The sequence below is a fragment of the Tepidimonas sp. HKU78 genome, from assembly GCF_049860815.1.
Lineage (GTDB): Bacteria > Pseudomonadota > Gammaproteobacteria > Burkholderiales > Burkholderiaceae_C > Tepidimonas.
In genome coordinates, this window is the sequence record NZ_CP187547.1 from 2,510,966 (window position 1) to 2,736,524 (window position 225,559).

A 225,559-nucleotide genomic window follows, 5' to 3' on the forward strand; every position below is an offset into this window, starting at 1 on the left:
CAACACCACCCCCACCAGGGTCGCGATCTCGAAGCCCCCCAGGGCCGCCAGCGCTGCCAGCGGCTCGTGCGCCGTCGCGTGGCGCGCCAGCACCTGGCGCAGCAGCGCGATCTTGCGCTGCACCCCCGCTGCGTCCAGGCCCGTGCCCGCGCCGGTGCAGTCGGCGATGTCGAGCCCCGTCAAGCGGCTCATCAACAGTGAGGCCGCCGAGGTGTTGCCGATGCCCATCTCGCCCAGCAGTACCACATTGCCGGGCAAATCACGCACCAGCGCCATGCCGTTGGCAAGCGCCGCCTCGCACTGGGCCATGCTCATGGCCGGGCCCTGCAGCGCGTCGGCGCTGCCAGGGGCGATCTTGGCGTGCCGCAATCCCGGCCGCAGCGCGAAGTCGTGCCGCACGCCGCAGTCCACGACGGTCAGCGCCAACCCGTGTTGGCGCGCCAGCACGCTCACCGCCGCGCCCCCGGCCAGAAAGTTTTCCACCATCTGCCACGTCACATCGCTGGGATAGGCCGACACGCCGTGCGCCGCCAGCCCGTGATCGGCGGCGCATACCACCAACTGCGGCGCCTGCAGCGTGGGTGCGCCGGTGCCCAAAATCAGTCCGATGCGCAGGGCCAGCGCCTCCAACCGTCCCAGCGACCCCTGGGGCTTGGTCTTGTCGTCCAGCGCGCGCTGCAGGCGCGCCGCAAGGACGGTGTCGTCGATGTCGTCGATGGTGGGCAATGACAGGCTCATGGGCTTTCCTTCAAGTCAACAAACGATCCAGCGTGTCGGCCCCGAGGTGCGCTTGCACCGTGTCGGCCAACGCGTCGAAAACCGATGCCAGCGACGGCACCCCGGTGCCCCACAGGGCGCGCAGGACGGCGTCATTTTCGAACAGGCCGTGCAGGTAGCAACCGAGCACGCACCCGTCGGCGCTCTGCCAGACCAGCCCGGGCAGCACCTCGCGACCCTGCCCTGCCAGGGCGGGGTGGATCGCGGTCTGACCGTGGTGGATTTCATAACCGCGCACGGCCACACCCGACAGCGCCGACCACGGCGCGCCCAACGTGCCGAAGGTGGCCTCGGCGCGCTGCACCGTCTTGTCCAGGGCAAAGACGGTCACCAGCGGCAGCAGCCCCAGCCCGGCCGCGTTGCCGTCGATGCCATGCGGGTCGATGAGCGCCTCACCCAGCATCTGCAGACCGCCGCAGATGCCCAACACCGCGCGTCCCGCGCGTGCGTGCGCGACGACGGCGTGATCGAGCCCCTGCGCGCGCAGCCAAGCCAGGTCGGCCGCCGTGGCCTTGGAACCCGGCAGAATGATCCAGTCCGCACCGGTGCAGTCGGCGGGCGTGCGCGCCCACACCACGCGCAGGCCCGGCACGCGGGTCAGGGGCTGAAACTCATCCAGGTTGCTGATGCGCGGGTAGGCCACGATGGCGACCGTCTGCCGTGCCGACCCGTCGCCCCGCGCGCGGTCGTCGAAAACGCCGTCCTCTTCCGGCAGGCCGTGGTCGCGCCACAACGGCAGCACCCCCAGCGTAGGCACCCCGGTCAGTGCGTGCAGTTGCTCGGGCGCCGGGGCCAGCAGCGCGGGGTCGCCGCGAAATTTGTTGAGCACGAACCCACGCAAGCGCGCGCGCTGATCCGGCGGCAGCAAGGCCCAGGTGCCGTACAAGTGGGCGAAAGCACCGCCACGGTCGATGTCGCTGACCAAGAGGCAACGCGCATCGGCATGCGCGGCCACCCGCAGGTTGACGATGTCGCTGGGCTGCAGGTTGATCTCGGCCGGGGACCCTGCGCCTTCGATGACGACGACCTGATGGCGCGCGCGCAGCTCATCCAGCGCCGCCTGCACCCGCGGCCATAGGGCAGCGCTGCGCTGCCGCCATGGCATGGCGCTCAGCGCGGCATCGACCTGGCCCCACACCACCACCTGGCTGCGCGTGTCGGCCTCGGGCTTGAGCAGCACCGGGTTCATGCGCACGTCGGGCTCGACCCCCGCCGCCAGCGCTTGAAAATACTGCGCCGCCCCCATCTCGCCCCCGGCCACCACGCGGGCATTGTTGCTCATGTTTTGCGCCTTGAACGGCGCCACGCGCAGGCCCTGGCGCGCATACCAGCGGCACAGCGCGGTGACGAGCCAGCTCTTGCCGGCGCCGCTGCTGGTGCCCCAGACCATCAGGCAGCGCGCGGTCATCGCGGCGGCCTCCGCCGGGTGGCCGTGGGGGCGTTCGCTGCGAGCGCGTCCAGCGCTTCCGCGAGCGCCTGCAGCGCCTGCGGTGGCTGCGCCGACAGGCGCCACCAGCCCGGCAGGCCGAACGAGGCCGCATCGCGCAGCTTGACGCCGCGCGCGCGCAGCGCCGCCGCGTCGAGCGGCTGCGGCGGGCGGGCGCAGGCGAAGGGCGTGACACTTGCAGCGACTTCCCAGCCGCGCGCCTGCAGCGTCTGCACGAGCGCCGCCTTCCACTGCGCCAGCGTCCCCAGGGTCGCCTGCAACCAGCGCTGCGTCGAAGGCTCGATCCAGGCGGCCAGCAGCGCCACGCCGTCCGCCCCGATCGGCCACGACGGCGCCAGCGCCTGCAGCTCGGCGAGCTCGCCCGGCCCGGCGTCCTCCGGCGCGATCACGTAGGCCGCGCGCACGCCGGTCAGGCCCAGCGCCTTGTTGGGGCTGTAAAGCTGCCAGCAGCGCGCGCGCTGCCGCTCGGTCAGCGCCGGCTCGCCCTGCAGCCGCAGCGGTGCGTAGGCCAGATCCAGCGTCACCGGCGCCCCGGCGGCCAGCAGGGCCTGGGCCGCGGCGGCATCCTCCGGCTGGCCGAGCGGGCTGCCGGGGTCGCACAGCCAGCCGGCGCACGCCAGCGCCGGGCCAGACGCGTGCGCCAGACCCCAGACCCGGGCGGCGTGCGCGTAGTCGCCGTAGCCGGGCACCGGCCACCAGAGGGGACCGTACCCACGCCGCGCGCACCAGGCGGCGAAGCGCAGGATCCACTCGCTGCCGCTGGCGGCCAGCAGCACTCGGTGCGGCGCCACGCCGTGCCCGTCCGCCAGCCGACGGCGCAGCTCCGCGTACGCGGGGTCAGGATAGTGGCGCCGCGCCGCCGCCTGCACGCGCGCCAACGCCTGCGGGCACGGCCCGCAGGCGTTGGCGTTGGCGGAGAAGTCCCACGGCGGCACGCCGTCGGCGTCGGGGCCGCCGTGCGTGCGCGGCGGCGGCCCCGCAGGCGACTGCGTCGTCCCCGGAGCCGGTTCGGTCACGCCGGCTTCGGCGGCCAAGTGTTCCAGCCGCTCTTTCATGACGGCCTCCCGAGCATCGCCACGCCCGCCAGACCCGCCACCAGCAGCGCGCCCCACCCGGCCACCGCGCGGTCGCACCATGCCAAGGCACGCGCGGTGTCCGCAGGCTGCGGCAGCCGCCCGGCTTCGTTGAGTGCATACACCCCGGGCTTGGTGAGCCGCACCCCCAGCCGCAGCGCCAGCGCGCCCATCGGCCAGCCGCCGTTGGGCGACGGCGTGCGCCGCGCCTGCGCGCGCAGCGCGCGCCACGGCACGCTTCGGCCGGAGGCGGCCAGCAGCAGCACAGCGGTCAGCCGTGCCGGCAGCCACGACAGCGCATCGTCGGCCCGCGCGGCCCAGCGCCCGGCAAAGGTCCAGTCGCGCCCGCCGCGCACGCCGCGGTATCCCCACATCGCATCGGCGGTGTTGGCCCAGCGGTACAGCGCCGCGCCGGGCAGGCCCGCGAGCGCGAACCAGAACAGCGGCGCCACCACCGAGTCGTTGAGGTTTTCCGCCAGGGTGGACAGCGCCGCCTGCCGCACGCCGGCCTCGTCCAGCGCCTGCACGTCACGGCTGACCAGCCGCGCCACCTGCGTGCGACCGGCCTGGAGCCCCCGCGCCAGCGCCGCTTCGACCGCGGCCACCTCCTCGCGGAGCATGCGCCAGGCCAGCAGCGGTTTGAGCAGCAGCCCAAGCGCCAGCCCCTGCACCCACCACGGCGCATGGCTCAGCAACGCCTGCGGCACCCACGCCAGCGCCACCACCCCAGCAGCCCCGAGCGTCCACGCCAGCATCCCGGCGGCAAACACGCGCGCCGGCGGCACCGGCGCGCCCGGCATCGGCGCCACGCGTCGCCCCAGCCTCTCCAGCACCCAGCCCATGCCGACGACCGGGTGCAGCCGCGCCGGCGGCTCGCCGAAGCGCGCGTCCCACGCCAGGGCGACCGCAACCGCCAACGCCAGCGCGCCCGCCGGCGGCCATGCGAGCGCTGCCTGCTCCATCGCCGGGAGTGCCTCTCAACCTGTCACCGGCACTGCTCGCGTGTGCAGGCCCAGCCGCGCCAGCAGCGCGCGGTCGGCCTCCACGTCGGGATTGCCGGTGACCAGCAGCTTGTCGCCGTAGAAGATCGAGTTGGCCCCGGCCAGGAAGCACAGCACCTGCGTCGATTCGTCCATGTCGCGCCGGCCGGCCGACAGCCGCACCTTGGCCCGCGGCATCGTGATGCGCGCCACGGCCACCGTGCGAACGAACTCCAGCGGGTCGAGGTCGGGCTGGTCCGCCAGCGGCGTGCCGGCCACCTTGACCAGATGGTTGATCGGCACCGACTCCGGGTAGGGGTCGAGGTTGGCCAACTGCGCGATCAAACCGGCACGCTGCAGCCGCGACTCGCCCATGCCGACGATGCCGCCGCAGCAGACGCGGATGCCGGCCTGGCGCACGTGCTCGAGCGTGCGCAGCCGATCCTCATAGTCGCGCGTGTGGATGATGGCACCGTAGAACTCCGGCGCCGTGTCGAGGTTGTGGTTGTAGTAGTCCAGGCCCGCCTCCCTCAGCGTCTGGGCCTGCTCGGCGGTGAGCATGCCCAGCGTGCAGCACGCCTCCAGGCCTTCTTCCTTGACGACGCGCACCAGCTCGGCGACCTTGTCCAGATCGCGGTCAGTCGGCGCGCGCCACGCCGCCCCCATGCAGAAACGCTGCGACCCGGCCTGCCGGGCCGCACGCACGGCGGCCCGCACGTCCTCGGGCGACATCAGCTTGGTGGCCTTCACGCCGGTTTCGTGGTGAACCGACTGCGGGCAGTAGGCGCAGTCTTCGGGGCAGCCGCCGGTCTTGACCGACAGCAGCGTGGCCAGTTCGATTTCCGCCGGATCGTGGTGCTGACGGTGCACCTGCTGCGCGCGAAAGATCAGCTCGGGCAGCGGCAGCTCCAGCAGTGCCTGCACGTCGGCCACCGTCCAGCGCTCCGACGCTGGCGATGGGGCAACGCGTGCAGGTCTGGAGGCGGATTCGCAAGCCTCAATCGACGCAGCCGGTTGTGCCTCAGTCATGCCTTTGAACTCCTTCATGCAAACGCCACCGACCCGCATCCGTTCGATGCGGCGGCGACCTTGAGCCACCGCTGCGTCCCACGCTCATGCGGCGGGCGCATCGTCACGCAGCGGCAACGTGCTGGGCTGCTCCCAGCGATTTTCAAACACCACATCGCGCAGCGACAGGCGCTTCGCCCAGCGCTCGCGCTGCAACATCGGCTCATCATAGAACAAGTACACCGGGCCTAAGCACAGCAGCGCCAGCGGACGCGACCCTGGCGGACAGCCCAGCAGATCGGCAACCTGCTGCGGGTCGAAGATCGACACCCACCCCACGCCGAGCCCCTCGGCGCGCGCGGCGAGCCACAGATTTTGGATGGCACAGGCAGCGGAGGCTACATCCATCTCAGGCAAGGTGCGCCGGCCAAAGACATGCCGTTCACGCTCGGGCATCAGCACCACGGCCCACAGCTCTGCGGACTCCAGAATGCCTTCCACCTTCAGACGCGCAAACGCCTCACCGCGCTCACCGAGCGCCTGGGCCGTGCGTACCCGCTCCTGCTGCACCAGCTCATGCAAGCGTTGACGTTGCACAGGGTGCGTGATGCGGATCCAACGCCACGGCTGCATGAAGCCGACGCTGGGTGCCCAGTGCGCAGCGCGCAGCAGCCGCACCAGCACTTCGGGCTGCACGTGACCACCGGCAAAGTGACGCATGTCGCGCCGCAGTTCGATGGCGCGATAGACCGCAGCGCGCGAGGCGGGGTCGAACGCGTGCGCAGCGGTCTCGGGTTGCGAACGGGATGAGAGAAGAGACATGGCGAGCTTCAGTTCCAATCGTTCAACGCCACATGATGGGCCTGCCAATGGTGCGCCCACTGGCGAGCTTGGCCGAGCGCGGGTTGGTCGTCGTCGGCGTCCACCACCACACAAACCTCAAAAGCGGGGCGCGGCGGCTCCTGTCGCACCTGCCCGTCGGTGAGCAGCCACAGGACCCGCCGCGCGCGCCCGCCGAAGCGCCGAGTCCACGCCTGCGCCAGCGTCTCGGCGCGCTGCAGGGCTACCGTCAGCGGCGTGCCGCCGCCCCCCCTCACCGCGCGCACGGTCACCCCCAAGGCGCGCCGCGCCGGCGCGGGCGGCTGCAGCACCTGCGCGCCGTAACCGCTGGCCAGCAGTAGCGCGACATGCTGGTCGCGGCGCGCGGCGCGCTGAACCAGCAGCAGCGCCACGGTCTTGGCGCGCGCCAGACGCCCGCGGCGCAGCATCGAGCCGGATGCGTCCAGCACGATCACGTGCAGGCACGCCGGCTCGGGCGGGACCGCGCGCCAGACCAGGTCGGCGGGCCTGAGCGGACGGGGCCCTTTGCGCGCGAGGGTGGCAGGCCAGTCCAACATCACCGGCGTGGCGCCGTCGCGCCGGGCGGACGCGGCGGCATGGTCAGGCGATCGCAGCCCCATCCCGGCAGGCGGCTTACGCGCGCCGGCGGGGCCTAAGGCTTTGGGACAGGCCAGCCTCCGGGCATCTGGGCCAGCGGCGGCGCCATGCCGACCGGTTGCGGCGGCAACGCACCCCAGTCAGCCTCGCCCGCCGCTGCGTGGCGCGGGGGACTCTCTCCCTGCAGCTTGCCGTCTTGCGGCGCAGACCCATCGTACGGCGCGGCAGACGTGCGCTGCGGCGCCGCTGACTGCCAAGGGGGTGTGATGGCGCTGGCTGCTCCCTCGGCAGCGGCTGCCGCCGTGCCACTGCGCCGGTGCGCCAACACCCACGGGGCCACCGCCCGCAAGTCGGCCAGGTCAATGGCGGTCTTGCCGTGCCAGGCCGCGTGGGCGCGTGCCGCTTTCAGCAGCGTTAAGTCACCGCGCAAACCGTCAGCGCCGCTTTGGAGCGCCTGCGCACAGGCTTGCACAATGAGTTCGTCCGACCAGGTCAGCGTGCCCAGCGCCTGCCGCGCGCGCTGCAAGCGCTGCTGCAAGGTCTGCTGCTGCAAATGGTGGCAGGCGACGAAGGCCGCCGGGTCGGCTTCGAACGCCAGCCGCGCTCGCACGATAGCGGCGCGCACCGCCGCAGCGTCCGGATTGCTCAGCTCGACGCACAGGCCAAAGCGATCCAGAAGCTGCGGGCGCAACTCCCCCTCCTCCGGGTTCATCGTGCCGATCAGCGCAAAGCGCGCGGCGTGGCGCTGCGAAATGCCGTCGCGTTCCACGGTGTGCACGCCGCTGGCGGCGGCATCCAACAGCACATCGGCCAGCGCATCGGGCAACAGGTTGACCTCGTCCACGTAAAGCACCCCGCCGTGTGCGCGCGCCAGCAGCCCGGGCCGCCATGTAATGCGTCCATGGCGCAGCGCATCTTGAAGTTCCAGCGTGCCGACGATCTGCTCCAGCGTAGCCCCCAGTGGTAACTGCACAAACGGGGCGCCCGGTAGCAAGTCGGCCAGCGCGCGCGCCGCGGTCGACTTGGCCGTGCCGCGTGGGCCGCGGATAAGTACCCCACCGAGCGTAGGGTCGATGGCCACCAACAACAGCGCCAGCTGCAAATCCGGTACCCCCACCAGCGCTGCAAAGGGATAGCGCGGTGTCTCTGGCGTCGTATCAGGTGGCGCAGCCGTCGTTGAGCACGCGTCCGTGGTGGTCAGATTGACGGATGTTCCCATGACTCTTCCAGCTCCAGCTGTAATTGCCGCAGGCGCTGCTGCAGCGCCACCGGAGGCGTCCAAAGCCCCTGTTCGATGGCTTGCCATAAGCGCTGCGCCATACGGCGCAAGGCCGGCAGGTTGTGCTGCCGTAAAAAGCTCTGGTTGGACTCGTTGAACAGCAGCGTCTCCGCAACCAGATCAAGCTGGTGCGCCGACACCCCCTGACCAAGCGCCGCCCAACCCAGCAGATGTTCCAGCGTGGCGGCCATCTCGGCTGCGCCCGCGTAGCCGTGCGCCTGCATGGCTTGCAGCCAGCGCGGGTGCGTCACGCGCGCGCGCACGATGCGCGCCAGCTCTTCCCGCAACGGGCGCACCCGCACCGCGGTCGTACTGCTGTCGGCGTGATAGACCGCGGGCGCTTGCCCGCGCAGGACTTGCGCGGCGGCAGCCATGCCGCCAAGGTATTCGACAAAGCCATCGATGTCCAGCGCATCGTGCTCACGGTGGTCCTGGATGTGCGCGGCCAGATCCAGGCGCGCCAACCGCCGCTCCCACGCCGCCGGCGCCGCCACCCCATGGGCTCCCCGGCCGTAGGCGTAAGCACCGCTGCCCAGGTAGGCGCGAACCAGCGCGTTCCGGTCAAACGCCGCGTCTGTTTGCGCCACCTCGCCGATGCCGGCGCCATACGAGCCCGGGCGCGGACCAAACAAGCGCCAGCTGGCCTGGCGCTGCGCTTGCGCGGGGTCCAGGCCTTGCGCGAGCAGCGCTTGTGCCTCCCGCTGCACGTGCACGCGCACGGGGTTGAGTTCGTCTGGCTCGTCCGCTGGATCGATGGCGGCCACCGCCTGCACGGCGGTGTCGAGCAAATCGATCAGGTGCGCAAACGCGTCGCGGAACAAGCCGGAGACCCGCAGCGTCACGTCCACCCGCGGATAGGGCCGCAGCGACGCCGGCAGAACCTCCACCTCGATCACGCGGCCACTGCCTTCATCCCAGCGTGGCCGCACACCCAACAGGGCCAGCGCCGTGGCCACGTCCTCGCCGCCTGTGCGCAAGGTGGTGGTGCCCCACAGCGACAAGCCGATGGCGCTGGGAAACACTCCGTGATCTTGGGCGTAGCGCTCAATGAGTCGCGCCGCGATGCGCTGACCGCTGTCCCACGCCGCTGGGGTTGGTAGGCTGCGCGGGTCGCTAGCATAAAAATTGCGCCCTGTGGGAAGCGCATCGATGCGTCCGCGTGACGGCGCCCCGCTGGGGCCTGGCGGCACAAACCGGCCATGCAGTCCGCGTAGCAGTTGTGTTGTCTCATTGGATCCGCAAGCATCCAGCCGCGGCGCGAGATACTGCCAGACCCAGCGCAGCACCTGCTGAGCGCGCGGGCCGGCCTGCCGCTCGGCCAGCGCTGGATCTTGCAGCCACGCCAGCGCCAGCTGGTGCAGCCGCTGGCGCGTGTGGCCGGCGTGGCGCCATGGTCCGCCGGGGTCGATGGCCCGCAGCAGCGCCGGGCGCGGCCCGCGCCAGGGCTCGGCGGGGTCTGCTTGCAGCGGGTCGAAGCCGTCCAGCCCCAAATCTTGCGCCATGGCACGCAGCAGGCTGTCGTCCTGCGCGCGGTTGCCGCGCGGCTGGCGCAGGAAGGCCAGCAGGGTTTGCGCACGCGTCAAGCCTTGGGGCGAAGTGCCCCATACGTGCAAGCCAGCACGAAGTTGGCTTTCCTTGATTTCGCAGAGGTAGGCATCTAGACGTTGCAGCCACTGCGCCAGCACCGCCGCATCCCGCGGATCGCCCTGCAAACCCAGCTCCTCGTGCACGCCCAGCCGCAACGTTTCGTCCACGATCGCTTGACGCAGCCGCCGCGCGCGTGGGGGATCCATCGTCAGCGCATCGTAATACTCCTCCACCATGCGCTCCAGCGGGAGCAGGGTGCCGCTGTCCTGCGCGTCGGCCAGCGGCGGCATCAGGTGGTCGATGATCACCGCCTGCGTGCGCCGCTTGGCCTGCACACCTTCGCCCGGATCGTTCACGATGTAAAGGTAGAGGTGCGGCAGCGGTCCCAGCAGCCGCTGCGGCCAGCACATCGGACCCAGTGCCACGCTTTTGCCCGGCAGCCACTCCAGGTTGCCGTGCGTGCCGACTTGCACGACGGCATCCACTTGCCAAACCTCGCGCAACCAGAGGTAAAACCCCACGTGGGCGTGCGGCGGCACCTGCTCGGCATCATGGTAGGCAGCGCGACGCTGCCTCGGGTCGCGTGGGGGCTGCAGGCCGATGAACACCTGACCCAACCGAATACCGGGAATCATCAGCCGGCCAGCGCGCGCCATCGGATCGCGCTCGGGTGCCCCCCACCGCTGCTGTAGCGCTTCGACCAGCGGTGCCGGCCACGCCTCCAGCATTCGCCTGTAGTCGGTCAGCGCCAGGCTTTGCCAAGCCGGGCGTGCATCGTTGTCGTCGATAGCGTGCGTGACGCCGCTGCGCAGCCAGCGCATCAGCTCGTCACCGTCACGCGGCAACGCGGGACCATCGCCCAGGTCATAGCCATTGCGGTGCAACGCCTGCAACATGCGCACGACCGAGGCCGGTACGTCCAGCCCCAGCGCCATGCCGATGCGGGCGTCGTCGCTCGGGTAGTCAGTCAGCACCACGGCCAGCCGCACCTGGGAGCGCTCTAATCGGCGCAGCCGACACCAGCGCCAAGCTAGCTCGGCGACCCAATCGATGGCCTCAGTGTCGGCGGCATAGCGGATCAAATCGATCTGGGTGCGTGGGTCGTGGCACTGCACCGCTTTGAAGCTGATGGCGCGGGTGGCGATGCGACCGTCGAGCTCTGGCAGCACCACTTGCATGGCCATGTCGCGCGGCGGCAGACCGTGCGGGTCGTCGTTCCAGTGCTGGCGCGTCACGCCCGCGGTGATAAGCTGCAGCACCGGAGCGTCGCCCGCCAGTGTCTGGCCATCCTCCAAACCAAGGGCGAAAGCCGTGGCGTTTAGCACCAAATCCACACCGCCACCCTCCGCCAGGTCATGCAGGCGTTGGCGCACCTGGGGGTTTTTCAGGCTGTCCACGGCCCAAGCGCGCGCACGCAGCCCCCGCGCGTGCAGCGCACGCAGCAAGGCATCGAAAGGCCCTGTGTTGCTGGCCTGGACATGGGCGCGGTAAAACAGCAGCAGCGCCTGCGGCGCGTCGGGAGCCACCGGCGGCAAGTCCGCGACTTGGTGCTCCACGATAGACGGCAGCGGCTGCGGCGGCGTGTAGGGTTGTTCCTTCAACCCTAGGGCGCGCTGTCCGATCAGGGCCCAAAAGCGCGCGGCGTTGGCTTGTCCACCGTAGCGCAGCGCGCGCCAAAGCGTGCGCGCGTCATCCCAGTCCACGGTACCTTGCGCCAGCAGCTGCGGATCGTCCTGTCCGTCGCCGGAAAACACCGCTAGCCACTGCCCGCGCTGACGCGCCAGCGCCGCGCAGCGCTCCACCAGATAAGCCCAGTCGTGGTAAGCCCCCAGGTGATCGATGATCACCGCGCGCGCGTGCTGCAGCACGTCCTCCACGTAGAGATCCACCGTCGCCGGCTGGCGCAGCGCCATCAGATTGGCCAGCCGCACTTCGGGGTAGTCTTTCGGCAGCACCGAAGCCAGCAGCGACAGCGTGGTATCGGCGGCGCTGAGCACCACCACGGGCGCAGGGGTTTGCGCCAGCCGCACGACCGCGCCGCTGGTGTCGTCGATAAAGCCGCCGGCACGGGTGGCCAACAAGTGCATGGGTCACACTCCGGCCGACGTGGATGACTCCGCCAGCAACCCAGCCTGGCGCAGATCGGCGCGCAGCGCGGCCTCGTCGAGCCCTAGCCCGATGCAAACCAGGACGCTGCAGCGCGGCTCGCCCACGCGCCACGGGCGGTCGAAGTGGCTGTCCAGCCGCGGACCCACACCCTGCACCACCAGCCGCAGCGCCGCCTGCGGCAGCGCCACGAACCCCTTAATGCGCAGCAGGCCGTGACGCGCCACCAGCGTCGAAAGCGTCTGCAGCAGGTGTTGCCTGTCGCGCACGTCCAGCGCCAGCACCACGGATTGAAAGGCGTCGTGGTCGTGGTCGTCGTCCTCATCGTCGTGGTGGGTGAGGCGGCTTTCGATCACTTCTTCCACAGCGCGGCCCAAGCCCAGCAGCACCTCGGGCGGCACTTGGCCGTGCCGCGCCACCACGGTCTGCACCGCCGCCGGCGAGCGCGCCGCCACCATCGCGCGCACGCGCTGCAGGGTATCGGCATCGACCCGTTCGACTTTGTTGAGCACGACTAGGTCGGCGGTGGCCAGCTGATCCTCAAAGAGCTCGGCCAACGGCGTGTCGTGGTCAAGCTCCGGGTCGGCGCGACGCTGCGCTTCGACCGCCTGTGGGTCAGACGCAAAACAACCCTGCGCCACCGCCGGCACATCAACCACGGTGACCACCGCATCGACGGTGAAAGCGTGCCGGATAGTGGGCCACTGAAACGCCTGCACCAGCGGTTTGGGCAGCGCCAGGCCGGAGGTTTCAATCACCACGTGATCAATCAGGTCGCGGCGCTGGGCGAGCAGTTCCATCACCGGAGCAAATTCTTCTTGCACCGTGCAACACAGGCAGCCGTTGGCCAGCTCGATGACCTGGCCGTTTTCCGCGCCGGTCTCGTCGCAGCCGATGCCACAGCCTTTGAGCAATTCACCGTCGATGCCGAGCTCGCCAAACTCGTTGACGATGACGGCGATGCGCCGCCCCTGCGCGTGGGTCAGCAGATGGCGCAGCAGCGTGGTCTTGCCGGCGCCAAGAAAGCCGGTGATGATGGTGGCAGGGGTTTTGTCAAGATTCATGACTTGAAATGTCGTAAAGAAAAATGCCAAAGAGGTCAATCTTCAATGCCACGCTGCGCTGGCACGCCGGCATCGAAGTGGTGCTTGTGCTTGACCATTTCGGTGACGGTGTCGGCCAAGTCGATGAGCTCCTGGGGCGCGTGGCGCCCAGTGAGCACCACCGTCATCTCGGTCGGGCGCTGACGCAGCGCGTCCAGTACCGCCTCCAGTGGGATCCAGCCGTAGCGCAGCGGGTACATGATTTCGTCGAGCACCACCATGAAATGCGCGCCTGCGCGGATCACCGCCTCGGCGCGCGCCCATCCTTGGCGCGCCAGCTCGGCGGAGTGCTCAAGGTCACGGCTTTTCCAGCTAAATCCATCCCCCAGCCCTTCGATCGGAATGCCGAGTTGCTCGAAAACGCGGTGCTCACCGAAGCGGGCGCTGGGCACTTTCATGAATTGAAAAATCTTGACGGCCTTGCCGCGTCCGTGCGCACGCAGCGCCAGGCCGAAGGCCGCGGTGCTTTTGCCTTTGCCATGGCCGGTGTGCACGATGATGAGGCCGCGGCGCGGACCTTGCGGCTTGGGGGTGGTGCGCAGCAGCGGGGGGGTCTGCAGTTCCATCGGTTCCATCTCCAGAGGTTGCGGAGGTCAGCAGTCGTCGGCGCCACGACGCTTGAGCAGGTAGATATCCAGCATCCAGCCGTGCGCCTGCCGCAAGGCCGCGCGGGCGCGCGCGATGCGCGGACCGGCTTGCGGCAGCGGGCCGCTGTCCAAGGTTTGCTGCGGCAGCCCGAGGTAAGCGCCCCACCAGATGTGCCATGCGTACGGGTCGGGCAGCGCCTCAAAAGCCGTGCCGCCATCAAGCATGACGGCCAGCGCCGGCACGTCCGCAGGGCAGCCGTGCTGGCGCAGCCACCGTCCTGAAGTGATCAACACCGGGCTAGCCAGCTCATTGAGCGGCACGGCATGCGCGGCGGCAAGCGCCTGCAGGGCGCTGATGCCGGGCACCACCTCCCATTCAAGCGGCAGCTCGCGCGCCACACGCTGGGCGATGCGCATCGAGCTGTCGAATAAGGCCGGATCGCCCCAGATCAGCACACCTGCTTGCCCGCCTTGAGGCAGGTGCTCACGCAGCGCTTGCGTCCAGGCTCGGGCCAGTGCGTCGTGCCAGCGCCGCACAGCGTCGAGATAGCGCGGTGTGTCGGCGGCATCGGCGCCTTCACGCGAGGGCACGGCGTAGCGCGCCACGCGCGGACCGCCACCCGCCTCGGCGTCGAAGTCGGGGCGCACCGTCTGCAGCAGGCGCAGCCGCGCCGCGGCCAGCTCGGCCTTATCTTCGCCTTTGTCCGGCAGCAACAACAGATCGACGCGGCGCAGCGCCTGCTCGCCCTGGAGCGTCAGGTGCGCAGGGCTACCCATGCCCATGCCAATGAGGCTCAACCGCCAGCGCGGACTCATGCAGCATCCTCAGCGGACGTGGCCCGGCGATAGCGGCGCTCGTAATCCGGCGCATACAGGCGGCTGCGGCCAAAGCCGTCTTGGGCCAGATTGCGCCCGACCAGGATCAGCGCGGTGCGCTCCAGCCCGCCTTGCGCGGCCTGCGCCAGTTCGCCCAGCGGCGCGCGCACGATGCGCTCATCGGGCCAACTGGCGCGCCAGACCACCGCCGCGGGGCAGTCGGCGCCGTAGTGCGGCAGCAGCGTCTGCACCACTTGTTCCAGCACGTGGATGCTCAGGTGAATGGCCAACGTGGCCCCGGTGGCGGCCAAGACCTCCAGGCGCTCGCGCTCGGGCACCGGAGTGGCGCGCCCGTGGGCGCGGGTCAGCACCACCGTCTGGCTGCCGCCGGGCAAGGTCAGCTCGCAGCCCAAGGTCGCCGCCGCGGCGGCAAAGGACGGCACTCCAGGCGTGATCGTGTACGGAATGCCTTCGGCCCGCAGCGCGCGCAACTGCTCTGCCATCGCCGACCACACCGACAAGTCGCCCGAGTGCAGCCGGGCCACGTCCTGCCCGCGGGCGTGGGCGGCGCGGATTTCGTCCAGGATCTGCTCCAGCGACAGCGGCGCGGTGTCGATCACGCGCGCCTGCGGCGGGCAGTGCGCCAGCACCTGCGGCGGCACCAGCGAGCCGGCATACAGGCATACCGGGCAGCGGGCGATCAAGTCGCGCGCGCGCAGCGTCAGCAGATCGGGGGCGCCAGGCCCGGCGCCGATGAAATGCACGGTCATGTCACATCTCCTCCAAGTTCGACAGCTGATGCCTGCCACGCCCACTGCCACTGTGGCCGCCACGGCACCCAGCCCTGTTGCGCCCCAAGGGGTTGCGCCTCGGCCAGGACGATCTGGCGCAGCTGGCCACCGTGGCGCTCATGCAACTGCGCCAACAAGGCTTGGGTGGCGGTGGTCACGGCGTTGACAACCACCCGGCAGCCCGCAGGCAGCCGAGGCCGCAGTGCATGCCACAGTGCTGCGTCCATGCCGCCGCCGATGAACACCGCCTGCGGCTCGGGCAGCTGCGCCAGCGTCGCCAAGGTCTCGCTCGACCAGACGCGCAGGCGTGGGGTTAGGCCGAAGCGCTCGGCGTTGCGCTGCACGCGCTCGGCACGCACCGCGTCGCGCTCCACCGCCTCGGCCACACCGCCAGCCAGGCACCACTCGATGCTGATTGAGCCGCTGCCGGCACCCAAGTCCCACAACCGCTGCCCAGGGCGCGGCGCCAGCGCCTGCAGCGTCAACGCCCGCATCGGCGCTTTGGTGAGCTGGCCGTCGTGCTCGAACAGCGCATCGGGCAAACCGACGCAGGCGGGCAAGCCTTCCGGGCCATCGTGCAAGTCCAGCGCCAGCGCCAGCGGCGCTTGCAGGCCAGCTGGCGCGCCGTCCCGGATCGAGAAACGCTCGATGCGCTGCCGCGGCCCGCCCAGCCGTTGCAATGCCCAGGCGGTGCTGGCGCCAAAGCCTTCTTCGCGCAGCAGCACCACCGCTGCCTGCAACGCCGCCTCGTCGCGCAGCAGGCACAGCAGACGCCGCCCCCGCCCCAGGTGCGGCCAAAGCGCGCGCAGCGGTTGCGCGTGCAACCCAAGGCAGCGCACCTCCTCCAAAGGCCAGCCCAAGGCGCTAGCGGCCCACGCAAATGTTGAGGGCGCGGGGATAGCTTGCCACTCCTGGCGTGGCAACGCGCGCGCCAGCACGCTGCCGGCGCCAAACCAAAACGGATCGCCCGAGACCAGAGCGACTACCGGCTGGCCGCGCCAGGCCAGCAGCGGGCCAATGTCGAACGGCACCGGCCACGGCTCGGCGCGCTCGGGCTCGATGCCCGCCAGTGCCAGATGGCGCGGCCCGCCAAACACGCGCCGCGCTTGCGCCAACAAACGGCGGGTAGACTCGCTGCAATCCTCTAAACCGTCTTCGCCGATGCCGATAATCGACAACCACGCTTCAGCCGCCATGCATGTCCTCCTGCTCGGGGGCACCACCGAAGCCTCGCAGCTGGCGCAGGCACTCGCCCGCGCTGGCGTGCCCGCGACTTTTTCCTACGCCGGGCGCACTGCGCAGCCTATTGCGCAGCCGCTGCCAACTCGCGTGGGCGGCTTCGGCGGCCCCGATGGGCTGGCGGCCTTCTTGCGCCAGCAGCGCATCACGCACGTGATCGATGCCACGCACCCTTTTGCCGCACAGATGAGCCGCCACGCCATTGAGGCTTGCGCTCGGCTTGGCGTGCCGCTGCTGGCGTTGCAGCGCCCGCCTTGGCGTCCCGGCCCCGGCGACCGCTGGCACAGCGTGCCCGATTTCGACGCCGCGGTGCGTGCCCTGCCGACTGCGCCAAGCCGCGTCTTTTTGGCCATTGGGCGCCAGCAGGTGCAGCCTTTCTTGCAGCACACGCCGCACTGGTATCTGCTGCGCATCGTCGAACCCGGGCTTGAAGTGCCGACGCAGCGCGGCGCGGTGGTGGTGCAGCGCGGCCCCTATACGCTGGAGGGCGACCTGGCGCTGCTGCGCACCCACCGCATCGAATGGGTCGTAGCCAAAAACTCCGGCGGCGAGGGTGGGCAGGCCAAGCTGCTGGCCGCGCGCGCCCTGGGCCTGCCGGTGCTGCTGATCGAGCGTCCGACGCTGCCGCCGCGCCCCCTTGTAGAGACCGTCGCCGAAGCGTTGCAATGGCTTGGGCTGCCGGCACAAGAGGGTCACGCCAACCTCAACACAGGACCGTCCGCCCATGCCCCTGCAGCCTGAGCCGCGCCGATGCGACGGCTGACGCCCCCGGCCCGGCGCCATCAGCCGCCCCTCCGCGGGGTGTAGATGTAGCGCCCCACCGTGCGCGTGGCGCGGTTGCCAACGATGACCAGCGTGCGCATGTCGGCCATGTCCGGCTGCACGTGCGCCAGCGGCAGGTGCCGAATCGATTCCTGTGGTGTGAAGACCGCGCGCGCCAACCCCACCCAGCGCTGCGGCTCGCAGTGCTGGCGCAGCACCGCCAAGGCGCGGGCAAAACCTTCAGGCCGGCCGCGCGAACGCGGATTGTAGAGGGCCAGCACCAGGTCGGCTTGCACCGCCAGCACGAGCCGCCGCTCGATCACCGACCACGGCTTGAGGTTGTCGCTCAGGTTGATGGCGCAAAAGTCATGCCCGAGTGGCGCGCCCAGCCTGGCAGCTGCCGCCAGCATCGCCGTCACCCCGGGCAGCACGCGCACATCCAGCTGCTGCCAAGCCGGCTCAGACTCCATGACTTCGAACACAGCCGCAGCCATGGCAAACACCCCCGGATCGCCAGAGGAGACGATCACCGCCCGCCGCCCCGCCTGCGCGAGCCGCAACCCGTGGCGCGCGCGTTCGAGCTCCTCGCGGTTGTCGCTGGCGTGATACGCTTGATCCGCACGCCGCGGCACACGCGCCAAGTAAGGGCCATACCCCAGCACGTCGGTGGCTTCCTGCAACGCCTGCTGCACCTGAGGGGTGACCAGCGCCGCATCCCCCGGCCCGAGGCCAGCCACGCACAGCCAACCGCCGCTCATCCTTCCACCTCCGGCCGGCGGCCCTGACCCGGCACCAGCACCAGGGCGAAATAGGGGCAAGACGCTTGCTCATCCACGCTGGCCAGCGGCTGCACCTGCTGCCCGTTCATCGTGCCTTCCTGCACCAGCCAAGCTCGTGCCAGCAGACCCGCGCGCTGCAGCGCCCGCCGCACCCGCCCGAGATGCCGGCCCACTTTCATCACCACCAGCGCGTCGGCCTGCTGCATGTGCCGCACCAAATCATCCTCGGGCAGCGTGCCCATCAGGATGGTCAACATGTCATCGCCCCAGGTCATCGGCTGGCCGCAGACCGACCAGCAACCGACCATGCCCGGCAACCCCGGCACCACCTCCACCGGCACGCGGCCACGGCGGCGCAATCTTTCATACAAATGCATGAACGAGCCGTAGAAAAACGGATCCCCCTCGCACAACACCACCACGTCGTCCTGCGCGGCCAACGCTTCCAATCGCTCGACCCATTGGTCATAAAACCGGGCCAGCAAATCGATGTAGGCCGGGCTGTCAAACGGCAGCTCGGTGGTGACGGGATACTCCATCGCGTGCTCCACCACCTGCGGCGCGAGCCAGGCTTGCGCGATGCGTCGCGCACGGCCGGGGCGGCCACGCTTGCGAAAGTAGGCCACCTGACGCGCCTGGGCGAGCCAACGCTGGGCGCGCACCGTCACCAAATGCGGGTCGCCCGGCCCCAAACCGACGCCGACGATTCGTCCCATCAACGCTCCTCCTCGCTGGCCAGTGCGTTGAGCGCTGCCGCCACGATGGCCGAGCCGCCCAGCCGCCCGTGCACCGTCAGCGCCGGCGCGGGCGGCTGCGCCATCAACGCCGCTTTGGACTCCGCCGCCCCGACGAACCCCACCGGACAGCCCAAAATGGCCGCTGGGCGCGGGCAGGCGGGCTCGCGCAGCATTTCCAGCAGGCGGAACAAGGCCGTCGGCGCATTGCCAATCGCCACCACCGCGCCAGCCAGATGGGGCCGCCACAGCTCCAGCGCCGCTGCGCTGAGCGTGGTGCCCAGCCGCTGCGCCAGGGCACCGACCTGCGGGTCGTGCAGCGTGCACAGCACCAGGTTGTCGGCGGGCAGACGCCGGCGCGTGATGCCGGAGGCCACCATCTGCGCGTCGCACAGAATCGGCGCACCGCGGCGCAGCGCGGCGCGCGCCGCCGGCACCAGATCGGGCGTGAAAGCCACGTCCCTGGCCAGCTCCACCAGGCCGCAGGCGTGGATCATGCGCACCACCACGGGCTCTTGCTGGGCATCGAAGCGCCCCAGGTCGGCCTCGGCACGGATGATGGCAAACGAGCGGCGGTAGATCGCCGCACCATCGCGTTCGTAATCGTCAAACAGCTCTTGTGTCATCGTACAAGCCACCCTTCTGCCTGCCCATGACCGACATGCCGCCCGGCGCTTCGGCGCACCGCGTCGATAAGCGGCGCAAGTGCACCCCAGTGCGCATCGGCCGCGGCATCGGCCCGCCCCCATCCGATCCAATCCCAGCCGTCGGGACGCACGCGTACCGTGGGCGCTGGATAGGGATGCGCGCAACCTTTGGCGCAACCGCTGACGTGTAACCAGCCCTCGTTTGGCAAGTACGCGGCCAACAGCCCGGCCAACGGCAGCGTGCCACCCGAAGCCTGCACGCAGCCGGGGGCGCCGACGCAAGCGGCCACGCGCAGACGCGGGTCTGTCGCATCGGTGATCCACGCTTCGTCCGGCGGGGCCAGGGCGTGGCGTTCCAGCAACACGGCGCGCCACGGCGTCAGCCGCAACGGTGCCAGCTGCGCCAGCCGCGCCCACGCCGCGGCGCTGAGTCGCCCAAACGGCGCAGCCACCCAGGCCATACCCGGCGGCAGCGTGGCCCACCAAGGCTCAAGCGCTTGTGAGTTGGCATTGATCGGGGCTGGAGACAGAGGCTCACTCGCGGGCCGGCGCCGCTGCGCCATCCAAGCGGCCATGCGACGCGGAGCACCAGGACCCTGAGCGCGCTGGGCAAACCATGTCGCCAGCGCCATGGCTTCCTCGGCCGCACGCTCCAGCGGCACCGCCATGCCATACGGGCTGCCGTCGGGTCGCACGAGCGCCCAGCCGTCTTGCGACACCTCGATGCGCACGTCGGCGCTGGCCTTGCGCAGATAGGGGCGCTGACCCAGATCGACGGCAAAGCCGAACTTGGCTGGTAGCTGCGGCGCCTCGGGCTGGCGCAGCCGCTGCAGCAGCTGCCGCGCCACCCGGTGCGTGGCATCGCCTGGTTGCCAGCACGGCTGCACCAACACATTGCGCCGCGCCTCCTGCGTGGCGTCCTGGTCCAGCAGGCCCAGCGCCCGCAGGCCGCGCAACAGTGCGGCGTGCTGCTCCGGCTGCACCCCGCGCCACTGCAAATGAGCGCGCTGGGTCAATTCGATGACATCGAGCCGCTGCGCCTGCATCAGGGCCGCCAACCCCTCGGCCTGCCGCCGCGACAACCGCCCCAGCGGCACGCGGATGCGCAGGATCCAGCCGTCGCCCGACGGCATCGGCCGCCAGGCTCCCGGGCACCAGCCACGGCGCAGCGCCTCTGGAGTTCGGCCAGTTGCGAGCGTGCTCGTGCTCATCGCCCCGACGCCTCCACGGTTGCCGCCACGTCCGTCTGCTCCGCCTGATAGTGGGGGCTCAACGCCACCGTCGGGCCGATGATCAACAGCCCGGGCCGCGGCCCATAGGGCGGGGCTTGGCTGGCCAACACCTGCAGCGGACGGGCCAACACGGTTTGGGTCGGGCGCGTGCCATCCAGCACCAGCGCGGCTGGCGTATCCGGCGCCAGTCCATGCGCCATGAGGCGCTCGGCGATGCACGCCAGCCGCGCCACGCCCATGTAAAACACCAAGGTCTGGCCGGGGCGGACCAACGCCGCCCAATCGTAGGCGCCGTCGCCGCGGTCTGCGTGCCCGGGCAAGAAGACGCACTGGCTGGCCAGTTCCCGTTGCGTCAGCGGGATGCCAGCGGCGGCGCCGCAGCCCTGCGCGGCGCTGACCCCAGGCACGACCTCAAACGGCACCGCCGCGGCGCACAGCGCCTGCATCTCCTCGCCGCCGCGGCCAAAGATGAAGGGATCGCCGCCTTTGAGCCGCACCACGCGCCGTCCGGCGCGGGCGTGCGCCACCATCAGCGCGTGGATGTCGGCCTGCGGCAGCGTATGCCGACCGCGCGCTTTGCCGACGTCGTAGCGCAGCGCCCGCGCCGGGATTTCGGCCAGGATGTCGGCGCCGATCAGGCGGTCGTGGATGACCACTTCGGCGCGACGCAGCCGATCCAGGGCGCGCAGGGTGAGCAAATCCAACGGCCCAGGGCCGGCGCCGACGATCGACACCCACCCCGGCGCCATCGGCACCGCAGCCTCAAGCAGCATGGTAGAGCCGGCGCTGCACCGCCACGCTGCGCTTCAGCGCGTGCAGAGCTTTGGCTGCCGCCAGCACCGCCAGGTCGATCAGCGGCTCCGCCACGATCACCGCCACATACGCCGCGCCAAACGCGCCGATGTTGGCCAGGTTGTCCGCCTCGAGGCCATGACCATACAGCGCCCAGAACGCCACCCAAGCCACGATGCCGCCCTGATAGGCCACGGACAGCTTGAGCGCCTGCGCGTAGCGCAGATCGACGTAGGCCACCTGCTGCGGGATGACCCGCTGCGCCAGCGCCGCGGTGGCATACAGCGGCACCAACAGCGTGGTGACGTTCATCCCGTATTGCGGCAAATCCGCCGGCGCAAAAAACAGCCCTTGAATCAGCAGCCCGCCGGCCAGCCCCAAGGCAGCTGGCGCCACCCCGAACAGCAGCAGCAACGTGGTGCCCAGGATCAGGTGCACCTCCGAGACGCCGACCGGATGGCGCGGCAGCACCTCGAAAAAGCAAAACACCAGGGCGGTGGTCAACAGCGAGCGCAGCAGCAAAGCCTGCGCCCCCTCCTGTCGCAGCATGTCCCAAGCCAGCTTGCCAGCCCAAGCCACCGCAGCGGTGCCGGTGGCGTAACCGAGTAACGCTTTGCTGCCTTCAACAACTCCGGGTTCGATGTGCATGACAGACCTCCTCACAGATGAATGCGCCCGGGCGGGCGCGGGGGGCCGAGGCGACCTCACCGCCTTCGGCAAAAACGGGCTCCTTGGGCAGCACCACCCAACGCGCCGACACGCCATCCGCGCCGGCGGCGCCGGCGTCCAGCGGCCGCACCGCGATGCGCTGCCCGAACACCTGCTCCAGCGCGCGGTGCGTGGCCGGATCGTCCGCCGGCCCTTGATGGCGCACGCGGCCGGCGTCCAGGATCAGCAGCTCGTCGGCGTGCAGCGCCATGTTGAGCTCATGCAACACGGTCACCACCGTCTGCCCCTGGCGCGTGAGCGCGCGCACCAGCGCCAGCCAGTCGGCCTGGTGCGGCGGATCCAGGTGCGCCAGCGGCTCGTCCATCAGCAGGATCGGCGCCTGCACCGCCAGCAGCCGCGCCAGCAGCACGCGCTGGCGCTGCCCGCCGGAAAGCTGCGCCAAGGGCCGCGCGCGCCAGTCCCACGCCTGCGTCTGGCGCAGCGCCTGCTCCACCGCCGCGCGGTCGGCCGCGCTCGCGGCGGCCAGCCACGGCTGGTGCGGCAGGCGGCCCAGCATCGCCACGTCCCAGGCGGTCAGGTCGTCGCCGCCCGGCTCGGCCTGCCCGAGCCACGCCACCGTGCGGGCGCGCGCCCGGCGCGGCCAGTCCTGCAGCGCCCGCCCCAGCAGCTCGACGCGCCCACCGTGCAGCGGCAGCAGGCCCGCCAGCGCCTTCAGCAGCGTGGACTTGCCGGCGCCGTTGGGGCCCACGAGGCAGGTCCAGCGCCCGCGCGGCAGCGCCGCCGTCACGCCGTGCAACACGGGGTGGCGGCCCAGCCGGACGCTGACCCCCTGCGCAGCCAGCGCCACGGGGTGGGATGGATTGACCACGTCGCCCCTCATGCCCCCTGCCCCCGCAGCCGCCCGCGGTGCATCAGCCACAGCAGGTAGCCGCCGCCCAGCACCGCGGTCAGCACGCCCACCGGCAGCTCCTGCGGCGCCAGCCATCCACGCGCCAGCGTGTCGGCCGCCAGCAGCAGCGCGCCGCCCATCGCGGCGGCCAGCGCCATCAGCCAGCCGTGCGTCGTCGGCACCAGCGCGCGCACCAGGTGCGGCGCCGCGAGTCCCACGAAGGCGATCAGCCCGGTCTGCGCCACGGCGCTGGCGGTGGCCAGCGCCAGCACCGCCACCAGCGCCAGACGCAGCGTCGCCAGCGGCATGCCGAGGCTCGCGGCGGTGGCCTCGCCGAGCGCCAGCGCGTCCAGTGCGCGCGCCAGCAGCGTCGCCGCCGCGGTGCACAGCGCGGCGGCCGCCAGCATCAGCCCCGCCGAGGGCCAGCCGACGAACGCCGTGGAGCCGAGCAGAAACGCCTGCATCGCCTGCAGCGCATCCGGCGCCAGCAGCAGCACGGCCTGCGTGCCGGCCCCCAGCACCACGCCGACCACCACCCCCGCCAGCAGCAGCCGCAGCGTGTGCTGCACGCCGCGCGCCAGCGCCAGCGTCAGCAGCACCGCCGCCAGCGCCCCGACGAACGCCGCCCCGGTCAGGCCCAGCCGCACCCACAGGCTCGACGACAGCACGCTCCAGCCAGGGGCGCCCGCCCCTCCAAGCATGCCGGCCGAACCGCCCAAGGCCACCAAGGCGAGTGCCACTGCCAGCGACGCCCCCGCCGCGCTGCCGAGCAGGAACGGGTCGGCCAGCGGGTTGCGGAACAGCCCCTGCGCCACCGCGCCCGCCACCCCGAGCAGCGCCCCGGCGGCCCAGGCGCCCAGCGCGCGCGGCAGCCGAATCTCCCACACGATCTGCGCGGCCAGCGCCGCCTGCCCCTCGTTCGGCGGCGATGCGAGCAACGTCCACACCGGCTCCAGCCCCTGGCTGCCGACGCTGACCGCCAGCGCCAGCAGCCCCGCCGCCGCCGCGAGCAGCGCGAGCAACACCCCGGCGGCGCGGCGCGCGTTCACGGGCGTCCTCCCGCCGCAGAGGTCGCGCCTGCCGCCGGGCGCGCCGGGGCGGCGGCGCGCGCCAGGCAATCGGCCATCAGCCGCGCCGCCTCGGCCATGCGCGGCCCCGGGCGCACCAGCACGTCCGACTGCGCGGCGTCGAACGCACACACCCGCCCCTGCCGCACCGCGCGCAGACGAGCCCAGCCGGGCCGCTGCGCCAGCGCCTCGGCGGCGCGGCTGCTGACCAGGATCACGTCCGGGTCGGCGCGCACGACGAACTCCGGGTTCAGCTTCGGAAAGGGGCCCAGCGCTGCCGGCACCACGTTGCGCGCGCCGAGCCGCTGCAGCGTCTGGCCGATGAAGGAGGCCTCCCCCGCCGCGTAGGGCCCGGGGCTGACCTCCATATAGACGCGCAGCCCGCGCGCCGCTGGCGGCAGCGACTGCGCCGCCGCCGACACCCCCGCGTCGATCGCGCGCCAGACGCGTGCCGCATCCGGCACCTCGAGTAACGCCCCCAGCGTCAGCAGCACGCGCTGCACGTCCTGGTGCGTGCGCGGCTCCAGCGCCACCACCTTGAGGCCCAGCGCGCGCAGCCGCTCGATCGCGCGCGAGGAGGTGGCCAGCAGCACCACGTCGGGCCGCAGCGCCACGATCGCCTCGATGTTCGGATCCAGCCCGCCGCCGACGCGCGGTACGCCCGCGAGCGCCGGCGGCCAGTTGGTGTAGCGATCCACCCCCACCAGCCGATCGCAGCGGCCGAGCTCGCACACCGCCTCCGACAGCGACGGCAGCAGGCTGACGATGCGCTGCGGCGGCTGCGCCAGCCGCACCTCCACGCCGTGGTCGTCGGTGATGCGCACCTCGGCGCGCGCGGGCCAGCCGGCCAGCAGCGCGGCGGCCAGCCCCAGCGCCCCCGCCCATCCGAGCCGCGCAAGCCGCCTGAACCCCATCATCCCGACCCCTTCACAGTGAGCGGGCAGCCCGCCACCATCAGCGTGACGCGCTCGCAGCAGGCCGCCACGCGCTGGTTGAGCCTGCCCAGTGCATCGACGAAGGCGCGCGCCTCGCTGCCCAGCGGGATGACGCCCAGGCCGATCTCGTTGCCGACCAGCACCACCGGGCCGCTGACGGCCTGCAGCGCCTGCTCCAGCGCCTGCATCGGCGGCTCCAGCGTCTCCAGCTCCACCGCCGCCGCCCGCCCCGGCGGCCACGCCAGCTGCGTCAGCCACAGCGTCAGGCAATCCACCACCACCAGCGCCTGCGGCGAGCTCTGGCGCTCCAACGCCTGCGGCAGTTCCGCGCCGGTCACCTCCAGCGTCTCCAGCCCCGGCACGCGCGCGGCGCGCTCGCGCCGGTGGCGCTCGATGCGCGCGCGCATCTCGGCGTCGCGCGGCTGGGCGGTGGCCAGCAGCACCGCGCGGTGGCGCGCATCCGCCGCCAGCCACTGCGCCGCGCGGCCTTCGGCCCAGCGCGACTTGCCGCTCTTCTGCCCGCCCAGCACCAGCTCACGCATCGCGGGCCTCCCTTGGGGGCTCGCCGGGAGCCGCACGGCCCGCCCCGTCCATCCAGGCCAGGATCAGGCGGTGCAGCTGCGCCACGCCGTCCGTCAGCGCCGCCGGGCCGGGCTGCAGGATGTCGGCGCTCTTGATCTCGTGCAGCTGGCCGTCGCGCACCGCCGGCACGTCCTGCCAGCCGGGGCGCGCGGCCACGCGCTCGGGCCGGAACTTCTTGCCGCACCACGAGCCGATGATGAGGTCGGGGGCGCGACGTACCACCTCCTGCGGATCCGGCAGCACCCGGTCCTTGCCGAGCGGCTCGCGCGCGCGCTCCAGGAAGATGTCCTGCCCGCCGGCCAGCTCGATCAGCTCCGACACCCAGCGGATCCCGGTAATCGGCGGGTCGTCCCACTCCTCGAAGTACACCCGCGGGCGCCGTGCGCCCTGCCGCAAGCGCTCCCGCACCGCGGCGCGCATCGCGGCGTGCTGCGCCCGCATCGCCTCCAAGAGCCGCTCACCCTGCTGCGCGCAGCCGACCAGCGCCGCCACCTGCCACAGCATCGCAAAGATCTCCTCGACGCTGCGCTGGTTGAACACCGTCACCGCCACGCCCGCGCGGATCAGCGCCGCGGCGATGTCGGCCTGCAGGTCGGAAAAGCCGAACACGTGATCCGGCCGCAGCGCCAGGATCTTGTCGATCTTGGCGTTCAGGAAGGCGCTGACGCGCGGCTTTTCCTGCCGCGCCTGCGGCGGGCGCACCGTGTAGCCGCTGATGCCGACGATGCGGTGCTGCTGCCCGAGCAGGTAGAGCCACTCGGTGGTCTCCTCCGTCAGGCAGACGATGCGCTGCGGGCCGAAGTCGGGCCGGGTCATGCGGCGGTCTCCTGCACCATCACCGAGGCTGGCCCCTCCTGCGGCACGGGCAGAAACAATTGCGCCGCCGCCTGCGGAGCCGAAGCAAACCAGGCGTGAAAGTAACTCGCCCGGACCGGCCCGTGGCGCCAGATGGCCTCAGGCCGGCCATGCGCCCGCGCCGGGGTGGTGTGCGCCGCGGGCGCAAGGGCAGTCTGCGTCTCCGAGTAGTGAAAGGTATGCCCGCGCAGCTCGCCCCAGGGTGTCGCCCACGCATGCGGCCCCAGCGCCACGAGCCGCGCGCGCATGACGGCCTCGCCCGGCAGCAGCCCCCACATCGGCACGCGCCGCCCGTCGGCCAGGGTCAGGCCCTCCAGCAGCGCCAGCATGCCGCCGCACTCCGCCCACACCGGGCGGCCCGCCTGCACGTGGCGCTGCACGCTGGCGCGCGTGCGGCCCGCGGCAGCCAGCGTGTCGGCGTGCAGCTCGGGGTAGCCACCCGGCAGCCACAGCGCATCGGCGTCGGGCAGCGGCTCGTCCGCCAGCGGCGAAAAGAACACCACCTCCGCCCCCAGCGCCTGCAGCGTCTCCACGTTGGCGGGGTAGATGAAGCTGAACGCCGCATCGCGCGCCACCGCGACGCGGCGCCCGGCCAGCCACGGCTCCACCACGGGCAGTTCGGCCGGCACCTCCAGCGCCACCGCCCAGCGCTGCCATTCGGACCCATCGAGCTGGCCCAACGACGTGCCCTCCAGCGCATCGGCCAAGCGATCCAGCCGGACCAGCGCATCGGGCAGCTCACCAGTCTGCGTCAGGCCGAGGTGGCGCTGCGGCAGGGCAAAACCTTCGTCACGCGGCAGCGCTCCCCACCAGGGGCCGTCGCCGTCGCGCAGCGCCGCTTGCAGCATCTGCGCGTGCCCCGTGCCGGCGACGCGGTTGGCCAGCACCCCTGCCCACGGCAGCCCCGGCCGGTAGTGGCGCAGCCCGTGCACCAGAGCGCCGAAGGTGCCCGCCATCGCTCCGGCGTCCACCACCGCCAGCACCGGGATGCCCAGTCGCTGCGCCAGTTCGGCGGCGCTGGGCTCGCCGTCGTAGAGGCCCATCACCCCCTCGATCAGGATCAGGTCGGCCTGCTGCGCCGCGCGCGCCAGCCGCGCGCGCACATCGGCCTCGCCGTTCATCCAGAGGTCGAGGTTGTCCACCGGGTGGCCACTGGCGAGTTCGAGCCAGTGCGGATCCAGAAAATCCGGCCCACACTTGAACACCCGCACGCGCCGCCCCTGCCGCACGTGCCAGCGCGCCAGCGCCGCCGTGACGCTGGTCTTGCCCTGACCGGAGGCCGGGGCCGCGATCAGCAGCGCGGGGCAGCGCATGGCGGCAGCGTTTACAGCGGCGGTCACCGGGGCCATGACCCGGCCTCAGCGTGGGGCCCAGGTCAGGCCGACGAACACCGTGCGGCCCGCCGTGGCATAGCCCAGCACCGATTCGTAGGCGCGATCGGTCGCGTTGTCGATGCGCGCGAGCAAGCGCCAGTCGCGCCCCAGCGGCCGCTCGGCCGTCAGGTTGAGCAGGGTGTACCCAGGCAGCCGCTGGGTGTTGGCCGCGTTGTTGTAGCGCTCGCCCACGTATTGCACCTCGCCACCCAGGCGCCAGCCGGCCAGCGCGGTGTCGGCCGTCAGGGTCGCCTGCGACCGCGCGCGGCGCGCCAGCCACTTGTCCGTCAACGCATTCTTGGGTCGCATCACGTCCCACGAGCCGCCCAGGTTGACCGCACCGACCCGGGTGCCGCCGCTGAACGTCACCCCCGTGATGCGGGCCCGCCCGACATTGCCGTAGCAGCCGGGATACGTCCCGGCCCCGTTGATGCAGGGCCCCGGCCCACTGACGTAGTCGATCAGGTCGCGCACGCGGTTGCGGTAGACCACCACGGCCAGGCGGTCCGTGCCGGATTGCCAGTGCACACCGGCCTCGACGTTGTGCGCGGTCTCGGCCTTCAGGTCCGGCGTGCCGTAGATGCTGAAGCGCTGAAACAGCGTCGGCACCCGGAACGCCGTACCCGCCGACGCCGTCAGGCGCAGCGTGCGGCTGACGTCATAGCCATAGGCCAGCAGCCCGGTGGACTGGCCGCCGAATTCGCTGTCGTCGTCGTGGCGCGCATTGACCTGCAGGTTGTGCGGCCCCGACCGCCAGCCGTAACCCACGGCCAGGGCGTTCTGGTGGCGGTCGGTGCGGGCCGGCGTGGTGCTGCGGTTTTGCAGCGCATCCTCGCGCCGCTCCAGATCGACCGTCATCAGGCCCTGGCCCAGCCGCACTTCGTTGCGCAGCAGCGCGGTGGTCACGCGCGTCTCGGTCAGGTACGGCGACGGCGTCGTCTCGTAGCGGTCGGTGCCGCGGGTCAGACTGGCGCGGGTGGACCAGACATCGCTCCACTGCGCCGTCCAGTGCAGCCCGGCCGTGCGCAGGCGGTGCAGGCTCTGGTCGTCCAGCCCGGGCGTGAATCCGTCGTAATCGGCGCGCTGACGGCTGTCCAGCAGCGTCACGTCCAGTTTCTGCCCGGGGGCCACCTGCCAGCCAATGCGGCCGGACAGGTTTTCGTTGCGGTAGCCGTCGCGGTCCGGGTTGCCCAGCGGGCGGACATTGAAGCCGTCGCTGCGCTCGGTCCCCACGCCCACCGCATAGTCCACGCCCTCGGCGCCACCGCGCAGCGACACCCCGAGCGTGCGCGTGTCCTGACTGCCCAGCCCCACCCGCACCGAGGGGAAGAACCCGGCCTCGCCCTGCCGCGTGAAGATCTGCACGACCCCGGCCAACGCATCCGAGCCATAGATGGCCGCAGCCGGGCCGCGCAGCACCTCGATCCGGTCCACCTGCGACAGCGGGATCGCATTCCAGGTGGCCCCGCCGGTGGATTGCGAATCGATGCGCACCCCGTCGATGAACACCGCGGTGAAACGGCCCTCGGCGCCGCGCAGGTAGACGTTTGTCGTCGTGGCCGGTCCGCCGTTGCGGCTGATGGTGACACCCGGCACCCGCGCCAGGACATCGGCCAGCGCGGCGGCGCCGCTGCGCTCGATCGTGTCGCGGTCGATCACCGTCACATCGGCGATCACGTCGGTGATGGGCTGCTGCGAGCGGGTGGCACTAACCACCACCGCCCCCAGGGACGGGCCGGCCCCAGCCGGGGTGTCATCGGCCGCATGGGCCAGGGGTACACACAACAAGGCACCCACCGGCAGGGCAGGTACGAGCGCAGCCGCGGCGGCGCGCGCGAGAGGCGTTTTCATGAAAGCACGAACCAAACGAACGTGTCCTCACCGCCTTCCCCGACGGTGCGTGGACGTCACGATCCGCCCGACTGCGTCGAGCCGATCACCGCGTTGGCCGGTATCCGGGCTGGTGGAAGCAACCTTCGCGGGCCTTCCCAGATGCCAGGCATCCAGTGACCGACGGGCGAAAGCGGGATACGTGCGCGACACGCACCCGTCCACTTACCGTTGCGGGGGCAGCGCTGGTTAGGACCCCGCCGCAGGCCGGCAGTCCCCCCAGCTTCCCGTTTAACTGCGGCACGAGAACCATGCCGCGAGCACCAACTTGCAACGATTGTAGTGCGAAGGCTTACGCCAACCCTACAATTCGTGGGTCATGACACCCGCGATCATCGAAGAACTGGCCCAGCGCCTCGACCGCTTGCTGCTGCGGTACGAGGAGCTGCGGCGCACGCAGGCCCTGCTGCAGCAAGAGGTACGGCGCTTGACGCTGGAGCGCGACCAGTTGCACGCCCAGTGCGCAGCGGCTCGCCAGCGACTCGATGCGCTGATCGCACGCCTGGGCTCCGCAGAGGACGCGCCATGAACAAACCCTCCATCAAACAGGTCGAGGTCCAAATCATGAGCCAGACCTACCTGCTGGCCTGCCCGGTGGACGGTGAAGAGGCGCTGCGCGAGGCGGTGGCCAAGGTGGACGCGGCGATGTGCCGCATCCGCGACGCCGGCAAGGTCAAGGCGCGGGACCGTATCGCGGTGCTGGCGGCGCTCAACATCGCCTTCGACGCCGCCCATCGGGATCCGGCACTGGCGTTTCGGAACTCGTCGTTCGGCGCGCCCGATGGTGCGGACGGCGGCGACAGCGCAGCGTTGCCCGCAGGAACCGAAGAGGCACTGCGGACCATGGTGGCGCGCATCGATGCGGCGCTGTCCGACGACGACCGGCTGCTGTGATTCTCGGCGCGGCCAGCCACCGCGTCAGGTGCTCCCGACACCCCAACCGAGGCGTACAATACGAAACGTCTGCCATCCGCCGGGCTTTATATTCCTTGAACCAATGCTCTTAGAGCCCGGGCTTGGTACATTGCGCAGTGGGCGTGATCGTCTCGCGTCAGACGAACCCGAAGCTGCGCTGCCCTCGCCCACCTGAACCCCCGCGTTCAGGATGCCGGCCTGGCGGCTTGGCAGACACCCTCGCTGATTTCCCCTCACGCCACACCTTGACGGCGGTGCTGCCACCCCCGGCGGTGCTGGCGGCGCCCTCCCCTCGAAATGCTGGAACCGTTGTTGATCGCCGAGCTCGTCGCCCTGGGGCTGGTGACGGGTTTTTTGGCAGGACTGTTGGGCATTGGCGGCGGCATGTTGATGGTGCCGTTTCTCACCTTCATCCTGCACCATCGGGGCGTGGCCACCGATCTGGCGGTGAAAATGGCGATTGCGACGTCGATGGCGACCATCGTCTTCACGTCGCTCTCCAGCGTGCGCGCGCACCACCGACGCGGGGCCGTGCGCTGGGATCTGGTGGTCCGGCTGGCACCCGGCATCGTCCTTGGCGCTGCGCTGGCCGGCGCCGGTGTGTTCCGCGTATTGCAGGGCCGCTGGTTGGCGCTGCTGTTCGCCGGGTTCGTCGCGTTTTCGGCCACGCAAATGCTGCGCGCGCACCCGCCAAGCCCTGGTCGCGGGCTACCCGGCCCGGCGGGGCAGCTCGCCGCGGGCGGCGCCATCGGCTTTCTGTCCGGCTTGGTGGGCGCGGGGGGTGGCTTCATCAGTGTGCCGTTCATGACGTGGTGCAACGTGGCCATGCACCAGGCCGTGGCCACCAGTGCGGCCTTGGGCTTTCCCATCGCGCTGGCCAATGGCGTCGGCTACGTCTGGTCGGGGTGGAACGTGGCCGGGCGCCCGCCAGGCTCGCTGGGCTACATCTATCTGCCAGCCTTGGCTGTGATTGCAAGTGCAAGTGTGCTGATGGCCCCCATGGGCGTGCGCGTGGCGCACGCGCTGCCGGTGCGCACGCTCAAACGCGCCTTTGCTTTCATGCTGTACGCGCTGGCGGCGGCGATGGCCTACCGCGCGTGGAGCGGTTGAGGCGCGACCACCACACCATCCTCATCGGCATAGAGCCACTCACCGGGCCGAATCATCACCCCTTGCACCAACACGGGACCATCACGCTGGCCCTGCCCGCGCTTGTCAGTGGGCAATGGGTGTGCGGCCAACGCGCGAATGCCCACCGCGCAAGCGGCCAGCTCGGCCACGTCGCGCACACAGCCGTCGACGACGATGCCCGCCCAGCCGTTGCGCGCCGCCGCTGCTGCCAAATTGCCGCCGACAAGGGCCCGCCGCAGCGACGCCCCGCCATCGACCACCAGCACGCGGCCTTGGCCGGGCTCATCGAGCGCGGCTTTGACCAGGCTGTTGTCCTCGTGGCATTTGACGGTGCTCACCGGCCCGGCGAAGCGCACGACACCGCCGAAATCCCGAAACACGGGCGGTAGCACCCGGAACTCACCGCTGCTGTCCCCCTTGTGGGCATCACACAGATCGCAGGTGGAAAAGGCGATCGAGGTCATCACATCTCCCGAAACATGCCGCATCACAACCCTGCCGATCATAGACGAGGTCACCCAGGCGTCTGCGCCACGCAACGCCCGCGGCGCCATGCCCCCGGGAAAACCCACCCTCCGGACTGAAACGCACGCGCCACACTGGAAAAACCCCCTCTTTGGGGTTACGATGCGATCATCCACGGGGTGCCCGCTGCACTTCGTGGCCGAGCACGCAACCAACCAAAGGAATCTTCCATGGCCACTGCGAAAAAAGCTGCCACCACCACGTCCAAGCCCGCGACCAAGACCGCCAAGCCCGCTGCTGCGCCCAAGCGCGCCGCCAACTCGGCGTTCATGAAGCCGATGACGCCCAGCGCCGAGCTGGCGGCCATCGTGGGCGCCAAGCCGCTGCCGCGCACCGAGGTGACCAAGAAAGTGTGGGAATACATCAAAAAGAACAAGCTGCAGGACGCCGCCAACAAGCGCATGATCAACGCGGACGCCAAGCTCAAGGCCGTGCTCAAAAAGCCGCAGGTGTCGATGTTCGAGATGACCAAGATCATCAGCACCCACCTGTCCTGATCGACACCGCACGCCGGCAGCCCATGCGGCCGGCGGCGACGCATCGAGATAGGGGCGGTCAGGATACCTGACCGGGCCCCTCCCACACCACCCGGCATGCGGGTCCGCACCGGGCGGTTCGAGAAGTTGAGGTCATGAGAGACGGGGAACGCCAAGTTTGTCGAAGTAGGCAATGGTCAGCACCCGGTTGAGCTCGCCCGCGCTATTCCGCCACCAGCAGCGGGAATTGCCTGCCACCCGCTTTGCCACGTGTTCGGACGCGCCTAGGTTGAGCAGTTCCCGGTAGATCGTGCTACCCCGCTTCCAGTGCTTGAGGTGGATCGCCCGTAGTCGGTGGCGCAGCCATTCGTCCAGCGATCGCCAGACGCCCGGTGTTTGCGCCAGCCCAAAGTAGGCTTTCCATCCCAACAGATAAGGTTTCAGTCGCTCAATGACCTCCGCCATGCTGCGTCCGCCTGAGCGCCGGGTCAGTTGCCTCACCCGCTGCTTGAACGTCGCCATCGGCTTGTCGGCCACCCTGCGCTTGACGCCCTCCTTGCCAAACCAGAAGCTGTAGCCCAAGAACTTCCTTCCCTTGACGCTGGCCACCGCACTCTTGGCTTCATTGATCTTGAGCCTCAGCTTGCCGTAACACTTGCGCAGCAGCGCCATGACCCGTTCGCCAGCTTTCCGACTACGGACATAGACGTTGCAGTCGTCGGCATAGCGCGCAAAGCAGTGGCCGTGCTTCTCCAGTACCTTATCCACTTCGTCCAGCATCACATTCGCCAGCAGCGGCGACAGCGGCCCACCTTGCGGCGTGCCTTGATACCGCTCAAACACTACGCCATCGCTCATGATGCCGCTGTTCAGGTACGCCCGTATCAGCCGAATGATTCCAGCATCGTCGATGCGTTTCCGTAGGCGGTCGATGAGGATGTCGTGGTTGACTCGATCAAAGAATTTCTCCAGATCGACATCAACCACGATCTTCCGTCCGGACTGGATGTAGCCCTGCGCCGCCAGTATCGCGTCGTGGGCTCGTCGGCCCGGCCGGAAGCCGTAGCTGCACTCGCTGAATGTCGGGTCAAGTAGCGGTTGCAGCACTTGCAGCAGTGCTTGCTGGATCAGCCGATCCGTGACCGTCGGAATGCCGAGCTCGCGCTCGCCACCGTCCGGCTTCGGGATCGTTACCCGTCGTACCGGACTGGGCCGGTACCTCCCCTGCAGCAGTTGTTCCCGAATCAATGGCCACGCCGTCACCAGATGGCGGGCGGTCTGGTCAATGTCCAGCCCATCCACGCCGGCTGCGCCTTTGTTGGCTTTGACTCTCTTCCATGCTCGCCGCAGGTTCTCTCTCGCCAGAACCGCTTGCAGCAGTCCCGGCCCTGTGCTCTCGGTGTCCCGTCGCGGGCCGGCCGCTTCGTCGCTGACAGGTTCCCGCCCGGCTTCACCGTGCGCTACCCCCGCCCGCTCTGCTTGCGCAGACTTCTGACGCCTTGCTTCCAGCATCGACATGGTCTCAAGCACTCCTTCTCGTTCGGCCCTTCGCCCACGACTGGCAGCTACTATGGCCTCTGCTGACTTCTCGCTCCGTGTCACCACGTCGCCCTTTCAGGCATAAGGCGAGATCTCCCCGGGTAAGAACGCACTCCTTCACTGCACAACCGCCGGATTTACGCCGCTTCGCCTTGATCACGAGAGCTTCGCGGATTCATGCCCGCTCGCCCTGCTCGGCAGCGCCTTCTATCCGGTTCTTGTCCATCGGCTCGCAGTTTCGCTCCACGCTTCCTCCCCACACTCGGTCGCCCTCATGCAGTTGCGCTTCGCTTCGTTCGCTGTGATCAACTTACGGTGGGACTTTCACCCACAAGAGTGCGCCCGTGCCGGGCGCACAAGAAAAAACCCCGCCGCAGCGGGGTTTTTCATGGTCCAGCGCAAACGCGTGATCAGCGAATCACGGCGATTTCCGAACGCTGGCCACCCTTGTAGGTGTACAGCGTCAACGCGCCATTCTTGATGTCACCCTTCTCGTCGAACTCGATCTGACCGGTCACGCCCTTGTGGCTGATGGCCTTGAGCGCAGGCAGGTACTTGGCCGGATCGGCGGAGTTGGCGTTTTGCATGGCCTTGGCCATCACGTGCACGGCGTCGTAGACGTACGGGGCATACACCTGGACATCCATGTCGAACTTGGCCTTGTAGTCGGCGCGGAACTTCTCCATACCGGCCTTTTGCTCGCCCTCAACGCCACCCGCTTCCGCGCAGTACACCTGCTCGTCGGCCATGCCGTCGCCCGCCAGCTTGGGCAGCTCGGACGTGCAGATGCCGTCGCCGCCCATGAGCTTGGCGTTGATGCCGAGCTGCTTCATTTGCTTGAGCATCGGGCCGGCCACGGCGTCCATACCACCGAAGAACACCACGTCGGGCTTCTTGGCCTTGATCTTGGTCAGGATGGCGTTGAAGTCGGTGGCCTTGTCGTTGGTGAACTCGCGATCGACGATTTCACCGCCAGCGGCCTTGACGCCTTTTTCGAACTCGTCGGCCACGCCCTGGCCGTAGGCGGTGCGGTCGTCGATGACGGCGATCTTCTTGGCGCCGAGCTTCTCAACCGCATAGCGACCCAGCGTGCGGCCCAGGTGCGTGTCATCCGCCACCATGCGGAAAACGTTGTTGAAACCCTGGCGGGTGTACTTGGGGTTGGTCGCCGACGGCGAGATCTGCGGGATGCCCGCGGCGTTGTAAATCTGCGACGCGGGGATGGTGGTGCCACTGTTGAGGTGGCCGATCACGCCGTTGACCTTGGCGTCGACCAGCTTCTGGGCCGCCGCCGTCCCTTGCTTCGGATCCGCCGCATCGTCTTCAGCCAGCAGCTCGAACTTGACCGGCTTGCCTTCGATCTGGATACCCGCCGCGTTGAGCTCCTCGATGGCCATGCGGGCACCGTTTTCGTTGTCCTTGCCCAGGTGGGCGATGGGACCACTGGTGGGACCGACGTGACCGATCTTGACGACCAATTGTTCGACCGCAGGACCTTGAGAGGTGGCGGCGGGTTTGGCTTCTTCCTTCTTGCCGCAGGCAGCCAGGGCGATGGCAGCGGCAGCGACGATGGCCAGTTTGTATTGCAGTTGCATGGTGACCCTTGTCAAAAAACGGTTGAACGGATTGCGCAACACGGAACTTTTCGCGCAGGCCTTTACGATACACGAAAAACAACCGCCCTATCCGCTCGGGGGTAGGTGTCGGGTCCCGGATGATTCCTAACCTGTTTTGAGAACAGATGCGGATGGGAGCTGCGCCATCGTTTCATGGCCTGGAGGGGCGTGAGGTGCTGCAGAGCCTTCTGGGGCAGGTGCTCGTTGTACAGCCACACGTAGCGGTGCAGCGTGGTGGCCAGGTCCTGGGCGCTGTTGAAGTGGTGCGAGCGCAGCACCTGCTCAAGGCGCCCGTTGAATCGCTCGACCATGCCGTTGGTCTGCGGCGACTTCGGCCGGGTCAAGCGATGCTCGATGCCCAGGGCTTCGCACAGGGCGTCGAACGCATGCTGCCCCGAGGCGTCCTTGGCTTTGGAGCCGAACTGGCGGTCGGTGAACTCACGGCCGTTGTCGGTGAGCAGGGTGTGGATCTTGAACGGCGCGGCCTTGTGCAGCGCGTTGAGGAAGGATTTGGCCGCTGCGGCCGTCTTGTGGCTCTTGATGGCGATGAACACCCAACGCGTGGCCCGGTCGATGGCCACGAAGACGTAGCGCCGGGCCGTCTCATCGGCCATCTGCGGCAGGTACTTCACGTCCAGGTGCACATAGCCCGGCTCATAGGCCTTGAAGGGCTTGGACGCGCGCGCAGGGACCTCCGGGGCCGGCAGGCGCGAATGGCCTCGTCGGCGCAGCAGCCGGTCCAGCGCCGAGCGGCTCATGCCAGGTTCGATGAATTCACGCACCACCGCCAGCAGATCGTCCAGCGACAGCCTCAGCTGCGTGCGCAGATAGATCACCAACTCTTCCTGCGCGGCATTGAGCGTGGTCTGCAGCCGGTGCGGGGTGTGGCTGGCGTCAAACACGCTGTCGCGCTTGCGCCAGCGCCGGATCGTCTGGCGGCTCACGCCGTATTGCCGGGCCAGCTCGTAGTCGCTGGCCGAGGACTGCTGGATGGCCGCGCGCACGGCCGGCGTGGTGGTGGCATTCTTGTGCAAGGTGATCAGCATGCTACGCCTCCCGGACGGATGATCTTGCCAGCACGGCCCGCAGCACCTCGCGGCCCATCAGCAGGCCTCGTCGATTATGCAGCAACCAATCATCCGGGACCCGACAGGTAGGGTCTGCCCCGTCATCTACGGGTTGTCCCTAATGCGCTGACGATGGCTCGTCGCACGTCTTGGGCGATTTCGTCGCGCACGGCATCGGCAATGGTGCGCGCACCTGTCTCCAACTGGGCGAGGACCCAGGCCTGTAGCGCCTCGGCAACGCGTGCCTGCAGCCGCGGCAACAGAGCCGCCATGACGCGGTCGGTCAGCTCGTCGACCAGCGCGGGGTCTGGCTCTGATACCCCACGCGAGACAACCAGGGCCGAGGCCTCGCCCGCTGGCGGCTGCCCGTCACCCACCAGCGGTGCGGCCGCATCCGAGAGGTGCGGAACGACGTCGGTCAGCGTCGGCACGACGGGCGGCGGCTGGCGCCCCGACGGCGTCACGATGGTGCCTCCGCCGGTGCGCTGGCGGCGCGCCGCAAACGGTCGTGTGCCACCAGCGTGCACCCCATGGCCTGGTAGCGGCGCCAGCGTTGACGCGCCGCCGCCTTGTCGTCCTCGTCGGTGGAGACCACCTCCACCACGCGCGCCCATCCACGCGGCGCATCGAGCACCGTCGGCCACTGCGGCTGCGCGTTGACAAGCACGGCGCGCTCCCCCTCCACGGTATCGGTGGGCGCCGCGATCACGATCGGGGCGCGCTGGCGCAGCACCGGCGGCGCATCGGCGCACACGTGGGGCACGAAATCATCCGCGGGCAACGTCCATAAAGCCTGGTCGAGGGCCGTCACCTCGTCGGGCGCCACCACCACCCACACGCGCACCCCTGCTTCATAGGCTTTGGCCAGCAGGCGGCACAGGTAGGCGCTGCGCTGCGGCCAGGCCGCCGGCACGTTGAGGTGAAACGCCACGTCCATCGCATTGGCCTCCGGTCAACCGGTACGCCGGCCACCGCGCCGGCGGGCCGGCACGGCGGCATCGGGCGCGCCCCGCGCTGCCTCGTCGAGCAAGTAGCGCGCCAACAACGGCACGGGCCGCCCCGTGGCGCCTTTGTCCTTGCCGCTTTTCCAGGCCGTGCCGGCGATGTCCAGGTGCGCCCAGGGCGTGGTGCCGACGAAGCGCTGCAGAAACTTGGCCGCCGTCACCGCGCCCGCAGGGCGCCCGCCTACGTTCGCCACGTCGGCAAACGACGACTGCAACGCCTCGGCGTACTCATCGTCGAGCGGCAGGCGCCAGCCCACGTCGCCGGCTGCCTCGCCGGCCCGCAGCAGCGCCTCGGCCAGCGCGTCATCGCTGGCAAATACCCCCGTGCGCACATGCCCCAGGGCGATGACGCAAGCCCCGGTCAGGGTCGCGACGTCGATGATGGCGCGCGGCTGGAAGCGCTGCGCATACGTCAAGGCGTCACACAGGATGAGCCGCCCCTCGGCATCGGTGTTGAGGATTTCGATCGTCTGCCCGCTGAGGCTGCGCACGACGTCCCCGGGTTTGACGGCGCGCCCGCTGGGCATGTTCTCGCAGGCGGGAATCAGTCCCACGACGTTGATGGCCGGGCGCAAGCGCGCCAGCACCTCGAACGTGCCCAGCACACTGGCGGCCCCGCTCATGTCGAATTTCATCTCGTCCATCTCGGCCGCGGGCTTGAGCGAGATGCCGCCGGTGTCGAAGGTGATGCCCTTGCCGACGAGCACCACGGGTGCCTGCGCCTTCGCCGCCCCGCGGTAGCGCAAGATGATGAAACGCAACGGCTGCTCCGAGCCCTGCGCGACGGCCAAAAACGCCCCCATGCCGAGCTTGGCCACTTCTTTGGGCCCGAGGACTTCCACGTCGATGCCCCGGCCCTGCAGCGCCTGCGCGGCGTCGGCCAAGGCGGTCGGCGTGGCATGGTTGGCGGGCCGGTTGGCCCACTCCTTGGCCAGCTCCTGACCATGAACGATGGCCACCGCTTCGTCGAAGGCGGCGCGCGCCGGCCGTGCGTCGTCGACGCCAACGGTCACGCTCGCCAGCGTGCGCGCCTTCGGCGCCGACAGCGTCGTCGTGTAGCGATACGATGCCGCCGCCAGCGCTTGCACGGCCGCCTGCAACGCGGCCAACGACAGGCCACCGGCGTGCAACAGCAGCGAACGCACGGGCGCGCCAGCTTTGATCGCGCCCCAGGCGGCGGCCACCGCCTGCCGCACACGGCGCGCGCTGCCATCGCCGCAGCGCACCAGCACTACGCGCCGCGGGCGCACGCCCGGCAGGCGGTGCGCGGCCAGCCATTGGCCCGGCTCGCGTGCCAGGTCGCCGTCGGCCAGCGCCTGGCGCGCCCAGGCCGACAGCACATCGACCTGCGCGGCGTCGGCCTCGTCGGCGGCATCGGGCCACAACACGAGCAAGGCGTCGGCATCCATCGATGCGGCCTGGTGTCGAGTGAGGGTCTGTAGTTGGAAGTCCATAATGCGGGGTGTCCTCGAGATCTGCCGTCGATGTTATTCGAATCCACGATCCGCCGCGAGCTCGCCCGCGGCTTTGGCGCCGCGCTGGTGGTGATGCTGACCGTCGTCGTCACGATGCTGACGGTGCGCACCCTTGGCCAAGCCAGCCGGGGCGAAGTGGACCCGCAGGCGCTGGCCCTGTTCTTGACCTATGGCATGTTGGGCCAACTGGGGCCGGTGCTGACGGTGGCGCTGTTCGTGGCCGTGGTGGGGACGCTGTCGCGCATGTACCGCGACAGCGAGATGGTCATTTGGCACATGAGCGGTGTGGGGCTGGCACGCTTTTTGGTCCCCGTGGTGCGTTTTGCGTGGCCGGTGTGGCTGGCGGTGGGGGTCCTGACGGCGCTCGTGGCACCCTGGGCCCAGCAGCAGCGTGACGAGCTGCGCAGCCGCTACGAACAACGCGGCGACCTGGACCGCGTGGCGCCGGGCCAGTTTCAGGAATCCAGCGGCGGACGCCGGGTATTTTTCATCGACCGCGACCCGCCCACGGGCGGTGATGCGGGCACCGGCGCGTCGGCGGTCCGCGAGGGGCGCAACGTCTTCATTGCCAGCACCGAGCCCGACGGCAGCGAGACCATCGTCTCGGCCCGCAGCGGGCGCATCGTGGTCGAGGACGGCGTCACCTACCTGGTGCTGCGCGACGGCCAGCGGCTGTGGCAACCCCCGGCCCACCAGACCGACGGGCTGCAAATCAGTGAATTCGAGTCGTACTGGGTGCGCGTGCGCACCGGCGGGGCGGCCAGCGGCGACAGCGGCCGACGCAGCACCCAGCCGACGCTGGCCTTGATCCGCGACGGATCGGCGGGCAGCCGCGGCGAGCTGGCCTGGCGCGCCGGGCTACTGCTGAGCGCCATCAACCTGGTGCTGCTGGCGGTGGCGGTGGCGGCCGCCAACCCCCGGGTCGGCAAGAGCGGCAACTTGTTGTTCATGCTGCTCGCCTTCGTGACCTACTACAACCTGCTGGGCGTGGGCAAGGACTGGATTGCGCGCGAGCGCGTCGGCGCGCTGGCCTTCATGGCGGTGTTACACGGGGGGGTGGCGCTGGGCGCGCTGCTGTGGATGGCGCACCGCGAGCAGCCCTGGTGGCTACGCGTACGGCGCTCGCGCCTGGCGGAGGCGGCGGCATGAAGACGGTGCGCCGCCTCGTCTACGGCGAGATCCTGATCGCGGTGGCCTTCGTGCTGCTGGCATTTCTCGCGCTGTTTTCGTTTTTCGACCTGATCGATGAGCTGTCGGGGCTGGGGCGGCCATCGCTGCTGCAGCCGGGCGAGCGCTACACGATCGCCGATGCGCTGCTGCACGTGGCGCTGCTACTGCCGAGCCGCCTGTACGAGCTGATGCCCATCGCGGTGCTGATCGGCACCGTCTACGCGCTGGCACGGCTGGCGCAAGGGTCGGAATTCACCGTGTTGCGCACCAGCGGACTGGGGCCAGGGCTCGCGCTGCGCCTGGTGGCGTTGCTGGGGGTGCTGTTTGCGCTCGTGACCTTTGCCGTGGGCGACTACGTCGCCCCTTGGGCCGAGCGGCAGGCGCAGTTGTTCAAAGCACAGTTCCGCGGTGGTATCAGCATCGGCCAGACGGGCGCCTGGCTGCGCGAGCGCGCAGAGGGCACCCACACCTCGGTCAACGTGCGTGCCCTCGCCCCCAACGGCGAATTGCAGGGCATTCGGCTCTTTGTCTTCGACGACCGCGGGCGCGTGCAACAGACGGTGCGTGCGGCCAGTGGCTCGATCGACGCCGAGGCGGGGGTTTGGCGGCTGCGTGACGTCGAGCGGCAGCGCTTCGACGACCCGCAGCGCACCTTGCGCGAGACCCTGCCCATGCTGGACTGGCCCTCGACACTGAGCGCCGACATGCTCACCGTCGCCTTGCTCAAGCCCGAGCGCATGCGCACGCTGGATCTGTTTCAGTATGTGCAACACTTGCAGGCCAACGAGCAGACCACGCAGCGCTATGAAATCGAGTTCTGGCGCAAACTGTTCTACCCCTTGAGCTGCGTGGTGATGGTGGTGTTGGCACTCCCGTTCGCCTACCTACATTTCCGCGACCAGGGCCTGTCGGCGTACGTCTTTGCCGGCATCCTGATCGGCATCAGCTTCTTTTTGGTCAACAGCGTGTTCGGCCACATCGGCAACCTGCAGGGCTGGCAGCCGTGGCTGGCCGCCGCAGCACCATCGGCGCTGTATTCGCTGCTGTCGCTGGCAGCGTTTGCGTGGCTGGTGCTGCGTCGCTGACGCTGAGGAGTCCAACTGCCGTGAATCTGCATCAGTTTCGCTTCGTGCTGGAGGCCGTGCGACGCAACCTCAACCTGACCGAGGCGGCGCGCGCGCTCCACACCTCACAGCCCGGGGTATCCAAGGCCATCCTCGAGCTGGAGGACGAACTCGGCATCGATATCTTTGCCCGCCACGGCAAACGCATCAAGCGGCTGACCGAGCCTGGCCAGCACGTGGTGCGCAGCATCGAGATCATCCTGCGCGAAGTGCAAAACCTCAAGCGTATCGGCAACGAGTACGCCGCCCAGGACAGCGGCACGCTGTCGATCGCCACCACCCACACCCAAGCGCGCTACGTGCTGCCGCCGGCGGTGGCGCGCCTGCGCCAGGCGTATCCCAAGGTGGCGGTGACGCTGCACCAGGGCGCGCCCGATCAGGTGGCACGCTGGGTGCTGGAAGACGCAGCCGACATCGGCATCGCCACCGAGTCGCTCTCCCAATACGACGACCTCGTCACTCTGCCCTGTTATGAGTGGCAGCACGCGCTGGTGCTGCCACCCGGCCACCCGCTGCTCGAGCGCGAGCGCATCGGCCTGGAAGACCTGGCTGCATACCCGCTGATCACCTACCACCCGACGTTCACCGGCCGCACGCGCATCGACCACGCCTTCGCGCAACGGGGCTTGAGCCCCCAGATCGTGCTGGAGGCGATCGACTCGGACGTCATCAAAACCTACGTCAAACTCGGCATGGGCGTGGGCATCGTGGCCGAAATGGCGGTGCAGGGTGACGAACGCACGCCCGAGCTGATCGCCCGCCCTGCGGGCTACTTGTTCGGGCACAACGTGGCGCGGGTGGCTTTCAAACGTGGCGCTTACTTGCGCCAGTTCGTGCTGCGCTTTGCCGAATTCCTGAGTGACCGCCTCTCGCGCGACCTGATCCTGCGCGCGATGGAAGGTGGCGGCCACGACGACTAGCTCTGACGCCCGACGCCCCCGCGACCATGAACACCGCACCGCTTTCCCCACCGCCCCGCTCCCCTGCGCTGGCCAGTCGGCTGCCCCACGTCGGCACCACCATCTTTACCGTCATGTCCGCGCTGGCGCAGGAGTGCGGCGCGGTCAACCTGGGTCAGGGGTTCCCCGACTTCGACTGCGACCCCCGCCTGCCCCAGGCTGTCACCGAGGCCATGCAGGCGGGCCGCAACCAGTACCCGCCGATGACGGGTGTGCCCGCGCTGCGCGAGGGCATTGCGCGCAAGGTCGAGGCGCTGTATGGCCGCCGCTACAACCCGACCAGCGAGATCACGGTGACGACGGGCGCCACACAGGCGCTGCTGACCGCCATCCTCGCGCTGGTGCACCCCGGCGACGAAGTGGTCGTGCTCGAGCCGTGTTACGACAGCTACGTGCCCGCGATCGAACTGGCCGGCGGCACGCCGGTGCGGGTGTCGCTCGCGGCCGGGACGCTGCGGCCCAATTTCGACCGCCTGGGCGCCGCGCTCACCCCGCGCACCCGGGCCATCATCGTCAACACGCCGCACAACCCCAGCGGCACCGTGTGGCGCGCCGACGACCTGCAGCGCCTGTGGGCCTGCGTCGAGGGCACCGACACCTGGATCGTCAGCGACGAGGTGTACGAGCACATGGTGTACGACGGACAGGCGCACCACAGCCTGGCCACCCACGCCGGACTGGCGGCGCGCACGCTCATCGTCTCCAGCTTTGGCAAGACCTATCACGTCACCGGCTGGAAGGTTGGCTACGCGCTCGCGCCCGAGCCGCTGATGGCCGAGTTCCGCAAGGTGCACCAGTTCAACGTCTTTACCGTCAACACCCCGATGCAGCACGGCCTGGCGGCCTACCTCGCCGATCCGGCGCCGTACCTGGGGTTGAGTGCCTTCTACCAGGCCAAGCGCGACCGCTTCCGCGCGGGGCTGGCGCGCACGCGCTTTGCGCTGCTGCCGTGCGAGGGCACCTACTTCCAGTGCGTGGACTACCAGGCGTTGGCCGTGCCCGAGCGCCAACTGGACGAGGCCGCCTTTTGCGAGTGGCTCACGCGTGAGGTGGGGGTGGCCGCGATTCCGCTGTCGGCCTTCTACGGCGACGGGCGCAACCAGGGGCTGGTGCGTTTTTGCTTTGCCAAACGCGACGAGACGCTGGACGCGGCCCTGCAACGGCTGGCGCGGCTGTGACGCCCGTGTCGCGTGCGCCCCGCAGCGGCAGCGCTACGGGTTGGTGCCGATCTGTGCCCACACCTTGTCCAGCCGCTTGGCGCTCACCGGGTACGGTGTGCGCAGCTCTTGGGCAAACAGGCTGACGCGCCACTCCTCCAACATCCAGCGCAGCTCGGCCAGCCGGCCCTCGATTCGGCCCTTGCGCTCGGCCACCAGGCGCCAGAAGCGCTGCTCGTGCGGGTGCAATTCGCTCATGCGGGCCGCATCGCGCGCCGGGTCGGCGCGGCACTTGTCCAACCGCATCTGCACCGCTTTCAGGTAGCGCGGCAGGTGCACCAACTGCTCCCAGGGCGTCTCGAGCAAAAAGCGCTTGCCCACCAGACGTTGCAGGTGCGCTTGCTCGTCAGCTGCGGTGGCGGCCGGCGGCTTGGCGTCGCGCAACTTGCGCTGCGCCGCTGCCCATTCGGTGAGCACCTGCGCGGCCAGCCGCGCCACCTCCTGCGCGATCAGCACGAAGCGGCTGCGGCCCTCCTGCAGCCGCTGGGCGAATATCGCCTCGTCACTGGGCCACGGCGGCGATAGAAACGCCCGCTCCAGCGCCACATCGACGATCTGCGCGCGCAGCTCCTCTTGCGTGCCCAGCGGCATGTACAACACCGCCATGCGCGGCAACTCGGGTAGGCTGCGCTCGAGCCCCTTGAGGGTGTCGCGCAACTGCAGCGCAAACAGACGCCGCAACCCCTGCCGGTGCTGCGCTTGCGCCACTTCGGGCTCGTCCACCACGGTCAGCGTCACCGCGTCGCCCGCGTCCACCAAGGCGGGGTAGCCGATCAGCGTTTGCTTGCCCTGCCGGATTTCCATCAACTCGGGCCAGGTGCCAAACGCCCACTGCGTGTAGCGGGTGCTGGCATCCCACCCGGTCGGCGCGGCCTCTTGCGGGGACGGACCGCTGCCGCTGGCCGTGACCGCCGCCGTCGCCGTCGCAGCACTCGGCGCGTCGGGTTCACGCCCCGCTGCCGCCTGCTCGGCGGGGCCTTCGCCCAGCCGCAGCGCCGCCAGCGCCGCAAAGGCACCGCGCGCCTGCGCCCCCCACTGGGCTTTGAGCGCCGCCAGATCGCGGCCCATGGCCAACTGGCGCCCGTGCTCGTCGAGCACGCGGATGTTGAGCAGCAAGTGGGGGGGCAACGTCTCGAGCTTGAAATCCGTGCGCTGCACGGGCAAGCCCGTGCGCTCGCGCACACGGGCCAGCAAGGCATCCAACAGGCTGCCGCGGGCCCAAACGTCGGGTGCTGACAGGGCTTGGGCCAGCGCCTGCGCGGTCTCGGGCAGCGGCACCAGCCGCGCGCGCGGCTTTTGCGGCAGGCTCTTGAGCAGCGCCAGCACCTTCTCGCGCAGCATCCCGGGCACCAGCCACTCCGCCCGCTCGGCCGACACCTGATTGAGCGCGAACAGCGGCACATCCACCGTGACGCCGTCGCGCTCGTGGCCAGGCTCGTGCAGGTAGTGCACGCGGCAGTCTACGCCGCCCAGCCGCAGCACGGGCGGAAACGCCTGCGAGGTCACTCCCGCCGCCTCGTGCCGCATCAGCGCCTCGCGGCTGAGCATCAGCAGCTGCGGCTGCGCACGCGCCGCTTCACGCCACCAGCGCTCCAGCGCCCGCCCGCTACACACGTCGGCCGGAATCTGACGGTCGTAGAAGGCGTAAATCAGCTCCTCGTCCACCAGCACGTCCTGCCGCCGCGCTTTGTGCTCGAGCTGCTGCACCTCGCGCAGCACGCGCCGGTTGTGCGACCAAAAGGGCAACCGTGTGTCCCAGGTATCCTCGGTCAGGCCCGCCACCAGCGCTTCGCGGATGAAGACCTCGCGCGCGCGCACGGGGTCGATACGGGCAAACGACACCCGCCGCTGGCTGTATACCGTCAGCCCGTAGAGTGTGCCGCGCTCGCTGGCGACGACCTCGGCGCTGCGCTTTTCCCAGTGCGGATCGCCCACCTGGCGCCGAATCAGGTGCGCGCCCACCTCCTCCAGCCACTGCGGCTCGATGGTGGCAATGCCGCGCCCGAACAGGCGCGTGGTCTCGACCAGCTCGGCGCACAGCACCCAGCGCCCGGGGCGTTTTTTTAGCCGCACGCCCGGGTGCGGCACGAATTTGATGCCGCGCGCCCCCAGGTACACGTCCTCGGTCTCGTGCTTGCAACCCACGTTGCCCAGCAGCCCGGCCAGCAGGCTCAGGTGGATTTGCTCATAAGTCGCGGGCTGGGTGTTGGGCTTCCAGCCATGCTCGGCGGCCACGGTGTGCAGTTGCTGGTGGATGTCACGCCACTCGCGCAGCCGGCGCAGGTGGACGAAGCGCTCGCGCAGCAGCGCCTCGTACTGGCGGTTGGACAGCCGGTGGGTCGGCGGCTCACCCGGCGCGTGCACACCGCCGCGAGCTTTCTCCAGCCAGTCCCACAGCTTGAGGATACCGACGAACTCGCTGCGTTCGTCGTCGAACGCCGCATGCGCCTGGTCGGCCTTGGCCTGCGCCTCCAGCGGACGCTCGCGCACGTCCTGCACGCTCAGCGCGCTGGCAATCACCAGCACCTCGGCCAGCGCGCCACGGTCGCGCGCAGCCAGAATCATGCGCCCCACGCGCGGGTCCAGCGGCAGGCGCGCCAGCTCGCATCCGAGCGGGGTCAGCGCCAGCGCCTCGTCCAGCGCCCCCAGCTCCTGCAGCAACTGGTAGCCGTCCGCGATCGCGCGCCGCGACGGCGCCTCCAGAAACGGAAACGCCTCCACATCGCCCAGACCCAGCGCCTTCATGCGCAAGATCACCCCTGCCAGCGATGAGCGCAGAATCTCCGGATCGGTGTAGCGCGGCCGCGCGGCAAAGTCGGCTTCGTCGTATAGGCGGATGCAAATGCCCTCGGCCACGCGGCCGCAGCGGCCGGCGCGCTGGTTGGCCGCGGCCTGGCTGATGGGCTCGATGAGCAACTGCTCGACCTTGCTGCGCAGGCTGTAGCGCTTGACGCGGGCCAACCCCGAGTCGATCACATACCGAATGCCCGGTACCGTCAGCGATGTCTCCGCCACGTTGGTGGCCAGCACGACGCGCCGTCGGCCACTGGGGTGAAAAATCCGGTTTTGCTCGGCGGCGCTCAGCCGGGCGTACAGAGGCAACACCTCGGTGTCGCGCAGCGCGGGCTGGTGCGACAGGTGGCGGCGCAAATAGTCGGCCGCGTCTCGTATCTCGCGCTCACCCGGCAAAAAGACCAGGATGTCGCCCGCGTGCGCACCGCCGCGCCAGAGTTCGTCCACGGCATCCGCGATGGCCTCGTTCAGCCCATAGTCGCGGCTGTCTTCGAACGGGCGCCATCGGATCTCGACCGGATAGGTGCGGCCGCTGACGTGGATGATGGGCGCGGGCCCGCGCGCGGACGCGAAGTGCTGCGCGAAACGTTCGGCGTCGATGGTGGCCGAGGTGATGATGACCTTGAGGTCCGGGCGGCGTGGCAGCAGCTGCTTGACGTACCCGAGCAAAAAGTCGATGTTGAGGCTGCGCTCGTGCGCCTCGTCGATGATCAGGGTGTCGTAGGCGCGCAGCAGCGGATCGCGCTGGGTCTCGGCGAGCAAAATACCGTCCGTCATCAGCTTGATGGCGGCACTGGGCTGCACACGGTCGTGAAAGCGAATCTGGTAGCCCACCAGCTCACCCAGCGTGGTGCGGGTCTCCTCCGCGATGCGTGCCGCCACCGACGTGGCGGCCAGCCGCCGGGGCTGGGTGTGGCCGATCAGCGGCCGGCGCCGCCCTGTGCCGGACTGCCAGTCCAGGCCGCCGCCACGGCCCATGGCCAGCGCGATCTTGGGCAGTTGGGTGGTCTTGCCCGACCCCGTCTCGCCGCTGACCACGACCACCGGATGCTCGCGCAACGCGGCCTCGATGTCGGCGCGGCGCGCCGATACCGGCAACGTATCGGGAAACTCGATCACCGGCGCTCGGGCCGGCTGATGGCACACTTCGTTCTGTGGCATGACCGCGCGATTATCCCGATCCTGCACGCACCCGCACGCCTGCGCACGCTCTACCCCAACCGCCCGACCGATGTCCAACGTCTTTCACTTCACCTTCGTGCCCTGGTTCCGCTCGGTGGCGCCCTATATCCACAAATTTCGCCACCAGACCTTCGTGGTCGGGGTACCTGGCGAAGCGATCGCCGCCGGCAAGCTGCCCAATTTGGTACAGGACTTGGCGCTCATTCAGAGCATGGGCGTGCGCGTGGTGCTGGTGCACGGCTTTCGCCCGCAGGTGGACGAGCAGTTGCGCGCCAAGGGGCACGCTGCCCGCTTCCACAACGGCATGCGCATCACCGATTCGGTGGCGCTGGACTGTGCCCAAGAGGCCGCCGGGCAGCTGCGCTTCGAAATCGAAGCCGCCTTCAGCATGGGGTTGCCCAACACCCCCATGGCTGGGGCCACGGTGCGCGTGATTTCGGGCAACTTCATCACCGCGCGACCGGTGGGCATCGTCGATGGCATCGACTTCCAGCACTCCGGGCTGGTGCGCAAGGTCGACACCGCGGGAATCGTGCGCGCGCTCGACATGGGTGCCCTGGTGCTGCTGTCGCCGTTTGGCTTTTCGCCCACGGGCGAGGCGTTCAACCTCAACATGGAAGAGGTGGCCACGAGTGTGGCCGTGGCGTTGCAGGCCGACAAGCTGATCTTCGTGACCGAGGTGCCTGGCATCCGCGTGCGGCCGTTCGACCCACCCGGCGATGACAACCCCATCGACACCGAACTGCCGCTGGCCGATGCCGAACGCATCCTCGCCGAAGCCCCGGTGCCGACCGTGCCAACCGACCCGGGCTTTTACCTGCAATACTGCGTGTGCGCCTGCAAGGGTGGCGTCGAGCGCAGCCACATCATCCCGTTTGCGGTCGATGGCTCGCTGCTGCTGGAGGTGTACGTGCACGACGGTATCGGCACCATGGTGGTGGACGAAAAGCTCGAGAGCCTGCGCGAGGCCACCCCAGACGACGTCGGTGGGATCCTGCAGCTCATCGAGCCGTTCGAGAAAGACGGTACCCTCGTCAAGCGCAGCCGCACCGAAATCGAACGCGACATCGCCAACTACACCATCATCGAGCACGACGGCGTCATCTTTGGCTGCGCGGCGCTGTACCCCTACCCCGAGGCCCGCACCGGCGAAATGGCGGCACTGACCGTCTCGCCACAGGCGCAGGGCCAGGGTGACGGCGAAAAGCTGCTCAAGCGCATCGAGCAACGCGCGCGCCTGATGGGGCTGGAGAGCATCTTCGTGCTGACCACCCGGACCATGCACTGGTTCCTCAAGCGCGGCTTCCAGCCGGTGCCGCCCGACTGGCTGCCCGAGGCGCGCAAGCGCAAATACAACTGGGACCGGCGCAGCCAGGTGCTGGTCAAGCGCCTGGGCTGAGCCGGCCCGCGCGCCGGCGTCACATCACGCGGTGCGGGCCACCGCGGGCGGCCTCGTCCTGGCGCGTCTTCCACAGCGAGTACAGCACGCCGCCCGCGATCAGGCCGAAGGTCACCGACAGCGAGATCACGGCCGGGATCTTGCCGATGATGCCCACAAGGAAGATCTTGGAGCCGATGAACACCAGCACCAGCGCGAGAGCGAATTTCAGGTAGTAGAAGCGGTGGATCATCGCCGCCAGCGCGAAGTACAGCGCGCGCAGCCCCAGGATCGCGAAGATGTTGCTGGTGTAGACGATGAACGGGTCGGCGGTGATCGCGAAGATCGCGGGCACCGAGTCCACCGCGAAGACCAGGTCGGCGGCCTCGACCAGCACCAGGGCGAGCAGCAGCGGCGTCGCCCACAGCACGGGTTGGCCCGTCACGGGATGCGGCTCGCGCACCAGGAAGGCGTTGCCGCGCAGCCCGTCGGTCACGCGCATGCGCTTGCGCAGGAACCTCAGCAGCGGGTTGCGGGCGATGTCCGGCTCCTCGTCGGCAGCGAACCACATCTTCACCCCCGTGATGACCAGGAAGGCGCCGAACACGTACAGGATCCCGCTGAACTCCTTGACCAGCGCCGCGCCCAGACCGATCATCAGCGCACGCAGAACGATCACGCCCAAAATACCCCAGAACAGCACCCGGTGCTGGTACGGGCGCGGAATGCCCAGAAAGCCAAAGATCAGCGCGATCACGAAGACGTTGTCCATGGACAGCGACTTCTCGATCAGGAAGCCGGTGAAGTAGGCCATGCCGCTCTCAGCCCCCAGGTACCACCACACCCAGGTGCCGAACAGCAGGCCGGCGGTGATGTAGCCGGCCGACAGCAGCAGGCTCTCGCGCACGCCGATCTCGCGCTGCTCGCGGTGCAGCACGCCCAGGTCGAAGACCAGCAGGGCGATCACGATGGCGATGAAAACCACCCAGATCCAGGCGGGTTTGCCCATGAAATCGGCGGCCCCAAAAGCAAGCAAAGCGTCCATACGGTGGTCGGATATTCCTGAAAAGCCTCGATTATGCCGACACCGACGTCCGAAAAAAATACCGACGATACGGATAATCGGTTCGAAAAAACCGAAACGTCAGATGCTCAACTACCGCCACCTGTACTACTTTTGGATGGTCGCGCGCGAAGGCGGCTTTGCCCGCGCGGCCGAGCGCCTGGACATGGCGGTGCAGACGGTCAGCGCCCAGGTGCGCGAACTCGAACGCGCCCTGGGCCACCAGCTGCTGCGCCCGGCCGGACGCACCGTCGCGCTGACCGACGCCGGCCGCGTCGCCTTTGCGCGGGCGGACGACATCTTCCGCATCGGCAACGCCCTGCCGCAGGCGGTCCGCGAGGCCGCCGGCCGACCCGTGCTGCGGCTGGCCGTCGGCCTGTCCGACGGGCTGTCCAAGCTGGCCGCGCACGCCTTGCTCCGCCCGCTGCTCGGCACACCCGATCTGCACCTGGTCTGCCACGAGGGGGAGCCCGAAGCCCTGTTGGCCGAGCTGGCGCTGCACCACCTCGACCTCGTGCTGGCCGGCCAGCCCGCCACGCCGCTGCCCACCTTCCCGGTCGACAGCGAGCGCATCGCCAGTTCGCCGGTCGACTGGTACGGGCCGGCGACCCTGGTCACGGCCGATGCCCGGCGGCACTTTCCTCGGGTGCTGCAGACCCTGCCCGTCCTGTTGCCGACGCCCCACTCGCCGCTGCGTCCCTTGCTGGACCGGTGGCTGGACGATCACGGCCTGCGCCCGCGCGTGGCCGGGGAGTTCGAGGACAGCGCCCTCATGGCGGTGTTCGCGGCACGCGGCCTGGGGGTGTTCCCGGCCAGCCGGTTGGGTCTGGACGGCACGGGGCCGCTCCCGGGTCTCGCGCCGCTCGGCGCTTGTGACGGCGTGCGGGAAGACATTCACGCCATCGTGAGCCGGCGCACGCGGCAGCACCCCTTGGTGCGCCGACTGCTCCAGGGGAGCGCTCTGGCACCGTGAGCACGCCCCAAAACGAAGACCGCCCCGAAGGGCGGTCAAACCAAAACCGCCCCGAAGGGCGGTTGAGCGCCGCCGGGGGCCACCCCGGCGCGTGATGCCCACCCACCGGCCCGAGGCCCGGTGGGCGATGTCATCACTGCTTTTGCTCTTGCGGCTTTTGCTCGCCGGCAGGCTGCTGGGCCTGGTCGCCGGCGGGCTGTTGCGCAGGCTGCTGGGCCGGCTGCTGCGCGGCGTCGGCGGGGGCCGGCGCGGCGGCGGGAGCGGGCGCGGGCGCCGGGGCTTCTTCCTTCTTGCCGCAGGCGGCCAGGCCGGCAGCGGCGATCAGAGCGGCGATCAGAGCGGTCTTGTTCATGTTGGGTCGATTCCGAAACGGGAAACCGGGGTCCGTGTTGCACATCCGTCGCCCCGCCGGCACGGGGCGACTTGTGGTCCGTGTGCATCGGCGGCGTGCCGAGCACCAAACAAGTTCATTATAGGATCAACCTACGGTTTTCCCTTGTAAGCAATCGTAACGTTTGCTACCGAACTTGTCCGCCCCGCGCTCAGCGAGCGGCGTGCAACCAGCCCGCGGCAAACCATTGCGCCAGCACGTCGCGGACATCGTCACTGGCACGCCGCACGTCCTCGGCCTCCAGCCGGCGCGTATCCGCCAGCCGCCGCATCAGCCGGGCGTCCCGCCCCCGCGCGATCAGGGCTTCGCCGTTGATGAACACGTGGTGGTCGTCATACGCCATGCGCGTGCGCCGGTCCAGCACCACCGCCCCGGGGATCCAGGGCGCGTCGGTGGGCTCGAACCAGACCCGGGGCTTGGGCTCGGTCAGCACCTCGCCCAGGGCGCAGGCGAGTGCCCGGTCGTCGGCCAACAGGCGTTGCAGCCCCTCCCGGGCAAAGGCATGCAGCCCGGCCGGGATGCGGGCCGGCTCGGCCGTCGCCGGCTGCTGCGGATCACGGTACAGCGCCTCGTCCTCGTGATCATCGGCCAGGCGCTGCGCCAGCTCGGCGGCCAGCCCGCCCCGCTGCGGAACGCGAAAGCCGATCGAGTACGTCATGCAGTCGTCGCCCTCGGCCACGCCGTCGTGCGCCCAGCGCGGCGGCAGGTAGAGCATGTCGCCCGGCTCCAGCACCCACTCCTGCTCCGGCTCGAACCGCTGCAGGATCTTGCAGGGCAGGTCGGGGCGCAGGCTCAGGTCGCGCTGGCGGCCGATGCGCCAGCGCCGCCGGCCGTTGGCCTGCAGCAGGAACACGTCATAGCTGTCGTAATGCGGACCGACGCCCCCGCCATCGCTGGCCCACGAAATCATCACGTCATCCAGCCGGACGTCGGGCACGAAACGAAACCGCTGCATCAGCGCATGCACACCGTCGTGGTGCAGGTCGACGCCCTGCACCAGCAGCGTCCAGCCGGGCCGGCGCAGCGGCGGCAGCGCGTGCGCTCCCCGCCGCGCCCGGGGATCGAAGGGGCCGTGCCGCAGCCGCCAGGTCTGCGACGCGTCATCCGCCCCGGGGTGCTGCTCGATCACGCGGGATTCGACATCCTCGCGCGCCGCCAGACCGAACAGTTCGGCACGCGACAGCAGCGGACGGAAACCCGCAACGGCCTGGCGGATCAGCAGCGGACGCCGCTGCCAATGGCGCCGCATGAAACGCTCGGCCGAGAGACCACCGAGCAGGGCCAGCGGTTCATCGAGCGCCGCCACGGGCGCGGTGGGTGATGCAGGGGAACGGACGGCGCGTGTCATGGGACAATTGTCCAATGAAAATCGCACCCCCCTGCGTGGCCAGCCTGAGCTGGACCCTGAAGGACACCCTGGGCGACGTGCTCGACGCCTCGGACGAACCGGTCGAGTTCCTGGTTGGCGGCCGCGACCTGTTGGCCAGCATCGAGCGGGCCCTGGTGGGCCGAGGTCCGGGCGACCGGGTGGAACTGCACCTGGAGCCGAAGGACGCCTTCGGCGACTTCGACGACCAGTTGATCTACCTGGAGCCGCGCTCGGCTTTTCCGGCCGCGCTGGAGGTGGGCATGGCCTTCAAGGGACTGCCCCCCGGCTGCACGCCCGACGCCCCGCGCGACCGGCTCTACTTCGTCAGCGAGATCTACCCCGAGCACGTGGTGCTGGACGCGAACCACCCGCTGGCGGGCATGGCGCTGCGGCTGAGCCTGCAGGTGCATGAGGTGCGCAAACCCACGGTCGACGAGATCGGACGCGGCAGCGCCGGCACGGGGTTCTTCCAGGTGCGACTCGGCGACTGATCCGCCGCAGGAAGGCCGCGGGCATCGGCGCGCCCGCGGCCCGGGTATGGCCACATGGGCCGGCGTCAGCCGCGCCCGGTGGAGCCGTAGCCGCCCTCGCCGCGCGCCGTCGCCTCGGCGAACGTCTCGACCACGCGGAACTGCGCCTGCACGACGGGCACGATGACGAGCTGCGCGATGCGCTCCAGCGGGGCGATCGTGAACGGCACGGGACTGCGGTTCCAGGCACTGACCATCAACTGCCCCTGGTAGTCGCTGTCGATCAGCCCGACCAGATTGCCCAGGACCAGCCCGTGCTTGTGGCCGAGGCCCGAGCGCGGCAGGATCAGCGCCGCGTAGCCGGGATCGGCCAGGTGGATGGCCAGCCCCGTCGGCACCAGCTCCCAGGCGTTCGGGGCCAGGGTGAGCGGCGCGGACAGGCAGGCCCGCAGATCGATCCCGGCGCTGCCGGGCGTGGCGTAGGCCGGCTGCAGCTCGCGCAGCCGGTCGTCGAGGATCTTCAGGTCGACGTGCATGGTCACGGCGTGGCCGGGGCGGACCCGGGCGGGACCGCCCCGGCCCGTTCACTGCTGGGCCTTCTTCGCCGCCTCTTCCAGCGCCTTGACCGGGTCCAGCCCCTCCTCGTCGGCCGGAGCGGACGACTCCCCTTCCGAGCCCTCGGGTTCGGTGGCACCGCCCTCCTGCTCATCCCCCCAGGGCGCACTGCCGTCGCCGCCGAGCTGGTTGAGCCTCTCCAGCACCGCCGCGTCGTCGACCTGGGCCTTGGCTCCCAGGTTGTCGATCACCAGGCTTGGGAAGGCCATGATGACCGCAACCATGATGAGCTGCAGGATGATGAAGGCGATCGAGCCCTTGTAGATCTGCGCCGTTGTCACCGCCGGGATGCGCTGCTTGGTCACGCGGTCGGTATAGTCCTCGCGTGCGGCCACGCTGCGCAGGTAGAACAGCGCAAAGCCGAACGGCGGCGTCAGAAACGACGTCTGCAGGTTCATCGCGATGATGACGCCGAACCAGATCAGATCGATGCCCATCTTCTCGGCAACCGGCGCCAGCAGCGGGATCACGATGAACGCGATCTCGAAGAAGTCGATGAACATGCCCAGGATGAACACGAGCAGGTTCACGACGATCAGGAACCCCAGGGCGCCGCCGGGCAGCTTGTCGAACAGGTGCTCGACCCAGATGTGGCCGTCCGCCGCGTTGAACGTGAAGCTGAAGACCGTGGAGCCGATCAGGATGAACATCACGAAGATGGTCAGCTTGGTCGAGTTCTCCATCGCCTGCAGCAGCAGCGACAGGGTCAGGCGGCGGCGCGCGGCCGCCATGATCAGCGCGCCCACGGCCCCCATCGCGCCCCCTTCGGTCGGCGTGGCGATGCCCAGGAAGATGGTCCCGAGCACCAGGAAGATCAGAATCAGCGGCGGGATCAGCACGAAGGTGAACTGCTGCGCCAACCGCGACAGCAGACCCAGCCGCGCCACGCGGTTGACGATCGCCGCAGCCAACGCGAAGAACGACGCGATGGCGATGGTGAAAATCACCCGCTCATCGCCCGGTGCAGGTCCGTCACGGCCCGTCAAGGGATTGATCAGCGCCTCGTGGTTCTGCCACCACAGATAGCCGGCCGCGGAGGCCACCAGCAACAGCGCAAACAGCGACCGGTGGCCGCTGGCACCGTTGGGCTCGTTGTACACCCGCGCCTCAGGGGGCAGCGGCGGCACCCACGACGGCCGCACGATGGCCACACCGGCGATGAACACCAGATACAACCCGACCAGCAGCAGGCCCGGGATCAGCGCGCCGGCATACATGTCCCCGACCGAGCGGCCCAGTTGGTCGGCCAACACGATCAGCACCAGCGACGGCGGAATGGCCTGCGCCAGCGTGCCCGAGGCGGTGATGGTGCCGGTGGCGATGGTGCGGTTGTAGCCGTAGCGCAGCATGATGGGCAGGGAGATCAAGCCCATCGAGATGACGGCCGCGGCCACGACGCCGGTGGTGGCTGCCAGCAGGGCACCGACCAGCACCACGGCCACCGCCAGCCCGCCGCGCACCGGGCCAAACACCTGGCCGACGGTCTCCAGCAGATCCTCGGCCATGCCGCTGCGCTCCAGGATGATGCCCATGAGCGTGAAGAACGGGATGGCCAGCAGCGTGTCGTTTTGCATGATGCCGAACACGCGCAGCGGCAGCGCCTGAAACAGCGTGTCCGCAAACAGGCCGATCTCCATGCCGATGAAGCCGAAGAACAGCCCTGTCGCCGCCAGCCCGAAGGCCACGGGGAAGCCGCTCAGCAGAAAGACCAGCAGCCCGGCGAACATCACCGGGACGAAGTTGTTGGTGAGGAATTCGACCATGGTCGTCTCGTCGCTCAGTGTTGGCGGGCCGCCGCGGCGACCTCTTCTTCATGGCGCTTCTCGGCTTCGGCGATGTCCTTGGCGAGCTGCTGCGCCTCGCTCGGGCCCGTATGCGCCAGCACGTCGGGGCCGTGCCCAGTGAGGAAGGCGATGCGCTTGATCAACTCGCTCACGCTCTGCAGAAACAGGATGACGAAGCCCACCGGAATGAGCAGATAGACCGGCCAGCGAACCAGCCCCCCGGCGTTGGACGACATCTCGCCGGACTGCCAGGCGCGCTCGAACAGCGGCCAGCCCAGCACCACCATCATGTAGCACAGCGGCAGAATGAAGACGAGGATGCCGACGATGTCGACCCAGTTGCGGGTGCGGTCGGAGAACTTGCTGGACACGAAGTCGATGCGCACGTGGGCGTTGCGCAGGAAGGCATAGCCGCCGCCCAGCAGAAACACGGCTGAGAACAGGTACCACTGGATCTCGAGGAAGGCGTTCGAACTCATGTCGAACGCTTTGCGCATAACAGCATTACCGGCGCTGATCAGCGTGGTCGCCAGGATCAGCCACATGCCGAGCTTGCCGATGCGGTCGCTGATGGCATCGATCAGCCGAGAGAAGGTGAGCAGCGCTTGCATTCCTATCCCCTGGTTCAGGGTCCCGAACGAGAAAGCCAGGTAGTATACCGACCAACCGGCACGGCCCGCAGGGCGTGCCGGTGCCGCCCGGCCACACACACCAACAAAAACCCCGCTTGCGCGGGGCTGGGGGTGGCCGCCGTCGTCGATTACAGCTTGGCGCCCTGCATGTAGCGATCGAACGCCGCTTCCGGCAGGCGGAACCACAGATTCTGGTCGCGACGGAAGGCCGCGTAGTCGCTGTAGATCTTCTTCCAGTTGGGGTTGGAGTTGCTCAGCTCGTCGTACAGCGCCATGGCCTGCTTGAAGGCCTCGTCCATCACCGTCTTCGGGAACGGCGCCACCTTGGTGCCAGCCGCGACCAGACGCTTGAGCGCTGCCGGGTTGCGGGCGTCGTAGCGGGCCTGCATCTCGGTGTGGGCGTAGGACGCGGCCGCCTCGACCATGGCCTTGTATTCGGCCGACAGGTCGTTGTAGGCCTTCTTGTTGATGTAGAAGTCGAGCTGGGCGCCACCTTCCCAGAAGCCCGGGTAGTAATAGTTCTTGGCGACCTTGTTGAAGCCGAGCTTCTCGTCGTCGTACGGTCCGATCCATTCGCAGGCGTCGATCGTGCCCTTCTCCAGCGCCTGGTAGATTTCACCACCCGGGATGTTCTGCGGCACCGCGCCCAGACGGCTGAGCACCTTGCCGGCGAAGCCGCCCATGCGGAACTTCAGGCCCTTGAAGTCCTGCGGGCCCTTGATCTCCTTGCGGAACCAGCCGCCCATCTGGGCGCCGGTGTTGCCGCCCGGGAAGTTGACGATGTTGTACTGATCGTAGAACTCACGGAACAGCTTCAGGCCGTTGCCTTCGTAGTACCACGCCGTGAGCTGGCGGCTGTTCAAGCCGAACGGAATGGCCGTACCCAGGGCGAAGGTGTCGTCCTTGCCGAAGTAGTAGTACGGTGCGGTGTGACCGGCTTCCACCGTGCCCTGCTGCAGGGCGTCGACGATGCCGAATGCCGGCACCAGTTCACCCGGGGCGTGGACCGTCACCTGAAACTTGCCACCGGACATCTCGCCGATCTTCTTGGCGAACACGTCGGCCGCGCCGTGGATGGTGTCCAGCGACTTGGGGAAGCTGGAGGTCAGGCGCCAGCGCACTGTGGGCTGCGCATGCACGGCCGGGGCGGCACCGGCGGCCAAAACACCGGCGATACCGGCATGTTTGATGACGGAACGACGATCCATGAATCCAATCTCCTACGGTTTTGAGACAGTTTGCGGCTGCGGTCGACGACCGCTAAGCACGGCACAGAGCAGTGTAGTGCAGCCCACGCCTGGCCAGCGGGAGTGTAAACCCTGAGAAACGGCGCGGCTCCCGGTGCTTTGAAGAAGTTTCAAAGGCGCAGCGCTCGCCGTCACAAGGTACCCAGTCCCGCGTCCCGAGGCGATCACGCCGCCGGCGGCACGACGGCCAGTGTGGCCCGGGCAGGTCGCAGCAGCATCCCGAAGCGCTCGCGCACGGCGCGCTCGATGCCCTCTGCATCCAGCCCCAGCCGCGCCAGCAGCAGCGCGGGGTCACCGTGCTCGATGAAACGGTCTGGCAGCCCCAGCTGCAAAACGGGGCGCGACACGCCCTCGGCGGCCAGCAGTTCCAGCACCGCCGATCCCGCACCACCCGCGATGGCCCCCTCCTCCAGCGTCACCAGCGCGTCGTGCGTTTGCGCCAGCGACAGCACCAGCTCGCGATCCAACGGCTTGGCCCAGCGCATGTTGGCCACGGTGGCATCGAGCGCGTCGGCGGCTGGCAGCGCTGCGTGCAGCAAGGTGCCAAACGCCAGTATCGCCACCCCGCGCCCACGCCGGCGCACCTCGCCTTGGCCGAAGGGCAAGGACTCGGGCTGCGCGGGCAGCGCCGCGCCCACGCCCGCCCCCCGTGGATAGCGCACCGCCACCGGCTGTGACAGCTCATACGCCGTGGTCAGCAACCGGTAGCACTCCGCTTCGTCCGACGGGCAGGCGATGGCCAGATTCGGAATGCAGCGCAGGTAAGCGATGTCGTACGCGCCGCAGTGCGTCGGTCCGTCGGCGCCGACGATACCTGCGCGGTCTAGCGCAAACACCACCGGCAAATTTTGCAAGGCCACGTCGTGGATGGCTTGGTCGTACGCGCGCTGCAAGAAGGTGGAATAGATCGCCACCACCGGCTTGAGTCCCTCACACGCCAAGCCCGCAGCGAAAGTCACCGCATGCTGCTCGGCGATGCCGACGTCGAAATACCGGTCGGGAAACCGTTGATGAAACTCCACCATGCCCGAGCCCTCGCGCATCGCCGGTGTGATGCCCACCAGCCGCTTGTCGCGCTCGGCCATGTCGCACAACCAGCGGCCAAAGACCTGGGAAAACGTCGGCTTGGGCGGCTGGGCGGGCGGCACCAGCCCCACCGCGGGATCGAACTTACCCGGGCCGTGGTAGGCGATGGGGTCGGCCTCCGCCAGTTTGTAGCCCTGCCCCTTTTTCGTGACCACATGCAAAAACTGGGGGCCTGCCCCATCGTCGAGCAGCCGACGGATGTTTTCCAGCGTGGGAATCAGCGAGTCGAGGTCGTGCCCGTCGATGGGGCCGATGTAGTTGAAACCAAATTTTTCGAACAAGGTGGCGGGCACCACCATGCCCTTGGCGTGCTCTTCGAAGCGCCGCGCCAGCTCCAACAGCGGCGGCGCGACGCTGAGCACCTGCTTGCCCACCTGCTTGGCGGCGGCGTAGAAGCGCCCGCTCATCAACTGCGCCAGGTAGCGGTTGAGGGCTCCGACCGGCGGGCTGATCGACATGTCGTTGTCGTTCAGGATGATCAGCAGCGGCGCCTTGGTCACCCCGGCGTTGTTGAGCGCCTCGAACGCCATGCCGGCGGTCATCGCACCGTCGCCGATGATGGCGATGGCCCGGCGCCGCTCGCCTTTGGCCTGTGCCGCCAGCGCCATGCCCAGCGCAGCCGAGATACTGGTCGACGAGTGTGCCGTGCCGAAGGCGTCGTATTCGCTTTCGCTGCGCACCGGAAAACCGCTGATGCCCCCCAGCTGACGCAGCGTGTGCATGCGCTCGCGCCGCCCGGTCAGGATCTTGTGGGGATAGGTCTGGTGGCCGACGTCCCACACCAGCCGGTCGTGCGGCGTATCGAACACATAATGCACCGCGATCGTCAGCTCCACCGTACCCAGGTTGGAGCTGAAATGCCCGCCGGTGCGCGCCACGCTTTGCACCAGAAACTCGCGCAACTCGTCGGCCAGCGGGCGCAATTGCTGGCGTGACAAGCGCCGCAGATCGGCGGGGCTGTCGATAGAGGTCAGCAATCCGGTCATGGGTTTCCCTCTAGGCGAGCTCAATAGTGGCGCTGGACAACCCAGCGCGCCAGTGCGGCCAATCGGTGCGTGGCGAGGGTGGGGACTTGTCGCAGTGCGGCCAACGCCTGCTCCAGCAGCGCCTGGGCATACGCCCGGGCCGCCTCGATGCCCAGCAGCGACACGAAGGTCGGCTTGTCCGCCGCCGCGTCCTTGCCCGCCGTCTTGCCCAGCGTGGCGGTGTCGGCGGTGGCGTCGAGCACGTCGTCGATGACCTGAAACGCCAGCCCCAGCGCCCGCCCATAAGCGTCGAGCGCGGCCAACACCGACGCATCGGCGCGGGCGGCGAGTGCCCCCATGCGCACGCTGGCCAACAGCAGCGCCCCCGTCTTGCGCCGGTGCATGTCTTCCAGCGCTGCTTGGTCGAGCCGCTGACCGACCCCTGCCAAATCCAACGCCTGTCCGCCGGCCATCCCCTGCGAGCCCGAGGCGCGGGCCAGCTCGCGCGCGAGCGCCACCGCTAGCGCCGGATCACGCTCGGCCCACGCCGGCGCCACCAGCCACTCGAACGCCAGCGCCTGCAGCGCATCGCCCGCGAGCAGCGCCTGCGCTTCACCATAGCGCACGTGCACCGTTGGTTTACCCCGCCGCAGCACATCGTCGTCCATGCACGGCAGGTCGTCATGCACCAGCGAATAGGCGTGGATCAGCTCCACCGCGCCTGCGGCGCACCACACGGGCGCGTCGCGCGGCGGCTCGACCTCGCCCGCGACCGCTTCCCAGGCCGCCAAAACGAGCAATGGACGCAGCCGCTTGCCTCCGTCCAGCACGGCATAGCGCATCGCGTCGCCCAACCCGGCCGGGGCATCGACAGGCAGCCGGTCATCCAGAAACGACTCCATCTGCGCCAACCGCCGGGCCATCCAGTCGGCCATGTCGCTGGCTGCGCGCCCCGGCTCGCACCGCACCGCTTGGGACAGGGCCACGCTCATGTACCAGGCTCCCAGGGCCGGGTCTGGCTGCCGTCCACGATTTGGATTTGCTGCTCCACCGCATCGAGCCGACTGCGGCAAAACGTGAGCAGCGCCGTGGCCCGCTGGTACGCGCCCAACAAATCGTCCAGCGGCATCTGGCCCGACTCCAGCCGTGCCAGCAGCGCCTCCAGTTCTTGCACCGCTGCCTCGTAGGTGGGCGGCAGTGGCTGATCTTGGGCGTCGGCTGGGGAAGTGGGAGCGCGTGACATATCGGGGCGCGATCGAACGGTGAACCGGTCATTGTAGTCAGTTGCCAGACGCCGCGCGTGGGGGGTACAATTCGGCGTCCCCCGCGGTCTGGTGATATCCAGGCTGGCGGGGGACAGTCCTTTCACCCCTCAAGGAGGTGTCGTTCCACCCACCCGCGCCGAACCGTACCCACGTTTCATCCGCGCTTGTCCGCCCCGTCGTCGGGGGAGTCTGAGGTCAGGATCATCATGTCTGATTTGAGTCTTCCATTGCAGCAGGCCAAGAGCCAACTGCCGGTGTCCGTCTATTTCGATGAGGCGCTGTTCAAGCGCGAGCTGGAGACGATCTTTCAGTCCGGTCCGTGCTACGTCGGGCACGCCAACGCGGTGCCCAACGTGGGCGATTACTTTGCCTTGCCGCAAGAAGGCGAAGGCCGCGCGTTGGTGCGTACCGAGCGCGGGGTGGAACTGGTCAGCAACGTCTGCCGCCATCGCCAGGCGGTGATGCTCAAGGGCCGCGGTAACCTGCATAGCGACGGCAAAGCGCACGCAGGCGGGCACATCGTGTGCCCCCTGCACCGCTGGACGTACAGCGGCGGCCAGCGCGGCATGGTCGAGCTGGGCACGCTGGTGGGTGCCCCCCACTTCGCCCAAGACCCGTGCCTGAACCTGCAACGCTGGCCACTGCGCGAGTGGAACGGCTTGCTGTTCGAGGACAACGGGCGCGACATCGCCGCCGACCTTGCCGGCATGGCGGTGCGCGACGTATTCAATTTCGACGGCATGGTGCTGGGCCACGTCGAGCTGCACGAGTGCCACTACAACTGGAAGACCTTCATCGAGGTCTATCTGGAGGACTACCACGTCGTGCCCTTCCACCCCGGCCTGGGCAACTTCGTCACCTGCGACGACCTGCGCTGGCAATTCGCCCCCGAATATTCGGTGCAGACCGTAGGCGTGCAAAACCTGGCGGCCAAGGCCGGCAGCCCCGTGTACCAGCGCTGGCACGAGGTGCTGATGCGCCACCGCGAAGGCAAGCTGCCCGAGCACGGCGCGGTGTGGCTGACGTACTACCCGCACATCATGGTGGAGTGGTACCCGCACGTGCTGACCGTCTCCACGCTGCACCCGATCGCGGTGGACAAGACGCTCAACCTCGTCGAGTTCTACTACCCCGAGGAAATCGCCGCCTTCGAACCGGAATTCATGGAGGCGCAGCGCGCCGCCTACATGGAGACGGCTATCGAGGACGACGAAATCGCCGAGCGCATGGATGCGGGCCGCAAAGCCCTGCTGCAGCGCGGCACGAGCGAGGTCGGCCCCTACCAAAGCCCAATGGAAGACGGCATGCAGCACTTCCACGAGTGGTACCGCGCCCGCATGGGGCTGCCCGCGCACGGTGACATCGACGGCTGATCGCAGCAACTCCCCCCACCGCGCCTCGCCCCGCGAGGCGGGATGGATGGTGGTGGGCGCGTTGCTGTTCGCGTCGATGGGGGTGTGCATCAAGCTCGCGGCGAGTCACTTTCACAGCTTCGAGATCGTTGGCTACCGCGGCCTCATCGGCGTGCTGTTTCTGCTTGCGCTGACCCGGGCACGCGGCGTGTCGCTCGCCACGCGCGTGCCGGTGATGCACCTGTGGCGCAGCGTCGTGGGCACGATCTCACTGCTGACGTGGTTCTACGCGATCGCCGCGCTGCCGCTCGCCACCGCCATGACGCTCAACTACATGAGCAGCGTGTGGGTGGCCACCTTCTTGCTGGGAGGCGCCCTGTTGCTGCAGCGCCGACGGCGCGCGTTGCGCGGGCAGACGCCGCTGTTTTTGACCGTGTTGATCGGTTTTGCCGGTGTGGCACTGGTGCTGCGCCCCACGTTCGACGATGCGGCCGCCCTGGGTGGTCTGGCGGGTTTGCTGTCGGGCCTGTCGGCAGCGCTGGCCTATCTGCAGGTGGCGGCGCTCGCCCGCGTGGGCGAGCCCGAAAGCCGCACCGTGTTTTATTTCTCCTTGGGCGCGACCGCGGTCGGGTTGGCTGGCACGCTGGTCGTGGGCTTTAGCCCCCTCGATACCGTGCAGGCCCTGTGGCTCATTCCCATTGGCCTGCTGGCCGTGCTGGGCCAGCTGTGCATGACGCGCGCTTACGCCAGTGGTGCCACGCTGCTGGTGGCCAACCTGCAGTACAGTGGCATCGCGTTTGCGGCGCTGTACGGCTGGCTGTTTTTTGGCGATCGGCTGCCGCTCATCGGCTGGGTCGGCATGGCACTCATCGTGGGCAGCGGTATTGCGGCAACCGTGCTGCGTGCCCGCGCTGCACCGCGCCTGCCGGCAGAGGAACATGCATGAACGCGGACTTTCCCTCCCCCTTGATCGACGTCGCCTCTGCGCGCGCATGGATGGCCAGCGGCCGTCCGGTATGCATCGTCGACTGCAGCTTCGAGCTCACCGACCCGCACGCGGGCCGCGCACAGTACCGCAGCGGCCACATTCCCGGTGCCCGCTACGCACATCTGGACCACGACCTGAGCGCGCGCCCGGGCGAGACGGCCGTCAACGGCGGGCGCCATCCACTGCCGACCCGCGAGGCCATGATCGAGCGCCTGCGCGCCTGGGGTGTGCGGCAGGGTGAACCCGTCGTGGTTTACGACCGCCAAGGGGGCATGGTATGTGGACGCTTGTGGTGGCTGCTGCGCTGGTGCGGGCATGCGCCCGTGGCGGTGCTCGACGGTGGCTGGCGCGCGTGGGTGGCCGCCGGGGGCCCAGTCGCCCAGGGCGACGAGCCGCTTGCTCCTTCGGTGGGCGACGCCACGCTGGGTGAGACGGGCGTGACGCTGCGCACCCTGGCGGAGGTGGTGCGCGACCTGGGCCGCCCCACGCAGACGCTGGTGGACGCGCGCGCGGCGGCCCGCTTTCGCGGCGAGACCGAAGCGCTCGACCCGGTGGCGGGCCACATTCCGGGCGCGCTCAACCGGCCTTTTACCGACAACTTTGGGCCGGACGGGCGCTTCAAGGACGCCGCCACCTTGCGCCGCGAGTGGGGCACCCTGCTGGCAGGCCACGACCCTGCCACCGTCGTTCACCACTGCGGTAGCGGCGTCAGCGCCATTCCCAACCTGCTGGCCCTGTACATCGCCGGCTTTGGGCTGGCCCCGCTGTATGCCGGGGGCTGGAGCGAATGGTCGCGCGCCGAGCCCTGCCTGCCCTGTGCGCGCCACGTGCCGTGAGGCGCGGGCGGGGGGGCGTCTCGTCAAACGGCCATGTCGAGCTTCATACCGCCCCATGCTGGGCAAACCAAGCCAGGCAGCGCCGCCAAGCATCGGCGGCTGGCTCGGCGCGGTAGGTGGGGCGGTAGTCGGCATGGAAGGCGTGGGGCGCATCGGGGTAGACCACGAAGCGCGAGGCGCGCGCCGCTGCGTTGCCCTGCGCCAGTGCCGCTTGCATGCGCTCCACCGATGCCAGCGGTATGCCTGTATCCGCCCCGCCGTACAAGCCCAGCACCGGCGCCTTGAGCTGATTCACCACGTCGATCGGATGGCGCGGCTGCAACGCGGTGCGCTCTCCTTCCAGCCGGCCGTACCAGGCCACGGCGGCCTTTAGCCGTGGGCTGTGCGCCGCGTACAGCCAGGTCTGGCGGCCACCCCAACAAAAGCCGGTAACGGCGGCGCGTTGGCCGTCGCCGCCGTGAGCGACGGCCCAATCCAGGCAGGCGTCCAGGTCGCGCGCCACCTGTTCGTCCGGGACCTTGGCCACCACTTCGGCCAGCAGGCGCGCCATCTCGCCGTAGCTGGACGGGTCGCCCTGACGCACGAACAACTCCGGCGCCAACGCCAGATAGCCCGCACGGGCAAACCGTCGCGCCGTGTCGGCGATGTATTCATGCACCCCGAAGATTTCGGACAGCACCAACACCACCGGCAAGCCGACGCGCCCAGCCGGTGCGGCACGATAGGCCGGAATGGTTTCAGCCCCGACGGGAATCTGCACGTCGCCCGCCACCAGCCCGTCGGCGGGCGTCTTGATGGCCGTCTGCGCCACCAGGGGCCCGGCAGCAGCGGCGTACCCCAAACCCAGCGCCCCGCGCAATAGACCCCGCCGGCGTGGACCCGCCCCGGCGTGAGTGACGTCGAGCAAGGCATGAACATCACGCTCGTTCAGTGACATGGCACCTCCTTGGTGTGTGGGGGCGATGTGCCGTGCCCCCCGAACCGGCATCTGAGGGTGAATCCGGAACCATCCGGTATGCGAGCTATGGTACAACGGCACCATGGCTGGCTCGTGCTGTCTGTGCCGACCCTACTCGCTTTGCGGGTTTCGGCGCCCCGGGCTGCTTTCTGGACATTCCCTTCCTGCTCTATCACCCCCATTGTCATGCTCAACCGCATCCGCCTTACCCAACGGGTCTTTGCCGTCATCGTGGGTTATCTCGCCGTATTGGGGCTTGTCGTGGCCTCCGGCCTGTGGGGACTGTACTCGGCCAAAGAAAGCTTGCGCAGCATCCACAGCCACCGCATGGCGATCAGTGAATCGTTGGCCGTGCTGTTGCGCAATTATTACGACAACCGCCTGCACGTGCTGCTGGGGGGATGTCCTGTTTTTTGTGTGTGGGGCGGTTTCTGAATCTGTCCTCGTGTCGTTCAGCGTGGTGCGAGGGTGAAGCGGTCGCCGTATAGTATCGCGAACTGGTTCATCGCCGATTTCCACTCCTTGCTCGCCCGCTTCCAGTCCGCGGTGATGTTGCGCAAGGCCAGCCAGATCAGCTTGGTGGCCGCCTCGTCGCTTGGGAAGTGCCCGCGGCTCTTGATGATCTTGCGTAACCGCGAATGCACGCTCTCGATGGCGTTGGTGGTGTAGATGATCCGCCGCACTTCGGGCGGGAACGCGAAGAACGGGATCACCCGGCTCCACGCCCGCCGCCAGGCCGCGACCACGGTCGGGAAGCGCTGGCCCCACGGCCCTGCCTCGAACGCGTCCAGCGCGCGCTCGGCGGCCTCCGCGCTCGGTGCGGTGTAGATCGGCTTGATCGCCGCGGCCAGCGCCTTACGGTCCTTCCAGCTCGCATAGTCGAGGCTGTTGCGGATCAGGTGCACGATGCAGGTCTGCAGGGTCGTGGCCGGAAACACCGCCTCCAGTGCCTCCGGCAGGCCCTTCAGGCCGTCGGCCACGCCGATCAGCAGGTCCGTGACCCCGCGGGTCTTGAGATCGTTGAACACCTTCATCCAGAACTTCGCGCCTTCGGTGTTCTCGATCCAAAGCCCCAGAATGTCGCGGGTCCCGTCCGGCAGCACGCCCAAGGCCAGATACACCGCCTTGTTGCGCACCACGCCGTCCTCGCGGATCTTCACCCGCAGGGCATCGAAGAACACCACCGGGTACATCGGCTCCAGCGGCCGGGCCTGCCAGGCCCCCACCTCGGCCATCACCGCGTCGGTGACGGCGCTGATGAACTCCGCTGACACCTCGATGGCGTACATCTCGGCCAGATGGCCCTGAATCTCGCGCACCGACATGCCGCGGGCATACATCGAGATGATCCGGTCGTCAAAGCCGGCAAACCGGCGCTCATGCTTCGGGATCAGCTGCGGTTCGAAGCTGCCGGCCCGGTCGCGGGGCACCTCGATCCGCAGCGGCCCGCCGTCGGTCAGCACGGTCTTGCCGCTGCGGCCGTTGCGATGGTTCCCGCAGCCGCCCTCGGGGCTGGCCAAGTGCACGCCCAGCTCAGCCCCCAAGGCGCGCTCGATCACGGCCTTCTTCAGCTTCTGGAACACGGCCTCGACGCCGGCGGCGTCCATCGGTCCGGGGATCAGCTTCTCAAGCAGCTCGTCGGGAAGAATGGCGTCCGGCTTCGCGGCGGGGGTGGTCTTCTTGCGTGGCATGGGGGCTCCTGGAAGTCGTCATGGTAGGCCCCTCACACAAAAATCCTGACACCCTCGCTGCTGGCGTTCCAGCACGCGCCGGACAGCCCGACGCGCGCGCTGCACGACCATCCCACGTCGATGCACTTGGACGTCATCGCCAACCAGCGCGAGTCGAACAATGCAGCGCTCAAGGCCATCGAAGCGCTAACCCCGATGATGGACGAAGAAGAGCGGCGCTTGTTCGACCAGGTGCAGGCGGCGCGCAAGGGCTGGCAAGTCAAACGTGACCAAGCCCTGCAGGCATTGCGGGACGAAAACTTCGCCACCGACGTGATGCAGGCCTTCCTCGTCGCGGGCCGCACCGAGGGTGCCGCCTTCGAAAAAGCCATGCAAGCGTTGCGCGAGTTGCAGTTGCAGCGCGCCGACGCCGAGGCCCAGGCTGCCGAGCGGCGCTACCAGCTCAACCTGGCCCTGGTGGTGGCGGTGTTGCTGCTGGGGGCACTCCCGATGACGGTGCTGATGATCGCCACGCAGCGGCGCATGTCCGAAGGTTTCCGCGTGGCCGACGAAACCGCCAGCGCGATCGCCAGCGGCGATCTGTCGCGGCCCGTCACGGCTTCGGGCGCCGACGAAATCACCCATCTCCTGCAACAGATGGAGCAGATGCGGCGCAACCTGCGCGAGCTCATCGGCAACGTTGCCAGCGCAGCCGACAGCATCGCCAGTGCCGCCGCTCAGGTCGCCAGTGGCACGCTCGACTTGTCGCAACGCACCGAGCAGCAGGCGAGTTCCCTGGAGCAGACCGCCTCGGCCACGGAGGAGCTCAACAGCACCGTGCACCAAAACGCCGCCAACGCGCGCCAAGCCGACGAGATGGCGGAGAAGGCCACGGCCGTGGCCGAGCGCGGCGGTGCCGTGGTGCGGCAGGTCGTCGAGACGATGAACGGGATCAACGCCTCGTCGCAGCGCATTGCCAACATCATCGGTGTCATCGATGGCATCGCGTTCCAGACCAATATCCTGGCGCTCAACGCGGCGGTGGAAGCGGCGCGCGCGGGCGAAGCGGGACGCGGCTTTGCTGTCGTGGCCAGCGAGGTGCGCAACCTCGCGCAGCGCAGCGCCGAAGCCGCGCGCGAGATCAAGGCGCTGATCGACGACTCGGTGACCACCGTCAGCGCGGGCAAAGAGCAGGTCGACGCGGCTGGTGCCACGATGGCCGAGATCGTGCACAGCATCGAGCGCGTGACGGAGCTGATGCGCCAGATCGCCACCTCCAGCGCCGAACAGGCCGACGGCCTGGGGCAGATCAACCAAGCCGTGGCGATGATGGATGGGGTGACGCAACAAAACGCCGCCCTGGTCGAGGAGGCGTCCGCAGCAGCCGCCGCGTTGCGTGAGCAAGCGCAGCACCTCACGCAACTGGTCGGGCGTTTCCGGTTGGGTGGTTGACGCATGCCCGGGCGGCTCACCCAAGGGTGGCGTATCAGCGTGCTCTCCCGCCGTGGTCCACACTCGGCGACGGCGATCGCGGCCGCACTGCTCCTGCCTGCCATTCTCTCGGGTTGCGGGGCTGTCACACCGCCCGCCAAAGCGCCCGAAGGTGCCATGGCAGCATTACCCCCTGCCACCGACGAGCACTTCCTGCTGCGCCAACAGGCGCAGAGCTGTGTGCTAGAGTTGCGCGGCGCGATCGATGCCTCCACCGTGCGGCGCATCGAGGCCCCTCTGCGGTCCGTCGAGCGATTGGACTGCGCGCGCAAGGTGCTACTGTTGCGTGCGGAGGACGGGATCGTGGGTGATGCCATCACACTGGGGGCGATGATCCGCAACCGCGGCTACACCACCCAGGTCGCGCCCGGCGGGACCTGTCGTACCCCGTGCGCACTGGTGTTTGCAGCGGGCATCGAGCGCTGGTTGCCCGCAGAGCCGCAGCCGGCGCGACTGGTATGGACGCTGATCCCGCCGGACGCCGATTTCGGCCACCGGCAGTGCGAAGCCGAGCTCAGCCGCGCCCAGCAGGTGACCCTGATGCGCTACCTGCGCGCGATGCTGCCACCGCAAGCGGCATTGACCGCCTACCAAAACCTGCAAGCAGCAGACTGCCGCAGCGCGGTCACCACAGACCCGGCGCAGGCGCTGGCCAGCGGGCTGGCCACCACCATCCGCTGATGGCAGCCCACGCAGGGGTGGCACCCCACCAGCAAAGCGCCGTCATCAGTGCGCCTGCTCCCAATTGGCGCCTACGCCCACCTCGGCCACCAGCGGCACGCGCAGCGTGGCCACGCCAGCCATCAAGCGCGGCACCTCGGTGCGCACCCAGTCCAGCTCCTCGGGCGGCGCCTCGAATACCAGTTCGTCGTGCACCTGCAGGATCATGCGCGTGCGCAGGCCCGCACCGTCCAATGCACGCTGCACCGCCACCATGCTCATCTTGATGAGGTCCGCCGCCGTGCCCTGCATGGGTGCGTTGATGGCGGCACGCTCGGCGGCCGCGCGGCGCGGACCGTTGGGCGAGCGGATTTCGGGCAGATACAGACGTCGGCCGAAGACGGTTTCCACATAGCCGCGCGCGCGTGCCTGCTCGCGCGTGCGCTCCATGTAGGCGCGCACCCCCGCAAAGCGCTCGAAATAGCGCTCGATGTAGGTTTTGGCTGCGTTGGCGTCGATACCCAGCGCCTTGGCCAGCCCGTAGGCACTCATGCCGTAAATGAGGCCGAAGTTGATGGTTTTGGCATAGCGGCGCTGCTCGGGCGTGACCTGCTCGGGCGGCTGGCCGAACACCTCGGCCGCCGTGGCGCGGTGCACGTCCTGCCCCTCGGCAAAGGCGCGCAGCAGCGCAGCGTCCTCACTCAGGTGCGCCATGATGCGCAGTTCGATCTGTGAGTAGTCGGCGCTGGCGATGTACCAGCCGGGCGGGGCGATGAACGCTTCCCGGATGCGCCGCCCCTCGGGCGTGCGGATGGGGATGTTTTGCAGGTTGGGCTCGTTGCTGGCCAGCCGTCCGGTGACGGCCACCGCCTGCGCGTAGTGCGTGTGGACGCGCCCCGTGGCAGGGTTGACCATCGTCGGAAGCTTGTCGGTGTAGGTGCTCTTGAGTTTGGCCAGGCTGCGGTGGGCCAAGATGCGCGCGGGCAGCGGGTAGTCCTCGGCGAGTTTTTCCAACACTTCCTCATCGGTGCTGGGCGCGCCGGTGGCGGTTTTCTTGATCACTGGCAGCCCCAGCCGCTCGAACAGCACCTCGCCGATCTGCTTCGGCGACCCCAGGTTGAAGGGGCCACCGGCCAGCGCGTGCGCCTCGACCTCCAGCTCGGCCAGCCGCTGCGCCAGCTCGGCGCTTTGGCGACGCAGCGCGTCGGCGTCGATCAGCACACCGTGGCGCTCCATGCGCCGCAACACGTCGCTGACGGCCAGCTCCAGCTCGTAAATGCGCTGCAGCGCGGGTTCGGCCTGCAGGCGCGGCCACAGCACGTGGTGCACGGCCAGGCACATCTCGGCGTCCTCGCACGCGTACGCGGCCGCGCGCTCGATGGGCACCTGCGCAAACGGGATCTGCGCTGCCCCTTTGCCGCAAACGTCCTCATAACTCAGGCCGCGCCGACCGAGGTGCCGCTCGGCCAGACTGTCCAGGTTGTGCGGCTTGTGCACTTCCAGCACGTAGCTCTGCAGCAGCGGGTCGTGCACGTAGCCGCACACGTCGATGCCATGGTTGGCAAACACGTGCTGGTCGTATTTGACATGCTGGCCACACTTGGGCGCAGCGGCGTCCTGCAGCCACGGGGCCAGGCGCTCCAACACGGCCGGCAGCGGCAGTTGGTCGGACGCGTCGGGGCCTTCATGCGCCAGCGGTACGTAAGCTGCTTCGCCCGGCGCCACGCTGAAGGAAATCCCCACCAGCCGCGCGGCCAACGCGTCGAGCGACGTGGTTTCGGTATCCAGCGCCACCAACGGGGCTTGGCGCAGGCGCGCGAGCCACGCATCCAGCGTCGCCCAGTCGCGCACCACCTCGTAGCGTCGCTCGGGCACGGGGGGGGCGGCAAACAGCGTGGCCTGGGTACCCGGCGCGGGCGCGGGCGCGGGGTCGGCCTCACCCTCCAACGCGCGGGCCAAGCTGCGAAAGCCGTAGCGTTGGTAAAAATCACGCAGCGCCGCCGTGTCGGGGTCGCGCCTGCGCAGCGCATCCAGCGACGGCAGGCCTGGCACGTGGCCATCCAGATCGCAATCGGTACGGATGGTCAGCAACCGGCGCGCCAGCGGCAGCCAGTCGCGTGCGCGGCGCAGGTTTTCACCGACCACGCCCGGAATCTCGTCGGCATGCGCCACGATCGCGTCCAGCGAGCCATACGCCTGCAGCCACTTGGCCGCCGTCTTGGGGCCCACCTTGTCCACGCCCGGCACGTTGTCGACCGCGTCGCCCACCAGGGTCTGGTAGTCCACCATCAGCCGTGGCGGCACCCCAAACTCGGCTTGCACCCCCGCCACGTCGCGCACCTTGCCGCTCATGGTGTCGATGATGGTGATGCGCTCGTCCACCAGTTGGCTCAAGTCCTTGTCGCCACTGGAGATCAGCACGCGCCAGCCCTGGTCGGCCGCGGTGCGCGCCAGCGTGCCGATGACGTCGTCGGCTTCCACGTCGGGCACCACCAGCACCGGCATGCCCAACAGGCGAATGACCTCATGGATGGGCTCGATCTGCGCGCGCAGGTCGTCGGGCATGGGGGCGCGGTGCGCTTTGTAGTCCGGATACAACGCGTCGCGAAACGTCGGCCCCGACGCGTCGAAAACGACCGCGATGTGCTCGGCCGGGTATTGTTTTTGCAGCGCCTGCAGCATGTTGATCATGCCGCGAATGGCGCCGGTGGCCGGGCTGCTCGGGTCGCCCGGCACGGCACGCAGGTCGGGCATGGCGTGGTAGGCCCGGTACAGGTAGCTGGAGCCGTCCACCAGCACCAGCAGCGGGGCATCGGATGAGGGGGCAGGAGCGGTCATCGCGCTATTGTGCACGGGGGATTGCCTACAATCAGCGGGTCATGCAGACTGCACCCCACTCCCATCCGACCGTCTACTGGGCCGCTGCGGCGGCCGCGCTCACCGTCGCCCTGGCGCTGCCCTGCGCCGCCGCAGCCGACGCGGTCGCCCCCACCCCCACGAAGCCCGAGCCCAAAGTCGAGCGGCTGGTACACCACGACGGCTGGAGCCGCATCGAGGAGCTGCGCATCGGCGGTCAAACCCGCACGATCGACGTGCGCACGCGCTCGGGCCTGCCCGGCTACGAGGTGCGCCCGATCGACCCCGGTGTCAGCGACGATCGATCTGGCGCGGGCACGCGGCGCTGGCGCGTCACCGATTTCTGAACCGTCATGGCCGTCTTTACCGAAGTCAGCCGTGACGACGCGGCCCATCTGATGCAGCGCTTGGGCCTAGGCACGCTGGTCGAGATGGCGGGCTGCGCCGGCGGCATCGAGAACACCAATTACTTCGTCACCACCGAGCACGACGGCGAGCGCCACGATTGGGTACTGACCCTGTTCGAGCGCCTGAGCGCGGAGCAATTGCCGTTTTATCTGTATCTGATGAAGCACTTGGCCGCGCGCGGCATCCCGGTGCCCGACCCGCAGGCTGACGCGACGGGCACCATCCTGCATACGGTGCGCGGCAAGCCAGCGGCGGTCGTCAACCGCTTGCGAGGCCAGTACGAACCCAACCCGACGCCTCAGCACTGCGCGCAACTGGGCGCGCTGCTGGCGCGCATGCACCTGGCCGGGCGTGATTACGAGCGCGAACAGCCCAACTTGCGCGGCCTGGCATGGTGGAATGAGACGGTGCCCGTGATCCTGCCGCACCTGCAGCCCGAGCAGGCCGCACTGCTGACCGCCGAGCTGGCTTACCAAAACCACATCGCCGCAAGCCCCACCTACCAGGGACTGCCGCGCGGCCCCATCCACGCCGACCTGTTCCGCGACAACGCCATGTTCGAGGACGGCCGCCTGACGGGGGTGTTCGACTTCTACTTCGCCGGCTGCGACACGTGGCTATTCGACATCGCGGTCTGCCTCAACGACTGGTGTATCGACCTGACCGATGGCCGCGCCGACCCCGAGCGCACCCGGGCATTGCTCGAGGCCTACGAGTCGGTGCGGCCGCTGACGGCGGGCGAGCGCGCCCTGCTGCCGGCGCTGCGCCGCGCGGGGGCGCTGCGGTTTTGGATCTCGCGCCTGTGGGACTGGTACCTGCCGCGCCAGGCGGCGGTGCTCAAACCCCACGACCCTACCCACTTCGAGCGCGTGCTGCGCGCCCGGCTGGCCGAATGCTGACCCTCGCCACCCCGATATGAAGCTCCATCGTGTCCCCGCCCGCACGGGCCTGCTCTGGGTCCGGTTGGGGCTGCGCACCTTCGCGCGCCAGCCGCTGGCCATGGGCGGGCTGTTTTTCCTGTTCATCCTGGGCGTCAGTGCATTGGCGATGGTCCCCGTGCTGGGCGCGCCACTGGCACTGTCACTGGTACCCGCGGCCACCCTGGGGCTGATGGCCGCCACCAAGGAAGCCGACCGCGGGCGCTTTCCGATGCCCACGGTGCTGGCCACCGCGTTTCGGGCCGGACGCGAGCGCGTGCACGCCATGCTGCTGCTGGGCGGCCTGTATGCGCTGGGGGCGATCGTGGTCATGGCGCTGTCCGCACTGTTGGCGGGCGACGTCCCCAAGCTGCCCGCCGATGGCACGGAAGGCGCCGAAGCCGTGCTCGACAACCCCGCCCTGCTGCGCCACTTGGCGTGGCAAGCGGTGCTCTACATCCCGCTGGGGCTGCTGTTCTGGCACGCACCGGCGCTGGTGCACTGGCACGGGGTGCATCCGATCAAGAGCCTTTTTTTCAGCCTGGTGGCGTGTTGGGCCAACATGGGCGCGCTGCTGGTGTTCATGCTGGGCTGGGCGGGGGTGTTCTTTGCGGTATCGCTGGTGTTGGTGCTGTTGTCGTCACTGCTGGGTGGGGCCGGCACACTGCAGGTGTTGCTGTTCCCGGTGGCGTCGCTGCTGAGCGCGGCGTTTTTCACCTCGCTGTACTTCACGTTTCGTGACAGCTTTCTGACGGACGAGGGCACACCGCCCGCCTGAGCGCGCGCCCGGCAACCACTCACTCGACGGGTGTGAGCTTGGCCACCGCCAGCGCCAGCCATTTGGTGCCGTGGCGGCGAAAGTCCACCTGGGCGCGCGCATCGTTGCCCTGCCCTTCGACGGCCAGCACCCGCCCTTCGCCAAATTTGGTGTGAAACACCGCCATACCGGTACGGATCTCGGCGCCGCTGGCGCTGACCGCGGGGGCGCTGCGCGTCGGCACCGGCACCGCCGCTGGAATGCCCGCCATGCCGGCGGGCCGGTCATCGCCCAGGCCGCTGCGGCCCCAGGCGGGCTGGGCGGACGACGCCCAACCGCCGCCGAACCCGCCAGCGCCGCGCGCACGGGGCGGGCTGAGCCACTGCAGGCTCTCGGCGGGCAGCTCGTCCAGAAAGCGGCTGGGGATGTGGTAGCGCGTCTGCCCGTGCAACAAGCGCGTCTGCGCGTGCGTCAGGTACAGGCGCCGGCGCGCGCGCGTGATGGCCACGTACATCAACCGCCGCTCTTCCTCCAGGCCATCTTGGCTGGATAGGCTGTTTTCGTGCGGGAACAGCCCTTCCTCCAACCCCGTGATGAAGACGCAGTCGAATTCCAACCCTTTGGCCGCGTGCACCGTCATCAGTTGCACCGCCTCTTGTCCGGCTTGCGCCTGGTGCTCGCCCGCCTCTAGCGCGGCGTGGGCCAGAAATGCCGCCAGCGGGCTCAGCGTCTCGCCGGTTTCCGCCTCGACCCCCGATGGAGCGACGGCGGGCACGTCTGGCGCGGACACGGTCTCATCCACCGGCAGCGCCACCGCATCGCGCCCAAACCCTTCTTGGCTGACGAAGCTCTCCGCCGCGTTGACCAGCTCCAGCAGGTTTTCGATGCGCTCGGCTCCCTCGCGCTCGCCGCGGTAGTGGTCGATCAGTCCGCTGCCGTCCAGCACGCCTTCGATGATCTCACGCAACGGGCGGCCGACGCTGCGCTCGCGCATCACATCCAGCCGCGCCACAAATGCCCCCAGCGCTGCCCCGCCGCGCCCGCCGACGGCGGTGACCGCGTCGTGCAGCGAGCAGCCGGCGTCGCGCGCGGCCTGCTGCAACTGCTCCACGGTGCGTGCGCCGATGCCACGCGGCGGAATGTTGACCACGCGCAAAAAGCTGGTGTCATCGTGCGGGTTTTCCAGCAGGCGCAGGTAGGCCAGTGCGTGCTTGATCTCGGCCCGCTCGAAAAAGCGCAGCCCGCCATAGACGCGGTACGCGATGCCAGCGTTGAACAAGGCGCTCTCGAGTGCCCGGCTCTGCGCGTTGCTGCGGTACAGCAGCGCGATCTGGTGCAGCGGCACCCCGTCGCGCCGGTGGAGCTGGCGAATCTCGTCCACCACCCATTGCGCTTCCTCGTGATCGCTGGGCAGCTCGGCCACGCGCAGCCGGTCGCCCTCGCCCTGTTCGGTGCGCAGATTCTTGCCCAACCGCTGGCGGTTGTGGTCGATCAAGTGGTTGGCCGCGTGCAGGATGTGGCCAACGCTGCGATAGTTTTGCTCCAGCTTGATCGGCTCGGCAATGCCGAATTCGCGCACGAAGTCGCTCATGTTGCCCACGCGCGCGCCGCGAAAGGCGTAGATGCTCTGGTCGTCGTCACCCACCGCCATGACCGCGTTGCCGCAAGGCACGAACCGCCCGCCCGACTCGTCGCCCGCCAGCTGCTTGATCCAGGCATACTGCAGCCGGTTGGTGTCCTGAAACTCGTCGATCAGCAGGTGGCGAAAGCGCCGCTGGTAGTGCACGCGCAGCGGCTCGTGATCGCGCAGCAGCTCGTACGAGCGCAGCATCAGCTCGCCGAAGTCCACCACGCCCTCGCGCTGGCACTGCTCCTCGTACTGGCGATAGAGCTCGATCTTGCGCCGCGTGTCCTCGTCACGGGCGGCAAGGTCGCGCGGGCGCAGCCCGTCCTCTTTGGCACCAGCGATGAACCACTGCAGCTCTTTCGGGCGAACGCGTTCTTCGTCGATATTCAGCGCCTTGAGCAGCCGCTTGATGGCGCTGAGCTGATCTTGCGTATCCAAAATCTGAAAGGTGGCTGGCAGCCCGGCGAGCTGGTGGTGCGCCCGCAGCAGCCGGTGGCACAGGCCGTGGAAGGTACCGATCCACATGCCACGCACGTTCAGGGGCAGCAGCGCCGTCAGGCGCGCCAACATCTCCTTGGCCGCTTTGTTGGTAAAGGTGACGGCCAAAATGCCACCGGGCGAGGCCTGGCCCGTGGCCAGCAACCAAGCGATGCGGGTGGTCAACACCCGCGTCTTGCCCGAGCCGGCCCCCGCGAGTACCAGGGCATGCGCCGGCGGCAGGGTGACGGCACGGCGTTGTTCGGGGTTGAGGTCGCGCAGCAACGGATGGTCGGGCGACAACGTGGGCGCCACACCCTCCACCGCACCCGCGCCAGCAAACGAATCGGTCATGCCCGCATTGTAGGCAGCGGTATCAGTTGCGCGGGCGCACCGGCGGCTCGAGCGTGATTTCCACCCGCCGGTTGAGCGCCCGCCCCTGCGGCGTATCGTTGGGCGCCAGTGGTCGCGTATCGGCATAGCCAGTGGCGCGCAGCCGGGTCGGGTTGAGACCGCGCGCCTCCAAGTGGCGCACCACGCTGCTGGCGCGCGCCGCGGACAGCTCCCAGTTGGACGGGAAGCGCGCAGTCTGGATGGGCACGTTGTCGGTATGCCCCTCCACCACGACCGTGTAGTCCGGCAGGCGGTTGAAGGCCGGCAGCAACTGGTCGATCACGGCGAGGCCAGCGGGCGTCAGCACCGCCTCGCCCGAGGCGAACAGCACCTCCGACGGAATGCGAAAACTCACCCCCTCGTCGCGCACCAGGATCTGGATGTCCTGCCCCAGCCCCGACAAGCCCAGCGCCTGCGCCGGGTCGCGCGCGGCCAGCGGATCGGCCGTTGCCGGCACTGCATCGCTCGCGGGTGGCGACTGCCGCTCGGCCGTGTGCGCGCCCGGACCGGGTGTCGGAGAGGGCAATCCCACCGGCGGCACGATGCTACCGCCCCCGCCAGGCAGCGGCTGCCCCACGCTCGGTGCACTGCTGCCCTGTGCCTCGGGCCGCCCCAGCGGGGGCTTGCGGGTGATGGGCTCCGAAAACGCCAGCATCACCACCAGCATCACCAGCAGCAGCGTCATCACGTCCAGATACGTCAGCAGCCAGGTCTCCTCCTCGACCACGGGATCCGGATCGGCATGCCAACGCGAATAGCGGCCTTTTTGCAACGGCGTCGGCCGCTGCGGCACAGGGGCGGACGGCGCTGGCGGCGACGTGGCAGCGGGCGACGCCGCGCGCGCGGCCTGCAGCGCACGCCCCAACGCATCATGCAGCTGGCGCTCGTTCACGCCTGCGTCCCCCCCTTGGAGTCGGGCGGCCGTGGCGCCGCGGAGGCCGCCTTCGGCGCCGGTTTGGGCTCCGTGCGGGTGACCACCGACCTCGGCGCACCGTCGCGGATCTCGTCCTCACGGTGGGCGACGAAGGAGTTGAGCGTCTCGCGCATCAGCGACGGGCTGCGGCGCGCGCACATCATCGAGATGCCCTGCAACACCATGTTCATGAGCACCACGCGCTGCTCGGTGCGGCGCTCGAGCTTGACCGCCACCGGCTTGAACACCAGGTTGGCGAGCAAAATGCCGTAGAACGTCGTCATCAACGCCACTGCCAGGTGGCGACCGATCACCACCAGGTCACCACTGGCCACCACGTCCATCAGGTTGATGAGCCCGACCAGCGTGCCAATCATGCCAAACGCCGGCGCATAGCTGGCCATGACGCGAAAGAGTTGCGCTTCGGCCGCTTCCTTGGCCTTCATGCGCGAGATGCGCCACTGCAGCAAATCCAGAATGTCCTCTTCCGGGATGCGGTCGATGACCAACTGCACCCCGGTGCGCAAAAAGGGATTGGAGATGCGCGGTAATGCCTTTTCCACCAGCACTGGGTCGTCACGCATCCACAGGCGCGAGACGTCGACCAGCTCCTCGATGTCGCGCTCGGTGTAGAGCCGCTCGTTGCGCATCACGGTCTTGATCAGCTTGAAGACGCGCAACACCTCGCCCATGGGATAGCTCAAAAAGGTGGCCGCCATCGTCCCCACGAGCACGATGCCCAGCCCCGGCAGATCGATGAATAACCAGGGGTCGTCAGCCGCAAAAAAGATCAGCACCCCCAGCAAAAGGACGCTGGCGATCATGCCGATCAGGGTGGAAGGGTTCATCCGCGCTCACTCCGAGGGTTCGAGGGCCGCCCGCGCGGCCCGCACCGTGTGGGCTATTGTGCCGCAGGCAGCGAGCGGGGGACCCGCGTGATGCGCGCCACAAACCCGACCACACCGCTACAATGAGCCACCGGGCCCAAATCTTGGAGCCCGGTTTTTTGTGCCTGCCGCCCCGACGGGGCGGCCCAGGACGTGACCGGCTCCCAGTCGAGCGCCAGCAGCCATTGGGCCGCGCACTGCCCCAACGCGCCGCCCTCCGCCGTGGCTCCCACGCGCGGACGACCTCTCTCGTATGGAACCTGTCACCATGGATATCTTCGACTACGACAACATTTTGCTGTTGCCGCGCAAATGCCGCGTGGAAAGCCGCAGCGAGTGCGACACCTCGGTGGAGTTTGGCGGTCGCCGCTTCAAACTGCCGGTGGTGCCCGCCAACATGAAGACGGTCATCGACGAGCGCATCGCCGAATTCCTGGCTGCCCACGGGTATTTCTACGTGATGCACCGCTTCGATCTGGACACGGTGGCGTTTGCGCGCCGCATGCGCGAGCAGGGGCTGTTCGTGTCGATCAGCTCGGGCGTCAAAGCCCCCGACTACGCGGTCATCGACCGCCTGGCGGCCGAGGGCGTGGGGGCGGACTACGTCACCATCGACATCGCGCACGGCCATGCGGACAGCGTGCGCCGCATGATCGAACACATCAAGCGCACGCTGCCGCAGGCGTTCGTGATCGCCGGCAACGTCGGCACCCCCGAGGCCGTGATCGACCTGGAAAACTGGGGCGCCGATGCCACCAAGGTCGGCATCGGCCCTGGCAAAGTGTGCATCACACGGCTCAAGACCGGATTTGGCACCGGCGGCTGGCAGTTGTCGGCGCTCAAGTGGTGCGCACGCGTGGCCACCAAGCCCATCATCGCCGACGGCGGCATCCGCCACCACGGCGACATCGCCAAGAGCGTGCGCTTTGGCGCGGCCATGGTGATGATCGGCAGCTTATTTGCCGGCCACGAGGAATCGCCCGGGCAGACCGTGGAAGTGGACGGCAAGCGCTACAAGGAGTACTACGGCTCGGCCAGCGACTTCAACAAAGGCGAGTACCGGCACGTCGAGGGCAAGCGCATCCTCGAGCCGATCAAGGGGCACTTGGCCGACACGCTGCGCGAGATGCAGGAGGATTTGCAGAGCTCGATCAGCTACGCAGGCGGCCGTATGCTGGCCGACCTGCGCAAAGTGAACTATGTGATCCTGGGCGGTGAAAACGCCGGTGAGCACCTCTTGGGAACCTCTGCACTACCCCGCCCACTCGTTCGTGGCGACGAGTTCAGGGTCAATATCGTTTCGTAGGATGGGATCGAAACAGATGCTGAACGGTTCTTGGGCTCCAGCAAGCCCCTTCGTGGGCCCTCTGCAGCCTCATCCGGCCCCAGTGAGCCCACTGCGGGCGCACTTATCCCGTCGCAGCCAGCAAGGCTTTGCGCGCCAGCCACAGATTGACCAGCGCAAACAGGACGTTGAGCTGCGCGCCGTTCTTGGCCAAGCCTCGATAGGGCGTCTTGCGGTAGCCAAACTGGCATTTGAGTACCCGAAACGGATGCTCACCCTTGGCACGAATGCGCGCCTTGGTGCGTTCCAAGGCATCCATCACCTGGCCAAGAAAAGTGCGCTTGTCCAATGCCCGGCGCTTGCCCGGCCGCATGGCCACGTGCCAAGCGACTTGCTTGCCCTGGTTTTCCGCTCGCTTGTCCACTCCCTGATAGCCCGCATCGGCAAAGACGTCGGTCTCTTGCCCGTGCAAGAGCCGATGCGCCTGCGTCACATCCGAGACGTTGGCAGCGGTGGCCACCACCGTGTGTACCAGCCCTGTCTCGGCGTCGACCCCAACGTGCGCTTTCATGCCGAAGTACCACTGGTTGCCCTTCTTCGTCTGGTGCATCTCAGGGTCGCGCTCACGGCGGGCGTTCTTGGTCGAGCTGGGAGCAGCAATGAGCGTGGCATCCACGATGGTGCCGCTCTTGAGCATGAGGCCACGCTCGGTCAGGATGCGATTGACCGTCTCGAGGATACGCTGGCTCAGGCCGTGTTGCTCCAGCAGGTGGCGAAAGCGCAGGATGGTGCTCTCATCCGGCACGACATCCACCCCCAGGTCCAGACCAACAAAGCTCGCCAGCAGCGGCGTGTCGTACAAGGCTTCCTCCACCGCCGGGTCCGACAGACCAAACCACTGCTGCAAAAAATGAATCCTCAGCAGCTTCTCTACCGCAAAGGGTGGCCGCCCACCCTTGGGACCCGCCTTCGGCGCATACGGCTCGATGAGTGCGACCAACTCTGCCCACGGCACCACACGGTCCATCTGCTCCAAAAACGCACGCTTGCGGGTGCGCTTGGCGCGCAGCTCAAAGCCCGTATACATCGGCGCCTCCAGACTCATCTGCTTCATGTCGCTATTGTCCCATCCCGGCAGTCTGGCAGGAAGGTTTTGCAGACCTTCCCTTGATGTGACACCGACGCCCCGCAGCGCCGTCAGCAGGCGGCCGTCAACGGGCGAAACCGCCACGCGGCGCGTATTCTGCGCGGCGGCTGCCGCGCGGGGCACCGGCACGGCCCCAACCGCCACCGCGGTGGTTGCCTTCCGGGCGCGGGCCGCCCGCGCGGCGCGGCGCCTGCGTGGGCTGCAGGCGCGGCTCCAGCCCAGGGATCGTCTGGGTCGGGATGGGCTGGCGGCTGAAGGCCTCGATGGCGCCGATGCGGCGCCGGTCGCGCGGCTCGGCCATGGTCACGGCCAGCCCTTTACGCCCCGCCCGCCCGGTGCGGCCGATGCGGTGCACGTAGTCTTCGGCCTTCATCGGCAGGCCGTAGTTGAAGACGTGGGTGATGGTGGGCACGTCGATGCCGCGTGCGGCGACGTCAGTGGCGACCAGGATTTGCACCTGCCCCTGGCGCAGCGCTTGCAAGCGGCGGTTGCGCATGCCTTGGCTGAGCGCGCCGTGCAGCGCGACGGCGGCAAAACCCGCTTGCTGCAGGTCTTGCGCCAGTGCATCGCACTCGATCTGCGTGCTGGCAAAGACGATGGCTTGTTCGATGGCCTCGTCGCGCAGCCAGTGATCGAGCACGCGGCGCTTGTGCGTGGGGCTGTCACACCAGTACAGACGCTGTTCGATATTGGCGTGGCGGTCTTGCGCCGACTCCAGCGACACGCGTTGCGGCTCGCGCATGATACGCGCCGCCAGCGCCTGCACGCGCGGGGCGAAAGTGGCGCTGAACATCAGGGTCTGGCGTCGGCCTTCGGTCAGGCGGTGGATGTCGGCCAGATCGTCGGCAAAGCCCAGATCCAGCATGCGATCGGCCTCGTCCAGCACGACGTGCTGCACGGCATCGAGCCGCAGGTGCCCGCTGCGGTGCAGGTCCAGCAACCGGCCCGGTGTGGCCACGACGACGGCGGCACCGCCCAAGCGCTGCAGTTGCACCGGATAGGGCATGCCGCCCACCACGGTGGCCACGCGCAGGCCACGGGTGTGGCGCAGCAAATCGATGGCGTCACCCGCCACTTGTTGCGCCAGCTCGCGGGTGGGGCACAGCACCAGGGCCAGCGGCGCGGCCGGCGCGAAGCGGCCGCGCGCGGCGCGGGGGTTGCCCGAGCGTGCCGGCGCACGCGCCGCCTCGGGGGCGGGCTGGCGACACAGGGCATCGAGCACGGGCAACAGATAAGCGGCCGTCTTGCCGCTGCCCGTCTGGCTGGAGACCATCAGATCGGCGCCGGCGCCATCGCGGCTGAGCGCCAGCGGAATGGCCGCCTGTTGCACAGGGGTGGGCTGGGTAAAGCCGAGTTCGGTGACGGCGCGCAGCAGAGAATCGGCGAGGTCGAGCGCGGCAAAGCCGCCGTCGTGGCTGGCAGCCACGGGGGTCATGGTGTTCATGTGGAGATCCGTTGGGTTGTCATCACATCGACCACCAACGAATCAATCCATCCATGGGACCGGCGAGCAGCAGATGCAACAAAAAACCGGCACCGATGGGTGCCGGATGTCGGTATTATGCCACGAAACGTGGTCGGATGTGCGATCAGGCCGTCAGACGCAAAAAGCGCTCGCGATAGTGCGCCAGTTCATCGATCGACTCGTGCACGTCGGCCAGCGCCGTGTGGCGCTGCTGCTTCTTGAAGGCGTTGTACACCTCGGGGCGCCAGCGCTTGGCCAATTCTTTGAGGGTGCTGACGTCCAGGTTGCGGTAGTGAAAGTACGCCTCCAGCCGCGGCATGTAGCGCACCAAGAAGCGCCGGTCTTGCCCAATGCTGTTGCCGCACATGGGCGAGGCGCCTTTGGGCACGTAGCGGGCGATGAAGTCGAGCAACTGCTGCTCGGCCTCGGCCTCGGTCAGCGTGCTGGCGCGCACCTTGTCGATCAGACCACTGCGCCCGTGGGTGCCTTTGTTCCAAGCATCCATGGCGTCGAGCACGGCGTCGCTTTGGTGGATGACCAGCACCGGCCCCTCGATGCGGGGCTGCAGGTGGGGGCCCGTGATGACGACCGCCACCTCCAGCAGCCGCTCGCGTTCGGGGTCCAGTCCGGTCATCTCGCAGTCGATCCAGACCAGGTTGAGGTCGCTCTTGGGCAACGTCAGCGCTTCGGTGTCGAGCGTTTCGGGCAGGGTGTTGGGCGTCGTCATGCCGCTATTGTCGCCGACATGGGCCCTGGTTATTGGCTAGACTGCGGGCATGAACGCCCCTGCCCTGCCACCCCACCTGCTGTGGACGTGGATCTTCGTCGCCCTGCTGCTGGCGGGCTTGCTGCTGCGCGCCTGGCTGTATGCGCGCCAAATCCGCCACGTGGCGCGCCACCGGCACCAGGTACCGGCGGCTTTTGCCACGCACGTCAGCGCCGAGCAGCATGCGCGCGCGGCGGCTTACACGATCGACAAGACCTGGCTGGCGCTGCTGGAGGCAGCGTGGAATGCCGCCCTGGTCGTGGGCTGGACGCTGCTGGGCGGGCTGGATGCGCTCAACCAATGGCTGCTGGGCTGGCTGGGCGAAGGCATGGGGCAGCAACTGGCGCTGCTGGCGGCGTTTTTTGCCATCGGCGCGCTGCTGGAGCTGCCGTTCGCGTGGTGGCGCACCTTCCGGCTCGAGGCCCGCTACGGCTTCAACCAGACCTCCCTCGGGCTGTGGCTGACGGATGGCCTCAAGGGCGCGCTGGTGGCTGCGGTGCTGGGGCTGCCGATCGCGGCGCTCATCCTGTGGCTGATGGACAGCGCCGGTCCATCGTGGTGGCTGTGGGCGTGGCTGGCCTGGATGGCGTTCAACACGACCCTGCTGCTGGCCTACCCGCGCTGGATCGCGCCGCTGTTCAACCGGTTCGAGCCCCTGGACGACGGCGCCTTGCGGGCGCGTGTCGAAGCGCTGCTGCAGCGCTGCGGTTTTCGCAGCGCAGGGGTTTACGTGATGGACGGCAGCCGCCGCAGCGCGCACGCCAACGCCTATTTCACCGGCTTTGGACCGGCCAAGCGGGTGGTGCTGTTCGATACGCTGCTGCAGCGCCTGGGCGCCGACGCGGTGGAGGCGGTGCTGGCGCACGAGCTAGGACACGCCCACCACCGGCACGTGCTCAAACGCTTGCTGTGGCTCGGCCTGGGCAGCGGTGCGGCGCTGGCCTTGCTGGGGTGGCTGTCGCAGCAACTGTGGTTTTATTTCGGCCTGGGGGTCACGCCCACGCTGACGGGCAGCAACGCGGCGTTGGCCCTGCTGCTGTTTGGCCTGGTGCTGCCGCTGCCAGGCATCTTCGTCGCGCCGCTGTTGAGCCGCGGGTCGCGCCGCGACGAATTTCAAGCCGACGACTATGCCGCCCGCCACGCCAGCGCCGACGCGCTGGCCGATGCGCTGCTGACCCTATACCGCGACAATGCCAGCACGCTCACGCCCGATCCGTGGTTCGTGCGGTTCTTTTATACACACCCGCCGGCGGCCGACCGACTGGCCCGTCTGCGCCCCGAACCGAGCCCCGCATGAGCCGCCGATCCCGCCCTCCCAGCGACGCGCCGGCGGTGCCGCGCGACGGTCTCGTGGTCGCCAGTTTTGGCCGCCATCTGCTGGTCGAAGCGCCGGGTGGTGAGCGTACCCGCTGTCACCCGCGTGGCAAGCGCCTGGAGGCCGTGGTCGGCGACCGGGTGCAATGGTCGGCCTCGGGCGACGAGGGCGTCATCGAGGCGGTGCTGCCGCGGCGCAACGTGCTGTTTCGCCAGGACGACGTGCGCACCAAGATGTTGGCCGCCAACCTCGATCGGGTGTTGATCCTGCTCGCGGCCGAGCCCGTCTTCTCGGAGGGGCACCTGGCGCGGGCGTTGATCGCGGCGCGGCACGCGGGCATCGAGCCGCTGATCGGCCTCAACAAGCGCGATGTGCAGCCCGCGTTCGACGAGGCCTGGGCACGACTGGCCCCCTACCGCGCGATGGGCGAGACGGTGCTGCCACTGCAGCTGCACGCCGCCGATGGCGCGGCGATGGACACTGGGCTGGCCGCGCTGCTCGAGGTTCTGCAGGAGCACGTGACGTTGGTCATGGGCGCCTCTGGCGTGGGCAAAAGCACGCTGGTCAACCGGCTGGTCCCCCACGCCCAGGCCGAGACGCAAGCGATCTCTCGCGCGCTGGGCACAGGACGGCACACCACCACCCGCACCACCTGGTATTGGCTGTCTGAGGCGCGGGACGGCGCCTTGATCGACTCGCCCGGGTTTCATGCCTTCGGGCTGCACCACATCGCCCCCGAGGCGTTGGCGCCGCTGATGCCCGATCTCGCCCCCTTCTTGGGGCAGTGCCGGTTTCACAATTGCACGCACCGACGCGAACCGGGTTGCGCGGTGCAGGCGGCCGTCGCCCCCCAGGGGCCGATCGCGCCACAGCGCTGGCGGCTGTACGTCGAGCTGTACGAGGAGTTGCTGGCTGCGCGTTCGCACTGACCCGCCCACCGCGGGCGTCGCCGGTGCGCGGCGTGGGTCAAAATATTCGCGCCAGCAGTGCCAGCCCCAGCAGCATCAGCCACAGCACGACGCTGCGCCACAGCAGCCCGACCACGCTCGACAGGTGCGCCAGCTGCGGCGTCGGCAACACCGACAGCCCCCCCTCATCGGGGGCAGCGCTGCGGCACAGGCGCACCTGGAGCGCGCCTTCGGCCACCGACAGCAGCAGCTCGTCGCTGGGTTCGTGCCAGGGGCGCTGGTGCTGGCGCCAGCGCTCCAGCGCATCCTCGAAATGCCCAACCATGGCAAAACCCAGCACCGTCAGGCGCGCCGGCAACGCGTCGATCCAGCACCAGGCCCGCTGGGCCAACCGCGCCACGGGCTCACTCACGGGCGTGGCCGCCGAGGGCTGCGTCCACACCTGTGCCAGCCAGGCCGCCAGCCGGTACGCCACGGCACCCGCGGGTCCCAGCCCCAGTGCGGCCCCCAGCACGAACCACACGAACACCCCCAGCACATGCCGGTGCGACGCGATGATGGCGTGGGCGATGACGCGGCGCAGCAGCTCCTCGCGCGGCCAGTCGACCGCCGTCGTCCCCTGCCATTGCGCAAACAGGGCGCGCGCCGCAGCCTCGTCGCCCGACTCGAGGGCGGTGCGAATCGCGGTGAAATGGTGGCTGAACTGCCGAAAGCCCAGCGTCACGTACAGCAACGCCACGGTCCAGGCAAACGCCAGCAACCCATGCGCCTGCGCCAATGCAGCGTAGATGAGCGCGGCGAGCCCGGTCGGCACCCCGAGGGCCACGCCCCACACCAGCCAGCCGTGCACGGCGTGCCCGGCGTCCAACTGGCGCTGCACCCAAGCCGCCCAACCGGCGATCGCGGGCTGCCACGGCGGGGTCGGCCCAGGGCGCCGCGCCTGGTCGAGCACGAGCGCGAACAACACGGCAAAAAACGTCATGCGCGCATCATAGCGGCCGTGGCGGCCTGCAAAAAGCGATACAGGTTGCGCAACATCCCCGCCGTCGCCCCCCAGATGAAGCGCTCGCCGGTGGCATCCGCGTACGGCATCGACAGCCAGCGTCGCGTGGCGCCGGCCCACACCCACTCGTGGTGCCGGTGGTGGCGCGGATCCATCAGGTAGTCCAGCGGCACCTCGAAGGCGTCGGCGACCTCGTGCGGGTTGGGCCGCCACGGCCCCTGCGGATGCACGAGCGCCACCACCGGCGTGACGTCGAAACCGGAGCCCGTCGCATACACGGGCAGCGCGCCCAGGGGCTCGACCCACGCGGGCGCGACGCCCACTTCCTCCTGCGCCTCGCGCAGTGCGCACCGCACGGGGTCGCCCGCGTCGTCGGCGTCGAGCTTGCCACCCGGAAACGCCACCTGCCCGGCGTGGGTGGGCAGGTGCGCGGTGCGCTGCGTCAGCAGCACGGTCGGTCGCGGGCGCCAGACGAGCGGCACGAGCACCGCCGCTGGCTTCGGGGGGCCATCCACCCAACGCGCCTCGGCGCGAATCTCTGGCGTCCAGTCGGGCGGCTGCCGGAACCAGCGGCGCAAGTCATCGGCGGCGAGCCGCTGCACCGGCACCGCGGGCAAATGGGCGTCGCGGGCGACGACGGGCACCTGGCGGGGATCGAACGCGGGCAGGGTCGACACGAGAGGACTCCTTGGGCGCCCCATTGTGCCGCGAACGCAACCGCTCTGCGCCACGGGGTTCGGAATCGCCAGCACGCGCGTTATGCAACTTTTGCATGATGGAATGGAAACCCGGCTTTGGACAAGCAGCGTGCCCGCGTCTATGCTGCACCCCATGTTCGACTCTTTTTTCCGCTGACATGACACAGCACCCAACCACGGCCGCCTCTGGCCACGCCCTGCCCTCGTACCTCGACCCCAACCACTTGGGCCCCTGGGGCATCTTCTTGCAACAAGTCGATCGCGTCACCCCCTACCTGGGCAACCTGGCCCGCTGGGTGGAGACGCTCAAACGCCCCAAGCGCATCCTGGTCGTCGATGTCCCCATCATGATGGACGACGGCACGGTGGCGCACTTCGAGGGCTACCGCGTGCAGCACAACACCTCGCGCGGGCCGGGCAAGGGCGGCGTGCGCTTTCACCAGGACGTGACGCTGTCCGAGGTGATGGCGCTGGCCGCGTGGATGTCGATCAAGAACGCCGCGGTCAACGTGCCGTTCGGCGGTGCCAAAGGAGGTGTGCGCGTCGATCCACGCCGGCTCTCGATGGGGGAGCTCGAGCGCGTCACGCGCCGCTACACGAGCGAAATCGGCCTCATCATCGGCCCCACGAAGGACATCCCGGCGCCCGACGTCAATACCAACGAGCGCGTGATGGCCTGGATGATGGACACCTACTCGATGAACGTGGGGGAAACGGCCACTGGCGTCGTGACGGGCAAGCCGATCAGCCTCGGGGGGTCCCTGGGGCGCCACGAGGCCACCGGCCGCGGCGTCTTCACCGTGGGGGCGGAGGCAGCGCGGCGCATCGGACTCGATCTTGCGGGCGCGCGTGTGGCGGTGCAGGGGTTTGGCAACGTGGGTGGCATCGCCGCCAAGCTTTTTGCCGAGGCCGGCGCGCGCGTGGTGGCAGTGCAGGACCACGCCGGCTGCGTCTACCGCGAGGCCGGCCTGGACATCCCGGCGCTGCTGGCGCACGCCAAGCGCCACGGCAGCGTCGCGGGTTTCGAGGCGGCCGAAGCGATCGAGCGCGACGCCTTCTGGGATGTGCCGTGTGACATTCTGATCCCTGCCGCACTGGAGCAACAGATTACGCGCGCCAACGCGCACCGCATCACGGCGCGCATGGTGATCGAGGGCGCGAACGGCCCGACCACGCCCGAGGCAGACGACATCCTGCGCGAGCGCGGCGTGCTCGTGATTCCGGACGTGGTGGCCAACGCCGGCGGCGTGACGGTGAGCTACTTCGAGTGGGTGCAGGATTTCTCCAGCTTCTTCTGGAGCGAAGAAGAAATCAACCAGCGCCTGGTGGCCATCATGAAGGGGGCGCTGGACGCCGTCTGGCACGTGGCCGACGACAAGGGCGTCAGCTTGCGCACCGCCACCTTTATCGTGGCGTGCGAGCGCATCCTGCGCGCGCGCGACCTGCGCGGGCTCTATCCTTGAGCGGCTGGCGGCCGCGCCAAGAGCCGCTCATTGCAGCGGCTCTTTGAGCAACGGCACGTCGGGCAGCGGCAGGATGGGCACCCCCTCCTCGACGAGCGCGACGGCCTCGTCCGGCGTGGCCACCCCGCGGATGTTGCGCGCGGGCTCCAGCCCCTGGTGCATGGCGCGGGCGCGTTCCGCAAAGCGTTCGCCCACGTCTTCGCTGTCGCGCACCCACGCCCGCAGCGCTTGCAGCAAGCGTGCTTGTCGTTCGGTCGACGCGTGCTCAGGATCGGGCTGGGCCGCGGGTGGCGGCTCGCTGCGCCGGGTCTGCACGCGAGGCGCACTCAAACGCTTTTCGATGCCCTGGTCGCCACAGACCGGGCATTCGATCAGGCCGCGCTCGCGCTGGGACTGAAAGTCCTCCTCCGAGGCAAACCAACCCTCGAATACATGCCCGTGGGGGCACCCGAGGTCGAGCACTTTCACGGCACCGCCTCCTGCGCGCCGGGCGCCATGGCACGCCACTGCGCCGCCGCACGCCACGCCAAGGGCCAGGCGCCACTGGCGACGTTCTGCCACCACAGCAGCGCCGCCAGGGTTTTGCCGTCGGTCACCTCGCCCGCGCACACCGCCTGCAGCAGCTCGTCGGGCGGCACCGCCAGCACATCGAGCTGCTCTCCGTCATCGAGCGCGCGCTCACCGGCTTGCAGCCGGCGCGCAAACCAGATCTCGATGAACTCGTCCGCATACCCGATCGCGGGGTGCAACACACCCGCGCGCGCCCACTCATCCGCCTGGTAGCCGGTTTCCTCGCGCAACTCACGCTCCGCGCACGCAAAGGCCGATTCGCCCGGGTCGAGCTTGCCGGCCGGAAATTCGATCATCGCCCGCCGCACGGGGTAGCGGTACTGGCGCTCGAGCACCAGGCGCCCATCGTCCAGTACGGGCACCACCATCACCGCGCCCGGGTGCTGGATGTACTCGCGCACCGCGCGGCGCCCATCCGGCAGCGCCACCACATCCCGCCGCAGCGACAGGAAGGATCCGTGCCATACCTGCGCCTCCTCGACCGTGCGTTCGGCCAGATGAGGAGGATGCCGATCGGGCACGAGCGCGGCGCGTGCGGTCGGGTCGTTCATCGGAGCCGCCACGCTCAACGCCGCGCCAGATAACGGTAGACGAAGCCGGGGAAGGCAAAGGTCAGGAACATGGACGCCGTGATGGCGTAAAACTCCCAACCCTGAGGGTAAATCTGGCCGAGATGCTGCTCCAGCGCCAGCGCCAGGCCCCCGACCAGCCCATAGAGCACCACCAGCTCGGCCACCCGTCCCCACAAGGGCTTGGCCCCCCCCCGCGCGGGCAGCAGCGCCAGCCAGCGCTCGTTGATGAACGGCAAGTTGGCGCCCACGAGCGCCAGCGCGATGACCAGCCAAACGGCAGTATCCAGACTCATGCCTGCAGTCTAACCTGCCTCACAAGACCGAGCGCACGGCCTGGACACACAGTGTCATCAGACCGCCAGGCAGCAACCCCAGCAGCAGCACCAAAGCACCATTGACCGACAGCACCGCCCGCACCGGCAGCGGCGCCGCGATGGGCGCGGTTTGCGTGGGCGCATCGAAATACATGACCTTGACGACGCGCAAATAGTAGAACGCCCCGACCAGCGACGCGAGCACCGCAAACACCGCCAACCCGACGTAGACCCCGCCGCCCGCAGCCAACAAGGCCTGCAACACCGCCAACTTGGCGTAGAAGCCGACCAGCGGTGGCACACCGGCGAGCGAGAACATGCACGCAGCCAACACCCCGGCGTAGAGCGGGCTGCGTTGGTTCAGGCCCGCGAAGTCCTCGATCTCCTCCGACTCGAAGCCTTCGCGCGCCAGCAGCAGCATCACACCGAACGTGGCCAGCGTCGTCAGCACATAGGTGACGACGTAGAACATCGCCGCGCCGTAGGCGTCGCCCATGCCCGATGCGTCGCCGCCGACCACGCCGCCCACCAGTGCCAGCAGCATGAAGCCCATCTGCGCGATGGTGGAAAACGCCAGCATGCGCTTGAAGTTGCGCTGCGCCACCGCGGCCAGGTTGCCCACCAGCAGCGACGCCACCGCCAGCACCGCCAGCATCTGCTGCCAGTCGGCCGCCACGGCGGGCATCGCCTCGGCCAGCAGCCGCACGACGATGGCGAACGCGGCCAGCTTCGGCGCGCTACCAATCAACAGCGTGATGGCCGTGGGGGCGCCGTGATAGATATCCGGCACCCACATGTGGAACGGCACCACGCCCAGCTTGAACGCCAGCCCCGCGACCACGAACACGACCCCCAACATCAGCACCGACGGCTGCGCCACCCCGGCCTGAACGGCGTGCGCGACCTGCGTCACCCCCAGGCTGCCCGTGGCGCCGTAGACCAGCGACAGACCATAGAGCAGAAAACCGCTGGCCAGCGCACCGAGCACGAAGTACTTCATCGCCGCCTCGGTGGCGCGCACGTCGTCACGCCGCAGCGCCACCAGGGCGTAGCTGGACAACGTCAGCAGCTCCAACCCCAGGTAGATGACCAGGAAGTGGTGGCCCGAGATCATGATGAACATGCCCAGCAGCGCAAACAGCGACAGCGTAAACAGCTCGCCGCCGCGCAGCATGTCGCGCGCACCGGCGTAGGGACGCGCGTACACCAGCGTCACCATGAGCGCCACGGTCGCGAAACACTTGAGCCAGGCGCCCATCGGGTCGCTCACGATCATGCCCCCGAAGCCGACCAGGGTCTGGCCGCTGAGCGCCAGGTACGCTTCCAGCCCCGCCACGACCGCCAGCGTCAACTGGGTCAAGCGATAGGTGGAGTCGCGCAACGGGGTGTCGACGAACAGGTCGAAAAGGGCGATCACGCACGCCATGGCGAGCAGCAACAGCTCGGGGGTGGCCGTGGCCCAGCTAACGGCATCAATCATGTGACGAACGCTTTCTGTAACAAATAGGCCGACACGTCAACCCAGTTTGGAGACCTTGACGTGCTGCAGCAACTGCTGCACCGCCGGATCCATGACGTCGGTGAACGGTTTCGGGTGAATGCCGAAGTACAGCACCATGACCGCCAGCAACGCCAGCACCAAGAACTCACGCGCGTTGATGTCCTTGAGCGCCTTGACGTGCTCGTGCACCGGCGCACCGAGGTAGACGCGCTTGAACATCCACAGCGAATACGCCGCACCCAGGATGAGCGACGTGGCCGCGAGCAACCCCACCCAGAAGTTGACCTTGACCGCCGCCAGGATCACCATCCATTCGCCGACGAAGCCCGCGGTGCCCGGCAACCCCGCATTGGCCATGACGAACAGCAGCGCGAACGCCCCGAACGCCGGCATGGTGTTGAGCACGCCGCCGTAGTCGCGGATCTCACGCGAGTGCACCCGGTCGTACAGCACGCCGATGCACAGGAACATGGCCGCCGACACGAAACCGTGCGCGATCATCTGCACGATGGCGCCCGAGACGCCCAGGTCGTTGAACAGGAAAAAACCCAGCGTCACGAAGCCCATGTGCGCCACGGACGAATACGCGACCAGCTTTTTCATGTCCTGCTGCACCATGGCCACCAGCCCCACGTAGATCACCGCCACCAGCGACAGCGCGATCATCAGATCGGCCCACTGATGCGAGGCATCGGGCGTGATGGGCAGCGAAAAGCGCAGAAAACCGTACGCGCCCAGCTTGAGCATGATCGCCGCCAGCACCGCCGACCCGCCCGTGGGCGCCTCCACGTGCACATCCGGCAACCAGGTGTGCACCGGCCACATCGGCACCTTGACCGCGAACGCCGCCAAGAAGGCGAAGAACAGCGCCGTTTGCACCTCGGCCGACAGTGGCAGCCGGTACCACGTGGCCAGATCGAAGCTGCCACCGGAAGCGTTGTAGAGGTAGATCAGGGCCACCAGCATCAGCAGCGAGCCCAGCAGCGTGTAGAGGAAGAACTTGAACGCCGCGTAGATCTTGTTCGGGCCACCCCAGATGCCGATGATGATGTACATCGGGATGAGCGTGGCTTCGAAGAAGATGTAGAACAGCATCGCATCGAGCGACGCGAACACACCGATCATCAGCCCGGACAGGATCAGGAACGCGCCCATGTACTGGTTGACGCGCTCGGTGATCACTTCCCAGCCGGCGATCACGACGATGACGGTGATGAACGCCGTCAGCAGGATCAGCCACAGCGAGATCCCATCCACCCCCAGGTGGTAGTGAACGTTGAAGCGTTCGATCCACGGCGCACGCTCGACGAACTGCATCGCCGCCGAGCCGACCTCGAAACCGGTGTAGAGCGGCACCGTCACCGCCAACCCCAACAGCGCGCCAATCAAGGCCACCCAGCGCACCACGGGGGCGTGTTCGTCACGGCCCATCGCGAGCAGCACGACGCCAAAAAGGATCGGCGTCCAAATCGCAAGGCTCAGCAAACCCATGCTCTCGTTCTCCTTATTTGGCGAGCCAGACGAAGTAAGTCATGAAAGCCAGGACGCCCAAAATCATCACGAAGGCGTAGTGGTAGAGATAGCCGGTCTGCACCCGACGCACGAGGCCAGCGACGGCCCCAACGACCTTCCAGCTCAGGTTGACGATGCCGGTCTCGATCACGCCGCGGTCGCCGCCCTTCCACAGCCCCACGCCGATGGCACGGGCCGCGCGGGCGATGATGTGCTCGTTGATCCAGTCCATGTAGTACTTGTTTTCCAGCACGACGACCAGCGGACGCAGGGCCGTGGCGATGCGTGCCGGCAACTCGGGGCGCACCAGGTACAGATACCACGCGGTGACGGCACCGGCGACGGCCAGATACAGCGGCGGGGTGCTAAAGGCGTGCAGCGCCATGGCCAGCGGCCCGTGGAAGGTCTCGGCAAACTTCGCCATCGCCGGGTGCTTGTCCGCGTGCACCTCGATGGACGCGGCCAAGAAGTCACCAAACAGCATCGGCTCGATCGTCAGGTAGCCGATGACCACCGACGGCACCGCCAGCAGCAGCAGCGGCGCGGTCACCACCCACGGCGACTCGTGCGGCTTGCCGTCGCCATCGTCATGGTCGCCGTGGTGCCCGTGGTGAGCGTCCGGATTCTGGTCGTAGCGCTCCGGCCCGTGGAAAACCAGGAAATACAGCCGGAACGAGTAGAACGACGTCACGAACACCCCAGCCAGCACCGCCGCGTAGGCCAGACCCGAGGCCGGAAGGTTGCTGAAACGCGCCACCTCGATGATCGCGTCCTTGGAGTAAAAGCCCGAGAACAACGGCGTGCCCACCAGCGCCAGCGTGCCCAGCAAGAAGGTGATCCACGTGATGGGCATGTACTTGCGCAGGCCACCCATGTAGCGGATGTCCTGGTTGTGGTGCATACCAATGATGACCGAGCCCGCCGCCAGGAACAGCAGCGCCTTGAAGAACGCGTGCGTCATCAGGTGGAACACCGCCACCGAGTACGCCGATGCGCCCAGCGCCACCGTCATGTACCCGAGCTGTGACAGCGTGGAGTAGGCCACCACGCGCTTGATGTCGTTTTGGATGATGCCCAGCAGCCCCATGAAGAAGGCCGTGATGGCGCCGATGACCAGAATGAAGTTGAGCGCAGCGTCCGACAGCTCGTACAGCGGCGACATACGCGCGACCATGAAGATGCCCGCCGTCACCATGGTGGCGGCGTGGATCAGGGCCGAAATCGGCGTCGGGCCTTCCATCGAGTCCGGCAGCCAGACGTGCAGCGGAAACTGCGCGCTCTTGCCCATGGCGCCGATGAACAGGCAAATCCCGATCACGGTGACGAGCATGGCCTCTTGCCCGAAGACGTACCACGGGAACTCGATCGCGGCCAACGCCGGCGCTTTGTCGAAAATCTCGTTGTAGTTGAGCGTGCCGGTGTAGGCCACCAACAGGCCGATGCCGAGGATGAAGCCGAAGTCGCCCACCCGGTTGACGAGAAAGGCCTTCATGTTGGCGAAGATGGCCGTCGGCTTGTTGAACCAAAAGCCGATCAGCAGGTACGACACCAGGCCCACCGCCTCCCAGCCGAAGAAGAGCTGCAGCAGGTTGTTGCTCATGACCAGCATGAGCATGGAGAACGTGAATAGCGAGATATAGGCGAAGAACCGGTTGTAGCCCGCGTCATCCTCCATGTAGCCGATGGTGTAGATGTGCACCATGAGCGACACGAAGGTCACGACGCACATCATCATCGCCGTCAGACCATCGACCAAAAAGCCGATCTCCATCTTCAGGCCGCCGATGACCATCCATTCGTAGATCGTTTGGTCGAAGTAGGCGCCGTCGAGCGCCACGCGCTTGAGCGTGATCGCCGACAGGACGAAGGAAACCAGCACCCCCAGAATGGTCAAACTGTGGGACCAGCGCCGGCCGATCCAGTTGCCGCCAAACTTCGTGCCCAGAATGCCGGCGGCGGCCGCCCCGACGAGCGGGGCCAGCGGCACGGCCAGCAACATGCTTGAGGAAAGGGTCGTCATGGTGTGGGTCGCGTGGGGTCCGGGATGCGCGTCAACCCTTGAGGGTGTTGAGCGTCTCGACGTCAATCGACGACTTGTTGCGGAACAGCAGCACCAGGATCGCCAGGCCGATGGCCGACTCCGCCGCTGCCACGGTCAGGATGAAAAAGACGAAGATCTGTCCGTGCAGGTCGCCCAGATAGTGAGCAAACGCCACGAAATTGAGGTTGACCGCGAGCAGCATCAGCTCGATCGCCATCAACAGCACGATCAGGTTCTTGCGGTTGAGGAAGATCCCCACCACCGACAGCGCGAACAGGATCGCGCCCACGGACAGAAAATGTCCCACCCCGAGGGTGCCGAGGGTACTCATGCTTGCTCCTCCTTGGCCGCGTCAGCGGCAGCGACGGTGGCGGGAGGCACACGCAGCACCTGCAGGCGGTCGCTGGCCTTGACGCGCACCTGCACGCCCGGATCGATGGTCTTGGTGTCCTTGCGTCCGCGCAACGTCAACGCGATCGCCGCCACCATGGCCACCAGCAGAATCACCGCCGCCACCTGGATCGGATACAGGTAGTCGCGATAGAGCAACACGCCGAGCGCATGGGTGTTGTTATGGTCTGGCGCGTGCATGGCCGTGGTGGCGACGGCCGCATCGACGGTCGCGGTCGGGAAGCCCGCCCACAGCACGGCGATCAGCTCGATACTGACCAGTGCCCCGAGCAGGAGCGCCAGCGGCAGGTGTCTCCAGAACCCGGCGCGCATGGCGTCGACGTTGATGTCGAGCATCATCACGACGAACAGGAACAGCACCATGACCGCGCCCAGGTAAACCAGCACCAGCGCGATGCCGAGAAACTCGGCCTTGAGCAGCAACCACAGCGCGGCCGCCTGCGAGAAGGCCAGCATCAGGTACAGCACCGCGTGCACCGGGTTGCGCGCGGTGATGACGCGCAACGCGGCAAACAGCAGCACCGCCGAGAAAACGTAGAAAAACCCTGAGACGAAATCCATGATGTGCTCGTGCAATGGCCGGAGTCAGCGGTACTTCGCATCGGCCGCCTTGGCGGCAGCGATTTCTTTCTCGTAGCGGTCGCCAATGGCCAGCAGCATGTCCTTGGTGAAGTACAGATCCCCGCGCTTTTCGCCGTGGTACTCGAAGATGTGCGTCTCGACGATCGCGTCCACCGGGCAGGCTTCCTCACAGAACCCGCAGAAGATGCACTTGGTCAGGTCGATGTCGTAGCGCGTGGTGCGGCGGGTGCCATCCTCGCGCTGCGCCGACTCGATGGTAATGGCCATCGCAGGGCACACCGCTTCACACAGCTTGCAGGCGATGCAGCGCTCCTCGCCATTGGGGTAGCGACGCTGCGCGTGCAGGCCACGAAAGCGTGGCGACAGCGGAGTTTTTTCCTCTGGGAACTGCACCGTCACCTTGCGCCGCAGCGCATAGCGACCGGTCAGGGCCATGCCTTTGAACAGCTCGACGAGCAAAAAGCTCTTGAAGAAGTCCTTGAGCGAAAACGGGGCGACGGCGGTGGTGGCGGACATGGATGTGCGCTCCTTCACTTCCAAGGGTTCCACGGCGTCTGCATCACGGCGCCCACGAGCAGCAGCCAAATGAGCGTCACCGGAATGAAAATCTTCCAGCCCAGACGCATGATCTGGTCGTAGCGAAAACGCGGGAACGTGGCGCGGATCCAAATGAACAGGGACACCACGATCGTGGTCTTGAGCCCCAGCCAGATCCAGCCGGGGATGGCGTTGAAGACGGCGCTGTCGATTGGCGGCAACCACCCACCCAGGAACATGAGCACCGCCAGGATCGACACCAGCCACATGCTGGCGTACTCGGCCAGGAAGAAGATGGCAAAGCCCATGCCCGAGTATTCGACCATGTGACCGGCGACGATCTCGGCCTCGCCCTCGACGACGTCGAACGGGTGGCGATTCGTCTCGGCCACCGCCGAGATCAGGTACACCATGAAGATCGGCAACAGCGGCAGCCAGTTCCAAGACAGGAAGTTCAGCCCCAGGTCGGCACCCGTGCCGCGCGCTTGCGAGGCGACGATGTCGGCCAGGTTCAGGCTACCGGCGGTCATGACGACGACGAGGAAGCAAAAACCGATGGCGATCTCATAACTGACCATCTGCGCCGACGCACGCAACGCGCCGAGGAACGCGTACTTGGAGTTGGAGGCCCAACCCGCGATGATGACGCCGTACACCTCGATGGACGTGATGGCCAGGATGACGAGCAGTCCAGCGTTGACGTTGGCCAACACCACGTCTGGGCCGAACGGCACCGCCACCCACGCCGCCAGCGCCGGCATGATGGCCATGATGGGGCCGAGCCGGAACAACCCGCCATTGGCGGCCGTGGGGCGGATCAGTTCTTTCGTCAGCAGCTTTAGCGCATCAGCAATCGGCTGCAGCAACCCGAACGGCCCCACCCGGTTGGGGCCCAGGCGCACCTGCATGAAGCCGAGCAAGCGCCGCTCCCACCACGTGAGGTAGGCCACCAGCAGCATCAGCGGGGCCAGCAGCGCCACGATCTTGAGCAGGATCCAGACCACGGGCCAACCCGCCTGGGTCCACCAAGCCGCCGAACTGAGCTGCAGCCCACCTTGGTAGAGGGTGTCGATCATGCACACACTCCTTGAGCGTTGGCGCGAGCGGCACGGCCGTCCGCCGTTGCCTGCAGCGCCGGAGCTCGGCGCACCAGGGCGTCGAGCTGATAAATCGCAGCCACACAGGGCTCACCGGCCGCAGGCGAGAGGTCGATCGGGCCGCGGGCCCGGTTGTCCAGCCGCTCGCCGGGCACGAAATCGCCACTGGCCACACCCGGCACCACCTGCGCCAGCACCTCCTGCGACGAGGTCTGCTCGAACCCCGCCAGGCCCAGCAGGTTGCCCAGTACACGCAGCACCTTCCACGCCGGGCGCGTCTCGCCCAGCGGCTTGACCACCGCCTGGAAGCTCTGCAGCCGCCCCTCGGCGTTGACGAACGACCCCGACGTCTCGGTAAACGGCGCAATCGGCAGCAGCACGTCGCTGATGTCGAGGTTGGCCTGGAACGGACTGAGCGTGACGACCATACCGGCGTCCGCCAGCGCCTGGCCAGCCAGCGCGGTGTCGACCCCGGGCTCGACGCCCAGCAACACGACGGCGCGGAGCCCACCGCTGAGCATCGCCGCCGCGTCCTTGCCGCCCTCGCCCGGCAGCGCGCCAACGAGCTGTGCGCCGACGGTATTGGCCGCCTCCGTCAGATAACCCCAGGTGGCGCCGGTCTGCTCGGCGATCCACTGCGCCAGCGCCAGCAGCGTGGCCGCGCGCGCGTGGTGCGCGGCGGCGTTACCCAGCAGCACGGCCTTGCGCTCACCGCTGAGCAGCGACTGCGCGATGGCGCGCGCGTCATCATCCGCCGTCACCCCTTCGGCACCGGCCGGCAGCACGCCACCACGGGCCTCGGCCACCGCGGCGGCCACGCGCGCCAGCGCCGCCGCCCAATCGCTTGCCGCCACGCGCAGCACGCGGTGCAGCGGCATCGCCCAATCCGGCGGCGCAGCCACCAGGGCCGACACCTGCGCCCCTTTGCGCACCGCCTGCCGGATGCGCTGCGCAAATAGCGGGTGGTCTTTGCGCAGGTTGGAGCCGATGACGAAGGCGCGGTCGAGCGTGGAGAGTTCCGCGATCGGGCGCCCCAGCCAGCGTGCGCGCCCAGCGGGTGCCGCGTTGTCGAACGCGGCCGCGCGCAGGCGGTGATCGATGTTCGGGCTGCCCAAACCGTCCATGAGTGCCTTGGCCAGCGCCAGCTCTTCCACCGTGGCGTGTGGGCTGGCCAGCAACCCGATCGCGCCTGCGCCGTGCTGCGCGCGCACGTCCCGCAGGCCGTGCGCCACGTAGTCCAGCGCGGTCTGCCAATCGACGGTGCGCCATTGACCCCCTTGCTTGATCATGGGCTGCGTCAGGCGATCGGGGCCGTTGAGCGCCTCGTAGCTGAAGCGGTCACGGTCCGCAATCCAGCACTCGTTGACGGCCTCGTTTTCCAGCGGCACCACGCGCAGCACCCGGTCGCCCTTGACCTGCACCACCAGGTTGGCGCCCGTGGAGTCGTGCGGGCTGATGCTCTTGCGCCGCGACAGCTCCCAGGTCCGCGCCGCGTAACGGAACGGCTTGCTGGTCAACGCACCGACGGGGCACAGGTCGATCATGTTGCCCGAGAGTTCCGAATCGACCGTTTGGCCGACGAAGGTCTCGATCTCGGAGTGCTCGCCGCGGTGGCTCATGCCGAGCTCCATGACGCCGGCGATCTCCTGCCCGAAGCGCACGCAGCGCGTGCAGTGGATGCAGCGGCTCATCTCCTCCATCGAGATGAGCGGACCGACATTCTTGTGGAAGACGACGCGCTTTTCCTCCTCGTAGCGCGAGCGCGTGCCGCCGTAGCCCACCGCCAGGTCTTGCAACTGGCACTCGCCGCCCTGGTCGCAGATGGGGCAGTCGAGCGGGTGGTTGATGAGCAAAAACTCCATCACCGCTTTTTGTGCCTTGACGGCTTTTTCGCTCTTGGTGCGCACGACCATGCCCATGGACACCGGGGTGGCGCACGCCGGCATGGGCTTGGGCGCCTTCTCCACGTCGACCAGGCACATGCGGCAGTTGGCCGCGATCGAGAGCTTTTTGTGGTAGCAGAAGTGCGGGATATAGACGCCGGCTTTTTCGGCCGCATGCATGACCATGCTGCCCGGTGGCACCTCCACCTTCTTGCCGTCGAGTTCGATTTCGACCATGGTGGGCTTTCCCTCAGACATACGCCGGGACCATGCAGGTCTTGTGTTCGACGTGGTATTCGAATTCGTGCCGGAAATGCTTGATCATGCCGCGCACGGGCATGGCCGCCGCGTCACCCAAGGCGCAGATGGTGCGGCCCATGATGTTTTCCGCGACGTTGTCGAGCAGCTCCAGGTCGCTGGCGCGGCCCTGGCCGTTTTCGATGCGATCGACCACGCGCCACAACCAGCCCGTGCCTTCGCGGCACGGCGTGCATTGACCACACGATTCGTGCATGTAGAAATAACTCAGCCGCTGCAGCGACTTGACCATGCAGCGCGTCTCGTCCATGACGATGACGGCCCCCGACCCCAGCATCGACCCCGCCTTGGCGATGCTGTCGTAGTCCATGGTGCAGTCCATCATGATGTCGGCCGGCAGCACCGGCGCCGACGAGCCGCCGGGAATGACAGCCTTGAGCCGCCGTCCGCCGCGCACGCCGCCAGCCAACTCCAACAGCTTGGCAAACGGCGTGCCCAGGGGAATCTCGTAGTTGCCAGGCCGCTCGACATCACCGCTGACCGAGAAGATCTTGGTGCCGCCGTTGTTGGGCTTGCCCACTTCCAGATAGGCCTGCCCCCCGTGGCGGATGATCCACGGCACCGCCGCAAAGGTTTCGGTGTTGTTGATGGTGGTGGGCTTGCCATACAGGCCGTAGCTGGCCGGAAACGGCGGCTTGAAGCGCGGCTGGCCCTTCTTGCCCTCCAGCGACTCCAGCAGCGCGGTTTCCTCGCCGCAGATGTAGGCGCCAAAACCGTGGTGGGCATGCAGCTGGAAGCTGAAGTCACTGCCCAGGATGCGCTCGCCCAGGTAGCCCGCGGCACGCGCTTCCTCCAGTGCCTCCTCGAAACGCTCGTAGACCTGGAAGATCTCGCCGTGGATGTAGTTGTAGCCGACCGAGATGCCCATTGCGTACGCCGCGATCGCCATCCCTTCGATGACGATGTGCGGGTTGTACATGAGGATGTCGCGGTCCTTGCATGTACCCGGCTCGCCTTCGTCGGAGTTGCACACCAGGTATTTCTGGCCTGGAAATTGCCGCGGCATGAAGCTCCACTTCAGCCCGGTCGGAAAGCCCGCACCGCCGCGGCCACGCAACGCGCTGGTCTTGACCTCGGCGATGACCTGGTCGGGGGTCATTCCCTCGCCGCCATCCTTGCCCAGAATCTTGCGCAGCGCCTGGTAGCCGCCGCGTGCCTCGTAGTCTTTCAGGCGCCAATTGGTGCCGTCGAGCCCGGCGTAGATCTGCGGGGCGATGTGCCGGCCGTGGAAGCAGCTCTGCACCCCAGTGGCCTGAAACTGTTGCAAAAGCGCATGGGCCTTCATGACTATTCCTCCGCGGCGGTGCGGCGCAGTCCGTCGATGAGCTGATCGAGCCGATCGTTGGACATAAAGCTGCACATGTGGCGGTCGTTGACGAGCATCACCGGCGCATCGGCACACGCGCCCAGACACTCACTTTGTTGCAGCGTGAACACGCCGTCGGCCGTGGTCTCGCCTGGCTGCACGCCGAGCTTTTCGGCCAGATATTGCAGCGCCTTGCCGCCGCCGCGCAGCTGGCACGGCAGATTGGTGCAGACGTTGAGCTTGAAGCGCCCCACCGGCTGCTGGTTGTACATGTTGTAGAAGGTGGTGACCTCGTGCACCGCGATGGGTGGCATGCCCAGATACTGGGCCACCCCCAGCTCGGCCGCCGGACTGACCCAGCCGTATTCTTGCTGCACGATGGCCAGGCACGCCATCACGGCGGATTGCCGCTGGTCAGCCGGATATTTGGCCACCTCGCGGGCAAAGCGCGCCAGTATCGCCTCGGACAGTGCCATCGGCTCGGCGGTGCGGGGTTCGGTGCTCATCGGTCGATCTCTCCAAACACGATGTCCATGGTGCCGATGATGGCCACCGCATCGGCCAGCATGTGCCCGCGCGCCATTTCATCCAGGCACGAAAGGTGCGCGAAGCCAGGCGCGCGGATTTTGAGGCGATACGGCTTGTTGGCACCGTCGCTGACGAGGTAGATGCCGAACTCGCCCTTGGGGTGCTCGACCGCCGCGTACGCCTCGCCCTCGGGGACGTGGAAGCCCTCGGTGAAGAGCTTGAAGTGGTGGATGAGCGCCTCCATGTCGGCCTTCATCGCCTCGCGCTTGGGCGGCGCGACCTTGGTGTTGTCGGTGATCACTGGGCCGGGGTTGGCGCGCAGCCAGTCCACGCACTGCTTGATGATGCGGTTGGACTGGCGCATCTCTTCCATGCGCACCAAATAACGGTCGTAGGTATCGCCCGTCTTGCCCACCGGGATGTCGAAGTCGAGCCGGTCGTACACCTCGTAGGGCTGCTTCTTGCGCAGGTCCCACGCGATGCCGGAGCCGCGCAGCATGGGGCCGGTCATGCCCATGGCCAGCGCTTTCTCGGGCGGGACAACACCGATGCCCACGGTGCGCTGCTTCCAGATGCGGTTGTCGGTCAGCAGCGTGTGGTATTCGTCCAGGTACTTGGGGAAGCGTTGGGTAAAGTCGTCGATAAAGTCCAGCAGCGAACCCTGGCGGTTGCGGTTGAGCTCCTCGAGCTGGCGCGCGTTGCGGATTTTGCTGACCTTGTACTGCGGCATCGTGTCCGGCAAGTCGCGGTACACCCCACCCGGGCGGAAGTACGCCGCGTGCATGCGCGCGCCCGAGACCGCCTCGTACATGTCGAACAAGTCTTCGCGCTCGCGAAAGCAGTACAGCAAGATCGTCGAGCTGCCGCAGTCGTTGCCGTGCGAGCCCAGCCACATCAGGTGATTGAGCAAGCGGGTGATTTCGGCAAACATCACGCGGATGTACTGCGCGCGAATCGGCACCTCGATGCCCAAGAGCTTCTCGATCGCCAAGCAATACGCGTGCTCGTTGCACATCATCGAGACGTAGTCCAGCCGGTCCATGTAGGGCAGCGACTGGATGTAGGTCTTGTGCTCGGCGAGCTTTTCGGTGGCGCGGTGCAACAACCCGATGTGCGGGTCGGCGCGCTGCACGACCTCGCCGTCGAGCTCCAGCACCAGACGCAGCACACCGTGCGCAGCCGGGTGCTGCGGGCCGAAGTTCAGGGTGTAGTTCTTGATGTCAGCCATGACGTTTCAACCCTCGGGACGTGCGGCCCTCAGTGCAGCCCCCCGTACGAATCTTCGCGGATGATGCGTGGCGTGATCTCGCGCGGCTCGATCGTGACCGGCTCATAGATGACGCGCCGGCGCTCGGGGTCGTAGCGCATCTCGACGTGACCGGACAGCGGAAAGTCCTTGCGAAACGGGTGACCGATGAAGCCGTAGTCGGTGAGGATGCGGCGCAAATCGGCGTGCCCCTCGAAGACGATGCCGTACAGGTCGAAGGCTTCGCGCTCGTACCAGTTGGCCGACGGCCAGATCGCGGTGACGGAATCGATGACGGGAAAATCGTCGTCGGGACAGAAGGTGCGCACGCGCAGCCGCTGATTCAGGCTGACCGACAGCAAATGCACGACGACGGCAAAGCGCGGGCCATCCCAGGCGCCGTCGCGATAGGTGGAGTAATCGACGCCGCACAGATCGATAAGCTGCTCGAAGCGGCACGCCGGGGCGTCACGCAGGGTCTGCATCACTTCCCGGTAGTCCGCCGCCGCGACCTCCACCGTGACCTCGTCATGACTGACTTTCAACGTGCGAATCCGCTCCCCCAGCGCAGCAGCGACCGCGTCGCGTACCGCCTCGGCGGACGGGCGCACGCTCTGGGTTGCCAAGGCCGCCCAATCGGCGGCATGCGTCGTCGTGGTCATCGTGTTTACTCCTGGTGCGCGGGCAGTGCCATCGGCGCCGCCGTCACACACGGGCGATCGTTTGGGTGCGACGGATCTTGTGCTGCAACTGGATGATGCCGTACAGCAGCGCCTCGGCCGTCGGCGGACAGCCGGGGACATACACATCCACCGGGACGATGCGGTCGCAGCCGCGCACGACGGAATAGCTGTAGTGGTAGTAACCGCCGCCATTGGCACACGAGCCCATGGACAGCACCCAGCGCGGCTCGGCCATCTGGTCGTAGACCTTGCGCAGCGCGGGCGCCATCTTGTTGCACAGTGTGCCCGCCACGATCATCAAGTCCGACTGGCGCGGACTGGCACGGAACACCTCGGCGCCGAAGCGCGCGATGTCGTACCGGGCCGTGGCGGCATGCATCATCTCGACCGCACAGCACGCGAGCCCGAAGGTCATCGGCCACAGCGAGCCGGTCTTGGCCCAGTTCACCACCGCGTCGTAGCTGGTGGTGAAGAACCCTTCCTTGAAAACCCCTTCGATCATCTGCCGCTCCTGGTGTTGCCTGTCGAGTCACGCCAACGGTTGCGTCATTCCCAGTCCAGCGCGCCCTTCTTCCACTCGTAGACGAAGCCGACGACCAGAATCATCAGGAACATCACGCCCGCCCAGAAGCCCGTTGCGCCGATGTCCGAAAAGGCCACCGCCCACGGGATGAGGAATGCGATTTCGAGATCGAACAGAATGAAGAGGATGGCCACGAGGTAGTAGCGCACATCGAACTTCATGCGCGCGTCTTCGAAGGCCTCGAAGCCACACTCGTAGGGGGAGTTTTTTTCCGGATCCGGACGATTGGGACCCAGCAAATACCCAAATACCTGAGGGAGTACACCGACGGCCAAGCCCACCAGAATGAACAGGAGGACGGGCAAATATTGCTCTAGGCTCACGGTCGTCTCCGGCAAAAAGCGCCCTGGGGGCGCTTCATCGGTAACAGGATTGGTGCCGACGGCGAGACTCGAACTCGCACAGCTTTCGCCACTACCCCCTCAAGATAGCGTGTCTACCAATTCCACCACGTCGGCAAGGGTGCATCGTCGAGGGCTGGATTGGCTGCACCGCACCAGCGAGGTTCGTCATCTCGACGACGGACCGCATTGTACCCCGAAAACCGCCCTATTCTGGGGGCCCCACAGGGCTAGGGGATTCCCCGCAAGGGCGGCTTGCGGCCGGGACCTCACTGGCCCGGGATCTGCGAAGCAGCACCACCCGACTGGGCCGGCGCCGGCACCGCTGGCTCGATGGGCACCGCGGGCACGGTCTCGAGCACGCTGCCGGAGCTGGCCGCCTGCGGCCGCTGATAACCCAGGAACGCCAACGCCAGCGTCGAGGCCAGGAACACGGTTGCCAGCACGGCCGTGCTGCGTGACAAGAAATTGGCGCCACCCGAGGCCCCGAACAGGCTGGCGGATGAAGCCCCGCCACCAAAGGCCGCACCGGCGTCGGCGCCCTTGCCGTGCTGCATGAGCACCAGCCCGATCATTACCAGCGCGGACAGCACCTGCACCACCATCAACAGGGTCAAAAGCACGTTCATGAAAACTCCTACGAAACAAAAGTATTGGCTGGCGAACGCCGCATCAGACCGCGGCGCGCACGATGCGCAAAAACTCCTCCGCCTTGAGCGAGGCGCCGCCGATCAGGCCGCCGTCGATGTCGGGCTGAGCCAGCAGCGCGGCCGCATTGCCCGCGTTCATGCTGCCACCGTACAGGATGCGCACGCGCCGCGGCTCGGGAACCGCCGCGCCGAGCTGCGCGCGCAGCACGGCGTGCACGGTTTGCGCCTGCTCGGGCGTCGCCGTGCGTCCGGTACCGATGGCCCACACCGGCTCGTAGGCGACGACGATTTCGGACACGCAGTGGCCCACGGTGTGGATGACGGCCGCGAGCTGGCGCTTGACCACCGCTTCGGTCTGGCCCGCCTCGCGCTGCACCTCGGTCTCGCCGACGCAGACGATGGGCGTGATGCCACAGGCCAGTGCGCGCTGCGCCTTGCGCGCCACCGCCTCGTCGGATTCGCCGTGGTCGCGTCGCCGTTCGGAATGGCCCACGATCACGTAGCGGCAGCCAAAATCCCGCAACATGGCGGCGCTGACCTCGCCGGTGTAGGCGCCCGCTTCGTGTTCCGAGACATCTTGCGCCCCCCAGGCGAGCGGGCTGCCCGTGCACAGGGCCTGCACCTGCGCGAGATACGGCGCGGGCACACACACCGCCACGTCTGCCGACACGGTGTCGGCATCCAGCCCGGCCAGGATCGCCTGCAGCAGTGCCTCATTGCCCGCCAGGCTGCCATTCATCTTCCAATTGCCGGCGATAAGCTTGCGTGTCACAGTCGTCGTCTCCATCCGAATCAGGCCGCCGCGCCACTCCAGTCGAGCACGATCTTGCCGATGTGTTGGTTGCTCTCCATGAGCGCGTGCGCCTGCGCCGCCTGTGCCGCCGGGAAGACCCGGTACACGACGGGCCGGATGGCGCCGCGTTCGATGAGCGGCCAAATGCGCTGGCGCAACTCGCGCGCGATCGCCGCCTTAAAGGCCACTGGACGCGGCCGCAGGGTCGAGCCCGTGATGGTCAGGCGTCGGCGCAGCAGCTTGCCGGCGTCGAACGCCGCCTCGACACCCCCCTGCACCGCGATGATGACCAAGCGGCCATCCTCGGCCAGGCAGTCGATCTCGCGCGCCACGTAGGGGCCGGCCACCATGTCCAGAATCACGTCCACGCCTCGACCACCCGTCAGGCGCGCCACTTCGGCCACGAAATCCTGCTGGCGGTAAACGATGGCGTGGTCCGCACCGAGGCGCACACAGGCCTCGGCCTTGTCGGCCGAGCCCACGGTCACCAGCACCCGCGCGCCCATGGCACGCGCCATTTGAATGGCGGTCACGCCAATGCCGCTCGCCCCACCCTGCACCAGTAGCGTCTCACCCGCTTGTAGCCGGCCGCGGTCGAAGACATTGCTCCAGACGGTAAAGAACGTCTCGGGTATCCCGGCGGCCTCGACGTCGCTCCAGCCGCGCGGCACCGGCAGGCACTGCCCCACCGGCGCAACGCAATACTCGGCGTAGCCGCCCCCCGCAACCAGCGCGCACACCCGTTGGCCGATGCGCAGCCCGGCGGCTTCCATGGCCTCGACGTCACCGCTTTCGATGACCCCGGCCACCTCCAAACCCGGCAGATCGGAGACGCCGGGCGGGGGGGCGTAATGCCCGCGCCGCTGCAGCACGTCGGGCCGGTTGACGCCCGAGGCGCTGACGCGAATGAGCACCTCGCCCTCACCCGGCTCGGGCCGGGGGCGTTGCGTCAGGCGCAGCACCTCGGGTCCGCCGAAGGCGGTGATTTCGATCGCCTGCATCAGCGCGGCCATGACAAGGCTCCGGACGAACGCGCAGCGCTCACTGTTGCTGTTGCTGCTGTTGCACGCTGGCCTCGCCGCGGTCGAGCAGCGCCTTCATCGACAGCTTGATGCGGCCCTTGTCGTCGGTCTCGAGCACCTTGACCTTGACGATCTGGCCTTCTTGCAAGAAATCGCTGACCTTCTCGACCCGCTGGTTGGCGATCTGGCTGATGTGCAGCAGCCCATCCTTGCCCGGCAGGATGTTGACCAGGGCACCGAAGTCCAGGATCTTGGTCACCGGACCCTCGTAGACCTGACCCACCTCGACCTCGGCGGTGATCTCCTCGATGCGGCGGCGCGCCTCGGCGGCACGGTCGGCGTCGGTGGAGGCGATGGTGATGGTGCCGTCCTCGGCGATGTCGATCGTGGTGCCGGTCTCCTCGGTCAGCGCGCGGATGGTCGCGCCGCCCTTGCCGATCACGTCTCGGATTTTCTCCGGGTTGATCTTCATGGTGTACAGGCGCGGCGCGTAGGCCGAAATCTCCTCACGCGCACCACCGATCGCCGCCTGCATCTTGGCCAGGATGTGCAGACGCGCTTCCTTGGCCTGGGCCAGCGCCACCTGCATGATTTCCTTGGTGATGCCCTGGATCTTGATGTCCATCTGCAACGCGGTCACGCCTTGCGTGGTGCCCGCGACCTTGAAGTCCATGTCGCCCAAGTGGTCTTCGTCACCCAGAATGTCGGTCAGGACCGCGAACTTGTTGCCTTCTTTGATCAGGCCCATGGCGATACCGGCCACGTGCGCCTTCATCGGCACCCCCGCGTCCATCAGCGCCAGGCAGCCGCCACAGACGGTGGCCATGGACGACGAGCCGTTGGACTCCGTCACCTCGGACACCACGCGGATGGTGTAGGGAAACTCGTCCTTGCTGGGCAGGCAGGCGACCAGCGCGCGCTTGGCCAGACGGCCGTGGCCAATCTCACGGCGCTTCGGTGCGCCCACGCGGCCGGTCTCGCCGGTGGCGAACGGCGGCATGTTGTAGTGCAGCATGAAGCGGTCCTGGTATTCGCCCGACAGCGCGTCGATGATCTGCGCATCGCGCTCGGTGCCCAGGGTGGCAATGACCAATGCCTGCGTTTCGCCACGCGTGAACAGCGCCGAGCCGTGCGTGCGCGGCAGCACGCCGGTGCGAATCTCGATCGGACGCACGGTGCGGGTGTCGCGCCCGTCGATGCGCGGCTCGCCAGCCAGGATCTGCTGGCGCACGATGCGCGACTCGATCTCGAACAGCAACCCGTCGACCTTGACCTCGTCGAAGGCCACACCCTGTTCGGTCAGGCCTGCCTTGACGGCGGCGTAGGCCTCGCGGCAGGCCTGGGTGCGGGCCTGCTTGTTGCGGATCTGGTAGGCCGCGCGCAAGCGCTCCTCGCCCAACTCGGTGACCTTGGCGATCAGCGCTTCGTCGCGCGCCGGCGGCTGCCAGTTCCAGACGGGTTTGCCGGCGACGCGCACCAAATCGTTGATCGCCTCGATGGCGATCTTGCCCTGCTCGTGCCCGAACACCACCGCGCCCAGCATCACCTCTTCGGTGAGCTGGTCCGCCTCGGACTCGACCATCAGCACCGCCGATTCGGTACCGGCCACGACCAAGTCCAGGCGCGAGTTGGCTTTCTCGGTCGGCCCCGGGTTGAGCACATACTCGCCGTTGACGTAGCCGACACGGGCAGCGCCGATCGGGCCGTTGAACGGGATACCGCTGATGGCCAGCGCCGCGCTCGACGCAATCATCGCGGGGATGTCGGCATCCACCTCCGGGTTGAGCGACAAGGTGTGCACGACGATCTGCACTTCGTTGAAGAAGCCGTCGGGAAACAGCGGACGGATGGGCCGGTCGATCAGTCGGCTGGTCAGCGTCTCGTATTCGCTGGGACGGCCTTCGCGCTTGAAGAAGCTGCCCGGGATCTTGCCGGCCGCATACGCCTTCTCGACGTAATCCACGGTCAGCGGAAAGAAGTCCTGACCGGGCTTGGCCTCGGGGCGAGCGACGACGGTGGCGAGCACGACGGTGCCCTCCATGTCGAGCAAGACGGCGCCCGTGGCCTGGCGAGCGATCTCGCCGGTCTCCATCGTGACCGTGTGGCGGCCCCATTGGAAGGTCTTGGTGTGCTTTTGGAACAGGCTCATGTGCAACTCCTGGGAGGGGGGACCCGCAGCCCAGAACACGATGCCATTCCAGCGCCGCTGCGTATCAGCACATCGGCGTTGGAATGACACAGCTTCGCTCTGCGCCGCTCGGGTCGTTGAAAAAGGAAGGGAAAACGGGCGGACGAACGCAAAAAGCGCCCCGGGCCGATGACCGACCCCGGGCGCTTCCGTGCAGGATGGGCATCCACCCGTTGGCGGGGATGTGGCGCCTGGTTACTTGCGCAGACCCAGCTTCTGGATCAGCGCGACGTAGCGGTCGGCGTCCTTGGCCTTGAGGTAGTCGAGCAGCTTGCGACGGCGGCTGACCAACTTGAGCAGACCGCGGCGGCCATGGTGATCCTTGGCATGCGTCTTGAAGTGCGGCGTCAGCTCGTTGATGCGGGCAGTCAACAGCGCCACCTGCACCTCGGGACTACCGGTGTCGTTGGGGCCGCGGGCGTTGTCGGCGATGACCTGGGCTTTGATGTCAGAGGAGATCATGGGATGTCGAAAAGAAAATGGACATGCGTCCCGCCGCAGGTGGACGCCCAATACCGCCAACGATGAGGGTCGACGCTGGACGTTTTGCCGCAGCAGGCGTGAGTTTGCCCCACCACGAAGGCAGAGCAGCGTAGGATTATAACCGGCGCGAGCCCGCCGTGGGGCGTGTGTCAACCCAAAGTAGAAATGTCCCCATTCTTACCAAGTCGAGATGTCCCCTGCGGTGGGGACCGTCTCACTTGCGCAGGGACGGCACTGCCAGGGCACCGCCCGTGACGGGCCGCGTTGCCCATCACTCGAATGGCGACGCTATACTGATATAGCATTCCAGATCAGGAGTACCCACATGCTTGCCATCCGACTCCCCCCTGAGGTGGAAGCTCGCCTCGACGCGCTAGCGAAGGCTACCGGGCGCACCAAGACGTTCTACGCCCGCGAGGCCATCCTAGAGCACCTGGACGATCTAGAAGACCTGTACCTCGCCGAGCAGCGACTGATCGACCTGCGCGCTGGCCGCAGCCGTACCCACACCTTAGAAGAAGTGGAGCGCGACCTTGGCTTGGCGGATTGAGATCGACGACAAGGCCAAGCGCGACTTGGCCGATCTGGACAAGACGCAGGCGAAGCGCATCACGGCGTTTTTACGGGAGCGCGTTGCGGCACTCGATGACCCACGCAGCATCGGCGAAGCGCTCAAAGGCTCCAAGCTGGGCGCGTTCTGGAAGTACCGCGTCGGCGACTACCGGATCATTGCCAGTATCGAAGACGGCGCTTTGCGCGTGCTGGTGGTGCGCATCGGCAACCGCAAGGAGGTTTATCGATGACGGCCATCGACACCACGCCGTGCCCGACCTCAGGGGCACAAGCCGAGCAACGGCAAGCGGCAAGAACGTACTGACACCGCGCGCCTACGGCCGCACCATGCGGCAGGTGTGGGGCTGCTCGGCGGCGTCGGCCTCCAGCCGCTTGAGCACGCGAAACCCGTAGCCTGACCCCTCCACGTCGAACGGCACGCCCGGCGCGCCTTGCCGGTCCATGATGGCCACCATCAGTGGCTGCTGGGCTTGGTGGTCGTCGGCGCGCATGCGCAGCCGCTGCCCCGCGAGCGTGACGTCGGCCTGCTCCAGCGCGCGCGCCACGGGCAGCGCCGCGGGCTGTGCCGTCCCCACAGCGCCCGACACCCGGGCCGCGCGCTCGATGGCTTGCGCCAGCGCCTCGATCATGAGCTGCATACGCAGGTGCACATAGTCGTCCGCCGGGTTGGGAAAGCGCTCGCGGAACGACTCGTAAAACCGGCGCGACTCCGCACCCGGCGCGTTGGGGAACCAGTCGGCCACGGCGATCACCTTGCCGATGCCGGCGTCGCCGATGGCCGCCGGCGCGCCGAGCGCGTTGCCGTAGAAGGTGTAGAACTTGCCCTCATACCCCAGATCGCGCGCCGCACGCACCAGCAGCGTCAGGTCGTTGCCCCAGTTGCCGGTGATGACGGCCTGCGCCCCACTGGCCTTGATCTTGGTGACATAGGGGATGAAGTCCTTGATGCGCGCCATCGGGTGCAGCTCCTCGCCGACGATGCGCACGTCCGGGCGTTGCAGGGCGAGCTGGCGCTTGGCCTCGCGCAGCACGGCTTGGCCGAAGCTGTAGTCCTGCCCGATCAGGTAGACGCTGCGCACGCTGGCATCGTCCTTGAGCACGCTCATGAGCGCTGCCATGCGCATGTCCGCGTGGGCGTCGAAGCGGAAATGCCAGAAACTGCAGCGCTCGTTGGTCAGGACCGGATCGACGGCCGAGTAGTTCAGGAACAGCGCCTGGCGCTGGGGTTCGCGCTCGTTGTGGCGGTTGATCGCCTCGATCAGCGCCGCTGCCACCGCCGACGAGTTGCCTTGCGCCACGAGCGTGATGCCATCGTCCAGCGCCGATTGCAATGCCGACAGCGCCTCCTGCGGCTGGCCCTTGCTGTCGTAGCGCACGATTTGCAGTGGCCGGCGCACACCTGGCGCCACCTCGACGCCGCCACGGGCATTGACGCGCTCGGCCCCCCACACCAGATTGCGAAACACCGCCTCGCCGGCGTTGCCCATCGGGCCCGACAGCGTCTCGATGAGGGCGAGGCGCACCGGGGCCGCCGCGTGCGTGGCAACGCCCTGCGCCGCGACCGCGCCCGCCCAACCCGTCAGCAGCGCAGCCCCCGTGCTCATGATCCACCGGCGCCGATCCCACCTTGTTTCCTGTTGCATGTCCGTCTGTCCTCGATGATGGTCATTCACCCGCCGCGGCCGCCCACCCACTCTCAGCTCGGGCGGCCGCGGAACGCAGGCGGGATTGTAGCGGCAAATCGCAATGATAATTCATAATTACGAGCGGGTGAGAAAAACCCCGCCCGCCATGATGCCCGGCCGCCGCGCCATCAGTGGTCCGTACCGACCACTGTCACCGCCTCCAGCGGCCAGCGCGGGGCGACGTCGAACGCCCCGTCGGCCGGGGCCAGCGGCGCCAGACCCGCCTGCCAACGCATCGCGGCGGCCAGCGCGATCATCGCGCCGTTGTCGGTGCACAGGGCGACCTCGGGATAGTGCAGCCGCCAGCCGTGACGCGCGGCCACCTCGCCCAGCCGCTGGCGCAGGCGTTGGTTGGCCCCGACGCCACCGGCCACCACCAAGCGCTGCAGCCCCGTGACACGCAATGCCGCCACCGACTTGTGCACCAGCACATCGACGATCGCCGCTTCAGTGGCTGCGGCCAAGTCGGCCTTGCGCGCGTCGAGCGCAGGCCCCAGCTTGCGCGCCTGGGTCAGCACCGCCGTCTTGAGCCCGGCAAACGAAAAATCCAAATCCCCACTGTGCAGCAGCGGCCGCGGCAGAGCAAAAGCGTTGGGATCCCCTTCTCGCGCCAACGCCGACAGCGCCGGCCCGCCCGGGTAGCCCAAACCCAGCACCTTGGCCGACTTGTCGAAGGCCTCGCCCGCGGCATCGTCGATCGTCTCGCCCAGCAGGTGGTAGCGCCCTACCCCGTCCACGCGCATCAGCTGCGTGTGGCCCCCAGACACCAACAGCGCCACGAACGGAAACTCGGGGGGATCCGCGCTCAGAAACGGCGACAGCAAATGCCCCTCCAAGTGGTGCACGGGCAGCGCCGGCACCCCCAGCGCCATCGCCATCGCGACCGCCACGCCCGCGCCTACCAACAGCGCACCCGCCAACCCCGGGCCGCGCGTGTAGGCCACGGCGTCGATGGCCTGCAGCGGCACCGCGGCTTGTGCGAGCGCCGCCTCGGTCAGCGGCAGTACGCGTCGGATGTGGTCCCGGCTGGCCAGCTCGGGCACCACGCCGCCGTAATCGCGGTGCATGGCCACTTGGCTGTGTAGCGCAGCCCCCAACAGACGCGGCACCCCGCTCGCCTGGGCTTGCACCAGCGCGACACCGGTCTCGTCACACGACGATTCGATCCCCAAAAACAGCATCCGGCAAGTGTATGCGGGATCTACAATAAAGTTCATTTTGTTTTCGTTGCTGATGGGATCGTCGTCGAAAACGACAGAGGAGAGATTTTTTGATCCGCCCCTCACGCGCACTTCCGCAGATCGTGGCCGTCCTCGGTGCCTCGGCCGGGGGTTTGGAGCCGCTGCGTGAACTGGTGGCGGCGCTGCCCGCGGATCCGCGGCTGACGTGCATCGTCGCACAGCACATCGCGGCCGCGCAGCCCACGGCGCTCGTGCGCCTGTTGCAATCGGTCAGCAGCCTGCCGGTGGAGACACTCACCGATGGCGCGGCATTGCGCGGCGGCACGATCGGCGTGGTGCCACCAGGCCACCACGCCGAGATCGATACCGAACATCAGGTTCGGCTGTTGCCCAGCACCAACGGTCAGGGGCCGGCACCGTCGCTGGATCGGCTGCTGGCCAGCGCGGCGCGCACGCTTGGCCCACGGGTGGTGGCCATCGTGCTGTCGGGCACCGGGCAAGACGGCGCGGTGGGCGCGCGCGTGGTGCGCGAGATGGGCGGCGCGGTGTGGGCCGAATCGCCGACCGAGGCACCGTTTGCCTCGATGCCGCAAACCGTGGTCGAGAGGGGCCTGGCAGACCACGTGGACACCGCGGTGGCGCTGGGTCGCCGCCTGGGTCGGCTGCTGGCGGCGCGCCAAGCGGCACGCCCGCGCACGCCGCCCCCCACCGACGCCACCCTCGGCAGCGAGAAGGAAGCCTTTGGTGTGCTGCTGGCGCGGCTGAGCGACGGGACGGGGCTGGACTTGCGCCAGTACCAGGACGCCACGTTGCGCCGCCAGATCGAGCGCGTGATGCGCCAACAGGGCCTGACGACGCTGGCCCAGCTGCTCGACGCACTGGAGCGCGACCCCCAGCTGCTGGAGGCGTTGCAGCAATCGGTCACGATCGGTGTCACCGAGTGGCTGCGCAACCCGTCGGCATTCGCAGCCCTGCGCGTGGCCTGGCGCGAATACATCCGCCAGCGCGCTGCTGCCGGCGCCACCCAGTTGCGCTTGTGGTCCGTGGGGTGCTCCAGCGGCGAAGAGGTCTATGGCCTGGCCATGCTCACCGACGAGCTGCTGCGCGAGCTCGATCTGACGCTGGACTGGATGGTGCTGGGAACCGACGTGAACGCCGCCGCGCTGGACCAAGCCCGCAGCGGCGTTTTCGACGAGGCCAGTGCCCAGCACCTGCCCGCGGCGTGGCGTGAGCGCCACTTCAGCCGCATCGGCCACACGCTGCGGGTCAACCAAGAACTGCGCCGTCACTGCCTCTTTGCCCGTCACGACGTGCTGCAAGACCTGCCCTTTTTGCGCATGGATCTGGTGGCGTGCCGCAACGTCCTGATCTATCTGAAGGGCGCCGCCAAGGACGAGGTGCTGCGGCGCCTCCACCACGCGCTGCTGCCCGACGGCCTGCTGATGCTGGGCCGCTCCGAGGCACTGACGGCAGCGACGCGCTCGCTGTTTGCGTCGGTCTCGATCCAGGAACACGTGTGGCGCAAACGGGGCGACGGCGGCACCGCGCCGCCGTCGCCACCGGCGCGGGCGCGCCGGGCCGCCAGCCGCGCGCCCGAGGCCAGCGGGCGCACGGTGCTGCCGCAACTGCGCCCCGTCGATCGGCTTGAAGGCGATTTGCGTGAACGGCTGCTGCAGCATCTGGTGCAGCGCCACGCGCCCCCCACGGTGCTGACCGACCGTGACGGGCACCCACTGCACGTGGTCGGCACCATGGACGCACTGATGCACTGGCCAGCGGGCCCGACGATCGAGCTGACCCTTGCCAACCTGGTGCCTGCCGCGTGGCGGCGCGACGTCATGCTCGCGCAGCACCGCCTGCTCGAAGGGCAGGAGGCGTCGCTGCGCATCCCCCTGCCGCCCTTGCCGGAACAGCCGGCACGTGTGCTCGAAGGCACGCACCTGCAGGTGGGCGGCGCCAGCTATCTGATCGTCAGTTTCAGCCCCTGCGCAGCGACGACGGCAACGCCGCGGTGGCAACGCTGGGCCCGAACGAAGCCCAGCGCCTGCAGCAAGAGCGGCTCGAGTCGCTGGTCGATGCCCTGGAGCATAGCCAGCGTCAGTTGCAGCAACTCAACGAGGCCCTCAGCATCACCACTGAAGAGTTGGAAGCCGCCAACGAGGAACTGGAGGCGTCGAACGAGGAGCTGAAGCCTCCAATGAGGAGCTGCGCACACTCAATGAAGAACTCGACCGCTCGCTGCGCGAACAGCAGCAACTCAACGAGTTGCTGCACGCGGTGCAAGAGAGTGCCGGCACCGCCTTGCTGGTGCTGGACCACGAGCGCCGCCTGCTGCGCTTCAACCAGGCCGCCGCGGATCTGCTGGGCCTGCGCGAGTCGCAACTGGGAATGTCCTGGCAATTCGACGAGCGGCGCTTCGCCTGGCCGCCGGAGCTGGTCGCCCACGTCATGCAGGCACGACCGGGCCCCTGGCACGGTGGCCTGGAGCTGCCACAGTCGCGGCTGTGGCTACAGGCCACGCCCTGGCACACGCACGACGAGCGCACGGGCTACGTGATCGCCCTGACCGACCTGACGGCGCTGCGCCACGCCGAACAAGCCCGGCTGGAGCTGCAAGCGCGCCTGAGCGCCCTGACCGACGCCCTGCATGAGGCCGTGCTGCTGCACGACCCCGGCCGCGGGCGCTTGGTGTACGCGTCGCACCGGCTCCTGGAGTGGCTGCCCGCGCCACTGGCGCCTGCGGACAATCTGGCGAGCCTGATCGAGGCCATCGACCCCGCCGACCAGGGGCGCGTGCTGGCCTGCTGGCACGACGAACGCAAGAACGAGTGGACACAGCGCTACCGGCTGCGCACCCCCGACGGGCAGTGGCGGCACGTACAAGAGCGGGCGTCGCGTGTCAGCCTCGACCCGGCGGGGCCACGCCTGGTGGCGGCGTCGCTGCTCGACGTGACCGACATGGTGGCGCTGGAGGCCCGCGAACACGAGGCGCGAGCACGCCTGCAGGCGGTTTGGGACAACCCCAGTATCGGCGTCGTCGTCTGCGACCCCCAAGGAACGATCGCCGAATGCAACCGTGCCCTGGCCATCCGCCTGGCAGCCGACGACACCCTGCTGCGCGGGTCCCGCTGGCTGGACTGGATCCATCCCGACGACCGCGACGCCATCCAGCAGCAATGGCAGGCGTTGCTGGCCGGGCACACACCCATGGCGCTGGAGCAGCGGCTCCAGGGCCGCGACGGCTCGTTGCGCTGGACGCGTCAATACCTGTCGCTGGCCCGCCACCCCCAACCACCGGGCGACTTGGTGGTCGTGTTACTGGAAAACATCGAAGAAGCCAAGGCACGCGAGCAAACGATCTTTCGCCAAGCCAACTTCGACGCGCTCACGGGCCTGCCCAACCGCAACCTGTACCGTGACCGGCTGGACAGGCTCTGCTGCGCGCGCAACGCGAATCGCGTCCGGTTTACGTGCTGTTTCTGGATCTCGACGGTTTCAAGGAGGTCAACGACATCCATGGCCACGATCTGGGTGACGAGGTGCTCATCGAGGCGGCAGGGCGCATCCGGCGCGCCATGCGCACCAACGACACCGTGGCGCGCTTCGGCGGTGACGAGTTCGTGGCGCTGATCGAGGGGGCCGAGTCGCCACTAGTCGTCGAGCGCGTCGCGGACGCCCTGCTGAGCGCGCTGCGCCAGCCGTTCCACGCGCGTGGCAATGCGCTGCGCTTGAGCGCGAGCATTGGCATCGCGGCCTACCCCAGCGACGGCGAAACGGTCGACGAGCTGCTGCGCATGGCCGACACGGCGATGTACTCGGCCAAGAATGGCGGGCGCGACCGCATGCGTTTTTATTCGCCACAGATGGAAAGCCGGGCGCGGCACGTCGCGGCGCTGAAAGCCGGGCTGGAGCGTGCCCTGGCGCAAGGGGAGTTCGAGTTGCACCTGCAACCCGTGATCGCCCTGCCCGAGGAGCGTGTGCGCGGGGCCGAGGTGCTGCTGCGCTGGCGCGATCCGCAGCGCGGCTTCGTGTCACCGGCAGAATTCGTCCCCGTCGCCGAGGCCAGCGGTCAGATCCGCCGCATCGGCGCCTGGGCGCTGCGCGAGGGGGCTCGCCTGGCCACCGAGGCCGGACGGCGCTGGGGCACCGGGTTTCGACTCGCGATCAATGTTTCGGCGTCGCAGTTTGGCGACCCGGCACTGCACGACTGGCTCGACGAGCACCGCGCAGCGCTGCCCCATCTGACGATCGAGGTGACCGAATCGGTCTGGATGGCCGACAGCCCGTCGAGCCTGGGCTGGCTGCAGCGCGTGCGCGAGGGCGGTGGCTGGGTCGCGCTGGACGACTTTGGCACCGGGTATTCGAGTCTGGCCTATCTGCTGCGCACGCCGGTGGACGAGCTCAAGGTCGACAAACGCTTCACCGACCACGTCGGCACGGGCGGGCCGAGCGAGCGCATCGTGACCGCGGTGCTGGAAATTGCTGAGGCCCTGCATGCACGCGTCGTCGTCGAGGGCGTGGAGACGGCCACGCAGTTGGCATTCCTGCGGCCGCACGCGCCGCTGGATGTCCAAGGCTTTTACTATGCACGCCCTATGCCATGGACGGAATTCGTGGCCTACGTCGAACGCACCGGTGTCGTCGACGGGTAAAACACACGGCCCCAAATGAAAAACCACGCCCTCCCGTTCGGGTCCGGCGTGGCGCATCGATGTTGTTGGCGGAGCGGACGGGGCTCGAACCCGCGACCCCCGGCGTGACAGGCCGGTATTCTGACCAACTGAACTACCGCTCCAGCAAAAACAAGCTTGGCGACCCTACGGGGATTCGAACCCCGGTACTCACCGTGAAAGGGTGATGTCCTAGGCCTCTAGACGATAGGGTCTGTATTCGTGGTGGAGGTAAGCGGGATCGAACCGCTGACCTCTTGCATGCCATGCAAGCGCTCTCCCAGCTGAGCTATACCCCCACGGGTCTCGATTTTTGCACGCCACTTGTTGCGAATTGGCATCGAGTGTCGTGCGCTGTCGAGACCAGAATTATAGACACAAATTTGACCGCTTTCTGGCACCCAGCACAAAAAGCACGCACGTGCCGCCCAACCCGGTCAGACCGCCAGCCGCGCCAGCACGTCCTCGCGCCGGTGCAGCGCCAGCACGGCGTCGAGCGACGGGGTTTGGGGTGTGCCCATCACGAGCACGCGCACCGGCATGGCCAGTTGCGGCATCTTCAGACCATGCGCGGCGAGCGTCGCCTTGATCGCCGCGCCGATGCCGGCCGCATCCCACGGCGCATCGTTCAAGCGCTGGCGCAGCTCTGCCAGCGCCGGGCGCACCGCGTCGGTGACGTGCTGGGCCAGGTCCTCGGCGCGCGGCGTGGGTGCCGCGTAGTAGGGCTGCGCCCAGTCCGCCAAGGCCACCGTGGTATCACAGCGGTCTTTGAACAGGCCACAGATGGCCGGCAGGCGCTCATCGGCGGTCAAGCCCCGGCGCGCCAGTTGTTGCGCCACCAACGGGGCGAGCCGATCGTTGGCGGTCATCTTCATGTGCTGGGCGTTGACCCAGCGCAGCTTGGCCTCGTCGAACTGCGCGGCGCTGCGGCCCAGGTGGTCGAGGTCGAACCATTGCAAAAACTGTTCGCGCGTGAAGATCTCGTCGTCGCCGTGGCTCCAGCCCAGGCGCGCCAGGTAGTTGATCATGGCGTCGGGCAAAAAGCCAGCGTCGCGGTACCAGGTCACGGGCTTGGCGCCGTGGCGCTTGCTCATTTTCTCGCCCTGCTCGTTGAGCACGGTGGGCAGATGCGCGTACACCGGCGGCTCGTACCCTAACGCGCGGATGATGTTGATCTGGCGCGGGGTGTTGTTGACGTGGTCGTCGCCGCGGATGACGTGCGTGATGCGCATGTCGATATCGTCGACCACCACGCAAAAGTTGTAGGTGGGCGTGCCGATCTCGCCCAGCGGGGCCTGGCGCGCGATCACCAGGTCGTCGAGCTCGTCGTTGCGAATCTCGATGCGGCCTTTGACCTTGTCGTCCCAAACCACACTGCCCGTGGTGGGATTTTTGAAGCGAATGACCGGCAACACTCCGGAGGGCACGGGCGGCAGGGTCTTGCCCGGCTCCGGGCGCCAGGTGCCATCGTAGCGGGGCTTGAGCTTGGCCGCCATCTGGCGCTCGCGCAGCGCCTCCAGCTCCTCGGGCGTCATGTAGCAGTGGTAGGCCAGCCCGGCCTGTAGCATCTGCGCGATGACCTCGCGGTAGCGCGCCATGCGCTGCATCTGGTAGTACGGGCCTTCGTCCGGGGTCAGGCCCAGCCACGCCATCGCCTCCAGGATGACGTCCACCGCCGCCTGCGTGGAGCGCTCCTGGTCGGTGTCTTCGATGCGCAGGATGAAGTCGCCGCCGTGGGCACGGGCGAAGGCCCACGGGTAGAGCGCCGAGCGGATGTTGCCCAGGTGAATAAAGCCGGTGGGCGATGGGGCAAAACGGGTACGGATACGGGTGGTCATGATGAACGGGTCAGGCCAGCGCGTCGAGGCCACGCGCGAGGTCGGTCACGATGTCGTCGACATGTTCCAGCCCCACGGAGACGCGAATGAGCGCCTGCGAGATGCCCGCGGCCTGGCGCTGCGCCTCGGACAGGCGCCCGTGCGAGGTGCTTGCGGGATGGGAACAGAGGGTTTTCGTGTCGCCGAGGTTGGTCGACAACGACAGGGTCTGCAGCGCGTCGAGCACGGCGAAGGCGCGCGCCCGGCCCTGCTCGGGGCTGGCGGCGTGCACCTCGAAGGCGACGATGGCCCCGCCGCAGCCGGACTGCTGCCGCAAGGCCAGCGCGTGCTGCGGGTGGGAGGGCAGCCCGGGATAGTGCACGCGCGCCACGGCCGGATGGGCCTGCAGCCACTGCGCCAGGCGCAGCGCGGTGGCGCTTTGGGCCTGCATGCGCAGGTGCAGCGTCTCCAGCCCCTTGAGCACGACCCAGGCATTGAAGGGCGCCAGCGTCATGCCGGCACTGCGCAGGACCGGTAAAAACGCCTCCTGTACCAGCGCCGCGCGGGCGCACAAGGCACCGGCCATGACGCGGCCCTGCCCGTCGAGGTATTTGGTGCCGGAGTGCACGACGATGTCGGCGCCCAGCGCCGCGGGGCGCTGCAGCGCGGGGGTGGCAAAGCAGTTGTCCACCGCCAGCAGCGCCCCAGCGCGATGCGCGATGTCGGCCAGTGCCGCGATGTCGCACACCTCGGTCAGCGGGTTGGTGGGTGTCTCGGCCAGCAGCAGCCGGGTCTGCGGGCGCAGCGCGGCGCGCCAGGCGTCCAGGTCGGTTTGTGGCACGAACGTGCTGTGCACCCCGAATTTCGCCAAGTCCGTGCCGATCAATTTGATCGTGGCCCCGAACATCGACTGCGAGCACACCACGTGGTCACCCGCCTTGAGCAGTCCCAGGCACAGCATGAGGATGGCCGCCATGCCGGAGGACGTGGCGATGGCGGCCTCGGTGCCTTCCAGCGCCGCCAGCCGCTGCTCGAAGCTCGCCGTGGTGGGGTTGCCGTAGCGGGCGTAGGTGTAGCCCTCCTCGTCCCCGGCAAAACGGGCGGCCGCGGCCTCGGCGCTGGGCTGCACGAAGCCACTGGTCAAAAACAGCGCCTCGCTGTTTTCGCCATACGGGGTGCGCGGCGACGCCACCCGCACCGCCGCCGTTTCGGGATGCCACGCGGGGGCTGGCGCGGCGTCCTTCGCGGGTCCCGGGGGTGGGTGGTCCATGCTCATCCCTCCTGCGCGTTGGGCAGCGCCAGCCGCGAGGTCTCGGCGTCCTCATCCGTGGCGTCGCGGGCACACTGGCGCGGGGCGTTCATGGCGGCCACCGACTCCAGGGTGACGTCACCCGTGATGTACACGCCGTCGAAACACGACGCCTCGAACCCGCGCAGCGCGGGATTGAGCGCCGCCACTGCGCGCTTCATCGCGTCCACGTCCTGGTAGATCAGGGCGTCGCAGCCAATGATCTGGCGGATTTCCTCGACGGTGCGGCCATGGGCCACCAGCTCCTGCTGGGTGGGAATGTCGATGCCATAGACGTTGGGGTAACGCACGGGCGGTGCGGCACTGGCCAGAAAGACGCGATGCGCCCCCGCCTCGCGCGCCATCTGTACGATCTCGCGGCTGGTGGTGCCGCGCACGATCGAGTCGTCCACCAACAGCACGTTGCGGCCCGCGAACTCGCTGGCAATCACGTTGAGCTTTTGCCGCACCGACTTCTTGCGCACCGCCTGCCCGGGCATGATGAAGGTGCGTCCGACGTAGCGGTTTTTGACGAACCCTTCGCGGTACGGGCGCCCGATGAGGCGCGCCACTTCCATCGCCGCCGGGCGGCTGGACTCGGGGATGGGGATGACGACGTCGATGTCCGTCGGCGGCACGGTGGAGATGACGCGCGTGGCCAGCGCCTCGCCCATGTTCAGCCGCGCCTGGTAGACCGAGATGCCATCGATGACCGAGTCGGGGCGTGCCAGATAGACGAATTCGAAGATGCACGGGTGATGCGACGGCGCGTCCGCGCACTGGCGCGCCACGATCTGCCCATCCAGGCCGATGAAGACCGCCTCGCCCGGTGCCACGTCGCGCTCGAAGCGATGCCCGGTGCCTTCGAGTGCGACCGATTCGCTGGCGACCATGACCGTGCCATCCGCCCCCCGCCCCAGGCACAACGGGCGAATGCCGTGCGGATCGCGAAACGCCAGCATCCCATGCCCGGCGATGAGCGCCACCACGGCGTACGAGCCACGCACGCGCCGGTGCACGGCGGCCACGGCCGCAAACACGTCATCGACCTGCAGCGGCACCCCGCGCGTGGCGCGCTCCAGCTCATGCGCCAGCACGTTGAGCAGCACCTCGGAGTCGCTCTCCGTGTTGATGTGGCGGTGATCGACCCGCGCCAACTCTTCCTTGAGGACGTGGGCATTGGTCAGGTTGCCGTTGTGCGCGAGCACCAGGCCAAAGGGGGCGTTGACGTAGAACGGCTGGGCCTCCTCCTCGCTGGCGGCATTGCCGGCCGTGGGATAGCGCACCTGCCCCAGACCACTGGTGCCGGGCAACGCCCGCATGTTGCGCGTGCGAAAGACATCGCGCACCATGCCTTTGGCCTTGTGCATGAAAAATTTGTGCCCCAACTGGGTCACGATGCCAGCGGCATCCTGCCCGCGGTGCTGCAACAGCAGCAACGCATCGTAGATGAGCTGATTGACCGGCTGGGTGCTGACCACCCCAACGATGCCACACATGGATTTTCGTCCTCGCTCTACGGAAAATAGACCGCCACCGGATCGGGCACGAGCGGCTTGAGCACGCCCAGCGCACGCTCTAGCCAGCGCGGCCCCTGCGCCTCGCGCCAGGCAGCAGCGTCAGCCCAGGGCGTCTGCCACACCAGCAACGCGGCCGCCAACAACAGCACTGCCCCGCGCAACACGCCAAACAGCCCCCCGAGCGCCCGGTCCACCGGCCGCAGCCCCACCGCCTGCGCGCCCTGCCGGGCGAGCGTTGCCAGTGCCCCTCCGGCAAAAGCGGTGAGCACGAACAGCACCGCGAAGCCCGCCGCGTACCGCAGCGGCTCGCCCCAGTCTGAAACAGGCAGCCACGCCGCTGCCTCCAGCGCCCAGCGATGCGCAACCACGAAGGCGGCCAGCCACGCAAGTACCGACAAGACCTCGTACAGCAACCCACGCCACAGCCCCAGCCCGACCGAGGCCGCCAGCACCGTCAACAACATGACATCGACGGCAGCCATGACTCAAAGCGTCAACACCGCCGCCGGCAGACCCAGACCCTTGACCTTTTCGGCCGCTTTTTCGGCCTCGGCGCGGCTGTCGAAGGGGCCGACCCGCACCCGGATGCGTTTGCCCTCGGGGGTTTCGGCCACGTGGATGTACGTCTTGAGGCCCGCGCGCTCCAGGCGCTGGCGCACCTCTTGGGCGCGTGCCGGGTCGGCGAACGCACCCACCTGCACCACGACGCGGACCTTGGCAGCGGCATCCGCCTGCGGACGCGCCGGCGCCGCAGCAGCCGGGGAAGGTGCCGCCGGCGGCGAGGCGGGTGCATGGTCGGCGACCGGGGCCGGGCGTTCGACCCGCTCGGCGGGGGGTGTGGATGCTACAGGTGCGGGGGGCGGCGCCTCGGCCGCCGCGGGAGGTGGTGCCGCCTCGACACGCGGCGCCGGAGGCGGCAGCAGCGGCGCCGCGTGACGGGACGGAATCTCGATGGCGATGTCCACCGGCACTGGCCGCGGCTGCGATTCGAGCAGCCAGGGCAGCCCGATCACCGCTGCCAGCACCAAAATGGTGGCTCCGATGAGGCGTTGCCGCGCGCGGCGGCGCAGGGCCTCGACCGACAACGGCGCCGCCGCGCCCCCGCCCGCGGAAGGGGACGATACGTGGGAGCCGGAACGGTGTGCAAACATGCGTCAGAGGCGGTGATGGTGGGAACCGAGTGCGAGCGCGTCAGGGCTGCAGGTGCTTCGCGCCCAGGCGCGGCAACCCGTGCTGAAACACGCCGCCCACCGTGTAGAAGGACCCGAATACCACGATTCTACCCGCGGGGTCCGCCGTCGCCAGCGCGGCCTGCAGCGCCGCCTGCGGGTCGGGGTGGATGTGGGCGACGGCATCGCGGCGCCGCGTCGTGGCATGCCACAGCGCAGCCAAGTCGGTCGCCCGCGCAGCCCGCGTCGTGGGCAGATCGCAAAAATGCCAGGCGTCGATGAGGGCGTCGAGCCGCTCGAGCATGGGCCGCACGTCCTTGTCGGCCATGGCGCCAAACACCGCCAGCGTCTGGGGATAAAAACCCATGGCGTCCAGGTTTTCGGCCAAGGCCGCCGCCGCGTGCGGGTTGTGCGCCACGTCCAGCACCAGCACCGGCTGTCCCGGCACGATCTGAAAACGCCCGGGCCACTCCACGCTGGCCAGCCCCTGCCGTACCGCCTGTGCCGCCACCGGCAGGCGTGCATGCAGCGCCTCCAGCACCGCCAGCACGCCCGACGCATTGACCAACTGGTTCACCCCGCGCAGCGCAGGATAGGCCAGCCCCGCATAGCGGCGCGCCCTGCCCTGCCAATTCCATTGCTGCCGGTCCCCGCCCTGGCGAAAATCGCGCCCGGCCAGCCACAGGTCCGCACCGACTTCGAGCGCGCGCTCGACCACGCTGCGCGGCGGCGCGGGGTCGGACACCACCGCGGGGCGCCCCGTGCGCAGAATGCCCGCTTTTTCGACACCGATCGCCTCGCGGTTGGGCCCCAGGTATTCCATGTGATCCAGATCGACGCTGGTGATGACGGCGCAGTCGGCGTCCCAGACGTTGACGGCGTCGAGCCGCCCACCCATGCCGACCTCCAGGATCAACACGTCCGGATCGCGGGCCAGCAACGCGTGCACGAGCGCCAGCGTGGTGAACTCGAAGTAGCTCAGCACGACCGGCTCGCCCGCCGACCGCGCCGCCTCCACGGCGGCAAACGACGGCACCAAATCGGCATCCGCCATCGGCACCCCACCGAGCCGCGCGCGCTCGGCAAAATGCACGAGATGCGGCGACGTGTAGAGCGCGGTGCGGTAGCCGGCGGCACGGTAGATGGCCTCCAGCATGGCGCAGGTCGAACCCTTGCCGTTGGTGCCGGCCACCGTGATGACGGGACAGCGCGGCTGCACCGCGGCCCCGAGCCGGCGCGCCACGGTCTGCACGCGCTCTAGGCCCAGCGCGATGCGCTGGCCATGCAGCCGCTCCAGGTGGGCCAGCCAGTCGGCGAGCGTGGCCGCCTCGGACGAGGGTGGGAAGTGGGGGTCGGATGGTGCCGTCATGACCGATCGCTGCGGTAAAAACCACATTGTGCAACGCAGCGCCGCGATGCGGCGGTTCCCGACACGGCAAAATGGCGCTTGCCACCGTACCAACTCTTCACCACCGAACGGACATGGCCCGCCACGCCGACTCTCCGCCCGCCAAAGACCAACCGTTGATCGACGACATTCGCCTGTTGGGCCGACTGCTCGGTGACGTCATCCGCGAGCATGAAGGCGAGGACACCTTCGCGCTCATCGAGCGCATCCGGCAGCTGTCGGTGGCGTTTCGGCGCCATGCCGACACACGCGCCGACCGTGAACTCAAGCGCCTGCTGCACGCCCTGAGCGACGCACAAGCGGTCAGCGTGATTCGCGCCTTCACCTATTTCAGTCACCTGGCCAACCTGGCCGAAGACCGGCACCACATCCGCCGACGCGAGGTGCACGAGCGCGCTGGGCACATCCAGCCCGGCAGTCTGGACCACACGTGGCAGCGACTGCGCCGCGCGGCCATCGGGGGCGACACCATCGCCGAGACGCTGCGCCAGGGCCTGGTGTCACCGGTGCTGACCGCGCATCCGACCGAAGTGCAGCGTGCCAGCATCCGCGAGGCGGAAGGCGACATCGCCCGCCTGCTGGCGCAGCGCGACGCGATCCGCGCACGCGCCCTTGCCGCTGGCAGCCGCCACGGAGACCGCGTCAGCGAGCGCGAGCTGGCCGCCAACGAAGCGCTGCTACGCGCGCGCATCACGCAACTGTGGCACACGCGGCTGCTGCGTTTTACCAAGCTGACGGTGGCCGACGAGATCAACAACGCGCTGGCCTACCACGAACGCACCTTCATCCCAGAGGTGCCGCGCCTGTACGGTGATATCGAGACCGCGCTTGGCGGCACACCGGTGGCACCGTTTTTGCGCCTGGGCCACTGGATCGGCGGCGACCGAGACGGCAACCCCCACGTCAACGCCGACACGCTGTGGCTGGCGTTGCAGCGCCAGTCGGACGTCATCCTGCGCCACTACCTGCGCGAAGTGCACGCACTGGGCGCGGAGCTGTCCCTGTCGGCCATGCTGCTGCCCGCACCCGCAGCGCTACAAGCCCTGGCCGAGGCGTCGCCCGACACCAACGAGCACCGGCGTGACGAGCCGTACCGACGCGCCCTGATCGGCCTGTACGCCCGGCTGGCAGCCACACTGACGGCGCTCAGCGGCGGGGTGGCGGCGCGCCATGCGGTCGCGCCGCAAAACCCGTATCCCGATGCAGCGGCCTTTTTGGCCGACCTGCGCGTCATCGAGGCCGCGCTCATCGAGCAGGGCTGCGCGGCCTTGATCGAGCCGCGCCTCAAACCCTTGATCCGTGCCGTGGAGGTGTTTGGTTTTCACCTGGCCACGCTGGACCTGCGGCAGAGCTCCGACCAGCATGAGGTGGCTGTGGCCGAGCTGCTGGCGCGCGCGCGCATCGCGCCGGACTATTCCACCCTGGATGAGGGGGGCAAGCAGCGCCTGCTGCTGCAGGTGCTGGCCGACCCGCGCCCGCTGCAAATCCCCGACGCCGCCTACAGCGCCGTCACCGAGCGCGAGCTGGCCATCTTCCGCGCCGCACGGGAGGCGCGCCGCCGCTACGGCGCAGCCGCCATCCGCCATGCCATCATCAGCCACACCGAAGCGGTGAGCGACCTGCTCGAGGTGCTGGTGCTGCAAAAAGAAGCCGGCCTGCTGCACGGCCAGTGGGGCGAGGACGCGCGCGCCGAGCTGATCGTCGTGCCCCTGTTCGAGACCATCGAAGACCTGGAGCAAGCACCGCGCATCATGGCGGAATACGTCGCGCTGCCCGGCGTGGCCGCGCTGGTCCACGCCGGCGGTCCACTGGAGTACGGCGAGCAAGAGATCATGCTCGGCTACTCCGACAGCAACAAGGATGGCGGGATCTTTACCAGCAACTGGTCGCTCTACCAGGCCGAGGTGGCGCTAGCGGGGCTGTTCGACCGGCTGTCGGCCGAACACGGTTGGCCGCTGCGGCTGCGCCTGTTCCACGGCCGCGGTGGCACGGTGGGGCGCGGCGGCGGCCCCAGTTACGAGGCCATCCTGGCGCAGCCCGCCGGTACGGTGCGCGGGCAAATCCGGCTCACCGAACAAGGCGAGGTGATCGGCTCCAAATACGCCAACCCCGACATTGGGCGGCGCAACCTCGAGACGTTGGTGGCCGCCACGCTGGAGGCCACGCTGCTGCCACCGCGTCGGCCGGTGCCGGCGCGCTTCCTGCGGGCCGCGCAAGCGCTGTCGCAGGCCAGCCGCGCCGCCTACCGGGCGCTGGTGTACGAAACCCCGGGGTTTGCCGACTATTTCTTCCACGCCACGCCGATTCGCGAAATCGCCGAGCTCCACATCGGCTCGCGCCCCGCATCGCGCAAAGCCACCCAGCGCATCGAAGACCTGCGCGCCATCCCTTGGGTTTTTAGCTGGGGACAATGTCGGCTGACGCTGCCGGGCTGGTACGGCTTCGGCAGCGGTGTGGCCGCACTCGAGGCCGACCTAGGGTGCGACGCTGCGCACGCGCTGCTGCGCGAGATGCACGCGCGCTGGCCCTTCTTTGCCACGCTGCTGAGCAACATCGACATGGTGCTGGCCAAGAGCGATCTGGCGCTGGGTGCCCTCTATGCCGAGCTGGTGCCCGACGCCCGGCTGCGCCGGCGCGTCTTTAGTGCCATCGAAGCCGAATGGCACCGCACGCACGCCGCGCTGCGAACCATCACTGGGCACGAACAGCGGCTGGCCACCAACCCCGCGCTGGCGCGCTCGATCGAGCACCGCTTTCCGTATATCGACCCGCTGCACCATCTGCAGGTGGAACTCATCCGCCGCTACCGAGCCGGCCGACAGGACGAAAAGGTCAAACGTGGCATCCACCTGTCGATCAACGGCATCGCCGCGGGCCTGCGCAACACCGGCTGACGCTGCGGTAGGATCGGCGCCATGATCGAGATGTATGGCATCCCCAACTGCACGACAGTCAAAAAGGCCCGGGCGTGGCTCGACGAGCGTGGGATCGCTTATCGATTTCACGACTTCAAAAAAGACGGGCTCCCGGTGGCCCGCCTGGACGCGTGGCTGGCGGCACTGGGCTGGGAAGCGCTGCTCAACCGCCGCGGCACCACATGGCGCCAGCTCGACGAGGCCACCCGCGCCGCCGTGGTCGACGCGGCCAGCGCCCGCGCGCTGATGCTGGCGCGGCCCAGCGTCATCCGCCGCCCCGTGGTCGAGTGGGGCAGCGAGCGCATCACGGTCGGTTTCGATCCCGACGGCTGGCCCCTGCCCCGCTGACCCGCCGCTCATGGCTGGCGGCAACGCCTACAATCGGGCGGTTATGAACGCCATCACCGACACCCTCGACGGCGCCGCCGTGACCACGCGCGCCAATGTCTATTTCGACGGCAAGTGCGTCAGCCACACCGTCACGCTGGCCGACGGCACGCGCAAATCGGTCGGGGTCATCCTGCCCTCGACCCTGACCTTCGGCACGGGCGCCCCGGAAATCATGGAAGGCGTGGCCGGCCACTGCGAAGTCCTGCTGCCGGGCGAGACCGCGTGGCGGCGCTACGGGCCCGGAGAGCGCTTCGCCGTGCCGGGCCAGGCTCAGTTCCAGATTCGCGTCGACGGTGAGCCCTACCACTACATCTGCCATTTCCGCTGAGATCGTTCCTGCGATCGTCCCTGCCTCTGACCCTGCCTGTCGTCCACTCTCATGTCCACCATCCTGCAAAGCCTGCCCGTCGGCCAGAAGGTCGGCATCGCGTTTTCCGGCGGCCTCGACACGAGCGCCGCGCTGCTGTGGATGCGCCAAAAGGGTGCCATCCCCTACGCCTACACCGCCAACCTGGGCCAGCCCGATGAGCCCGACTACGACGCCATCCCGCAGCGCGCGCTGGCCTACGGCGCGGAAAAGGCCCGGCTGGTGGACTGCCGAGCCCAACTGGCCGCTGAAGGGCTGGCCGCCCTGCAGTGCGGGGCGTTTCACATCAGCACCGCGGGGCTGACCTACTTCAACACCACCCCGATCGGGCGCGCGGTCACCGGCACCATGCTGGTGGCGGCGATGAAGGAAGACGACGTCCACATCTGGGGCGACGGCAGTACCTTCAAGGGCAACGACATCGAGCGCTTTTACCGCTACGGCCTGCTGACCAACCCGCAGTTGCAGATCTACAAGCCCTGGCTGGACCAGACCTTCATCGACGAGTTGGGCGGGCGCAAAGAAATGTCGGAGTTTCTGATCCGCCACGGCTTCGACTACAAGATGTCGGTGGAGAAAGCCTACAGCACCGACAGCAACATGCTGGGCGCCACGCACGAGGCCAAAGACCTCGAACACCTCGACGCCAGTATCCGTATCGTCAACCCGATCATGGGCGTGCCCTTCTGGCGCGAAGACTGCGCCATCGCGCCCGAAGAAGTCACCGTGCGCTTCGAGGAAGGGCGACCGGTGGCACTCAACGGCCGCGAATACCCGGACTTGGTCGAGCTGTTCCTGGAGGCCAACCGGATTGGCGGTCGCCACGGCCTGGGCATGAGCGACCAGATCGAAAACCGCATCATCGAGGCCAAGAGCCGTGGCATCTATGAAGCCCCGGGCATGGCGTTGCTGTTCATTGCCTACGAGCGCCTGGTCACAGGGATTCACAACGAAGACACCATCGAGCAGTACCGCGACAACGGCCGCAAGCTGGGCCGGCTGCTCTATCAGGGCCGTTGGTTCGACCCGCAGGCCATCATGCTGCGCGAGGCAGCCCAGCGCTGGGTGGCACGCGCCATCACGGGCGAGGTGACGCTGGAGCTGCGCCGCGGCAACGATTACTCGATCCTGAACACCGAAAGCCCCAACCTGACCTACCACCCAGAGCGCCTGACGATGGAAAAAGGCGCCTCGGTGTTCAGCCCGCGCGATCGCATCGGACAACTGACGCTGCGCAACCTGGACATCAGCGACACGCGCGACAAACTGAGCATCTACACGCAGGCGGGCTTGCTGGCCATCGGCCAGGACGGCGATCTGCTCAAACTCGGCCGTTGAACGACCAGAGGTGTCAATGCCCCTCGCGTGCCCAGCGCACGATGCGCTCGGCCAGGCGCGACGTGGTGCCGGGCGAGCGGATTTCGCCCGCCAGCACGTGCTGCTCGGGGTCGGTGCTGTCTTCCACCGCCTCCATCACTTTGACGGGGCTGCCCAGGCGCACGAAAACGCTAGCCGTCTGCTGCGGGTCGACCGTGCGGTCGCGCGAGCTGAACAGCACCAGCACCGGCGTGCGCACCGCGGCCCAGTCGCCCGCGCGCACGCGCTCGACCAGCGCCATCATTGGCAGCAGCGCCTGCACCGGATAGACGCGGGTCCAGCCCGCCTCGATGCGAGGGTCGTCGGCCGGCTTGCCCACCGTGCCGCCCGTGATCGCCTGCGCGATCTGCGCGCCCCACGGGCCGGTCAGCCACTCGGTGCGCTTGTCCTGCGGGCCAAAGTTGGGTGAAATCCACACCTGCCGCTCGATCGGCACCCCGGCCGCATCGGGGCGCTGTGCCAGCCATGCCCCCAACGTTGCGCCGGTGGAGGTGCCGATGAGCAGCACGCGCTCGCCGATGGCATGACCGATGCGCACCCCCTCCACCGCGTCGGCGAGCCAGTCTTGCGGCGTGGCCTGCGCCAGCGCCTCGGCGGGCAGACCATGGCCGGTCAGACGCGTGTGAAACAGGTTGGCACCCAGGGCGCGTGCCACTTCCTCGGCCAGGGGCTGCGTCTCCACCCGCGTGGCCGTGAAGCCATGCAGATAGACCACCGCCCACGGCGTGCGCTGGCCGCGTGGCCCGTGCCAGACGACTCCCTTGGCCGCCCCAGGGCGCAGCCCCGCGTGTGCGGCCTCCTGCGCGGCCAGCCAATCGTCCAACTGCGCCAGCGCCACCGGCGGCTGCGGCCGCGGTGCCGGTTCGTCGGGGCCGTAGGCATAGCGAGGCCCAGCGAACCAGGCCAGCATCCCCAGCACGACCAGTAGCGCCAGCGCCCCTGCGAGTCGGTGCCGCACCCTGCCCGCCACTGCCGCAGGCAGATCCTGTTTCTGTTTCAGCTCTCGTTGCGCCATGGTCGCTACTGTAACCAGCCGTAACAAACTTTTCTCGTTGCAAGAAACCCTTGGCGACGGCAATGCGTTCCCCAAAAATGCCATCGACGTCATCCGAATCCCGCACTCACTACCGGAACCGCTCTCATGTGGATACAAGCACCGCTCGACGCCTCGCAAATCGACCTGATCAACCGCCTGCAAGCGGGCGTCGTGCCGTCGCCGACTTACCCGCTCACCTGCCCCAACGCGAAGGACGGTCAGCACGCCTTCGCTGCCGGCTACGTCGGGGTTTTGGTGGCACAGCGCCGCGGACTGGTGTGCCCCACCTGCGGGCACACCCAATCTTGGCTGCCGGCCTCGGTGTTGGCGTGCACCCAGCGTGAACCACTCGCCGCCGCCGGCAACCAGCGGCAGCGGATGGAACGAGCCCGCCAGCGCGCGATCGCGGATTTTTCCGCTCTGCTCAGGCAAGGCTATTTGAGCGCGCAGTCCATGGTCGAATCGCTGCAGAGCGCCTCGCTGCCCGTCGACGACGGGCACTTGGCTGCCTCCCACGCGCCAGACGACCCGACCCGCGTGCCAGCACTGGCCGCGTTGGCCGCCTGAGCGTCACCCGACCACGACCGGCTCCGGCTCGAGCCGGATGCCGAAGCGCTCGTAGACGCTGGTCTGAATCAGGCGCGCCAGCGTCATCACCTCGCCGCCCGTGCACGGGTGCTCGGCATCGCCGCGGTTGACCAGCACCAGCGCCTGCTTCTCGTACACGCCGGCGTGGCCGACGGTCTTGCCCTTCCAGCCGCAGGCGTCGATCATCCAGCCGGCGGCCAGTTTGACGGAACCGTCCGGCATCGGGTAGTGCACGACCTTGGGGTCGCGGCCGATGATGTCGGCGCACTGCTCCGGCGTGACGGTGGGGTTTTTGAAAAAGCTGCCCGCGTTGCCCAGGACGGCCGGGTCGGGTAGCTTGGCGCGCCGAATCTCGCACACCCAGTCAAAAATCTGTCGCGGCGTCGGATGGGCGATTCCGGTTTCGAGCACCTTGCGCGCCAGATCCTGATATCCCAGCTCGGGCCGCCACAGTCGCGGCAGCCAGAAGCGCACGCGGGTGATCAGTGCGCGGCCCTTAAGCCCCATGCCGCATGCACCCGCGCGCGCATGCTTGAAGACCGAGTCGCGGTAACCAAACGCGCAGTGCTCGTGCCGCAAGGTCAGGCGCTCGCCAGTCTCCAGGTCGATGGCGTCGAGCGAATGGAAGCGGTCCTGCAGCTCGACCCCATAGGCGCCGATGTTTTGCACCGGTGCCGCCCCCACCGTGCCGGGGATGAGCGCCAGATTCTCCAGCCCCGGCCAACCCTGCGCCAGCGTCCATTCCACGAAGGCGTGCCAGCGCTCGCCGGCACCGGCCTCCACCAGCCAGCCGCGCTCGTCCTCGCGCAGCAGGCGCCGGCCCGGGATCTCGACTTTGAGCACCAGCTGGCGCAAGTCCCCCGTGAGCACGATGTTGCTGCCCCCGCCCAGGATGAAAGTCTCCTGTGGCCGCCAATCCGGATGGCGCACCAGGGCCAACACGTCGTCTTCGCTGCGGATGCGCGCCAGGCGGTGCGCGCGCGCCGCGATGCCGAACGTATTGAGGGGCTGCAACGGCACGTGGTTCTCGACTACCATGCACGGATTGTCGCAAACCCGCTTGCCTGATTCCAAGGACCCCATCCATGCCGTCGTTCGATACCGTGCTCGAACCCAACCTGGTCGAAGTCAAAAACGCCGTCGAGCAGACCCAACGCGAAATCGGCACTCGCTTCGATTTCAAAGGCTCCAGCGCTGCCGTGGAACTCAAGGACCATGACATCACCATCACCGCCGACAGCGACTTCCAGCGCCAGCAGGTAGAAGACATCCTGCGCGCCAAACTGGCCAAGCGCAACGTCGATGTGCGCTTTCTGGACCCTGGAAAAGTCGAGAAGATCGGCGGCGACCGCGTCAAGCAAGTCTTGCGCGTGCGCAGCGGCATCGCCACCGAGGACGCGAAAAAAATCCAGCAGCTCATCAAGGGCAGCAAGCTCAAGGTGCAAGCCGCCATCCAAGGCGACGCGGTACGCGTCAGTGGCGCCAAGCGTGACGATCTGCAGACTGCCATCGCGCTCATTCGCAAGGAGATGGCGGAGCTGCCGTTGAGCTTTACCAACTTCCGCGACTGACCCCAGCGCGCCGCCCCGCAGGAGTCGCCATGGCGCTGACCGCCGCACCCGATCCCGCCTACGATGCGATGCCGGACTGGATGGCCCGCTGGACGGGGCTGGAAACCCAGCTCGCCGCACTACTGGCCGCCCCGCAGCAATACCCCGATCTGACCCAGCGGCTGGAGCGGCTGCTGGGTGAGGCACAAAAGCGGCTTGCGCTCGACGAGGACGCGACGCTGTACTGGCTGTTCCAGCTCACGGCATCGACCACGGTGGGCTACAGCGCCGCGCATGCGATGGCCTGCTGGGCCATGTGCCGGCTGCTCGCCCCCGTCATTGGCCTGCCGGCGCCCGAGCGTGATGCGCTGGAGCGCGCCGCGCTGACCATGAACATCGGCATGACCCGGCTGCAGGATGCGCTGGTCGCCCAGCCCACGCCCCCCACGCCCGAGCAGCGCGCGCTCATCGACACCCACGCGGCGCGAGGGGCCCAGTGGCTGCGCGAATGCGGGGTGCGCGATCCGCGCTGGCTCGACATCGTCGAGCAGCACCACGAACCCGACAGCACCGACCCCGCGGTGCGCCTGCTGCAGCGCATGGACCGCTACACCGCACTACTGAGCCCGCGGGAGACACGCCCCGGACGCGATGTCACCGAATCCGCCCGCGTGCTGCTGGTCCGCCCTGAAGGACAGCTCGACGAGATCGGGCGCGCGCTGGTGCAGACGCTGGGCATCTGCCCGCCCGGCACCTACGTGCGCCTCGCCGATGGGCGCGTCGCCGTGGTGCTGCGCCGCAGCGGCGCACCGAGCGAGCCGTGGGTCAGCGCCGTCCTCGACGCCGACGGGCACCCGGTGCTCGAGTCCGAGCTCATCGACACCCGCCAGGAGGCGACCGCCATCGAGGCGAGCGTGCCCAGCAGTGCCGTGCGGGTACGGCTAGATCACCCAAGGCTGCTGCAACTGTCGCGCCTGGCGCTGCGGCGCTGAGGCGCGCCGATCAGCGACCGGCGCCAGACTTCTTGCTGCCGATCTTGCTTTCTTGCCCCGCCAGCAGGCGCTGGATATTGCCCATGTGGCGCCACAGCAGCAGCAGACTCATGACCGCCACCGCCAAACCCACCGGTGCCTGCACCGTCCACGCCACGCCGTCACCAAACCAGTAGTACAACGGCGCAAAAACCGCCGCGACGATGGCTGCCAGCGAGGAATAACGGAAAAATACCGCGATCAGGATCCAACTCGCGATCACCGCCAGCCCCAACCACGGCTCGAATGCCAGCAGCACACCGGCTGCCGTAGCCACGCCTTTGCCGCCCCGGAAGCGGAAGAACACCGGGAACAAATGCCCGAGAAATGCCGCCAGGGCGACGGCTGCCAGCGTCCCGCCCCCCAGCCCCCAGGCGCTACCCCACTGGGCGATGCACCACACGGGCAGCCAGCCCTTGAAAGCATCGAGCAGCAACGTCAGCGCCGCCGCCACCTTGTTGCCCGAGCGCAACACGTTGGTGGCGCCCGGATTTTTGCTGCCGTAGGTGCGGGGGTCGCTCAGTCCCATGAGGCGGCTGACCACCACGGCAAAGGACAGCGACCCCACCAAATAGGCCAATAGCACCGCCACCAGCGGCGCCAGAACAGGGATTCCCTCAGACACGCCTCATCTCCTGCGGACCGTCGTCGGTATCGGTCCGTGCGCGCGATTGTGCCAGCGTCGGCGGCGACCGCCGCTGCACCCGCTCACTGCGCCGGGTCGCGTATCTCCCAGCGAATGCGGTCGATCGCCTCCAGCAGCTCGGGCGACAGGGTCACGTCCCACGCGTCCAGGCAGGCGTCGAGCTGGGCCAGCGACGTCACACCGATGATGGTGCTGGCCACGCGCCAGTTGTGGTAGCAAAACGCCAGCGCCAGTTGCGTGGGGGTGAGCCCATGCTCGCGCGCCAGCGCGTTGTAGCGGCGCGCTGCGGTCAGCGCCTCCGGGCGCCCCCAGCGTTGCTTGCGCATGCTCTCGAACAACGCCATGCGCCCCTGCGGCGGCCCTGCGTGCACCAGCCCGGTGTCGTCGTATTTGCCCGTCAGCAATCCAAAACCCAGCGGCGAGTAAGCCAGCAGCCCGACACCCAAGCGGTAGCAGGTCTCATCCAGGCCGTTCTCGTAACTGCGGTTGATGAGGCAATACGGGTTTTGCACCGTCGCCACGCGCGGCAGGCCGTGCTGCTCGGCCAGACGCACGAACTCGTGCACGCCGTAGGGCGTTTCGTTGGACAGGCCCACGGCCCGCACCTTGCCCGCGCGCACCAAGGTGTCGAGTGCCTCGAGCTGCTCCTGGATGCTGGCACAAGGCTTGTCCTTGGCCGGATCGAACGAGAGCACGCCAAACATCGGCACATGGCGCGCTGGCCAGTGGATCTGGTACAGGTCGATCCAGTCGGTGCGCAGGCGGCGCAGGCTGCCCTCGCAGGCGGTGATGATCTCGGCCTTGGTCAGGCCGGCGTCGTCGCCCCGGATCCACGGCATGCCGCGCGAGGGCCCCGCCACCTTGGTGGCCAGCACGATGCGCTGGCGCACGCCGGGCCGCGCCGCCAGCCAGCGGCCGATGATGGTCTCGGTCGCGCCGTAGGTCTCGGCACGCGCGGGCACCGAGTACATCTCGGCGGTATCGACGAAATCCACACCGCGTGCCAGCGCGTGGTCCAGGATGGCGTGCGCGTCGGCTTCGGCCACCTGTTCGCCGAAGGTCATCGTGCCGAGACAGATACGACTGACCGACAAGCCACTGGTGCCGAGAGAGACATGGGGTAAGGTCATGGTGTGGTCAGGCTCCTAAGAAAACGATCGCTGAGCGCGGATGGCGCCCATCAAGGCTTCGCCGCGGCCCGTTCCAGTTCACGCTGGCGCAGCACGCGGCGCTGCACCTTGCCCGTGGTGGTCATGGGCAGGGCGTCGATGAACTCGACGGCTTTCGGGTACTCGTAGGGTGCCAGTTGGCCCTTGACGTGCGCCTGCAACTCGGCCAGCAGCGGGGCATCGAACTCGGTGGTGGGATCGGCGCAGCGCTCGCGTCGAGCCGCCCATTCGGGCGTGAGCACGATGTAGGCTTTGACCACGTTGCCGCGCTCCGGATCGGGCATGGGCACGACGGCCACGTTGGCCACCGACGGGTGCTTGAGCAGGCAGTTTTCGATCTCGCCCGGGCCAATGCGGTAACCGGCGGACTTGAAGACGTCGTCGGCCCGCCCCTGGTACCAAAAATAGCCATCGGCGTCCTGCACGGCCAAGTCCCCGGTGCGACACCAACTGTCGAGCGGGTCGCCGGTGTATTTGGCGCGCGTGGCGGCGTCATTGCCCCAGTAGCCCAGAAAGAACACCGGATCCAGCTCACCGTGCACGTCGCGCCGGTGCACCGCCACTTCGCCCAGCGTGCCGCAGGGCACGGGCTGTCCATCGTCGCCCAGCACGGCGACGCGGTGTCCCGGGTAGGCACGGCCCATGCTACCCGGGCGGGCCGGCCACAAGCGCGCACAGTTGCCCACCACGTAGTTGATCTCGGTCTGACCGAACATCTCGTTGACGGTCACGCCCAACTGCTCGCGGCAGTAGGCGAACACCGCATCCCCCACCGCCTCGCCCGCACTCATGATGGCCTGCAGGCGCAGGCGGTAGCGGCGCCGGGGCTCGGGCACCGCCTTCATCATGGCCTTGAGTGCGGTCGGGAACAAAAAGGTGTGCGTGACGCGGTGGCGCTCGAGCAGAGCAAACGCCTGCAGCGGATCGAAACGCCCATGCCACGCGACGATGGGCCGCCCAAAGTACAGCGTCGGCAGCAGCGCGTCCATCAGCCCCCCAGTCCAGGCCCAGTCCGCTGGGCTCCAGAAGATGGCCTGGCTGCGTTGGCGCGGATCGGCGGGGTCGAAGCCAAACCAGTTTTGGCTACAGACGAAGCCGCTGAGGTTGCCGATGAGCGCGCGATGGGGAATGAGGGCACCCTTGGGGTTGCCGGTGGTGCCGCTGGTGTAGATGAGGATGGCAGGGTCATCGGCGGCGATCTCGACGAGGGCGAAGTCGGCGCGCAGGCCGTCGCGCGCGTGCGGCCAGTCGATGGCCTCCGGATCGAATGCCCCCGTCAGCCCCACCACGTGGCGCAGCGCCGGGCAGCGGGGGCGCACCGCCATCACGCCGGGGCCGGTGGTGTCGTCCACCAGCGCCACCACGGCTGCACTGTCCTGCAAGCGGTACTCCAGCGCCTCCGGCCCGAACAGCTGCGACAGCGGCACCGCCACCGCGCCCAGCTGCAGCACGGCCATGTAGGCCACCGCCGTTTCGAACCGCTGCGGCAACACGATGGCCACCCGGTCGCCGCGGCGCACGCCCAGCAGCCGCAGGGCGTGCGACAAGCGGTTGGCCTCGCTGGCCAAATCGGCAAAGGTGTGGCGACGTGGCCGCGTCAGGCCCGGCCCGTCTTCGATAATGGCGGGCTGCTGCGCCTGCTCGGGATCCTCCGCCCAACGCCGCACGCACACCTGCGCGATGTTGAAGCTCGCCGGCACGTGCCAGCGAAAGGTGGTGTAGAGCACCGGGTAGGAGTCGGGCACCGCGTGGCGACTGTCGTGCACTTGACTGGGCATGGCGTGTCTCCCCCGTCGTCTTGGGAATAATGCTGGGAATGTACCAAGTTCGACGCCGCTCGCGCAGCACGTTCGTGACTGTGCGTGACCAACGCTATCACCTGCGCGAATGGGGGGAGCCCGACCCGGCACGCCCGCCGCTGTGGCTGCTGCATGGCTGGATGGACGTCTCGGCCTCGTGGCAGTTCGTCGTCGATGCGCTGGCCACCGAGCGCCATTGCATCGCACCGGACTGGCGCGGCTTTGGCCTGACACGCGCGGCGCACCTCGCCGGACAAACCGCAGCCCCACCCCCCTACGGCAACGCGGACCACTACCTGTTTGCCGACTACTTGGCCGATCTCGACTTCTTGATCGAGCGCATCAACGCCCGCCTGGGGCGCGCACCGGATGCCCCGATCGACCTGGTCGGCCACAGCATGGGCGGAAACGTGGCCATGCTCTACGCGGGTGTGCGCCCGGCGCGGGTGCGACGCCTGGTCAATCTGGAGGGATTTGGCCTGCCCGCCACCCGACCCGAGCAGGCCCCGCGGCGCTACGCGGCGTGGATGGACGAGCTGCACCAACTGGCGCGCGGCGAACTCACGCTCAAAACCTACACCGGCCTCGATGGCGTGGCCCGGCGCCTGATGAAAACCAACCGCCGCCTACCCGAAGACCGGGCGCGCTGGCTGGCCAGCCACTGGGCGCGCCCGCTCGATCCGGCACGCCCGGAGGGCGACTGGGTCATCCTGGGCGACGTGGCACACAAGGTGCGCAGCAGCCATCTCTACCGGGTGGACGAGGTGCTGGCGATCTACGCCGCCATCACGGCCCCCGTGCTGGCGGTCGAAGCCAGCGATGACAGCCTGACACAGTGGTTCCCGCGGGGCGAGCACTCGCTGGCGGAGTACCACCGGCGTCTGCAGTCCGTGCCGCGCTGCCGCATCGCGCGCGTGGACGACGCCGGACACATGCTGCACCACGACCAACCACGGCAGGTGGCCACGCTGTTCGAGGCCCACCTCGAGGCGGCCGACGACGCCATCGGCGCCGGTGGAGGCGCGTGACATGGCGGCTTCTACCTGGAAAACCGACCTGCTCATGCTGCTCACCGCGGCAATCTGGGGCTCGACCTTCGTGGCGCAACAGCTGGGCATGGATAGTGTCGGCCCCTTCACCTACACCGCTGCGCGTCTGATGTTGGGGCTGGCGCTGATCGCGCCGCTGTGGTGGTGGCGCGGCGGCCCGTTTGCCGCCGTGCCGCGCATCGACAGCACCGGGTTGTGGCGTGACGGCGCGCTGCTGGGCCTGGTGCTGTTTGCCGCCATCAACCTGCAGCAAGTCGGCCTGCTGGGCACCACCGTCTCGAACGCGGGCTTCATCACGGGCCTGTACGTGGTGCTGGTGCCCATCTTGATGCGCTTGTTGGGCCAGCCAGTCGGCCTGCCCGTGTGGCTGGCCGTGGCGCTGGCGACTGCGGGGCTGTACTTCCTGTCCGTCAAGCCCGACGCCACGATTGCGCCGGGGGATTGGCTGCAGCTCATCAGCGCCGGCCTGTGGGCGGTGCACGTACTGCTGGTTAGCCATTGGGCGCGCCGCCACGACGCCATCCGCCTGTCGGTGGTGCAATACGCGGTGGCAGGCGCACTGTCGTGGGTGGCTGCCGTGGGGCGCGACGAGCCGATCGCCTTGGACGCATTGCTGGGCGCGGCGGGCGCCATCGCGTGGGGCGGCATTCTGTCGATCGGCATCGCCTACACCCTGCAGGTCGTCGCCCAGCGCTCGGCCAAAGCCTCGCACGCGGCGGTCATCTACAGCAGCGAAGGGGTCTTCGCCGCCATCGGCGGCTGGTGGATCCTAGGCGAGGCCATCGGCTGGCGCGGCTGGGGCGGCGCGGCGCTCATCGTGGCGGGCATGCTGTTGGCGCAGCTGGGTCGGCGCCACTGAGGCCGGCGCCGGCACTCGCCACCGGGCCGGGGCACGCGGCGGGCGCGCCCCCGTGCGAAAATGGAGGGTTGGAAAAATCCGCTCAAAGAAACGCACGCAGAAAGCCTTGCCCATGGAAGCCGAACGCCTCAACGCCCTGTCCCACCGACTGCAAGATCTGACGCAGCGCGTCGCCGACTTGCGGAGGTTTCTTTGACTACGACGCCAAGGCGCTGAAGCTGTCCGAGGTCAACGCCGCGCTGGAAGACCCGGGCGTGTGGAACGACCCCAAGCGCGCGCAGGAGCTGGCCAAGGAAAAGAAGTCGCTCGAGGACGTGGTGCTGGTGCTCGACCGGCTGGCACAGGATTTGGCCGACAATACCGAGTTGTTCGAGATGTCGCGCGCCGAGGACGACGACGCGGGCCTGGAGACCATCGAGGCCGACGTCGAGCGCATCGCGCCCGAGGTCGAGCGGCTGGAGTTCCGCCGCATGTTCAACAACCCGGCGGACCCGAACAACTGCTTCATCGACATCCAAGCCGGCGCGGGCGGCACCGAAGCCTGCGACTGGGCGCAAATGCTGCTGCGCCAGTACCTGCGCTATGCCGAGCGCAAGGGCTTCAAAGCCACGGTCGAAGACGAGCAGCCCGGCGACACCGCCGGCATCAAGAGCGCCACCATCAAGGTCGAGGGCGACTATGCCTTTGGCCTGCTGCGCACCGAAACCGGCGTGCATCGCCTGGTGCGCAAATCGCCCTTCGACTCCTCGGGTGGGCGCCACACCTCGTTTGCCTCGGTGTTCGTCTATCCGGAAATCGACGACTCGATCGAGGTCGAGATCAACCCCGCCGACGTGCGCGTGGACACCTACCGCGCCAGCGGCGCGGGTGGCCAGCACATCAACAAGACCGACTCGGCCGTTCGACTGACGCACATCCCCACCGGCATCGTGGTGACGGCGCAGGACAGCCGCAGCCAGCACTCCAACCGCGATCTGGCGTGGCAGCGCCTGCGCTCCAAGCTCTATGAGCTGGAGATGCGCAAGCGCATGGAAACCCAGCAGCAGCTCGAAGCCACCAAGACCGATGTCGGCTGGGGGCATCAGATCCGCTCTTACGTGCTGGACCAAAGCCGCATCAAGGATTTGCGCACCAACGTCGAAGTCTCCAACACCCAGAAAGTGCTGGACGGCGATCTCGACGTCTTCATCGAAGCCTCGCTCAAGCAAGGCGTCTGACCCCGGCAAGCCCCACAGGATGACACCATGACCGCTGCCCGCGAAGGCTCCCCCCGCATCGTCCGCCGCGAAGACTATACCCCTCCGGCGTACTGGATCGACTCGGTCGACCTGACGTTCGACCTCGACCCGGCCAAGACGCGTGTGCTCAACCGCATGCGCGTGCGCCGCAACCCGGATCTGCCCCCGCAGCCGCTGCGCCTCGACGGCGAAGACCTCAACTTGGCGCGCGTGCTCGTCAACGGCCAGGGCACCAGCTTCAAGTACGATGGCACGCAGCTCGTGCTGGAAAACCTGCCTGCCGGGCCCGAGCCGTTCGAGCTCGAAATCTTCACCACCTGCTGTCCCGAAAAAAACACCCAGCTCATGGGGCTGTACGTCAGCCAGGGCACGTTTTTCACCCAGTGCGAGGCCGAAGGCTTCCGACGCATCACCTACTTCCTGGATCGGCCCGACGTCATGGCCACCTACACCGTGACGCTGCGCGCCGACAAGGTGCGCTACCCCGTGCTGCTGTCCAACGGCAACCTGGTGGAGCAAGGCGAGCTCGACGACGGCCGCCACTGGGCGCGCTGGGTCGACCCGCACCGCAAGCCGTGCTATCTGTTTGCGCTGGTGGCGGGCAACCTGGTCTGCCGCAGCCAGCCCATCCGCAGCCGCAGCGGCACCGACCACCTGTTGCAGATTTACGTACGCCCAGCCGACCTGGATAAAACCGAGCACGCCATGCACTCGCTCATGGCCGCCATCGCCTGGGACGAGACGCGCTTTGGCCTGCCGTTGGACTTGGAGCGCTTCATGATCGTCGCCACCAGCGACTTCAACATGGGCGCGATGGAGAACAAGGGCCTCAACATCTTCAACACCAAGTACGTGCTGGCCAACCCGGCGACGGCCACCGACGCGGATTACGCCCACATCGAGTCGGTGGTGGCGCATGAGTATTTCCACAACTGGACCGGCAACCGCGTCACGTGCCGCGACTGGTTTCAGCTCAGCCTCAAGGAAGGCCTGACCGTTTTTCGCGACCAAGAGTTCAGCCAGGACATGGCAGGCAGCCCCTCGGCGCGCGCGGTGCGCCGCATCGAGGACGTGCGCGTGCTGCGCACGGTGCAGTTCCCTGAGGACGCCGGCCCCATGGCACACCCGGTACGGCCCGACCAGTACGCCGAGATCAACAATTTCTACACCGTGACGGTGTACGAAAAAGGCGCCGAAGTGGTGCGCATGATGCAAACACTCGTCGGGCGCGAGGGTTTTGCCCGGGGGCTGAACTTGTACTTCGAGCGCCACGACGGCCAGGCCGTGACCTGCGACGACTTTGCCCAGGCGATGGCCGACGCCAACCCCGGCAGCGAGTTGGCACGGCTGCTGGAGCCGTTCAAGCGCTGGTACAGCCAAGCCGGCACCCCGCGGGTACACGTCAGCAGCGACTACGACCCCGCCGCGCGCACCTACACCCTGACGCTGCGCCAGAGCTGCCCGCCCACGCCGGGGCAGCCCGACAAACTGCCCTTCGTCATCCCCGTGGCGATGGGCTTGCTGGACCACCAGGGGCACACACTGCCCGGCACCGAACGCCTGATCGTGCTGCACGAACCCGAGACGCGCGTGGTCTTCGAAGGGGTGGATACAGCGCCCATCGCCTCGCTGCTGCGGGGCTTTAGTGCACCGGTCATTCTGGAGCACGCGCTGACCGACGACGAGCTGCGCGTGCTGCTGGCACACGACACCGACCCCTTCAACCGCTGGGAAGCCGGCCAGCAGCTGCTGTTGCGCCGCGCCCTGGCGGCCGTGCGCGCCGACGGCCCCGTGCACGAGCCGCTGGACGCTGCCACCGTGCAGGCCATGCGCGACGTGCTGCGCCACCCGGCGCTGGATGCCGCGTTCAAGGAACTCGTCCTCACGCCCCCAGCAGAGACCTACATTGCCGAACAGCTCGACGAGGTCGATCCGCAGCGCATCCACGCGGTGCGCGAGGCCATGCGCCAGCAACTGGCGCACGCGCTGCACGAGGACTGGATGTGGGCTTTCGAGGCGCACCGCGACAACGGCGCGTACCGGCCCGACCCCGTCTCGGCCGGACGCCGCGCCCTGGCAGGGTTGGCCCTGCACATGCTGTGCCTGGCGGCGCGCGACAACGGCAACCCCGTCTGGCCGGGCAAGACCTACCAGCGCTTCAAGGACGCCACCAACATGACCGACCGTTACCAGGCGCTGTCGGCCCTGGTGCACGCGGGGCACGAACTGGCCGCGCCAGCGCTGGAGCGCTTCCACACGCTGTTCCAGCACGAAGAACTGGTACTGGACAAATGGTTTGCGCTGCAAGCCAGCGCGCCCGACCGCAACGGCGACGCGCTGCCGCGCGTGCAGGCACTGCTGCACCACCCCGACTTCCATCTGCGTAACCCCAACCGTGCGCGCAGCCTCATCAGCACCTACTGCCACGCCAACCCAGCGGGTTTCCACCGTGCCGATGGTGCGGGCTATGCGTTCTGGCGCGAGCGCGTGCTGGAGATCGATGCCTTCAACCCGCAGGTGGCGGCCCGCCTGGCGCGCGCGCTCGACCGCTGGCGCAAACTGGCCGAACCGTACCGCAGCGCGGCGAGCCAAGCCATCGAGGCCGTGGCCGAGCACCCGTCGCTCAGCACCGACGTGCGCGAGGTCGTCACGCGCGCCCTGGCCGACTGAACCACTGTCCCCGCTGGAGTCTGTGACATGAGCGAATCCCGCGTCTCCCTCACCCGCTACCTGATCGAGCAGCAGCGCGTGCACGGCACCATCACGCCGGAGCTGCGGCTGCTGCTGGAGGTGGTGGCACGCGCCTGCAAGCGCATCGCGATCGCCGTCGGCAAGGGTGCCTTGGGCGGCGTGCTGGGCAGCGCTGGCAGCGAAAACATCCAGGGCGAGGTCCAAAAAAAGCTCGATGTCATCGCCAACGAGGTGCTCATCGAAGCCAACGAATGGGGCGGGCACTTGGCGGCCATGGCGTCCGAGGAGCTCGACGGCATCCACCCCATCCCCAACCGTTACCCGCAGGGTGAATACCTGCTGTTGTTCGACCCGCTCGATGGCTCCAGCAACATCGACTGCAACGTCAGCATCGGCACCATCTTTTCGGTGCTGCGGCGCGTGCACGAGGATCCCACCGTCGTCGATCCGGTATGCGAAGCGGACTTCTTGCAGCCAGGCCGACAGCAGGTGGCGGCGGGCTACTGCATCTACGGGCCGCAGACGACGCTGGTGCTCACGGTGGGCAATGGCGTAGCGTTGTTTACTCTCGACCGCGAACAGGGCGCCTGGGTGCTCACGCAAGACCAGGTGCGCATCCCCGAGGACACACAAGAGTTTGCCATCAACATGAGCAACTGGCGCCACTGGGCCCCGCCGGTGCGGCGCTACATCGAGGAGTGTCTGGCCGGCAAAGAAGGCCCACGCGGCAAGGATTTCAATATGCGCTGGATCGCCTCCATGGTGGCCGACGTGCACCGCATCCTCTCGCGCGGCGGGGTGTTCATGTACCCGTGGGACAAGCGCGAGCCGACCAAACCGGGCAAACTGCGCCTGATGTACGAGGCCAACCCCATGGGCTGGATCGTCGAGCAGGCTGGCGGCGCGGCCACCGACGGACGCCGCCGCATCCTCGACATCGTCCCGCGCAGTCTGCACGAGCGTGTGGCCGTCATCCTCGGCTCGAAAAACGAAGTCGAGCGCATCACGCGCTACCACCTCGAAGAGAACCCACCTGCCTGACCACCCACCCCACATCGCGTTATAATTTGGGTTTCGCGATACTTCTGGCACCCAGCCCGAAAGTCGCCTGCCGCAATAGCTCAGCTGGTAGAGCAACTGATTCGTAATCAGTAGGTCGGAGGTTCGAATCCTCTTTGCGGCACCAATCCAAACCCGCCCAGTCAGCGGGTTTCGTTTTTTGCTAGGGACGATCGGTCCGATTTGAGGCAGCGAACGAACGCGCGGTTGCGGCCTTCGCGCTTGGCTTGATACAGCGCCTCATCTGCCATCCTCAGCAACACCGGCCAGTCCGGAAGGTCATCGCCACGCGCCACGACGGCTCCAATGCTGACCGTCACGCTCGAACCCATCCCCGGCATCGGTGCATCCCCCACCGCGTGCCGCAGCTTCTCTGCCAACAAAGATGCGCTCTCGCAACCGGTGTCGGGCAACAGCAGCACGAATTCTTCCCCACCCCAGCGGGCCAGCCGGTCGGTTTGCCGGATCGAGCGCGACATGCGCGTGGCCGCCCCCACCAGTACCTGATCGCCGACCGCATGCCCGTGCGTGTCGTTGACCGCCTTGAAATGATCCAGATCGAGTATGAACAGTGCCAGCGGACTTCCCAGCCGCCGTGCCCGCGCCAGCTCGAGCGCAGCCTGACGCTCGAACTCGCGTCGGTTGAGCAGCCCCGTCAAAGCATCTTTGTTGGCAAGCCGCTCCAGCTCGGCACGCTGCGCCTGCAGCTGGCGATTGCTCTCAGCCAGCGCGCGTTGCAGCAGCTCGGTACGGACGAAATGGCGCCACGACAGGACGCTGATCAGCATCGCCAGCGCCGTGGCGGTCACCGCATTCATGCGACTCGTGGCCAGTTGGGCCGGATCTGACACCATCCACCCCAGCACCCCGGCCAGCCCAGCCCAGGCCAGGGTCAACACGATCAGCGCGGTGGCTGGCCGAAACAGGTACACGATCGCCATAGCGATCATCGCATTGACATAGGCATTGACACTCGCCGTGACCGCTTGGTCGATAACGGTAACGGCGATCGCCCAGGCGATGATCAGCACGGCGGCGACCAAAGGCAACCCGCGATGCCAGCGAGTGAGTTCCGCTGCGCCGTGCACGCGGCGCGCAAGCACCGCGATCGTGACCGCGACGACAGCCATCCCGCCGTGGGCCAGCACGATCTGCCGCGCCCATGCATCGCGAATGGGATCATCGAAGCGCAGCAAGACGAAGACCCCCATGTGTGCGACATTGAGGATCAGCAAAACCCACGCTGCCAAACCCAACACGCGCACATTGCGCCTGAGCGCGGTGTCCCGAACTTGCCAGTCTTCCCCCGCCCAACGTTTCAGGGTGTCGATGATGGTCATGACGGGCCATGATACAAAATGCGCTTGGCATCGCGTTGAGATGACATGGCCCATATCGTCATCTATTGCCAACCCGGCGCGCGCCAGACCCGCGTGGTTGGCGAGCACGACGGCAAACCGAAGCTGCAACTGCACGCCCCACCCGTGGACGGCGCGGCCAACGCGGAGCTGGTTTCGTTCGTGGCGCAGCGCTGCGGAGTGCCGCGCTCGCGCGTGCGCATCGTACAAGGCCACACGGCCCGAACCAAGCGCGTGGAAGTGGAAGGCGTCGATGAAGCGGCCTTGCGTGCAGCGCTGACGGTCGACCCACCCTAAGGATCGGTCGCGCGGTTTTCGGGCGCGTAGCAACGGAGAAACAGGTCCACGACGTATTCGGCATGGGTGCGCCGCGCCGCCAGTCGATAGCGCTGCTGCGGCACCCGGTATAGCGACCGCACCAAATCCAGCCCCACCGCCATGCCGAGCAGCAGCTCCGCCGCCGCGGCGGGATCGTCGCAGTGCAAGTGCCCGTTGGCGTGCGCCGACGCCAGAAAGGCGGCCAAACGGCCGTGCGCTTGGGCCGGGCCACGTCGCCAGATGCCCTGTAGATCCACCCCGGCGCGCGGCAGGTCGCCCAACGCCTGCAGATAGCGCCGATGGTCCGGCCCGCACAGCAACCCGGCCAGATCGACCACGAATGCCTCCAGCTGTGTGCGCACATCCCCCGGTCCGGCAGTCGGCTGCAGTATAACGCGCGAAAGACGCGCTCCGCGTCCCGGTTCACCAGTGCCTCGAGCAGCGCCTGTCGGCTCGGATAGCGCCGGTACAGCGTGGCCTTGGATACCGCTGCCTCGTGGGCGATGCGCTCCATCGTCACGGCAGATGGACCATCGCGCTGCAGCACGCGTCGCACCGCGCGCAGGATCGCCTCGTCCTTGCGACGATCGACGGGGCGGCCTCGGGGCGTTGCGTTAGGCATGAACGGCGGCTGGAGTTTTTCATTTACGGTACGATTCCGTTCAATTATCGTGGTTGGACTGGAATAGCCAAAATGCTTTTGCGATACCAACGTCTGTGGAGCGCCCGTGTGATGGTGGTGGTGGCCGCTGCTGGCTTGCTGGGTTGCCAGCGCGGGCCCGATGCCGCTGCGGAGGCGGCCGCGCCGCCACTCGTGCGCACCGCCACGATCGAACCGGCCCTCGGAGCGGCACAGGGCCTGTCGGGCACCGTGCGCGCGCGCGTCGAGGCACCCTTGGCGTTCCAGGTGGGCGGGCGCATCCTGGCCCGGCGCGTGGACGCGGGGCAGACGGTCCGTGCTGGCCAAGTGCTGTTCGAGCTGGACCCGGCGGACCTGGAGCAAGCGGTGCGTGCCGCCGAAGCCGACGCCGCGGCGGCCGAATCGGCATGGCGCACCGCGCAGGCCGACGTGGCACGTGTGCGGGAGCTGCAGTCGCGCTCTTTCGTGAGTGCCCAGGCACTCGATCGCGCCGAGTTGACGCTGCGCGAGGCGCAAAGCCGCCGCGACGCTGCGGCCGCGCGGCTGGCGCAGGCGCGCAATGCCCGCGGCTATGCGCAGTTGCGCAGCCCTGGGGCGGGCGTGCTGGTGGACGTCAGCGGCCAGCCGGGGCAGGTGGTGGGTGCCGGCCAGCCGGTGGCGGTGCTCGCGCTGGCGGGCGAGCGCGAAGTCGAGGTCCACTTCCCCGACGGCGTGCTGCCCCCCGCTCAAGGCGAAGCCATCCTGCCCGACGGCCAGCGCCGCCCACTGCGGCTGCGCGAGGCGGCCCCGATGGTCGATGCGCTGGCGCGCACCCGACGCGCGCGCTACAGCGTGGCGGATTTGCCCGCCACGGTGGCGCTGGGCAGCGTGGTCAGCGCACGCTTTGCGCTGCCCGGTGCGTCGGCGACCGCTGCGACCCGCTGGCGCGTGCCCATCGGCGCGCTGGACGAACGCGGCGAGGGCCCGCGCGTGTGGCGCGTGCGTGACGGGCGGCCTGAGCCGGTCGCCGTGCGCGTGCACCACACCGATGACCGCCACGCCACGGTCGAGGGCGGGCTGCAGGCGGGCGATCGTGTCATCGCGCTAGGCACGCACCTGATCCAGCCCGGCATGGCCGTGCGGGAGCTGCCGCGATGAGCCTGCCCAACCTGTCGGCGCTGGCGGTGCGCGAGCGCGCCGTCACCCTGTTTCTGCTGATTTTGTCCGTGCTGGGCGGCATCTACGCATTCGCTTCGCTGGGGCGCGCTGAGGATCCAGCCTTCACCGTGCGCGTGATGCAGGTCAACGTGCTGTGGCCTGGCGCCACCGCACAGCAACTGCAGCAGCAGGTCGTGGACCGGCTGGAAAAACGCATTCAAGAGGTCGAGTACCTTTACCGCATCGAAACCACCGTGCGCCCCGGGCAGGCCACGCTGCAGGTGGAGTTTCACGACTACACCCCGCAGGCCAAGGTGGCCGAGCTGTTCTACCAGGTGCGCAAACGCATGTGGGATGCCCAGCGCGAGATGCCCGCAGGTGTCATCGGCCCGATCGCCAACGACGACTTCGCCGACGTGTACTTCAGCCTGCTGTCGCTGACCGCGCCGGGTCTGCCCATGGCCGATCTGGCGCGCGAAGCCGACCGCCTGCGCGACCAGCTGCAGCGCATCGATGGGGTGCACAAAGCGGTGCTGATCGGCGAGCGCACCGAGCGCGTATTCGTCGAGTTCGACAGTGCCCGCCTGGTCAACTTAGGGCTGTCGCCGCAAGCGATCTTCGAGGCCATCGACGCGAGCAACCGGCTCGTGCCCACCGGTCGGCTCGAAACCGACGGCCCGCGCTTGTACATTCGGCTCGACGCCGATTTGTCCGACCCACAGGCGCTGGCCGCGCTGCCCATCCGCGCCGGGCAAAAGGTGATCCGCCTGGGCGATATTGCGACCATCCGCCGCGGCTATGAAGAGCCGCCCACCTACCTCGTGCGCGCGCGCGGGCAGGACGCGGTGCTGATTGGCGTCGTCATGAACAAGGGTGAAAACGGCCTGGCGCTGGGCCAGCGGCTGGAGCGCTACCTGCAAGCCGAAAAGGCCGAGCTGCCCCTGGGCATGGAGCTGACGCAGCTCACCAACCAAGCCGACGCCATCCGCAAGGCGGTGGACCTATTCCAGATCAAATTTCTGGTCGCGGTGGCCGTGGTCATGGGCGTGAGCATGCTCGCCATCGGCCTGCGCGCCGGGCTGATCGTGGGCATTGCGGTCCCCGTGACGCTGGGTTTGAGCTTTCTGGTCTTCAAGGCCATGGGCATCAACCTGGATCGCATCACGCTCGGCGCGCTCATCATCTCGCTCGGTCTGCTGGTGGACGACGCCATCATCTCGGTGGAGATGATGCTGGTCAAGATGGAGGAAGGCTGGGATCGCATCCGCGCCGCGGCCCACGCCTGGAACGTGACCGCGGCCCCCATGTTGTTTGGCACGCTGGTGACGGTGGCAGGGTTTTTACCGATCGGCTTTGCGCGCTCGGGCGTGGGCGAATACGCGGGCAACATCTTCTGGGTGTTGGGCGTCAGTCTCCTCGTGTCGTGGGTGGTGGCGGTGACCTTTGCGCCCTACCTGGGGGTCAAGCTGCTGCGCGACGTGCCGCCTGAGCAGCGCCACGCGCACGATGCGCTGTACCAGACGCCCGCCTACCGGCGGCTGCGGGCGCTGGTGTCGTGGTGCGTGGTGCACCGCAAGACGGTGGTCGCGGGCACGGTGGCGCTGCTGGTGCTGTCGGCCGTCGGCATGGCGACGGTCGTGCAAAAACAGTTCTTCCCCAGCAGCGACCGTACCGAGGTGTTGGTCAGCGTCTATCTGCCGCAAGGCACCTCGATCGCGGTGACGGATCGCACCGTGCGCCGGTTGGAGGCGATCTTGTCGCCCATGCCCGAGGTCAAGACGCTGTCGGCCTACGTGGGCGCGGGCGCGCCGCGCTTCTTCATCTCGGCCAACCCCGAGCCGCCCAACCCCGCGTTTGGCAAGCTCATCGTGCTGGCCCACGATCAGGCGGGACGCGACCGCATCATCGCCGCGCTGCAACAACACATTCGCGATGGCGAATTTCCCGAGGCGCGCATCCGCGTCGCGCGGCTGCTGTACGGCCCCCCGGTGGCATGGCCGGTGCAGTTCCGCGTCTTTGGACCCGACCCCAACCAGGTACGCGCCATCGCCCACCGCGTGCGCACTGTGATGGAAGCCAACCCCCACGTCGTGGACCCGCACCTGGAGTGGGACGAGCGCATGCCGGTGCTGCACCTGCGCGCCGACGCCGATCGACTGCGCCTGATGGGCCTGACCCCGCAAGACGTGGCGCAGCAACTGCAGTTCTTGCTCGACGGGGTGCCCGTGGCGCAGCTGCGGCGCGACACGCGCACGGTGGACTTGGTGGCGCGCGGCGCGTCGGGGGGTGTCCGGCTGGACGTGCAGTCGCTCGCCGGGCTGGAGCTGCTCAACCGCGACGGGCGCAAGGTCCCCGTGACCCAGCTCGGCACGCTGGAGGTGCGCTACGAAGAACCCGTCATCAAACGCTATAACCGCGAGCCGTTCGTGGCCGTGCAGGCCGAAATCCACGGCGCACAGCCCAACGATGTGACCGCCGCGGTCTGGAAGGCGCTCGAACCCGTGCGCGCCGAGCTGCCCCCAGGATACCGGCTGGCCATCGGAGGCTCGGTGGAGCAGTCCGAAAAAGCCAACCTCTCGATCCAAAAACTGCAACCGCTGATGGTGGCGGCGATGCTGATTTTCATCATGCTGCAGATGCGATCCTTTGCCGGTACGTTCATGGTGGTGGCCACCGCGCCCCTTGGCCTGATCGGGGCGGTGCTGGCGCTACTCGTCTTTCAGCAACCGTTTGGCTTCGTGGCACTGTTGGGGTTGACCGGGCTGGCGGGCATCCTGATGCGCAACACGCTCATCCTGACGCAGCAGGTGGCCGACAATTTCGAAGCGGGCATGGGCCCATTCGACGGCGTGGTGGAAGCGGCAGTGCAACGCGCGCGGCCTGTCGTGCTGACGGCCATGGCGGCGGTGCTGGCCTTCGTGCCGCTGACGCAAGACAGCTTTTGGGGGCCACTGGCCTACGTGCTCATCGGCGGGGTGGCCGTCGGCACGGCGATCACGCTGCTGTTCGTGCCGGCGCTGTATGCGCTGTGGTTCCGCATCCGGCCCGACGGCGCCCCCGCTACCTGAGCGGGCGTTGGTGGACAGAAGGGGCGGCCGCAGCCCCTACTGGCCGCGATCTCCCGCGCCGGCGTCGGTGCCGAGTCGGCGCGCGATCTCGCGCACCAACTGCCGCGCCAGCGCGATCTTGCTGGCGGGTGGCAGCTCCACCGTCTCGCGCTCATCCACCAGCCACAACGCATTGTCGTCGCGCCCAAAAGTGGCGGGGCCGATATTGCCCACCAGCAGCGGCACGCCCTTGCGTACCCGCTTGGCCTGGGCATGGGCCAGCACGTCGTGGCTTTCGGCAGCAAAACCCACGCAATACAACTCGCCACGCTGCGCCCGGGGTGAGGCTGCCACGGTAGCGAGGATGTCGGGGTTTTCCACGAACGTCAGTGCCGGTGGCTGCCCGCTGCCGTCTTTCTTGAGCTTGTGCGTGGCCGCCTGCGCCGGACGCCAGTCGGCCACCGCTGCGGCGGCGATGAAGATGTTGACCTCGTGCACGTGCGCCAGCACCGCGTCCAGCATCTGCTGCGCCGACCGCACGTCCACCCGGTGCACGCCGCGTGGCGTGCGCAAATGCACCGGACCGGCCACCAGCGTCACGTCGGCCCCCGCCTCGCGCGCGGCGCGCGCCAGCGCGAAGCCCATCTTGCCACTGCTGTGGTTGGTGATGCCGCGCACGGGGTCGATGGCCTCGAACGTCGGCCCGGCGGTGATGAGCACACGCTGCCCAGCCAGCACCTGGGGGCTGAGGCACGCCACCACGTCCTCCAGAATCTCCTCGGGCTCCAGCATGCGGCCGTCGCCCACCTCGCCGCACGCTTGCTCGCCCTGCCCCACGCCCAGCACGGTGGCCCCGTCGGCCTGCACCTGCGCCAGGTTACGCTGTGTGGCCGGATGGGCCCACATCTCGCGGTTCATGGCCGGCGCCAGCAGCAGCGGCACGCGCTCGATGGGCCGCGCCAGGCACAGCAGGGTCAAAATCTCGGCCGCGCGGCCCTGCGCCAGTTGGGCAATCAGGTCGGCGCTGGCGGGCGCCACCACGATGGCGTCGGCCGTGCGCCCCAGGTTGATGTGGGCCATGGCGTTGGGCTCGCGCAAGTCCCACTGCGTGGTGACGACGGGCCGGCCGCTCAGGGCCTGCATCGTCACCGGCGTGATGAACTGAGCCGCCGCCTCGGTCATGACCACCTGCACCGCGGCACCCGCGCGCACCAACAGGCGGCACAGCTCCGCCGACTTGTAGCAGGCGATGCCACCAGACAGACCAAGGACGATGGATTTGCCGTCGAGTTCTTTCATGCGAGCGCACTATACCGCTGACAGCCTGCTCGCGGGCCATGCGTGGCAAGCTCACGAGGGGCTGGCAGCACCGCAGCGGCTTTTATAATCGGCCTTTCCATAGACGGGCCGGGATCGGCCCGCCCAACGTCATGACCAAATACGTGTTCGTCACTGGCGGCGTGGTGTCCTCTCTGGGCAAGGGCATCGCCTCCGCGTCGCTGGCTGCGCTGCTGGAGTCGCGCGGCCTGCGCGTCACCCTCATCAAACTCGACCCCTACCTCAACGTCGACCCGGGCACCATGAGCCCGTTCCAACACGGCGAGGTGTTCGTCACCGACGACGGCGCCGAGACCGACCTCGACCTGGGTCACTACGAGCGCTTCATCACCACGCGCATGAAGCGCAGCAACAACTTCACCACGGGCCAGATCTACAAGTCCGTGCTGGAGAAGGAGCGCCGCGGCGACTACCTGGGCAAGACGGTGCAGGTCATTCCGCACGTCACCAACGAAATCCAGACCTTCATCCAGCGTGGTGCCGAAGGGGTGGACGTGGCGATCGCCGAAATCGGCGGCACGGTGGGCGACATCGAGTCGCTGCCGTTTCTGGAAGCGGCGCGACAGATGAGCCTGCGCTTGGGGCCCAACAACGCGGCCTTCGTGCACCTGACCTACGTGCCCTACATCGCCGCCGCGGGCGAGCTCAAGACCAAGCCGACGCAGCACACGGTGCAAAAGCTGCGCGAGATCGGCATCCAGCCCGACGCGCTGCTGTGTCGCGCCGACCGCGTCATCCCCGACGAGGAGCGCGAAAAGATCAGCCTCTTTACCAACGTGCCGCTGTGGGGCGTGATCTCTATGCCCGACGTGGACACCATCTACAAAGTGCCGCGCGTGCTGCATGAGCAGGGGCTCGATGGCCTGATCTGTGACAAGCTGCGCCTGCACACCCCGCCGGCCAACCTCAAGCGCTGGGACGACTTGGTCTACGAGGTCGAGCACCCGCAGGGCGAGGTGCGCATCGCCATGGTCGGCAAGTATGTGGACCTGTCCGACAGCTACAAGTCGCTCAACGAGGCGCTGCGCCACGCCGGCCTGAAAAACCACGTGCGCGTGGCCATCACCTATATCGACTCGGAAACGCTGGACGACGACAAAGTCGCCGAGCGCCTGGGTGGCTTCGACGCCATCCTGGTGCCGGGTGGCTTTGGCAAGCGCGGTGTGGAGGGCAAGATCCGCGCCGCGCGCTACGCGCGCGAGCAGCGCGTGCCCTACCTGGGCATTTGCCTAGGGATGCAGGTGGCGACGATTGAGTTTGCGCGCCATGTGGCGGGACTGGAGGGCGCCAACTCCACCGAGTTCGACCCGCACACCCCGCACCCGGTGATCGCGCTCATCGACGAATGGCTCGACGCCGACGGCACACTGCAAAAGCGCGACGCCAACACCGACCTGGGCGGCACCATGCGGCTGGGGGCGCAAAGCGCCGACGTGCTGCCGGGCACACTCGCCTACCAAATCTACGGCCCGGTGGTCACCGAACGGCACCGCCACCGCTACGAGGCCAACACCCAATACCTGGACCGGCTGCGTCAGGCGGGGTTGGTGATTTCGGCCCTCACCCAGCGCGAGCAACTCACCGAAATCGTGGAGCTGCCGCAGGACGTACACCCGTGGTTCATGGGGGTGCAATTCCACCCCGAATTCAAGTCCACCCCCTGGGACGGGCATCCGCTGTTCAACGCCTACATCGCGGCGGCGCTGCGGCACCAGCAGCAGCGCGCGCCACAAACCACCCCGGAGGTCGCATCGGCATGAATCTGTGCGGATTCGAGGTCGGCCTGCACCGGCCTTTTTTTCTGATCGCTGGGCCCTGCGTGGTCGAGAGCGAGCAGCTGCAGATGGACGTGGCCGGCGAGCTCAAGGCCATCACGGCCGAGCTTGGCATCCCCTTCATCTTCAAGAGCAGCTACGACAAGGCCAACCGCTCGAGTGGCCAGTCATACCGTGGTCCGGGGCGGGAGCGCGGGCTGGAGATTCTGGCACGCGTGCGGCGCGACGTCGGTGTGCCGGTCCTGACCGACGTACACACCGAGGCCGAGGTGCCCGAGGTGGCTGCGGTGGTGGATGTGCTGCAGACGCCGGCATTCCTGTGCCGCCAGACCGACTTCATCCGTGCCGTGGCGCAAAGCGGCAAACCGGTCAACATCAAAAAAGGGCAGTTCCTGGCACCCCAGGACATGAAAAACGTCATCGACAAGGCGCGCGCCGCCGCGCGCGAGGCGGGTCTGAGCGAAGACCGCTTTCTGGCCTGCGAGCGCGGCGTGAGCTTCGGTTATCACAACCTGGTGTCGGACATGCGCAGTCTGGCCATCATGCGCGAGACGGGCGCGCCCGTCGTGTTCGACGCCACGCACTCGGTGCAGCTGCCCGGTGGCCAGGGCACCAGCAGCGGCGGCCAGCGCGAGTTCGTGCCGGTGCTGGCGCGGGCGGCGGTGGCCGTCGGCATCGCCGGCCTGTTCATGGAGACGCACCCCAACCCCGCGCAGGCGCTGTCGGATGGGCCGAATGCCGTGCCCCTGAAGCACATGCGGGCCCTGTTGGAGACCTTGGTCGCGCTCGACCAGGTCACCAAACGGCAGGGTTTTCTGGAAAACCGGATAAAGTCATGATTCAAACAAATTTTGACGCACGCGGGCTCATTTTTTACTGCGATAATCTCGACGTCCTAAGAAAATTACCATCAGAGTCAATAGATATGATTTACATTGATCCGCCATTCAATACCGGAAAAAACCAGACGAGAACGCAAATAACGGTACAGCAAACGAACAATGGGGATAGAATAGGTTTTCAAGGTAGGCGCTACAAAACCATTGAAATAGGAACAATGAAATTCAAAGATATTTTTGACGACTATATAGCCTTCCTTGAACCGCGTCTTACAGAGGCGCACAGAGTTTTGGCAGAACACGGCTCACTTTACTTCCATATCGATTACAGAGAGGCGCATTATTGCAAGGTTCTTCTAGATCAAATTTTCGGAAGAGAACAATTTTTAAATGAGATCGTTTGGGCATATGATTACGGTGGCCGACCAAAAGACAGGTGGCCACCAAAGCATGATAATATACTGTTTTATGCAAAAAAACGGGGCAGACACCTATTCAATTCCGAACAAGTCGAGCGAATTCCTTATATGGCCCCTTCGCTAGTTGGACCTGAAAAGGCAGCTCGCGGAAAACTACCAACTGATACATGGTGGCACACGATAGTCCCAACAAACGGAAAAGAAAAAACTGGTTATCCAACCCAAAAACCACTAGGAATAATACGACGAATGATTCAGGCGTCATCACCACCGAACGGCATAATCTTAGATTTTTTCGCTGGAAGCGGAACGACGGGACATGCAGCTATAGAGCTTGGGAGAAGGTTTATACTAGTTGACAATAATCTTGATGCTCTACAAACAATGTCAAGAAGATTCGAAAAATTTGATGAAATCCAATGGATTGGATTTAGCCCAAACAAGGTTACTCGCCAGAATCGTGAACTTTTTACCACAGAGGAGGAGCGTTAAATGCACACCTACCCATCAGACCCCGAAGTTCGCCTTTTAGCTAGTATTGCAGAAGCAATAAAGCCAGACTACGTAAACAACCAGGAAGATGATCCGTGGGCGAGGAGTCCCTTTGGATGGATTAAATCAAGACCATCACGACAGGTTGGAAAAATTGGTGAGCAGCTAGTGGCAGGCTGGTGCGCCGCAAAAGGATTCAATGTAAACAGAAGTAGTAGCTCGGAAGCCGATAGAATTATTGAAAACAAACTAGTCGAGATAAAATTCTCCACCCTCTGGGAAACAGGTATATATAAGTTCCAACAGATCAGGGATCAAAATTATGATTTTGTATTTTGCCTTGGGATTTCCCCATTAGATGCTCACTGTTGGGTGATTTCTAAAGAGACATTGAAAAAACATGTGATCGGGGTAACACCCCAACATACCGGAGCTAGAGGAAGCGACACTTTCTGGATATCGGTTGACCCACGAAACCCACCGCCATGGCTCAAACGATATGGAGACCGTTTAGCCGACGCTTACAAAATCATAAGCAATTGGTGAGTCGAGTGAAGAAGATAAATTAGGAGATTTTCATGCCTTGCGGCTATATCATCGCCTCGGTCACGGTGACCAACCCCGAGCAGTACGAGGAATACAAGCGCTGGTCCACGGCCGCGATTCAAGTGCACGGCGCCGAGGTGCTGGTGCGAGGCGGCCGCGTCGAAGTGCTGGAAGGCGACTGGAGCCCCGGCCGCACGGTGGTGCTGCGGTTTCCCTCGTTCGAGGCGGCGCGCGCGTTTCACGACTCGCCCGAATACCGGCGCGCGCGCGAGGCGCGTGCCGGAGCCGCCATCATGCGCATGGTCTGCGTCGAGGGCATTTGACGTTTTCTGGTTTTTCACATCGAGCAAAGGCAACCCATGAGTGCAATCGTTGACATCGTCGGCCGCGAGATTCTGGACAGCCGCGGCAACCCCACCGTCGAGTGCGACGTGCTGTTGGAGTCCGGCGTGATGGGCCGCGCGGCGGTACCGTCCGGTGCCTCCACCGGCAGCCGCGAAGCGATCGAGCTGCGCGACGGCGACCCGACCCGCTACGGCGGCAAGGGCGTGCTCAAGGCGGTCGAGCACATCAACACCGAAATCTCGGAAGCGGTGCTCGGCCTGGACGCGAGCGAACAGGCCTTTTTGGACAAAACCCTGATCGACCTCGACGGCACCGAAAACAAAAGCCGCCTGGGGGCCAACGCGATGTTGGCCGTGTCGATGGCGGTGGCACGTGCCGCGGCCGAAGAGTCGGGCCTGCCGCTGTACCGCTACTTCGGCGGCAGCTCGGCAGTGCAAATGCCCGTGCCCATGATGAACGTCATCAACGGCGGCGCGCACGCTAACAACAACCTGGACCTGCAGGAATTCATGATCCTGCCGGTGGGGGCGCCCAGCTTCCGCGAGGCGATTCGCTGGGGCGCGGAGGTCTTTCACGCCCTCAAAAAGATCATTCACGACCGCGGCATGAGTACCGCCGTCGGCGACGAAGGGGGGTTTGCGCCCAGCGTGGCCAACCACGAAGCCGCCATCCAGCTCATCCTGGAAGCCATCGACAAGGCTGGCTATACCGCAGGTGCGCAGATCGCGCTTGGCCTGGACTGCGCTGCCAGCGAATTCTGCAAGAGCGGCCCAGACGGCCAAACGACGTACCACCTCGCGGGCGAAGGGTTGGTGCTCAGCGCCACCGAGTGGACCAACATCCTGGCCACCTGGTGCGACAAGTACCCCATCATCAGCATCGAAGACGGCATGGGCGAAGGTGATTGGGACGGCTGGGCGCTGCTGACCGAGCGCCTGGGTCGCCGGGTCCAGTTGGTTGGCGACGACCTGTTCGTCACCAACACCAAGATTCTGAAAGAAGGCATCCAAAAAGGGATCGCCAACTCGATCCTGATCAAGATCAACCAGATCGGCACGCTGACCGAGACGTTTGCCGCCATCGAGATGGCCAAGCGCGCGGGCTACACCGCCGTCATCAGCCACCGCTCCGGCGAAACAGAGGACAGCACGATCGCCGACATCGCGGTCGGCACCAACGCGGGCCAGATCAAAACCGGCTCGATGAGCCGCAGCGACCGCATGGCCAAGTACAACCAGCTGCTGCGTATCGAAGAAGATCTGGGCGACGTGGCCGTCTATCCCGGTCGGGACGTGTTTTATAACCTGCGCTGATCCGATTGCCCCCCACCATGCGCGCCCACTGGGTCACGGCGGTGTTGGTTGTGCTGCTGGCCGTGATCCACGGGCATATCTGGTGGGGCCGCGGCAGCGTCTCGCAGGTCGACGCGCTGCGCCGTGAGCTGGCCGAGCAGGAGCAGGCCAACGAACAGGCTCGCCTGCGCAACGAGCGCCTGGCAGCGGAAGTGCAGGACCTGCGCGAGGGGCTAGAGACGGTGGAAGAAATCGCCCGGCAGGAGTTAGGGCTGGTCAAACCCAACGAGATCTTCGTGCAGATTCAAGGCCCCGGCGCCACCCGCCCAACACCCGCGGCCGATCCATCGGCCGCAGCGCCACGCTGACCGCGGCGCACACCGGCACCCCTGAGCAGCCCCCTCACTGTATGCGCGCCGACGACGGGGGCTGCTGCTCCTGCGTCAAAAACAGGCGCGCGGCGTCCACCGGATCGAACCGGTAGTGCTGCCCGCAAAAATCGCAACCGACATCGACCTCGCCGCGCTCGGCCAGGATCGATTCGATCTCGGCTATCCCCAGACCGCGCAGCATGGCCGCCACCCGCTCGCGCGAGCAGGTGCAGGCAAAACGCGGATGCGCCGCGGACGCGGGCAGCGCCAGCCGCAGCAGATTTTCTTGCCAAAACAGCCGGTGCAGAATGCGGTCGGCGTCCAGTCGCAGCAACTCCTCGGGTGTCAGGCTGCTGGCCAGCGTCGCAATGCGGTGAAAGTCCTCGTTGGCGTCGAACGCGTCCTCCTCGTGGACCACGGCCGAGGTGCGCGCCAAATTCGCCTCCCCGGTCGCCGGCATGCGCTGGATCAGTAAGCCGGCGGCGACCGTCTCGTCCGCGGCGAGCACGAGCCGCGTGTCGAGCTGCTCGCTCTGGCGCATGTAGTGACCGATCACATCGCTCAGGCGCGGCAGCGGGCGCCCCGTGGCGTCATGGAGCGGCACGACCCCCTGGTAGGGTTGCTGTCCCGGCTGGCGCTCGCGCGGGTCGAGCGTGATCACGCACCGCCCCTGACCCAGCGGATTGACCATCTGCCACAACGGCGTCCCTGACGCGACCTCGCCGCGCACGGTCGCGGTGGCGCGAAACGCCATGTCGGGCTGCACTTCGGCCACGGCCACTTTGACCGGCCCATCCCCCAGAATCTGCAGCACCAGCGCGCCGGCAAATTTGATGTTGCTGTGCAGCAGCACGGCGGCGGCCGTCATCTCACCCAACAGCTCGGTCACGGGCGGGGGATAGCCCCCCGCCGACGCCCGCCGCTGCAGCAACGCCTGCCAGTCGTCGGTCAGGCGCACCAAGGCGCCGCGCACGGGGAGGCCGTCGAACAAAAACTTATGCAATTCGGACACGGCGACGCCTTCACCCGATGCGCTGCAGACCGCTGGCAAAGCGCCGCGCGTTTTCGATATAGTGGCGCGCGCTCCAGCGCAAGCCTTCGATCTGCTCGGGCGTGAGCTGACGCACCACCTTCGCGGGGCTACCCAGGATCATCGATCCATCGGGGAATTCCTTGCCCTCCGTGACCAGGGCCCCCGCCCCGACCAGGCAGTGTCGGCCGATACGCGCCCCGTTGAGCACCACGGCCCCAATGCCGATCAGCGACTCGTCCCCGATCGTGCAGCCGTGCAGCATGACCTGATGCCCCACGGTCACGTATTCGCCAATCGTGAGCGGGTAGCCGATGTCCGCATGCAGCACGCTGCCGTCCTGGATGTTGCTGCCGCGCCCCACGACGATGGGGTCGGTGTCGCCACGCAACACAGCGCCAAACCACACGCTCGTGTCTTCGGCCAGTTTGACACGCCCCATGACGGCGGCGGTGTCGGCCACGAACGCCGACGGGTGGACGTCAGGCACGAGATCGTCGAGTCGATAAATGCTCATCACTACAATTGTACGGATGCGCCCGCCGCCGTCCACTGCCCACCCCCGTATGGAGCTGCGCGCCCAGGCCCTGCAGGCGTTGACCGAGACCGACCCCGACGCCAAAGTGGCGCAGGTGCAGCGCCTGTGGCGCGCGTGGGACGAGCGCATCGCCCCGGGGGCAACGGCGGGTGAGGCAGGCGACGCACCGCTGGGGATCGACCCCGATGCCACCCTGACCCCACCCCCCGACCGACCGCTGCCGGGCCGGCCGGCGCGGCCGCACTTGATCGCACCGGGTTCGGTGCCGACTCGCTCGCCCTTCACCCTCGAGGGCCACGCCGCGCTGGTGCACGCCATTTGCCATATCGAGTTCAACGCCATCAACCTGGCGTTGGACGCGGTGTGGCGCTTCGCCCGGCTGCCGCTGGCGTTCTACCAGGACTGGCTGCGCGTGGCCGCCGAAGAGGCGCACCACTTCACGCTGCTGCGCGACCATCTACGCACACTCCCCCACCCAGGCGGTTCGCGCTGGGACTACGGCGACTTCGACGCGCACGATGGGCTGTGGACTATGTGCGAGCAAACCGCAGGGGACATCGTGGCGCGCATGGCGCTGGTGCCGCGCACGCTGGAGGCGCGTGGGCTGGATGCGACGCCGCTGATTCAAGCCAAGCTGCGGCGTGCCACCACCCCCGGCGCGCCGCAGACGTGTGCCGTTTTGGACATCATCCTGCACGACGAGGTCGGCCATGTCGCGATCGGCAACCACTGGTACCGCTGGCTATGCGTGCAGGCGGGGCTAGAGCCGGTGGCGCACTACCGGCACTTGGTGCGCACCTACCGCGCGCCGCGCCTGAAACCCCCGTACAACACCGAGGCGCGTGCGCGGGCAGGCTTCAGCGCAGAGGAATTGGCCTATCTGGAGCAGGCCGTCTGACCGGCCAAGGGGTTCAGCCCCCACCGCGCGGGTGGTGGCGTGCGTGTAAGGCACGCAGGCGCTCGCGCGCGACGTGCGTGTAGATGGTGGTGGTCGAGATGTCGGTGTGCCCCAGCAACAGTTGCACCGCCCGCAGGTCGGCCCCGTGGTTGAGCAGGTGCGTCGCGAAGGCATGGCGCAGTGTGTGCGGCGACAACGGTGCCACGATCCCCGCCGCGCGCGCGTAGCGCTTGACCAGCATCCAGAACATCACCCGGCTCATGGCCGCCCCGTGGCGCTCGGTGACGAACACGTCGTCCCCCGTGCGCCCGCTCATCAGCACCGGTCGTGCCTCAGCCAAATAGCGGCGCACCCAATCGGCGGCCACGTCGCCAAAAGGCACCAGCCGTTCCTTGCTGCCCTTGCCCGTGGTGCGCAGCACCTGGTCGGCCAGGCTCACCTCGAACAGCCGCAGCGCCACCAGTTCGCTCACGCGCAGCCCGGTGGCATACATCAGCTCCAGCATCGCTCGGTCGCGCAGGCCCAGTGGCTGGGACACGTCGGGCGCAGCAAGCAACGCCTCCACCTGTGCCTCGGTGAGGGTCTTGGGCACGCGCATCAGCCGCTTGGCCGACAGCAGCGGCAGCGTGGGGTCGGCCTGCAGCAGACCCTCACGCACCGCCCAACGGTAAAAGCGCCGGAAAACCGACAGGCGGCGGTTGCTGGAACTGGCCCGGCTGCCCGGCAGGCGCTGCGCCATGTAGGCCTGTAACTCGGCCGGGCCCGCCTGCAGCAGCCCCCGGCCAGATGCCGCGAGCCACTGCCCGAACGCTTGCACATCGCTGCGGTACGCGGCCAGCGTGCGCTCGGCCAGACCGTCCTCCAGCCACAGCGCGTCCACGAAACGATCGACCAAGGCATCATCGCCGGCTATCATCGCCATATGACGATGGTACCGTGTGGCGGCCCCTCCCGCGACGAAGCCTTGTGCGTCGAGGCCCTGCCCGCCTTCCAGGACAACTACATCTGGCTGCTGCACGATGGGCAGACGGCCTGGGTCGTCGATCCTGGCGATGCCGCCGTGGTACAACGAACCCTCGCCCAGCGCAGCCTTCGGCTGCAGGGCATTTTGCTGACCCACCACCACGCCGACCACGTTGGGGGCGTCGCGGCACTGCGTGCCGCCACTGGCTGCCGCGTGCTGGGCCCCGCTGGCGAATCCCTGCCGGGCCCGGTCGAGCCACTGCACGACGGCGACGTCGTGCCTGCCCTCGGTCAGGCTTGGCGCGTGCTCGCCGTGCCCGGCCACACCGCCGGTCACATCGCCTACGTCAACGACGCACCACCCGGCACGCCGCGGTGGCTGTTCTGCGGCGACACGCTGTTTTCCGCCGGCTGCGGGCGCCTGTTCGAGGGAACGCCGGCACAAATGCTGGCGTCGCTGGACCACCTGGCGGCGCTACCCGACGACACCCGGATCTGCTGCGCCCACGAGTACACCCTGTCCAACCTGCGCTTTGCGCGCGCGGTCGAGCCGGACAATACGGCACTCGCCGCCCACACCGTCTGGTGCGAGGCCCGCCGCGCCGAAGGTGCGCCGACGCTGCCGAGCACGCTAGGCACGGAGCGCCACATCAACCCGTTTTTGCGCTGCCGGGAACCCGGCGTGCGCCGCGCGGTCCAGCAACGGGAACCCGCGGCCGACACGGATGTCGCCGTATTCGCCGCGCTGCGCCGCTGGAAAGACGGTTTTCGCTGACCGCGCGCGCCGCACCAGCGCTCGACCATGCGCCGCTGCGCCTCCTATCGACACATTGCTCCATGACGGTTCTACGACGACTCGTTTCGCTCCTGGCCACACTGACGCTCACGGCGTGCGGCACCCTGCCCACGGCCGAACCGCCCACCGCCACCCCGCAGGACCGCGCGCCTTCCCGCCCCGTGACGACCGGGGTCGGTACCCCGGTCTCTCCCATCAGCGAACCCGCCACCCGTGGCAGTGGCCCGGTTGGCGCCGTGACAGACGGCGGCCGCACGAGCGGGACGGCCAACGCGCCTTCCGCGGAACCCGTGGCGGTTGCCCCCGTGCCGAGCGTGCAACCCGTGGCCCCGGTCGTCGCCCCGACCGACCTATGGCAGCGCATGGAAAACGGCTTTGCGATGCCCGATTTGGACGAGGAGCGCGTGGCGCACTGGGAGCGTTGGTACGCCAGCCGCCCCGACTATTTGCAGCGCATGGCGGACCGCGCGAGCAAGTACCTGTTTCACATCGTCGAGGAGATCGAGCGCCGCGACCTGCCGCTAGAGCTTGCCTTGCTGCCCTTCATCGAGAGCGCCTTCAACCCGCAGGCGGTCTCGCACGCCAAGGCAGCCGGCATGTGGCAGTTCATGCCGGCCACCGGCAAGCACTTCGACCTGAAGCAAAACGCGTTTCGCGACGACCGACGCGACGTGCTGGCATCGACCCGCGCCGCGCTGGACTACCTCGAGCGGCTGTACCGTATGTTTGGCGACTGGCATCTGGCATTGGCCGCCTACAACTGGGGCGAGGGCAACGTGCAACGCGCCATCCGCCGCAACCAAGCCGCGGGCCTGCCGACCGGCTACCTCGATCTGCGCATGCCGGATGAGACCCGTCACTACGTGCCCAAGCTGCAGGCGATGAAAAACCTGGTGCGGGCACGAGGACAACGCCACGTGGCACTGCCCACGATCGGCAACCACCCGTTTTTCGACACCGTGCGCATCGAGCGCGACATCGATGTCGCGCTCATCGCCCGGCTGGCCGACGTCTCCGAAGCCGACTTCCACACGCTCAACCCCGCGCACAACAAACCGGTGATCATGGCGGCGGGCACACCTGAGATCTTGCTGCCGTGGGACAACGCGCTGCGCTTCACCGAACGGCTGGCGCGTCACCAGGGGCCACTGGCCAGCTGGACCGCGTGGCGCGTACCGCGCGACATGAGCCCCGCCCAGGCAGCGCAGCAGGTGGGCTGGGACGAGGCCGCGCTGCGCCAAACCAATCGCATCCCACCGCGCATGCGACTCAAAGCGGGCTCCACGATTTTGGTGCCACGCGAAGGCAAGCTCGACCGCGACGTACCCGAGCAACTCGCCGACCATGGGCAGCTGATGCTCGCGCCCGATCGGCCTGCCACCCGCACGGTCCGCATCCAGGCGCGCAAGGGCGACACCATCGCCAGCCTGGCCCAACGGCACCGGGTGCGGGCGGCGGATCTGGTGGCGTGGAACGGCTTGGCCCCGAACGCGCGCCTGCGCGCAGGCCAGACGCTGGAAATCCAGGTGCCTGTGGCGCGCCCAGCCACCCGGAACGCGACGGCGCGCACCAGTGACAAAGCCCGACGCACGCAGGCCAAGGCGCCTGCTCAGGCGCGCCCGCCCGCGACACGGGTCGCGCGTGTGCCGCAAAAATCCCGTTCGAACTGAGGTGCCACGGGGCCCGCGGTGGCCCCAAAGCCAATCGAGATAGGGGCGGTCAGGATACCTGACCGGGCCCCTCCCACACCACCCGGCATGCGGGTCCGCACCGGGCGGTTCGAGAAGTTGAGGTCATGAGAGACGGGGAACGCCAAGTTTGTCGAAGTAGGCAATGGTCAGCACCCGGTTGAGCTCGCCCGCGCTATTCCGCCACCAGCAGCGGGAATTGCCTGCCACCCGCTTTGCCACGTGTTCGGACGCGCCTAGGTTGAGCAGTTCCCGGTAGATCGTGCTACCCCGCTTCCAGTGCTTGAGGTGGATCGCCCGTAGTCGGTGGCGCAGCCATTCGTCCAGCGATCGCCAGACGCCCGGTGTTTGCGCCAGCCCAAAGTAGGCTTTCCATCCCAACAGATAAGGTTTCAGTCGCTCAATGACCTCCGCCATGCTGCGTCCGCCTGAGCGCCGGGTCAGTTGCCTCACCCGCTGCTTGAACGTCGCCATCGGCTTGTCGGCCACCCTGCGCTTGACGCCCTCCTTGCCAAACCAGAAGCTGTAGCCCAAGAACTTCCTTCCCTTGACGCTGGCCACCGCACTCTTGGCTTCATTGATCTTGAGCCTCAGCTTGCCGTAACACTTGCGCAGCAGCGCCATGACCCGTTCGCCAGCTTTCCGACTACGGACATAGACGTTGCAGTCGTCGGCATAGCGCGCAAAGCAGTGGCCGTGCTTCTCCAGTACCTTATCCACTTCGTCCAGCATCACATTCGCCAGCAGCGGCGACAGCGGCCCACCTTGCGGCGTGCCTTGATACCGCTCAAACACTACGCCATCGCTCATGATGCCGCTGTTCAGGTACGCCCGTATCAGCCGAATGATTCCAGCATCGTCGATGCGTTTCCGTAGGCGGTCGATGAGGATGTCGTGGTTGACTCGATCAAAGAATTTCTCCAGATCGACATCAACCACGATCTTCCGTCCGGACTGGATGTAGCCCTGCGCCGCCAGTATCGCGTCGTGGGCTCGTCGGCCCGGCCGGAAGCCGTAGCTGCACTCGCTGAATGTCGGGTCAAGTAGCGGTTGCAGCACTTGCAGCAGTGCTTGCTGGATCAGCCGATCCGTGACCGTCGGAATGCCGAGCTCGCGCTCGCCACCGTCCGGCTTCGGGATCGTTACCCGTCGTACCGGACTGGGCCGGTACCTCCCCTGCAGCAGTTGTTCCCGAATCAATGGCCACGCCGTCACCAGATGGCGGGCGGTCTGGTCAATGTCCAGCCCATCCACGCCGGCTGCGCCTTTGTTGGCTTTGACTCTCTTCCATGCTCGCCGCAGGTTCTCTCTCGCCAGAACCGCTTGCAGCAGTCCCGGCCCTGTGCTCTCGGTGTCCCGTCGCGGGCCGGCCGCTTCGTCGCTGACAGGTTCCCGCCCGGCTTCACCGTGCGCTACCCCCGCCCGCTCTGCTTGCGCAGACTTCTGACGCCTTGCTTCCAGCATCGACATGGTCTCAAGCACTCCTTCTCGTTCGGCCCTTCGCCCACGACTGGCAGCTACTATGGCCTCTGCTGACTTCTCGCTCCGTGTCACCACGTCGCCCTTTCAGGCATAAGGCGAGATCTCCCCGGGTAAGAACGCACTCCTTCACTGCACAACCGCCGGATTTACGCCGCTTCGCCTTGATCACGAGAGCTTCGCGGATTCATGCCCGCTCGCCCTGCTCGGCAGCGCCTTCTATCCGGTTCTTGTCCATCGGCTCGCAGTTTCGCTCCACGCTTCCTCCCCACACTCGGTCGCCCTCATGCAGTTGCGCTTCGCTTCGTTCGCTGTGATCAACTTACGGTGGGACTTTCACCCACAAGAGTGCGCCCGTGCCGGGCGCACAAGAAAAAAAGGCAAGCCACCTGACTTGCCTTTGCATCCAACGATGGAGCGGGAAACGAGTCTCGAACTCGCGACCTCAACCTTGGCAAGGTTGCGCTCTACCAACTGAGCTATTCCCGCCTGGCACGACCCGTCACCAACAGGCCGTGACCGATCTTGGAGGCGCGGGCCGGAGTCGAACCGACCTACTCGGATTTGCAATCCGGTGCATAACCGCTTTGCTACCGCGCCGTGACCGGTTCTACCCGGCAGACCGCCGGTTGGAGCCACTGAATACCCAGCGACCCAAAATCTGGAGCGGGAAACGAGTCTCGAACTCGCGACCTCAACCTTGGCAAGGTTGCGCTCTACCAACTGAGCTATTCCCGCAGGATTTTCAAACTTCAGCGACGTTGTCGTCGCGCCGTCTGAAGCCATTATTCTATACCAAAAATCGGCCGCTTCTGATGCGGGGTCGGCGCCGCTCAATGCGTGACCGCCGGTGGCTCGACCCCGGCTGCCGCGGGCTCGACCACTGCTGGCACCGCTTCCGGCAGCGGCTGCGGCATGCGCTCCAGCGCCAACTCCAACACGCGGTCGATCCACTTCACCGGCACGATCTCCAGCCCTTGCTTGACGTTGTCGGGGATCTCGGCCAAGTCTTTGACATTGTCCTCGGGGATGAGCACGGTGCGAATGCCGCCACGCAGCGCAGCCAGCAGCTTCTCTTTGAGGCCACCGATGGCCGTGACCTCGCCGCGCAGCGTGATCTCGCCCGTCATGGCGACGTCCGCCCGCACCGGGATGCCGGTCAGCGCCGACACCATGGCCGTCGTCATCGCAATACCCGCGCTCGGGCCATCCTTGGGCGTGGCACCGTCGGGCACGTGGATGTGGATATCCTTTTTCTCGAACATCTCGTCGGGAATGCCCAGCCGCTGCGAGCGGCTGCGCACCACGGTGCGCGCGGCCTCGACCGACTCTTTCATCACGTCACCCAGCGAACCGGTGCGGATGACGTTGCCCTTGCCCGGCATGATCGCCGCCTCGATGGTGAGCAGATCGCCCCCCACCTCCGTCCATGCCAGGCCCACCACCTGGCCGACCTGGTTTTGCTGTTCCGCGCGGCCATAGGTGTATTTGCGCACGCCCAAAAAGTCGGCCAGGTTGTCTGGCGTGACGACGACGGGCTTTTGCATCTTGCCCAGCAGCAACCCCTTGACCACCTTGCGACAGATGCGCGAGATTTCGCGCTCCAGCGCGCGCACACCGGCCTCGCGTGTGTAGTAGCGCACGATGTCGCGTACCGCGGCCTCGGTCACCTCCAGCTCGTCGTCCTTGACCCCGTTGTTGGCGCGCTGCTTGGGCAGCAGGTAGCGCAGCGCGATGGCGACCTTTTCGTCCTCGGTGTAGCCCGACAGGCGGATGACCTCCATGCGGTCCAGCAGCGCCGGCGGGATATTGAGCGAGTTGGACGTGGCCACGAACATCACGTCCGACAGGTCGAAGTCGAGCTCGACGTAGTGGTCCTGGAAGGTGTGGTTCTGCTCGGGATCGAGCACCTCCAGGAGGGCCGACGCCGGGTCACCGCGGAAGTCCATGCCCAGCTTGTCGATCTCGTCGAGCAAGAACAGCGGGTTGCGCACCCCCACCTTGGTGAGGTTTTGCAACACTTTGCCGGGCAAGGCGCCGATGTAGGTACGGCGATGGCCTCGGATTTCGGCCTCGTCGCGCATGCCGCCCAGCGCCATGCGCACATATTTGCGCCCGGTGGCCTTCGCGATGGACTGGCCCAGCGATGTCTTGCCCACGCCCGGCGGGCCCACGAGACACAGAATGGGCGCCTTGACCTTATCCACCCGTTGTTGTACCGCCAGGTACTCCAGGATGCGCTCCTTGACTTTCTCCAACCCGTGGTGGTCGGCGTTGAGCACCTCCTCCGCATACGCCAGGTCGTGGCGCACCTTGGTCTTTTTGCTCCAGGGCAGGTTGACCAGCACGTCGATGTAGTTGCGCACCACGGTGGCCTCGGCCGACATGGGCGACATCAGCCGCAGCTTCTTGAGCTCGGCTTCGGCTTTCTTGCGCGCCTCCTTGGGCATGCGCGCGGCCTTGATTTTTTTCTCGAGTTCCTCCAGATCGGCGCCCTCTTCGCCCTCACCGAGCTCTTTCTGGATGGCCTTGACCTGCTCGTTGAGGTAGAACTCGCGCTGGTTCTTCTCCATCTGGCGCTTGACGCGCCCGCGGATGCGCCGGTCGACGTTGAGGATCTCGACCTCGGCCTCGAGCTGCGCGAACAGGTTTTCCAGCCGCGCCACCAGTTGCTCCAGGTCGAGCACGCTTTGCTTGGCCTCGAGCTTGAGCGGCAGGTGCGCCGCGATGGTGTCGGCCAGCCGCCCCGGATCGTCGATGCTGGCGATCGAGGTCAGGATCTCGGCCGGAATCTTCTTGTTGAGCTTGACGTACTGGTCGAACTGCTGCATCACGGCGCGGCGCAGCGCCTCGAGCTCGGTCGGGTCCACCCCGCGCTGCTCCGCCTCGGCATCGACCGGCAGCACGTTGGCCGAAAAGTGCGCTTCGCCCTCCTCGACCTGCAGCACCTTGGCGCGCTGCACCCCCTCGACCAGCACCTTCACGGTACCGTCGGGCAGCTTGAGCATTTGCAGGATGCTGGCCACACACCCCATCTCGAACAGGTCACCGGGCTTGGGCTCGTCCTTGGCCGCGGTCTTTTGGGCCACCAGCACGATGCGCCGCTCGTGCGCCATCGCGGCCTCGAGCGCCTTGATGCTCTTGGGCCGCCCCACGAACAGCGGGATGACCATGTGGGGAAATACCACCACGTCGCGCAGCGGCAACAGCGGCAGCTCGACGGGCTGGGGGGGAAGCGGGGTTTGTCCGGACATGGAAGGGTTCCTTTCTCGCGGCACAGTTGGGGGCGGCGAAGCCGGACTTCAAGCGCCCCGTGCGCCCGGCGCCGGGATACGCGCTCAGGCCTGCTTGGCCGCTTCGCGGTAGACGAGCAACGGGGCCTTGCCCTCGGTGATGGTGGCTTCTTCCACCACCACGCGCTCGACGTTGCGCAGACTGGGTAACTCGAACATGGTATCCATGAGCGCCTGCTCGAGGATCGAGCGCAGGCCGCGCGCGCCGGTCTTGCGCTGCAGCGCCTTGCGCGCGATCGCTCGCAGGGCGGCGGGTCGCACTTCCAGTTCGACCCCCTCCATCGCAAACAGTTCGGCAAATTGTTTGACGACCGCGTTCTTGGGCACGGTCAGGATATCGACCAGCGCGTCTTCGGTCAGCTCGGCCAGCGCGGTGACGACCGGCAGGCGACCCACCAACTCAGGAATCAACCCGTAGCGCACCAGGTCGTCCGGCTCCACCTGGGCAAACAGCTCGGTGACCGGGCGCTCGCGCTTGCTGCGCACCGCCGCGCCAAACCCGATGCCCGAGGCTTCGGTGCGCTGCTCGATGATCTTCTCCAACCCCGCAAAGGCGCCACCGCAGATGAACAGGATATTGGTCGTGTCCACCTGCAGCATGTCCTGGTTGGGATGCTTGCGACCGCCCTGGGGCGGCACGCTGGCCACCGTGCCCTCGATCAGCTTGAGCAACGCTTGCTGCACCCCCTCGCCCGAGACATCGCGCGTGATCGAGGGGTTTTCCGACTTGCGCGTGATTTTGTCGATCTCGTCGATGTAGACGATGCCGCGCTGGGCTTTTTGCACGTCGTAGTCACACGTCTGCAGCAGCTTGGCGATGATGTTTTCCACGTCCTCGCCCACGTAACCGGCCTCGGTCAGCGTGGTGGCGTCGGCCATCACGAACGGCACGTCGAGCTTGCGCGCCAGTGTGGACGCCAGCAGCGTCTTGCCCGAACCGGTGGGGCCGATGAGCAGAATGTTGCTTTTGGCCAGCTCGACGCCGCTCTTTTTCACTTCATCGTTGTGGCGCAACCGCTTGTAGTGGTTGTACACGGCCACCGCCAGCGTCTTTTTGGCGGCTTCCTGCCCGATCACATACTGGTCCAGGTGGGCCTTGATCTCGGCCGGCGTGGGCAGCGTGTCGGTGACGGTTGGCGCGCCCAGCTCGGTGCCGGCCGTCTCGTCGCGGATGATGTCGTTGCACAGGTCGATGCACTCGTCGCAGATGAAGACCGATGGCCCTGCGATGAGCTTTTTGACCTCGTGCTGGCTCTTGCCGCAAAACGAGCAATACAGGGTCTTGTCGCGGCTGCCTTTTTTCTCGGCCATGGGTGGTGCGTTGCCTTGCGTAGCGTTGGATGGGATGGCGGGGACGGCGGTATCAGGCGCGCTTGTCGATGACTTTGTCGACCAAGCCGTACTGCGCCGCTTCGGTCGCCGACATGAAGTAGTCACGCTCGGTGTCGCGCTCGATTTTCTCCAGCGGCTGGCCGGTGCGCTCGCTCAAGATACGGTTGAGGTCGGCACGCAGGCGCAGAATCTCGCGCGCGTGGATTTCGATGTCCGTCGCTTGGCCCTGCGCCCCGCCCAGCGGCTGGTGGATCATGACGCGCGAGTTGGGCAGGGCGAAGCGCTTGCCCTTGGCACCCGCCGCCAACAGGAACGCCCCCATGCTGGCCGCCATGCCGATGCACAGCGTCGAGACGTCGGGCTTGATGAAGTTCATGGTATCGAAGATCGCCATGCCGGCGCTGACCGAGCCGCCCGGCGAGTTGATGTAGAGCGAAATGTCCTTGTCGGGATTTTCGCTCTCCAAAAACAGCAACTGGGCGACCACCAGGTTGGCCGTTTGGTCGTTGACCGGGCCGACCAGAAAGACGACCCGCTCCTTCAGGAGGCGGGAGTAGATATCGTAGGCGCGCTCGCCCCGGCCCGATTGCTCGATGACCATCGGGACCAGGCCTAGGTTCTTTGCATCCAATGCGCTCATGCGTCGTTTCGCTCCGAGAAAGTCGAAGAGGGTGTTCGGGGTCTTACTGTAACCGCTCCCGGCACTTTGCGATGCGGACCCAACGAAAAGGGCGGACCGCGTCCGCCCTCCACCGCTATCGCCGCCCCCCCCACGAGGGGCGTGCGCCAGCACCGTCGACGCGTCAGCCTTGGCCCATCAGCTCGGCAAAGTCGATGCGTTTGGGCGTCACTTTGGCCTGGCTGAAGATATGGTCGGCCACGTTGTTTTCCAGCACGATGGCCTCGATCTCGGCCATGCGCTCGGGGTTGGACTGGTACCAACGCACGACCTCTTCCGGGTACTCGTAGGAGGCCGCCAGCTCGCGCAGGTGCGCGTCGATCTGCTCGGGCGTGGCGCGCAGATCGTTGGCCTTGATCAGCTCGGCCACCACCAGGCCCAGGCGCACACGGCGCTCGGCCTGCGACTGGAACAGCTCGCGCGGAATCGGGGCCTTGTCCGCATCTTTGATGCCGCGCTGCTTGAGGTCGTTGCGCGCGCCCTCGACCAGGCGGTCGATCTCGGCCTCGATCGCCGATTTGGGCAAATCCAGCTCAGCCGCGGCGGCCAGCGCGTCCAGCGCCGCCGTCTTGTTGCGCGCCTGTAGACGGAACCTGACCTCGCGCTCGAGGTTGCGGCGGATGTCGGCGCGCAGCGCCTCCATCGTGCCCTCTTCGATGCCGAGCGAGCGGATGAACGCCTCGTCGATCTCCGGCAACTGCTGCTGCTCGATACCCTTGACCGTGACCAGGAAGTCTGCGGTCTTGCCGGCGACTTCCTTGCCGTGGTAGTCGGCAGGGAACGCGAGCGGGAAGGTCTTGGACTCGCCCACCTTCATACCCAGCACGGCATCTTCGAACTCCTTGAGCATCTGGCCCTCGCCGAGCACGAAGCGGAAGTCGCTGGCCTTGCCGCCTTCGAACGGCTCGCCGTCGATCTTGCCCTCGAAGTCGATCGTCACGCGATCCCCGGCCTGCGCGGCTTCGCCCTCGGCGCGCGGGGTGAACGTGCGGCGCTGCTTGCGCAAAATCTCCAGCGTGCGCTCGATCGCGGCCTCGTCCACCTCGGCCTCGAGCTTCTCGAGCTCGACCGCCGACAGGTCGCCGAGCTTGACTTCGGGAAACACCTCGAACACCGCCTCGAACGCCACCACCCCCTCGGGCGCGCCGTCCTTCTCGCTGATGCGGGGCTGACCCGCGACGCGCAGCTGGGCCTCGGCAATCGCGGCGTTGAACGCCTGCCCGACCTGGTCGTTCATCACCTCGTACTGCACCGAGTAGCCGTAGCGCTGCGCCACCACCGACAACGGCACTTTGCCGGGCCGAAAACCATCCATCTTGACCTGGCGCTGCAGCCGCTTCAGACGGGCGTCCACCTCTTTCTGGATCGCCTCGAGCGGCAGCTCGAGCGTGATCTTGCGCTCGAGCTTGTCCAGGGTTTCGACATTGACTGCCATGATTGCTCCTGTGGTTCGAAAACGGGCCTGTCCGCCGGACAAATCCCAAAAGTCGGCGCTGCGCGAATCGGTCGATCCGGCTGCAGCGGGCAAACTTCACATTGTAGCGAAGCCCGTCCAGGCCGCCAGCGCCTGCCAGCCCCACCACGCCAGCAAGCTGATGACGGTGGCGGGCACGCCGATGGCCGCATGTCGCCGCCAGTCGAGCGTGATGCCGTCGCGCTGCGCCAGATCGGCCACGATCAAATTGGCGATCGACCCCACCAACAGCAGGTTGCCTGCATAGGTGCTGACCAGCGCCAGCGTGACGCCCTGATCGTGCCCCTGCAGGTGCGGCAGCAGCAGCATGACCGCCGGCACGTTGGACACCAGGTTGGACAACGTCACACCCGCCACGGCCAGCACGAGCGGATCAGCCAGCGCGATGCCGCGCGCCGCCAAGGCAGCGACGGCCTGCGCCGCCAACCCCGTACCCTCGAAGCCGTGGTTGACGATGAACAGCCCGGCAAACAGCAGCAGCAACGGCCAGTCGACCAGCCCCATGACCTGCGCCGAGTGCAAACGGCGACTCAGCAGCAAGATGCCCGCGGCGACCAGCGCCGCCACCTCGTGGGGCCAGTCGGTGAACAAAAACACCATCAGCAGCACCCCTGCCACCAGCAGCCCTTTGGTGGATTGCCACCGGTCGAACGCTGGCGTATCGAGATCGACCCCAGCAGCCGCCCCCGTCAGCGGACGGAGTGGCACGGTCGGCGTGGCGCCGGTGCGCAACCGCCAGGCCATGAATGCCCACAGCCCGGCAAGCGCCAGCAGCACCGGTGGCAATGCCGCACGCACATAGGCGCCGAACGGAATTCCCATGACGGAGCCGATGAGCATGTTCTGAGGATTGCCGATCAACGTGGCGGCCGAACCGATGTTGGCGGCACAAGCCACCGCCACCAGCCACGGCACCGGATCCCAGCCGCGCTGCCACGCCATGCGCACGACGACCGGTGTGACCGCCAGGCACACCACGTCGTTGGAAAACACGGCCGACAGCGCCGCCACCACCACCAGCAGCGCGCCCATGAGCGCCGTCGGCGCCAGCGGCCAGCCACCGACGGCCCGGGTGACGGCGGTGTAGAAGCCCCCGAGCCGCATCTGCGCCGACAGCACCATGAACGCGAACAGCAGCACCAGCGTCGGCAGGTCGATGGCCGCGGCGGCCTCCTCGACGGACCAGCCGTTGACCGCGATCATGGCGATGGCCCCAAGCACCGCCACCCCGGAGCGGTCCAGCTTGAGCCGCGGCAAGCCCCCCAGGAACATGCCGAGATAAACGATGGCGAACACGGCGACCGTGGCAACGGGGTGCCAATCGGGCGCTGGCACAAAGTCAATCATGCGGGCGTCAGACAGAGGGGGGATTGGGCCGTTGGTGCGCGGGGGGAGCATCACCCATCTTGAAAAATCAAGGCCTTAGCTCGCTGTTGCGTATTTTCTGCGGACTGCCGCGCACCTGAAGCCACAGCTGCCGCAAAGCTCGGCACGAACTTTACCACCCAGAGGCCAACCGCCCCGCGCCCCTTGCCTTGCCCCATCCCGGCGCCCCAGGGCACCCCTTGGCCCTTTTTTGTTCCACCTCTTTCTCTACGGGACGCAGGCGGCGTGCCTGCGTTACCGAGAGAGTGCGATGGCTATTGACATCATGGCGGCATTTACTCAGGAGCCGCCCGAACTTGACTTCATCTGGCCGGGCTTTCTGGCTGGCACCGTGGGCGCACTGGTGGCCCCCGGCGCCACCGGCAAGAGCTTTTGGGCGCTGCAGGCGGCGATGGCCGTGGCATGCAACGCGCCTGGCGGCGACTTGCTGGGGCTGGCGCCCAAGCACACCGGGCAGGTGATGTATTTCGCAGGCGAAGACCCCAAGCCGGTGCTGGTGCGGCGGTTGCACGCTATGGGCAGGCATTTGAGCGAAGTCGCGCGGGAAGCCATCGCCGAAAACCTGACGATCGAGCCGATCCTGGGCAAGCGCCTCAACATCATGGATGAGGCGCAGCTGGCAGCCATCGTGGATCAATGCGCCAACACCCGGCTTATCGTGCTGGACACCTTGAGCCGCATCCACACGCTCGACGAGAACAGCAACGGCGACATGGCGCGGCTGGTGACCACGCTGGAGTACCTGGCCGCGCAGACCGGCGCAGCGGTGCTGTTCCTGCACCACGTCAACAAAAACAGCACCCGCGAAGGCCAGGCCGACCAGCAGCAGGCCGCGCGCGGCGCCTCCGCCCTCATCGACAACGTCCGCTGGTGCGGCTACGTGGCGCGCATGACCGAGGAGGAAGCGCAGCACTGGAGCGATCGCTCAGACCTGCGCCCGATCGGCGAGGAGCGGCGGGGCTATTTCGTGCGGTCCGGCACCAGCAAGCAGAACTACGACGAGCCGCAGCCCGAGCGCTGGTACTGCAGGCACGAGGGCGGCGTGCTGCTGCCGGTCGATTTGTTCAAGGCTGGCGGCAAGAAGGGAGGTCGCCGTGACGAAGCATGAACTGACGCACGCGCGGCTTGACAGGGCGCACTGCCTTGCGCCGGGGCTGTTTCGCAGCCTCAAGCGCGGCGAACGCAAGCACGCGAAGCTGCACGTGGTGTACGACTGCGGCGATGGGCGACGCATCGAGTTCAGCGGCCCAGAGCCGCTCGGCGCCGACGACTTGCGCGTGCTGCAGGGGCTGGTGGCGATGGCAGGCCCCGAAGGCCTCGTGCTGACACCAGAGTCCAAGACCGAGGCTGGGCAGCAAGCCCGGCAGGCCTTGGAACTCAAGTGGGATGCCGTCCGGCAAAACGCCCTGGTGGTCAAGGGAAGCTATCGGGCGCTGGCGCGCGAGATTGGCTACGCCGACCCGGACGACTCGCGAGCTATCCGCGAATGCATCGAGCGGCTCTGGAAGGTATCCATCATCGCGCAGGCGGGCAGTAAGCGGATGGGCTTTCGGCTGCTGTCGGACTACGCAAGCGATGAGCAGGACGGCAAGCTGTTCGTGGCGCTCAACCCGATGATCGCGCTTGCCGTCATCGGCGGGGGGCATCACGCCCGCATCGACATGGCCGAAGTACGGGCGCTGCGCACCGACCCCGCACGACTGATCCACCAGCGGCTGTGCGGATGGATCGACCCAGGCAAGTCCCGGCGGGTGGAGCTTGACACGCTGTGCGGCTATGTCTGGCCGGACCAAGCCTCACCCGAGGCGATGAAGAAGCGGCGGCAGACCGCCCGCAAGGCGCTGGCCGAGCTCGAAGCGCTGGGTTGGCAGGTGACCGAGTACGCGCGCAACAAGTGGGAGATCAAGCGGCCAGCCAAGCCTCACCCCCCTGGATAACTTTCCCCAACCCCCCGGATAACTTTCCCCAACCCCCCGGATAACTTTCCCCAACCCCCTGGATAACTTTCCCCACCCCCCTGGATAACTTTCCCCACCCCCCCTGGATTTATGCAGAAAAAACAAGTACTTAGCTCGACACCGGAAATCCTTCTAAGACTCTCTAAGAGTCTCTAGCATGCGCGGCCACAGCCGCCGCTTTTGGCGGCGTCTGGGCCTTGCAGTAGGGCCGCCCCTTCGGGGCGGGGGAAGGGGGCAAGAGAAGGTGGTTGAGCGGGAGAGAGGGGGTGGTGGTGAGCAGTGAGGTGGTTGGATGGCCAACAGCCCGCAACCTTCCTTTGCCCCCGTCCCCGCGCGCAGCGCGGCACCCATACCTCCCGAGCGCCAGCAGCGTAGCTTGCTGGCGATGATGCTGGAGCGCAGCTGGCTGCAGGACCGCGGTGGCCGCAGAAGCGCTTTAGCGGGCCGGTAGAGCGGTTTTTTTGTGGTGTAGCTGGGGTGGTAGCCTCGCGCCCCAAAAATCGCTCTACGGCCCGTTTAGGGCCGTTTGCAGCCATCGGCGGCGGCGGGGCGGTGGTGCGCAGCGGCGGTGGCAGGCCCGGGACCGGGCTGGATGTCGGGCGGCGGCCTGTATTTTCGTCACGCGTTACGTAATAAACTATCGCAACATCGCGCATGATGAAAATAAATCATCATCTTGGCCGCCCTATTTTCGTAACACGTGATAAAATACATGCACGTTTCGTGAGGAGTGACGAAAGTGGAAAGCCAGTCCGACACCCCGCCGCCGAAGCGCGGCCGCCCCCGCAAATACGCTACCGCCGCCGAACGGCAGGCGGCGTACCGCGAGCGGCTGCGTGAGCGTGGAGTACGTGAGGTGCGCAGGCTGGTGCCGACGCATCCGGAGCCGCTGCTGCGCAGCGCGGTGATTGACTTGAGCGCGCTGCCGCCGTGGAAACGGGGCTAGAAGCCGCTATAGCCGCCGCTGGCGGCTGGGGTGGAAACGCGCAATTTGCATAATTGCGCGTGCAATGTCAGCCTGGCGGCCGCTGTTGTCATCCGTCATCAATAGCCCGCTTCTTTCTGGTGTCGAACAGCAAGAATGGCGATGTTCTCCCCGTCGAAGCGGTAGAGGGCGACATAGCTGTAGGGTTCCGGACGATTGCATAGATCCTTCGCGTCGTGCACTCTTCGTTAGTCGCGCAGTGATGCGAGAGCTGATCGACAACCTCCGGAGCGCTCAACCATGATTATTCGCCTACACAAAAACGCCACCACAACCCCCGCCACCCGCGCCTACATCCAGTCCTCGTCCTTGTCGGTTGCGGCCTTGGCAGCCGAGTTGGGCGTATCCGAAGACACCATCCGCCGCTGGAAGCGTCGGGACTTTGTGGAAGATCGCCCGCATACCGCGCATCGTTTGCAGACGACGCTCACCCCGGCGCAGGAGCTTTTGGTGGTGGAGCTGCGCAAGACCCTCCAGCTACCCCTTGACGATCTGCTGGTGGTCACACGGGAGTTCATCAACCCCCGGGCCTCACGTTCTGGGCTGTATCGTCTGCTCAAGCGCCATGGCCTATCCCAACTGCCCAGTGAAGCCAAGGATGCGCCTGCTTCCAAGCCATTCAAGACCTACATGCCGGGCTACCTGCACATCGACGTCAAGTACCTGCCGCAGATGCCCGACGAACATCAGAGGCGTTATCTCTTCGTCGCCATTGACCGCGCCACCCGTTGGGTCTTCATCCAGATTAAGCCAAACAAGACCGCAGCCGCGGCCAGAAGCTTCCTGAAGGCCTTGCACAAGACCTGCCCGGTCAGAATCACGCACATCCTCACCGACAACGGCAAGGAGTTCACGGATCGCCTCTTCGCCTCAGGCGCGCGCGCACCGTCCGGGAAGCACGAGTTCGATCAGCTCTGCCAGGCCCTTGGCATCGAGCATCGCCTCACCAAGCCCAGACACCCTCAGACCAATGGCATGGTCGAACGCTTCAACGGCCGTATTGCCGAGGTCCTTGCCACCCATCACTTCAACAGCGCCGAGGACCTCGAGACTACCTTGACCCGTTATGTTTGGCTGTACAACCATCATTTACCCCAGAAGGCAATCGGACACATAACACCTCTGGAGGCCTTGAAAAAGTGGTACCCTCAACGCCCCGATCTTTTCATCTTCAAACCACGTAATCGTCCGGGACCTGACACATAGCCACTGCTGCCGAAGTCGATCAGCCATTCCCGAAACTCGGGTTCCATGTCCTCGACCGGCCGGCCGATGTGTGGCTGATGGGCCAGAATCTTGACCCCGGCCCGGATCGCCTTCACTGCGCGTTGCGCTGCGTCGGCATCCTTGGGCGCGAGGAAGCGGTAGAGCCGCTGCACATCAGCCAGTGCCGGCGGCGTCCATGTCAGACGTGGCACTTAGGCAGCTCCGCATCCTCGCCGGCTTCCAGCTTCGCCAGCCAGGCGTCGGCTTCCTCAAGTGTCAGATGCAGGCCGGTGCGCTGATAGTCTTCCCAGGCGCGGAGCGCATCCTGTTTGAACGCTTCGCGCTTTTCCTCGCGCTCGACGTACTGCGCGATGGCCTCTCGCATGATCCAGTGCGATGTGCGCCGGCGGGCTTCGGCCAGGTGCTGGACGCGCCCTTTCAGCTCGTCATCGAGCTTGATGGATGTTGCCGTTGCCATGTGGCCCCCGTAGTGAAAGGTAATACCTTCCGCTACTATAGTCCTTCCCTGCCCTGCCGTCCACCCGGCCGGGCACGGCCGCGCTGAAATTGTCTTGCTTTGTCGCACAAGTCCTGGATTGGCCACGACCCCATGCCGATCACGCGGCTACAGCACGGCATCAGCCAGGCGATCGCGCGGCACGTGCTCACGCACAAGACCGAGCCGAGCGGAGGCTGGACGCTGGACGGCCTGATCAAGACCGTGGCGGGCGGCGATATCAGCGAGCAAGGCATGCGCGACCGCCGCCGCGAAGCCCGAGCCGATGCCGAAGGCCTCGCCGCCGCCGGGGTGCTGCTGGAGGACGACCGGGTGCGGCGCTGCTCGCCGAAGCCGGGCTGCGATGTGGTGGGCGTGGAGCAAAACCGCGATGGCGTGCAGCAAAACCGCGATGGCGTGCAGCAAAACCGCGATGGCGTGCAGCAAAACCGCGATGCGTGCAGCAAAACCGCGGCGGCGGCAGATACATATTCAGATACAGATTCAGGGGCCGGCCCTTGAAGGAGGCCGGCCCATCATGATTCAGATGGGCCGCCCCTTCGGGGCGGGGGAGGAGAGCAAGAGAAGGTGATTTCTATCCCCCACTATCCCCCAGTTGGGGGGGAGAGGACGCGGTGGTGAGAAGTGAGAAGGTTGGACGGCCAGCAGCCCGCAACCTTCCTTTGCCACTCCCCGCCGCGCGCCAGCGCGGCCCCATCCCTTTCGAGCGCCAGCCGCGGCGCCTGCCGGCGATGCCGCCGCATCGCGGCTGCAAGGCCGCAAGAGCCGCGCTTCGGCATTGGGCTTTGGGTGCCCGCAATGGCCGATCGGGGCTTTGCGGCCCTCCAGCGGTCAGGCGGCCCGCACCGGCTCCCGCGCGGCCTGCTGCGCCGCTGCTGTGTGCCTGCCATAGGCGCCCATCACGTCCTCCAGCACCGGCGCAAGCGTCTTGATGCCGCGCTGCGTCCAGCCCGAGATGCGGATGCGTTGGATCGGGCTTTTGAGCGCATCGGGATGGTTGCCCAGGGCCAAGTGGTACATCGGGATCGTGGCATGCTGCTGGATGAGCGCGTAGGTGTCAGCAGGCAGCCGCTCAAACTCCGCCGCATCGGGCACGACCTTCTGCAGCAGCTTAAGCAGCCCATCGTCGCGCAGGAATGCCGGGGCCAGCGCCAGGCGCTTTTCGCAGGCCCGGGCAAGACCCTGTTTGAACGATTGCTTCAGCGCCTCAAACGCCACCGTGTTGTTACTGGCCGAGTACACGATGCGCGGCTCAAGATCGAGGTCTTCGAGCGTTTGCCGGATGATCTCGGCTTCGGGATCGACCGTTTCCGAGGCGGTGGCAGGCAAGTTGACGACGATGGCATCGACATCGAGGTGAACTTGCGCGATGTAGTCCAGCAGCTTGTTGATTGCACGTTCTTTTTCGCTCGGGTCAGCAAGGCCGATGACGGCACTCGATGCCGCGTGCGCACCGTAGCGCCGCGTGACATCGGCGGTGGTGGCGTCCCCATCGACGATGGCGATGCGCTTCTCACCGCGAAAGATCAGGGCATCGCACATGAGTGCGGCCACCGTGGACTTGCCCACACCGCCCTTTTCGCCGTGGGATGACCTTGCCCCTGGAAACCGGATCCCTTGCTGAGTGGTTGAATACAGGCAAGGAGAACGGAAGTGACGAAGGCAACGAGAGCGCGCTACACGCTGGAGTTCAAGCTGGAAGCGGTCAGGCTGGTCAAGGCTGGCCAGAGCATGGCGGCGACGGCGAAGATCCTGGGCATTGCGCAACAGACGCTGCACAACTGGATCCGTGCGGACCGAGACGGTCGTCTGGCGGGGGCTGGAAGCAAGCCGGTGAGCCCAGAGCAGATGGAGATCGCCAGGCTGCGCGCGGAGCTGGCGCGGGTCAAGATGGAGCGCGACATCCTGGGAAAAGCGACGGCGTACTTCGCGAAGGAGCGGGGGTGAAGTACGCCTGGATCGAGCGTAACCGCAAGCGCTGGCCCGTGTCGGTGGCGTGCGCAGTTCTGGGGGTGAGCCCCAGTGGGTACCACGACCACCGTGTGCGCCAGGCACGACCACGACGTGGGATCAGCAACGATGCTCTGCTGGTTCATATCCGAGCGATCCATGCCGAAACGCGTGGCGAGTACGGCTGGCCGCGGATCTGGAAGGAACTGCTGGCACGCGGCATTCGGGTGGGTAAGGAGCGCGTTCGCAAGCTCATGAGCCTGCACGGCATCCGCGCCCGAGGCAAGCGCAAGTTCAAGGCTACGACCGACAGCAACCACAAGCTGCCGGTGGCGCCGAACCTTGTGGATCGGCAGTTCAAGCCGGCCACGCCGAACGCCGTGTGGACGAGCGACATCACGTATGTGGCCACCGACGAGGGCTGGCTGTACCTGGCGGTGATCATCGACCTGTTCAGCCGCCAGGTCGTGGGCTGGTCGATGCAGCCGCACATGCGGCGCGAGCTGGTGATTGACGCGTTGCACATGGCCTGGTTCCGCCGCCATCCGCCGCCGGGACTGATATGCCACAGCGATCGCGGCAGCCAATACTGCAGTGCCGACTTCCAGAAGGCGCTGACCGGCTACGGCATGCGCAGCTCGATGAGTCGCAAGGGGAACTGCTGGGACAATGCGCCCACGGAAAGCCTGTGGGGCTCGCTCAAGGTGGGCAGGCTGCACGGCAAACGCTTCAAGACCCGGCGCGACGCCATGGACGAGATCGTCGACTGGCTGACGTTCTACAACCACCGGCGGCTTCATTCGTCGTTGGGCTATGTCAGTCCGATGCAATTCGAACGGGCTTGGCTTGCCGCCCAGAAAAGGCAGGCTGCGTAACGGTCTCAGCTATGGGATCCGGAACTCGCGGGCAAGGTCAGGAGAAGATGACAGGTTTCACGAAGAGGCTCCTTTCCTTGAGACATTACGGGCACGCCGCCCGCACCCTATAGAGAAAGGGGTGGAACAAAAAGGGGCGCTAGGCGGGCTTGGCCTCAAGCTGTGCCTCCCGCCTGTCGACGGCATTAGCGATGATGTCGCGCATCAGGTTGGAGACATACCGCACGAAGCTGTCCATCGTCAGTTTGGCTTTTTCCTCGTCCGGCAGGCGCAGGCTGCGCAGCGCCCACAGCTCCACCGCATCGCCGTAGGGCGGGCGGCGCTTGAGAAATTCGATCATCATGGGCTTCCACACGTCGCCCGCATCGCGAAAGCCGATCAACGGGTCGTGCGAGCGGTCATAATCGCGCACGAAGTGGGCGTAGAAGAAGATCGCAAGTTCGTAGAGGAACGGCGGGCGCTGGCTGACGTAACGGTTGTTTGCGATGTCTTGCAGGTGCTGATCGATCATCGCCTGCGCCACGGCGCGCGATTGCTCCGGCGGGCATGGCGGCACCGACAGCAGCCGCATGCTGTTGTCCAGCATTTCCTCGACTGTGGTGACGTGCTCGCCCAGCTCGATCTTGCGCAGCCGCCCTTGCTCTCCGGTCAGCTGCGGCGTTTCGATTGGCTGCGGGATGGGCACCTGCGGCACTTCCTTGAAAGGCCGCGCCAGCCGCATGAGATCCTCGATGCTGAACTGCTGCGCCACCGGGATCGGGGCCTGCGGGTTGGCCGCCGAGGCCTGCGTGGCCGCCAAGGCCTGCGTCGTGACCGGCACCGCTGCCCTCGAAGGTGTTGCCGCCACCACTGGGGTGGCAGGCGCAGGCACTACCACCGGCGCAGGCGCGGGCGCCACCGGCGCAGGCGCGGCAACAGGCGCTGGAGCGGCCACGGGCACCACCACCGGCGCAGGCGCGGCAACAGGCGCTGGAGCGGCCACGGGCACAGGCGCCGCCACTGGGGTGGCAGGCACAGGCGCCACCACCGGCTTGGCAGCGGCGGTCTGCTGTTGCACCTGGCGGGCGCAGGCGAGGAGCCGACAAAAGCGGGCGAAGCTGAAGCGTCGGCCTTGGAAATCGTCGCGCAGCATCATATGTGCGTGGATTTCTCGCAATGACCATCCGGCAGCATGCACCTGCTCGATCTCCGGCAGCAGCCTAATCATTCGTTCAAGCGCCGGGCGGCGATGTCGCGGCTGTCGGGCCGCAAGCTCATGCAGACTCGATTCCATGATGAAGCTCCCTCTGGAGAGGATTGGACCAAGGCGCCACGGGGGCGCTCGCACCCCATAGAGAACGGGGTGGAACAGAAAAAGGTTTCCGGGCTGGTGCCAACGGGTTGGCAACGGATTGGCGCCCGGTTGAGATTGCCGGTGGCGCTCTGTTGGTACCACGGGCGACATGCCGGTGGCGGTGGTGGTGGCACGCGGCTGGCACCGGGTTAGCAGCGGTGGTGGCGCGATATCAGCAGGCTAACAGCAGATCGTTTGCGCTTGCGGTGGCGGTTCGTTTTCACGCGGTTGGCACCACTGGCGAACACGTGTTGGCATTTGATATTGAGGAGGTGTTGACACCCAGGTTGCAGGCGATCACCAAAAACGAGTGCATGGTAGGCCCCCCACACAAAAATCCTGACACCCTCCACCGGATCGGGGGACGGCGATGACTCCGCCGAAGCGTCGTCAGTCAGGGCTTCGCCCCGACACCCCGAAGCTGCCGCATCCGGGCCGCCGCCCGTCGCCCATCCGGTCCCGGGTGTCAAGCGACACGAAGATTTGACCCCCTGACGACATCTGGAATTGACCCCCGGGTTAATCAACTCTCTGACGTGATCGGGGTGGGGGCAGCGGCCTTGTGCAGAAGGCCGCTGCGGCGCTTGTCGCGCAGCCGATAGCTGTCGCCCCGGATCGTGATGACCTGGCTGTGGTGCAGCAGCCGATCGAGGATGGCGGTGGCGGCGACCGCGTCGCCAAACACCTGCCCCCACTCGCCAACCGGCCGGTTGCTGGTGATCAGCATGCTGGCGCGCTCGTAGCGCCGCGACACGAGCTGGAAGAACAAGTGTGCCGCAGCCGGCTCGAGCGGCAGGTAGCCCAGTTCGTCGATGATCAGCAGCTTGGGCTTGGAGAGCTGCTGCAGCTTCTCCTCGAGCCGTCCGTCGACGTGCGCCTTCGTGAGCCCTGCCATCAGCGCCGCCGCCGAGGTGAAGAGCACCGTGTAGCCGCGCTCGACCGCCTCGCGCCCGAGGGCGACCGCCAGGTGCGTCTTGCCCACGCCGGGCGGGCCGAGCAGCAACAGGGCCTGGCCGTGGCCGATCCAGCGGCCGGTGGCCAGATCCCGGATCTGCCCCGGATCGATCGAGGGCTGGGCGTCGAAGTCGAAGCCGTCGAGCGTGCGCACGCACGGGAAGCGGGCGAGCTTCATGCCCATCTGGATGCGCCGCGTGTCGCGCCGGGCGACCTCGCGCTCAGCCAGGAACAGCAGCGCCTCGCGCAGCGTCATCTGCGCCCGGCCGGCTTCGTCGAGCAGGCTGTCGAGCTGATCGCGAATTGCCGTCAGCCGCAGCCGGGTGAGCAGTTCGTCGAGTCGGTCGGTATCGATCATCACCAGCCTCCTCCGACGAGCGCTTCGTATTCGGCCAACGGACGCAGCAGCGCATCGGTGGGCGGCGGCACTTCGATTGCGGCCGGCGGCGGTGACCCACCCAGCAGATGGCTACGCTCGATGCTGCGCCCGCGACTGCCGCGCAGCTGCGCGTGGCGGGCCACTTCCTCACCGGCGTACTCGACCACCACCGTGTCGGCGCTGACGATGACTGTCACCGTCTCGCCGATCAAGCGCCACGGCACGCTGTAGGCGTTGGTGTCCAGTTCGATGCAGCCCTCGGCATTGACCCGGCGCACGAGCTCGCGCACCTGCAGGAAGGGGGCGATGCCGGCGATCGGGCGCAGATGCGCACGCTCCAACTCGAAGCGCTCAGCGGGCGTGACGCCCGTCGTGCCGTGGATGCGCACATCGGCCACCTCGCGCTGCCAGCGCGCCAGGTGCGCCTGCATCGCCGCCCAGCTCTCGAAGGCGTGACCGGCGATGGCGTTGTTCTTCACGTAGCCCACGCCGTTCTCGGTCTTGCCCTTGGTGCGGGCGCGAAACGGCGCGCACGCCCGGGCTGCGATGTCCCAGTGGCGGCAGAACGCCTCAAAGCGGCTGTTGAGCCGAACCTGGCGCGTGGGCGTGTCGTGCTTGTCGACCAGTGCCTTGGCATTGTCGATGAGGAGCGTCTGCGGCCGTCCGCCGAAGTGGGCGAACGCCGCCTCGATGCCAGCGAACCAGGCGCTTTGGCGCTCGTGGCGGAATGCGCAGGCAAACCCCTTGCGTGAGTAGCCCAGTGTGGCCACAAAGAGGAACACCCGTACCGACTCGCCGCCGATCATCACGCGCGTCTGCCCAAAGTCGATCTGCATTTGCTCACCCGGCGCGGTCTCGAAGCGGATCGTCGCACGGCGACTCGCTTCGAGTTCCTGGCGGAACCCTCGGCACGCGCGCTCGACCGTGCGCAGGCTCGTGTCGATCCCAAGCTCCTTGCTCAACTGCTGACGCACCACGTCGCAGTTACCCCGGTGCTGCAGGAAGCGCTCCCGCAGCCATGCTTCATGACCGACCAAAACGCCGGTGCGCTGTGGCCGCTTATACGGCACCGGCCCACCCGCGTTCAGATACCGCCGCACCGTGTTGCGCGCGACGCCCAACGTCCTGGCGATCCGCTTCGCGCCCCACCCCGACTGCCCCAAGCGAACGATCGTCGTGATCGCTTCCGGCTCCAACATCTCCTGCACTCCGCAAACCACACGGCGCACAGGATCTACCTCAATGTGCTTCGTTTCCAACGATGGCCTCCTTGCGAACGAGGGGGTCAGTTCCTCGTGTCGCTAGGGGGTCAATTTACGGTGTCGCCTGACATTCAATCCAAGCGGCCAATGCGGGCGACATCTATTCTGACGCGGGGGGGCGGGCGACATCTATTCTGACGCGGGGGGAATGCCACCCAGGAGACAGCCTTCGAGGCGGATGCTGCGCAGCTGGAGAAATTCATTGGCGCCGGCTACGGCATCTACTCCGGTGGCTACGTTCAGTGGGCGCGATTGCGCTTCACGGCGCCAAGGTCACGCTGGGTCGCGCGAGAAGTCTGGCATCCTGAGCAAAAGTCTCAACTCGCTTCTGACGGAACCCTTCCCCGGCGGCCACCCAAAGTGCTCCACTTATGGCCACCCAAATTGCTCCACCTGACCAGTGGTGACCTGATGCATTGAGCTTGGCATGTTGGTCGCCCGCTGGCCGACAGGCAGGACGTTACTTTCACCCCCTCACCAACGAGGGGACCACCGGAGTGAACGTCTTGAAGCCACACTTGCAAACCACCATATGGACGCTGCTGGAGGCCAACGCCAGCCAGCGAGAGATCGAGCGGGTCACAGGTATCTCCCGTCACACCATCCGCGCCTACCGGCAACGCTTTGCGGCCGAACGGGCAAACTGCCCCGGGGTGGCCACCGGCTCTGAGGCGGTGGCCAGTCAAACTGCCCCACCCCGGCCACCGGCTCCTGCTGTTGCCCCTGCGCCACTGGCTTCCTCCCTGTGCGAACCCCACCGTGAGTTCATCCAGGCGCAGTTGCGTCTCAAGCGCAACGCCATGGCCATCTTCCAGGACCTGGTCGACCAGCACGGCTTTGCCGGCCAGTACAACTCCGTCAAACGCTTCGTGGCCCGACTGCGCCAGAAGGAGCCCGAGCAGTTCGACCGCCTGAGCTTCCTGCCCGGCGAGGAGATGCAGGTCGACTACGGCGAAGGCGCTCCCACCCGGGTGCCGGGTTCTGATCGGTACCGCAAACCCCGCCTGTTCGTGGCCACGCTGCGCTACTCGCGGGCAAGCTTTCGCTGCGTGGTCTGGAAGTCCAGCCACCAGATCTGGGCCGAGCTGCACGAGCGGGCCTTTCGCTTCTTTGGTGGTTGCCCCCAGTACGTGGTGCTGGACAACCTCAAGGAAGGCGTCATCACGCCCGACCTGTACGAACCCGAACTCAACAAGGTCTACGCTGCCACCCTGGCGCACTACCATGTGGTGGCCGACCCAGCCCGGGTACGCGACCCCAACCGCAAGGGCACGGTCGAGCACGCTATCGGCCACACCCAGGCCACGGCCTTGAAGGGCCGGCGCTTCGAGTCCATCGAGGCCCACAACGAGTTCCTGGCGCACTGGGAGAAGAACTGGGCGGCCAAGCGCATCCACGGCACCGAGCGGCGCCAGGTGCAGGCCATGTTCGAGGAAGAACGCGCCTACCTCAAGGCGCTGCCGCTGTTGGGCATGCAGTATTTCAGCGAGGTCGAGCGCACGGTGTGCGATGACAGTTGCGTGCGCGTCGCGCACAGCAGCTACGCCGCGCGCCCGGCGGCCATCGGATCGAAGGTGCTGGTGCGCATCTACGCCCAGCGCATCGAGATCCGTCAGGCCAGCACGGGCGATCTGCTGCGCACCCACCCCAAGGCCGAGCGTCCTGGCTCTGTCGTGCTGCCCCAGGACGAGCGGGTGTTCAACCCCTCGCGCGAGACCCGCTACATCCTGCGCCAGGCCAGCGAGATCGGCGAACATGCGGCCCGTCTGTGTGAGCTGCTCTTTGCCATCGAGGGGCGGGTCGGGCAGCGCAAGCTCTGGGGCATCGTGGCTCTGGTGCGGCGCTACCCGGCCCACTGCGTCAACGCCGCCTGTGCCCAGGCCCTGGAGCAGGGCATCTACAGCTACAAGCGCGTGCTGGCTTTGAGCGAGGGTCTTTTTGCCCAGGCGCTCGCCGCCATTGAAGCCCATGCCAGCGGTGACAACGGCGCGGTGCTCACCACCCCAGAGCTGACCCAGCAGCACGGGCTCATCCGCGATGTCGATGAGTACGGTGATCTCTTCGCGCACGCCGCAGCCACGGCCACGGCAACCGTATCCAGTACCACCGCTGCCACCACCACCGCACCGGGGAGCCTGGCATGAACCTGGCCGAGATCGAACGCGCGCTGCGCGAATTGCGCCTCTCGGGCATTGCCGAGACCCTGTCGACCCGCGTGATGCAGGCCCAGGCCAGCCAGGAGCCGTTCCTGGAGACCTTCGCCGCCATGCTGCAAGACGAGCTGGACCGGCGCCGAACGCGCCTGATGGAGCGCCGCTACAAGCGCTCGGGGCTGGATGAGAAGGTCACGCTGGCCGACTTTGACTGGCGCTTCAACCCCAAGCTGCCCAGATCGGCCTGCTTTGAGCTGCACACGCTCAAGTTCATCGCAGAGGGCGCCAATGCACTGATCGTGGGCAAGCCCGGCACGGGCAAGAGCCACTTGGCCAAGGCGGTGGCCTACCAGGCCACGCTGGCCGGTCACGATGTGCGCTATCTGGAGGCGGACACCGAGTTTGGCCGCTACGCGCTGGGCAATGCCACCGAGCGGGGCTCACTGCTCAAGGAGTGGGTGCAGCCCGACCTGCTGGTCCTGGATGACCTGTTCCTGGCGCGGCGCATCAGCGAGCACGCCGCCGAGGTGTTGCAGGCCATCGTGCACCAGCGCTACAAGTTGCGCAGGTCGATCGTGGTGACCTCCAACCGGGTGGTGCAGGACTGGGGTAAGTATCTGGGCGACGCCACCATGGCCACCACCATCCTGGACCGCCTGATGCACCGCTGCGCGATGCTGGAATTCGAGGGCAAGAGCTACCGCCTCAAGGAGGCCGCCGCGCGCATCGCCATCAGCCCTGAAGCCTCATAATTCGACCGTCCTGCCTGGAGCAGTTTGACCGGCCACAAGTGGGGCAGTTTGGGGTGGCCATCGGGGCCCTTCTTCTGGAAGTCCCGTTCACTGACGCGACCGAACTCGCCATGGATATTTTGCGACACGGCAAGCACGTGGAGGTGCTCGAACCTCAAGCACTCAGAGAAGCCGTGATGCACGAGCTCGTCTCGGCAAGTGCCATGTATTCCCCGTAGACCGCATCAGAAATCCGATTGCTGAGCTCTTGGGTGACTCCGACGTTCCCCCGGTGTTAGGAGCACTAGGCTTTGAAGTTCGGGCGGACGTCGCCTTTGCCCGGATGTCTATGCGGACCGTGGGTTACGCGAAGGTAGGGAAATACTCAGCAGTTCATGAGCCTCGACGATGGCCATGGCAACCTCTTCTGTCGTGGTTCTCTTTGCCATGGCTTGTTTGCGAATCATGTCGTAGGCCTCTGTCTCGGAAACCTGATGGGTCTTCATCAGAATGGCCTTGGCATCAGCGATGTGCCTAACCCCCAGTAGCTTGGCCTCCACCTTTTTCAATCGCCGAGCCAAGGCGCGGTTCACCTTGTGGTTCTCACGAGCTATAACAAGTGACGAGAGAAGACCAAACGAGCGCACAGGTGAAGGCAGAACGGCCTTAGCCTCCAAACCTAACACCACTTCGACGATAGTGGGGTTTTCGTAGTTGACTACTGCTATGACGGTTGGTGCATCGTCCTCTCGCGCCCATTCCATGTTTAAGTTGAGGATTTCAGGCCGTACAGCAATAAACACCACGTCCACATCTTTGCCGATGGTTTGCATCGGGGGCCAAAATGCCTGAACCTTGCAGCCGATACGCTGTAGTTGCTGCGTAAGTTGACGGCCGTCGGAGTCATCGGGATGAATGACCGCCACAGTCAGCGTACGAAGCTCTTTCAGCTGTTGAGGTGTAGCTCGCAATGCTCGAGGCTGCTCAGCTCGGTCGACCATCAAGACTCCAAAGTGTCCAAGCGCGCAGCCCAATCTCCTAGAGAATGGGTAACCAAATAGGGGTCGGGGTATACCGACCGTCGCGCTTGGCGCACGATAGTAAACTGACTTTCAGCGTTCACACGGCCAATGCGCGGATACAAGCAAGTGTGGTGGTTGGTAGGGTCGATACGCACACGACCTTGTGGAGCGTCGAACTCGCTCCCCAACACGCGCGGCAGTAGTTCAGCGATGTCGTCGCTGCCTGACTGACGCATCGCATTGGCGAAGATGTGCATCTGAAAGTAGGAGGCTTCCCAACACAGATTGGGGACGCAATTCTCACCCAAGCGCCGCCGAAGACGTTGCAGACAGCGTACGTTGGCAGCGGATTCGATGGATTGAAAGTATGGAGCCGAGGTGTAGTGGCCTGTTACCAGTCCTTTCTCCATTTGAGAGATTTCGGCCTCCGAGGTCGTGAGGCTTCCGATGGGCATGACCTTGGGGTCAAAGCCAGCATCAGCATATGCGCGATACAGAGCAGCCGTGGAGTCTCCGACCACTGTCGAAAAGATGAAATCAGGGCGTTTGTTTCTGATGTCAGCCATGATTTCCGCAAACTCTTTCTCGGTGGCGTCCAGCGCCACATATCTCTCCCCCAACTTTTCGCTGCCCTGGCGTTGCATCACAAGCTCACCCATGATGCGATTGGACTCATAGGGGTAGATGTAGTCCGAGCCAATAAAGTAAACCCGCGCGCCAAAGTTGGTTGTCATGAACTCCGCCAACTGAACACTGTTCTGATTGGGGGCGGCTCCCGTGTAAATCACGTTGGCCGAGTACTCGAACCCCTCGTACGGGGTCGGATAGAACAGCAGTCGGTTCCACTTCTCAATGACAGGGATAACGGCCTTACGGCTGCTGGACATGTAGCAGCCAAAGATGACTTTGACCTTATCCTGCACGATGAGCTGCTCCGCCAACTGGGCATAGCGCTGCGGGTTCGATTGGGCGTCATATTGGACCGGGACAAGCTCGCGCCCGTTGATGCCCCCAGCCTCGTTGATTTCGTCGATAGCCAGCAAGGCACCGTGAAGCTGAGACAGCCCGATGGTGGAGGTGACACCAGTATGCGAGAAAAGCACGCCAACGCGCACAGGGTCGCGGTCAGACATGACGCACCTTCACTTTTCTTGGAATTCTAGTTTGGGATAGAGGAAGAGTGTTGATAGGCATGGCGGAACCGATGAACATCAGGTTATGCGGGTGTGAGGTGAAGCTTTCATCCTGCTGCCAGCCTCACAAAAGCACGTTGTAACTGTACTGGAAGCTGGCTTACGTCTGCTGCAATTCCATAGTTGCGCCAACCAAAAATACGACGCACGTATCGGTCGGCTGCGGGGTCAACCGCTAGACAAAAAGTGCGGATGCCCGCTCGGTTGGCTTGCTGGACTGCTATGCGGGCGTCTTCAACCAAATAGTCAGGGTCAAACACATCAATGTCCGAAGGTGCGCCATCAGTGACGACCAGCAGTCCTCGATGCCGTCCTGGCTGTGCCTGCAGATGAACAGTGGCTTGCCGCACTGCAGCGCCAAGTCGTGTTGAGTGACGCGCGGGAACCGAAGCCAGACGCTCGCGGGCGTCGCCGTCGAGTGTGTCCTCCCAATCAAGCAGGCGGTAGTAGCTCACCTCAGACCTGGTGTTGGAGTTAAAACCGTGGATGGCCACGCTGTCAGCCGTTTGAATAGTGACCTCGACAAGCATAAAAGCCGCTTGTTTCTCGACATCCAGCATTGTTAAGCCATGCATGCCCGAGGGCTCGTTTGTTGACTCGGAAAGGTCAAGCAGCACGAGGATGCGGGTAGTGCCCGTCTCACGCCCGGGGCGCATGAACAAGCGAGGCTCTGGCTCCAAACCCAGACGACGGTCTACCAGGACCTCAATGGCGGCATTGAGGTCAATGTCCTCTCCTTCCCATTGCCTACGCAAGCGTTGTCGGCGGCTAAGGCGACGAACGCGGTGCAACGAAACGGGGCTAAAAGTATGGTGCAGCAGCGGACGACCCACCGAGAGGTTGGCCGAAGTTGTGGCGGGGACCTTCTCGACCACAGTACACCAGTCGCGTCGCCACAAACCAAGGTGATGATGCCACTCGGGGTGGAGGGTTCGACTCAGTTCAAGCTCGGCCTGAGGTGTGACTTCTTGCGTGGCACTGCTTGAAAAGGATTCAGATGCATTGGCACGCGCTGGCGTGGAACGAGGGGTGGATAGCGTCTGCTGTTCGTCCCGCGCATCCTCCTCGTGATGCCAAAGGATGCTGTTGTCGTCCCGGTAAGGGGATGGAACCACATAGTGCTGTGGGTCAAACCGAACGCGCATCTGACCAAGGTCATTGGCCAGAATGGATGCGACTGACCGAAACGCACGAGCGTCTTCGAGGCCAAAACTTCTTTGTGTTTCCTCAAACAGCCGACGAGCCTTGTTGACCCAATGGTTATCGTCAACATAGTCGGGGTCGGCCAGCGAGCGGTCCATGCGTGCCATGAACGCCTCAAAGCTGAGATTGTCGCGGTCTGGCACCTTGGCCAGATTCTTGAGGAACCAATTCTTTGTCCCGGGGTATCGCCGGGCCAGCAAGCGCTCAACGCGAGCGTCCTCGACGGCAGACACCACGACCTGACTCATCGGCTTGAGCAGACGCCCGGGCTGCTTCAGTGGGGAAAAAAGAAGATGGGCCACGGCATGCGCAACAGTGGCTCGGTAGAGCTCTGCGGCGGGAACGAGTGCCTCCTCAGCGGACCGCCGACTTATCACCAATTGTGATTCGGTAATGATGGTACGGCTGGCTCGCGATGCCGCGCTGTTTTCGCCTACCGTGATTGGACTCCCCAGGAGACCAGAGCCCAGCCATGAGAGCGAAGGCAGAAGCCCATCTATCAGGTCAACGTCCTGGTTGCCCAGGCCTTGGAGATGGTCCACCTTCATCCGAACTGCGCCTGAACAAAGTTTCGCAGGGTTTGAGCCATATCCGGGTCGTCTGTCAGAGCTTGCACCAGCGTCATCTCGCAGCTCTGCGTGGGTGTGAGCCCATCGCGCACCAACGTACCTGCGTAAATGAGAACGCGTGTGGAAGCGCCCTCGTCCAGACCTCGCTGTTTGAGTGCCCTGGTGCACTGCGCGATGGTCACCAACTGCCTCGCCAGCTCCACGTCGATACCAGCTTCTCTCGCCACAATGGCAACTTCCGTGTCGGCATCGGGGTAGTCAAACTCTATGGCTGCGAAGCGCTGACGCGTAGACGCCTTCATGTCCTTTGCACTGCTCTGGTAGCCGGGGTTATACGATACCACCAGTTGGAAGTCCGGGTGGGCATGGATGACCTCCCCCTTCTTGTCCAATGGCAGGATTCGACGCGCGTCGGTGAGCGGATGTATGACGACAGTGGTGTCCTGGCGCGCCTCAACCACTTCGTCCAGATAACAAATGCCCCCATAGCGCACGGCTAGGGTCAGTGGCCCATCGTGCCACGCGGTCCCGTGCGCGTCCAACAAGTAGCGGCCAACCAGGTCCGAGGCGGTCATGTCCTCGTTGCAGGCCACGGTCACCAGCGGTCGCTGGAGCTTCCAGGCCATGTATTCGACAAACCGCGTCTTGCCGCAACCCGTGGGCCCCTTAAGCATCAGCGGCATCCGATGCCGATACGCCCTCTCATAGCACTCGATTTCCAGCCCTGAGGGCTGATAGAAAGGCTCAGTCTTGATGAGATAGTCGTTCAGAGGTGACTGCATGAAAAGGGGTCCTTGGGTGCGAAGCAAGACGCGTTTAAAGAAGCAAGCTCAGCGGTGCTTGGTCTCTTCGTTCGGGATGCCGTCCATCGGGCATTCGGCAGTTCCAACCGTCGTACGCGTGAACGACTCGACCATCTCTCGCGTCGCTTCCGGGTCGTTTACCCAGTTGACGTAGAAGTTGTAAGGACAGGCGGCAACGCCTTTGTCGCCATCGCCAGAGTTGATGAGGCCCGTGTATCCGCGGTGTACAAGCTTGAACAGGTGGTTCTGCGATTGACCGTTCTTGCGAAAGTCCCGGATGAGGCTCTTGGACAACTCAGCGTACTGGATACCCATTTCCTCTTCCCCGCACTCGCCCAATGTGCGGCCGTCAAAGCCAATCAAGGCCGAGTGACCGAAATAGGAGTAGACGCCGTCAAAGCCCGTCGCGTTGGCTACCGCCACATAGCAGTTGTTCATGAAAGCCATCGTCTTGGCCACCATGATTTGTTGCTCCTTGGCCGGGTACATGTAGCCTTGGCATCGAACAATGAGCTCTGCTCCGCGCATGGCGCAATCACGCCAGATTTCGGGGTAGTTGCCGTCATCGCAGATGATGAGACTGACCTTCATCCCCTTGGGACCTTCGCTCACGTAGGTGCAGTCGCCCGGGTACCAACCCTCGATGGGCACCCAAGGCATGATTTTCCGGTACTTCTGAACAATCTCACCTTTGTTGTTCATCAGGATGAGCGTGTTGTACGGGGCCTTGTTGGGGTGTTCCTCATGACGCTCGCCGGTGAGCGAGAAGACGCCCCAGACATTGGCGCGGCGACAGGCGTCAGCGAAGATTTCGGTCTCTTCGCCTGGGATGGTGGAGGCGGTCTCGTACATCTCCTTGGAGTCGTACATGATTCCGTGTGTGGAGTACTCGGGAAATATCACGAGGTCCATACCGGGCAGCCCCTTCTTCATACCCACAATCATGTCGCCAATCTTGCGGGCGTTCGCCAGTACCTCCGCCTTGGTATGAAGTCTGGGCATCTTGTAGTTAACGACGGCTACGCCGACGCAGTCATTGCTGCTGGAAATGTCACCATGTCGCATGAGGGTCTCCTTGGGGGGGTTACGTCAAACAGTCAGGAAGGCCTTGACCTTTTCCTGATTCAGGATGGCACGAGGTTCTTCGTGCACGATGCGCCCACGCTCGATGACCAGGAATCGGTCAGCCAAGTCGAGGGCAAAACTGAGAACTTGCTCCGAAAACACGATGGCAAAGCCGCGTTCCTGGCGGAGCACATTGAGGGTCTGGGCCAGTTCTTTGATGATGGAAGGCTGAATTCCCTCGGTGGGTTCATCAAGAATCAACACCTTAGGTTCGGAAATCAGGGCCCGTGCAATGGCCAGCATTTGCTGTTGCCCACCCGAGAGGTTGCCCGCCTTGCGATGCTTCATCTCTTTGAGGACAGGGAAGAAGTGGTGGATGTAATCGGGTACCTTGCGATGCCCCGAGTGCTCAGCGCCGGAGAGGATGTTCTGTTCCACCGTCAGGAACGGAAATACCATCCGACCCTGAGGAACAAAGGCCAAACCATGTTGTACGCGGCGATGACTTGGCAGCCCGGTGAGTGGGTGACCGTCAAGTTGAATGTCTCCAGAGCGAGTCGGCAACAAGCCAATCAGAGACTTGAGCAAGGTTGTCTTGCCCATTCCGTTACGCCCCATGATGGCCACCGACTCGCGCGGATTCACCTGGAATGAAATATCGCGAATCACGTGAGATTCACCGTAGTACGTGTTCAACTGTGAAACGTCCAACATAAAGTGCTTCCTCAGTGACCGAGATAGACATCGATGACGCGTGGGTCAGCCTGCACCTGTTCGGCGCTTCCCTCGCTGAGCAATTTGCCTTGATGCAGGACCGTGACCCGGTGAGCGATACGTTTGACAAAGTCCATGTCGTGCTCAATGACCACGACGGAACGGCCTTTGGCTATCCTGCTCAGCAGGTCTCCTGTCTGTTCGCGCTCTTTGGGACTCATCCCCGCCACTGGCTCATCAAGCAAGAGCAGTGTGGGTTCCTGCATCAGCAGCATGCCAATTTCCAACCACTGCTTCTGTCCATGGCTGAGCTGGCCAGCACGGTGACCGAGTCGCTCGGTCAGGAAGATTTCCTCGGCCATGGCCTGAATGCGTTGCACTATGGCCGCGCTGCGCCTAAACATCAGGGACTGGAACAGTCCGTGCATGCGTGGCAGCGAAATCTCCAGATTCTCGAAGACGGTCAGGTCTTCATAAACCGAGGGCGTCTGGAACTTGCGTCCGACGCCAGCGCGCACGATTTGGTGCTCGTCCATGCGAGTAAGGTCTCGACCTTCAAACAGCACACTGCCTGAGGTGGGCCTTGTCTTGCCGCAAATAATGTCCAGCAGCGTTGTCTTGCCAGCGCCGTTGGGGCCAATAATGACGCGCAACTCGTTGCGTTCGACGCTCAGGCTGAGGTCGTTGACAGCCTTGAAGCCGTCGAATGACACGGTCAGGTTCTCGACCTGTAGCACTTTGTCTCGGATTCTTGTGGAGGTCATAGAAGACAACATGTTGGGAGGAACAGGTAGGGCAAACTGGGTGTTCATCCCGCACTCCTAGGGCTACGACGGACCGACATCCACTGGTCTTTCAAGCCGGCCAGGCCGTTGGGCATGGCCCACACCACCAGAATGAATACGGTGCCAAGGAAGTACAACCAGACTTCGGGAAAAGTCTCCGACAGATACGACTTGAGAAAGCCGATGAGCAGCGCACCGACCACGGCACCGGGAATCGACAAACGACCACCAACAGCGGCGTAGATGACCATCTCAACCGAGGCAACCACGCCGATTACGCTGGGTGAGATGAGTCCAACCTGCAAGGTAAAGAACGCCCCGCCCACGGAGGCCAGCACAGCACCGCAGGCGAACACAAAAGCCTTCATGTGCGCGGTGTCATAGCCACTAAAGCGCACCCGGTCCTCCCGGTCTCGGATGGCAATCAGAACTTTGCCGAATCGCGTCCGAACCAGGGCCAATGAGAGGAACATGGCGACTGAAAGGACAGCAACTTCAACGAAGTAAAGGGTGCGCAACGACTCATCGCTCAAGATGTCCTTGCCCAACAAGGTGCGAAAGCCGGTAATGCCGTTGGCACCACCAGTGTACCCTTGCTGTCCCACCACAACCACGGTGAGGGTGAGCGCCAGGGACAGCGTCACGATTGCGAAGTACACCCCGCTGACCCGACGACGGAAGATGGCGTAGGAGAACAGGTAGGCGATGACTGCTGGCAGCACCAAGATGCCCAGTAGCGTCCAGCCTAATGAGCGAAATGGCGTCCACCAAAGGGGCAGCGTCTCCACACTGCTCCAGACCATGAAATCAGGCAGTTCTGGAGCGGAGGCTTCCAACTTCAGGAACATGGCCATCATGTATCCACCCATGCCAAAGAAGACGCCTTGCCCGAGGCTGAGAATGCCTCCATAGCCCCAAGTAAGTACGATTCCGATGGCCACGAAAGCCAGCGCCAGGTACTTGCCAATGAGGTTCAGACGAAATGGGTCAAGCAACAGGGGCAACGCTATGACCAGCAAGGCTACCAGTGCAATGGCGCTGGCGAAGTCGATTCGATGTGTTTGGGAGGACATGCTCAGTTCCTGGAACGCACTGCAAACAGGCCGTTGGGTCGGAAGTACAGGACCAGAATCACTAGCAACAAAATGGTGGCCTTGGCCATGGAGCCGCTCACGAGGAACTCCAGCCAGGTCTGACCCTGCGCGATGGTCAGTGCTGAAAGCGCTGTGCCAACAAGGCTCTGTACGCCACCAAAGACGACCACGATGAAGGAGTCGACGATGTAGAGCTGACCTGTGCCTGGGTTGGTCGAACCAATCATCGTGAACACGCAGCCGGCGATACCAGCCAGGCCCGACCCCAGTGCGAAAGTCAGTGCATCAACGCGGTTCGTGTCAATCCCGACGGCACCGGCTATTGCCCGGTTCTGCGTTACAGCGCGCACCTTCATGCCCCATCGAGTGCGGTAGAGCAGCATGTACACCCCGACGGCGACAGCCGCTGTCAGGCCCAAAATGAAGATACGATTGATGGGCAGTTGAATGCCCTCGGCCGGCTCCCAGGCGCCTGCGAGCCAGACTGGCAATGGAACGCTGACCTCTTGCGCGCCAAATATGCTGCGGTAGGTTTGCTGCAGGATGAGGCTCAATCCCCATGTGGCAAGCAGCGTATCAAGAGGTCGGTTGTAGAAGAAGCGGATGAATCCGCGTTCCAGAAGGTAGCCAAATGCGAAAGTCACGCAGAAGGCAAACGGAATGGCAACGAACAAATACACGCCCATCCAGTTCGGAGCCCAGTGCTCGAATGCAAGCGCTGCGAGGTAGGTCATGTAGGCGCCCAGCGCCATCAGTTCGCCGTGGGCCATGTTGATGACGCCCATCAGGCCGAACACGATGGCGAGACCGATGGCCATCAGCAGCAGGATGCTAAAGAGGCTCACGCCGTTGAAGGCCTGCATCACAGCAATGTCAAATCCCATTGACCGACTCCTGATTTGTTGAAATCGACCGGCCCCCTCGGGGACCGGTCGGCCTCCTGTTCCGAGACTTCAAATCTTGGGGAACGGGTTGGGCTCAATCAGGGACGGCGATTCCCACACGATGTCGAACTGGCCGTCGGCGCGTGCGCGACCCACTCGCACTTTCTTCCACACATGGTGGTTCGTTGCGTGGACACGCACCGTGCCTTCGGGGGCCTCAAGTTCAAGACCGCCGGAAGCGGCAATGACTTTGTCAACATCGAAAGACTTGGCTTTCTCTACGGCCATCTTCCAGAGGTACACGCTGTTGTAGGCCACTTGCATCGGGTCACCGATGACACGGTCCTGGCCATATTTGGCCTTGAAGGCCTTCACGAACTTTTCATTCGCTGGTGATTGAATGCTTTGGAAATACCCCATGCAGGCGTAGTAGCCTGCGGCATTGTCTTTGCCGATGCCTTCCACTTCGTTCTCGGACACCACGGTCGAAAGCAGCGTTTGCTTGTAGCCGTCGAGTCCTGCAGCCCGCAGTTGCTTGTAGAAGGCGACGTTGGACCCACCAACCACGGTGCTGTAGATGCAGTCCGGCTTTGCCGCCTTGATTTTGTTGATGATGGACGAGAACTCGGTGTGGCCCAGGGGGGCGTATTCTTCCCCAAGGACCTTGCCGCCAGCCTTGGCGATGGTCGGCTTCGCAATCTTGTTGCAAGTGCGTGGATAGATGTAGTCAGACCCCACCAGGAAAAAGCTCTTGCCCTTTTCTCTGGCCATCCACTCGACGGCTGCAATCACGGACTGCGTAGCCTCTTGAGACGTGTAGATGACGTGCTTGTCTTGCTCTAGGCCCTCGTAGTAGGTCGGGTAGTAGAGCAGCCCGTTTGCTCGACGGAGGGCAGGCAGGACGGCCTTGCGCGAGGCAGAGGTATAGCAACCAATGATGGCGGCTACTTTGTCACGCTCGAGCAGTTTGCGAGCCTTCTCGGCAAACACGGCGTTATCGCTGGCCCCGTCCTCCACCACAACCTCAATCTTGCGGCCCAACACGCCGCCGGAAGCGTTGATTTCGTCGATAGCCATCTTCTCGGTATCGACCAAGGACGCCTCGGCAATCGCAATCGTTCCCGACAGGGAATGCAGCAGACCCAGTTTCACAGTTGCTTGCGCTGATGCGATTGAGGGCAAGCCCCCAGCAGCGCCCAGAATCAGCATTGACCCTCCGGTCTTCACGATATCTCGACGATTCATCTCACTCATAGCCATGTCTCCTTGTGGTGGTAGTACGGATTGAGAACCTGCCACCTCGAGGTGGCCGACATGAAGTCAGTCACATTCACACCGTCGCACAAGACACGCTCAGGGCTCCGCAAGCGGATGCAGGTAGTAGCCTGTCCGAGACCCATGAGAGCGAAATGAACAAAAAGAGCCCGAACCGGTTCAAACCGGTTCGGGCTCTTTTGCCCAACACCTAACTGGCAGCACTGGCAGTCGGCGTCGATGAATGTATGACAACTTCTTGTCAGAGCAAATCATCATCGTTTGTCAATGATGACGCCATAGGAGATGTACTAGCTTGACAAGCAGGTTTTCGTGTGCTATTCGCGCGATGCAAAGCTGGACATCCCAAAAGCTTCGGTCGCGGGTGAACTGCCCCGGCTTTCGAGGAGGCCGGTTGCTGTGAGTCAGGCCGGCATGGCCTGACTGGCGAGTTGCCGCCAGTAGTTTGCCTCGGCCTCGGCCGGCGGGATGTAGCCGATGGGCTTGAGCAACCGGTGGTGGTTGAACCACGCGACCCACTCGAGGGTGGCCAGCTCGACGGCCTCGCGCGTCTTCCACGGCCCATGCCGGTGAATCAGCTCGGTTTTGTACAGGCCGTTGATCGTCTCGGCCAGCGCGTTGTCGTAGCTGTCGCCGCGCGAGCCGACCGACGGCTCGATGCCGGCTTCGGCAAGCCGCTCGGTGTACCGGATGGACACGTATTGCGACCCGCGGTCCGAGTGATGCACGAGAGCGTCGTCGCGCTCGGGCCGACGTGCGTACAGCGCCTGCTCCAGCGCGTCGAGCTACGCAAGTCGGTGTGCATCGAACCGCTGACGCGCGGTAATCCCCCCGAAATCCAGCGCTCCGAGAAGTAGAGCTATGCGGCCATGGCCAGCCGCTGTTTTGGGGTGATGCCGCCCAAGGCCATGTTCGGGCGCTCGTGGTTGTAGCGCCACATCCATTGCGTGGCAAACTCGCGGACCTCATCAAGATCGCACCAATGGTACTGCGACAGCCACTCATAGCGCACAGTCCTGTTGAAGCGCTCCACGTAGGCGTTCTGTTGGGGCTTGCCGGGCTGGATGTGCTCGATGTGGATACCGCGGGCACTGGCCCAGTTCAGCAGCGCGGCGCTGATGTACTCCGGCCCGTTGTCGCAGCGAATGACTTGCGGCTTGCCGCGCCAGGCCATGATCTGCTGCAGCGTGCGCATCACACGATGCGAGGGCAGTGAGAGGTCCACTTCGATGCCCAGAGCCTCGCGGTTGAAGTCGTCGATCACGTTGAGCAGCCGGATGCTGCGTCCGTCTTGCAGCTGGTCGTGCATGAAGTCCATCGACCAGACTTCGTTGATGGCCTGCGGCACACTCAGCGGCTCGGGCTTGTCGCGCACCAGCCGCTTGCGCGGCTTGATGCGCAGGTTGAGCTCCAGTTGCCGGTATATCCGGTACACCCGCTTGTGGTTCCAGGCAAAGCCTTTGACGTTGCGCAGGTACAGGAAACACAGCCCCAAGCCCCAGGTGCGGTTATTGTCGGTCAGCCGCAGCAGCCACTGGGCGATCTCCTCGTCTTCGGTGTCGCGCCGGGCCTCGTAGCGGTAGCAGGCCTGGCTGATCCGAAAGGCTTGACAAGCCGCCCGGATCGACAGCCCGCGCTGCTGCACGGCTCGTTGTGCCATCTCGCGCCGGCGAGATGGCTTCACCACTTTTTTGCAAGAGCCTCCGCCACGACCTCGGCCTTGAGCTTTTCCTCGACGTACATCTTGCGCAGCCGCCGGTTCTCCTCCTCCAACTCCTTCATGCGCGCCATGAGCGAGGCGTCCATGCCGCCGTACTTGGCCCGCCACTTGTAGAAGGTCGCCGAGCTGATGCCCAGTTCGCGGCACAGATCGGGCACGCTCAGACCAGCCTCCGCCCGCTTGAGCGCGTCGATGATCTGGCTGTCAGTGAAACGCGATTTCTTCATGGTAGAGATTCTCCTTCGAGACTCTCTACTTCTCAGCGCACTGGTTTTGCGGGGGGATTACCCTTCCACCTGTACCTGGCCGAAGTTTGCTACCGGTTCAATCACCGGCACGAGAACCTGCAACCCTTGCTGTACATGCGCATTCCACTGATGGCGGACAGTGATTCCATTGCCATCGCGGACAGCGTTCCAAACGATAGCGGACACGCTGCGCGGGTGTCCTGAGTGACGCTCAAATCGTAGCCGAAGTGTCCGCCATCAGCGTGGAATGGCACTCGGCACGGCCGGCTCAGGTGGCCTTGGCGAGCTTGCGCATCGACTCCCCCTTGAGGGCTATCTTGTGCGAACCGTGCACGATGCGGTCCAGGATGGCGTCGGCCAACGTGGGTTCATCCAGCCAGGCGTGCCAGGCCGGCAGCGGCAACTGGCTCGTGATGAGCGTCGAGCGCGTGCCCACCCGGTCGTCCAAGAGTTCGAGCAAATCGTTTCGCTCGTGCGCGGCAATCGGCGCAATGCCGAAGTCGTCCAGGATGAGCAGGTCCAGCCGGGCCAGTTGCGCCAGGCGCTTGCCAAAGCTGCCGTCGCCATGGGCCATGTGAAGTTCTTCCAGGAGTCGGGGAGCCCTGGTGTAGAGGACGGAGAACCCCAGGCGTGCCGCCTGCTGCCCCAGCGCACACGCCAGCCACGTCTTGCCGCAGCCCGTGGCTCCGGTGATGAGCACGTTGTGCCCATGGCGCAGCCAATCCCCGCCGGCGAGGCTCGCAATGACCTCCCGGCTCAGGCCCCGGCTGGCGCGCCAGTCGATGTCGGCCAGGCAGGCGCTGGAGACCTTCAGGCGGGCCGCCTTCAGCAGTCGCTCCAGGCGTTTGCTGTCACGCCAGTCCACCTCGCGCTGCACCAGCAGCGCCAGGCGCTGTTCAAAGGGCAGTTCGCTGGCTGCGATGTGGGTGGCCGCGTCACTCAGAGCGGCCACCATGCCGTCCAGGCGCAGGGCGCGCAGTTGGTTGAGGGTCTGTTCGTTGAGCATCGGGTGTTCCTTCGGTCTTGGCACTGTCTCAGTGGTAGTAGCCCGGCCCGCGCACGTTCTCGTGCAGCGGCAGGCTCGCCTGTGCGGCCATCGGCGCATCCAGCGGCCGCTGGTCCAGGCCGCAGTTCAGGATGGAGGCGATGCTCCTGTAGGACGGCGAGCGAATCGACTGCGCCCGCGCACAGGCCGCCTCCAGCCGCTCGGCCCCGTACTGCCGCCCCAGACGCATCAGTCCCAGACAGGCGCGGTAGCCCTGTTCGGGGTGGGCGCGGTGCTCCATCTGCCAGCGCACCACGGCGGCGGTGGCCGAGCCGATGCGCTCGCCCCAGGCGATGAGCTTGGCTGGCGTCCACTGCAGGTGTGCCCGGTGCGAGGCCGGCATGTGCTCAGCAGCCGTGGTGTGCGCGCCTTTGCGCCCATTGAGCGCGTGGGCGGCCACCCGCTTGTGGCCGTGCAGGACTTCCACGGTGGTGGCGGTGATGCGCAACTCCACCACCTCGCCCACCAGGGCGTGGGGCACCGAGTAGTAGTGGCCGTCGAGCTCGACGTGGTAATCGATGTTGACCCGGGCGGCCTTGAACCGTGCAATCGCCATGCGCGCCGCCGGCAGAGGGCGCAGGGCCGGCCGGTCGAGCTCGGCAAAGGCGCTGGCACGGTTGCCCGGCAGCTTCTTGAACGGGCGTTGGTTCAAGTCCACCAGCAAGCCGGCAATCGAGCGGTTGAGCTCGGCCAGGCTGAAGAAGGTCTGGTGGCGCAGCCGCGCCAGAATCCAGCGCTCGACCACCTGCACGGCGACCTCGACCTTGGGCTTGTCGCGGGGTTTGGCCGGGCGTGCGGGCATGACCGCGACACCGTAGTGTGCACACAGCTCATCGAGCAGGCGGTGTGCGGTGGGCTCGTAGCGGTCGGCACGGGTCATCAAGGCGCGCGGCTGGTCGGGCACCAGCAGGCGAGGCACGCCACCGATGAACTCCAGCGCCCCCATGATGCTGGCTACCCAGTCGGCGGCCTTCTGGCTGGCGGTGGCACAGGCGTAGGTGTAGTTCGATGCGCCCAGCACGGCCACGAAGACCTGGGCTTGGCGTATCTCGCCAGTGTCGGCATCGACGATGGGCACCGTCTGGCCGGCGTAGTCCACGAAGAGTTTGTCGCCGGCCATGTGGGTCTGGCGCATGGAGCGCTTCAACCCCCGGGCCCAGACCTTGTACTTCTCGCAAAAGGCGCTGTACTTGTACGCCTGACCGCTGTGCTGTTGCTGGTACTCCTCCCACAGCAGTTGCAGGGTGACGCCGGGGCGGCGCAGTTCGCGATGGATGTGGGCATGGTCGGGTTCGAGGTGCCGGGACGCGCGCGCCACGGGTGGCTTGTAGAGTCGGGCTTGCAATTCCTCGTCGCTCAGGCTCTGGGCCAGCGCCCAGTCCACGCCGGCGGCGCGCGCGTAACTGGCGATGTCGTTGACGGTGGACTTGGAGATGCCAAGCGCCGCGCCGATTTGGCGGGTGCTCAGGGCCCCGCCGTGCAGCAGTTGTCAAGCGACACGAAGATTTGACCCCCTGACGACATCTGGAATTGACCCCCGGGTTAATCAACTCTCTGACGTGATCGGGGTGGGGGCAGCGGCCTTGTGCAGAAGGCCGCTGCGGCGCTTGTCGCGCAGCCGATAGCTGTCGCCCCGGATCGTGATGACCTGGCTGTGGTGCAGCAGCCGATCGAGGATGGCGGTGGCGGCGACCGCGTCGCCAAACACCTGCCCCCATTCGCCAACCGGCCGGTTGCTGGTGATCAGCATGCTGGCCCGCTCATAGCGCCGCGACACGAGCTGGAAGAACAGGTGCGCGGCCGCCGGCTCAAGTGGCAGGTAGCCCAGTTCATCGATGATCAGCAGCTTGGGCTTGGAGAGCTGCAACAGCTTCTCCTCGAGCCGGCCATCGGCGTGCGCCTTCGTCAGCCCGGCCATCAGCGCCGCCGCCGAGGTAAAGAGCACCGTGTAGCCGCGATCCACCGCTTCGCGCCCGAGGGCAATCGCCAGGTGCGTCTTGCCCACGCCGGGCGGGCCGAGCAGCAACAAGGCCTGACCGTGGCCGATCCAGCGCCCGGTGGCCAGATCCCGGATCTGCCCCGGATCGATCGAGGGCTGGGCGTCGAAGTCGAAGCCGTCGAGCGTGCGCACGCACGGGAAGCGGGCGAGCTTCATGCCCATCTGGATGCGCCGCGTGTCGCGCCGGGCGACCTCGCGCTCAGCCAGGAACAGCAGCGCCTCGCGCAGCGTCATCTGCGCCCGGCCGGCTTCGTCGAGCAGGCTGTCGAGCTGATCGCGAATTGCCGTCAGCCGCAGCCGGGTGAGCAGTTCGTCGAGTCGGTCGGTATCGATCATCACCAGCCTCCTCCGACGAGCGCTTCGTATTCGGCCAACGGACGCAGCAGCGCATCGGTGGGCGGCGGCACTTCGATTGCGGCCGGCGGCGGTGACCCACCCAGCAGATGGCTACGCTCGATGCTGCGCCCGCGACTGCCGCGCAGCTGCGCGTGGCGGGCCACTTCCTCACCGGCGTACTCGACCACCACCGTGTCGGCGCTGACGATGACTGTCACCGTCTCGCCGATCAAGCGCCACGGCACGCTGTAGGCGTTGGTGTCCAGTTCGATGCAGCCCTCGGCATTGACCCGGCGCACGAGCTCGCGCACCTGCAGGAAGGGGGCGATGCCGGCGATCGGGCGCAGATGCGCACGCTCCAACTCGAAGCGCTCAGCGGGCGTGACGCCCGTCGTGCCGTGGATGCGCACATCGGCCACCTCGCGCTGCCAGCGCGCCAGGTGCGCCTGCATCGCCGCCCAGCTCTCGAAGGCGTGACCGGCGATGGCGTTGTTCTTCACGTAGCCCACGCCGTTCTCGGTCTTGCCCTTGGTGCGGGCGCGAAACGGCGCGCACGCCCGGGCTGCGATGTCCCAGTGGCGGCAGAACGCCTCAAAGCGGCTGTTGAGCCGAACCTGGCGCGTGGGCGTGTCGTGCTTGTCGACCAGTGCCTTGGCATTGTCGATGAGGAGCGTCTGCGGCCGTCCGCCGAAGTGGGCGAACGCCGCCTCGATGCCAGCGAACCAGGCGCTTTGGCGCTCGTGGCGGAATGCGCAGGCAAACCCCTTGCGTGAGTAGCCCAGTGTGGCCACAAAGAGGAACACCCGTACCGACTCGCCGCCGATCATCACGCGCGTCTGCCCAAAGTCGATCTGCATTTGCTCACCCGGCGCGGTCTCGAAGCGGATCGTCGCACGGCGACTCGCTTCGAGTTCCTGGCGGAACCCTCGGCACGCGCGCTCGACCGTGCGCAGGCTCGTGTCGATCCCAAGCTCCTTGCTCAACTGCTGACGCACCACGTCGCAGTTACCCCGGTGCTGCAGGAAGCGCTCCCGCAGCCATGCTTCATGACCGACCAAAACGCCGGTGCGCTGTGGCCGCTTATACGGCACCGGCCCACCCGCGTTCAGATACCGCCGCACCGTGTTGCGCGCGACGCCCAACGTCCTGGCGATCCGCTTCGCGCCCCACCCCGACTGCCCCAAGCGAACGATCGTCGTGATCGCTTCCGGCTCCAACATCTCCTGCACTCCGCAAACCACACGGCGCACAGGATCTACCTCAATGTGCTTCGTTTCCAACGATGGCCTCCTTGCGAACGAGGGGGTCAGTTCCTCGTGTCGCTAGGGGGTCAATTTACGGTGTCGCCTGACACCGGGCTCGGTGTCGCCCGCCATCGCCGCTGCTGGGTTTTTTTTGTTCCACCCCTTTCTCTATGGGGTGCGAGCGGCGTGCTCGCGACCGAAGAAAGGGGTGTCCAATATGCCATTTCACATCACGAAACACAGCGGGAATGCGGCAGTGGGCGCAAGGGGGGAGTCATGGGCCGCCTGAAAACCCTCCTTTTGCCCCTGCTCACCGCGGCGGCAGCCGCGGCCCATGCTGGCGTGTACTGCAGCGGCTACACCGCGCAGCTTTCCGTTGCCACCCCGGTGCCCGCCGACATCGTGGGTCGGCCCGGCGGTGTGGCGGTCTGGATTATGTCGCCGGATGAGCAGTACGGCGCTTATTTGTCACAGGACGGGCGCTGGATTTATGACCGCACGCCGCAGTACGGCGACTACCGCCCCGCCCTTTCCATGCCGGCCAGCGTGACGGTGTCGGCGTGTGTGCCGGACTTTGCTCGCATCGACGAATACGGCGAAGTCGGCTGTGCCCAGGCCACCTATGGCACTGCGGGCTGGCACGTGTGGATAGCGCCGGGCGGGCTGACTGCGCAGGCCGAAGCCCGCGTGGACAGCACGCAGCAACGCATGGCCGACATCAATGCATCGCTTGTGGCCCAGGGGCGCCAGCCGCGCCCTTTTGACCGGCAGCGCTGGATCGAGGCGGAGGTCTTGAAAAACGGGCGCAACAACGCCCGCGCGGTGCTGACCGTGCCGGCCATCGATTGCTCGCCGCCTGACACCGGGGGTGGTGATTGACTTTGGAGGAGCAGGACATGAAGGCAACCGTGATGGGACTGGTGATGCTGGCCGCGGCGGGCGGCGCTTGGGCCTGCGCGCACGAATGCGGCATAGCCGCGGCACCGGACGAGCCTATAGGCCATTACGAACGGCAGGTGCGCGGCGGTGTGCTGTGGCGTGCCGAAGAAGGCAGCGCGATCATTGCCGACACGACCCGGCCAGAGATGTTTTTGGAGCTTGCGGACATGCTAGCCGAGTGCCGCAGCGATGCCGCATGCCAGGGTGTGGTGATCCTTGGCGTGAAGGCCATGCGGCGCGAAGGGGGCAAAGGAGGCGAGCAATGATCGGGGTACGCAAGGTCGGCTATACGCAGATTGCGGACATCCTTGGCGTCAGCCGCACGCATGTCGTCAACCGCATCAGCAAACAGCCGGACTTTCCCAAGCCCATCATTCGCGTGTCGCGCATGACCGTTTGGTGGGATGAGCGGGACATTTGGGAGTGGGCGCGAAAGCGGGCGCAGAAAGGTTAATACCAGCGCGGCCCCGTCACGGGCCGCTTTGTTTCAGAGCCTCGCCGCAATCTCCTCCGCCGACTCGCGGTAGTAGGTGTTGAGCAGCAGGCGCAGATCGCGGTGGCCCGAGATGCGCGCAAGCGTCATGACATCGACCCGGCGCGACAGGCGCGTCAGCGCATCCGCCCGCGCGTCATGGAAGTGCAGGTCACGGATGAGCAGCCGGTCGCGCACTTTGCGAAAGAGCGCATCGCGCGACTGGGGCGAGACGGTGAAGTACGCCTCGCGTCCCTGCTCGCGTGCTGCGGCATCAAGCACAGCCAGCAGCCGCGCGGCCTTGCGCGTGAAGGGCACATGGCGCACGCCAACGCGCTCCACGGTCTTGTGCTCTTCCAGCCGGATGACGCGCCGCTGCAGATCGACCGTGCGGGTGGAAAGGCTGTGCAGCTCGCCCGCACGCATCGCGGTGTGGTGCGCCAGCAGGTACATCCAGGCCACTTCCTGCTGAAGCGTGCGCGGTGGCTGCCCGGTGACGTAGCCCAAGCCTCGCAGCAGGCGGCGCAGCTCGCGCCAGTCGGTGCGGCGCGCCCGTGCGTGGCCCTTGGGCGGCATCGGCAGCTCGCGAAAGGGGTCGATTTCCGTCCAGCCCCAGGCACGGCACTGCTTCCAGAGCGCGCGCACGTCTCCCGCCTCACGCACCACGGAGGCATCGCTGACCGCAGCCCGCCGCTCATCGCGCCAGCGCGCCATGTGCTCGCTGCGAACGTCCGCCACCGGCATCTGCGCCAGCCACGGGCACAGGCGCACGAGAGCCAGCATGCGGCGCCGCTCATACACGCCGCCCCTGCGGTGCGGCACGATTTCCTTGAGGTAGCGGTCAATGGCCTGCGCCACCGTCACGCCGCTGCCGCCCTTGCGCTTGCCGGCCAGGATTTCGGCTTCGACCTGCGCGGCCCAGGCGCTGGCCTGCGCCTTGGTCGGGAACACCTTGGAGGTGCGCACGCCGAGCCGCGCCACTTCGGCGCGCCAGCCCTTTTTGAGCTTGCGGATGGATGCCACCGTATCTCCCCTTGCGTAACACCGTGCGTAAATCGTGCGTAGCGCGATGCTACCCGATGCCGCCAGATGATGCCACTTGCAGCCTCGGCGACCGCTGCGCAGGGGCCGCAAAACGCCGCTAAGCCCTTGTTGGGCAACAAAAAACCCGCCAGCGGCGGGTCGTTGCAGGGGCTTGGTGTTGGATGCGGTTTTCAACCGCTGGTGCGCGGGGGGGGACTCGAACCCCCACGCCATCGCTGGCGTCAGGACCTAAACCTGGTGCGTCTACCAATTTCGCCACCCGCGCACGGCTTCGGGGCCCATCGGCGCCCGGTCGGAACAGGCCGCGATTGTAGCGCCAGGTTCAGAACAACTCGACGTCGCCACCCGCACCGCGATGCGTTTCGGGCTCGCCCGTCTGCACGTCGGTCTCGTAGCCGCGCACCTGGTTGCGCCCCTGCGCCTTGGCCAGATACACCGCACGGTCGGCGCGCTCGAAGGCGTCGGCCGGTGTATCGTGCTCGCGCACAGCGGTGTAGCCGATGCTGACCGTGATACGCCCCACCTGGGGGAAAGGGAAACCCTCGACGTTGCGTCGCAGCCGCTCGAAGGCGCTGGCCGCGGCAGTGGCATCGGCTGCGCGCGCCAGCACGACGAATTCCTCGCCACCGAACCGGTACAGACGGTCATCGTGCCGGAACGTGCTGCGCAGAATGCGCGCGATCAACAGCAACACTTCGTCGCCGATCAGGTGCCCGTAGCGGTCGTTGACCGATTTGAAGTGATCCACATCGATCACGGCCAGCCAATGCGCGCCACCGCTGCCGGGACGCCGCTGCCCGTGCGGCCCATCGGGCGCTTGGGGCGTCACCCGGGTGGCTTTGTAGAAGGCGTCGTCGAACGATTTGCGGTTCAGCAACCCAGTCAGCGTGTCGCGCTCGCTCGATTCGAGCACGTTGATAAAATTTTCGAAAATCCGCGCCATGCCCTCGGCGACCTGTACGCGATGGGGATCGGGCGCGCCGTCGAAATCCGCCTCGATGAGCAAACGCCGGTCGGACTCGGTCAGGATGGGGACCAACAGCCGTGCCGCGCCGTCGTCCGTCAAGAGGCGGGTCTGCCGCGACTGCCAGGCCTGCTCGCGCTGCGGATCGGCATCCACCCGGGGCAAATCCGCCAGCGTCATCCACGCCGGCGACGATTGCGGCACGGGCGCGCCCCGCTCCAGCCGGGCCCGGTTCAACAGCCGGTCACCGTCGGCATCGGGCACCGCCTCCCACAGCGTCACGGCCCGGGCATCGAGCAACGGCCGCATCACCTCCACCAGGGTCGCGTCCATGCTGTCACGATCCCTGCCCCGCGTCAGTCGCGCGAGCTGCTCGAGGTGTTGCAACACTTGGCGCATGGTTCCCTGGAGACTGGCTGCTGTTACTGTTGTACTGGTGAGAGCCGGCGCCGACCGCATGCACTGCTCGAGTGCGCGATAGCGACGCATCGAACGATCGTACCAGTTTCGGGGGCTTTTGAGCCCCCGGAAAAACACCGCGTCATGCGGCTGTGGCAACATCCGACCATGGCGTTTGCTTCGGCCGTCGATCATTATGAAAACTTCCCCGTCGCCTCGTTGCTGTGCCCGCCGCAGTGGCGTGAAGCGGTCGTGGCCATCTACCGCGTGGCTCGCTGGGCCGACGATGTGGCGGATGAGGGCGACGCCCCGCCCGCCGAACGGCTGGCCCAGTTGGCGGCGCTGCGGGACCTGTTGCAGCGCCTTTGGAGCGACGACGACACCGTCACGCGCCAAGCGGACTGGGCGCCCATGCTGGTACCGCTGCAAGCGGCCCGCCAACGCCACGGCCTGCCATTGGCACCCTTCCTGGATTTGCTCGACGCGTTCGAGCAGGACGTGCGCTGGACCGCCGACGGCCGCCGCTACCGCGACGACGCCGAGCTGCTGGACTACTGCCGCCGTTCCGCCAACCCGGTCGGGCGCTTGATGCTGCACCTGGCGGGTGTGCAGACCCCCACGGCACTGGCGCACAGCGACGCCATCTGCACCGGGCTGCAACTGGTCAATCTGTGGCAAGACTTGGGGCAGGATCGCGCCCGCGGGCGCTGGTATGTGCCCGATGCGTGGCTGAGGCACGCCGGCCTCGACCCCCACCGCCCCCTGGCCGACTGGACCGATGCCGAGCTGACCCCTGTCGTGCAGCGAGGTTGTCGGTTGGCGCTGCACCATTTGCGCGCCGGTTGGTCTTTGCCGCTCGCCATCGGCGGGCGCTTCGGCTGGGAATTGCGCCTCGTGCTGCAGGGCGCGTTGCGGGTGGCGCAGCATATCCAGGCGCTCGGCTGGCGCACGCTGCACCAACGCCCCACCCTGCGCGCAACCGAACTGCCGCTGCTCGTGTGGCGCGCGTGGCATCATCGTCACCCTTCGATTTCTGCCCTTTGCGCATGACACGCCGCCCCCTATCCGCCTTGTGGCTGTTGCTGGCCCTGGCCATCCCTCAGGTGCATGGAGCGCCCCCCGCCTCCTCCGCTCCCAACGGCCCGGCGGCGGCGCTGAGCGTGCGCGCGCAGCCGCTGGCCGAGGTGGCGGTCTATCCGACGCGCAGCGTCAGCGCCCAGGTAGCACCACGCAACGAAGCGCGCATCGCGGCCGAGGTGGGTGGCGTGCTGCAGCGCTGGGACGCCGATGTGGGCACGCGCGTGCGCGCCGGGCAGGTGCTGGCGCGGCTCGACGAGACCGACCTGGCGCTGGCCGTGGAGCGCGCGCGCGCCGCTCGCGATGCGGCACAGGCGCGCCTGGCGTTGGCCCAGGCTCAGCTGGCACGCGCGCGCCAACTGCAGGCGCAGGGTTTTTTGTCGCCCGAGGCGCTGACCCTGCGCGAAACCGAACTCACGGTGCAGCAAGCCGACCTGGCACAGACGGAAGCCGCGCTGCGCAGCGCCGAGCGTCAGCGGGCCAAAGCCGTGGTGCGCGCGCCCTTTGCCGGTACCATCACCCAACGGCTGGCCCAGCAAGGCGAGACGGTGGCCGCGGGCACCCCACTGTTCGTGCTGGCCCAAACGGAGGGCAGCGAGTTGCACGCGGCGCTGCCCCCCGCCGACGCGCAGACACTGCAGCGCGTGCGGGAGCTGGTCTTCGAAGCCGAATCCGGCGCGCAGCGGCGCGCGCAAGTGCTGCGCGTGGTCGATGCCGTCTCGGCCGGCACGCGGCTGCAGACGGTGCGCCTGCGCCTGCTGGGCGAACCCTTGCCGCCGGGCACCCCGGGCCTGCTGCGCTGGCAGACCAGCGACCCCCACGTGCCTGCCACGCTGTTGGTGCAGCGCGAGGGGCGGCTGGGCGTCTTCGTGGCCGAGGGCGAGGGCGCGGCAGCACGCGCGCGCTTCGTGCCGCTGGCACAAGCGCAAGAGGGACGGCCTGCACCCGCCCAGGGCCTGCCGACGTCGGCGCGCCTCATTACCCAGGGGCAGCAGGCGTTGCGCGATGGCCAACCCATCACGGTCGGCCCCTGAGGCACGCCCCCCGGAGATGGTCCATGCGGCTGCTGCGCGCCCTCATCACCAACCACCCCCTGGCCAACATCGCGTTCGCGGTCGTCATGCTCCTGGGCCTGCTGGCCTATATGCAAATGCCGCGCGAGCGCGACCCGGAGATCAACTTCAACTGGGTCAACGTCACCACGGTGCTGCCCGGTGCCAGTGCCGAGGAGGTCGAGCGGCTGGTCACCAACCCGCTGGAGGATGCCATCCAGGGCGTGGCCGACATTCGGTTCGTCAGCTCCAGCTCGCGCGAGAATGTCTCCAGTCTGCTGGTGCGCTTTGGCGACATCGACGAGCGTACCTTCGACAAGCGCATGAACGACCTGCGGCGCGAGATCCAAAACAAAGCCAGCGCCGAGCTGCCGGACGAGGCGCGCGAGCCACGCGTTCTCGAGATTTCCACCTCCAACGGCTTTCCCACCGCCATCATGCGGCTAACCGGGCCGGCCGACGATGAGGTGCTGCGGCGCGAGGGACGGCGCATCCGCCAAGCCCTGGAGCGGCTGCGCGGCGTCGACCAGGTGTTCGCCTCGGGGCTGCGCGACCCGGAGCTGCTGGTGCGCCCCGATCCGGCGGCGCTGGCGGCGCGCGGGCTGACGGCCGCTGACGTGGCAGACGCGCTGCGCGCCCACTGGCGCGACACCGCGGCGGGCACACTCGCCACGCGGCAAGGCGTGTGGACGATCGCGGTCAGCGGCGTCGAGCTCGACCCGGAACGCCTGGCGCAACTGACCGTGACGTCCACCGTGCGGCCCGGTGCGTTCGCCCGCTTGGGCGACGTGGCCCAAGTAACGTGGGCGCGCGCCAAACCGTCGCAGCTGGCGTCGATGGACGGGCAGCCTGCGATCTCGCTGGCGTTGACCAAAAAAGCCCGCGTCAACACCTTGAGGCTGCTCGACGATGTGCGCGCCTTCATCGAGCGCGAAAACGCCGTGCTGGCCACCCAGGGGCTGCAGCTAACGCTGACCGATGACCAGACCATCCCCACGCGCGAGGCGATCGACGTCATGCAAACCAACGCGCTCTATGGCGTCGTCTTGGTGCTGGCGGTCTGTTGGGTGTTTTTGGGCTGGCGCATCGGCGTGCTGGTCGCGCTCGGCATCCCGTTCTCGCTGTTGGGCACATTTGCCGTCTTGCAGGGGATGGACTACACCCTCAATATCTCCGTATTGCTGGGCGTGGTGATCGCGCTGGGTATGCTGGTGGACGACGCCGTGGTGGTGGTGGAGGCGATCTACTACCGCATCGAGCGCGGACAGGCCGCGCTGCCGGCCTGCCTGGACGGCATTGCCGAGGTGTGGAAACCCGTGTTGGCCTCGGTGGCGACGACGCTGGCCGCGTTTTTGCCCCTGATGCTGATGCCGGGGATCGTCGGCAAATTCATGTTCATCATCCCGTTCGTGGTGACGCTGGCGTTGCTGATCTCGCTCGTCGAGGCGTTTTGGATGATGCCGGTACACGTGGCCATGATGAAGGTGCGGCTGGACCAGCCGGGGCGCGTGCAACGCTGGCGCAACCGCTTCAACCGCGCGCTGCGCCTGCGCTACGGGCAGGCGCTGGTGGTGGTTCTGCGTCGGCCCTGGACCTTTTTGGGGCTGGGCGCGCTGGTGGTGGCGGGTGCCGCGGCGCTGCTGGCCACCGGCGTGGTGCGCGTGCAGTTTTTCGCCTTCGACCCGATCCGGGCGTTCTACGTCAACGTCGACATGCCCGCCAGCGCCTCACTGGAAGAAACGCTGGCCGAGACCGAGCGGGTGGAGCAAGTGGTGCGCCGCCACCTGCGCGGCGTGGGCGACGCCGCGCAGGGGCACGAAGCGCGCGCCGTCACCTCGACCGCGGGGCTGAAGTTCACCCAGACCGAACCGGTATACGGTGACGCCTACGGGCAGGTGTTCGTTTCGCTCAATCCACGCACGCCGGGCGCACGCGAGGTGCAAGAGGTGGTGGAGGCGATGCGGCGCGAGGTCGAAACGCTGCCCGGCCCCGGGCGCAAGAGCTTCACGCTGCTGTCGGGCGGGCCGCCGGCGGGCAAGCCCATCAGCGTCAAAGTGCGCGGCGACGACTTCGACCAGATCCAAGCCGCCGCCGACGCCTTGAAGGCCGTCATTGCCACCCTGCCCGGCACGCGCGACATCCAGGACGACAACATACCCGGGCGCGGCATGCTGCGCCTGACGCTCCAACCCGAGGCGCTGCGCGAGCTGGGCATCGGGCCCGCGCAGGCCACACGGCTGGTGCGGCTGGCGGTCGACGGCGAGGTGGTGGCCTTCACGCGCGAGGCGGGCGACAAGATCGAGCTGCGCGTGCGCCAGCGCCTGCTCGACGCACCACCGCCGGACCCCTCGGCGCTGTTGGCCACGCCGGTGACGCTGCCCAACGGCCAGGTGACGCAACTCGGGGCGCTGGTGCAGGCGGAACTCCAGCCCACGCGCGGCTTCATTCGCCACCACAACCTGCGCCGCGCCATCACGGTCGAGGCCGATCTCGACAAGGCCGTGCTCGACACCACCGAGGCCAACCGCCGCATCCAGGCCGCATGGGACACGCTGCGACTGCAGCACCCTGGCGTCGATCTGGACTTTTCGGGCGAGCTGGAAGACATCAACGAAAGCCTGGCCGCCATGCAGCAACTGTTCTTGCTCGGCGTCGGGTTGATCTACCTGATCCTGGCCGCCCAGTTTCGCAGCTACGGCCAGCCGCTGATGATCCTGGTCACGGTGCCGTTGGCCTTCGCCGGGGTGGCCATTGGCCTGGCCATCACGCGCCACCCGTTGTCGCTGTACACGCTGTACGGGGTCATCGCGCTCACCGGCATCGCGGTCAACTCGGCCATCGTGCTCATCGACGCCGCCAACGACCGGCTGCGCCAGGGACTGGGGTTGATGCACGCCATCGTCTGGGCGGCGCGGCGGCGCGTGGTGCCCATCCTCATCACCAGCACCACCACCATCGGTGGGCTCGTGTCGCTCGCGTTCGGGCTGGGGGGGCAAAGTCTGCTGTGGGGCCCAGTGGCCTCGGCCATCGTGTGGGGGTTGCTGGTCTCGACGGCGCTGACGCTGTTCATGGTGCCGTTGCTGTACGGCCTGTTCATGCGTCCGGTGGCTGCGCGCTGGGCGCGGGAGGCGGCGACATGACGCCCGAGCGGCTGGCGCAGGCCCAGGCCTATGCCCAGGAGCGCGCGGCGGCGTCGGGCAGCAGCTTTTATTACGCTTTTTTGTTTTTGCCCGCGCCGCGACGCGCCGCCATCACCGCGTTCTACGCCTTTTGCCGCGAGATCGACGACATCGTCGATGAAGTGCACGACCCCGCCGTGGCACAAGCCAAGTTGGCCTGGTGGCGCGAGCAGGTGCGGCGCACCTTCGCCGGTCAGACACCGGAACATCCGGCGCTCGTGGCCCTGCAGCCACACATCCAGCCCTACGGCCTGCACGTCGAGCCGCTGCTGCAGGTCATCGAGGGGTGCGAGTGGGACCTGCAGCAAAGCCGCTATCTGGACTTTGCGCAGCTACAGCGCTACTGCCACCTGGTCGCGGGCGTCGTCGGCGAGGTCGCGGCGCGCATATTTGGCCAGACCCAACCCGCCACCACCGACTACGCACATCGGCTGGGGCTGGCGTTTCAGCTCACCAACATCATCCGCGACGTGGGCGAAGACGCGCTGCGTGGTCGGCTGTACCTGCCCATTGCCGAGCTGCAGCGCTTCGACGTCAAGGCGCACGAGATCCTGCGCCGCGGTGTCGGGGCCAGCCCCGACTTTGCGTCACGCTTCGGCGCCCTAATGCGCTTTCAGATCGAGCGCGCGCTGGCCATCTATGAGGAGGCGATCGCACTGCTGCCGGCCCCCGACCGGCGTGCACAAAAACCAGGCTTGATGATGGCCAGCATCTACCGCACGCTACTGGACGAGATCGCCCAAGACCCGATGCTGGTGCTGACGCAACGCGTGGCGCTGACGCCGCTGCGCAAATTCTGGCTGGCCTGGAAGGTGCAGGCCCTGGGGCGGCTGTGACGCGAACGGTGGCCGTCGTGGGCGGCGGCTGGGCCGGCTTGGCCGCCGCCATCGCCGCGCAGGATGCTGGCTGGCACGTGACGTTGCTGGAGGCGTCCCCCTACTGGGGTGGCCGCGCGCGTACCGTGCCCGTGTTGGACGAGGCCGGCACGACATGGCCGCTGGACAACGGACAACACATCCTGATCGGCGCCTACACCGCCACGCTGGGCCTGATGCGACGCCTGGGCGTGCCGCTGGCCCAGACACTGCAGCGCCTGCCGCTGACCCTGCGCTACCCCGATGGCATGGGCCTGGTGCCGCCTGCTTGGGGCCCGCGCCTGCCACCCCGCTTGGCGCCGTTGGCGCTGGGCGCGGCCCTGCTGCGCGCACGTCCCTGGCCATGGCGGGCGCGGCTGGCGGCACTGCGCGCCCTGGCGGGGTGGCTGCGCCCCGTGGATGCCCGCAGCCCCGACACCCCGGTGGCCAACCTTTGCGCAGGGCTCCCAGATCCGGTGGTGCGCGACCTGATCGAGCCCCTGTGCGTCGCGGCGCTCAATACCCCCATCGAGCGGGCCAGCGCCTGGGTTTTCCGGCGCGTGCTGCGCGATGCGCTGCTGGGGCCTGCCCCCGCCCCCTGGGCGCCGAGCGACCTGTTGCTGCCCCGCGCCGACCTGGGCCAAGTGCTGCCCGAACCGGCCACCGCCACTCTGCGCGCGGGCGGTGCCGTGCTGCGCACCGGCGCGCGGGTGGTGGGGCTGCAACGTGCGGCTGGCGTTGGCTGGCGGCTGCAGCTGGCCAGTGGCGATACGCTGCAGACCCAGGCCGTGGTGCTGGCCTGCCCGGTCGCGGCCACGGCCCGCCTGCTGGCCGCGTCTGGCCTGGACGCCGAGCCGACTGTCGCCGCCTGGTGCGCCACGGCAGCCGCCCTGCACCACCAACCCATCGCCACGGTCTACCTGCGCCCACCCCCGGACTGGCATTGGCCGGCGGCCGAGCCCATGCTCGCGCTGCACACCCACCCGGTCACCGCCCCCGCGCAATTCGTGTTTTGGCGCCGGCCGCTGGCCAACAGCGCACCGGTTCTCGCACTGGTGGCCAGCGCCCCGGCGCCAGCGCTGGCCACCGATCGCAGCGCGCTCTTGCGCGCCGTGCAAGAGCAATTGCAGCGCCAGCTGGGGCTAGACGGCTGTACGCTGCTTGCGACGGTGGTGGAAAAACGCGCCACCTTCGCCTGCACCCCCGGCCTGCGACGCCCCGGCATGCACGTGGCACCCGGCCTGCTGGCCGCGGGCGACGCCATCGACGGCCCCTACCCCGCGACCCTGGAGGGTGCGGTGCGCAGCGGGCTGGCCGCTGCCGCCGCGCTGTCAGCGCGCGCCTAGCCGGCGGCGCTGCTTTTTTGCGCCGCCTCTTTCTCTTTGAGCGCCCGATACGCCGGGCGTGCATGGCAGCGTTGCAGCCACTCGTGCACATGGGGGAAGGCATGCATCAGCTCGGGCGACGAACGCACCCAGTTGGCCACGCTGGCCACACACACGTCCGCCACCGTAAAGCGCTCCGCCGCCAGATGGGGCCAGCCACGTTGCGCCTGCACCTGCAAGTGCGCCTCTCTCTAGTACGGCCAGCGGCCCGCGCACGCGCTGCTCCGCGGCGGCCAGCCGGTCGGCGTCGCGCCGCTCGGGGGGCAGTCCGCGCCGGTGCATCAGCACGGTCAGTGCGTCGGCCTCCAACTCGGTCATGGCCCAGAAGGCCCAGCGCAGCGCCTCGGCATCCTCCGCCGGCGAGGCGGGCGCCAGGTCACTGCCGTCCCCGCGGCCGTGGTGGCGCGCCAAGTAGAGCGCGCACGCCATCGACTCCCATACCACCACGCGCCCCTCGGGCCGCTCGTCGATCAGCACGGGGATGTGGCCGTTGGGGTTGAGTGCCAAAAATTCCGGCGTGCGCGTCGCACCCCCTTGGTAGGGCGTGGGAATGTGCTGATAGTCGATGCCCAATTCCTGCGCCACCCATAGCGGGCGCACGGCGCGAGAGGCGAATATGCCATGGATCGTGATCATGTCGAGCCTTTCCAGAGGGAGTTGACAGGGACGACCGAGCGCACGGACGCCAGCCCCAAGGCCTCGCACAACGCCGCCAGGTGGGGCACCTGCAGGTGGGGGCGCTCGTGCGGCGCCGCGGGTTCTGCCACTGCGGGCGTGGGGCCATGGGGCGGGGCAGCGAGCGCTGCGTGCCACTCACGCCCGGCGCGATCGACCCACGCTGCCTGCATGCCTGCACGCAGCGCGCCCAGCACGTCGTGATGGACATCGTCGCCCACGTGCAGCACATGCTCGGGCGCCACACCGACCAGGGCGGCGGCGGCGCGAAAAATTCGCGCGTCGGGCTTGGCCACCCCCGCCTCGCGCGCGCCCAGCCGGGCATGGAACCATTGGCCGATGCCGATGCGCTGCACATCGGCATTGCCGTTGGACAGCGCGACCACCGGATAGCGCGCGGCCAGCGCCTCCAGCGCCGGGCGCACATCCTCGAACAGCGTCACGCGCTGCCGTTCGGCAAAAAACACCTCGAACGCCGGCTCGGCCAGCGCGGGATCGTCGCCCGCCCGGCGCAGGGCGGCACGGATTGCCTCGCGGCGCAAAAAGCTCAGGTCGTGGCGGTGCTGGGAGTGTTGCCGCTCGACCTCGGCGCGAATGGCGCGCCGCATCGCCGGATCGTGCAACAAGGCAGCCGTCGCCGGCGCATGCGCGTGCAACCATTGCTGCAGCACCGCTTCGGCGCGCTCGATCGTGGGCCATACCGGCCACAGGGTGTCGTCCAGATCGAGGGTGATCGCGCGCACGCGTGCAGGGTCGAACATGTCTGCGCGAGAATACCGCATGACCATGCGCACCGAGCCCCCCTACACCCATGGCCAGGCGGCCCACACCGGTATCCTCTGGGTCAACCTGGGCACCCCGGAGGCGCCCACACCGGCCGCGCTGCGGCGCTACCTGGCCGAATTTCTGAGCGACCCGCGCGTGGTGGAGATCCCACGCCCCATCTGGTGGCCGATCCTGCACGGCATCATCCTCAACGTGCGGCCGCGCCAATCCGCCGCCAAATACGCCACCATCTGGACGCCGGAGGGCTCGCCGCTCAAAGTCTGGACCGAACGCCAGGCCAAATACCTGCAAGGCATGCTAGGAGAACGCGGCCACCGCGTCCAGGTGTGCTGGGCCATGCGCTACGGCCAACCCGCCGTGCGGCGCGAGCTCGACGCGCTCAAGGCCGCGGGCTGCAAGCGCATCCTCATCCTGCCCGCCTACCCCCAGTACTGCGCGGCGACCACCGCCAGCGTGTTCGACGAAGTCTATGCCTGGGCGGGCCGCTTGCGCTGGGTACCGGAGCTGCGCTTCGTCAACCACTACCACGACGACGCGGGCTACATCGCCGCACTGGCCGAGCGGGTGCGCGCGCACTGGGCCCACGCGGGCCAGCCCGAGCGCTTGGTGATGAGTTTTCACGGCATGCCTGCGCGCACACTGCAGCGCGGCGACCCCTACCACTGCGAATGCCATAAGACGGGCCGCCTGCTGGCCGAGGCGCTGGGCCTGTCGCGCGACCAATACGTGATGACATTCCAGTCGCGCTTCGGCCGCGCCAAGTGGCTCGAGCCCTACACCGAACCCACGCTGGTGGCGCTGGCGCGCCAGGGCGTACGGCGGGTGGACGTGATCTGCCCGGGGTTTACCGGCGACTGCATCGAGACGTTGGAAGAAATCGACCAGGAGGCGCGCGAGGCGTTCCTGGCCGCGGGCGGCCAGACCTTTCACTACATCCCGTGCCTCAACGACGACCCGACGTGGCTGCGCGCGCTGGCCGACATCGCCGAGCGCCACTTGGCAGGCTGGCCCACGACGGTGCCGCCGTCGGACGCCGAACGCGCGGCCAGCCGCGAGCGGGCACTGGCGCTGGGAGCGGTGCAGTGACCGGTCAGGGGTGAGGAGCACGCCATGGCCCGCCACTCTCCGCCCACGCCAGACGACACCCCCGGCCGCGTGCGCCTGGACAAGTGGCTGTGGGCGGCGCGCTTTTACAAGACGCGCGCACTGGCCGCCGAGATGATCGAACGCGGCCGTGTGCTCGTCAACGGGGCGCCCGCCAAGGCCAGCCGCGAACCCCGGCCGGGTGACGTCATTCGACTGCGCACTGGCGACGTGGAGCGCACGGTGGTCGTGCGCGCGCTTTCCGCCGTGCGCGGCCCGGCGAGCCAGGCCATGCTGCTGTACGAGGAAACGCCCGAATCCATCGCCGCGCGCGAACGCCACGCCGAGCTGCGCCGCCTGGCCCCGGAGCCGGCGGCCACGCTGACCCAAGGCCGCCCCACCAAACGCGACCGGCGACGCTTCGACGCGCTGCGCACACCGCCGGCGTGGAACGCACGCTGGAGCGCCTCGCTGGACGAGTGAGCGCCCCATCCCCCTCGACCCATGGCCACACAGGAGCCCCGCATGAACCCCCGCTATCCACTGCCCGAGCTGACCGATCTGCCCGACGACATCCGCCAGCGCATCCTCGACGTGCAGGCCAAAGCCGGCTTCGTGCCGAACGTGTTTCTGATGCTGGCGCGCCGGCCGGCGGAGTGGCGCGCCTTTTTCGCCTACCACGACGCGCTGATGATGCCGGAGACGGTCGGGCGCCCCTCCAACCTGACCAAGGGTGAGCGCGAGATGATCGTCGTGGCCACCAGCGCCGCCAACCAGTGCCTCTACTGCGTGGTGGCGCACGGCGCCATCCTGCGCATCTACGAGAAAAGGCCGCTGGTGGCCGACCAAGTGGCGGTCAACTACCGCAAGGCGGACATCTCGCCGCGCCAGCGCGCGATCCTGGACTTCGCGATGAAGGTGTGCCAGCGCTCGCACGAGGTCGAGGAGGCCGACTTCGCCGCGCTGCATGCGCACGGCCTGAACGACGAGGACATTTGGGACATCGCGGCCATCACCGCCTTCTTCGGCCTGTCGAATCGCATGGCGTCCTTCAGCGGCATGCAGCCCAACGACGAGTTTTATTTGCTCGGCCGCCTGCCCAAGGTCAAGTGACGCCCTCGGCCAGCCGCTGGCGCAGCGCAGCGGGCAATGGCACCGAGCGCTGCGCCGGAAAATCCACCCACACCACCGTCGCGCCCCCGTTGGCATAGACGGTATCGCCGCCATCCGTGCGCAGCAGCTCGTGGAACATGTCGAACGAGCGCTGACCTAGCGCGCCCACATAACTGCGCACGATCACGTCGCCCGGGTACTCGAGCTGCCGCCAAAAATTGCAGAACGCGTTGGCGATCACTGGCCCGCAGCCGCGCGGGTTGGCGGGCATACCCCACTCGCCCATCCATTGCAGCCGGGCGCTTTCCATGTAGCGAAAGTACACGGTGTTGTTGACGTGCCCCATGGCATCCATGTCCCCCCAACGGATGGGAATCGTCATGGTGTGCACGAGGCGCTTGTCGGTCGGCAGGTCGATGCGCATGGGCGGTGGTCCATCTTGTCGGTGACTTGACAGCGATGGTAAGGCCATCGCCACTACAATGCAGCGCATGAAAACCCCGGCGCATTTGATCGAGCAGTTTGGCCCGCGCGAGGCCATGGAATACGACGTCGTCATCGTCGGCGCGGGCCCGGCAGGGCTGGCCACGGCCATCCGGCTCAAACAACTCGCCGCCCAAAAAGGCGTCGACGTCAGCGTCTGCGTGCTGGAAAAAGGCTCCGAGCCCGGCGCGCACATCCTGTCGGGGGCGGTCATGGACCCGCGCGCCATCACCGAGCTCTTGCCCGACTGGAAGGAGCGCGGCGCGCCGCTGAACCAGCCCGTCACCGGTGACGAGGTGCTGTTCCTGGAAGAAGGCAGCGCCATGCGCACGCCGCACTGGCTACTGCCCGAGTGCTTTCACAACGATGGCAACTACGTCATCAGCCTGGGTGCCGTCACCAAATGGCTGGGCGAGCAGGCCGAGGCGCTGGGCGTGGAGATCTTCCCCGGCTTCACCGCCGCCGAGGTGCTGTTCGATGACAACGGCGCGGTCAAGGGCGTGGCCACCGGCCACATGGGCTTGGGCAAGGACGGGCAGCCGACCGACGCCTTTCAGCTCGGCATGGAGCTGCGCGCCAAGTACACCGTCTTCGCCGAGGGGGCGCGCGGGCACCTGGGCAAGGAGTTGATCGCGCGCTTCCGGCTCGACGAGGGCAAGGACCCGCAAACCTACGGCATCGGCATCAAAGAGCTGTGGGAAATCCCACCTGAAAAAGCCAAGCCCGGGCTGGTGGTGCACACCGCCGGTTGGCCGCTGGACGAACACACCTACGGCGGCGGGTTTCTGTACCACCTCGAGGGCAACAAGGTCACGCTCGGCTTCGTCGTCGGGCTGGACTATCAGAACCCGTGGCTGAGCCCCTTCGAGGAGATGCAGCGCTGGAAGACCCACCCGGCGATCCGCGCCCATCTGGAGGGCGGCAAGCGCATCGGCTACGGCGCGCGCGCCATCACCGCCGGCGGGCTGCTGAGCCTGCCCAAGACCATCTTCCCCGGCGGGGCGCTGGTCGGCTGCGACGCGGGCTACCTCAACGCCGCGCGCATCAAGGGCAGCCACGCCGCCATCAAGACCGGCATGCTGTGCGCCGAGGCGGCCTTCGAAGCGCTGCGCGCCGGCCGCGCGCACGACGAGCTGACGGCCTACCCGGCCGCGTTCGAGCGGAGCTGGCTCTACGAGGAGCTGCACCGCGCGCGCAACTTCAAGACCTGGTTCAAGAAGGGCAACACGATCGGCGCGCTGATGACCGGCATCGAGCACTGGCTGCTGCCGCGCCTGGGCATCAAGAGCCCGCCGTGGACGGTGCACCGCCACACGCCCGACCACGCGCGCCTGCACGCCGCCAGCCAGGTCGAGCCGATCCGCTACCCCAAGCCGGACGGCGTGCTGACCTTCGACCGGCTCTCCAGCGTCTTCCTCTCCAACACCAACCACGAGGAAAACCAGCCCGCGCACCTGACGCTGAAGGACGCCTCGGTGCCGGTGGCGGTCAACCTCGCCGTTTACGGCGGGCCGGAGGGCCGCTACTGCCCCGCCGGCGTCTATGAGTTCGTCGAAAAAGCCGACGGCCCCCAGCTCGTCATCAACGCGCAGAACTGCGTGCACTGCAAAACCTGCGACATCAAGGATCCGACGCAGAACATCGTCTGGGTCACGCCCGAAGGCGGCGGCGGGCCCAACTACGCGGGCATGTGACGCCGCCGCAGCGGTGACCGCCTCGGGCCGCCGAGCGCGGCCTCTCGCATGGATTCGACCCCAACGTCCCCTGCTCCGGGCACCTACGCCGCGCACTGCCGCGGCCGGCGCGTGGCCCTGCTGACCCAGCACGGCAAGGAGGCGCTGCTCGGCCCGCCGCTGCAGGCCCTGCTGGGCTGCACCGTGCAGCGGGTGGACGGTTTTGACACCGACACGCTGGGCACCTTCACCCGCGACGTCGAACGCGCCGGCACCCAAATCGAGGCCGCGCGGCGCAAAGCGCGCATCGGCATGCAACTGAGTGGCCTGCCCCTGGGACTGGCCAGCGAGGGGGCGTTCGGTCCGGATCCGTTCACGGGTCTGTTGCATTGGGACATCGAGCTGGTGGTCTGGATCGACGACGAACGCGGGCTGGAAGTCGTCGGCATGGCCCAGGGGCCGGCGCGCAGCGCGCATGCAACGGTGCGCGACTGGGCCGAGCTGGAGGCCTTTGCCGCGCGGGCCGGGTTCCCCGGTCACCAGCTGGTCATCCGGCCGGAACACGCGGACCACCCCGATGTAGCCAAGGGCCTGGGCGACCCCAACGCCCTGCGCCGTGCCTTCGAAGACGCGCGCGCACGCGCCGCCAACGGCCAGGTCTTCGTGGAAAACGACCTGCGCGCCCACACCAACCCCACGCGCCAAGCGCTCATCCGGCAAGCGGGGCTGGATCTGGCCCGGCGGCTGACCTCCGACTGCCCGGCGTGCGGACGGCCCGGCTACTGGATCACGGCGCAGGTGCCCGGCCTGCCGTGCGCCCGCTGCGGCCTGCCCACGCGCGAGCCGCTGCGCCAGCGCTGGAGCTGCGCCGGCTGCGGCCACAGCGAGGAGCGCCTCCGCCCCGGCCCCGACCGCGCCGACCCGAGCCGCTGCGACCACTGCAACCCTTGAGCCAGCGCGCTTTGCGGTCCGCACCCCGATGCCCGCGCGCGAACGCGAGCGGCTACAATCCGCGCCATCAGGAGAGAGCCAGCCCGGACACCCCCACGGGTTCCGCCCAGCGGCCGCCGAAGGCGCAGGCCCCCGCCGAACGCTCAGGCAAAAGGACTGATGCAGCACCCCGCGGGGTGCTTGCCTGCTGGAGAGAGGCGTCGCCGCCGGCCCCGCGCCCGGCGCCGTCCACCGAAGGAGCAAGCGGGCCCACCACCGCACGGGCGGCATCGGCGCGTGAATCTCTCAGGTAAAGCGGACAGCAGGTGTGCCCCGGCGCCCTTGGGCGCCGGCCGTGACCACCTGTTTGGAACCGTTCCATGTCCGCCGCCGACGCCCTGCTCAAGACCCCTCTGCACGACCTGCACCTCGCGCTCGGTGCGCGCATGGTGCCGTTTGCCGGCTACCACATGCCGGTGCAGTACCCGGCGGGCCTGATCCGCGAACACCAGCACACACGCCAGGCGGCCGGCCTGTTCGACGTCTCACACATGGGGCAAATCACGCTGCACGGCCCCGAGGCCGCCGCGGCGCTGGAGACGCTGCTGCCCATGGACGTACTAGGGCTCGCCCCGCACCGCCAGCGCTACGGCCTGCTGCTGACCGACGACGGCGGCATTCTGGACGACCTGATGTTCGTCAACCGCGATCTGGCGCAAGGGGGCGACCTGACCCTCGTGGTCAATGGCGCGTGCAAGCACGCCGACCTGGCGCATCTGCAAGCGCGTATCGGGCAGCGCTGCGAGGTGCGCGCCCATTTCGAACGTGCGCTGCTGGCGCTGCAAGGGCCGCTGGCAGTGACGGCCCTGGCGCGCCTGCTGCCCGGCGTGCAGGATCTGGTCTTCATGACCGGCGGCGCCTTCACCTGGCACGGTGCGTCACTCTACGCCACCCGCAGCGGCTACACGGGCGAGGATGGCTTCGAGATCTCGCTGCCGGCCGACGCGGCCATCGACTTTGCACGCGCGCTGCTGGCACAGCCGGAGGTGCACCCGGTAGGCTTGGGGGCGCGCAACTCGCTGCGCTTGGAAGCGGGCCTGTGCCTGTATGGGCAGGACATCGACACCCACACCACCCCCATCGAGGCAGGCCTGGCCTGGGCCATCCAGAAGGTGCGTCGGTGGGGCGGCGCGCGCGAAGGCGGCTTTCCCGGCGCCGAGCGCGTATTGGCGCAACTGGATGGCAGCCTGCCCCTGAGCCGCGTGCGCGTCGGTCTGCGCGCCCAGCAGCGTGTGCCGGTGCGCGAACCCGCCCCCTTGCACACCCCAGCGGGTTTGCCGGTGGGCCAGGTCACCAGCGGGCTGCTGTCGCCCACGCTGGACGTGCCGATCGCCATGGGCTACGTCCCGCCCGAGCACGCCAGCCCGGGCACGGTATTGCACGCCATCGTCCGCGGCAAGCCCGTGCCCATGGAAGTCGTGCCCCTGCCCTTCGTCGCGCCGCGCTATCACCGCGGCTGACCGCCCCCTTTCCTTCCCCACCGTTGGAGTCGATGATCATGACTATCAAGTACACCCCCGACCACGAATGGATCCGCGTCGATGGCGACACCGCCACCGTCGGCATCACCCACCACGCGCAAGATGCGCTGGGCGACGTCGTGTTCGTGGAGCTGCCCGAAGTGGGCAAAACGCTGCAGCAAAAAGAAGTGGCCGGCGTGGTCGAATCGGTCAAGGCCGCTGCCGACGTTTACATGCCGGTCAGCGGCGAGATCGTCGCCGTCAACGAGGCGTTGCGCGCCGACCCATCGCTGGCCAACCGCGACCCGCTGGGTGAGGGTTGGTTCTTCAAGGTGCGCCTGAGTCAGCCCGCCGAACTGGACGCGCTGCTGGACGAGACCGCCTACCGCCAACTGGCCCAGTGAACGGAGCCGCGCGATGACGCCCCCCACCCCCTTGTCTGCCCTGGAAAACCCCGCCGAATTCGTGGCGCGCCACATCGGCATCGGCCCCGACGATGAGCAGCGCATGCTCGCCGCCATCGGGGAAGACAGCCTGCAGGCCCTGGCCGACGGCATCGTGCCACGCACGATCTCGCGCGTGCAAGCGATGGACCTGCCGCCACCCGTGACAG

207 protein-coding genes, 9 tRNA genes, 5 pseudogenes and 3 riboswitches (2 of these 224 cut by a window edge) are annotated in these 225,559 nt (G+C 67.3%); of the genes and pseudogenes, 81 read left to right on the forward strand and 140 right to left on the reverse strand.

The window, feature by feature from the left end; genetic code table 11:
- From cobT to cbiE, 14 genes are all read right to left on the reverse strand, one after another.
- On the reverse strand, positions 1-738 hold the 5' portion of the coding sequence (gene cobT / locus ACPYIS_RS12375; RefSeq protein WP_425973646.1) for a nicotinate-nucleotide--dimethylbenzimidazole phosphoribosyltransferase. It extends 318 nt beyond the left edge of the window; only the first 738 of its 1,056 coding nucleotides appear in the window; its start codon is at positions 736-738; the stop codon falls past the left edge of the window.
- 10 nt (positions 739-748) lie between these two features.
- Entirely contained in the window at positions 749-2,185 is a 1,437-nt protein-coding gene (locus ACPYIS_RS12380; protein ID WP_425973647.1) for a cobyric acid synthase, read from the reverse strand.
- Complete coding sequence (locus ACPYIS_RS12385; RefSeq protein ID WP_409784534.1) at positions 2,182-3,279, reverse strand: aminotransferase class I/II-fold pyridoxal phosphate-dependent enzyme; 1,098 nt, start codon at positions 3,277-3,279, stop codon at positions 2,182-2,184. The genes ACPYIS_RS12380 and ACPYIS_RS12385 overlap by 4 nt, the downstream gene beginning before the upstream one ends.
- On the reverse strand, positions 3,276-4,259 hold the full coding sequence (gene cbiB / locus ACPYIS_RS12390) for an adenosylcobinamide-phosphate synthase CbiB (RefSeq protein ID WP_424859021.1): 984 nt from the start codon (positions 4,257-4,259) through the stop codon (positions 3,276-3,278). Before cbiB ends, ACPYIS_RS12385 begins: the two co-directional genes overlap by 4 nt.
- Before the next feature lie 15 nt (positions 4,260-4,274).
- A complete protein-coding gene (gene bioB / locus ACPYIS_RS12395; protein WP_424859020.1) occupies positions 4,275-5,306 on the reverse strand; it encodes a biotin synthase BioB in 1,032 nt (343 codons plus the stop codon).
- 84 nt (positions 5,307-5,390) lie between these two features.
- Positions 5,391-6,107, reverse strand: a complete 717-nt coding sequence (gene bluB, locus ACPYIS_RS12400) for a 5,6-dimethylbenzimidazole synthase (RefSeq protein WP_068609918.1) — start codon at positions 6,105-6,107, stop codon at positions 5,391-5,393.
- Between the two features lie 8 nt (positions 6,108-6,115).
- On the reverse strand, positions 6,116-6,745 hold the full coding sequence (locus ACPYIS_RS12405) for a vWA domain-containing protein (protein WP_082955463.1): 630 nt from the start codon (positions 6,743-6,745) through the stop codon (positions 6,116-6,118).
- 32 nt (positions 6,746-6,777) lie between these two features.
- A complete protein-coding gene (locus tag ACPYIS_RS12410; RefSeq protein ID WP_082955462.1) occupies positions 6,778-7,941 on the reverse strand; it encodes an ATP-binding protein in 1,164 nt (387 codons plus the stop codon).
- The gene (gene cobN / locus ACPYIS_RS12415) at positions 7,920-11,675 is read right to left on the reverse strand and encodes a cobaltochelatase subunit CobN (protein ID WP_424859019.1); all 3,756 of its coding nucleotides are present in this window, start codon (positions 11,673-11,675) and stop codon (positions 7,920-7,922) included. Before cobN ends, ACPYIS_RS12410 begins: the two co-directional genes overlap by 22 nt.
- 3 nt (positions 11,676-11,678) lie before the next feature.
- Positions 11,679-12,758 (reverse strand): cobalamin biosynthesis protein CobW, encoded by a 1,080-nt coding sequence (cobW, locus tag ACPYIS_RS12420; protein WP_068609321.1) that lies wholly within the window; start codon positions 12,756-12,758, stop codon positions 11,679-11,681.
- A 35-nt stretch (positions 12,759-12,793) separates the two neighbouring features.
- Entirely contained in the window at positions 12,794-13,363 is a 570-nt protein-coding gene (cobO, locus tag ACPYIS_RS12425; RefSeq protein ID WP_068609914.1) for a cob(I)yrinic acid a,c-diamide adenosyltransferase, read from the reverse strand.
- A gap of 27 nt (positions 13,364-13,390) precedes the next feature.
- Complete coding sequence (cobF, locus tag ACPYIS_RS12430) at positions 13,391-14,200, reverse strand: precorrin-6A synthase (deacetylating) (RefSeq protein ID WP_068609319.1); 810 nt, start codon at positions 14,198-14,200, stop codon at positions 13,391-13,393.
- Positions 14,197-14,970 carry a precorrin-4 C(11)-methyltransferase gene (cobM, locus tag ACPYIS_RS12435; protein ID WP_425973648.1) on the reverse strand — a complete coding sequence of 258 codons (774 nt, stop codon included), beginning with the start codon at positions 14,968-14,970 and terminating at the stop codon, positions 14,197-14,199. Before cobM ends, cobF begins: the two co-directional genes overlap by 4 nt.
- On the reverse strand, positions 14,967-16,187 hold the full coding sequence (cbiE, locus tag ACPYIS_RS12440) for a precorrin-6y C5,15-methyltransferase (decarboxylating) subunit CbiE (RefSeq protein WP_144325782.1): 1,221 nt from the start codon (positions 16,185-16,187) through the stop codon (positions 14,967-14,969). The genes cobM and cbiE overlap by 4 nt, the downstream gene beginning before the upstream one ends.
- On the opposite strand from cbiE, the gene ACPYIS_RS12445 reads away from it, so the two are divergent.
- Entirely contained in the window at positions 16,186-16,971 is a 786-nt protein-coding gene (locus ACPYIS_RS12445; protein ID WP_424894564.1) for a cobalt-precorrin-6A reductase, read from the forward strand. The genes cbiE and ACPYIS_RS12445 overlap by 2 nt on opposite strands.
- Before the next feature lie 41 nt (positions 16,972-17,012).
- Here ACPYIS_RS12445 and cobJ read toward each other — a convergent pair whose 3' ends face one another.
- Genes cobJ through ACPYIS_RS12510 form a run of 13 tightly spaced genes read right to left on the reverse strand, consistent with a single transcriptional unit; the run spans position 17,013 to position 29,397 of the window.
- Positions 17,013-17,750 carry a precorrin-3B C(17)-methyltransferase gene (gene cobJ, locus ACPYIS_RS12450; protein WP_068609311.1) on the reverse strand — a complete coding sequence of 246 codons (738 nt, stop codon included), beginning with the start codon at positions 17,748-17,750 and terminating at the stop codon, positions 17,013-17,015.
- The gene (gene cobI / locus ACPYIS_RS12455) at positions 17,747-18,487 is read right to left on the reverse strand and encodes a precorrin-2 C(20)-methyltransferase (protein WP_424894563.1); all 741 of its coding nucleotides are present in this window, start codon (positions 18,485-18,487) and stop codon (positions 17,747-17,749) included. The genes cobJ and cobI overlap by 4 nt, the downstream gene beginning before the upstream one ends.
- On the reverse strand, positions 18,487-19,131 hold the full coding sequence (locus ACPYIS_RS12460) for a precorrin-8X methylmutase (RefSeq protein WP_424894562.1): 645 nt from the start codon (positions 19,129-19,131) through the stop codon (positions 18,487-18,489). The genes cobI and ACPYIS_RS12460 overlap by 1 nt, the downstream gene beginning before the upstream one ends.
- Positions 19,128-20,363 carry a precorrin-3B synthase gene (locus ACPYIS_RS12465; protein ID WP_425973649.1) on the reverse strand — a complete coding sequence of 412 codons (1,236 nt, stop codon included), beginning with the start codon at positions 20,361-20,363 and terminating at the stop codon, positions 19,128-19,130. The genes ACPYIS_RS12460 and ACPYIS_RS12465 overlap by 4 nt, the downstream gene beginning before the upstream one ends.
- Positions 20,360-21,157, reverse strand: coding sequence for a uroporphyrinogen-III C-methyltransferase (gene cobA, locus ACPYIS_RS12470; RefSeq protein WP_425973650.1), 798 nt, complete (start codon positions 21,155-21,157; stop codon positions 20,360-20,362). The genes ACPYIS_RS12465 and cobA overlap by 4 nt, the downstream gene beginning before the upstream one ends.
- Positions 21,147-21,824 carry an energy-coupling factor ABC transporter permease gene (locus tag ACPYIS_RS12475; protein WP_068609300.1) on the reverse strand — a complete coding sequence of 226 codons (678 nt, stop codon included), beginning with the start codon at positions 21,822-21,824 and terminating at the stop codon, positions 21,147-21,149. Before ACPYIS_RS12475 ends, cobA begins: the two co-directional genes overlap by 11 nt.
- Positions 21,799-22,713, reverse strand: a complete 915-nt coding sequence (locus ACPYIS_RS12480) for an ABC transporter ATP-binding protein (RefSeq protein WP_424859014.1) — start codon at positions 22,711-22,713, stop codon at positions 21,799-21,801. The genes ACPYIS_RS12475 and ACPYIS_RS12480 overlap by 26 nt, the downstream gene beginning before the upstream one ends.
- 8 nt (positions 22,714-22,721) lie before the next feature.
- Entirely contained in the window at positions 22,722-23,783 is a 1,062-nt protein-coding gene (locus ACPYIS_RS12485; protein WP_424859013.1) for an iron chelate uptake ABC transporter family permease subunit, read from the reverse strand.
- Positions 23,780-24,718 carry an ABC transporter substrate-binding protein gene (locus tag ACPYIS_RS12490; protein ID WP_424894560.1) on the reverse strand — a complete coding sequence of 313 codons (939 nt, stop codon included), beginning with the start codon at positions 24,716-24,718 and terminating at the stop codon, positions 23,780-23,782. Before ACPYIS_RS12490 ends, ACPYIS_RS12485 begins: the two co-directional genes overlap by 4 nt.
- The gene (locus ACPYIS_RS12495) at positions 24,715-25,278 is read right to left on the reverse strand and encodes a bifunctional adenosylcobinamide kinase/adenosylcobinamide-phosphate guanylyltransferase (protein WP_425973652.1); all 564 of its coding nucleotides are present in this window, start codon (positions 25,276-25,278) and stop codon (positions 24,715-24,717) included. The genes ACPYIS_RS12490 and ACPYIS_RS12495 overlap by 4 nt, the downstream gene beginning before the upstream one ends.
- Positions 25,271-26,134: a cobalamin-binding protein gene (locus ACPYIS_RS12500; protein ID WP_424859011.1), complete on the reverse strand. Its 864-nt coding sequence runs from the start codon at positions 26,132-26,134 to the stop codon at positions 25,271-25,273. Before ACPYIS_RS12500 ends, ACPYIS_RS12495 begins: the two co-directional genes overlap by 8 nt.
- Complete coding sequence (locus tag ACPYIS_RS12505; RefSeq protein ID WP_424894558.1) at positions 26,131-27,522, reverse strand: cobyrinate a,c-diamide synthase; 1,392 nt, start codon at positions 27,520-27,522, stop codon at positions 26,131-26,133. Before ACPYIS_RS12505 ends, ACPYIS_RS12500 begins: the two co-directional genes overlap by 4 nt.
- Before the next feature lie 9 nt (positions 27,523-27,531).
- Positions 27,532-29,397, reverse strand: coding sequence for a TonB-dependent receptor domain-containing protein (locus tag ACPYIS_RS12510; protein WP_425973653.1), 1,866 nt, complete (start codon positions 29,395-29,397; stop codon positions 27,532-27,534).
- Between the two features lie 78 nt (positions 29,398-29,475).
- Positions 29,476-29,718, reverse strand: a riboswitch (cobalamin riboswitch).
- 37 nt (positions 29,719-29,755) lie between these two features.
- Here ACPYIS_RS12510 and ACPYIS_RS12515 point away from each other — a divergent pair.
- The 3 genes from ACPYIS_RS12515 to ACPYIS_RS12525 all read left to right on the forward strand — a co-directional run bounded on the left by ACPYIS_RS12515 (position 29,756) and on the right by ACPYIS_RS12525 (position 31,461).
- Entirely contained in the window at positions 29,756-29,965 is a 210-nt protein-coding gene (locus ACPYIS_RS12515; RefSeq protein WP_424859008.1) for a DUF904 domain-containing protein, read from the forward strand.
- 11 nt (positions 29,966-29,976) lie between these two features.
- Entirely contained in the window at positions 29,977-30,330 is a 354-nt protein-coding gene (locus tag ACPYIS_RS12520; RefSeq protein ID WP_299020440.1) for a cell division protein ZapA, read from the forward strand.
- 318 nt (positions 30,331-30,648) lie between these two features.
- Positions 30,649-31,461, forward strand: coding sequence for a sulfite exporter TauE/SafE family protein (locus ACPYIS_RS12525; protein ID WP_424859007.1), 813 nt, complete (start codon positions 30,649-30,651; stop codon positions 31,459-31,461).
- On the opposite strand, the gene rraA is transcribed toward ACPYIS_RS12525, so the two are convergent.
- Positions 31,440-31,946, reverse strand: a complete 507-nt coding sequence (gene rraA, locus ACPYIS_RS12530) for a ribonuclease E activity regulator RraA (RefSeq protein ID WP_424859006.1) — start codon at positions 31,944-31,946, stop codon at positions 31,440-31,442. The two genes, ACPYIS_RS12525 and rraA, sit on opposite strands and share 22 nt — an antisense overlap.
- A 231-nt stretch (positions 31,947-32,177) precedes the next feature.
- Here rraA and ACPYIS_RS12535 point away from each other — a divergent pair, with 231 nt between their 5' ends.
- Positions 32,178-32,504 (forward strand): SWIB/MDM2 domain-containing protein, encoded by a 327-nt coding sequence (locus ACPYIS_RS12535; protein WP_424859005.1) that lies wholly within the window; start codon positions 32,178-32,180, stop codon positions 32,502-32,504.
- A 132-nt stretch (positions 32,505-32,636) separates the two neighbouring features.
- Here ACPYIS_RS12535 and ltrA (ACPYIS_RS12540) read toward each other — a convergent pair whose 3' ends face one another.
- From ltrA (ACPYIS_RS12540) to ACPYIS_RS12565, 6 genes are all read right to left on the reverse strand, one after another.
- On the reverse strand, positions 32,637-34,001 hold the full coding sequence (gene ltrA, locus ACPYIS_RS12540) for a group II intron reverse transcriptase/maturase (RefSeq protein WP_424859842.1): 1,365 nt from the start codon (positions 33,999-34,001) through the stop codon (positions 32,637-32,639).
- A 431-nt stretch (positions 34,002-34,432) separates the two neighbouring features.
- The gene (locus tag ACPYIS_RS12545; protein WP_425973654.1) at positions 34,433-35,617 is read right to left on the reverse strand and encodes a branched-chain amino acid ABC transporter substrate-binding protein; all 1,185 of its coding nucleotides are present in this window, start codon (positions 35,615-35,617) and stop codon (positions 34,433-34,435) included.
- 62 nt (positions 35,618-35,679) lie between these two features.
- On the reverse strand, positions 35,680-36,684 hold the full coding sequence (locus ACPYIS_RS12550; protein ID WP_424894555.1) for an IS481 family transposase: 1,005 nt from the start codon (positions 36,682-36,684) through the stop codon (positions 35,680-35,682).
- A 122-nt stretch (positions 36,685-36,806) separates the two neighbouring features.
- Entirely contained in the window at positions 36,807-37,169 is a 363-nt protein-coding gene (locus ACPYIS_RS12555) for a hypothetical protein (protein WP_424894554.1), read from the reverse strand.
- Positions 37,166-37,642 carry a DNA polymerase III subunit chi gene (locus ACPYIS_RS12560; protein ID WP_424894553.1) on the reverse strand — a complete coding sequence of 159 codons (477 nt, stop codon included), beginning with the start codon at positions 37,640-37,642 and terminating at the stop codon, positions 37,166-37,168. The genes ACPYIS_RS12555 and ACPYIS_RS12560 overlap by 4 nt, the downstream gene beginning before the upstream one ends.
- 15 nt (positions 37,643-37,657) lie before the next feature.
- Entirely contained in the window at positions 37,658-39,163 is a 1,506-nt protein-coding gene (locus ACPYIS_RS12565) for a leucyl aminopeptidase (RefSeq protein ID WP_425973655.1), read from the reverse strand.
- Positions 39,164-39,193: 30 nt separating this feature from the next.
- Between ACPYIS_RS12565 and lptF the strand changes: the two genes are divergently transcribed.
- From lptF to ACPYIS_RS12585, 4 genes are read left to right on the forward strand one after another with little or no spacing between them, the layout of a single operon-like run.
- Entirely contained in the window at positions 39,194-40,333 is a 1,140-nt protein-coding gene (gene lptF / locus ACPYIS_RS12570) for an LPS export ABC transporter permease LptF (RefSeq protein ID WP_424859000.1), read from the forward strand.
- The gene (gene lptG / locus ACPYIS_RS12575; RefSeq protein ID WP_424858999.1) at positions 40,330-41,439 is read left to right on the forward strand and encodes an LPS export ABC transporter permease LptG; all 1,110 of its coding nucleotides are present in this window, start codon (positions 40,330-40,332) and stop codon (positions 41,437-41,439) included. Before lptF ends, lptG begins: the two co-directional genes overlap by 4 nt.
- A gap of 20 nt (positions 41,440-41,459) precedes the next feature.
- Positions 41,460-42,398: a CysB family HTH-type transcriptional regulator gene (locus ACPYIS_RS12580; RefSeq protein WP_424858998.1), complete on the forward strand. Its 939-nt coding sequence runs from the start codon at positions 41,460-41,462 to the stop codon at positions 42,396-42,398.
- A 26-nt stretch (positions 42,399-42,424) separates the two neighbouring features.
- Positions 42,425-43,615 (forward strand): pyridoxal phosphate-dependent aminotransferase, encoded by a 1,191-nt coding sequence (locus ACPYIS_RS12585; protein WP_424858997.1) that lies wholly within the window; start codon positions 42,425-42,427, stop codon positions 43,613-43,615.
- Between the two features lie 33 nt (positions 43,616-43,648).
- Here ACPYIS_RS12585 and hrpA read toward each other — a convergent pair whose 3' ends face one another.
- Positions 43,649-47,608 carry an ATP-dependent RNA helicase HrpA gene (hrpA, locus tag ACPYIS_RS12590; RefSeq protein WP_424858996.1) on the reverse strand — a complete coding sequence of 1,320 codons (3,960 nt, stop codon included), beginning with the start codon at positions 47,606-47,608 and terminating at the stop codon, positions 43,649-43,651.
- A 70-nt stretch (positions 47,609-47,678) separates the two neighbouring features.
- Here hrpA and argA point away from each other — a divergent pair, with 70 nt between their 5' ends.
- Positions 47,679-49,028, forward strand: coding sequence for an amino-acid N-acetyltransferase (gene argA, locus ACPYIS_RS12595; RefSeq protein WP_424858995.1), 1,350 nt, complete (start codon positions 47,679-47,681; stop codon positions 49,026-49,028).
- Between the two features lie 19 nt (positions 49,029-49,047).
- Here the strand turns inward: argA and ACPYIS_RS12600 are convergent, their stop codons facing one another.
- Entirely contained in the window at positions 49,048-50,052 is a 1,005-nt protein-coding gene (locus ACPYIS_RS12600; RefSeq protein ID WP_043701815.1) for a TerC family protein, read from the reverse strand.
- Positions 50,053-50,155: 103 nt separating this feature from the next.
- On the opposite strand from ACPYIS_RS12600, the gene ACPYIS_RS12605 reads away from it, so the two are divergent.
- On the forward strand, positions 50,156-51,043 hold the full coding sequence (locus ACPYIS_RS12605; protein ID WP_043701812.1) for a LysR family transcriptional regulator: 888 nt from the start codon (positions 50,156-50,158) through the stop codon (positions 51,041-51,043).
- Between the two features lie 133 nt (positions 51,044-51,176).
- Here ACPYIS_RS12605 and ACPYIS_RS12610 read toward each other — a convergent pair whose 3' ends face one another.
- Both ACPYIS_RS12610 and ACPYIS_RS12615 read right to left on the reverse strand, forming a co-directional pair.
- Positions 51,177-51,395, reverse strand: a complete 219-nt coding sequence (locus ACPYIS_RS12610; protein ID WP_043701810.1) for a hypothetical protein — start codon at positions 51,393-51,395, stop codon at positions 51,177-51,179.
- Between the two features lie 190 nt (positions 51,396-51,585).
- The gene (locus ACPYIS_RS12615; protein WP_424858994.1) at positions 51,586-52,782 is read right to left on the reverse strand and encodes a JmjC domain-containing protein; all 1,197 of its coding nucleotides are present in this window, start codon (positions 52,780-52,782) and stop codon (positions 51,586-51,588) included.
- Positions 52,783-52,796: 14 nt separating this feature from the next.
- Here ACPYIS_RS12615 and ACPYIS_RS12620 point away from each other — a divergent pair, with 14 nt between their 5' ends.
- A complete protein-coding gene (locus ACPYIS_RS12620; protein ID WP_424858993.1) occupies positions 52,797-53,294 on the forward strand; it encodes an FKBP-type peptidyl-prolyl cis-trans isomerase in 498 nt (165 codons plus the stop codon).
- A gap of 65 nt (positions 53,295-53,359) precedes the next feature.
- On the opposite strand, the gene dut is transcribed toward ACPYIS_RS12620, so the two are convergent.
- The 7 genes from dut to xseB all read right to left on the reverse strand — a co-directional run bounded on the left by dut (position 53,360) and on the right by xseB (position 60,845).
- Positions 53,360-53,809, reverse strand: a complete 450-nt coding sequence (gene dut / locus ACPYIS_RS12625; protein ID WP_424858992.1) for a dUTP diphosphatase — start codon at positions 53,807-53,809, stop codon at positions 53,360-53,362.
- 48 nt (positions 53,810-53,857) lie between these two features.
- Entirely contained in the window at positions 53,858-55,651 is a 1,794-nt protein-coding gene (locus ACPYIS_RS12630; RefSeq protein ID WP_424894551.1) for a TRAP transporter large permease, read from the reverse strand.
- A 14-nt stretch (positions 55,652-55,665) separates the two neighbouring features.
- Positions 55,666-56,283, reverse strand: coding sequence for a TRAP transporter small permease subunit (locus ACPYIS_RS12635; protein ID WP_424858990.1), 618 nt, complete (start codon positions 56,281-56,283; stop codon positions 55,666-55,668).
- 149 nt (positions 56,284-56,432) lie between these two features.
- Positions 56,433-57,512: a TRAP transporter substrate-binding protein gene (locus tag ACPYIS_RS12640; RefSeq protein ID WP_425973659.1), complete on the reverse strand. Its 1,080-nt coding sequence runs from the start codon at positions 57,510-57,512 to the stop codon at positions 56,433-56,435.
- Between the two features lie 203 nt (positions 57,513-57,715).
- Entirely contained in the window at positions 57,716-59,623 is a 1,908-nt protein-coding gene (gene dxs / locus ACPYIS_RS12645) for a 1-deoxy-D-xylulose-5-phosphate synthase (protein ID WP_425973661.1), read from the reverse strand.
- Positions 59,624-59,643: 20 nt separating this feature from the next.
- A complete protein-coding gene (locus ACPYIS_RS12650; protein WP_424858987.1) occupies positions 59,644-60,594 on the reverse strand; it encodes a polyprenyl synthetase family protein in 951 nt (316 codons plus the stop codon).
- Positions 60,591-60,845, reverse strand: coding sequence for an exodeoxyribonuclease VII small subunit (gene xseB / locus ACPYIS_RS12655; protein ID WP_299019433.1), 255 nt, complete (start codon positions 60,843-60,845; stop codon positions 60,591-60,593). Before xseB ends, ACPYIS_RS12650 begins: the two co-directional genes overlap by 4 nt.
- A gap of 228 nt (positions 60,846-61,073) precedes the next feature.
- Here xseB and ACPYIS_RS12660 point away from each other — a divergent pair, with 228 nt between their 5' ends.
- The 3 genes from ACPYIS_RS12660 to ACPYIS_RS12670 are packed head-to-tail and all read left to right on the forward strand — an operon-like array spanning position 61,074 to position 64,043.
- A complete protein-coding gene (locus ACPYIS_RS12660) occupies positions 61,074-62,240 on the forward strand; it encodes an aromatic ring-hydroxylating oxygenase subunit alpha (RefSeq protein ID WP_424858986.1) in 1,167 nt (388 codons plus the stop codon).
- 46 nt (positions 62,241-62,286) lie between these two features.
- A complete protein-coding gene (locus ACPYIS_RS12665) occupies positions 62,287-63,165 on the forward strand; it encodes a DMT family transporter (RefSeq protein ID WP_299019477.1) in 879 nt (292 codons plus the stop codon).
- Positions 63,162-64,043, forward strand: coding sequence for a sulfurtransferase (locus ACPYIS_RS12670; RefSeq protein WP_299019435.1), 882 nt, complete (start codon positions 63,162-63,164; stop codon positions 64,041-64,043). The genes ACPYIS_RS12665 and ACPYIS_RS12670 overlap by 4 nt, the downstream gene beginning before the upstream one ends.
- 43 nt (positions 64,044-64,086) lie before the next feature.
- Here ACPYIS_RS12670 and ACPYIS_RS12675 read toward each other — a convergent pair whose 3' ends face one another.
- On the reverse strand, positions 64,087-64,980 hold the full coding sequence (locus ACPYIS_RS12675) for a dienelactone hydrolase family protein (RefSeq protein WP_299019436.1): 894 nt from the start codon (positions 64,978-64,980) through the stop codon (positions 64,087-64,089).
- 207 nt (positions 64,981-65,187) lie between these two features.
- Between ACPYIS_RS12675 and ACPYIS_RS12680 the strand changes: the two genes are divergently transcribed.
- The gene (locus ACPYIS_RS12680) at positions 65,188-65,436 is read left to right on the forward strand and encodes a Tar ligand binding domain-containing protein (protein ID WP_424894547.1); all 249 of its coding nucleotides are present in this window, start codon (positions 65,188-65,190) and stop codon (positions 65,434-65,436) included.
- 17 nt (positions 65,437-65,453) lie between these two features.
- Here the strand turns inward: ACPYIS_RS12680 and ACPYIS_RS12685 are convergent, their stop codons facing one another.
- Positions 65,454-66,692: an IS256 family transposase gene (locus tag ACPYIS_RS12685; RefSeq protein WP_132963481.1), complete on the reverse strand. Its 1,239-nt coding sequence runs from the start codon at positions 66,690-66,692 to the stop codon at positions 65,454-65,456.
- Positions 66,693-66,812: 120 nt separating this feature from the next.
- On the opposite strand from ACPYIS_RS12685, the gene ACPYIS_RS12690 reads away from it, so the two are divergent.
- Positions 66,813-68,123 carry a methyl-accepting chemotaxis protein gene (locus ACPYIS_RS12690; RefSeq protein WP_424894546.1) on the forward strand — a complete coding sequence of 437 codons (1,311 nt, stop codon included), beginning with the start codon at positions 66,813-66,815 and terminating at the stop codon, positions 68,121-68,123.
- Between the two features lie 156 nt (positions 68,124-68,279).
- Positions 68,280-68,843, forward strand: a complete 564-nt coding sequence (locus ACPYIS_RS12695; protein ID WP_299019438.1) for a hypothetical protein — start codon at positions 68,280-68,282, stop codon at positions 68,841-68,843.
- 45 nt (positions 68,844-68,888) lie between these two features.
- On the opposite strand, the gene polA is transcribed toward ACPYIS_RS12695, so the two are convergent.
- Positions 68,889-71,660, reverse strand: a complete 2,772-nt coding sequence (gene polA, locus ACPYIS_RS12700) for a DNA polymerase I (RefSeq protein ID WP_424858983.1) — start codon at positions 71,658-71,660, stop codon at positions 68,889-68,891.
- Positions 71,661-71,701: 41 nt separating this feature from the next.
- Between polA and ACPYIS_RS12705 the strand changes: the two genes are divergently transcribed.
- Genes ACPYIS_RS12705 through ACPYIS_RS12715 form a run of 3 tightly spaced genes read left to right on the forward strand, consistent with a single transcriptional unit; the run spans position 71,702 to position 73,781 of the window.
- Entirely contained in the window at positions 71,702-72,025 is a 324-nt protein-coding gene (locus tag ACPYIS_RS12705; RefSeq protein ID WP_299019442.1) for a hypothetical protein, read from the forward strand.
- A 6-nt stretch (positions 72,026-72,031) separates the two neighbouring features.
- Positions 72,032-72,985: a homoserine kinase gene (locus ACPYIS_RS12710; RefSeq protein WP_424858982.1), complete on the forward strand. Its 954-nt coding sequence runs from the start codon at positions 72,032-72,034 to the stop codon at positions 72,983-72,985.
- A 16-nt stretch (positions 72,986-73,001) separates the two neighbouring features.
- The gene (locus ACPYIS_RS12715; RefSeq protein WP_424858981.1) at positions 73,002-73,781 is read left to right on the forward strand and encodes a BPSS1780 family membrane protein; all 780 of its coding nucleotides are present in this window, start codon (positions 73,002-73,004) and stop codon (positions 73,779-73,781) included.
- 19 nt (positions 73,782-73,800) lie between these two features.
- Here ACPYIS_RS12715 and ACPYIS_RS12720 read toward each other — a convergent pair whose 3' ends face one another.
- Genes ACPYIS_RS12720 through ACPYIS_RS12730 form a run of 3 tightly spaced genes read right to left on the reverse strand, consistent with a single transcriptional unit; the run spans position 73,801 to position 78,018 of the window.
- Complete coding sequence (locus tag ACPYIS_RS12720) at positions 73,801-76,218, reverse strand: UvrD-helicase domain-containing protein (RefSeq protein ID WP_424858980.1); 2,418 nt, start codon at positions 76,216-76,218, stop codon at positions 73,801-73,803.
- A gap of 22 nt (positions 76,219-76,240) precedes the next feature.
- Positions 76,241-77,149, reverse strand: coding sequence for an OmpA family protein (locus ACPYIS_RS12725; RefSeq protein WP_299019471.1), 909 nt, complete (start codon positions 77,147-77,149; stop codon positions 76,241-76,243).
- The gene (locus ACPYIS_RS12730; protein ID WP_424858979.1) at positions 77,146-78,018 is read right to left on the reverse strand and encodes a motility protein A; all 873 of its coding nucleotides are present in this window, start codon (positions 78,016-78,018) and stop codon (positions 77,146-77,148) included. Before ACPYIS_RS12730 ends, ACPYIS_RS12725 begins: the two co-directional genes overlap by 4 nt.
- Before the next feature lie 307 nt (positions 78,019-78,325).
- Between ACPYIS_RS12730 and ACPYIS_RS12735 the strand changes: the two are divergent.
- Positions 78,326-79,297: pseudogene (locus tag ACPYIS_RS12735) on the forward strand (GMP reductase); the annotation flags it as partial.
- Positions 79,298-79,466: 169 nt separating this feature from the next.
- On the opposite strand, the gene ACPYIS_RS12740 reads toward ACPYIS_RS12735, so the two are convergent.
- The 3 genes from ACPYIS_RS12740 to orn form a co-directional block, all read right to left on the reverse strand.
- Positions 79,467-80,456 carry an IS5 family transposase gene (locus ACPYIS_RS12740; protein ID WP_066708478.1) on the reverse strand — a complete coding sequence of 330 codons (990 nt, stop codon included), beginning with the start codon at positions 80,454-80,456 and terminating at the stop codon, positions 79,467-79,469.
- Positions 80,457-80,553: 97 nt separating this feature from the next.
- On the reverse strand, positions 80,554-81,933 hold the full coding sequence (locus tag ACPYIS_RS12745; RefSeq protein WP_424858978.1) for a DEAD/DEAH box helicase: 1,380 nt from the start codon (positions 81,931-81,933) through the stop codon (positions 80,554-80,556).
- 145 nt (positions 81,934-82,078) lie between these two features.
- On the reverse strand, positions 82,079-82,681 hold the full coding sequence (gene orn, locus ACPYIS_RS12750) for an oligoribonuclease (RefSeq protein WP_299022854.1): 603 nt from the start codon (positions 82,679-82,681) through the stop codon (positions 82,079-82,081).
- Positions 82,682-82,730: 49 nt separating this feature from the next.
- On the opposite strand from orn, the gene ACPYIS_RS12755 reads away from it, so the two are divergent.
- Positions 82,731-84,017 carry a M48 family metallopeptidase gene (locus ACPYIS_RS12755; RefSeq protein ID WP_424858977.1) on the forward strand — a complete coding sequence of 429 codons (1,287 nt, stop codon included), beginning with the start codon at positions 82,731-82,733 and terminating at the stop codon, positions 84,015-84,017.
- On the forward strand, positions 84,014-84,964 hold the full coding sequence (rsgA, locus tag ACPYIS_RS12760) for a ribosome small subunit-dependent GTPase A (protein ID WP_299022848.1): 951 nt from the start codon (positions 84,014-84,016) through the stop codon (positions 84,962-84,964). Before ACPYIS_RS12755 ends, rsgA begins: the two co-directional genes overlap by 4 nt.
- 37 nt (positions 84,965-85,001) lie before the next feature.
- On the opposite strand, the gene ampE is transcribed toward rsgA, so the two are convergent.
- On the reverse strand, positions 85,002-85,925 hold the full coding sequence (gene ampE, locus ACPYIS_RS12765) for a regulatory signaling modulator protein AmpE (protein ID WP_299022846.1): 924 nt from the start codon (positions 85,923-85,925) through the stop codon (positions 85,002-85,004).
- Positions 85,922-86,647, reverse strand: coding sequence for a CoA pyrophosphatase (locus ACPYIS_RS12770; protein ID WP_299022842.1), 726 nt, complete (start codon positions 86,645-86,647; stop codon positions 85,922-85,924). The genes ampE and ACPYIS_RS12770 overlap by 4 nt, the downstream gene beginning before the upstream one ends.
- Positions 86,648-86,802: 155 nt before the next feature.
- Between ACPYIS_RS12770 and ACPYIS_RS12775 the strand changes: the two genes are divergently transcribed.
- Positions 86,803-88,107 carry a Glu/Leu/Phe/Val family dehydrogenase gene (locus tag ACPYIS_RS12775; RefSeq protein WP_424894545.1) on the forward strand — a complete coding sequence of 435 codons (1,305 nt, stop codon included), beginning with the start codon at positions 86,803-86,805 and terminating at the stop codon, positions 88,105-88,107.
- Between the two features lie 27 nt (positions 88,108-88,134).
- Here the strand turns inward: ACPYIS_RS12775 and ACPYIS_RS12780 are convergent, their stop codons facing one another.
- From ACPYIS_RS12780 to rpsO, 23 genes are all read right to left on the reverse strand, one after another.
- Positions 88,135-88,575 carry a DUF1178 family protein gene (locus ACPYIS_RS12780; protein ID WP_424858975.1) on the reverse strand — a complete coding sequence of 147 codons (441 nt, stop codon included), beginning with the start codon at positions 88,573-88,575 and terminating at the stop codon, positions 88,135-88,137.
- The gene (locus tag ACPYIS_RS12785; protein WP_424858974.1) at positions 88,572-89,228 is read right to left on the reverse strand and encodes an NUDIX domain-containing protein; all 657 of its coding nucleotides are present in this window, start codon (positions 89,226-89,228) and stop codon (positions 88,572-88,574) included. The genes ACPYIS_RS12780 and ACPYIS_RS12785 overlap by 4 nt, the downstream gene beginning before the upstream one ends.
- Before the next feature lie 14 nt (positions 89,229-89,242).
- Complete coding sequence (locus ACPYIS_RS12790; RefSeq protein WP_424858973.1) at positions 89,243-89,542, reverse strand: DUF2818 family protein; 300 nt, start codon at positions 89,540-89,542, stop codon at positions 89,243-89,245.
- A gap of 19 nt (positions 89,543-89,561) precedes the next feature.
- Positions 89,562-91,043 (reverse strand): NADH-quinone oxidoreductase subunit NuoN, encoded by a 1,482-nt coding sequence (nuoN, locus tag ACPYIS_RS12795; RefSeq protein WP_299018807.1) that lies wholly within the window; start codon positions 91,041-91,043, stop codon positions 89,562-89,564.
- A 36-nt stretch (positions 91,044-91,079) separates the two neighbouring features.
- Positions 91,080-92,555: an NADH-quinone oxidoreductase subunit M gene (locus ACPYIS_RS12800; protein ID WP_424858972.1), complete on the reverse strand. Its 1,476-nt coding sequence runs from the start codon at positions 92,553-92,555 to the stop codon at positions 91,080-91,082.
- A gap of 13 nt (positions 92,556-92,568) precedes the next feature.
- A complete protein-coding gene (gene nuoL / locus ACPYIS_RS12805) occupies positions 92,569-94,596 on the reverse strand; it encodes an NADH-quinone oxidoreductase subunit L (RefSeq protein WP_299018809.1) in 2,028 nt (675 codons plus the stop codon).
- Positions 94,597-94,627: 31 nt separating this feature from the next.
- A complete protein-coding gene (nuoK, locus tag ACPYIS_RS12810; RefSeq protein ID WP_299018810.1) occupies positions 94,628-94,948 on the reverse strand; it encodes an NADH-quinone oxidoreductase subunit NuoK in 321 nt (106 codons plus the stop codon).
- The gene (locus tag ACPYIS_RS12815; RefSeq protein WP_299018811.1) at positions 94,945-95,589 is read right to left on the reverse strand and encodes an NADH-quinone oxidoreductase subunit J; all 645 of its coding nucleotides are present in this window, start codon (positions 95,587-95,589) and stop codon (positions 94,945-94,947) included. The genes nuoK and ACPYIS_RS12815 overlap by 4 nt, the downstream gene beginning before the upstream one ends.
- A 24-nt stretch (positions 95,590-95,613) precedes the next feature.
- The gene (gene nuoI, locus ACPYIS_RS12820; protein WP_424858971.1) at positions 95,614-96,126 is read right to left on the reverse strand and encodes an NADH-quinone oxidoreductase subunit NuoI; all 513 of its coding nucleotides are present in this window, start codon (positions 96,124-96,126) and stop codon (positions 95,614-95,616) included.
- 14 nt (positions 96,127-96,140) lie between these two features.
- Complete coding sequence (gene nuoH / locus ACPYIS_RS12825; RefSeq protein WP_424858970.1) at positions 96,141-97,223, reverse strand: NADH-quinone oxidoreductase subunit NuoH; 1,083 nt, start codon at positions 97,221-97,223, stop codon at positions 96,141-96,143.
- Positions 97,220-99,364: an NADH-quinone oxidoreductase subunit NuoG gene (gene nuoG, locus ACPYIS_RS12830; protein ID WP_424858969.1), complete on the reverse strand. Its 2,145-nt coding sequence runs from the start codon at positions 99,362-99,364 to the stop codon at positions 97,220-97,222. The genes nuoH and nuoG overlap by 4 nt, the downstream gene beginning before the upstream one ends.
- 13 nt (positions 99,365-99,377) lie before the next feature.
- Positions 99,378-100,730, reverse strand: coding sequence for an NADH-quinone oxidoreductase subunit NuoF (nuoF, locus tag ACPYIS_RS12835; RefSeq protein ID WP_424858968.1), 1,353 nt, complete (start codon positions 100,728-100,730; stop codon positions 99,378-99,380).
- A 2-nt stretch (positions 100,731-100,732) separates the two neighbouring features.
- Positions 100,733-101,257 carry an NADH-quinone oxidoreductase subunit NuoE gene (gene nuoE, locus ACPYIS_RS12840; protein ID WP_299019090.1) on the reverse strand — a complete coding sequence of 175 codons (525 nt, stop codon included), beginning with the start codon at positions 101,255-101,257 and terminating at the stop codon, positions 100,733-100,735.
- The gene (locus ACPYIS_RS12845; RefSeq protein ID WP_299019088.1) at positions 101,254-102,507 is read right to left on the reverse strand and encodes an NADH-quinone oxidoreductase subunit D; all 1,254 of its coding nucleotides are present in this window, start codon (positions 102,505-102,507) and stop codon (positions 101,254-101,256) included. Before ACPYIS_RS12845 ends, nuoE begins: the two co-directional genes overlap by 4 nt.
- Positions 102,508-102,536: 29 nt before the next feature.
- A complete protein-coding gene (locus ACPYIS_RS12850) occupies positions 102,537-103,187 on the reverse strand; it encodes an NADH-quinone oxidoreductase subunit C (RefSeq protein WP_424894544.1) in 651 nt (216 codons plus the stop codon).
- A gap of 43 nt (positions 103,188-103,230) precedes the next feature.
- Complete coding sequence (locus ACPYIS_RS12855; RefSeq protein WP_143900744.1) at positions 103,231-103,710, reverse strand: NuoB/complex I 20 kDa subunit family protein; 480 nt, start codon at positions 103,708-103,710, stop codon at positions 103,231-103,233.
- A 44-nt stretch (positions 103,711-103,754) separates the two neighbouring features.
- Positions 103,755-104,114, reverse strand: a complete 360-nt coding sequence (locus tag ACPYIS_RS12860; RefSeq protein ID WP_299019085.1) for an NADH-quinone oxidoreductase subunit A — start codon at positions 104,112-104,114, stop codon at positions 103,755-103,757.
- Positions 104,115-104,164: 50 nt separating this feature from the next.
- Positions 104,165-104,249: transfer RNA gene (locus ACPYIS_RS12865), tRNA-Leu, on the reverse strand.
- Between the two features lie 152 nt (positions 104,250-104,401).
- A complete protein-coding gene (gene secG, locus ACPYIS_RS12870) occupies positions 104,402-104,761 on the reverse strand; it encodes a preprotein translocase subunit SecG (protein ID WP_299019083.1) in 360 nt (119 codons plus the stop codon).
- A gap of 43 nt (positions 104,762-104,804) precedes the next feature.
- A complete protein-coding gene (gene tpiA / locus ACPYIS_RS12875; RefSeq protein ID WP_424894543.1) occupies positions 104,805-105,569 on the reverse strand; it encodes a triose-phosphate isomerase in 765 nt (254 codons plus the stop codon).
- Positions 105,570-105,574: 5 nt separating this feature from the next.
- Positions 105,575-106,588 (reverse strand): NAD(P)H-quinone oxidoreductase, encoded by a 1,014-nt coding sequence (locus ACPYIS_RS12880; protein ID WP_299019080.1) that lies wholly within the window; start codon positions 106,586-106,588, stop codon positions 105,575-105,577.
- Positions 106,589-106,616: 28 nt separating this feature from the next.
- Positions 106,617-108,746, reverse strand: a complete 2,130-nt coding sequence (gene pnp / locus ACPYIS_RS12885) for a polyribonucleotide nucleotidyltransferase (RefSeq protein ID WP_424894542.1) — start codon at positions 108,744-108,746, stop codon at positions 106,617-106,619.
- Between the two features lie 234 nt (positions 108,747-108,980).
- Positions 108,981-109,247 carry a 30S ribosomal protein S15 gene (gene rpsO, locus ACPYIS_RS12890; protein ID WP_299018831.1) on the reverse strand — a complete coding sequence of 89 codons (267 nt, stop codon included), beginning with the start codon at positions 109,245-109,247 and terminating at the stop codon, positions 108,981-108,983.
- Positions 109,248-109,593: 346 nt separating this feature from the next.
- On the opposite strand from rpsO, the gene relB reads away from it, so the two are divergent.
- Together relB and ACPYIS_RS12900 are read left to right on the forward strand one after the other, a co-directional pair.
- Positions 109,594-109,818 carry a type II toxin-antitoxin system RelB family antitoxin gene (gene relB, locus ACPYIS_RS12895; RefSeq protein ID WP_299018829.1) on the forward strand — a complete coding sequence of 75 codons (225 nt, stop codon included), beginning with the start codon at positions 109,594-109,596 and terminating at the stop codon, positions 109,816-109,818.
- Positions 109,802-110,071: a type II toxin-antitoxin system RelE family toxin gene (locus ACPYIS_RS12900; RefSeq protein ID WP_299018826.1), complete on the forward strand. Its 270-nt coding sequence runs from the start codon at positions 109,802-109,804 to the stop codon at positions 110,069-110,071. The genes relB and ACPYIS_RS12900 overlap by 17 nt, the downstream gene beginning before the upstream one ends.
- Before the next feature lie 84 nt (positions 110,072-110,155).
- Here ACPYIS_RS12900 and ACPYIS_RS12905 read toward each other — a convergent pair whose 3' ends face one another.
- Entirely contained in the window at positions 110,156-111,445 is a 1,290-nt protein-coding gene (locus ACPYIS_RS12905; protein ID WP_424858964.1) for a branched-chain amino acid ABC transporter substrate-binding protein, read from the reverse strand.
- A 209-nt stretch (positions 111,446-111,654) separates the two neighbouring features.
- Positions 111,655-112,707 carry a tRNA (adenosine(37)-N6)-threonylcarbamoyltransferase complex transferase subunit TsaD gene (tsaD, locus tag ACPYIS_RS12910; RefSeq protein ID WP_424858963.1) on the reverse strand — a complete coding sequence of 351 codons (1,053 nt, stop codon included), beginning with the start codon at positions 112,705-112,707 and terminating at the stop codon, positions 111,655-111,657.
- An 89-nt stretch (positions 112,708-112,796) separates the two neighbouring features.
- Between tsaD and ACPYIS_RS12915 the strand changes: the two genes are divergently transcribed.
- The 3 genes and pseudogenes from ACPYIS_RS12915 to ACPYIS_RS12925 all read left to right on the forward strand — a co-directional run bounded on the left by ACPYIS_RS12915 (position 112,797) and on the right by ACPYIS_RS12925 (position 117,359).
- Positions 112,797-114,896: a CheR family methyltransferase gene (locus ACPYIS_RS12915; protein ID WP_424894541.1), complete on the forward strand. Its 2,100-nt coding sequence runs from the start codon at positions 112,797-112,799 to the stop codon at positions 114,894-114,896.
- Positions 114,897-114,972: 76 nt separating this feature from the next.
- A pseudogene (locus ACPYIS_RS12920) lies at positions 114,973-116,049 on the forward strand (PAS domain-containing protein); the annotation flags it as partial.
- A 128-nt stretch (positions 116,050-116,177) separates the two neighbouring features.
- On the forward strand, positions 116,178-117,359 hold the full coding sequence (locus tag ACPYIS_RS12925) for a putative bifunctional diguanylate cyclase/phosphodiesterase (RefSeq protein ID WP_424894540.1): 1,182 nt from the start codon (positions 116,178-116,180) through the stop codon (positions 117,357-117,359).
- Between the two features lie 66 nt (positions 117,360-117,425).
- Here the strand turns inward: ACPYIS_RS12925 and ACPYIS_RS12930 are convergent.
- From ACPYIS_RS12930 to folC, 9 genes are all read right to left on the reverse strand, one after another.
- Positions 117,426-117,502 (reverse strand) — tRNA-Asp (locus ACPYIS_RS12930).
- Positions 117,503-117,516: 14 nt separating this feature from the next.
- A tRNA-Glu gene (locus ACPYIS_RS12935) sits at positions 117,517-117,592 on the reverse strand.
- A gap of 8 nt (positions 117,593-117,600) precedes the next feature.
- Positions 117,601-117,676: transfer RNA gene (locus tag ACPYIS_RS12940), tRNA-Ala, on the reverse strand.
- Between the two features lie 138 nt (positions 117,677-117,814).
- Positions 117,815-119,215 (reverse strand): glutamate--tRNA ligase, encoded by a 1,401-nt coding sequence (gene gltX, locus ACPYIS_RS12945; protein WP_424858961.1) that lies wholly within the window; start codon positions 119,213-119,215, stop codon positions 117,815-117,817.
- Positions 119,216-119,225: 10 nt separating this feature from the next.
- Positions 119,226-120,464, reverse strand: coding sequence for an O-succinylhomoserine sulfhydrylase (locus ACPYIS_RS12950; protein ID WP_299019575.1), 1,239 nt, complete (start codon positions 120,462-120,464; stop codon positions 119,226-119,228).
- A 2-nt stretch (positions 120,465-120,466) separates the two neighbouring features.
- Positions 120,467-121,981 (reverse strand): amidophosphoribosyltransferase, encoded by a 1,515-nt coding sequence (gene purF, locus ACPYIS_RS12955; RefSeq protein WP_424858960.1) that lies wholly within the window; start codon positions 121,979-121,981, stop codon positions 120,467-120,469.
- 17 nt (positions 121,982-121,998) lie between these two features.
- Positions 121,999-122,484: a CvpA family protein gene (locus ACPYIS_RS12960; RefSeq protein ID WP_424858959.1), complete on the reverse strand. Its 486-nt coding sequence runs from the start codon at positions 122,482-122,484 to the stop codon at positions 121,999-122,001.
- Between the two features lie 3 nt (positions 122,485-122,487).
- Complete coding sequence (locus ACPYIS_RS12965) at positions 122,488-123,153, reverse strand: SPOR domain-containing protein (protein ID WP_424858958.1); 666 nt, start codon at positions 123,151-123,153, stop codon at positions 122,488-122,490.
- Positions 123,154-123,193: 40 nt separating this feature from the next.
- Positions 123,194-124,540: a bifunctional tetrahydrofolate synthase/dihydrofolate synthase gene (folC, locus tag ACPYIS_RS12970; RefSeq protein ID WP_424858957.1), complete on the reverse strand. Its 1,347-nt coding sequence runs from the start codon at positions 124,538-124,540 to the stop codon at positions 123,194-123,196.
- A 113-nt stretch (positions 124,541-124,653) separates the two neighbouring features.
- Between folC and ppc the strand changes: the two genes are divergently transcribed.
- From ppc to argG, 4 genes are read left to right on the forward strand one after another with little or no spacing between them, the layout of a single operon-like run.
- Positions 124,654-127,473: a phosphoenolpyruvate carboxylase gene (gene ppc / locus ACPYIS_RS12975; RefSeq protein WP_424858956.1), complete on the forward strand. Its 2,820-nt coding sequence runs from the start codon at positions 124,654-124,656 to the stop codon at positions 127,471-127,473.
- Between the two features lie 21 nt (positions 127,474-127,494).
- Positions 127,495-127,842 carry an ArsC family reductase gene (locus tag ACPYIS_RS12980; RefSeq protein WP_424858955.1) on the forward strand — a complete coding sequence of 116 codons (348 nt, stop codon included), beginning with the start codon at positions 127,495-127,497 and terminating at the stop codon, positions 127,840-127,842.
- Positions 127,843-127,885: 43 nt separating this feature from the next.
- The gene (locus ACPYIS_RS12985) at positions 127,886-128,212 is read left to right on the forward strand and encodes a pyrimidine/purine nucleoside phosphorylase (protein ID WP_424858954.1); all 327 of its coding nucleotides are present in this window, start codon (positions 127,886-127,888) and stop codon (positions 128,210-128,212) included.
- Positions 128,213-128,263: 51 nt separating this feature from the next.
- Entirely contained in the window at positions 128,264-129,589 is a 1,326-nt protein-coding gene (gene argG, locus ACPYIS_RS12990) for an argininosuccinate synthase (RefSeq protein WP_424858953.1), read from the forward strand.
- Positions 129,590-129,602: 13 nt separating this feature from the next.
- Here the strand turns inward: argG and ACPYIS_RS12995 are convergent, their stop codons facing one another.
- Positions 129,603-130,643, reverse strand: coding sequence for an alpha/beta hydrolase (locus ACPYIS_RS12995; RefSeq protein ID WP_424858952.1), 1,041 nt, complete (start codon positions 130,641-130,643; stop codon positions 129,603-129,605).
- Between the two features lie 126 nt (positions 130,644-130,769).
- Here ACPYIS_RS12995 and ACPYIS_RS13000 point away from each other — a divergent pair, with 126 nt between their 5' ends.
- Positions 130,770-131,231 carry a hypothetical protein gene (locus tag ACPYIS_RS13000; RefSeq protein WP_299021248.1) on the forward strand — a complete coding sequence of 154 codons (462 nt, stop codon included), beginning with the start codon at positions 130,770-130,772 and terminating at the stop codon, positions 131,229-131,231.
- A gap of 3 nt (positions 131,232-131,234) precedes the next feature.
- Here the strand turns inward: ACPYIS_RS13000 and murB are convergent, their stop codons facing one another.
- The gene (gene murB / locus ACPYIS_RS13005) at positions 131,235-132,290 is read right to left on the reverse strand and encodes a UDP-N-acetylmuramate dehydrogenase (RefSeq protein WP_424858951.1); all 1,056 of its coding nucleotides are present in this window, start codon (positions 132,288-132,290) and stop codon (positions 131,235-131,237) included.
- A gap of 47 nt (positions 132,291-132,337) precedes the next feature.
- Here murB and ACPYIS_RS13010 point away from each other — a divergent pair, with 47 nt between their 5' ends.
- Complete coding sequence (locus tag ACPYIS_RS13010; RefSeq protein WP_299021253.1) at positions 132,338-132,823, forward strand: YajQ family cyclic di-GMP-binding protein; 486 nt, start codon at positions 132,338-132,340, stop codon at positions 132,821-132,823.
- 29 nt (positions 132,824-132,852) lie between these two features.
- Complete coding sequence (locus ACPYIS_RS13015; protein WP_424894537.1) at positions 132,853-133,794, forward strand: HD-GYP domain-containing protein; 942 nt, start codon at positions 132,853-132,855, stop codon at positions 133,792-133,794.
- Between the two features lie 10 nt (positions 133,795-133,804).
- Here ACPYIS_RS13015 and plsY read toward each other — a convergent pair whose 3' ends face one another.
- The 3 genes from plsY to ACPYIS_RS13030 form a co-directional block, all read right to left on the reverse strand.
- Complete coding sequence (plsY, locus tag ACPYIS_RS13020; protein WP_424895246.1) at positions 133,805-134,446, reverse strand: glycerol-3-phosphate 1-O-acyltransferase PlsY; 642 nt, start codon at positions 134,444-134,446, stop codon at positions 133,805-133,807.
- A gap of 95 nt (positions 134,447-134,541) precedes the next feature.
- Positions 134,542-135,609 carry an aldo/keto reductase gene (locus ACPYIS_RS13025; RefSeq protein ID WP_424894536.1) on the reverse strand — a complete coding sequence of 356 codons (1,068 nt, stop codon included), beginning with the start codon at positions 135,607-135,609 and terminating at the stop codon, positions 134,542-134,544.
- A gap of 50 nt (positions 135,610-135,659) precedes the next feature.
- Positions 135,660-137,426, reverse strand: a complete 1,767-nt coding sequence (locus tag ACPYIS_RS13030) for an acyl-CoA synthetase (protein WP_424894535.1) — start codon at positions 137,424-137,426, stop codon at positions 135,660-135,662.
- A gap of 38 nt (positions 137,427-137,464) precedes the next feature.
- Here ACPYIS_RS13030 and ACPYIS_RS13035 point away from each other — a divergent pair, with 38 nt between their 5' ends.
- The 6 genes from ACPYIS_RS13035 to ACPYIS_RS13060 all read left to right on the forward strand — a co-directional run bounded on the left by ACPYIS_RS13035 (position 137,465) and on the right by ACPYIS_RS13060 (position 144,470).
- Entirely contained in the window at positions 137,465-138,475 is a 1,011-nt protein-coding gene (locus ACPYIS_RS13035; protein ID WP_424894534.1) for an alpha/beta fold hydrolase, read from the forward strand.
- Position 138,476: 1 nt separating this feature from the next.
- Positions 138,477-139,355 (forward strand): DMT family transporter, encoded by an 879-nt coding sequence (locus ACPYIS_RS13040; RefSeq protein ID WP_299019768.1) that lies wholly within the window; start codon positions 138,477-138,479, stop codon positions 139,353-139,355.
- A 112-nt stretch (positions 139,356-139,467) separates the two neighbouring features.
- Positions 139,468-140,572, forward strand: a protein-coding gene (gene prfB, locus ACPYIS_RS13045; protein ID WP_424894533.1) for a peptide chain release factor 2 whose coding sequence is annotated in 2 segments (ribosomal slippage) — positions 139,468-139,548 and positions 139,550-140,572 — 1,104 coding nt in all. Because the reading frame shifts where the segments join, the coding sequence is not laid out codon by codon here.
- 27 nt (positions 140,573-140,599) lie between these two features.
- Positions 140,600-143,263, forward strand: a complete 2,664-nt coding sequence (pepN, locus tag ACPYIS_RS13050; RefSeq protein ID WP_424894532.1) for an aminopeptidase N — start codon at positions 140,600-140,602, stop codon at positions 143,261-143,263.
- Between the two features lie 27 nt (positions 143,264-143,290).
- Positions 143,291-144,325: a class 1 fructose-bisphosphatase gene (locus tag ACPYIS_RS13055; protein WP_299019773.1), complete on the forward strand. Its 1,035-nt coding sequence runs from the start codon at positions 143,291-143,293 to the stop codon at positions 144,323-144,325.
- Between the two features lie 69 nt (positions 144,326-144,394).
- Positions 144,395-144,470, forward strand: a tRNA-Thr gene (locus tag ACPYIS_RS13060).
- A 16-nt stretch (positions 144,471-144,486) separates the two neighbouring features.
- Here the strand turns inward: ACPYIS_RS13060 and ACPYIS_RS13065 are convergent.
- Positions 144,487-145,683: a diguanylate cyclase gene (locus tag ACPYIS_RS13065; RefSeq protein ID WP_424858945.1), complete on the reverse strand. Its 1,197-nt coding sequence runs from the start codon at positions 145,681-145,683 to the stop codon at positions 144,487-144,489.
- 45 nt (positions 145,684-145,728) lie between these two features.
- Between ACPYIS_RS13065 and ACPYIS_RS13070 the strand changes: the two genes are divergently transcribed.
- A complete protein-coding gene (locus ACPYIS_RS13070) occupies positions 145,729-145,998 on the forward strand; it encodes a DUF167 domain-containing protein (protein ID WP_299019777.1) in 270 nt (89 codons plus the stop codon).
- Here the strand turns inward: ACPYIS_RS13070 and ACPYIS_RS13075 are convergent.
- Entirely contained in the window at positions 145,995-146,381 is a 387-nt protein-coding gene (locus tag ACPYIS_RS13075; protein WP_424894531.1) for a TetR/AcrR family transcriptional regulator C-terminal domain-containing protein, read from the reverse strand. The two genes, ACPYIS_RS13070 and ACPYIS_RS13075, sit on opposite strands and share 4 nt — an antisense overlap.
- 77 nt (positions 146,382-146,458) lie before the next feature.
- Positions 146,459-146,641, reverse strand: a pseudogene (locus ACPYIS_RS13080) (helix-turn-helix domain-containing protein); the annotation flags it as partial.
- Positions 146,642-146,713: 72 nt separating this feature from the next.
- Between ACPYIS_RS13080 and ACPYIS_RS13085 the strand changes: the two are divergent.
- Together ACPYIS_RS13085 and ACPYIS_RS13090 are read left to right on the forward strand one after the other, a co-directional pair.
- Complete coding sequence (locus ACPYIS_RS13085) at positions 146,714-147,796, forward strand: efflux RND transporter periplasmic adaptor subunit (RefSeq protein ID WP_424894530.1); 1,083 nt, start codon at positions 146,714-146,716, stop codon at positions 147,794-147,796.
- A complete protein-coding gene (locus ACPYIS_RS13090) occupies positions 147,793-150,864 on the forward strand; it encodes an efflux RND transporter permease subunit (protein WP_299019783.1) in 3,072 nt (1,023 codons plus the stop codon). The genes ACPYIS_RS13085 and ACPYIS_RS13090 overlap by 4 nt, the downstream gene beginning before the upstream one ends.
- 36 nt (positions 150,865-150,900) lie before the next feature.
- Here ACPYIS_RS13090 and coaBC read toward each other — a convergent pair whose 3' ends face one another.
- Positions 150,901-152,142, reverse strand: coding sequence for a bifunctional phosphopantothenoylcysteine decarboxylase/phosphopantothenate--cysteine ligase CoaBC (coaBC, locus tag ACPYIS_RS13095; protein WP_424858942.1), 1,242 nt, complete (start codon positions 152,140-152,142; stop codon positions 150,901-150,903).
- 131 nt (positions 152,143-152,273) lie between these two features.
- Here coaBC and ACPYIS_RS13100 point away from each other — a divergent pair, with 131 nt between their 5' ends.
- Genes ACPYIS_RS13100 through ftsB form a run of 7 tightly spaced genes read left to right on the forward strand, consistent with a single transcriptional unit; the run spans position 152,274 to position 158,257 of the window.
- Positions 152,274-153,941: a CTP synthase gene (locus ACPYIS_RS13100; protein WP_299019992.1), complete on the forward strand. Its 1,668-nt coding sequence runs from the start codon at positions 152,274-152,276 to the stop codon at positions 153,939-153,941.
- A complete protein-coding gene (gene kdsA / locus ACPYIS_RS13105; protein ID WP_068609091.1) occupies positions 153,938-154,795 on the forward strand; it encodes a 3-deoxy-8-phosphooctulonate synthase in 858 nt (285 codons plus the stop codon). Before ACPYIS_RS13100 ends, kdsA begins: the two co-directional genes overlap by 4 nt.
- The gene (locus tag ACPYIS_RS13110) at positions 154,792-155,706 is read left to right on the forward strand and encodes a DNA-methyltransferase (protein WP_082955504.1); all 915 of its coding nucleotides are present in this window, start codon (positions 154,792-154,794) and stop codon (positions 155,704-155,706) included. Before kdsA ends, ACPYIS_RS13110 begins: the two co-directional genes overlap by 4 nt.
- Complete coding sequence (locus ACPYIS_RS13115; protein WP_156682282.1) at positions 155,707-156,252, forward strand: hypothetical protein; 546 nt, start codon at positions 155,707-155,709, stop codon at positions 156,250-156,252.
- A 32-nt stretch (positions 156,253-156,284) separates the two neighbouring features.
- Entirely contained in the window at positions 156,285-156,575 is a 291-nt protein-coding gene (locus ACPYIS_RS13120) for a DUF1330 domain-containing protein (protein WP_068609089.1), read from the forward strand.
- A gap of 36 nt (positions 156,576-156,611) precedes the next feature.
- Positions 156,612-157,910 (forward strand): phosphopyruvate hydratase, encoded by a 1,299-nt coding sequence (eno, locus tag ACPYIS_RS13125; protein WP_424894529.1) that lies wholly within the window; start codon positions 156,612-156,614, stop codon positions 157,908-157,910.
- Between the two features lie 17 nt (positions 157,911-157,927).
- Positions 157,928-158,257 carry a cell division protein FtsB gene (ftsB, locus tag ACPYIS_RS13130; protein ID WP_424894528.1) on the forward strand — a complete coding sequence of 110 codons (330 nt, stop codon included), beginning with the start codon at positions 157,928-157,930 and terminating at the stop codon, positions 158,255-158,257.
- A 34-nt stretch (positions 158,258-158,291) separates the two neighbouring features.
- Here the strand turns inward: ftsB and ACPYIS_RS13135 are convergent, their stop codons facing one another.
- On the reverse strand, positions 158,292-159,272 hold the full coding sequence (locus ACPYIS_RS13135) for an Hsp33 family molecular chaperone HslO (RefSeq protein WP_424894527.1): 981 nt from the start codon (positions 159,270-159,272) through the stop codon (positions 158,292-158,294).
- Positions 159,273-159,282: 10 nt separating this feature from the next.
- Positions 159,283-159,807 carry a gamma carbonic anhydrase family protein gene (locus ACPYIS_RS13140; RefSeq protein ID WP_299019346.1) on the reverse strand — a complete coding sequence of 175 codons (525 nt, stop codon included), beginning with the start codon at positions 159,805-159,807 and terminating at the stop codon, positions 159,283-159,285.
- A 49-nt stretch (positions 159,808-159,856) separates the two neighbouring features.
- Here ACPYIS_RS13140 and ACPYIS_RS13145 point away from each other — a divergent pair, with 49 nt between their 5' ends.
- Positions 159,857-160,726: a ferritin-like domain-containing protein gene (locus tag ACPYIS_RS13145; protein WP_425974124.1), complete on the forward strand. Its 870-nt coding sequence runs from the start codon at positions 159,857-159,859 to the stop codon at positions 160,724-160,726.
- A gap of 13 nt (positions 160,727-160,739) precedes the next feature.
- On the opposite strand, the gene xerD is transcribed toward ACPYIS_RS13145, so the two are convergent.
- Positions 160,740-161,648: a site-specific tyrosine recombinase XerD gene (gene xerD, locus ACPYIS_RS13150; RefSeq protein WP_424858938.1), complete on the reverse strand. Its 909-nt coding sequence runs from the start codon at positions 161,646-161,648 to the stop codon at positions 160,740-160,742.
- Here xerD and gloB point away from each other — a divergent pair, their 5' ends adjacent.
- Both gloB and ACPYIS_RS13160 read left to right on the forward strand, forming a co-directional pair.
- The gene (gene gloB / locus ACPYIS_RS13155) at positions 161,649-162,464 is read left to right on the forward strand and encodes a hydroxyacylglutathione hydrolase (protein ID WP_299020030.1); all 816 of its coding nucleotides are present in this window, start codon (positions 161,649-161,651) and stop codon (positions 162,462-162,464) included.
- 62 nt (positions 162,465-162,526) lie between these two features.
- A complete protein-coding gene (locus ACPYIS_RS13160; protein WP_425973674.1) occupies positions 162,527-164,155 on the forward strand; it encodes a transglycosylase SLT domain-containing protein in 1,629 nt (542 codons plus the stop codon).
- Positions 164,156-164,278: 123 nt separating this feature from the next.
- On the opposite strand, the gene ltrA (ACPYIS_RS13165) is transcribed toward ACPYIS_RS13160, so the two are convergent.
- From ltrA (ACPYIS_RS13165) to ACPYIS_RS13205, 9 genes are all read right to left on the reverse strand, one after another.
- The gene (gene ltrA, locus ACPYIS_RS13165) at positions 164,279-165,643 is read right to left on the reverse strand and encodes a group II intron reverse transcriptase/maturase (RefSeq protein ID WP_424859842.1); all 1,365 of its coding nucleotides are present in this window, start codon (positions 165,641-165,643) and stop codon (positions 164,279-164,281) included.
- Positions 165,644-166,065: 422 nt separating this feature from the next.
- Positions 166,066-166,141 (reverse strand) — tRNA-Gly (locus tag ACPYIS_RS13170).
- A 37-nt stretch (positions 166,142-166,178) separates the two neighbouring features.
- Positions 166,179-166,252 (reverse strand) — tRNA-Cys (locus ACPYIS_RS13175).
- A 62-nt stretch (positions 166,253-166,314) separates the two neighbouring features.
- Positions 166,315-166,390 (reverse strand) — tRNA-Gly (locus ACPYIS_RS13180).
- Between the two features lie 95 nt (positions 166,391-166,485).
- Positions 166,486-168,906, reverse strand: coding sequence for an endopeptidase La (lon, locus tag ACPYIS_RS13185; protein WP_299020034.1), 2,421 nt, complete (start codon positions 168,904-168,906; stop codon positions 166,486-166,488).
- An 84-nt stretch (positions 168,907-168,990) separates the two neighbouring features.
- On the reverse strand, positions 168,991-170,256 hold the full coding sequence (clpX, locus tag ACPYIS_RS13190; protein WP_424858935.1) for an ATP-dependent Clp protease ATP-binding subunit ClpX: 1,266 nt from the start codon (positions 170,254-170,256) through the stop codon (positions 168,991-168,993).
- A 52-nt stretch (positions 170,257-170,308) separates the two neighbouring features.
- Entirely contained in the window at positions 170,309-170,917 is a 609-nt protein-coding gene (gene clpP / locus ACPYIS_RS13195; protein ID WP_299020038.1) for an ATP-dependent Clp endopeptidase proteolytic subunit ClpP, read from the reverse strand.
- Positions 170,918-171,080: 163 nt separating this feature from the next.
- Positions 171,081-172,391, reverse strand: a complete 1,311-nt coding sequence (gene tig / locus ACPYIS_RS13200) for a trigger factor (RefSeq protein WP_425973675.1) — start codon at positions 172,389-172,391, stop codon at positions 171,081-171,083.
- 96 nt (positions 172,392-172,487) lie between these two features.
- Positions 172,488-173,777, reverse strand: a complete 1,290-nt coding sequence (locus tag ACPYIS_RS13205; protein ID WP_425973676.1) for an SLC13 family permease — start codon at positions 173,775-173,777, stop codon at positions 172,488-172,490.
- A gap of 289 nt (positions 173,778-174,066) precedes the next feature.
- Between ACPYIS_RS13205 and ACPYIS_RS13210 the strand changes: the two genes are divergently transcribed.
- The 4 genes from ACPYIS_RS13210 (at position 174,067) to ACPYIS_RS13225 (ending at position 177,965) form a co-directional block, all read left to right on the forward strand.
- A complete protein-coding gene (locus ACPYIS_RS13210) occupies positions 174,067-174,924 on the forward strand; it encodes a helicase RepA family protein (protein WP_425973677.1) in 858 nt (285 codons plus the stop codon).
- Positions 174,911-175,753 carry a replication protein C, IncQ-type gene (gene repC / locus ACPYIS_RS13215; RefSeq protein ID WP_425973678.1) on the forward strand — a complete coding sequence of 281 codons (843 nt, stop codon included), beginning with the start codon at positions 174,911-174,913 and terminating at the stop codon, positions 175,751-175,753. Before ACPYIS_RS13210 ends, repC begins: the two co-directional genes overlap by 14 nt.
- A gap of 760 nt (positions 175,754-176,513) precedes the next feature.
- Positions 176,514-176,720 carry a hypothetical protein gene (locus ACPYIS_RS13220; protein ID WP_185971244.1) on the forward strand — a complete coding sequence of 69 codons (207 nt, stop codon included), beginning with the start codon at positions 176,514-176,516 and terminating at the stop codon, positions 176,718-176,720.
- A gap of 279 nt (positions 176,721-176,999) precedes the next feature.
- The gene (locus tag ACPYIS_RS13225) at positions 177,000-177,965 is read left to right on the forward strand and encodes an IS481 family transposase (RefSeq protein ID WP_424894388.1); all 966 of its coding nucleotides are present in this window, start codon (positions 177,000-177,002) and stop codon (positions 177,963-177,965) included.
- Here the strand turns inward: ACPYIS_RS13225 and ACPYIS_RS13230 are convergent.
- Both ACPYIS_RS13230 and ACPYIS_RS13235 read right to left on the reverse strand, forming a co-directional pair.
- Positions 177,908-178,177 (reverse strand): type II toxin-antitoxin system RelE/ParE family toxin, encoded by a 270-nt coding sequence (locus tag ACPYIS_RS13230; protein WP_425973679.1) that lies wholly within the window; start codon positions 178,175-178,177, stop codon positions 177,908-177,910. The two genes, ACPYIS_RS13225 and ACPYIS_RS13230, sit on opposite strands and share 58 nt — an antisense overlap.
- The gene (locus ACPYIS_RS13235) at positions 178,165-178,443 is read right to left on the reverse strand and encodes a CopG family ribbon-helix-helix protein (protein WP_132963706.1); all 279 of its coding nucleotides are present in this window, start codon (positions 178,441-178,443) and stop codon (positions 178,165-178,167) included. Before ACPYIS_RS13235 ends, ACPYIS_RS13230 begins: the two co-directional genes overlap by 13 nt.
- 132 nt (positions 178,444-178,575) lie before the next feature.
- Here ACPYIS_RS13235 and ACPYIS_RS13240 point away from each other — a divergent pair, with 132 nt between their 5' ends.
- The gene (locus ACPYIS_RS13240) at positions 178,576-178,983 is read left to right on the forward strand and encodes a hypothetical protein (RefSeq protein WP_425973681.1); all 408 of its coding nucleotides are present in this window, start codon (positions 178,576-178,578) and stop codon (positions 178,981-178,983) included.
- Between the two features lie 330 nt (positions 178,984-179,313).
- On the opposite strand, the gene ACPYIS_RS13245 is transcribed toward ACPYIS_RS13240, so the two are convergent.
- Complete coding sequence (locus ACPYIS_RS13245) at positions 179,314-180,051, reverse strand: hypothetical protein (RefSeq protein WP_425973682.1); 738 nt, start codon at positions 180,049-180,051, stop codon at positions 179,314-179,316.
- An 84-nt stretch (positions 180,052-180,135) separates the two neighbouring features.
- Between ACPYIS_RS13245 and ACPYIS_RS13250 the strand changes: the two genes are divergently transcribed.
- A protein-coding gene (locus tag ACPYIS_RS13250) for an IS3 family transposase (RefSeq protein ID WP_424859250.1) occupies positions 180,136-181,307 on the forward strand; the annotation gives its coding sequence in 2 pieces (ribosomal slippage) (positions 180,136-180,391 and positions 180,391-181,307; 1,173 coding nt in all).
- A 139-nt stretch (positions 181,308-181,446) separates the two neighbouring features.
- Here ACPYIS_RS13250 and ACPYIS_RS13255 read toward each other — a convergent pair.
- The 3 genes from ACPYIS_RS13255 to istA (ACPYIS_RS13265) form a co-directional block, all read right to left on the reverse strand.
- Positions 181,447-182,514, reverse strand: coding sequence for a hypothetical protein (locus ACPYIS_RS13255; protein ID WP_425973683.1), 1,068 nt, complete (start codon positions 182,512-182,514; stop codon positions 181,447-181,449).
- Positions 182,515-183,163: 649 nt separating this feature from the next.
- On the reverse strand, positions 183,164-183,952 hold the full coding sequence (gene istB, locus ACPYIS_RS13260) for an IS21-like element helper ATPase IstB (protein ID WP_425973684.1): 789 nt from the start codon (positions 183,950-183,952) through the stop codon (positions 183,164-183,166).
- On the reverse strand, positions 183,952-185,172 hold the full coding sequence (gene istA / locus ACPYIS_RS13265; protein ID WP_211669397.1) for an IS21 family transposase: 1,221 nt from the start codon (positions 185,170-185,172) through the stop codon (positions 183,952-183,954). The genes istB (ACPYIS_RS13260) and istA (ACPYIS_RS13265) overlap by 1 nt, the downstream gene beginning before the upstream one ends.
- Before the next feature lie 560 nt (positions 185,173-185,732).
- Here istA (ACPYIS_RS13265) and istA (ACPYIS_RS13270) point away from each other — a divergent pair.
- The 3 genes from istA (ACPYIS_RS13270) to ACPYIS_RS13280 are packed head-to-tail and all read left to right on the forward strand — an operon-like array spanning position 185,733 to position 188,358.
- Positions 185,733-187,379 carry an IS21 family transposase gene (istA, locus tag ACPYIS_RS13270; RefSeq protein WP_424894389.1) on the forward strand — a complete coding sequence of 549 codons (1,647 nt, stop codon included), beginning with the start codon at positions 185,733-185,735 and terminating at the stop codon, positions 187,377-187,379.
- Positions 187,376-188,140, forward strand: a complete 765-nt coding sequence (istB, locus tag ACPYIS_RS13275; RefSeq protein WP_045786199.1) for an IS21-like element helper ATPase IstB — start codon at positions 187,376-187,378, stop codon at positions 188,138-188,140. Before istA (ACPYIS_RS13270) ends, istB (ACPYIS_RS13275) begins: the two co-directional genes overlap by 4 nt.
- A gap of 53 nt (positions 188,141-188,193) precedes the next feature.
- Positions 188,194-188,358, forward strand: coding sequence for a WYL domain-containing protein (locus ACPYIS_RS13280; protein WP_425973685.1), 165 nt, complete (start codon positions 188,194-188,196; stop codon positions 188,356-188,358).
- Positions 188,359-188,466: 108 nt separating this feature from the next.
- Here the strand turns inward: ACPYIS_RS13280 and ACPYIS_RS13285 are convergent, their stop codons facing one another.
- The 16 genes and pseudogenes from ACPYIS_RS13285 to istA (ACPYIS_RS13360) form a co-directional block, all read right to left on the reverse strand.
- Positions 188,467-189,120, reverse strand: a complete 654-nt coding sequence (locus ACPYIS_RS13285) for an ANTAR domain-containing response regulator (RefSeq protein WP_425973687.1) — start codon at positions 189,118-189,120, stop codon at positions 188,467-188,469.
- Positions 189,120-190,274 (reverse strand): transporter substrate-binding domain-containing protein, encoded by a 1,155-nt coding sequence (locus ACPYIS_RS13290; RefSeq protein ID WP_425973688.1) that lies wholly within the window; start codon positions 190,272-190,274, stop codon positions 189,120-189,122. The genes ACPYIS_RS13285 and ACPYIS_RS13290 overlap by 1 nt, the downstream gene beginning before the upstream one ends.
- A gap of 107 nt (positions 190,275-190,381) precedes the next feature.
- Positions 190,382-192,085 carry a nitric oxide reductase activation protein NorD gene (locus tag ACPYIS_RS13295; RefSeq protein WP_425973689.1) on the reverse strand — a complete coding sequence of 568 codons (1,704 nt, stop codon included), beginning with the start codon at positions 192,083-192,085 and terminating at the stop codon, positions 190,382-190,384.
- Complete coding sequence (locus ACPYIS_RS13300; RefSeq protein WP_144326801.1) at positions 192,082-192,888, reverse strand: CbbQ/NirQ/NorQ/GpvN family protein; 807 nt, start codon at positions 192,886-192,888, stop codon at positions 192,082-192,084. Before ACPYIS_RS13300 ends, ACPYIS_RS13295 begins: the two co-directional genes overlap by 4 nt.
- Positions 192,889-192,936: 48 nt before the next feature.
- Complete coding sequence (locus ACPYIS_RS13305) at positions 192,937-193,974, reverse strand: aliphatic amidase (RefSeq protein WP_144326802.1); 1,038 nt, start codon at positions 193,972-193,974, stop codon at positions 192,937-192,939.
- A 24-nt stretch (positions 193,975-193,998) separates the two neighbouring features.
- Entirely contained in the window at positions 193,999-194,688 is a 690-nt protein-coding gene (gene urtE, locus ACPYIS_RS13310) for an urea ABC transporter ATP-binding subunit UrtE (protein WP_144326803.1), read from the reverse strand.
- An 11-nt stretch (positions 194,689-194,699) separates the two neighbouring features.
- Positions 194,700-195,452 carry an urea ABC transporter ATP-binding protein UrtD gene (urtD, locus tag ACPYIS_RS13315; protein ID WP_144326816.1) on the reverse strand — a complete coding sequence of 251 codons (753 nt, stop codon included), beginning with the start codon at positions 195,450-195,452 and terminating at the stop codon, positions 194,700-194,702.
- Positions 195,453-195,496: 44 nt separating this feature from the next.
- The gene (gene urtC, locus ACPYIS_RS13320) at positions 195,497-196,546 is read right to left on the reverse strand and encodes an urea ABC transporter permease subunit UrtC (protein ID WP_425973690.1); all 1,050 of its coding nucleotides are present in this window, start codon (positions 196,544-196,546) and stop codon (positions 195,497-195,499) included.
- 2 nt (positions 196,547-196,548) lie between these two features.
- On the reverse strand, positions 196,549-197,451 hold the full coding sequence (urtB, locus tag ACPYIS_RS13325; RefSeq protein WP_425973691.1) for an urea ABC transporter permease subunit UrtB: 903 nt from the start codon (positions 197,449-197,451) through the stop codon (positions 196,549-196,551).
- 69 nt (positions 197,452-197,520) lie between these two features.
- On the reverse strand, positions 197,521-198,705 hold the full coding sequence (gene urtA / locus ACPYIS_RS13330; RefSeq protein ID WP_425973693.1) for an urea ABC transporter substrate-binding protein: 1,185 nt from the start codon (positions 198,703-198,705) through the stop codon (positions 197,521-197,523).
- A gap of 425 nt (positions 198,706-199,130) precedes the next feature.
- Positions 199,131-199,546, reverse strand: a pseudogene (locus tag ACPYIS_RS13335) (integrase core domain-containing protein); the annotation flags it as partial.
- Positions 199,547-199,585: 39 nt separating this feature from the next.
- Positions 199,586-200,673, reverse strand: a protein-coding gene (locus tag ACPYIS_RS13340; protein ID WP_425973695.1) for an IS3 family transposase whose coding sequence is annotated in 2 segments (ribosomal slippage) — positions 199,586-200,412 and positions 200,412-200,673 — 1,089 coding nt in all. Because the reading frame shifts where the segments join, the coding sequence is not laid out codon by codon here.
- Between the two features lie 289 nt (positions 200,674-200,962).
- Positions 200,963-201,700 (reverse strand): IS21-like element helper ATPase IstB, encoded by a 738-nt coding sequence (istB, locus tag ACPYIS_RS13345; RefSeq protein ID WP_425973697.1) that lies wholly within the window; start codon positions 201,698-201,700, stop codon positions 200,963-200,965.
- Positions 201,701-201,728: 28 nt separating this feature from the next.
- Positions 201,729-203,225 (reverse strand): IS21 family transposase, encoded by a 1,497-nt coding sequence (gene istA, locus ACPYIS_RS13350; RefSeq protein ID WP_425974125.1) that lies wholly within the window; start codon positions 203,223-203,225, stop codon positions 201,729-201,731.
- 60 nt (positions 203,226-203,285) lie between these two features.
- Positions 203,286-204,074: an IS21-like element helper ATPase IstB gene (gene istB / locus ACPYIS_RS13355; RefSeq protein ID WP_211669398.1), complete on the reverse strand. Its 789-nt coding sequence runs from the start codon at positions 204,072-204,074 to the stop codon at positions 203,286-203,288.
- On the reverse strand, positions 204,074-205,294 hold the full coding sequence (gene istA, locus ACPYIS_RS13360; protein WP_211669397.1) for an IS21 family transposase: 1,221 nt from the start codon (positions 205,292-205,294) through the stop codon (positions 204,074-204,076). Before istA (ACPYIS_RS13360) ends, istB (ACPYIS_RS13355) begins: the two co-directional genes overlap by 1 nt.
- A gap of 120 nt (positions 205,295-205,414) precedes the next feature.
- On the opposite strand from istA (ACPYIS_RS13360), the gene ACPYIS_RS13365 reads away from it, so the two are divergent.
- From ACPYIS_RS13365 to ACPYIS_RS13375, 3 genes are read left to right on the forward strand one after another with little or no spacing between them, the layout of a single operon-like run.
- Entirely contained in the window at positions 205,415-206,197 is a 783-nt protein-coding gene (locus ACPYIS_RS13365) for a hypothetical protein (protein WP_425973698.1), read from the forward strand.
- Between the two features lie 17 nt (positions 206,198-206,214).
- The gene (locus ACPYIS_RS13370; protein ID WP_425973700.1) at positions 206,215-206,523 is read left to right on the forward strand and encodes a hypothetical protein; all 309 of its coding nucleotides are present in this window, start codon (positions 206,215-206,217) and stop codon (positions 206,521-206,523) included.
- Positions 206,520-206,711 carry a helix-turn-helix transcriptional regulator gene (locus ACPYIS_RS13375; protein ID WP_425973701.1) on the forward strand — a complete coding sequence of 64 codons (192 nt, stop codon included), beginning with the start codon at positions 206,520-206,522 and terminating at the stop codon, positions 206,709-206,711. The genes ACPYIS_RS13370 and ACPYIS_RS13375 overlap by 4 nt, the downstream gene beginning before the upstream one ends.
- A 33-nt stretch (positions 206,712-206,744) precedes the next feature.
- On the opposite strand, the gene ACPYIS_RS13380 is transcribed toward ACPYIS_RS13375, so the two are convergent.
- From ACPYIS_RS13380 to ACPYIS_RS13390, 3 genes are all read right to left on the reverse strand, one after another.
- Entirely contained in the window at positions 206,745-207,752 is a 1,008-nt protein-coding gene (locus ACPYIS_RS13380) for a tyrosine-type recombinase/integrase (RefSeq protein ID WP_425973703.1), read from the reverse strand.
- Between the two features lie 199 nt (positions 207,753-207,951).
- Positions 207,952-208,038: transfer RNA gene (locus ACPYIS_RS13385), tRNA-Leu, on the reverse strand.
- Between the two features lie 57 nt (positions 208,039-208,095).
- On the reverse strand, positions 208,096-209,070 hold the full coding sequence (locus ACPYIS_RS13390) for a GGDEF domain-containing protein (protein ID WP_424858932.1): 975 nt from the start codon (positions 209,068-209,070) through the stop codon (positions 208,096-208,098).
- Between the two features lie 234 nt (positions 209,071-209,304).
- Here ACPYIS_RS13390 and hpnC point away from each other — a divergent pair, with 234 nt between their 5' ends.
- From hpnC to hpnE, 5 genes are read left to right on the forward strand one after another with little or no spacing between them, the layout of a single operon-like run.
- Entirely contained in the window at positions 209,305-210,186 is an 882-nt protein-coding gene (hpnC, locus tag ACPYIS_RS13395) for a squalene synthase HpnC (RefSeq protein WP_425973704.1), read from the forward strand.
- Positions 210,183-211,247, forward strand: coding sequence for an efflux RND transporter periplasmic adaptor subunit (locus tag ACPYIS_RS13400; protein WP_424894521.1), 1,065 nt, complete (start codon positions 210,183-210,185; stop codon positions 211,245-211,247). The genes hpnC and ACPYIS_RS13400 overlap by 4 nt, the downstream gene beginning before the upstream one ends.
- Before the next feature lie 23 nt (positions 211,248-211,270).
- On the forward strand, positions 211,271-214,405 hold the full coding sequence (locus tag ACPYIS_RS13405; RefSeq protein ID WP_424894520.1) for an efflux RND transporter permease subunit: 3,135 nt from the start codon (positions 211,271-211,273) through the stop codon (positions 214,403-214,405).
- Positions 214,402-215,280 (forward strand): presqualene diphosphate synthase HpnD, encoded by an 879-nt coding sequence (gene hpnD, locus ACPYIS_RS13410; protein WP_424858928.1) that lies wholly within the window; start codon positions 214,402-214,404, stop codon positions 215,278-215,280. Before ACPYIS_RS13405 ends, hpnD begins: the two co-directional genes overlap by 4 nt.
- Complete coding sequence (gene hpnE / locus ACPYIS_RS13415; protein ID WP_425973707.1) at positions 215,277-216,644, forward strand: hydroxysqualene dehydroxylase HpnE; 1,368 nt, start codon at positions 215,277-215,279, stop codon at positions 216,642-216,644. The genes hpnD and hpnE overlap by 4 nt, the downstream gene beginning before the upstream one ends.
- Here the strand turns inward: hpnE and ACPYIS_RS13420 are convergent.
- The 3 genes and pseudogenes from ACPYIS_RS13420 to ACPYIS_RS13430 form a co-directional block, all read right to left on the reverse strand.
- A complete protein-coding gene (locus ACPYIS_RS13420) occupies positions 216,641-216,856 on the reverse strand; it encodes a glutathione S-transferase family protein (RefSeq protein WP_425974126.1) in 216 nt (71 codons plus the stop codon). The genes hpnE and ACPYIS_RS13420 overlap by 4 nt on opposite strands.
- Before the next feature lie 280 nt (positions 216,857-217,136).
- Positions 217,137-217,319 (reverse strand): annotated as a pseudogene (locus tag ACPYIS_RS13425) (glutathione S-transferase N-terminal domain-containing protein); the annotation flags it as partial.
- On the reverse strand, positions 217,316-218,119 hold the full coding sequence (locus ACPYIS_RS13430) for an HAD family hydrolase (RefSeq protein WP_425973708.1): 804 nt from the start codon (positions 218,117-218,119) through the stop codon (positions 217,316-217,318). The gene ACPYIS_RS13430 and the pseudogene ACPYIS_RS13425, both read right to left, overlap by 4 nt.
- A 19-nt stretch (positions 218,120-218,138) precedes the next feature.
- Here ACPYIS_RS13430 and hemH point away from each other — a divergent pair, with 19 nt between their 5' ends.
- The 3 genes from hemH to ACPYIS_RS13445 are packed head-to-tail and all read left to right on the forward strand — an operon-like array spanning position 218,139 to position 220,340.
- A complete protein-coding gene (gene hemH, locus ACPYIS_RS13435; protein ID WP_425973710.1) occupies positions 218,139-219,230 on the forward strand; it encodes a ferrochelatase in 1,092 nt (363 codons plus the stop codon).
- A 24-nt stretch (positions 219,231-219,254) separates the two neighbouring features.
- Entirely contained in the window at positions 219,255-219,710 is a 456-nt protein-coding gene (locus ACPYIS_RS13440) for an RNA-binding S4 domain-containing protein (protein WP_425973712.1), read from the forward strand.
- Between the two features lie 42 nt (positions 219,711-219,752).
- A complete protein-coding gene (locus ACPYIS_RS13445) occupies positions 219,753-220,340 on the forward strand; it encodes a peroxidase-related enzyme (protein WP_425973714.1) in 588 nt (195 codons plus the stop codon).
- Here the strand turns inward: ACPYIS_RS13445 and ACPYIS_RS13450 are convergent.
- Positions 220,333-220,764, reverse strand: a complete 432-nt coding sequence (locus tag ACPYIS_RS13450) for an acyl-CoA thioesterase (protein WP_299020058.1) — start codon at positions 220,762-220,764, stop codon at positions 220,333-220,335. The two genes, ACPYIS_RS13445 and ACPYIS_RS13450, sit on opposite strands and share 8 nt — an antisense overlap.
- A gap of 67 nt (positions 220,765-220,831) precedes the next feature.
- Between ACPYIS_RS13450 and ACPYIS_RS13455 the strand changes: the two genes are divergently transcribed.
- The 5 genes from ACPYIS_RS13455 to gcvP all read left to right on the forward strand — a co-directional run.
- Positions 220,832-222,517, forward strand: a complete 1,686-nt coding sequence (locus tag ACPYIS_RS13455) for an electron transfer flavoprotein-ubiquinone oxidoreductase (RefSeq protein ID WP_425973716.1) — start codon at positions 220,832-220,834, stop codon at positions 222,515-222,517.
- 48 nt (positions 222,518-222,565) lie between these two features.
- A complete protein-coding gene (locus ACPYIS_RS13460) occupies positions 222,566-223,447 on the forward strand; it encodes a DUF6671 family protein (RefSeq protein WP_143968732.1) in 882 nt (293 codons plus the stop codon).
- A gap of 65 nt (positions 223,448-223,512) precedes the next feature.
- Positions 223,513-223,609, forward strand: a riboswitch (glycine riboswitch).
- Positions 223,610-223,624: 15 nt separating this feature from the next.
- A riboswitch (glycine riboswitch) is annotated at positions 223,625-223,759 on the forward strand.
- A 47-nt stretch (positions 223,760-223,806) separates the two neighbouring features.
- Positions 223,807-224,946 carry a glycine cleavage system aminomethyltransferase GcvT gene (gcvT, locus tag ACPYIS_RS13465; RefSeq protein WP_424894516.1) on the forward strand — a complete coding sequence of 380 codons (1,140 nt, stop codon included), beginning with the start codon at positions 223,807-223,809 and terminating at the stop codon, positions 224,944-224,946.
- A 38-nt stretch (positions 224,947-224,984) separates the two neighbouring features.
- Positions 224,985-225,350 (forward strand): glycine cleavage system protein GcvH, encoded by a 366-nt coding sequence (gcvH, locus tag ACPYIS_RS13470; RefSeq protein WP_424894515.1) that lies wholly within the window; start codon positions 224,985-224,987, stop codon positions 225,348-225,350.
- A gap of 13 nt (positions 225,351-225,363) precedes the next feature.
- Positions 225,364-225,559, forward strand: partial view of an aminomethyl-transferring glycine dehydrogenase gene (gene gcvP / locus ACPYIS_RS13475; protein WP_424894514.1) — the 5' portion only. The gene runs 2,738 nt beyond the window's last position; 196 of the gene's 2,934 nt are visible here — the first part of the coding sequence; it begins with the start codon at positions 225,364-225,366; the stop codon falls past the right edge of the window.

Coding starts and splice junctions, on each gene's coding strand:
- urtB (WP_425973691.1), bottom strand. CDS start 197,451: ATGGGATTTGACATTGCTGTGATGCAGGCCTTCAACGGCGTGAGCCTC.
- cobA (WP_425973650.1), bottom strand. CDS start 21,157: ATGCTGCTTGAGGCTGCGGTGCCGATGGCGCCGGGGTGGGTGTCGATC.
- argG (WP_424858953.1), top strand. CDS start 128,264: ATGTCCACCATCCTGCAAAGCCTGCCCGTCGGCCAGAAGGTCGGCATC.
- ampE (WP_299022846.1), bottom strand. CDS start 85,925: ATGACGTTTTTTGCCGTGTTGTTCGCGCTCGTGCTCGACCAGGCGCGG.
- ACPYIS_RS12620 (WP_424858993.1), top strand. CDS start 52,797: ATGAAAATCGCACCCCCCTGCGTGGCCAGCCTGAGCTGGACCCTGAAG.
- dut (WP_424858992.1), bottom strand. CDS start 53,809: ATGCACGTCGACCTGAAGATCCTCGACGACCGGCTGCGCGAGCTGCAG.
- ACPYIS_RS13025 (WP_424894536.1), bottom strand. CDS start 135,609: ATGACCTTACCCCATGTCTCTCTCGGCACCAGTGGCTTGTCGGTCAGT.
- ACPYIS_RS12545 (WP_425973654.1), bottom strand. CDS start 35,617: ATGCAACTGCAATACAAACTGGCCATCGTCGCTGCCGCTGCCATCGCC.
- ACPYIS_RS12600 (WP_043701815.1), bottom strand. CDS start 50,052: ATGGACGCTTTGCTTGCTTTTGGGGCCGCCGATTTCATGGGCAAACCC.
- relB (WP_299018829.1), top strand. CDS start 109,594: ATGCTTGCCATCCGACTCCCCCCTGAGGTGGAAGCTCGCCTCGACGCG.
- ACPYIS_RS13400 (WP_424894521.1), top strand. CDS start 210,183: ATGACACGCCGCCCCCTATCCGCCTTGTGGCTGTTGCTGGCCCTGGCC.
- ACPYIS_RS12675 (WP_299019436.1), bottom strand. CDS start 64,980: ATGTCACTGAACGAGCGTGATGTTCATGCCTTGCTCGACGTCACTCAC.
- gcvT (WP_424894516.1), top strand. CDS start 223,807: ATGTCCGCCGCCGACGCCCTGCTCAAGACCCCTCTGCACGACCTGCAC.
- istA (WP_211669397.1), bottom strand. CDS start 185,172: ATGTTGGAGCCGGAAGCGATCACGACGATCGTTCGCTTGGGGCAGTCG.
- ACPYIS_RS12745 (WP_424858978.1), bottom strand. CDS start 81,933: ATGAACACCATGACCCCCGTGGCTGCCAGCCACGACGGCGGCTTTGCC.
- ACPYIS_RS12755 (WP_424858977.1), top strand. CDS start 82,731: ATGAACGCCCCTGCCCTGCCACCCCACCTGCTGTGGACGTGGATCTTC.
- ACPYIS_RS12490 (WP_424894560.1), bottom strand. CDS start 24,718: ATGATGGGGTTCAGGCGGCTTGCGCGGCTCGGATGGGCGGGGGCGCTG.
- nuoE (WP_299019090.1), bottom strand. CDS start 101,257: ATGAGCACCGAACCCCGCACCGCCGAGCCGATGGCACTGTCCGAGGCG.
- ACPYIS_RS13370 (WP_425973700.1), top strand. CDS start 206,215: ATGAAGGCAACCGTGATGGGACTGGTGATGCTGGCCGCGGCGGGCGGC.
- tsaD (WP_424858963.1), bottom strand. CDS start 112,707: ATGCTGTTTTTGGGGATCGAATCGTCGTGTGACGAGACCGGTGTCGCG.
- ACPYIS_RS12445 (WP_424894564.1), top strand. CDS start 16,186: ATGCATGTCCTCCTGCTCGGGGGCACCACCGAAGCCTCGCAGCTGGCG.
- eno (WP_424894529.1), top strand. CDS start 156,612: ATGAGTGCAATCGTTGACATCGTCGGCCGCGAGATTCTGGACAGCCGC.
- lptG (WP_424858999.1), top strand. CDS start 40,330: ATGAAGACGGTGCGCCGCCTCGTCTACGGCGAGATCCTGATCGCGGTG.
- xseB (WP_299019433.1), bottom strand. CDS start 60,845: ATGTCACGCGCTCCCACTTCCCCAGCCGACGCCCAAGATCAGCCACTG.
- ACPYIS_RS13140 (WP_299019346.1), bottom strand. CDS start 159,807: ATGAGCATTTATCGACTCGACGATCTCGTGCCTGACGTCCACCCGTCG.
- ACPYIS_RS13160 (WP_425973674.1), top strand. CDS start 162,527: ATGACGGTTCTACGACGACTCGTTTCGCTCCTGGCCACACTGACGCTC.
- ACPYIS_RS12850 (WP_424894544.1), bottom strand. CDS start 103,187: ATGACCACGACGACGCATGCCGCCGATTGGGCGGCCTTGGCAACCCAG.
- ACPYIS_RS13000 (WP_299021248.1), top strand. CDS start 130,770: ATGTGGATACAAGCACCGCTCGACGCCTCGCAAATCGACCTGATCAAC.
- rpsO (WP_299018831.1), bottom strand. CDS start 109,247: ATGATCTCCTCTGACATCAAAGCCCAGGTCATCGCCGACAACGCCCGC.
- ACPYIS_RS12475 (WP_068609300.1), bottom strand. CDS start 21,824: ATGCACATCGAACCCGGAGTTGTTGAAGGCAGCAAAGCGTTACTCGGT.
- ACPYIS_RS12710 (WP_424858982.1), top strand. CDS start 72,032: ATGGCCGTCTTTACCGAAGTCAGCCGTGACGACGCGGCCCATCTGATG.
- ACPYIS_RS12685 (WP_132963481.1), bottom strand. CDS start 66,692: ATGCCACGCAAGAAGACCACCCCCGCCGCGAAGCCGGACGCCATTCTT.
- istB (WP_045786199.1), top strand. CDS start 187,376: ATGAACCTGGCCGAGATCGAACGCGCGCTGCGCGAATTGCGCCTCTCG.
- nuoL (WP_299018809.1), bottom strand. CDS start 94,596: ATGACGACCCTTTCCTCAAGCATGTTGCTGGCCGTGCCGCTGGCCCCG.
- ACPYIS_RS13055 (WP_299019773.1), top strand. CDS start 143,291: ATGAGCGAATCCCGCGTCTCCCTCACCCGCTACCTGATCGAGCAGCAG.
- ACPYIS_RS12965 (WP_424858958.1), bottom strand. CDS start 123,153: ATGTTTGCACACCGTTCCGGCTCCCACGTATCGTCCCCTTCCGCGGGC.
- ltrA (WP_424859842.1), bottom strand. CDS start 165,643: ATGTCGATGCTGGAAGCAAGGCGTCAGAAGTCTGCGCAAGCAGAGCGG.
- nuoK (WP_299018810.1), bottom strand. CDS start 94,948: ATGAGTACCCTCGGCACCCTCGGGGTGGGACATTTTCTGTCCGTGGGC.
- ACPYIS_RS12560 (WP_424894553.1), bottom strand. CDS start 37,642: ATGGACGTGGCGTTTCACCTCAACGTGCCGGCGGCCTGGCCGCAGCGC.
- ACPYIS_RS13085 (WP_424894530.1), top strand. CDS start 146,714: ATGCTTTTGCGATACCAACGTCTGTGGAGCGCCCGTGTGATGGTGGTG.
- ltrA (WP_424859842.1), bottom strand. CDS start 34,001: ATGTCGATGCTGGAAGCAAGGCGTCAGAAGTCTGCGCAAGCAGAGCGG.
- kdsA (WP_068609091.1), top strand. CDS start 153,938: ATGAATCTGTGCGGATTCGAGGTCGGCCTGCACCGGCCTTTTTTTCTG.
- ACPYIS_RS12845 (WP_299019088.1), bottom strand. CDS start 102,507: ATGGCTGACATCAAGAACTACACCCTGAACTTCGGCCCGCAGCACCCG.
- ACPYIS_RS12525 (WP_424859007.1), top strand. CDS start 30,649: ATGCTGGAACCGTTGTTGATCGCCGAGCTCGTCGCCCTGGGGCTGGTG.
- ACPYIS_RS12680 (WP_424894547.1), top strand. CDS start 65,188: ATGCTCAACCGCATCCGCCTTACCCAACGGGTCTTTGCCGTCATCGTG.
- lptF (WP_424859000.1), top strand. CDS start 39,194: ATGTTATTCGAATCCACGATCCGCCGCGAGCTCGCCCGCGGCTTTGGC.
- ACPYIS_RS12380 (WP_425973647.1), bottom strand. CDS start 2,185: ATGACCGCGCGCTGCCTGATGGTCTGGGGCACCAGCAGCGGCGCCGGC.
- ACPYIS_RS13440 (WP_425973712.1), top strand. CDS start 219,255: ATGGCCCGCCACTCTCCGCCCACGCCAGACGACACCCCCGGCCGCGTG.
- gloB (WP_299020030.1), top strand. CDS start 161,649: ATGACGATGGTACCGTGTGGCGGCCCCTCCCGCGACGAAGCCTTGTGC.
- ACPYIS_RS13070 (WP_299019777.1), top strand. CDS start 145,729: ATGGCCCATATCGTCATCTATTGCCAACCCGGCGCGCGCCAGACCCGC.
- bluB (WP_068609918.1), bottom strand. CDS start 6,107: ATGTCTCTTCTCTCATCCCGTTCGCAACCCGAGACCGCTGCGCACGCG.
- pepN (WP_424894532.1), top strand. CDS start 140,600: ATGACCGCTGCCCGCGAAGGCTCCCCCCGCATCGTCCGCCGCGAAGAC.
- ACPYIS_RS12720 (WP_424858980.1), bottom strand. CDS start 76,218: ATGACCGATTCGTTTGCTGGCGCGGGTGCGGTGGAGGGTGTGGCGCCC.
- ACPYIS_RS12880 (WP_299019080.1), bottom strand. CDS start 106,588: ATGGCCGCGCTGATGCAGGCGATCGAAATCACCGCCTTCGGCGGACCC.
- ACPYIS_RS13455 (WP_425973716.1), top strand. CDS start 220,832: ATGAAAACCCCGGCGCATTTGATCGAGCAGTTTGGCCCGCGCGAGGCC.
- ACPYIS_RS12410 (WP_082955462.1), bottom strand. CDS start 7,941: ATGGGAACATCCGTCAATCTGACCACCACGGACGCGTGCTCAACGACG.
- ACPYIS_RS12800 (WP_424858972.1), bottom strand. CDS start 92,555: ATGGGTTTGCTGAGCCTTGCGATTTGGACGCCGATCCTTTTTGGCGTC.
- ACPYIS_RS13285 (WP_425973687.1), bottom strand. CDS start 189,120: ATGGTCGACCGAGCTGAGCAGCCTCGAGCATTGCGAGCTACACCTCAA.
- cobO (WP_068609914.1), bottom strand. CDS start 13,363: ATGGAACTGCAGACCCCCCCGCTGCTGCGCACCACCCCCAAGCCGCAA.
- bioB (WP_424859020.1), bottom strand. CDS start 5,306: ATGACTGAGGCACAACCGGCTGCGTCGATTGAGGCTTGCGAATCCGCC.
- pnp (WP_424894542.1), bottom strand. CDS start 108,746: ATGAGCCTGTTCCAAAAGCACACCAAGACCTTCCAATGGGGCCGCCAC.
- istB (WP_211669398.1), bottom strand. CDS start 204,074: ATGATCGATACCGACCGACTCGACGAACTGCTCACCCGGCTGCGGCTG.
- ACPYIS_RS12950 (WP_299019575.1), bottom strand. CDS start 120,464: ATGGACCACCCACCCCCGGGACCCGCGAAGGACGCCGCGCCAGCCCCC.
- istB (WP_425973684.1), bottom strand. CDS start 183,952: ATGATCGATACCGACCGACTCGACGAACTGCTCACCCGGCTGCGGCTG.
- ACPYIS_RS12785 (WP_424858974.1), bottom strand. CDS start 89,228: ATGAACGACCCGACCGCACGCGCCGCGCTCGTGCCCGATCGGCATCCT.
- ACPYIS_RS13205 (WP_425973676.1), bottom strand. CDS start 173,777: ATGATTGACTTTGTGCCAGCGCCCGATTGGCACCCCGTTGCCACGGTC.
- ACPYIS_RS12660 (WP_424858986.1), top strand. CDS start 61,074: ATGTCTGATTTGAGTCTTCCATTGCAGCAGGCCAAGAGCCAACTGCCG.
- urtC (WP_425973690.1), bottom strand. CDS start 196,546: ATGTCCTCCCAAACACATCGAATCGACTTCGCCAGCGCCATTGCACTG.
- cobJ (WP_068609311.1), bottom strand. CDS start 17,750: ATGAGCGGCGGTTGGCTGTGCGTGGCTGGCCTCGGGCCGGGGGATGCG.
- hpnD (WP_424858928.1), top strand. CDS start 214,402: ATGACGCCCGAGCGGCTGGCGCAGGCCCAGGCCTATGCCCAGGAGCGC.
- cobI (WP_424894563.1), bottom strand. CDS start 18,487: ATGGGACGAATCGTCGGCGTCGGTTTGGGGCCGGGCGACCCGCATTTG.
- ACPYIS_RS13120 (WP_068609089.1), top strand. CDS start 156,285: ATGCCTTGCGGCTATATCATCGCCTCGGTCACGGTGACCAACCCCGAG.
- xerD (WP_424858938.1), bottom strand. CDS start 161,648: ATGGCGATGATAGCCGGCGATGATGCCTTGGTCGATCGTTTCGTGGAC.
- urtA (WP_425973693.1), bottom strand. CDS start 198,705: ATGAGTGAGATGAATCGTCGAGATATCGTGAAGACCGGAGGGTCAATG.
- tpiA (WP_424894543.1), bottom strand. CDS start 105,569: ATGGAGACGACGACTGTGACACGCAAGCTTATCGCCGGCAATTGGAAG.
- ACPYIS_RS13065 (WP_424858945.1), bottom strand. CDS start 145,683: ATGACCATCATCGACACCCTGAAACGTTGGGCGGGGGAAGACTGGCAA.
- ACPYIS_RS13290 (WP_425973688.1), bottom strand. CDS start 190,274: ATGTCTGACCGCGACCCTGTGCGCGTTGGCGTGCTTTTCTCGCATACT.
- ACPYIS_RS12695 (WP_299019438.1), top strand. CDS start 68,280: ATGGCAGCATTACCCCCTGCCACCGACGAGCACTTCCTGCTGCGCCAA.
- secG (WP_299019083.1), bottom strand. CDS start 104,761: ATGAACGTGCTTTTGACCCTGTTGATGGTGGTGCAGGTGCTGTCCGCG.
- ACPYIS_RS13390 (WP_424858932.1), bottom strand. CDS start 209,070: ATGGACGCGACCCTGGTGGAGGTGATGCGGCCGTTGCTCGATGCCCGG.
- ACPYIS_RS12535 (WP_424859005.1), top strand. CDS start 32,178: ATGGCCACTGCGAAAAAAGCTGCCACCACCACGTCCAAGCCCGCGACC.
- clpX (WP_424858935.1), bottom strand. CDS start 170,256: ATGGCCGAGAAAAAAGGCAGCCGCGACAAGACCCTGTATTGCTCGTTT.
- ACPYIS_RS13225 (WP_424894388.1), top strand. CDS start 177,000: ATGATTATTCGCCTACACAAAAACGCCACCACAACCCCCGCCACCCGC.
- istB (WP_425973697.1), bottom strand. CDS start 201,700: ATGCTCAACGAACAGACCCTCAACCAACTGCGCGCCCTGCGCCTGGAC.
- ACPYIS_RS12510 (WP_425973653.1), bottom strand. CDS start 29,397: ATGAAAACGCCTCTCGCGCGCGCCGCCGCGGCTGCGCTCGTACCTGCC.
- hpnC (WP_425973704.1), top strand. CDS start 209,305: ATGGCGTTTGCTTCGGCCGTCGATCATTATGAAAACTTCCCCGTCGCC.
- ACPYIS_RS12605 (WP_043701812.1), top strand. CDS start 50,156: ATGCTCAACTACCGCCACCTGTACTACTTTTGGATGGTCGCGCGCGAA.
- gltX (WP_424858961.1), bottom strand. CDS start 119,215: ATGACCACCCGTATCCGTACCCGTTTTGCCCCATCGCCCACCGGCTTT.
- murB (WP_424858951.1), bottom strand. CDS start 132,290: ATGGTAGTCGAGAACCACGTGCCGTTGCAGCCCCTCAATACGTTCGGC.
- ACPYIS_RS12615 (WP_424858994.1), bottom strand. CDS start 52,782: ATGACACGCGCCGTCCGTTCCCCTGCATCACCCACCGCGCCCGTGGCG.
- argA (WP_424858995.1), top strand. CDS start 47,679: ATGTCCAACGTCTTTCACTTCACCTTCGTGCCCTGGTTCCGCTCGGTG.
- polA (WP_424858983.1), bottom strand. CDS start 71,660: ATGACCGCTCCTGCCCCCTCATCCGATGCCCCGCTGCTGGTGCTGGTG.
- ACPYIS_RS13235 (WP_132963706.1), bottom strand. CDS start 178,443: ATGGCAACGGCAACATCCATCAAGCTCGATGACGAGCTGAAAGGGCGC.
- ACPYIS_RS13255 (WP_425973683.1), bottom strand. CDS start 182,514: ATGATTAGGCTGCTGCCGGAGATCGAGCAGGTGCATGCTGCCGGATGG.
- nuoI (WP_424858971.1), bottom strand. CDS start 96,126: ATGTCCGCCACCACCGCCGTCGCCCCGTTTTCGCTCAAGGACTTCTTC.
- ACPYIS_RS13090 (WP_299019783.1), top strand. CDS start 147,793: ATGAGCCTGCCCAACCTGTCGGCGCTGGCGGTGCGCGAGCGCGCCGTC.
- ACPYIS_RS12550 (WP_424894555.1), bottom strand. CDS start 36,684: ATGCTGATCACCTTGCACAAGAATGCCACCACCACGCCGGCCGTGCGC.
- ACPYIS_RS12730 (WP_424858979.1), bottom strand. CDS start 78,018: ATGAACCCTTCCACCCTGATCGGCATGATCGCCAGCGTCCTTTTGCTG.
- purF (WP_424858960.1), bottom strand. CDS start 121,981: ATGTGTGGCATCGTTGGGGTGGTCAGCACCCAGCCGGTCAATCAGCTC.
- ACPYIS_RS12635 (WP_424858990.1), bottom strand. CDS start 56,283: ATGCAAGCGCTGCTCACCTTCTCTCGGCTGATCGATGCCATCAGCGAC.
- ACPYIS_RS13240 (WP_425973681.1), top strand. CDS start 178,576: ATGCCGATCACGCGGCTACAGCACGGCATCAGCCAGGCGATCGCGCGG.
- coaBC (WP_424858942.1), bottom strand. CDS start 152,142: ATGAAAGAACTCGACGGCAAATCCATCGTCCTTGGTCTGTCTGGTGGC.
- nuoG (WP_424858969.1), bottom strand. CDS start 99,364: ATGGTCGAAATCGAACTCGACGGCAAGAAGGTGGAGGTGCCACCGGGC.
- ACPYIS_RS12495 (WP_425973652.1), bottom strand. CDS start 25,278: ATGCGTGAGCTGGTGCTGGGCGGGCAGAAGAGCGGCAAGTCGCGCTGG.
- ACPYIS_RS12665 (WP_299019477.1), top strand. CDS start 62,287: ATGGTGGTGGGCGCGTTGCTGTTCGCGTCGATGGGGGTGTGCATCAAG.
- folC (WP_424858957.1), bottom strand. CDS start 124,540: ATGACGGCACCATCCGACCCCCACTTCCCACCCTCGTCCGAGGCGGCC.
- ACPYIS_RS12985 (WP_424858954.1), top strand. CDS start 127,886: ATGAACGCCATCACCGACACCCTCGACGGCGCCGCCGTGACCACGCGC.
- urtD (WP_144326816.1), bottom strand. CDS start 195,452: ATGACCTCCACAAGAATCCGAGACAAAGTGCTACAGGTCGAGAACCTG.
- cbiE (WP_144325782.1), bottom strand. CDS start 16,187: ATGGCGGCTGAAGCGTGGTTGTCGATTATCGGCATCGGCGAAGACGGT.
- ACPYIS_RS12670 (WP_299019435.1), top strand. CDS start 63,162: ATGAACGCGGACTTTCCCTCCCCCTTGATCGACGTCGCCTCTGCGCGC.
- orn (WP_299022854.1), bottom strand. CDS start 82,681: ATGACGACGCCCAACACCCTGCCCGAAACGCTCGACACCGAAGCGCTG.
- ACPYIS_RS12565 (WP_425973655.1), bottom strand. CDS start 39,163: ATGGACTTCCAACTACAGACCCTCACTCGACACCAGGCCGCATCGATG.
- ftsB (WP_424894528.1), top strand. CDS start 157,928: ATGCGCGCCCACTGGGTCACGGCGGTGTTGGTTGTGCTGCTGGCCGTG.
- ACPYIS_RS13430 (WP_425973708.1), bottom strand. CDS start 218,119: ATGTTCGACCCTGCACGCGTGCGCGCGATCACCCTCGATCTGGACGAC.
- ACPYIS_RS13115 (WP_156682282.1), top strand. CDS start 155,707: ATGCACACCTACCCATCAGACCCCGAAGTTCGCCTTTTAGCTAGTATT.
- cobF (WP_068609319.1), bottom strand. CDS start 14,200: ATGAGTCCGCGCTGGCGGTTGAGCCTCATTGGCATGGGCATGGGTAGC.
- ACPYIS_RS12690 (WP_424894546.1), top strand. CDS start 66,813: ATGCACTTGGACGTCATCGCCAACCAGCGCGAGTCGAACAATGCAGCG.
- ACPYIS_RS13210 (WP_425973677.1), top strand. CDS start 174,067: ATGGCTATTGACATCATGGCGGCATTTACTCAGGAGCCGCCCGAACTT.
- ACPYIS_RS13040 (WP_299019768.1), top strand. CDS start 138,477: ATGGCGGCTTCTACCTGGAAAACCGACCTGCTCATGCTGCTCACCGCG.
- hemH (WP_425973710.1), top strand. CDS start 218,139: ATGACCATGCGCACCGAGCCCCCCTACACCCATGGCCAGGCGGCCCAC.
- ACPYIS_RS13450 (WP_299020058.1), bottom strand. CDS start 220,764: ATGCGCATCGACCTGCCGACCGACAAGCGCCTCGTGCACACCATGACG.
- gcvH (WP_424894515.1), top strand. CDS start 224,985: ATGACTATCAAGTACACCCCCGACCACGAATGGATCCGCGTCGATGGC.
- ACPYIS_RS12460 (WP_424894562.1), bottom strand. CDS start 19,131: ATGACACAAGAGCTGTTTGACGATTACGAACGCGATGGTGCGGCGATC.
- nuoH (WP_424858970.1), bottom strand. CDS start 97,223: ATGATCGACACCCTCTACCAAGGTGGGCTGCAGCTCAGTTCGGCGGCT.
- ACPYIS_RS12770 (WP_299022842.1), bottom strand. CDS start 86,647: ATGGGGCGCCCAAGGAGTCCTCTCGTGTCGACCCTGCCCGCGTTCGAT.
- ACPYIS_RS12505 (WP_424894558.1), bottom strand. CDS start 27,522: ATGGCCCCGGTGACCGCCGCTGTAAACGCTGCCGCCATGCGCTGCCCC.
- ACPYIS_RS12715 (WP_424858981.1), top strand. CDS start 73,002: ATGAAGCTCCATCGTGTCCCCGCCCGCACGGGCCTGCTCTGGGTCCGG.
- ACPYIS_RS13010 (WP_299021253.1), top strand. CDS start 132,338: ATGCCGTCGTTCGATACCGTGCTCGAACCCAACCTGGTCGAAGTCAAA.
- ACPYIS_RS12790 (WP_424858973.1), bottom strand. CDS start 89,542: ATGAGTCTGGATACTGCCGTTTGGCTGGTCATCGCGCTGGCGCTCGTG.
- ACPYIS_RS13030 (WP_424894535.1), bottom strand. CDS start 137,426: ATGCCCAGTCAAGTGCACGACAGTCGCCACGCGGTGCCCGACTCCTAC.
- cbiB (WP_424859021.1), bottom strand. CDS start 4,259: ATGGAGCAGGCAGCGCTCGCATGGCCGCCGGCGGGCGCGCTGGCGTTG.
- ACPYIS_RS12405 (WP_082955463.1), bottom strand. CDS start 6,745: ATGGGGCTGCGATCGCCTGACCATGCCGCCGCGTCCGCCCGGCGCGAC.
- cobN (WP_424859019.1), bottom strand. CDS start 11,675: ATGCACTTGTTGGCCACCCGTGCCGGCGGCTTTATCGACGACACCAGC.
- ACPYIS_RS12905 (WP_424858964.1), bottom strand. CDS start 111,445: ATGAGCACGGGGGCTGCGCTGCTGACGGGTTGGGCGGGCGCGGTCGCG.
- ACPYIS_RS12385 (WP_409784534.1), bottom strand. CDS start 3,279: ATGAAAGAGCGGCTGGAACACTTGGCCGCCGAAGCCGGCGTGACCGAA.
- tig (WP_425973675.1), bottom strand. CDS start 172,391: ATGGCAGTCAATGTCGAAACCCTGGACAAGCTCGAGCGCAAGATCACG.
- ACPYIS_RS13015 (WP_424894537.1), top strand. CDS start 132,853: ATGGCGCTGACCGCCGCACCCGATCCCGCCTACGATGCGATGCCGGAC.
- ACPYIS_RS12650 (WP_424858987.1), bottom strand. CDS start 60,594: ATGAGCGTGGCCCTGTCCCAAGCGGTGCGGTGCGAGCCGGGGCGCGCA.
- ACPYIS_RS13375 (WP_425973701.1), top strand. CDS start 206,520: ATGATCGGGGTACGCAAGGTCGGCTATACGCAGATTGCGGACATCCTT.
- dxs (WP_425973661.1), bottom strand. CDS start 59,623: ATGACCGGATTGCTGACCTCTATCGACAGCCCCGCCGATCTGCGGCGC.
- ACPYIS_RS13300 (WP_144326801.1), bottom strand. CDS start 192,888: ATGCAGTCACCTCTGAACGACTATCTCATCAAGACTGAGCCTTTCTAT.
- rraA (WP_424859006.1), bottom strand. CDS start 31,946: ATGACCTCGATCGCCTTTTCCACCTGCGATCTGTGTGATGCCCACAAG.
- ACPYIS_RS13445 (WP_425973714.1), top strand. CDS start 219,753: ATGAACCCCCGCTATCCACTGCCCGAGCTGACCGATCTGCCCGACGAC.
- ACPYIS_RS12515 (WP_424859008.1), top strand. CDS start 29,756: ATGACACCCGCGATCATCGAAGAACTGGCCCAGCGCCTCGACCGCTTG.
- ACPYIS_RS12740 (WP_066708478.1), bottom strand. CDS start 80,456: ATGAAGCAGATGAGTCTGGAGGCGCCGATGTATACGGGCTTTGAGCTG.
- ACPYIS_RS13405 (WP_424894520.1), top strand. CDS start 211,271: ATGCGGCTGCTGCGCGCCCTCATCACCAACCACCCCCTGGCCAACATC.
- ACPYIS_RS12980 (WP_424858955.1), top strand. CDS start 127,495: ATGATCGAGATGTATGGCATCCCCAACTGCACGACAGTCAAAAAGGCC.
- ACPYIS_RS12775 (WP_424894545.1), top strand. CDS start 86,803: ATGACACAGCACCCAACCACGGCCGCCTCTGGCCACGCCCTGCCCTCG.
- ACPYIS_RS13460 (WP_143968732.1), top strand. CDS start 222,566: ATGGATTCGACCCCAACGTCCCCTGCTCCGGGCACCTACGCCGCGCAC.
- ACPYIS_RS12610 (WP_043701810.1), bottom strand. CDS start 51,395: ATGAACAAGACCGCTCTGATCGCCGCTCTGATCGCCGCTGCCGGCCTG.
- ACPYIS_RS12855 (WP_143900744.1), bottom strand. CDS start 103,710: ATGATCGAAGGGGTTTTCAAGGAAGGGTTCTTCACCACCAGCTACGAC.
- ACPYIS_RS12815 (WP_299018811.1), bottom strand. CDS start 95,589: ATGGATTTCGTCTCAGGGTTTTTCTACGTTTTCTCGGCGGTGCTGCTG.
- ACPYIS_RS12705 (WP_299019442.1), top strand. CDS start 71,702: ATGCAGACTGCACCCCACTCCCATCCGACCGTCTACTGGGCCGCTGCG.
- cobM (WP_425973648.1), bottom strand. CDS start 14,970: ATGACCGTGCATTTCATCGGCGCCGGGCCTGGCGCCCCCGATCTGCTG.
- ACPYIS_RS13305 (WP_144326802.1), bottom strand. CDS start 193,974: ATGCGACATGGTGACATTTCCAGCAGCAATGACTGCGTCGGCGTAGCC.
- urtE (WP_144326803.1), bottom strand. CDS start 194,688: ATGTTGGACGTTTCACAGTTGAACACGTACTACGGTGAATCTCACGTG.
- ppc (WP_424858956.1), top strand. CDS start 124,654: ATGGCCCGCCACGCCGACTCTCCGCCCGCCAAAGACCAACCGTTGATC.
- ACPYIS_RS13295 (WP_425973689.1), bottom strand. CDS start 192,085: ATGAAGGTGGACCATCTCCAAGGCCTGGGCAACCAGGACGTTGACCTG.
- ACPYIS_RS12630 (WP_424894551.1), bottom strand. CDS start 55,651: ATGGTCGAATTCCTCACCAACAACTTCGTCCCGGTGATGTTCGCCGGG.
- clpP (WP_299020038.1), bottom strand. CDS start 170,917: ATGAGCGCATTGGATGCAAAGAACCTAGGCCTGGTCCCGATGGTCATC.
- rsgA (WP_299022848.1), top strand. CDS start 84,014: ATGAGCCGCCGATCCCGCCCTCCCAGCGACGCGCCGGCGGTGCCGCGC.
- ACPYIS_RS13100 (WP_299019992.1), top strand. CDS start 152,274: ATGACCAAATACGTGTTCGTCACTGGCGGCGTGGTGTCCTCTCTGGGC.
- ACPYIS_RS12585 (WP_424858997.1), top strand. CDS start 42,425: ATGAACACCGCACCGCTTTCCCCACCGCCCCGCTCCCCTGCGCTGGCC.
- nuoF (WP_424858968.1), bottom strand. CDS start 100,730: ATGAAGGCCCATGCGCTTTTGCAACAGTTTCAGGCCACTGGGGTGCAG.
- ACPYIS_RS12500 (WP_424859011.1), bottom strand. CDS start 26,134: ATGACCCGGCCCGACTTCGGCCCGCAGCGCATCGTCTGCCTGACGGAG.
- ACPYIS_RS13145 (WP_425974124.1), top strand. CDS start 159,857: ATGGAGCTGCGCGCCCAGGCCCTGCAGGCGTTGACCGAGACCGACCCC.
- cobW (WP_068609321.1), bottom strand. CDS start 12,758: ATGAATCTTGACAAAACCCCTGCCACCATCATCACCGGCTTTCTTGGC.
- hrpA (WP_424858996.1), bottom strand. CDS start 47,608: ATGCCACAGAACGAAGTGTGCCATCAGCCGGCCCGAGCGCCGGTGATC.
- ACPYIS_RS12640 (WP_425973659.1), bottom strand. CDS start 57,512: ATGGATCGTCGTTCCGTCATCAAACATGCCGGTATCGCCGGTGTTTTG.
- lon (WP_299020034.1), bottom strand. CDS start 168,906: ATGTCCGGACAAACCCCGCTTCCCCCCCAGCCCGTCGAGCTGCCGCTG.
- nuoN (WP_299018807.1), bottom strand. CDS start 91,043: ATGATTGATGCCGTTAGCTGGGCCACGGCCACCCCCGAGCTGTTGCTG.
- ACPYIS_RS12995 (WP_424858952.1), bottom strand. CDS start 130,643: ATGGCGCAACGAGAGCTGAAACAGAAACAGGATCTGCCTGCGGCAGTG.
- ACPYIS_RS12960 (WP_424858959.1), bottom strand. CDS start 122,484: ATGGCTGCCGTCGATGTCATGTTGTTGACGGTGCTGGCGGCCTCGGTC.
- istA (WP_211669397.1), bottom strand. CDS start 205,294: ATGTTGGAGCCGGAAGCGATCACGACGATCGTTCGCTTGGGGCAGTCG.
- ACPYIS_RS13110 (WP_082955504.1), top strand. CDS start 154,792: ATGATTCAAACAAATTTTGACGCACGCGGGCTCATTTTTTACTGCGAT.
- ACPYIS_RS12465 (WP_425973649.1), bottom strand. CDS start 20,363: ATGAGCACGAGCACGCTCGCAACTGGCCGAACTCCAGAGGCGCTGCGC.
- ACPYIS_RS13035 (WP_424894534.1), top strand. CDS start 137,465: ATGTACCAAGTTCGACGCCGCTCGCGCAGCACGTTCGTGACTGTGCGT.